We start from the raw sequence: 195,076 nt of genomic DNA, 5'->3' as shown, positions 1-195,076 counted from the left end.
GTCCCCCGAAACCCACAGGCCGGCCCCGGCCTTCTCCAGTCGCGGACCTCGCTCACCGATGTCCGGCAACACCCGGCTGACCATCAGCTGGGGCACCTCGTGGGCGATGGAGTCCAGGAAGGGGCCGATGCCACCGTGGTGGAGCACGGCCGAGCACGACGGAATGATGACGTGCAACGGCACGAACTCCACCATCCTCGTGTTGTCGGGAACGCGCTCCAGTTCCTTTTGCAGTTGCGCGGGCAGCGTGAGCACCAGCTCGACGTCGAGGTCGGCTACGGAGTCCAGCATCCCCTGCAACTGCTCGATGGACAGGGCCTGATGCCGCTCCGCCTTCTCCAGGCTCACCCCGAACGTGGCCAGAACGCGCGGCCTGGACGGGGCGCTGCGAGTCCAGTCCGGCACGACGGAGCGACCGTTGTACGGGACGTAGCCGATGGGCAGGTGAGGAACGTCCGATGTCAGCACCATCGACCCCACCATCTGGTCAATGGTGAACTGCCCGGTCGCCATCTCTTCGGAGAACGACTTTCCGTACTTCTGCGCCCACTCTCCCAGCCAGTCCCCCAGCGGGTCCTCGCGGTGCTCCGGCGCCTGCTGCTCGCGCACCCTCAGGTAGTTCGCGCGCATCTGGGCCTCGACGTTCAGGCCGATCGGCATGCGCGCGTGGGCCGCCCCCACCGCAGTGGCCGCGATCGAGCCCGCATAGCTCAGCCAGTCCCAGACGACCAGGTCGGGCTTCCACCAGCGGCAGTACTCCACCAGGTCCTCGACCATCGAGTCGTTCATGGCCGCATGGGTCCTCCGGTACATCCGGTACGCCCATCGCAGACGCTCCCAGGTGAGCTCCTCCTCGCGGTTCTCCGACATGTCGACCAGGAGGTCGCCACGCTCCGCGAGTTCCTCGACCTTCTTCAGGTCCTCCGCGTCCAGCAGCCCTTCCAGCTTCCCCATGATGGGCGCGTCCGAGCCGACCGGCACCGCGGTCAGACCCGAGCTGGTGATGGCCTCGGTCAGCTCGGGGCCACTGGCCACCCGCACCTCGTGCCCGGCGGTCTGCAGGGCCCAGCCCGTCGACACGACGAGATGGAGATGGCTTCGCCAGGGGATGGTGACGAACAGGACGCGCACAGCGGTCAACTCCTCAGTAGACACAGCACCATCGGGCCCCACTTGTCCGCCGATGCGCCGAGACCCCGGCGGACACCTGACGGTGACGGGCTCAGCGGGAACGCAGGCGCTCCACCATCGCCTCAAGTTCCCGGACCGCTTCGGCGGGTGTCGGCTGGGTGAACCGCTCCTCCCGCAGCCGCGCGGCGCCCTCGCGGAACGCCGGCTCGTCCAGGAGCCGCACCAGGCTCTCCCTGATCCGCGCCCCGCTCAGCTCGGCGGGCGGGATGCTCAGACCGGCCCCGGCCTGCTCCATGCGCTCACCGCGCTCTTCGACGTCCGGGACGACACGGCCGACGAACAGTTGGGGCACCTCATGGGCGATCGAGTCCAGGAAGGCGGGGACACCCCCGTGATGGATCACGGCCGAACACGACGGAATGATGGTGTGCAGCGGCACGAACTCCACCAGTCGCGTGTTGTCGGGAACGCGCTCCAGTTCCTTCTGGAGCTGCTCGGGCAGGGTCACCACGAGCTCGATGTCGAGATCGGCCAGCGAGTCCAGCATGTCCTGCAACTGCTCGATGGAGAAGGCCTGGTAGTCGCCGCCCTTCTCCTGGCTCACTCCGAACGTCGCCAGCACGCGGCGCTTGGCGGGGTCCTGACGGATCCAGTCCGGCACGACGGAGGTCCCGTTGTACGGCACGTATTGGACGGCGACGTGCGGCACGTTCGTCTCCAGGTGGAACGAACCGAGCATGTGGTCGATGGTGAACTGTCCGGACACCATGTCCTCGGAGAACGACTTTCCGTACTTCTCCACCCAGCCGCCGAGCCAGTCGGCCATCGCGTCCTCGCGGGCCTCCGGGGACTGCTCATCGCGCACCCTCACGAAGTTGCGCCGGAACCGGGCGTCCACATCGATCTCGGCATGGATGCGCGCGTGGGCCGCACCGACCGCGGTGGCCGCGATCGAGCCGGCGTAGCTCAGCCAGTCCCAGATCACCAGGTCGGGCTTCCACCAGCGGCTGTACTCCACCAGGTCCTCGACCATCGAGTCGTTCATGCCCTTCAGGATCTCGGCGAGGTAGCGCGTCAGCCACCGCATCCGGTCCCAGGTGAGCATCTCCTCGCGGTTGTCGGCGAATTCGAAGAGGAGGTCGTCCCGCGGGCCGAGCTTCTCCAGAGTGTCGACGATCTCCTGGTGCTCCGGGCTGAAGGTCTCGCTCAGCTTCTGCAGAACCGGCACGTCGGAGCCCACCGGCACCGCCGTGAGGCCGGACTTGGTGATGACGTCCGTCAGTTCCGGACCACTGGCGACACGCACCTCGTGCCCCGCCGTCTGCAGCGCCCAGGCCAGCGGCACGGTGGGCTGAAAGTGGGTCTGCCAAGGCCATGTCACGAACAGGACGCGCACAGTCAACTCCTCCATAGAATCCGGTAGGTCGAACCGTCGCCGACCCGGCTTAAGCGGACCTTGAACTGTTCTAGGCCCGCCGTGAACCGAACCGGGGACCGTCGCGATCCCCCTCCGCCCAACGCGAAAGACCGGGCCTAGATCCGCTTTAGCCGCGCGCGCCAGACTCGCCGCACCGGTTCGTGTGGAGCACTTACAGAGTGGGAGGGCCGGATGGCAGGGAGCTTTCAGACTCAGTTGACCAAGGTTCAATGCGTCCGGATCGACGCCATGGCCACCGCGCTCACTACGGGCACGGCCTACGACAAGGACAGTGCCCGCCCGTGAGCCGAGTACTGACCGGCCAATCGGTCCTCGTACTGGGCGCGACCGGCTACCTGGGCCAGCACATCTGCACCGCGTTCGCCGCGGCGGGCGCCCGGGTGATCCGGGTCAGCCGGGGTGCCCGCCGTGACGGTGTGAACGGACCGGGCGGCGAGCCTCGGGCCGGGGCCCGGGATGTCGTGCCCGACACCGTGCATCTCGACCTCGCCACCGCCGGCTCCGCCGAGCTCACGCGCCTGTGCGTCGACTCCGGGGCGCAGGTCGTGGTGAACGCCGTGGGCGCGGTCTGGGAGGGCACCGAGGACGAGATGACCGAGCTCAACGCGCACCTGGTCGAGCGGCTGACGCACGCCGTCGCCGCCCTGCCGCACCGGCCCCGTCTCATCCAGCTCGGCAGCACCCACGAGTACGGGCCCGCCGGTCCCGACGACTTCATCGACGAGGACTGGACGCCCGCGCCGGCGACCGCCTACGGCCGCACCAAACTGGCGGGCACCCGCACCGTCGTCCGCGCCGTCCAGGCCCGGGAGGTCAACGGGCTCGTGCTGCGCGTCTCCGTCACGTGCGGGCCGGGCGCCCCGCCGGGCAGCCTGCCCGGGACCGTGGCCGCCAACCTGGCGGCGGGGCACGACGTGCTGCGGCTCGCCCCGCTGCTCGCCCACCGCGACGTGGTGGATGTGCGGGACGTGGCCGAGGCCGTCGTCGCCGCGGCCCGGATCCCGGCGGCCGCGATCGCCGACGCGGGGGCCGTCGTCAACATCGGGCGGGGCGAAACCGTTCCGATCCGCAAGCTCGTCGACCTGATGATCACGTGCAGTGGCCGCTCCGTCCTCGTACAGGAGGAACAGGCCGCGCAGGCGAGCCGCTCGGACACCCTGTGGCAGCGCCTTGACATCTCACGGGCACGTCGACTGCTCGGCTGGGCACCGCGCCGCATCCTGACGGACTCCGTCCGCGATCTGCTCGCGGCCACGGGAGTGCCCGGCTCCGAGGCCCCACAAGGACCCAACTCCGCGACGGCCAACGGCCGAGGGAAGGACAGTAATGAGTGATCGGGCCGCGCACATCCTCGATGAGGTCCGCAAGTACCATCTGGACGTCCAGAACGACCGGGCCTTCGTTCCCGGCGTCACGGAGATCTGGCCCTCCGGCGCGGTGCTCGACGAGAACGACCGGGCAGCGCTCGTCGAGGCCGCCCTGGACATGCGCATCGCGGCGGGCAAGTCGTCCCGCAAGTTCGAGACGTCGTTCGCCCGCAGGATGAAGAGGCGCAAGGCGCACCTGACCAACTCAGGCTCCTCGGCGAACCTCCTGGCCATCACCGCCCTGACGTCTCCGCAGCTCGGGGACCGCAGGCTGAGGCCCGGCGACGAAGTGATCACGGTGGCTGCGGGCTTCCCCACCACTGTGAACCCGATCCTGCAGAACGGTCTCGTCCCCGTCTTCGTGGACATCGACCTGCACACGTACAACACCACGGCCGAGCGCATCGAGAAGGCGATCGGTCCCCGTACCCGGGCCATCATCGTCGCGCACGCCCTCGGCAACCCCTTCGAGGTCGCGGAGGTGGCACAGCTCGCCGAGGAGCACGGCCTCCTGCTGATCGAGGACTCCTGCGACGCGGTCGGCACCACCTACAAGGGGCAGCTCGTCGGCACGTTCGGCGACCTCACGACCGTCAGCTTCTATCCGGCCCACCACCTCACCATGGGAGAGGGCGGCTGCGTGCTCACCTCGAACCTGGCGCTGGCCCGGATCGTGGAGTCACTGCGGGACTGGGGCCGGGACTGCTGGTGCGAGCCGGGCGAGAGCGACACCTGCCGCAAGCGGTTCGGCTACCAGATGGGGACGCTGCCAGCCGGCTACGACCACAAGTACATCTTCTCCCACGTGGGTTACAACCTCAAGGCGACCGACCTCCAAGCCGCGCTCGGTCTGACCCAGCTGGAGAAGCTCGACGACTTCTGCGCGGCGCGGCGGCGCAACTGGCGCCGGCTGCGGGAGGGCCTCGCGGACGTGCCGTGGCTACTGCTGCCGGAGCCCACTGCGGGCAGCGACCCGAGCTGGTTCGGCTTCGTCATCACCGTCGACCCCGACGCACCCTTCCACCGGTCGGAGCTGGTGAACTTCCTGGAGAGCCGGAAGATCGGCACGCGCAGGCTGTTCGCTGGGAACCTGACGCGCCACCCGGCCTATGCCGACCGCGAGTTCAGGGTCTCCGGCACGCTCACCAACAGCGACATCGTGACCGACCACACCTTCTGGGTAGGCGTCTATCCCGGCCTCACCGACGAGATGCTCGACTACGTCATCTCCTCCGTGTCCGAGTTCGTGGGAAGCCACCGATGACCGCCCCGCAGGACACGTCGCCGCGACCGGCGCTCAGGGCCCGACAGGACGCCACGCTGCCCGGCCGCGTCGCGCGGTCCGCCGCCACGCTGACGGGCGAGTCCGCGGACGAGATCCGCGGCTGGCTCCGCCGGCGCCGCGAGGAAGTCCGCTTCACGGTGGACCGCATCCCCTTCGGCTCTCTCGACGGCTGGTCGTTCGCCCCGGAGACCGGGAATCTCGTGCACCGCAGCGGCCGCTTCTTCACCGTGGAAGGGCTGCGCGCCGGTGTCGGTGAGGAACCCGATCGCGTCCAGTGGCACCAGCCCATCATCGTCCAGCCCGAGGTCGGCATCCTGGGCATTCTGGCCCGGGAGTTCGACGGGGTCCTGCACTTCCTGATGCAGGCCAAAATGGAGCCCGGCAACCCCGAGTTGCTGCAACTGTCGCCCACAGTGCAGGCGACGTACAGCAACTACACCCAGGTCCACAAGGGCTCGGCCGTCCGTCATCTGGAGTACTTCACCGACCCGTCCCGGGGCCGCGTCCTGTCAGACGTGCTCCAGTCGGAGCACGGTTCCTGGTTCCACCGCAAGCGCAACCGCAACATGGTCGTCGAGGCGATCGGTCCGGTGCCGGAGCACGAGGACTTCCGCTGGCTCACCCTGGGCCAGATCCATGAACTCCTCGGCCACGACAACACGGTGAACATGGACGCCCGATCGGCCCTGGCCGGCCTGCCCGGCCCGAGCGCGTCCCATGCCCTGCACTCCGACACGGAGCTGCTCTCCTGGCTCTCCGCCGTACGCTCCGTGACCCCGATCCGCGGGGAACGCGTCCCGCTGTCCGGCCTGCCGGGCTGGACGACCGGCACCCACACGGTCGACCACGAGGACGACCGGTACTTCCGTGTCGTGGCCGTGTCCGTGGAAGCGGGCAACCGCGAGGTCAGCCGCTGGACCCAGCCCCTGTTCGAACCCCGTGGACAAGGCATCGTCGCCTTTCTGACCCGCTCCATCGAGGGCGTGCCGCACGTGCTCGTGCGCGCCTGCGCTGAGGGTGGCTTCCTGGACGCGGAGCTCGGCCCCACCGTCCAGTGCACGCCCGGCAACTACGCGCATCTGTCCGCCGGGGACAGGCCGCCCTTCCTGGACCTGGTGACGGCGCCCGACCCGTCCCGGGTCCGCTACTCGGCGCTGCACTCCGAAGAGGGCGGACGCTTCCTCGACGCGGTGAGCCGCTACCTCGTCGTGGAGGCCGACGAGAGCGAGGCGCCGCTCGACGCCCCGCCCGGGTTCCGCTGGGTCTCGCGCGACCAGCTGGCCGCCCTCGCCCAGTACAGCCACTACGTCAGCGTCCAGGCGCGGACGCTCCTGATCTGTCTGAACACGCTGAAGGCCTGAAGCCCGTCGCCGAGGCTACGGGACCTCGATCCGCATCGCCGTCCGCTCGGCATCCCGGACGAGCTGGGCCTGGCGCAGGCTCGCCGCCGTGCGGTCGGCCGTGCCGGCCTCCATCCGGACCGCCGCGGCGAAGTACCGGACGACGTTGGCGAACTGGTCGTCGGCGCGGAGCGTGATCTCCTCGTGGTGGTCCTGCCGGTCGATGCGCACGACCGGTTGGAACGTCGGCTGCGGCGTGAACGCACGGTCGAGCCACAGCCGCCCGCGGGTTCCCGCGAACTCGCAGCTCGACCGGTACGAGTGCTCCATTCCGAAGACCAAGTCGGCCGTCACCCCGCCGGGCGTGCACGCGAGGATCCGGCCGGACACCACTGCGCCGGTCCGGGCGCCCACCCGCAGCACGGCATGGACCACCTCGATGTCTGATCCGAGGTGGTGGAGGGCTGCGTGGATCGGGTAGATCCCCATGTCCAGCAGGGCGCCACCGCCGACGTCCGGCTGGTGGCGGATGTCGTCCTCGGGCAGTGGCGGAATCGTGAACACGCTCGTGAAGTCCCGTACGTCACCGATGACTCCGTCGGCGATCAGCTTCGCCACCCGGGCATGTTGTGCGTGGTGCGGGAAGGCGACGTTCTCCAGGAGCACGAGACCCAGCGAGTCGGCGAGTCGCAGCAGTTGTCCGGCACTCTCCGCGTCCCCGGTCAGCGGCTTCTCGGCCAGGACGTGCTTCCCGGCGCGCAGCGCCTTCTCGACCCACTCCGCGTGCAGCATCGCCGGAAGCGGTACGTAGACGGCGTCGATGCCGGAGGACGCGAGGAGCGCCTCGTACCCCGACACCGACGCACACCCGAACGCGGCGGCGAAGCGGTCCGCCTTGCCCGGGTCCCGGCTGGCGACGGCGGCCACCTCGATGTCGGGCGCCGCGGCCATCGCCGGGAGGGTACGGCGCCACGCGATGTCAGCGCAGCCCAGGACGCCGATGCGCAGCGGGCGTGGTGGTGCCACAGATCCTCCTGAGGAATACGGGTTCGGTGAAGTGGGCCCCGGCGGGGCCGAGGGGACTGCTCGGTCAGGATGTGGCGCCGCGGCCGAGCGGCTCCCACCAGGCGCGGTTGTCCCGGTACCAGGCGACCGTCTCGGCGAGACCGGCCTCGAAGTCCCGCTGAGGGCGGTAGCCGAGCTGGGTGCGGGCCTTGTCGTCGTCGACCGAGTAGCGCCGGTCGTGGCCCTTGCGGTCCGCCACGTGGCGCACCTGGTCCCAGCTGCTGCCGCATGCCTTGAGCAGCAGTTCGGTCAGCTCCACGTTGGTCAACTCGGTTCCGCCGCTGATGTTGTAGATCTCGCCGGCGGTTCCGCCGGTGCGCACCAGGTCCACGCCACGGCAGTGGTCCTCGACGTGCAGCCAGTCGCGAACGTTCTCGCCGTCGCCGTACAGCGGCACCTCGCCGCCGTCGAGCAGGCGCGTGACGAACAGCGGAATGACCTTCTCGGGGAACTGCCGCGGGCCGTAGTTGTTGCAGCAGCGGGTGACCCGGACATCCAGGCCGTGCGTGCGGTGGTAGGAGAGGGCGATGAGGTCGGAGGATGCCTTGGACGCCGCATACGGCGAGTTGGGGCCCAGGGTGTCCGTCTCGGTGAAGGAGCCGGTCGCGATGGATCCGTAGACCTCGTCGGTGGACACGTGCACGAAGCGGCCCACGGCGTGGCGCAGTGCGGCATCAAGGAGCGTCTGGGTGCCGCTCACGTTGGTGCGTACGAACGCGTCCGCCCCGGCGATGGAACGGTCGACATGCGATTCCGCGGCGAAGTGCACCACCTGGTCGGCCCGGGCCATGACCCGGTCGACGACCTCAGGGTCGCAGATGTCGCCCTGGACGAACGTCAGCCGAGGGTCGGTGAGGTCGAGGTTGTCGCGCCGGCCGGCGTAGGTGAGCTTGTCCAGCACGGTGACATGGGAGACGTCCGCCGCCGTCTCCTCGCGGTCGGGCGCGAGCAGCATGCGTGCGTACTGGGACCCGATGAAACCGGCGGCGCCGGTGACCAGGAGATGCATCAGTCCTCCAGGAAGTTGGCGAATGCCGGGTTCCGGCGGTACTCGCGGGCGGTTGCCATGACGTACTGGCCGTAGGGCGACGTGTCCATCGCGGCGCCGAGCTCGTAGCACTCCTCCGCGCTGATGAAGTCCATGAGCATCGCGATCTCTTCGACACAGCCGATGCTCGTTCCCTGGTGGTGCTGCATGTCCCGCACGAACCGCCCCGCGTCCAGCAGGGATTCGTGGGTCCCGGTGTCCAGCCAGGTGACGCCCCTGCCCAGCCAGACCAGGTCGGCGCGGCCCTCCGCCAGATACGCCGTCAGGACGTCCGTGATCTCCAGCTCGCCGCGTGCGGAGGGCCGCAGGTTCCGCGCGATGTCGGTCACGGTGTGGTCGAAGAAGTACAGCCCCGGAATCGCGAGGTTGGAGCGCGGGTGCTCCGGCTTCTCCTCGATGGAGACGAGCCGGCCCTTCTCGTCGATCTCGGCGACGCCGAAGTGCTGGGGCTCGGCGACCTGGTGGCCGAAGAGCAGACAGCCCCGCAGGTCCCTTGCCGCCCTCCGCAACATGGCGGGCAGCTTCGCGCCGTGGAAGAGGTTGTCGCCCAGGATGAGGGCGCACTCCTCGCCCTTGATGTGGTCGGCCCCGACCCGGAAGGCGTCGGCGATGCCCCGCGGCTGGTCCTGGGCCGCATAGTCGATGCACATGCCCAGCCTGCTGCCGTTTCCGAACAGCTTCCGGAACAGATCGATTTCTGTGGGGCGCGCGATGATGAGGACGTCGTCGATGCCCGCGAGCATGAGCATGGACAACGGGTAATAGATCATGGGCTTGTCGTAGACCGGGGCGAGCTGTTTGGAGCCCACGAGGGTGAGGGGCTGCAGTCGTGTCCCGTTCCCCCCCGCCAGAACTATGCCCTTCACCGGATCGGCACCGAACGATAGAGGCATGCGGCCGTTCGGCGCACCGCCCGGAACATCGGGTGGACCACGTCTCCTCCAATTGTCATGGACCACTGGGATCAGCCAATCCTGGGCCGCCCGTCCAAAGCTGGTCTTGAGTGAGTCAAAACCGGATCACTTCCAGCGGGAAACAGCGGTCGGCAGTGCGATTCCGCAATCCCGAGCGCCGACCGGGTGCGGTGAAACGCACACGGGAAGCGCCCCCTTGTGGACAAGGGGGCGCTCCACTTCTCGGGAGGATCGGCGCTCGGCTAAGGCGTCGTCACCCATTCGCTCCGGGCCCGCCCCTCGACGATGGAGTCGGCTATCTCACCGCTGCGCACCGCGATGTTCGAGAGCAGCGACGAGCTGAGTCCGTGGGTGTGCTCGGTGCCGCCCTGGAGATAGATGCCGCAGGGCAGTTCCGGCGTGGTGACGAGTCGGTAGTCGCGCTCCACGCGGTGCCGGCCGGCCGCATCGCGCAGGCAGTACCGGTCGAGGTCGCCCAGGAGCCCGCTCGGCTCCATGGCGTCGTAGCCGCTCGCGAAGACGAGCGCGTCCACGTCGAGCTCCTGCGAACCATTGTCCAGCAGCGACTCCATCAGGACGCGTGTCTCGTGGCCGACCCGCTTGACCTCGTTGACCCTGGTCAGGTTCAGGAAGTGGAGGCGCTTGACGCCGCTCACCTCCTCGTCGTACGACCGTCGGTGCAGGTCCCTGATGACCTCGTCGTCGACCACGGAGTAGTTCGTGTTCTTGTGGTAGTGCCAGAAGGCTTCGCGCGTGCGGGCCGTGCCGAAGTAGTAGTCGTCGACGGCACTGGCGTCGAACACCTGGTTGGCGAAGGGAGTGTCGTCGGCGACGGAGTATCCGTAGGACGGAATGATCGCGGAAACCTGTGCGTGCGGGAGGCTGTCGTACAGGAACCTAGTGATCTCGGCCGCGCTCTGGCCGGCGCCGACGACCGCCACCCTCTTCAGCTCGTCGGGAGCCATCCGCCGGAACTTCTCCAGGAACTCCGAGCTGTGCCACACGCGTTCATCGCATTGCACGCCTTCCGGCAGCCTCGGCACGAGCCCTGTCGAGATGGCCACGTTGCGCGCCTTGACCAGACGGGTGCCTGAACCGTCCCCGTTCCTCACTTCCACCTGTAGGTACGGGGACGCCCCGGAAAATCCCTCGGGCGGCAGTCCGATCCGCGTGACCGACGCGTTGTACGTGACGCGGTCCGCAAGGCTCGATTCCGCCCATTCGAGGTACTGATGGAATTGGTGCCGTGTCGGGAAGAACGTCTGGGTGTTGACGAAGTTCGCCAGCCGACCGGTGGCGTGCAGGTACGAGACGAAACTGAACCGGGAAACCGGATTGCGGAAAGTGGCCAGGTCCTTCAGGAAGGACACCTGCATCGTCGTCGACGGCAGCAGCATGTTGCGGTGCCAGCCGAACGCGGGCTGCCGCTCGAAGAACTCGGCAGTGACCGGGTGCGCCGGGGAGTTGGCCCGGTGCTCCTCCAGAGCGATGGCGAGTGACAGGTTGGACGGGCCGAAGCCGATGCCGACCACGTCGCATATCTGTTGTGCACTTGTACCCATAGGATCTTTTCTCCCGCTAGCCTCGCGCGACAGGGACTTCCACATCTTCGATGGGCCGATTGCGGTAACCCAGGAAACCCTGACCGGAATCTGTCGCTCGCGTCGAGATCACTTCTGATCAGTTCTCGAATGCCCGCGGAATATCGCGACCGGCGACCCGAGAGTCACCCATTCAGTGTTGCACTGGAGACCATCGCGAGGTCAACATAGATGCCCGGGGAAATCCATTGCAAGAGGGCTCGCCATAATGCCTTCCGCGCACCGGCTGTCCTGTCGACAGGACAGGAACGGGCTTTGACACCATGTCCGCCGCACGTAATCTGCCGGTAGTCCTCGGTGACTTGGATCCGTGTCATGACCACTAAACCAATGAGGGGTGTGATTTCCAAGTGTTCGTACCCAGCCACTATCGTGAGCAGGACAGCTCGTGGATGGCCGACCTGGTCCGCGACAATCCGCTGGCGCTTGCGATGACCAACGGCAGTGCCGATGACGGGCCATACGCCACACACCTCCCCGTCATCCCGGATCCACAGGCGGCCGGCGAATGGCCGGCCGACTTGACGGGGGCCACTCTGTTCGGGCACATGAACAGAGCCAATCCCCATTGGCGGGCCCTGGAGAGCAAAGACGTCATTCTGCTTGCTTTCACGGGACCGCACGCATATGTCTCGCCGGCGGTCTATGAGGTGACGCCGGCTGCGCCGACGTGGAACTTCACATCGGTACACGTGCGCGGCGTGGTGGAGAAGATCGATTCGGTCGAGGAAACGCTCGACGTCGTACGGGCCACCGCGCTGAGCTTCGAGGCTCAATTCGGGGAGGGCTGGGACCAGTCGGAGTCGGTCGACTATTTTCGCAAGATCCTCCCGGCCGTGGGCGCGTTCCGGGTGACGGTGACCGGAGCCGACGGCATGTTCAAGCTCAGCCAGGAGCAGCCCGCCGAGGTCCGCGACCGCGTACAGAAGTCGTTCAGCGGACGCGAGTGCACTCGGCACCGCCAGACCGCGGAGTTCATGAGTCGGCTACCGCTCACCGGCGTCTGAGCTTCCCGCCCATTCCAGGCCCGGCTATGACCCGAGGCGCTTCGAGCGCCGGCTCATCGACGGTATGCGAGTGAACGGGTGGCGGACGCGAGGAGCGAAACCCCGCCGGCGTCTGGTCGAGAGAACCGCGGGGCCCGGACGGGCCCCGCGGTTCTGCGCTACTCAGACCGATCAGGCACTGACGCTGGCCTGCTCCTGCAGTTCTTCCAGGACCTGTTCAGCCGCGTTGTCGAGCGTGGCGAGAACCCACTGATCAAGCTCGACTCCGGACTGCGTCGCCGCCTTGTGCCACCACTGGAGATGGTTGTCGGGCACGGCGAGCCGCCGGGTCAGCTCGGCCTGAAGCGTCTCCCGCTCCGCTTCGCCGCGCGCGACGCGCATCGCCCGGCGCAGCTGTTTGGTGCTCCACCCCTGCTGCTCGGCCTGATCGAGCCACCGCTCCTGCTCCTCAACGGGGCGGGAAGCCAGCTCGGCGTGGTGCTGGAAACTCAGCGCGGCTCGGCGCCGCTCCATGGGGAACCGACGGGACACCCAGGCGTAGTTCCGCAGCGTCTGGTACTGAAGGCCGGCCGCGCGAACGCCTCGCTCGTACCGGTCGCTGTAGTGGTCTTTCCCGTACACCAGCCAGTCACCGAGCCACCAGGACGTCGAGTTGACGATTCCGGAGAGCTGACGTCCCGCCAATTCCCAGTTTTCGAAGGTGAGTCCCGCGGGTAACTGCAGACCCACTTTCGTCGTAAGAACCTGAGCGGGCTGTCCGGCTTCATGCACGCCACCGCCCTGTCTAGGGACGGATTCCGGTCTCCTTCGAAACAGCACAGACTTCGTTGCGTCGGTTTTCGACATGACGAATTATCCCCCGTTCGCCTTCACCTCGACTCCGCGAGTACGCAGGCTGCCGATACGCCACTCCACGTTGACGAGCAACTTCACGTTGACGAGCGACATGCGTGCGACCGCCGGAGCGGACAGACCTGAGTAAAACTCAAGGTATTGGCAAGATCAAGCGCATAGCTCTGACCGCACATACTTGTTGAAGTTGACACTGACGTGGCCCCTACATCGAGAAATAACACCGAACCGTCACAGCACACGACAAGCTTGCCCATTCCGAGATTCCCCACTCAACCGTCAATTCGAACTAAACGGACATTCGACTTCCATGGCGCGGCGGGCTTGTTGCGCACCCCGATAGGCCACAGCACCCGGTCGAGGTGTAAATATCGCGTAAGAATTCACAAGAAGCTCATGGGAGTTACACCCATCGCGTCCGCGTGCTCGGTGAGCCGGGCCCGGACAGGTTTCGAGCGGTGGGCCGGGAGCCCCGGTGCGAGCGGATCCCGGCCCGGTTGCCGAACGCGATCTCGCCGTTCTCGGCCCTTCGCCCGGACTCGGGTCGGCGGTCGGCGGCCGGCTCCCCGAGTATGGCTTGAAGGTCATTCAGCCTGTCTGCACCAGCATCCACGGCTGATCGGAGAGCCCCCGGCCCGGAGGGGGCGTGATCGCGGACGCCCCGACCGCACCCCGACCGCACCCCTCCCGCACGTCCGAAGGCCAGGTCTGTCCGCCTCCCGCCAGATCGCAGTCACACACGGTCGATGGGCCTGCGCCCAAGCGTTCCGGGGCAATGGGGGGGTGCGGTTCCGCATCGGAGGTGGCAGGATTTCACTGGCTTCGAGGAAGGGCCGTCAGATCCGAGAGCCCTTGGCTGATTCCCGCCCCCACAGCCTCAGCGCCGAGGCAACCCGCTCGACGCGATGCATTTCAGCCAAATCTTGCTTGTCGGTTGCGTCGCATCGTGATTCGCTCGTCGACTCTGATGACCGCGCACCGATTGGCCGTAGGGGGAATTGCACCATGACCAGGCCCGGCGCAGCCGCGAGTGAGCAGCGAACCCTTGCCGACCTCGACTCAGAATTGGCCGCCTTTTCCGACGAAATCTTCAGCGGCATAAGACGGGCCGACCAACGACGTTGGGCACAGGCCTACCTGTCGGGGCTGCTCATCACGCCGGGGAAGAAGTCCGTACGGCGCCTGGCCCACTGCGTGTCCACCTCACCCACCGCCGCCCAGTCGCTTCGCCAGTTCGTTTCCACCAGTCCGTGGAACTGGGATGCGGTCATGCGCAACCTCACCCGCTGGGTCGAGGCGTGCAGACCCGCCTCCGCGTGGACTGTCCAACGCGTGGTCATACCCAAGTCGGGTGCGCAGTCGGTCGGCGTGCACCGCTACTTCGACCCGAACTCGGGCCGCACCCTCAACTGCCAGGTGGGAATCGGCGCGTTCCTCTCCATAGGCTCGGTGCAGGTACCCGTCGAGTGGCGGTTGCATCTGCCCGCGGTGTGGACGAAGGACGAGCACCTTCGGCGGCGCGCACGCGTCCCGGAAGCAGTGGAATACCGCCCGCTGGAAGCCCAGATGCTCAACCTCATCGACACCTTGGCCGACCGCGCTTCCTGCCCTTCCGTCCCTCTCGTGGCCGACATGAGCGGCGCTCCCGACGCAGACTCCTTCGTGCGCGGGCTCAGCCGTCGGGGTCGCGGTTTCATCGTCACGCTGCCCCCGCACACGAGGGCCCATCCCACTGGCGAGAGTGCTCCGCGCAGCCGAGGACTCCTCAGTGCCGCCGAGTGCCTGGCCGCCGCCTCCACCGCCCACGACGTGGTGTTCACCTCGGAGGGCGAGCAGCAGCGGCGCACGCAGGTCCGGTCCGCGCTGGTCCGCCTGCCCGGTGGCCGAACGGCCGGAGCCGACGTCCCCTTTCGCCTTCTGGCCGAGGTGACCCAGGACCGCCGCTCCGGCCCCGTCTGGATCACCAACCTCACCGACCGGCCCCTCGACGAGGTCATGTCCCTGTCCACGCTGCGAACGAGTGTCACCACCTCGATCGGCACCATGAAGCGCGACTTCGGCCTCGGTGACTTCGAGGGCCGCTCGTTTCCCGGCTGGCACCGCCACATGGCCCTCGTCTCCTCCGCTTACGCGTTCCGCCACCTCGATGCCTCTTTCAGCTCGGCGCCGAACAGCCCGCGGGATCCGTGCGCCGGGGTACCCCTGCCATGGGTGCTGCCCTGACCCGGCGGGGGAACGCGGGCCAGGGCAGCGGTATGGAGGCCGGCTCCCGTACCGGCGCCGGGTGCGACACGGACGTCGCACACACGGGCGGCCGGCTGAGCGCGGGCGGGTGTCCCAGCAGCTCTGCTACGAAGTGGAGTTCCGGTACTTGCGCACGGCGAGGGTGCGGCAGACGACGATGATGATGACCGAGTAGATCAGCGAGGCGAGCACCGAGTGTTCCATCGGCCAGGCGCCCGACGTCCGGACACCCGGGTTGCCGAAGAGTTCCCGGCCGGCCTGCACGGTGGCGCTGAAGGGGTTCCAGTCGGCCACGTGCCGCAGCCAGGGTGTCATCTGACCGGGGTCCACGAAAGCGTTGGAGATGAACGTGACCGGAAGGATCCAGAGCATCGGTGCGGAGGACGCCGCCTCGGGGCTACGGACCGACACACCGATCAGCGCGCCGACCCAGGTGAGCGCGTACCCGAGCAGAAGCACCAGGCCGAAGGCCCCCAGCGCCTTGAGGACGCCTTCGTGGAAGCGCCAGCCGACCAACGCCCCAACGATCGCCAGCACGATCACGGTGAACGTCATCAGCACCAGGTCGGCGAACGTCCGGCCGCTGAGCACCGCGCCGCGGGCCATCGGCAACGACCGGAAGCGGTCGATGAGTCCCTTGCTCATGTCGTGGGCGATGGCGCCGCTGGACGTCACGGTGGCGAAGACGACGGTCTGGGCGAAGATCCCGACCATCAGGAACTCGCGATAGACGCCGGGGTCGGCGGTCCCGCCGACGTTCATGGAGCCGCCGAACACGTACGAGAACATCACGACGAAGATGACCGGCTGGATCATCGAGAAGATGACGACCTCGGGGACCCTCGTCAGGCGGAGCAGGTTGGTCTTGCCGATGACGATCGAGTCACGGACGGACTGTCCGATACCGACCCTGGCATGCGGCGGTGCGGACGCCGAAGCGGTCTGGGTGGTCGAGACGGTGGGGGCGGTCACTTCGCCATCTCCTTCGTGGGCAGGTTCTCGGTCTGGACGTTCTCCTCCGACTCGGCGGGCTCGGCAGCCTCGGCGGTGTGGCCGGTGAGTGCGATGAACACGTCGTCCAGGGTCGGGCGGCGCAACCCGATGTCGTCGATCGTGATGTCCTGCTCGTCCAGGCTGCGGATGATGTCGGCAAGCAGTCGGGCACCGCCGGTGACCGGCACGGTGAGCTTGCGCGTGTGCTCCTCGACCGTGACCTCGCCATGGCCCTGGGCCGCGAGGACCGTACTGGCGGCCACGATGTCTTCCCGCCCGTGCACGACGACCTCAACCCGCTCGTGGCCGCTCCGCGCCTTCAGCTGGTCGGCAGTGCCGCGGGCGATCACGACCCCGTTGTTCACGACACAGATGTCATGCGCGAGGTGGTCGGCCTCCTCCAGGTACTGCGTGGTCAGCAGCAGCGTCGTACCGCCCTTGACCAGCTCCTGGATGACGTCCCACAGTGCCTGCCGATTGCGCGGGTCCAGCCCCGTGGTCGGCTCGTCCATGACCATCACGCTCGGCTGGACGATCAGCGCCGCGGCGAGGTCGAGCCGGCGCCGCATGCCGCCCGAGTACGTCTTGGCGGTGCGGTCGGCGGCGGCGCCGAGGTTGAACCGCTCCAGGAGCACTCCGGCCCGGGCCTTCGCGTCGCGCTTGCTCAACTGGTAGAGCTGGCCCACCATCTGCAGGTTCTCACGGCCGGTCAGGTAGTCGTCGACTGCGGCGAACTGTCCCGACAGACCCATGTTCCGCCGCACGTCGTTCGGATTCTTGACCACATCGAACCCCGCCACCGTCGCATGCCCGGCATCGGGCTTCAGCAGGGTGGTCAGCATCCGCACGACCGTGGTCTTGCCGGCGCCGTTGGGGCCCAGCAGACCGAGCACGGACCCACTGGGGACAGCGAGATCGACACCGTCCACAGCCCGCACGTCGCCAAAGTGCTTCACCAGGCCTTCGGCGTAGATGGCATCTGGCATGAAGGATCTCCCCAGGTACGAGTGGTTTCGGGCACGAGTGGCCGCAAGAATCGCCAACACCCTTACGCAGAAGGGCTGTTAGCGGCAACGCGAGATTGCGGTTGAGCAGCAATGCGAGATTAGGAAGACGCGATACATCGCGTCAAGTCGCGAGCGGCGGGTTCCGGCCAGTGCCCCGCGTTACGGCCGGAACCCACCGCCTGCCCTGCAACTCCTCGGCGTCCCGGGCACGGAACGCCGACGGCCCTCCCGCCGAGCCGACCGCTCGTCTCACGCGCCGCGCTGCCCGGCCGCGGAAAGCGGTTCCTCGCCGCGGTATGCGAGGGAGAAGGCCGCCAGGTCCCGCGAGATGGTCCGGGCCACCTCCGGCACCTGTGACTGCAGATAGAAGTGACCGCCGTCGAAGAACCTGGTCGTGCACTGCGCGGTGGTGTGCTCGCGCCACTTGAGGAACCCGTCGCGCGGCACGCTCGGATCCTGCTCCCCGCAGTAACTACTGATGGGGCAACCGACCTTGCTGCCCGAGAGCCCCTGGTACGTCTCCACTGCCCTGAAGTCGGCGCGCAGGGGCGGGATGACCGTCGCCAGGAGCTCCTTGTCGGCCAGCAGGGCCGGCGGCGTCCCGGCGAGTTCCACCATGTGCTCGGTAATGCCTTCGTCGTCCAGCCGGTGGAGGCCGCGGTCCTGGCGGACGGACGGCGCCCCACGGCCCGAGACAATCAGACCCAACAGGTCGCGGCCCGGCCGCCGTTCCATCCGTAGCGCAACCTCGTAAGCCAGGGCGGACCCCATGCTGTGCCCGAAGAGGGCCAACAGCCCGCCGCGCCAGGGTTCCAGAGCCTCGGTGGCACGGTCCGCCATCTCCAGCAAATCCTCCAAAGGGGATTCGGCGAGACGGTCCTGCCTGCCGGGATACTGCACGATCAGCACATCGGCCGTGGCGGCCAGGGCCGCCGACAGGGAGAAGTAGGCCGACGCGGATCCTCCGGCGTGCGGAAAGCAGACCACCGTCGGGCGACCGTCACCTCGCGGCTCGTGGAACTGGCGTATCCAGCTACTGCCCACGGCGTCATGGCGGCGCATGCTACTCATCGCTTCTTCCTCCTTCGTGTTCTGGGGCACGATCGCGGAGGGCTCTGCGCGTATTACTTGCCGCTGCGCTCGACAGGCTGCCGAAATCGCCAACCATATTGGCTTCGGAGGAGCCTTCCGAGTCGACTGAGCGACCCGGAAGACACTCCTGGAATAGAACGACCGGTCATCGGCCGATATATTCGACCGATTTCCCAGGGTCGACCATATCCCTGGCCGGCAAACACGTGCCGCACATGCTCCCGCATTTCCGGTTTCTGATTCCGGCTGCGCCCGAATATACCCTCGGACGGGTGGCAGGTGAACGGGAAAGCACTTTGTGCACGATCGGCCGGACCGGCCAGCGGGGCCGTCCCGTCAACGGGACAACCGGACGGCTCGGCCACGTTCGCCCGGCGCCCGGAACATGCCTAGCCCCGCAGTTCGAGCGTGCAGCACTTGACGCTGCCGCCCGCCTTCAGGAGCTCGGTCAGATCGGCTCCGATGGGGTGGTAGCCGCGCTCGCGCAGCTGCGCCGCGAGGCCCACGGCCTGCTGCGGCAGTATCACGTTCCGCCCGTCCGACAGAGCGTTCAGGCCGAAGGTCGCCGCGTCGGCCTGGTCGGCCAGGATCGCGTCGGGGAAGCGCTCGGCCAGCACCGACCGGCTCTCGGGCGAGAACGCCGCCGGGTTGTACATGATCTCCCCGTCCGCGAGCACCGACAGCGCCGTGTCGAGGTGGTAGAACCGCGGATCGACCAACGTCAGGGTCACCACGGGGCGGCTGAAGAACTCGCTCACCTCGTCGTGCGACCGCAGGTCGGAGCGGAACCCGCTGCCGGCGAGGATCTCCCCGCCCGCGTAGAGGAAGTCACCCTCGCCCTCGTTGACGTACTCGGCCTGCCGGACCTCAGACCAGCCGCCACGGCCGAACCAGTCGAGGTAGGCGGCCGACTCGTCGACGCGCTGGGAATGCCGGAAGCGGGCGACGAGCACCTTGTTGTCGATGACGATGGCACCGTTCGCGGCGAACACCATGTCGGGCAGACCTGGCACCGGTTCTATGAGCTGCACGTCGTGGCCGAGTTCGACGAACGTGTCGTGCAGTTCCTTCCACTGGGCCAGCCCGGTCTCTGCCGAGGTGGGCTTACTCGGGTCCATCCACGGGTTGATCGAATACGTGACATCGAAGTGGGTGGGGCGACACATCAGATAACGCCGCGGCGATGCCGCACGAGCACTTCCCGTCGACCGTTCCACATTCATGTGTGACACCTTGATCCCGTCTCGTCTGGGGAAAATTCTGGAACAGTGAAGCAGAATCGGTACGGAAGTGCGAGCACGACCAGGAATAGACACATCGATGCAGCGCGAATACCCCATGCCTATGGACGCGTTATGCACGGGTGCTATCGTGCAAAAAAATGGGCGACTCGGCCAGTTATCCGATCCGCCCGGATTCACCGGATTCCCTTTTTACCGGCCAAGGCTGTTGTCAGCCGTCGCGGTATCCGCCTGATCCAGGCGCGGACGGACATGAAAAAGCCCCAGGTCACGGCGAGTGAGTCCTGGGGCTGATCCGAGCCGCCTTCGGGATTCGAACCCGAGACCTACGCATTACGAGTGCGTTGCTCTGGCCAACTGAGCTAAGGCGGCACCGCTCTGCGCACCATGGTGCGAGCAGCAGCGTCGCCAAGTCTACACAGTTTCTGGAGTGGTCCCGACCAGGGTCGGGGTGGGCCGCTGCGGGGCTATGAGCAGCGCTTTCCCTTCGCCGGCGGGGTGCCGTCGAGGAGGTAGGTGTTGATCGCGGTGTCGATGCAGTCGCTGCCGCGGCCGTAGGCGGTGTGGCCGTCGCCCTCGTAGGTGAGGAGGGTGCCGGAGGAGAGCTGGGAGGCGAGGGACTCGGCCCACTTGTAGGGGGTGGCGGGGTCGCGGGTGGTGCCGACCACCAGGATCGGGGCGGCGCCCTTCGCCTCGATGCGGTGGGGGGCGCCGGTGGCCTTGACCGGCCAGTACGTGCAGTTCAGGCCGGACCAGGCGAAGCCGTCGCCGAACACCGGGGAGGCCTGTTCGAAGGAGGGCAGGGCCGCGCTCACCTCGGCGGGGCCGGTGAAGGACGGGGGCAGGTCGAGGCAGTTCACGGCGGCGTTGGCGAACATCAGGTTCGCGTACTTGCCGCTCGCGTCGCGCTCGTAGTACGAGTCGGCCAGGGCCAGCAGGCCCGCGCCGTCGCCGCTCATGGCGCGGGTCAGGGCGGTGCGCAGCTCGGGCCAGGCGGCCTGGTCGTACATCGCGGCGATCACGCCCGTGGTGGCGAGGGATTCGCTGAGTGCGCGGCTCTGGCCGGTGGGGATCGGCTTGGCGTCGGTGTCCTTGAAGAACCTCCGCAGCCGGTCGGAGGCGTCCGGGACGGACTGGGTGCCCAGCGGGCAGTCCTTCTGCTTGACGCAGTCCGCGGCGAAGGACTTGAAGGCGGTCTCGAAGCCCGCCGTCTGGTCGCGGTTCATGTCCAGGGAGGAGAGCGAGGGGTCCATCGCGCCGTCGAGGACGAGCCGGCCGGTGCGGGACGGGAACAGCTCGGCGTAGGTCGCGCCGAGGAACGTGCCGTACGAGGCGCCGACGTAGTGCAGCTTCTGATCGCCGAGCACCCCCCTCAGGACGTCCATGTCACGGGCCGCCTCGACCGTGGAGACATGCGGCAGGATCTTGCCGGACTTGGCCTCGCACCCATGCGCGAAGTCCTTGAACGCCTTGGCCAGGGCGGCCTGTTCGGCCGGGTCGTCGGGGGTCTGGTCGACCTCCGTGTACGCGTCCATCTGCTTGCCCGTGAGGCATTCGACGGGCTCGCTGCGGGCCACTCCGCGCGGGTCGACGGCCACCATGTCGTAACGGGCCCGCACCGGGGCGGGGTAGCCGATACCGGCGTACGACTGGAGGTAGCCGACCGCCGAGCCGCCCGGGCCTCCCGGGTTGACCAGGAGCGAACCGATCCGTTTGCCGGGGCCCGTCGCCTTCACCCGGGCGACCGCCAGGTTGATCGAGGGGCCGGCGGGCTTCGCGTAGTCGAGCGGCGCCTTCATCGTGGCGCACTCGAACTTGCCGACACCGCAGGCCCGCCAGCTCAGCTTCTGTGTGTAGTACGGGGCGAGGGCCTGCGCCGTGGCGGCGTCGCTCGGGCCCGCCTTGCCCGCGTCGTGCGGTGAGGCGCTCGCGGACGTCGACGAACTGCCCGACGAGCAGCCGGAGATGAGCAGCCCTGCCGTCACGGCGGCGATGGCTGAGGTACGGAGCAGGCGCCTAGGGTCCATCTGCGGAGCGTATCCGCCCGGTGACGTGATGTACGCGGCGCGCGGCGGTGCGGCTCGTACGGGTGATCCCGTCAACCTCGCCCGCCCGGGCGTCCTCCCACATCCGCATGACCCGCCCCCCTTCTCTTTCCTGGGCCCCGTGCCGGCTCAGCTCTTGCTCAGGCCCTGTGCCGGATCAGCCCGCTCGCAGGGCGAGCGTCATCGACTCCATCGCCAGGAGCGGGGCCACATTGCGGTCCAGCGCCTCGCGGCAGGCCAGGATCGACTCGATGCGGCGCAGCGTGCGCTCGGGGCCGGATGCGCGGGCGATCCGGTCCACCGCGTCCCGTACGTCCTCGTTGGCGATGGCCACCCGGGTGCCCATTTGCAGCGTGAGGACATCGCGGTAGAAGCCCGTCAGCTCGGTCAGCGCCAGGTCCAGGCTGTCGCGCTGGGTGCGGGTCTTGCGGCGCTTCTGCTTGTCCTCCAGCTCCTTCATCACCCCGGCGGTGCCGCGCGGCATCCGCCCCCCGGCCACGCCGCCCATCGCCGCCTTGAGGTCCTCGGTCTCCTTGACGTCGACCTCGTCGGCCTGCTGCTTGGCGTCCTCCGCCGCGGTGTCGACCAGCTCCTGCGCCGCCTTGAGGCAGCCGCCCACGTCGTCCACGCGCAGCGGCACCTTCAGGACCGCGGCCCGCCGGGCCCGGGCCGCCGCGTCGGTGGCCAGGCGGCGGGCCCGCCCGATGTGGCCCTGGGTGGCGCGGGCCGCCGCGTACGCCGCTTCGGGCTCGATGCCGTCGCGCCGGATCAGCACATCGGCGACCGCCTCGACGGGCGGAGTGCGCAGGGTGAGGTGACGGCAGCGGGACTTGATGGTGGGGAGCACGTCCTCCAAGGAGGGCGCGCACAGCAGCCACACCGTGCGGGGAGCGGGCTCCTCCACCGCCTTGAGGACGGCGTTGGCCGCCTGCTCGGTGAACCGGTCGGCATCCTCGATGATGATCACCTGCCAGCGGCCGCCGGACGGCGACATCTGGGCGCCGCGCACCAGCTCGCGGGTCTGCTTGACGCCGATGGTGAGGCCCTCGGTGGTGATGACCGTGACATCGGCGTGCGTACCGATCAGTGCCGTGTGGCAGCCGTCGCAGAAGCCGCAGCCCGGTTCGCCACCCAGCGCCCGGTCCGGGCTGACGCATTGCAGGGCCGCCGCGAACGCACGGGCGGCGGTGGGGCCGCCCGAACCGGGCGGCCCGGTGAACAGCCAGGCGTGCGTCATCTTCGACGCCTCGGGGCGCGGCTCGCCGGAACGCTCGGCGGTGACCTGCGCATCGGCATCCCGGGCGGCGGCACCCAGCTGCTCCTGCAATTGGTCCTGGCCCACCAGGTCGTCCCAAACGGCCATCTACTGCCCCTCCGTACCCTCCGGTCGCTGCTGCGCCCATTGTGCGCCACCCCACTGACATCGGACGCCAGTGGGCAAATCACCGCAGGTCAGGGGCGGGAGGCGAAGAATGTGCTCCCGCGTTCTCCCGGTGTGCTCACGGTGTACTTCCGCGTGCTCCCGGTGTGCTCACGGTGTACTTCCGCGTGCTCCCGGTGTGCTCACGGTGCACTCCTGTCGGAGCCCCAGTCTCTGACCCCGGTCGGCCCCAGTCCATGCGCCGATCGCGGTCGGCGGACCGCCCCCGAACCGCGCCGGTCCGCCAACCAAGATCGGCGCCCGCTCCTCGCCTGCCGTGCGGCATCGCGGGGGCTGCCCCGAGACACGGCGCCCCGAGAAAATTCCGGGCCCGCAAACGATCGTGCCGGCACGCAACTTGCTCTGCGTGCCGGCACGAATGCCGGGGCTGCGGGCAGCCCCGGGGTCCCGCCCGGGTCAGCGCTTGCGGCGGCCGCCACGCGGGTTGTCGTCCTCGTCGTCGCGCGGGCCGAGCAGTTCGTCGGCCAGCGTCGGCAGGTCGTCGAGCGGGGTCTCCTCCGCCCAGTCGGAGCGTGGGCGCCGGCGCTCCCGGCCCGTCTCGGGGTCGATCTGGGGCAGTTCGCGCGTGCGCTCGTTGCCTCCCTCGGCCGGGTTCCCGGCCGCGCGCTCGTCCCGGAACAGGCCCGGCGGCACACGGTCGGCGGGGGCGTCGCCGCGCACCGGCGGCAGCACCGCCGTCTCATCGGCGGCCCGGGCGTCGCGGCCCGCGTCCCGGCCGGTGTCCCGACCCGCGTGCGGCACCGCCGGCAGAACGGTCGTCTCCTCGGCGTCCGAGGCGGGCCCGGACCTGCCCGCACCCGTCGCGTCCGCCGAGCGGTCCGTATGACCGGCACGACCCGCACGAGCCGTGCGATCGGCACGATCAGCGTCCGGCTTGGGCACCGGAACAGGCTGGGTGATCTCGTTGGGCTCGGCCACCGGGACCTGCTGGGTCACCTCGTTGGGGCTGATCACCGGGGTTTCGACGGTGACCTCCGACTCCGAGGCCTCCGCCGAACCGCCGGCCCGGCCGGAGCGCTCCGAGCGACCGGAACCGGCACCTTCGGCAGCGCTCCCGGAGCCCACGGCCCCCGACGCGTTCGCGGCCGAGGCCGCGGCCTCGGCCGCCCTGCGCTGCTTCGCGGCAGCCTCCTCGGCTGCGGCGACGGCGGCGGCCTCCGCCAGGCGGCGGGCCTCCTCCGCGCGCAGCAGCGCCTCCTCGGCCTTGCGCTGCTTCTCCAGGCGGCGGGCCTCCGCCTCGGCGCGCAGCCGGGCCTCTTCCTCCGCCTGCTTGCGCAGGCGTTCCTGTTCGGCCGCGCGTGCCTTCTCCTCGGCCTCGCGCCGGACGCGCTCCTCCTCGGCGAGCCGCCTGGCCTCCTCGGCCCGCTGCCGGGCCTCCTCCGCCTGGCGCTCCTCCTCGCGGCGGCGCGCCTCTTCCAGCTCGCGCCTCTTGCGCTCCTCCTCCTCGGCGCGGAGCTTGGCGAGCTGCTCCTGGCGCTCGCGCTCCAAACGCTCTTCCTCGGCCTTGCGCGCGGCTTCCTCCTCGGCGCGCTTGCGGGCCTCTTCCTCGGCCTTGCGGCGCGCCTCCTCCTGGGCCCGGACCTCGGCCTCGGAGAGCGGCAGCATCCGGTCGAGCCGGTGGCGTACGACGGTGGTGACGGCCTCCGGTTCCTGGCCGGCGTCCACCACCAGATAGCGGGAGGGGTCGGCGGCGGCCAGGGTGAGGAACCCGGACCTGACCCGGCCGTGGAACTCCGGCGGCTCCGACTCAAGACGGTCCGGCGCCTCGGTGAAGCGCTCGCGGGCCGTTTCGGGCGCGACATCGAGCAGTACGGTCAGATGCGGTACGAGTCCGCCCGTTGCCCACCGGTTGATGCGGGCGATTTCGGTCGGGGACAGATCACGGCCGGCCCCCTGGTAGGCCACGGACGAGTCGATGTAGCGGTCCGAGATGACGATCGCGCCGCGCTCAAGGGCGGGCTTCACCAGCGAGTCGACGTGCTCGGCCCGGTCGGCCGCGTACAGCAGTGCCTCGGCGCGGTTGGACAGGCCCGCCGACGACACGTCGAGCAGGATCGACCGCAGCCGCTTGCCCACCGGCGTGGCACCGGGTTCGCGCGTGATCACGACCTCGTGGCCCTTGGCCCGGATCCACTCGGCGAGTGCCTCGGCCTGGGTGGACTTGCCGGCCCCGTCGCCGCCCTCCAGGGCGATGAAGAAGCCGGTCGCGGCCGGTGCCTGTGCCGGGTCGGCGCCACGGACCGCGTCGGCCAGATCGCGCCGCAGCGGCACGCCCTGGCGGTCGTCGGCCTTGGCGAGCACCACGGCGGCCAGCGGCAGCAGCAGCGCGCCGACCAGCATCAGGGTGAATCCGGCGCCGCCGTGCGCGAAGACGAACGAGCCGGACTCGACGCGGTGGCTGCCGATGGCCGCGGCGAGCAGCGGCGCCACGATGGCGCCGAGCCCGATCGAGACCCGGACGACCGCCTGGAGGTGTTCGGCGGTGCGGGACCTGCGGTACTCCTCGGTCTCCTGGTCGATCAGTACGTGCGCGGTGTTGGCCGCGACACCGGCGGTGACGCCCGCGACGAGCGCGATGAACAGCACCGTCGCGAAGTCCGGCACGAGGCCCATGGCGAGCAGGGCGATGCCGGTGACGGCGATCGCCAGGGCGAGCAGCCGGCGCCGGGAGAGCACCGGGAGGATCTTGGCGGCGGTCCGGATGCCGAGCACCGTGCCACCCGTGAGGGCGAGGACCAGGAGGGCGAACGCGGCCGGGCCGCCGCCCAGGTCCATGGCGTGCAGCACGGCGACCGAGGCGGCCGCGGCGATGGCGGCGGCGACCGAGGCGCCGGCGAGCACGAGCAGCGGGACGGCTCCGGTGCGGCCCTTGTCGGGGCCGTTTCCGGTGCTGGGCCTGCGCAGCCCCTCCAGCGGGGAGCGCGGGCGCGGCGTTGGGGTTGCGGGCAGTTCGAGCAGCGCGACCACGGAGATGGACGCGGCGAAGAGACCGGCCGCCAGGTACGAACCGAGCGCGGCCTGATGGAGCGTGAACCAGTCGATGCCCGCCCCGAGCAGATTGCTGACGAGGGCGGCGACCAGCAGGGCCGCGGCGCCCAGCGGGATCGCGACGAAGGTCGTCCGCAGCGAGAGCCTGCGCAGCGCGTCGAGGTGGTCGGGCAGCGGCCGGACGGCGGCGCCCTCCAGGGGCGGCGCGGGCAGCAGTGCGGGGGCGGCGCTCTCCTTGGCGACCGTCCAGAACCGCTCGGCCACGCCCGCCACGAATACGGTGACAAGAACAAGGAGCAGCGCGTGGCGCGGCGTCCAGTCGATCCACAGGGGCGCGACGATCAACAGGGCGGCCCGTACGCCGTCGGCGCCGACCATCGTCCAGCGCCGGTCGAGCGGCCCGCCCGGCGCGGTGAGCGCGGAGACGGGGCCGAGCAGCGCGGCGCCGAAGAGCACCGTCGCGAACACCCGGGCGCCGAGCACCGCGGCGACCGCGAAGGCGGCACCCCGGTATCCGCCGCCGAACGACTCCTGCTCCAGGGCCGCCTGCAACGCCAGGAGCAGCATGACGAGTACGGCGAGGGTGTCGCCGATCCCGCCGACGAGCTGGGCGCTCCACAATCGTCGCAGTGGGGGGATGCGCAGCAGGGCGCGTACGGCGCGCTCGCGTGAGTCTGCGGCTAGGCCGTCGGTGATGGGGCTCACGACCGTGGGTGTCGCCCCGGCTCCTTCAGAGCTTGGGGGTTGCTCGGCTCCTCGCGTCATCCGCCCAGCCTATCCGGAGCGTGCGGGTCCCGGCGGGGGTGCCCGAACATACGGGCGGACGAAGCGATTCGGGGTCCGGCGGGGCTCGACCTTCCCGGGGCCTCGACGCGGGCGGGGGGCCGGGGCGCGTGCCCCGGCCCCCCGCTCGCCGTCGGTCCTGCTCTGCTGCGCGGAGCTACTCCGAGGCCGCCGTCTTCTTGGCGGCCGTCTTCTTCGCCGGGGCCTTCTTGGCCGCCGTCGTCTTGGCCGCCGTGGTCTTGGCCGCCGCCGTCTTCTTGGCGGGTGCCTTCTTGGCGGTGGTGGCCTTCTTGGCCGTCGCCTTCTTCGCGGGGGCCTTCTTCGCCGTCTTCTTGGCCGGGCCCTTGGCGCGCTTCTCGGCGAGCAGCTCGTAGCCGCGCTCCGGCGTGATCTCCTCGACGCTGTCGGCGGTCCTGAGCGTCGCGTTGGTCTCGCCGTCGGTGACGTACGGGCCGAAGCGGCCGTCCTTCACCACGACCGGCTTCTCGCTGACCGGGTCGACGCCGAGCTCCTTGAGCGGCGGCTTGGCCGCGGCGCGGCCCCGCTGCTTGGGCTGGGCGTAGATCGCCAGGGCCTCGTCGAGCGTGATGGAGAAGAGCTGGTCCTCAGTCTCCAGGGAGCGCGAGTCGGTGCCCTTCTTCAGATACGGCCCGTAGCGGCCGTTCTGCGCGGTGATCTCCACGCCCTCGGCGTCGGCGCCGACCACGCGGGGCAGCGACATCAGCTTGAGGGCGTCGTCGAGGGTGACGGTGTCCAGGGACATCGACTTGAAGAGCGAGGCGGTCCGCGGCTTGACCGCGTTCTTCCCGGTCTTCGGCGTGCCCTCGGGCAGGATCTCGGTGACGTACGGGCCGTAACGCCCGTCCTTGGCGACGATCTGATGCCCGCTCACCGGGTCCGCGCCCAGCTCGAAGTCGCCGCTCGGCTTGGCGAGCAGTTCCTCCGCGTACTCGACGGTCAGCTCGTCGGGCGCCAGGTCCTCGGGGACGTCGGCGCGCTGGTGGCCCTCGGAATCCTTCTCGCCGCGCTCGACGTACGGGCCGTAGCGGCCGACGCGGAGCACGATGCCGTCACCGACGGGGAACGAGGAGATCTCGCGGGCGTCGATGGCGCCGAGGTCGGTCACGAGCTCCTTGAGCCCGCCGAGGTGGTCGCCGTCGCCGTTGCCGGCCGAGGAGGCGGCTCCGGCCGTCGCCGCGTCGCCCTCGCCGAAGTAGAAACGCTTCAGCCACGGCACCGCCTGGGCCTCGCCCCGCGCGATGCGGTCGAGGTCGTCCTCCATCTTGGCGGTGAAGTCGTAGTCGACGAGCCGGCCGAAGTGCTTCTCCAGGAGGTTGACCACGGCGAAGCTCAGGAACGACGGGACGAGCGCCGTGCCCTTCTTGAACACATAGCCGCGGTCCAGGATCGTGCCGATGATCGAGGCGTACGTCGAAGGACGCCCGATCTCGCGCTCTTCCAGCTCCTTGACCAGGGAGGCCTCGGTGTAGCGGGCCGGCGGCTTGGTCGCGTGGCCGTCCACCGAGATCTCCTCGGACGACAGGGCGTCGCCCTCGGCCACCTGCGGCAGCCGGCGCTCGCGGTCGTCGAGCTCGGCGTTCGGGTCGTCGGCGCCTTCGACGTACGCCTTCATGAAGCCGTGGAAGGTGATCGTCTTGCCGGACGCGGTGAACTCGGCCTGCCGGCCGTCGCTCGCCCGGCCGGCGATCTTCACGGTCACCGAGTTGCCGACCGCGTCCTTCATCTGGGAGGCCACGGTGCGCTTCCAGATCAGTTCGTAGAGCCGGAACTGGTCGCCGGTCAGGCCGGTCTCGGCCGGGGTGCGGAAACGATCACCCGAAGGACGGATCGCCTCGTGCGCCTCCTGCGCGTTCTTGACCTTTCCGGCGTACGTGCGCGGCTTGTCCGGCAGGTAGTCGGCGCCGTACAGCTGCGTCACCTGGGCCCGGGCGGCGGTGATCGCCGTGTCGGACAGCGTCGTGGAGTCCGTACGCATATAGGTGATGAAGCCGTTCTCGTACAGCTTCTGGGCGACCTGCATGGTCGCCTTCGCACCGAAGCCCAGCTTGCGCGAGGCCTCCTGCTGGAGCGTCGTCGTACGGAACGGGGCGTACGGCGAGCGGCGGTAGGGCTTGGACTCCACCGAGCGCACGGCGAAGGAGGATTCGGCGAGGGCGGCGGCCAGGGCCCGCGCGTTCGCCTCGTCCAGGTGCAGGACGTCGCTCTTCAGTTGTCCGTCGGGGCCGAAGTCGCGGCCCTGCGCGATGCGCCGGCCGTCGACCGTGTTGAGCCGTGCCACCAGCGTGGACGGGTCGGAGGCGTCGCCCGCCCGGCCGGTGGAGAACGTCCCGGTCAGGTCCCAGTACTCAGCAGAACGAAACGCGATGCGCTCGCGTTCCCGCTCCACGACGAGCCGGGTGGCCACCGACTGGACGCGCCCGGCGGACAGCCGCGGCATGACCTTCTTCCACAGGACCGGCGAGACCTCGTAGCCGTAGAGGCGGTCGAGGATGCGGCGGGTCTCCTGGGCGTCGACCATGCGCTGGTTGAGCTCGCGCGGGTTGGCGACGGCGTCCCGGATGGCGTCCTTGGTGATCTCGTGGAAGACCATCCGGTGGACGGGGACCTTGGGCTTCAGGACTTCCTGGAGGTGCCACGCGATGGCTTCGCCCTCGCGGTCCTCATCGGTGGCGAGGAAGAGTTCGTCGGATTCGGCGAGCAGCTCCTTGAGCTTCCTGACCTGGGCCTTCTTGTCGGCGTTGACGACGTAGATCGGCTGGAAGTCGTGTTCGACGTCCACGCCGAGCCGGCGCACCTCGCCGGTGTACTTCTCGGGCACCTCGGCGGCGCCGTTCGGCAGGTCGCGGATGTGCCCGACGCTCGCCTCGACGACATAACCGGGGCCGAGATAGCCCTTGATCGTCTTCGCCTTGGCAGGAGACTCGACGATGACGAGTCGGCGGCCGCCCTTTGCGGTCTCGCTGGTCGGGGACAACTTCGCTCTTCTCTCCGGTCGGCACTCGGGTGTCAGTACGTGACGCTGCGGAGTGTGACGGTACAACCCGCCCCCGTGTCAAACAGCAAAAGCCCGCAGCGGCCACTCGAACGGTAACCCGACTTACCGCGATCCTGCCGCCCGGACCGTCCCGAAGCCTTCCGAAAAGCGTTTCATCCCCTTTCGGGCTAGATGTGAGCGAAGCACCACACGCCGAGCAGCAGGAACACGGCGCCGAAGACGCTCGCGAGCACCGCGGCGGATACGGGAGGAGCGCCGTACGCGACCGGTGTCCGGCGGCGCACACAGGATGCCGTCCACAGCAGCAGGGCGCCTCCGAACAGCACGAACACCGCCCCCGCGAACACCGCCGGCCCCGCCTCGGTCCCACCCATCGCATTCATGGGCGTGATCCTGGCCAGGCCGGTGCACCCCCGGGCAGAGCCGGGGCCGCATCCCGGAGAACGGCGGGTGAACGGTCACCCGGTCATGCACATTTCAGCCAGATCCCCACGCCCCGAGGCGCCTCGGGGGCGTGCCCGAGGCGTCGTGCGTCACATCGGCGCCGCACACCACATCCCATCGGGCGTGGCCGCGTCGCCTTCGTCCCTCTCCGGCACCACCCTGCTCCGGCGCCCACCGCCCGCCGGGCCGGGTCCGCCGCGTGCGTCGGCCGGGATACGTCACCCGTCGTACGGGCCTCGTCCGCTCGGCTTCGCCGGGTGACCGGCCGGGGCGCCCGGTCGGTCACACCCGGGCGCGAACCTCCGCGCCCCGAGCGGCAGTTCGGCCGGTCCTCACTCCCCCACGGGCTCCAGGAAGCCCTGCTCCACCAGGAGGCGGATCGCTTCCGGCGTACGATCCCGCAGCAGCACCGGGTCCTCGTCGATCAGCTGGGCGATCGCGTCCAGGATCCGTCCCGCGGGCAGCTGCCCGTCGCAGACACCGGCGAAGCCGGCGCCCACCGTGTCCACCTTGGTGGCCCGGCGCATGCCGCGGTTCTGGCGCAGCACCACGTGCTCCGGGTCCTCGGCGCCGGGCAGGCCCACCTGCTCCTGCACCACCTCGTCGGCCAGCCGGAACCGGTCGGCGAGCAGGGCCGCGTCGTCATGGCGGCGCAGATAGTCCTGCCGCTCGAAGTGGCCGCGCACCGCGTCGCCCAGCGGCTGCTCGACCGGGTGCGGCCACTCCTCGGCAACGATGGACGGCCGGTCGCTGTCGGTGCGGCGCAGGGTGATCCAGCCGAAGCCGACCGCCTTCGTCTTGCGGGCCTCGAACTCGTCCAGCCACGCCTCGTAGCGCTCCGCGTAACGGGCCGGGTCGCTGTGGTGGTCCCCGGCGTCACGCAGCCACAACTCGGCGTACTGAGTGATGTCCTGGACCTCGCGCTGGACGATCCAGGCATCGCAGCCGCGCGGGACCCAGGAGCGCAGCCGGTCCTGCCACTCCTCGCCCTCGACGTGCTGCCAGTTGGCCAGGAACTGGGCGTATCCGCCGGGGTTGAGCCGCTCCCCCGCCTGCTGAACGAGCGTGCGGCACAGATCGTCCCCGCCCATGCCGCCGTCCCGGTAGGTGAGCCGGGCGCCGGGCGAGATCACGAAGGGCGGGTTGGACACGATGAGGTCGAACGTCTCGTCGCCGACCGGCTCGTACAGCGATCCCGTGCGCAACTCTGCCTCCGGCGCACCCGACAGGGCGAGCGTGAGCCGGGTGAAGTCGAGGGCGCGCGGGTTCAGATCGGTGGCGGTGACGCGGGTGGCGTGCTGTGCGGCGTGCAGCGCCTGGATGCCGGAGCCGGTGCCGAGGTCGAGGGCGGAGCCCGCGGGCCGGCGGACCGTGATGCCCGCCAGGGTGGTGGAGGCGCCCCCGACGCCGAGCACCATGGCCTCGTCGCGCCCGCTCGCCCCGCCGGCGCCGCCGACCGCGCAGCCGAGGTCGGACACGATGAACCAGTCCTGCCCGTCGGGGCCGCCGTAGGGGCGCACGTCCACCGTGGCCCGTACCTCGTCGCCGGCGCGCACCACCCAGCCGTCCTCGATGGCCTCCGCCAGGGGCAGGGCCGCGCGGGCGCTCTCGTACCCGGCGGGCTGCTGGAGCAGGAAGAGCCGCACCAGCGTGTCGAGCGGCTGCTGCCCCCGGGTGGCGCGCAGGGCGGGGACGGTCTCGCCGCGGGCCAGCGCGGCGTACGCGGGCGCGCCAAGCAGGTCGAGCAGGCCGTCGGCGGTGAAGGCGGCGGCGAGCAGGGCGTCGCGCAGGCGGGCTGCGTGACCGGGCGCGGGAAGACTGGTCGTACTCACCCCGCCATTGTGGCCGCTGCCTCCGACAATCACCCCATCACGCCCGTGGCCCGGTCCCACGAGGGGGCCGGGCCACGGGCGAGGGGCGCCTGCGGGCTACGACTTGGGGCTCTCCGAAGCGGAGGGCGACGCGGAACCCGAGGGTGAGGCGGAGCCGGAGGGCGAGGCCGACGGCGAGGCCGAGTTGTCGGCCTGAGCGCCCGCGCCCGAGGCGGCGGCGGACGGCGTCTGCTTCTGGCAGCCGGGCTGCTTCTGCATGGCCTTGCCGACGTCGCCGGCCTCCAGCTTCTTCAGCGAGGCGTCACCCGTCGAGCTGATCTTGCCGAGCTCGGTCGCGATGTCCTCCAGGCCCTTGGCGAACGCCGCCTGGTCGCCCGCGTTGAGCGCGTCGACCTTCTTCTTCAGGTTCGCGTACGCCACGGAGGAGGCGTTCAGCTCCTTGACGGCCTCCTGCTGGGTGGTGGCGCCGTCCTTGACCGGCGGTGCGCCGGCCTGGTCGACGGCCGAGCCCAGCGCCTTGTAGGCGTCCGAAATCTGCTGGAAGGCGTTCGAGTCGGTCTTCTGCACATCGGCCGGCTTGCTGTCGTCACGCGTCTGCGCCTGGATCGCGGCGTTGGCGTCGGTGATCTTCTTGAACTGGGGCTGGGCCGAGTTGCAGAAGGTCTTCGCCCAGTCGTCGACCTTCTTGCTGGAGTCGTCGCTACAGCCCGACAGCGTCAGGATCAGTACCGCACCGCCGGACAGTGCGGCTGCAAGCTTCTTGTTCACCGGTTTGGTCCCTTCCAAGGCTCTCGGCCCCGGAACATACACGCCAAGTGGGCGACAATCGCTTGCCGTCCGTGTGATCTGCCCCCTATTGCAGCCATTTGCACCAAGCAGAACGGGCGGACGGTGTGTCAAACCCCACCGCCCGCCCGCCCTTTGCCGCTCGTGGCTTAAGAAACCACCGCCGGGTCCGCAGGCTTCGCGACCCGCTCGTTGTTCCCGTCGTCACCCACGGCCACGCTGCGCCGCTTCGACACGTACACCGCGCCGATGATGACGAGGATGGCGAGCGCCGCCACGATGCCCCGGACCAGCGGGTTCGCGTCGTCGCCGTAGCTGAACTTGACGATGGCCGGCGCGATCAGGAGCGCCACCAGGTTCATCACCTTGAGCAGCGGGTTGATCGCGGGGCCCGCGGTGTCCTTGAAGGGGTCGCCGACGGTGTCGCCGATGACGGTGGCGGCGTGGGCCTCACTGCCCTTGCCGCCGAAGTGGCCGTCCTCGACCAGCTTCTTGGCGTTGTCCCAGGCGCCGCCCGAGTTGGCGAGGAAGACCGCCATCAGGGTGCCGGTGCCGATCGCGCCCGCCAGATAGGAGCCGAGCGCGCCGACGCCGAGGGTGAAGCCGACGGCGATGGGCGCGAGCACCGCGAGCAGGCCGGGGGTGGCCAGTTCGCGCAGCGCGTCCTTCGTGCAGATGTCGACGACCCGCCCGTACTCCGGCTGTTCGGTGTAGTCCATGATCCCGGGGTGCTCGCGGAACTGCCGCCGCACCTCGAAGACCACGGCACCGGCCGACCGGGACACGGCGTTGATCGCGAGCCCCGAGAAGAGGAAGACGACCGCCGCGCCCAGCATCAGCCCGACCAGGTTGTTGGGCTGCGAGATGTCCATGCTCAAGGTCAGCTCGTTCGCCTTGGCGTGGACGTCGCCCACGGCCGTGGCGATGGCGTCCTTGAACGAGCCGTAGAGCGCCGCGGCCGCGAGGACGGCCGTCGCGATGGCGATGCCCTTGGTGATGGCCTTGGTGGTGTTGCCCACGGCGTCCAGGTCGGTGAGCACCTGGGCGCCCGCCCCCTGGACGTCGCCGGACATCTCCGCGATGCCCTGGGCGTTGTCGGAGACCGGCCCGAAGGTGTCCATGGCGACGATCACGCCGACCGTGGTGAGCAGGCCGGTGCCGGCCAGCGCCACCGCGAACAGCGCGAGCATGACCGAGGTGCCGCCGAGCAGGAAGGCCCCGTACACGCCGAGGCCGATCAACAGGGCGGTGTAGACGGCCGATTCGAGGCCGATGGAGATGCCCGCGAGGACGACGGTGGCGGGTCCGGTGAGCGAGGACTTGCCGATGTCCCTGACGGGACGCCGGGTGGTCTCGGTGAAGTATCCCGTCAACTGCTGGATCAGGGCCGCCAGAACGATGCCGATGGCGACCGCGACCAGGGCGAGGATCCGCGGGTCGCCGTCGTGCGTCTTGATGACGTCGTCCGTGACGCCGTTCAACTTGGCGTATGAGGACGGCAGATAGACGAAGACCGCGACGGCCACCAGGGCGAGCGAGATCACCGCGGAGATGAAGAAGCCGCGGTTGATGGCCGACATCCCGCTGCGGTCGGCGCGCCGCGGGGCGACCGCGAAGATGCCGATCATCGCGGTGACCACGCCGATCGCCGGGACGATCAGCGGGAAGGCCAGGCCCGAGTCGCCGAACGCCGCCTTTCCGAGGATCAGCGCCGCGACCAGGGTCACGGCGTACGACTCGAAGAGGTCGGCCGCCATGCCGGCGCAGTCGCCGACGTTGTCGCCCACGTTGTCCGCGATGGTCGCGGCGTTGCGCGGGTCGTCCTCGGGGATGCCCTGCTCGACCTTGCCGACCAGGTCGGCGCCGACGTCGGCGGCCTTGGTGAAGATGCCGCCGCCGACTCGCATGAACATCGCGATCAGCGCGGCGCCGAGGCCGAAGCCCTCCAGGACCTTGGGCGCGTCGGCCGCGTACACGAGCACGACGACGGAGGCACCGAGCAGGCCGAGGCCCACCGTGAACATGCCGACGACGCCGCCCGTACGGAAAGCGATCTTCATGGCCTTGTGGGAGACCGCGGTGAGATCCCTTTCGGGTTCACCCTCGGCGGGAGTCGCCTCTCGGGCGGCCGCCGCCACGCGCACATTCGCGCGCACGGCGAGACGCATCCCGATGTATCCCGTCGTCGCCGAGAACACGGCGCCGATCAGGAAGAACACGGAACGCCCTACGCGCTGCGACCAGTTGTCGGACGGCAGCAGGAACAGCAGGAAGAACACCACGACGGCGAAGATGCCGAGGGTGCGCAACTGCCGGGTGAGATAGGCATTCGCGCCTTCCTGGACGGCCGCCGCGATCTTCTTCATCGAATCGGTGCCCTCGCCCGCGGCGAGAACCTGGCGGACCAGCAGTTGGGCGACGATCAGGGCCGCCAGCGCGACAGCCGCGATGACGATCACGATCGTCCGGTTGCCGTCGGTCAGTACCGCGGCGGCCAGGGATGTGGGGTGGTCGAGTTCCGTTGGGTTGAAGAGCCCCGCCATTCGTCCTCCTTGACGCTCAGAGCTCAAGATGTGGACGGATTGTAGGTAGCGGGACACGATCAAAACAGGGCGCCGCAAATGGAATTGACCTTCATCCGTTCACCAGAGAGAGATCCGGTCACGAAAATGCCCCCGAAAGCGGTAATGGGGCAAAAGCATTGACGCTTGATCAGCGATCTAGGAACGGCCGGGAACGATCCATGCCCAGCGGCTCGAATCTGGCGTGGGAAATGAAAAAGGCCCTGCTCAGCAGGGCCCCTCTCAATATCGAATAAAAGTGGATCAGGGAAGCACCGTGGCCGGTGTGGTCGGCCAGCTCATCCGGATGACGCCCCCGGACTCGCCGGAGGTGACCTCCACATCGTCCACAAGACCGCTGATGACGGCGAGGCCCATTTCGTCCTCCGCACCGTCGTCGCCGTCGTCGGCCCCGGAGGCGCGCACGCCCGGCACCGCCGACGCACCGCCGCCCGATCCCGGCACCTCGTCGCCGACCTCGATGGAGAAGAGCTTCTCCTCCTCGGTCAGGACGACGTGGACGGGGGCGTCGATGCCGTGCGAGCGGTGCAGCCCGACAGCACGGCTGCACGCCTCGCCGACGGCGAGCCTGACCTCGTCGAGCACTGCCTCATCGACCCCGGCCCGGCGCGCCACGGCGGCCGCCACCAGACGGGCCGTCCTGACGTGTTCGGGCTGGGCACTGAAACGGAGTTCAACGGTGGCCATGGGCGATCCCCCTCGAACGTACGGGCGTACATCTCAGGGGCCCCGGGCCACAGTGCCGCCCGGCGCCCCTGTCCTTCCTCCGGAGCCGTCGAAGGACGGCTCCGTCAGTCGGTCGCGTTGACGGCCTCGTCGACCGAGCCGTGGATCGGGAACACCTTGGTGAGCCCTGTGATCCGGAAGATCTTCAAAATGCGCTCCTGGTTGCAGACCAGGCGCAGCGAGCCCTCGTGCGCGCGCACGCGCTTGAGCCCACCGACGAGCACGCCCAGGCCGGTGGAGTCGAGGAAGTCCACGCCCTCCATGTCGACGACCAGGTGGTAACTGCCGTCGTTCACCAACTCGACCAACTGCTCGCGCAGCTTGGGCGCGGTATACACATCAATCTCGCCACCGACCTCGACGACCGTACGGTCGCCACCAGGCCCGGACATATTGCGAGTCGACAGGGACAGGTCCACGGATCCTCCAGCACCTTGCTATCGAGCGGCCGCCCCCTGAGACTCCCCGGCGGAGCCAGAGAACGGATCGCCAGCCGCGATGGCATTCAATCACTTACCAGCAGCCATGCACGACGCCTTGGGACCATTGTCCGCTACGCCAGTGACACACTCGGTGCCGATGGCCAGGAATCACCGCCCCAGAACACCCGCCGACAGCACGGGTGAACGACCCGACCCCGGCACGGTCCTCGACCGGCTCACCGCAGGGGCGGGCCGGGCTGCGCGCATCACTCATACGGAGCACTTGCCCCCGCGCGCGGGCCGTCATGCAGTCTGGCCGCACCTCATCCGCCCGGAAGTGATCAACGCCATTCAGGCGGCCGGCGTCGAGCATCCCTGGGCCCATCAGGCCACCGCCGCCGAGCACGCCCTGAACGGCGAGTCGGTGGTGATCGCCACCGGCACCGCCTCCGGCAAGTCGCTGGCCTATCTGGCGCCCGTCCTCAGCACCCTCCTGGACGGCTCCGAGGCCCCGAACGGCCGGGGCGCCACCGCCCTCTACCTCGCCCCCACCAAGGCCCTGGCGGCCGACCAGCGCCGCTCGGTGAAGGCGCTGGCGGCCCCACTGGGCAACGCGATCCGGCCCGCCGTGTACGACGGCGACACCCCGGTCGAGGAACGCGAATGGGTACGCCAGTACGCCAACTACGTCCTCACCAATCCGGACATGCTGCACCTGGGCATCCTGCCCTCGCACCCCAGGTGGTCCTCCTTCCTGCGCTCCCTGCGCTATGTCGTCATCGACGAGTGCCACACCTACCGCGGTGTCTTCGGCTCCCACGTCGCCCAGGTCATTCGCCGGCTGCGCCGCCTGTGCGCCCGCTACGGCGCCGACCCGGTCTTCCTGCTCGCCTCGGCCACCGCCGCCGAGCCCGCCCTCGCCGCGGGCCGCCTGACCGGCCTGCCCGTCGTCGAGGTCGCCGACGACGCCTCCCCGCGCGGCGAGCTGGTCTTCGCCCTGTGGGAGCCCCCGCTGACCGAGCTGCCGGGCGAGAAGGGCGCGCCGGTACGCCGCACCGCCATCGCCGAGACCGCCGACCTCCTCACCGACCTGGCCGTGCAGGGCGTCCGCACGGTGGCCTTCGTCCGCTCCCGGCGGGGCGCCGAGCTGATCTCCGTCATCGCCCAGGAGCGCCTGTACGAGGTCGACCGGACGCTGGCCCGGCGGGTCGCCGCCTACCGGGGCGGCTACCTCCCCGAGGAACGCCGCGCCCTGGAGCAGGCCCTGCACTCCGGCGAGCTCCTCGGCCTGGCCGCCACCACCGCCCTGGAACTCGGCATCGACGTGTCGGGCCTCGACGCCGTCCTCATCGCGGGCTACCCGGGCACCCGGGCCTCGCTGTGGCAGCAGGCCGGCCGGGCCGGGCGCTCGGGCCAGGGGGCCCTGGCCGTCCTGATCGCCCGCGACGACCCGCTGGACACCTACCTCGTCCACCACCCCGAGGCCCTGTTCCAGCAGCCCGTCGAGTCCACCGTGCTCGACCCGGACAACCCGTACGTCCTCGCCCCCCACCTGTGCGCGGCGGCCGCCGAGATGCCGCTCACCGAGGCCGACCTGGAGCTGTTCGGACCCGCGAGCCCCGACCTGATGCCGCAGCTGGAGCGTGCGGGGCTGCTGCGGCGCCGTAGCAGCGGATGGTTCTGGACCCGTCGCGAGCGGGCCGCCGACCTCACCGACATCCGGGGTGGCGGGGGCCGCCCGGTCCAGGTCGTCGAGGCGTCGACGGGACGGCTGCTCGGCACGGTCGACGCGTCCGCCGCCCACACCGCCGTCCACGACGGCGCCGTCCACCTCCACCAGGGCCGTACGTACCTGGTGAATCACCTGGACCTGGAGGACTCCGCCGCCCTCGTCGAAGAGGCCAGCCCGCCCTATTCGACCGTCGCCAGGGACACCACCTCCATCTCCGTCCTGACCACCGACACCGAGATCCCGTGGGGAGCCGGCCGCCTCTGCTACGGCTCCGTCGAGGTCACCAACCAGGTCGTCTCCTTCCTTCGCCGCCGACTGATCACCGGCGAGGTGCTGGGCGAGACCAATCTCGACCTGCCGCCCCGCACCCTGCGCACCCGGGCCGTGTGGTGGACGGTCACCGAGGACCAGCTCGATGCCGCCCGGATCAACCCGGAGATCCTCGGCGGCGCCCTGCACGCCGCCGAGCACGCCTCCATCGGGATGCTGCCGCTCTTCGCCACCTGCGACCGCTGGGACATCGGGGGCGTCTCCGTCCCGCTGCACCCGGACACCTTGCTGCCGACGGTCTTCGTGTACGACGGCAACCCCGGCGGCGCCGGATTCGCCGAGCGCGCCTTCCACACCGCCGCGAGCTGGCTGACCGCGACCCGCGAGGCGATCGCGTCCTGCGAGTGCGAAACGGGCTGCCCGTCCTGCATCCAGTCGCCCAAGTGCGGCAACGGCAACGATCCCCTCCACAAGCGCGGTGCCGTCCGCCTCCTCACGGAACTGCTGCGGGGAGCCCCGGGGCCGGCCCCGCAAGAGCCGGCGGCGGCCCTGCCCGGGCCCTGACACTCGGCCGGTACGGACCGAACCCGGCCCTCGCCCGTACGTCCGCGATCTCTCCCGTCACCGTGCAGCGGACCAGCTCCGCGCCCTGGGCCCGGGCCACCTCAAGGGCCTTGGCGCAGGCGTCCGGCGCACCCCACAGTGCTCGGTCGGCCGCCGCGAGCGCGGCCAGATCGGCGGCCCCGCCGGCCCGGTGCCGGGCGGCGATGGCCTGACCGAGGCACAGGACGGCGGCGAACACCGCGCACATGGTGGCTGCGGTCAGCGCCACCCATACGGTGGCGGAACCCCGGTCGCCCCGTCCTCCGGCCACCGCGAGCCGGCCCTCCTGCCTCCCGATCACTGCCGGTCGGCCCTCTCGCCTCCCGATCGCCGCCGACCGGCCGATCCGCCTCCCGATCAACGTCGGCCCGTCGGCGCGGGCCCGTACTCGTCGTCGCCCCGAAGCGCTCCACGTACTCCACGTACTCCACGTGCTCCACGCGCTCCACGCGCTCCACGGCCGCCCGTTCACAGCGCCTCCCCCACCGTGTCCTCGGCCAGGGCGGCCGCCTCCGCACTGAGCGTCAGGGCCAGGTGGCGCGGCCCCGGCGTTGCGGACTCCACCCGGACCCGCCACAGCTCCCCGGCCCTCCGCACAGTGACGGTGGCGCCCTTCGGCGCCGCCGATCGGGCCGCCGCCACCGCGACCGCCTCCGGTTCGGAACGGGCCGCCGCGCGGGCCCCGGCCCTGGCCGCGTCCACGCAGCGGATCTCCGCGGAGGCCGCCGTGAGCGCCCAGAGCAGCGCGAGCGCGAACCCCACCAGGGCCGGGGTCGCCACGGCCGTCTCGGCCGTCACGAACCCCCGGTCGCCCCGATCCCTCCGGCGCCGCCGCGCGTCACCCCGCTCAGAACTGCACATCGAGCGCCTTGGTGACCAGGCCGGTCAGCGCGGTCACGACCCCGTCGCTGGTGACGACCTTGTACAGGATCGCCGCGAAAGCGCAGGCCGCCAGCGTTCCCACGGCGTACTCGGACGTGGACATCCCCGCGTCGCCCCGCGCCCGGCGCCGCAGAGCGGTACCCCAGCGCCGCATCCGCCGCTCGACTGCGGCGGCCTGCCGGTTCATGATTGCGTTCATCTTCCTCAACTCGCTCTCTGTATATGGCTGTTGATCAGCCGTGTCTGCCTACTCGTTCGCCTGCGCGCCGACCACCGGCGCTCATCCGCGTGACCGCACCCGCCAGCGGCGCCGGTTCGCGTGACTGCGTCCAGCGCCGCCCCTCATTCGCAGGACCGCGCTCACCGCCGGAGCAGCCCGCCCGCCAGGCCGATCACCACCGGGGCCACCCCCGCCGCCAGGAACGCGGGCAGGAAGCACAGGCCCAGCGGGCCGGTGATCAGCACTCCCGCGCGTCTGGCCCGCGCCGCCGCCCGGCGGGTGCGTTCGGCTCGGCAGCGCTCGGCGACCCGTGCGACGGGCGCCGCCGCGGGGGCCCCGGAGGAGGCGGCCCGCTCCAGGCAGCGGGCCAGCTCGGACGCCCCTGGTATCGCCCCCAACCGCCCCCACGCGGCTGCCGGTTCACCACCCATACGAAGCTCGGCCGAGACCTGCCCCAGGCGGGTGCCGACGGGCCCGGCCAGTGAGGCGCCCACCGCCCCCGCCGCCTCGCCCGGTCCGGCCCCGGCCGCCAGGCAGGCGGCCAACAGATCTGCTGCGAGCGGGAGTTCGCGGGCAGCGGCCCTTCTCGCCTCGGCACCGTCCCCCTCGGCCCGGCGCCGGCGCCCCCACGCCCGGGCCCCGTACGCCGCCGCGAGGCCGGCCAGGACCCCCATCAACCCGCCCACCAGGACGTAAGCGGACGCCAACGCCCCCAATGGAAGCCCCCATTGCTGCGCGCGGGCCGACCACGCCGGGCTCCAGCGTCGGCGCGGGGGCGGGCGCAGCGCCTCAAGGGCCAGCAGTACGGCCATCCGTCGCCGCGTCCTGTGCTCCTCGCGGCGCCTGGCCAGGCCCACGGCCACCCACAGGGCGAGCCCGACCGCCCCCGCCACCGCCCCCAGCCTGTGGACAACATCCGGCCCGAGCAGGGGCATCCCCCCGTGGACAACGTCCATCCCGGACCGAGCCATTCGCCCAGGGACAGCATCCGGATCCGGCCCGAGCAGGGTCATCGCCCCTCCCCCGCCCGTACGATCCGCGCCGCCCACCACACTCCGGCCGCCTCCAGCACAGCGGCCACGGCGAGGCAGCCGAAGCCGGCGGCGCTGTGCAGCAGTACTTTCAGCGGGCTCGCGCCCATCGCCGTGCCGAGCACCAGGCCCAGGGCCGGCAGGCACGCGAGGAGCAGCACCGTGGTGCGCGGGCCCGCCAACTCGGAGCGCAGGGACTCCTGTTGTTCCCGCTCGGCCCGCAGCACGCCTTCCAGGCGCTCAAGACCGGAGGCGAGCCCCGCTCCGCCGTCCACGGCGACCTGCCAGCACGCGGCGACGCCGGCCAGCCCCTCGGCGCCCGGTTCCCCGGCCGCCTCCCGCAGCGCCCCCGGCACATCGCCGCCGTACGCGGCCGCCGCCACCACCGGCGCCGTCGCAGCGCCCAGGGCCACCGACCCCCGGGTGGCCGCGACCAGGGCCCGCCCGGGCTGACGGCCCGCGCGCAGCTCTCCGGCCACCGCGGCACACCAGGCGATCACCTCGTCGGCCCGCCGCGCCCTGGCCCGCTCACGCTCGCCGGCCCGTAGCCGCTTCCCGACCAGTGGCACCGCCACCGCCGCGGCCACCAACGGCAGCACCGACCCGCCCAGGAGGGCGATCATCAGCCCCACCGGCAGGCACAGCCACTCCATCCGCCGACGCGCCCTGCTCCGTTCCTTGTGCAACCACCGCCCGAGCCGCGAGGCCTTGAACTCGGCCCCCGCGCCCGGCACGCCCGCCCCTCCGCCGTCCTCCAAGCCCCCGCCTTCGGCTCCGGCGCCCGCGAAGATCAACCGTGCCCGGCGCATCCCCTGGTCCTGGCCCATCCACAGCCATGCCGCCGCCCCCGCGCACAGCGCCGCCCAAGTGGGCGGTTCCAGCGAGAGACCCGTCACCACGCACCGCCGATCAGCGCCCGCAGCCGCTCCCAGCCCGAGTCCCGTACGAATCCCGCCGCGCCCCACCGCAGCGCGGGCACCGTCCTCACCAGGCCCGCCCCGTCGCGCTCCAGGACGCGCACCTCGGCGATCCGGCGCTGCCCGGCCCGGTCGCGTACCAGATGGACCACCACCGAGAGGGCGGCCGCCAACTGGCTGTGCAGTGCGGCCCGGTCGAGCCCGGCCGCCGTGCCCAGTGCTTCGAGCCGAGCGGGGACGTCGGCGGCCGAGTTGGCATGAACCGTGCCGGAGCCCCCTTCGTGTCCCGTGTTCAGGGCGCCCAGCAGATCGGTCACCTCGGCGCCCCGCACCTCGCCGACGACCAGGCGGTCCGGCCGCATCCGCAGTGCCTGGCGCACCAGATCCCGCAGGGTCACCAGACCCGCGCCCTCCTGATTGGCGGGCCGCGATTCGAGGCGCACCACATGCGGGTGGTCGGGCCTCAACTCGGCGGAATCCTCGGCCAGTACGATCCGCTCGCCCCGGCCGACCAGGCCGAGCAGGGTGGAAAGCAGCGTGGTCTTGCCCGTGCCCGTGCCGCCGCTCACCAGGAACGACACCCGGGCCTCGATCAGGGCCCGCAGCAGCCGCTCGCCACCGGGCGGCACCGTCCCCGCCGCGGTCAGCTCGGCCAGCGAGAACGCCCGGGGTCGCACCACGCGCAGCGAGAGACAGGCCGAGCCGACGGCGATGGGGTCGAGGACGGCGTGCATCCGGGTGCCGTCGGGGAGACGGGCGTCCACCCAGGGCCGCGCGTCGTCGAGCCTGCGGCCCGCCACCGCGGCGAGGCGCTGGGCCAGTCGCCGCACGGCCACCGCGTCCGCGAAGCGGATCCCGGTCAGTTCGAGTCCAGCACCCCGGTCGACCCACACCCGGTCGGGCGCGGAGACCAGGACGTCCGTGACGTCCGGGTCGGCGAGCAGTGGTTCCAGCGGTCCTGTCCCCACCAGCTCGGACCGCAGCTCCTGTGCCCCGCCCAGCACTTCGGCGTCGCCGAGCAGCCGCCCCTGGGCGCGCAGGGCCGCGGCGACCCTGGCCGGTGTGGGTTCGGCTCCGCTCTCGGCGAGCCGTTGCCGTACGGCGTCCAGGAGCGGTGGCCCGGCGTCCCGCAGGGTGGCTCCCGCGGACCATGCTCCGCCACCGCCCGGCGTCGGGGCGCCCGTGGCGGGCCGGCCCGCGTTCATGACGCCGCTCCGCCGGTGAGGCCTCCGGTGAGCGCCTGGTCCCAGAACGCCGTGCAGAATCTGGCCAATGGCCCCCGGGCCGCGCCGCCCGGCGGAGACCCGCCCTCCTGCGCCTCCAACAGCCCCGATTCCACCGGGAGTTCACCTGCCAGAGGCAGCCTCAGGGCGTCGGCCACCCACTGTTCGTCGAGCCCGGAGGCGTACGGGCCGCGCACGACCGCGCGCAGATCCCTCAGCACCATGCCGACCGAGGCCGCGACGCGACCCGCCGCCGCGACCGCGCGCAGCTCGGCCGGGACGACGAGCAGACCCAGGTCCAGTTGGGCGAGCGCCTCGACCACCGCGTCGTCGACCCGGCGGGGCAGGTCCACGACGACGACTCCGCCGCGCCGCCGGGCCGCCGCGAGCACGGCACGCATCGCCTCACCCGGGATCACCACGCAGTCCCCGCGGTCCCAGCTGAGCACCCTCAAGTGGTGCAGGTGCGGCAGGGATTCCTCCAGGGCGCCGCCCGCGACCCGCCCGCGCGAAGCGGCGAAATCCGGCCAGCGGCGGCCCTCGGTCTGCTCCCCGCCGAGCAGCACATCGAGGCCACCGCCGAGCGGGTCGCCGTCGATCAGCATCGTGCGCCGGCCCGAGCGGGCGGCCGTCACCGCGAGGGCGCAGGCCAGAGTGGAGGCGCCGGCGCCGCCGCGTCCGCCGATCACTCCGACGGTCAGGGCGGGGCGGCCCACCCCCTCGGCCGCGTCCGCGATCCGGTCGACGAGCCACGGTTCGGCGTCGGGCAGCCGCAGCACATGGTCCGCGCCGAGTTCGACCGCCGCCTGCCACACCCCGGGGCTGTCCTGATCCCGGCCCACCAGGAGCACCCCGCGTCTGCGGGCCGCGCCGAGCAGCCGGGGCGCCGCGTCGTCGCCGACCAGGACCAGGGGTGCGCTCTCCCAACCGCCCCTGCGGTCGGGCACCCCGTGGCAGACCTCGGGTTCGGTGCCGGCGGCCGCGCACAGCCGCAGCAGATCATCCAGCAGTTCCTCGTCCTCGGTCACGATCAGCGGTCCGCCGCGCCGGCCTTCCGCGCCCGACGGTCGTTCGGAAGCCATGACTCCGTCCACGATTTCCGGCCCCTCTCCTTGCGATTCCCGTGTCCGCGTTCTTCGCGCACTGGAATCACGGTGGAGGGAGGCCCGAAATGATGTGGATCTTGATCCAAATCTGTGGACAACATCGACGTTGTGAATATCCCGTTCACCCATACCGGCGACTTCCGGAGCGCAGCACAACGGCTACGCTGAGTTACGAGTCTCGGGCAGGGGCGGGCGGCGCACGCGAGCGCGTGGAAACGGGAGGGAGGGGGACGACGATCGGACTCAAGGACCGAAAACGCATCCGGACATGCGACGACCCCCGCCGGGGGGGAGAGCGGGGGTCGTCCCCACGGTCTGACTCGGGGGGGGAGGAGCCGGACCGGGTTAGCACGGTCGCGAACGATCCGTGACTTCCATGGTGTACCCGAGAGCCTTCTCAGGCAAACCCACGCGCCTCAGCTTACGCCGAATGGTGGGCGCCTATGCTCGGGCTCGTGGAAAACCACTCGTTGCCGCGCACCGCCGCCTTCTTCGACTTGGACAAGACAGTCATTGCCAAGTCGTCGACGCTGACGTTCAGCAAGTCCTTCTATCAAGGAGGGCTGATCAACCGCCGCGCCGTACTGCGCACTGCGTACGCCCAGTTCGTATTCCTCGCGGGCGGCGCCGACCACGACCAGATGGAGCGGATGCGCGAGTATCTGTCCGCTCTCTGCAAGGGCTGGAACGTCCAGCAGGTCAAGGAGATCGTCGCCGAGACCCTGCACGATCTGATCGACCCGATCATCTACGACGAGGCCGCCTCCCTCATCGAGGAGCACCACGCCGCGGGCCGGGACGTGGTGATCGTGTCGACCTCGGGGGCCGAGGTCGTCGAACCGATCGGTGAACTGCTGGGCGCCGACCGGGTGGTGGCCACCAGAATGGTGGTCGGCTCGGACGGCTGCTTCACGGGGGACGTCGAGTACTACGCCTATGGGCCGACGAAGGCCGAGGCCGTCAAGGAGCTGGCCGCGTCCGAGGGGTACGACCTCGCGCGCTGCTACGCCTACAGCGATTCGGCGACCGACGTCCCCATGCTGGAGTCCGTCGGCCACCCCTTCGCCGTCAACCCCGACCGGGCGCTGCGCCGCGAAGCGACCGCCCGACAATGGCCGGTTCTCGTCTTCAGCAAGCCGGTCAGCCTCAAGCAACGGCTGCCCGCCATCAAGATGCCGCCGCGCTCGGCGCTCCTCGTGGCGGCGGCCGGCGCGGCCGCCGCCACCGCCGGCGTGGTCTGGTACGCCAGCCGACGACGTGGCGGTACCTCCGCGTGAGCCCGCGCACGCCCGGGGAGCACCTCGAAGTCTCTGCGAAACACCGGGAAACAGACGCCCGTTTCGCCCGTATTTGAACCTAAAAGTAAAGAACTGTGGTCAGGGGTTTCGCTTCTCGGCGTACGGGAGTAGAAAGGACTCAACGGCCCGCGAGACCTGGGACATCCGAGAGGATCACCTTCTACGCAATAAAGGCCCCACGGACCGAGCATGAACATCGAGCACCCACGCGACGTCGACCCGTCGATTACGGGCCAGCCGCACCAGGTGAACGGGCAGAGAATCCCGGCCTGATGGGCAACATTCGAGGACGCTTGGTAACACGGTGGACATGCCAGCGGCGGTATCGGACATCGATACCGCCGCAACCCTTTTCCCGCCCCCGCGGGCGGACTTCGCCGCCCAGGGCCTAGGCCGCGCCGCGCTGGAGCGCCTCGCACACCGCCGTCGACTCGCGCACACCCAGCTCCACGGCCTTGCCGCAGTGGGTGATCCAGGCCGCCATGCCCTGCGGGGTGCCCGAGACGTATCCGTCGAGCGCCGCCGCGTAGGCCGCCCGGCCCAATTCAGCATGGCCGACCTCGGACGGGCAGACCGCCTTGGGGTCGAGGCCGCTGCCGATCAGCACGATGCGCTCGGCGGTGCGCGCGACAAGGCCGTTGTGCGAGGCGAAGGGCCGCAGCGCGAGCAGTTCGCCGTGCACGATGGCGGCGGTCACCAGTGCCGGGGCCGCACCGCCCGCGATGATCAGCCGCGAGAGCCCCTCCAGACGGTCGGCCACCTCGTCAGCGTCAGGCAGCGGGAGTTCGATCAGGGGCTCGTCCACCGTTTCGCCGGCCTGCCTCGGCCGACCCACCGCGTCACCGGCGTCCGCGGCCGCGACCAGATGCAGCCGGGCCAGCACCCGCAGGGGCGACTGCCGCCAGATGGACAGGAGTTGCCCCGCCTCGGCCGTCAACCGCAGGGCCGCGCCGACCGTTCGCGCCTCGGGCTCGCTACCGAAGTCGGTGCGACGCCGCACCTCTTCCAGGGCCCAGTCCGCGCCGGACAGGGCCGCACTGCCACGGGCCCCGCGCAGCGCCGCCTCCGAGGTGATCTCGTTGCTGCGGCGCCGCATCACGCGATGCCCGTAGACCCGGTCCACGGCCTTGCGCACGGAGTCCACGGCGTCCGGGACGCCCGGCAGCCCGCCAAGGGCGACAAGAGGGTCAGCGGCGTTCGTACTCATAGGTAAGGAGGCTACGCGTCCGCAAGCCGCGCCCCACCTTCGAGTGGTCTTCTTCACTCGCCTTGCATACTTACCGCCACCATGCGATTACCGTTGGTGAACATGAAGATCGCTTTCGTGGGGAAGGGCGGCAGCGGCAAGACGACGCTGTCCTCGCTCTTCATCCGCCACCTCACCGCCAACGAGGCCGCCGTCGTCGCGGTCGACGCCGACATCAACCAGCACCTCGGGGCCGCGCTCGGGCTCGACGACGAGGAGGCCGCCGCGCTGCCCGCGATGGGCGCGCACCTGCCGCTCATCAAGGAGTACCTGCGGGGCACCAACCCCCGGATCGCCTCCACCGAGACAATGATCAAGACGACCCCGCCCGGTCACGGCTCCCGGCTGCTGCGGGTGCGCGAGGCGAACCCGGTGTACGAGGCGTGCGCCCGCCGGGTCGCCCTGGACGACGGGGACATCCGCCTGATGGCGACCGGGCCCTTCACCGAGTCCGACCTGGGGGTGGCCTGCTACCACTCGAAGGTCGGCGCGGTCGAGCTGTGCCTGAACCACCTGGTGGACGGAGTGGACGAGTACGTGGTCGTCGACATGACGGCGGGCTCCGACTCGTTCGCCTCCGGCATGTTCACGCGCTTCGACATGACGTTCCTGGTGGCCGAGCCGACCCGCAAGGGCGTCTCGGTCTATCGCCAGTACAAGGAGTACGCCCGGGACTACGGGGTCGCGCTCAAGGTCGTCGGCAACAAGGTGCAGAGCCAGGACGACGTGGACTTCCTGCGCGCCGAGGTCGGCGACGACCTGCTGGTCACGGTGGGCCACTCCGACTGGGTGCGCGCCATGGAGAAGGGCCGCCCGTCCCGCTTCGAGCTCCTGGAGGCCGACAACCGGCTGGCTCTTCAGACGTTGCAGAACGCGGCCGACGATTCGTACGCCCACCGCGATTGGGACCGCTACACGCGGCAGATGGTGCACTTCCATCTGAAGAACGCGGAGAGCTGGGGCAATGCGAAGACCGGGGCCGACCTGGCCGCGCAGGTCGACCCGGGCTTCGTACTGAGCGAGCGGCTGCTCGACGAGGTCAGTGAGCCGCAGCCTGCCTGACGGCGGGCTCCGCCGGCTTCAGCGGGGCCACCGGCTTGGCCGGAGCCGCGGGCTGGGCGCCCTCCAGGGCCGCCCAGCCGCCCTTCGGCGCCTCGCCCACCTTCAGCGAGTTGAACTTGGCGAGCACGGCCGGGTCCTGGGCGTCCAGCCAGTCGGCGAGCTGGCGGAACGAGACGCAGTGCACGTCGCGCTTCACACAGACCGTCCTGATGGTCTCCTCGACGGCCTTCATGTAGGCGCCGCCGTTCCAGGACTCGAAGTGGTTGCCGACGATCAACGGGGCGCGGTTGCCCGCGTAGGAGCGGTCGAAGGCCTGGAGGAGGCCGTCGCGCATCTGGTTGCCCCAGTACTCGTGCTGATCGGCGTCACCGGTCATCGCGTTGGACTGGTTCATGTAGAAGTTGTAGTCCATGGACAGGGTCTCGAAGCCCCGTCCCGGGACAGGCACCAGCTGCATCGACAGGTCCCAGACGCCGTTGTCGTTCTTCTTCGGCCAGACCTGGTCGTTGACGGCACTGGTGTCATAGCGGAAGCCCAGCTGGCCGGCCGCCGCGACGAAGTTCTTGCGGCCCTCCAGACACGGGGTGCGGCCGCCGATGAGTTCCTTGTCGTAGTCGAACGGAAGCGGCTCCTCCGCCTTCAGGCCGGAGTTCGTCTTCCAGTTCTTCACGAACGACTTGGCCTGCGCGATCTCGCTCTTCCACTCGTCCACCGACCAGGTGCCGACGCCGCCGTCGGGCCCGCAGTAGTGGCCGTTGAAGTGGGTGCCGATCTCGTTGCCCTCCTGCCACGCGTCGCGCAGCTGGGTGACGGTGTCCTGGATTCCCTTGAGGTCGTTGAAACCGATGTCCGAGGTGCCCGCGGAGTGCTTGGGCGCGGTGTACAGCTTCGCCTTCGCGTCCGGGAGCATGTACACGCCGCTCAGGAAGTACGTCATGGTCGCGTTGGACTCCTTGGCGACCTGGCGGAAGTGCGAGAAGAGCTTCTGGCTGTCCTCGCCGGCGCCGTCCCAGGAGAACACCACGAACTGCGGCGGCTGCTGCCCCGGTTTCAGCTTCTGGGCCTTGAGCAGGTGCGGCTGCAACCCGGTATAGGCGGTCGAGCCGTCCCCGATGAGGTGCGGGGTCAGATTGGGGGCGGCGGCGCCCTGGCGGCCCGGAGCACCCGGCTTGGCCGGAGTGGTTCCGGAGGAGCAGCCGGCGGCTCCGACGGCCAGTGCCGCGGCGATGACACCGGCGGCGATCCTCTTGGTGGCGTGCGTGGCGGCGATCATCCGCCCACCTCTTCCTTGCGGTTATGTGCGTTGAATGCCGTCACGGCGCCGCAAAAGTCGCACGGAGGGTGAACGCCGAAGGTACGACAAGCCGCACGAAAAGCGTTCTATTCACCCTCTGGAGTGAATCGTTGCCCCGAATGCCCTAAATGCGAAGTAAGGCGCTTTACTCTGCATTACGATTCGTTTACCGAGAGTTGAGAATCCCGCCGCTGCACTGCCGTGACCCACGGCCGCGACCCCACGTTCCGCGACCGCGCTGCCCCGGAGGAGACGGGAACATGCCTGCTTGCGTACCCACTCGCGCCCAGCCCCCAGCTCGCCCGCACCGCATCCGACGACCGCGCAAAGCGATGCCCGACGGAGACGGTTCCGGGAACCGCTTTCGCATCAAGGGCGCCGATCTGTCGGCGTCCATCACCGTCTTCCTGCTCGCCGTCCCGATGTCGCTCGGCCTCGCCGTCGCCATCAACGCCCCCCTGGAAGCCAGCCTCGTCGCCGCCGGCATCGGCGGAATCGTCGCCGGTCTGCTCGGCGGCTCACGCCTGCTGGTGAGCGGTCCCTCGGCCGGACTGACCGTGGTGTCCGCCGAGATGATCCAGGCCTACGGCTGGCGCACCACCTGCGCCATCACCGTGTGCGCGGGCCTGCTCCAAGTCGCCCTGGGCTCCCTGAAAGCGGCGCGCTCAGCGCTCGCGGTCAGCCCCGCCATCGTGCACGGCACCCTCGCCGGCATCGGCGCCGCCATCGCGCTCGCCCAGCTGCACATCGTCCTAGGCGGCTCCCCGCAGAGCTCCGCCGTGGCCAACGCCCTCGCTCTGCCAGGACAGTTGGCCCAGGTCCGCCCCGCCGCGCCGCTCATCGGCGCGCTGACCCTCGCCGTCCTCCTGCTGTGGCCGCGCCTGCCCGGGCGGATCGGGAGGGGGCTGCGCCGGATCCCGGCCGCGCTCGCCTGTGTCGTGGTGGCCACCGGCGTGGCCGCCTTCGCCGCGCCCGGGATCGCCCGGGTCGAACTGCCCTCCTGGGGCTCGCACGTACTGCCCGAGCTGCCGCACGGCCCGGTGCTCGGAATCCTCACCGCGGTGCTCACCGTGACGCTCGTCGCGAGCCTGGAGTCGCTGCTCTCCGCGGTCGCCGTGGACCGGCTGGCCGCCGAGCGGCCGGACTGCACCGTCCCGCGTGCCGACCTCGACCGCGAACTGCGCGGCCAGGGCATCGCCAACGCCGTGTCCGGGCTGCTCGGCGGCATGCCCGTGTCGGGCGGAGCGGTGCGCAGCAGCGCCAACGTCCGGGCCGGCGCGACCGGTCGGGCCTCCACCGTGCTGCACGGCGTGTGGGTGCTGCTCGCGGCCGGGCTGCTGGTGACCGTCCTGGAGTGGATCCCGCTGGCCGCGCTCGCCGCGCTCGTCATGATGGTCGGCATCCAGATGGTCAACTTCGCGCACATCCGCAATGTCCACAAACACCGTGAATTCCTGGTCTACGTGGCGTCCATCGGCGGAGTGCTCGTGCTCGGGGTGCTGCAAGGAGTGCTTCTGGGCATCGCGGTGGCCGTGGCCGTCGCACTGCACCGGCTCTCGCGCACCCGGATCATCACCGAGAAGGAGGCCGACGGCACCTATCTGGTGCGTGCCCGCGGCCAGTTGACGTTTCTCGCCGTGCCCCGACTGACCCGGGCGCTCGGCCATGTTCCCCAAGGAGCGGACACCATCGTGGAGTTGGACGGGTCATTCATGGATCACGCCGCCTTCGAGGCGCTTCAGAGCTGGCAGGGCACGCACCACGCACGCGGCGGCAAGGTACGGATCACCGGGCGCGCAGGGGCCAAGGTCGCCGAGCCGGCCTCCGCCACGCAGAGCTGCTGCCGCCCGTGGACGCCGTGGCGCAACCACCACTGCCACGAGCAGCCGGCGCAGCGCACCCACGGCCACCAACTGGCCAGCGGGCTCAGCTCGTTCCAGCGCAACACCGCTCCCCTGGTACGTGACGAGCTGGCCCGGCTCGCCCGTGAGGGCCAGCGCCCGCAGCAGCTCTTCATCACCTGCGCGGACTCCCGCCTGGTCACCAGCATGATCACCGCTAGCGGCCCGGGCGACCTCTTCACCGTGCGCAACATCGGCAACCTGGTGCCGCCACCGGGTGCCGAGGGCGCGCCGGGCGCGGACGACTCGGTGGCCGCGGCCATCGAGTACGCCGTGGACATCCTCCAGGTCCAGTCGATCACCGTCTGCGGGCACTCCGGCTGCGGCGCGATGCAGGCGCTGCTCAACGGCCGTCCCGACGCACCGATGACGCCGCTGCGCCGCTGGCTGCGGCACGGCCGCCCGAGCCTGGAGCGGATGGCGAGCAGGCGGTACGCCTGGGCCAGGATCGCCGGGCGGCTGCCCGCCGACGCCGTGGAGCAGCTCTGTCTGACCAACGTCGTCCAGCAGTTGGACCATCTGCGGCAGCACGAATCGGTGGCCCGGGCACTCGCGGCCGGCACGCTCGCGCTGAACGGGATGTACTTCCACGTCGGCGAGGCGCAGGCCTATCTGCTGTCCGCGGACGACCACGAAGAGGTCTTCGAGGGCGTCGGCGTCAACCTCCTGGAGGACACGCACGCCTGAACCTGACGCGCCCGCCCGACCGCGTACGGCCTCTCCCGCCCCCGGGAGAGGCCGTACCCGCGTCATGGCGGTGACCAGGAACCTCTATAGGTCTAAACCAATTTCCTGGAGGCCCTTGTCACCCGGCCGCTGGCCTGATGAGCTATGGCCCGGGACACATACGCACAGAGGACGCCCTGGGAAAGGGAGATGTCGTGAGCAACGAAAGCCTGGCCAACCTGCTCAAGGAGGAGCGGCGGTTCGCGCCGCCTTCCGAGCTGGCCGCGAATGCCAACGTGACCGCGGAGGCGTACGAGCGGGCCGAGGCGGACAGGCTGGGCTTCTGGGCCGAGCAGGCCCGGCGCCTGACCTGGGCCACCGAGCCGACCGAGACCCTTGACTGGTCGAACCCGCCGTTCGCGAAGTGGTTCGCCGACGGCAAGCTGAACGTCGCGTACAACTGCGTCGACCGTCATGTCGAGGCCGGGAACGGCGACCGGGTCGCCATCCACTTCGAGGGCGAGCCCGGTGACAGCCGCTCGCTGACTTATGCCGAGCTCAAGGACGAGGTGTCAAGGGCCGCCAACGCCCTGACCGAGCTGGGAGTTCAGGCCGGCGACCGGGTCGCGGTGTATCTGCCGATGATTCCCGAGGCGGCCGTCGCGATGCTCGCCTGCGCCCGGATCGGCGCCGCGCACTCCGTCGTGTTCGGCGGGTTCTCCGCCGACGCCGTCGCCTCGCGCATCCAGGACGCCGACGCCAAGCTCGTCATCACCGCCGACGGCGGCTACCGACGCGGCAAGCCGTCCGCCCTGAAGCCCGCCATCGACGACGCCGTCGCCCGCTGCCCGCAGGTGGAGCACGTCCTGGTCGTACGCCGCACCGGGCAGGATGTGGCGTGGGACGACACCCGCGATGTGTGGTGGGACAACATTGTGGCCCGCCAGTCGGTGGAGCACACGCCCATCGCATTCGACGCCGAGCACCCGCTGTTCATCCTGTACACCTCGGGTACTACGGGTAAGCCCAAGGGCATCCTGCACACCTCCGGCGGCTACCTCACCCAGGCCGCGTACACCCACCACGCGGTGTTCGACCTGAAGCCCGAGAGCGACGTCTACTGGTGCACCGCCGACATCGGCTGGGTCACCGGGCACTCCTACATCGTCTACGGGCCGCTCGCCAACGGCGCGACCCAGGTCATGTACGAGGGCACCCCGGACAGCCCGCACCAGGGGCGGTTCTGGGAGATCGTGCAGAAGTACGGCGTGACGATCCTCTACACCGCGCCCACCGCGATCCGTACGTTCATGAAGTGGGGCGACGACATCCCCGCCAAGTTCGACCTGAGCAGTCTGCGGGTCCTGGGGTCGGTCGGCGAGCCGATCAACCCCGAGGCCTGGATGTGGTACCGCAAGCACATCGGCGCCGACAAGTGCCCGATCGTGGACACCTGGTGGCAGACCGAGACCGGCGCGATGATGATCTCGCCGCTGCCCGGCGTCACCGAGACCAAGCCCGGCTCAGCCCAGCGCGCGCTGCCCGGCATCTCCGCGACCGTGGTCGACGACGAGGCCCACGAGGTCCCCAACGGCGGGGGCGGCTACCTCGTCCTGACCGAGCCGTGGCCGTCCATGCTGCGCACCATCTGGGGCGACGACCAGCGCTTCATCGACACGTACTGGTCGCGCTTCGAGGGCAAGTACTTCGCGGGCGACGGCGCCAAGAAGGACGACGACGGCGACATCTGGCTGCTCGGCCGGGTCGACGACGTCATGCTCGTCTCCGGCCACAACATCTCGACGACCGAGGTCGAGTCCGCGCTGGTCTCGCACCCCTCGGTCGCCGAGGCCGCCGTGGTCGGCGCCGCCGACGAGACCACCGGACAGGCCATCGTCGCCTTCGTGATCCTGCGCGGAACGGCCAACGCCGAGGACGAGGGCCTGGTCGAGGAACTGCGCGCCCATGTCGGCTCCGCGCTCGGCCCGATCGCCAAGCCCAAGCGCGTCCTGCCGGTCGCCGAGCTGCCCAAGACCCGCTCCGGCAAGATCATGCGCCGTCTACTCCGCGACGTCGCCGAGAACCGCGAACTGGGTGACGTCACGACCCTGACCGACTCCTCGGTCATGGACCTCATCCAGACCAAGCTCCCCAGCGCCTCCAGCGAGGACTGACCGGCAGCGTCGTTCCAGGGGCCCGGCCGCGCACGCGGCCGGGCCCCTGTGCGTGCCGGCCCGGCCCCGGTCGGACTCTTCTCGCGCGCCGTACGGATGCCGTGCCCCTACGGTGATGATCACCGGATTCACCCGGGCGACGCACCGCTCGGTAAAGTTAGGTAAAGTAAGGAAAGCGTCAATGACGCGACAAGAAGGTCAGGTGCGCCGGGAAGTCTGGTCGGCAACGAGTTCAGTCATGCCCGCCGAACCGACCGGAGGTCGCCCTCGTGGCCACACCCACCCCCAGCAAGCCGAAGTTCCTGCGCCGCCTCTCCCTCCCCGAGCGCAACTTCGTGGCGGAGGCGCTGCGTGCGGAGACCGTCGGCGGCGTCCTGCTGCTCGTGGCCGCGATCGCCGCGCTGATCTGGGCGAACACGCTGGGGTCCAGCTACGAGTCGGTCCGCGGCTTCCATCTGGGCATCAGCTCGCTCGGGCTCGACCTCTCCATACAGCACTGGGCGGCCGACGGGCTGCTCGCCATCTTCTTCTTCGTGGCCGGCATCGAGCTCAAGCGTGAACTCGTCGCCGGAGAGCTGCGCGACCCCAAGGCCGCCGCACTGCCCGTGATCGCGGCCCTGTGCGGCATGGCCGTCCCGGCGCTCGTCTACGCACTGGTCAACACTTTCGGCAACGGATCCCTTGACGGCTGGGCCGTACCGACCGCTACGGACATCGCGTTCGCGCTCGCCGTACTCGCGGTCATCGGGACCTCGCTGCCCTCCGCGCTGCGCGCCTTCCTGCTCACGCTGGCCGTGGTCGACGACCTGTTCGCGATCCTGATCATCGCGGTGTTCTTCACCAGCGACATCAACTTCGCCGCCCTCGGCGGAGCCGTCGTCGGGCTGGCCGCCTTCTGGCTGCTGCTCAGGAAGGGCGTACGGGGCTGGTACATCTACATCCCCCTCGCGCTCGTCATCTGGGGCCTGATGTACAACAGCGGCGTCCACGCCACCATCGCCGGTGTCGCGATGGGTCTGATGCTGCGCTGCCACCGCAAGGAGGGCGAGGAGCACTCCCCCGGCGAGCACATCGAACACCTCGTGCGGCCGGTGTCGGCGGGGCTCGCGGTGCCGCTCTTCGCCCTGTTCTCGGCCGGCGTCGGCATCAGCGGCGGCACCCTGGCCGATGTGTTCACCCGGCCCGAGACGCTCGGCGTCGTCCTCGGCCTGATCGTCGGCAAGGCCGTCGGCATCTTCGGCGGCACCTGGCTCGCCGCCCGCTTCACCAAGGCCGAACTCAACGACGACCTGGCCTGGCCCGACGTCTTTGCCGTCGCCGCGCTCGCCGGCATCGGCTTCACGGTCTCGCTGCTCATCGGCGAACTCGCCTTCGCCGGCCAGGACCAGCTGACCGACGAGGTCAAGGCTGCCGTGCTCGTCGGCTCCCTGACCGCCGCGGTCCTCGCCTCGGTGCTGCTCAAACTGCGGGTGCGCAAGTACAAGGCGCTCGTCGAGGACGAGGAGCGCGACGAGGACCAGGACGGCATCCCCGACATGTACGAACTGGGCAAGCCGGAGTACCACCTGCGGATGGCCACGATCCACGAGAACAAGGCCGCCGAGCACCGCAGGCTGGCGCAACTGGCGGGGGCGGGGCGCGACGACGGCGACAGTCCGGCATGATCTGACCACGGACCTGTAGGAGTGGCCTGTAGGACTGGTAGGACCTGTTGGACCCGTCGGTAACCGAGTAGAGATGAGGGAGTCAGCGATGAGCGACCCCAGCCACAACGCCGGCAGCGCCGAGCGCAGCCTCGGCCAGCTGGTCGCCTCCGCGACCGCGGAGATGTCCGCCCTGGTGCACGACGAGATCGCGCTGGCCAAGGCGGAGCTGCGGCAGGACGTCAAGCGCGGGGCGGTCGGCGGCATCGCCATCAGTACGGCCGGTGTGCTCGCGCTGTTCTCGCTGCCGGTGCTGAGCTTCGCGGCGGCGTACGGCATCCACAACCTGGGGCTCGGGCTCGCCTGGTCGTTCCTCATCGTCGGCGGAGCGTTCCTGCTGCTCGCCGCGCTGCTCGGGGTGCTCGCGGTGACCAAGTTCAAGAAGGTCAAGCCGCCGGAGAAGTCGATCGCCTCGGCCAAGGCGACGGCCGCGACCCTCCAGGGCGTCAAGCCGCATCCGCGTCCGGCCACCGTCGAGATCGCGGTCACGGACTCCGGCGCCACTGTGGCACGCTCGTCTGCATGACCGCCCCCGATACCGGTACCGGAAGCCCCGGCGGCACCGGCAGCCCTGTCCGCATCGATGGTCCCTGGACCCATAGGGACGTGGCGGCCAATGGTGCGCGCTTCCACATCGCCGAACTCGGCGACGGACCACTGGTATTGCTGCTCCACGGCTTTCCACAGTTCTGGTGGACGTGGCGCCATCAGCTGACCGCGCTGGCCGACGCGGGATACCGCGCCGTCGCGATGGACCTGCGCGGCGTGGGGGGCAGCGACCGCACCCCCCGCGGCTACGACCCGGCCAACCTCGCGCTCGACATCACCGGCGTCGTACGGTCCCTCGGCGAGCCGGACGCGGCCCTGGTCGGCCACGACCTGGGCGGCTATCTGGCGTGGACGGCGGCCGTGATGCGCCCCAAGGTGGTGCGCCGCCTCGTGGTGTCGTCGATGCCGCACCCACGCCGCTGGCGCTCGGCGATGCTCGCCGACTACAAGCAGACCTCGGCCGGGTCCTACGTCTGGGGCTTCCAGCGGCCGTGGCTGCCGGAGCGTCAACTGGTCGCGGAAGACGGTGCGTTGGTCGGCCGGCTCGTACGGGACTGGTCGGGTCCGCGTCAGCCCGAGGACGAGGCCGTGGAGACCTACCGGCGCGCCATGTGCATCCCGTCCACGGCGCACTGCTCGATCGAGCCGTACCGCTGGATGGTGCGCTCGATGGCCCGGCCCGACGGCATCCAGTTCAACCGGCGGATGAAGCGGCCGGTCCGGGTGCCGACGCTCCATCTGCACGGCTCGCTCGACCCGGTGATGCGCACGCGCAGCGCGGCGGGCTCGGGCGAATACGTCGAAGCCCCGTACCGCTGGCGGCTGTTCGACGGTCTGGGGCACTTCCCGCACGAGGAGGATCCGGCCGCGTTCTCCACCGAACTCGTCAACTGGCTGCGGGATCCGGAACCGGACCGCTGAGTTCCGGCACCCCCGGGGGAACAGCTGTCCTACGAACGGCCAAATGCCCGGCGCATAGGCCAATTGGCCCCCTCCGGCGCGGTTACCGACCATGGGCCCCGGGCACACGTCGGGGTATGGGCTGGACGCACGACTACGGTGATGCAGCACGCAACCGCCGAACGGCCGCAGGGCCGGTCTCGTACGAGAGGGGCGGCCCGCAGGGGCAGGGGCTACAACACCCCGCCCCGGATTCCCAGGAGGTGGGCATTCCGCGCATCCTGCGACGCCGGGCTCGCTGGGTCTCGGCCCGGCTGCGGCACGTGCGGACCTAGTCGCCCGCAGACCTAATCGACCCTGAGGTAGCCGAGACCGGGGTGGGCGCTTCGGTAGCCGTCCAGGAGCCTGCGGGCGACCTGGACGGAGTCGATCAGCGGATGCAGGGCGAACGCCTTCACCGCCGCTCGCGCCGATCCGGTCCCGGCCGCCTCCAGGACACACCGCTCGACCGCCTTCACCGCACTGACCAGGCCTGCCTCATGGCCTGTCAGCTGCGAGACGGGCAGCGGGCTGGGGCCCGACGCGTCCACGCGGCAGGGGATCTCGATGACGGCGCGCTCGTCGAGCGCGCGCAGGGAGTTCCCGTTGCGCACATTCAGGATGAGCGTCGCCGCCTCGTTCCTGGCGATCGCCCGCATCAGGGCGAGCGCCACGTTCTCGTACCCGCCCGACTCCATGTCGTCGTCGTCGCGTGAACCGGCGCCCGACAGGTTCCGGTTCGCCGCCATGTACGTGGCGTCGCGCTCGGCCCGGGTGCGGTCCCAGGCGGCCCACACCGAGGCGTCGGGGACGGTCTCCGCGGTGGCGTAGAAACGTGCCTGCTGGTCCTTGAGGAAGGCGCCGCGCGTCTGTTCGGCCCGCTGGTAGGCGTTCACCGCCTCGCGGTTGAAGTAGTAGTAGTGCAGATACTCGTTCGGCACCGACCCCAGCGAGCGCAGCCACTCGGCACCGAACAGCTTGCCCTCCTCGAAGGAGGTGAGCAGCTCGTCGCCCTGCTCGAACAGGCCCGGCAGAACGTTTTTCTCGCCCTCGTACAGGCCGTGCAGCCAGCCCAGGTGGTTGAGCCCGACATAGTCCAGACGTGCCGTTGCGGGGTCGACGCCGAGCGTGCGGGCGACCCGGCGGGCCAGACCCACCGGCGAGTCGCAGATGCCCACCACACGGTCGCCGAGGTGCTCGGCCATCGCCTCGGTGACCAGACCGGCCGGATTGGTGAAGTTGATGACCCAGGCCTCGGGGGCGAGCGCCTTGACCCGGCGCGCGATCTCGACGGCGACCGGAACGGTGCGCAGCCCGTAGGCGATGCCTCCGGCGCCGACCGTCTCCTGCCCCAGGACGCCTTCGGCCAGCGCGATCCGCTCGTCGGCCGCGCGGCCCTCCAGACCGCCCACGCGGATCGCGGAGAACACGAAGTCCGTGCCGCGCAGCGCCTCGTCGAGGTCGGTGGTGGTACGCACCGAGGGCGCGTCCTCGATCCCGTACGCCCGGTCGGCGAGGACCCGGCCGATGGCGTGCAGCCGTGCCGCGTCCAGGTCGTACAGGACCACCTCGGTGACCCGCCCGGGCGCGCGGTCGCGCAGCAGGGCTCCGTAAACGAGCGGGACGCGGAAGCCGCCGCCGCCGAGGATCGTCAGTCGCATCGGAGCCTTCTCGTCAGAAAGTCATGGGCCGTCAGAGGGTCACAGGGCGCACTGCTGGCTGTCGACCTGCTGATTCGCCGTGCGGCCCTGCTGGATGTCGGGCTGGATCTCGTCGGCGGTCAGCGCGTAACCCGTGTCCGGGTCGTCCAGCGACTTGGCGAAGACCACCCCGTACACCTTGCCCTGAGGAGTCAGCAGCGGGCCGCCCGAATTGCCGGGGCGGACCGTGGTGAACAGCGAGTAGACATCGCGGCGGACGGTGCCCCGGTGGTAGATGTCCGGGCCCTTGGCGCTGATCCGGCCGCGGACACGGGCGGAGCGGACGTCGTAGGGGTGGTCCTCGGGGAAGCCCGCGACGATCGCGCTGTCGCCCGTGCGGGCGTCGGTCGAGGTGAACTCCAGCGCGGGCGCCTTCAGGTCCGGCACGTCCAGGACCGCGATGTCGCGGCGCCAGTCGTAGAGCACGACCTTCGCGTCGTACGTCCGCCCCTGACCGCCGATCTGGACGGTCGGCTCGTCCACCCCGCCCACCACGTGCGCGTTGGTCATGACGCGGCGGTCGCCGAAGACGAAGCCGGTGCCTTCGAGGCGCTTGCCGCAGCTCGGGGCCATGCCGACGACCTTGACGATGGACTTCTTGGCCGCGTCCACGACCGGGCGGCCGACGAGCTTGGGATCGGGCGCCTGGACATCGGGGATCGACTCGTTCGAGAACGGCGTGAAGACCTGCGGGAAGCCGTTCTGCGCGAGGACCGAGGAGAAGTCGCTGAACCAGCTGGAGGCCTGTTGGGGCATCACATTGGACACGCCGAGCAGCACCTTGGAGTTGCGGACCTCCTTGCCCAGCGTCGGCAGGGCCGTCCCGGCGAGCGCGGAGCCGATCAGCCAGGCCACCAGCAGCATGGCCAGCACATTGACGAGCGCGCCGCCCGTCGCGTCCAAGGCTCTGGCCGGCGACCACGTGATGTACCGGCGCAGCTTGTTGCCCAGATGGGTGGTGAGGGCCTGGCCCACCGAGGCGCAGACGATCACGACGACGACCGCGACGACGGCCGCCGTCGTCGAGACCTGGGACTCGTTGGTCAGCTGGTCCCAGATGAGCGGGAGCAGGTACACGGCGACGAGGCCACCGCCGAGGAACCCGATCACCGACAGGATGCCGACGACGAAGCCCTGGCGATAGCCGACGATCGCGAACCACACGGCGGCGACCAGCAACAGGATGTCCAGCACGTTCACGAGCCCCAGCCTGTCACGCGTGCCAGTCGAGCGGCACCCGCTTGGCCCGGTCCCACGGGCGCTCCCAGCCCGCGTAGTGCACGATCCGGTCGATCACCCCCGCCGTGAACCCCCACACCAGCGCCGATTCGACCAGGAATGCCGGGCCTGCGTGGCCCTTCGGGTGGACCGCGGTCGCGCGATTGGCCGGGTCCGTGAGATCCGCCACGGGGACCGTGAAGACACGGGCCGTCTCGCCGCTGTCGACCGCGCGCACCGGTGTCGGCTCGCGCCACCAGCCCAGCACGGGCGTCACGACGAAACCGCTCACCGGGATGTAGAGCCGGGGCAGCACGCCGAAGAGCTGGACGCCCGCCGGGTCGAGCCCGGTCTCCTCCTCGGCCTCGCGCAGCGCGGCCCGCAGCGGGCCGGTGGTGGCCGGGTCGCCGTCTTCGGGGTCGAGGGAGCCGCCCGGGAAGGACGGCTGGCCGCCGTGCGACCGGAGCTGGCTCGCCCGCTCCATGAGGAGCAGCTCGGGGCCGCGCGGGCCGTCGCCGAACAGGATCAGCACGGCGGACTGGCGCCCGTCGCCGCTCTCCGGCGGCAGGAACCGGCTCATCTGCTCGGGCGCGACGGACTCGGCCGCACGCGCGACCGGCGCCAGCCACTCGGGCAGGCCTTCGCTGCTGACCGTGAGGCCATGCCCGCCCACCCTGGCGGGCTCGGGGGCGGTGGGGCCGGTAGTGGTGTTCCGGGCCGGCTCGGGGGCGAACGGGCCGGCGGAGTCACGAGCCGGCCCGGGGGCGAGGGGTCCGGTGGCGTCCCGGGCCGGTTCGCGTATGCCGCGCTGAGCGCCGCCGACGTCGGCCGGATCGCGCTGGGCCTCGGCGCCGGCCGGGCTTTCGGTGCGGCCCGCGGCGGAGGCCTGGCCGGGGCCACCGACGCGGCCGCTCAGGGCGTCGCCTCGGCCGCGCTCCGCATCCGGGCGACCGGCCTGGCCCGCGGCGCGGCCGGGCCGGCCGACACCGCTCAGATCCCCGTCGTACGTCTCGCTCGTGTGCGTCATCTGCACCCCCGTTCATCGTCCACAACGCCTGTGCCGGTGGCATTCGTTCCGGAGCGGCCCCAGCGTCCGCCTTCCGGGTGACCTCAGCCGGCTCCCAGCGGCGGCGCGGGCAGCCCCGGATAGTCCGGCGGCGGGCTCAGCCGCTGGCCGGGCAGGCCGCCCTTCTCGTACTTCAGGAGCTTGCGTGCCTTCTCGGGGTCGGTCTCGCCCTCGCCGTAGGACGGGCAGAGCGGGGCGATCGGGCAGGCGCCGCAGGCGGGCTTGCGGGCGTGACAGATGCGGCGGCCGTGGAAGACGACCCGGTGCGAGAGCATCGTCCACTCGCTCTTGGGGAAGATCGCGCAGATCTCCGCCTCGACCTTCACCGGATCGTCCTGCTCGGTCCATCCGAACCGGCGCACCAGTCGCCCGAAGTGGGTGTCGACCGTGATCCCCGGCACGCCGAAGGCGTTGCCCAACACGACGTTCGCCGTCTTGCGCCCGACACCCGGCAGCTTGACCAGATCCGCCAGGCGGCCCGGCACCTCACCGCCGAACTCGTCCCTGAGCGCGGTGGCAAGCCCCATGATCGATTTGGTCTTGGCCCGGAAGAAGCCGGTGGGCCGGATGAGCTCCTCGACCTCCTCGGGGTTCGCCGCGGCGAGGTCCTCGGGCGTCGGATAGGCGGCGAACAGCCTCGGCGTCGTCTGATTGACCCGGAGGTCGGTGGTCTGCGCGGAGAGGACCGTCGCGACGAGCAGCTCGAACGGGTTGCGGAAGTCCAGCTCGGGGTGGGCGTACGGGTAGACCTCGGCGAGCTCCCGGTTGATCCGCCGGGCCCGACGCACCATGGCCGCGTGCGACTCGGGCTTCCCTCCCGGCCCCTTCCCCTTGCCGCCCCCGGCCCCGGCCGTGCCCCGGACTCCGCCGTCGGCCTTGGCCCCGCTTTTCGCCTTGGCGGCGGCCTTTCCCTTGGCGGCGGCGTTCGCCTCGGTGGCCTTCCCCTTGACGGCGGTGGACTTCACCGCGGCCGCCTTCTTGGCGGTGGTCTTGGCCGGGGTCGCCTTCTTGGCGGTGGCCTTGGCCGGGGTCGCTTTCTTGGAGGCGGTCTTGGCCGGGGTCGCCTTCTTGGCGGTGGCCTTGGCCGGAGCCGCCTTCTTGGCGCCGGCTTCGGCTTCGGCTTGAGTCGCCTTCTTGCTCGCGGGCTGCTTGGCGGCGGGCTTCACTCGGGCGGCCACTCCGTTCGGGTCGGCCGGGTCGTCGACCGGCTGGGCGGACGCCTTGGGCGCCCGCGCCGACGAGGCGGCTCCGGCGCCCCGTGGAGCCCGCTTCACGGGGTCTTTCGGCTTGGACGCGGGCTGTTCGCCCACAGCGGAATCATTCTCTGCGGACACTCTTCCAGCCCCCCTGGCCTGCGCTCTCACCGGCGAATTGGACACTCGGCCAGCCTAAAGCCCGGCACCGACATCCGCCCCGGCCACCGCGAATCACGGCCCCAATCGGCCCCCTGACTCACGGTCCGGCACTCCAGTACGTCATCCTGTGATTGATCGCACTGTTTATACCGTCCGGCAAAATGGGGAGCTGGATCCCCTGATACCGGTCACAAGGAGAGATTCGTGGACGACGTTCTGCGGCGCGCCCCGCTCTTCGCGGCGCTCGATGACGAGCAGGCCGCGGAGCTGCGCGCCTCGATGAGTGAAGTGACGCTCGCCCGCGGCGACGCGCTCTTCCACGAGGGCGACCCGGGTGACCGCCTGTACGTGGTCACCGAGGGCAAGGTGAAGCTGCACCGGACCTCACCCGACGGCCGCGAGAACATGCTGGCGGTTCTCGGCCCCGGTGAGCTCATCGGCGAGCTGTCGCTCTTCGACCCGGGCCCGCGCACCGCCACCGCGACGGCGCTGACCGAGGTCAAGCTGCTCGGCCTGGGCCACGGCGACCTTCAGCCCTGGCTGAACGCACGCCCCGAGGTGGCCACCGCCCTGCTGCGCGCCGTCGCCCGCCGACTGCGCAAGACCAACGACCAGATGTCCGACCTGGTCTTCTCCGACGTGCCGGGCCGTGTCGCCCGCGCGCTCCTCGACCTGTCGCGCCGCTTCGGCGTGCAGTCCGAGGAGGGCATCCACGTCGTGCACGACCTCACGCAGGAAGAGCTGGCCCAGCTGGTCGGCGCCTCCCGCGAGACGGTCAACAAGGCCCTGGCCGACTTCGCCCAGCGCGGCTGGCTGCGCCTGGAGGCCCGCGCGGTCATCCTGCTGGACGTGGAACGCCTGGCGAAGCGCTCGCGCTGATCCACTCGTACGCGAAAGGGGCCGGCCTCGGACGAGGCCGGCCCCTTTCGCATGGACGGGGTAGAGCAGGGGCGCCCTCGGAAGTGGGAGCGGGAGCGGGAGCGGGGCCGAAACGGGAGGCAGGGCCACATGGACGGCACGGGCGGCGCGGACCCCATGGGCACCGGGGGCGGCACGGACAGCGCGGGCGGCACGGGCGGCGCAGGCAGGACGGGCAGCGCGGGCCACACAGGAGGCGCGAGCGGCGAAGGCAGCACGGGCAGCGCGAGCCACACAGGTAGGACGGGCGGCGCAAGCAGTACGGGCGGGACGACGGGCGGGACGGGCGGATACATCGAGCGTGAAGGGTCCCTGACCCTCGTGCAGACCGAGTTCCAGCCGCTCGTCGCCGCCCTGCGCGACCGTGTCGCGGATCGCTTCGACGGACGGCTGCACAGCGCCTACCTGTACGGATCCGTTCCGCGCGGCACCGCTCAGGTCGGCCGATCCGATCTGGACGTGCTCCTCGCGCTGCACACGGAACCGACAGCGGCCGACCGGGCCGAGGCGCGGGCCGTCGAGGCCGAGCTGGACGCCGAGTTCGACGTGATTGACGGGGCCGGGATCCTGCTGTTCGGCCGGGACATGCTGCTGAGCGAGTTGGAGCGGCATGACCTCGGCTGGTTCGTGGCCTGCCTCTGCACCCCGCTGCTCGGAGCCGACCTGGCCGAGCAGCTGCCGCGCTACCGGCCCACCTCGCTGCTCGCCCGCGAGACCAATGGGGACCTCGGCGACGCACTGGCCCGCTGGCGTCGTGGCGCCGCGGAGGCCACCGGCGAAGCGCGGCTCAGGTCGCTGGTGCGGGGCGCCTCGCGCAAGCTCGTCCGGACCGCGTTCACCCTGGTCATGCCCCGGTACGGCGGCTGGACCAGCGATCTGACCGAACAGGCGGAGGCCTTCGCGCGCTACTACCCGGAGCGGGCGGAGCAGTTGAGGAAAACTGCCGTGCTGGCCGGGAACCCGGTCGGGGACCGGGACGTTCTCACGATGTACACCGAAGATCTCGGACCGTGGCTCGCCGCGGAATACCTCACGGTCCATGGCGCCAAGTCGCCGCGCCCGTACGAGAGTTGAGACCTGCCTCGCTCAACTCTCCTCTATGGAGCGCCCTTCACGCGGCAGCGAGAGCCCTGACGCCGCGCCGTGGCCTGCCCTGGATCCGGGCCGGCCGGGATTCAGGGCAGCCGAGATCCAGACCGGCCCGATGTCGGCACACCTTCAAGTGCGCCTGCATCGAACCGTTTCACATGGGCCCGCCTCAAATAAGCCCGTGCTCGCGCAGGTACTCCAGCTGCGCGCGCACCGACAGCTCGGCGGCCGGCCAGAGCGAGCGGTCGACGTCCGAGTAGACCCGGGCCACCACGTCCGCCGCCGTGCGATGGCCGTTCTCCACCGCGGTCTCCACCTGGGCGAGCCGGTGGGCGCGGTGGGCCAGATAGAACTCGACGGCGCCCTGGGCGTCGTCGAGGACCGGGCCGTGGCCCGGAAGGACGGTGTGCACACCGTCGTCAACCGTCAGCGAACGCAGCCTACGAAGGGAGTCGAGGTAGTCGCCGAGTCGGCCGTCGGGATGGGCCACGACGGTCGTGCCACGGCCGAGGACGGTATCGCCCGTCAATACCGCCCGGTCGGCGGGCAGATGGAAGCAGAGCGAGTCCGCCGTGTGGCCCGGGGTGGGCACCACCCTCAGCTCCAGGCCACCGGTGGTGATGACATCGCCGGCCGCGAGGCCCTCGTCCCCCAGGCGCAGGGCCGGGTCCAGGGCGCGCACAGGGGTACGGGTCAGCTCAGCGAAGCGGGCCGCGCCCTCGGCGTGGTCGGGGTGCCCATGGGTCAGCAGGGTCAGGGCGACCCGCTTGCCCGCCTTCTCGGCCATGGCGATGACATGGCCGAGGTGCCCGTCGTCGAGCGGGCCGGGGTCGATGACGACGGCCAGGTCGGAATCGGGCTCGGCGACGATCCAGGTGTTGGTGCCGTCCAGGGTCATCGCGGAGGCGTTGGGCGCCAGCACGTTGATCGCGCGGTCGGTCGCGGGGCCCGTGAGGACTCCGCCGCGCGGCTGCCCGGGAAGAGCGGCGGCGTCACTCATACGGCACCTCCAGGAGTGGTGAGGGTGGCGATCACCCGGGTCGAGTACGGAAGGGCGGTCTCCCGGACCGAGGCGAGGGAGGCGGTCCCCCGGGCCCGGGCCGAGGCGAGGGTCACGTTCACCCGAACCGGCGCGAGGGGTGCGGGCACCCGGGCCGGAGCAAGGGCCGCAGGCACCCGGACCGGCGCGAAGGCCGCGGGCACCCGGGCCCCGGCCGAGGCGAGGGCCACGTTCGCCCGGACCGGCGCGAAGGCCGCGGGCACCTTCGCCCCGGCCGGCGCGAGGGGCGCGGGTCCCCGGGCCGGGGCGAGGGCAGCCATGGCTCGGGCAGAGGCGAAGGCGGCCGTCGGGTGGGCGACGCCCTTGCCGGGGATCGGGTTGAGCCTGGGCCGGGCCACGGCGTGCCCGGGCGTGACCCGATTCATGACGGGCCCGGTGGTGCCCCGAGTGGTCACGGGGGGCATCAGGATCCGCCCCCGGCCGGAATGTGCTTGGTGAACTCGTCGTGGCCCGGCCAGCTGAGGACGAGTTCCCCGGTATCGGTCAGGCGAGCCCGGGCGAGGACCGGGGTCAGATCGCGTTCGGCCGCGGCCACCAGGGCCTCGGCGGCGGTGGCGTACGGAAGGAGGTCACGCAGGGTGGAGATGGTCGGCGGCATCATCAGGAGCTCGCCCTTGTCGTAGCCGGCGGCGGCTTCGGCGGGGCGGATCCAGACGGTCCGGTCGGCCTCGGTCGAGGCGTTCCGGGTGACCTGGCCTTCGGGGAGGGCGGCGACGAAGAACCAGGTGTCGTACCGGCGGGGCTCGAACTCGGGGGTGATCCAGCGTGCCCAGGCGCCGAGCAGGTCCGAGCGGAGCACCAGGCCGCGCCGGTCCAGGAACTCGGCGAAGCTGAGTTCGCGGGTCACCAGGGCCTGGCGGTCGGCCTCCCAGTCGTCGCCGGTGGTGTCGCCGACGACGGTGGTGGCGTCGGGTCCGGCGAGGAGGACGCCCGCTTCCTCGTAGGTCTCGCGCACCGCGGCGCAGACGATGGCCTGGGCGGAGGCAGGGTCGGTGCCGAGCCGGGTGGCCCAGGTCTCGCGGGTCGGGCCCGCCCAGCCGAGCCCGGGGTCCTCGGCGTCGCGGGGGTCCACGCCGCCGCCCGGGTAGGCGTACGCGCCCCCGGCGAAGGCCATGGTGGTGCGTCGGCGCAGCATGTGCACGGAGGGGCGGGCGTCCGGGCCGGCCGCGTCGTCGCGCAGCAGCATCACGGTCGCGGCCCGCCGCGGCTCCACCGCGGTGAGCTCGCCTGCGGCGAGGGCGCGGATGCGGTCCGGCCACTCCGGCGGGTACCACTGACCATTGGGCATGGGCGGATGCTACGGGGTGCCGTGCGGATGTTCGAGGGGGTGCGTGTAGGTGACATCCCTTTGACACATCCGACGTGTCCGACACATCAGGCACGTCGGACCTGTCGAGCGCACCCGGGGTTCCCTTGGGCGCCCAGCCCGTCCAGCACACCCCTGTACGGCCCTGGCCCGAGCCTCGGCCAAAGGCCGGTGCCCGAGCGTCGGCCGAGATCCCGCTGCCTCTCCCGCTCCCGTTCCCGCCCAACAGCCAAGCACCCAACGGCCAACGGCCAACGGCCAAGGCGCTGGGGCCTGGGGCCTGGGGCCTGGGGCCTGGGGCCTGGGGCCCCGAGTGTCGGCGAAGGGCCGGCCCCTGGGGGTCGGCCCTCGGCGGAAGGAGGAGGTCCGTCCTCGGTCCTCCGCGGACGGAAGTGAGGACGGAACTGCGGACGGAGGATCAGTCCTGGACGAGCTCCACCTGGATCTCGACCTCGACCGGCGCGTCCAGGGGCAGCACCGCGACGCCGACGGCGCTGCGGGCGTGCACGCCCTTGTCGCCGAGGACGGCACCGAGGAGTTCGCTGGCGCCGTTGATGACACCGGGCTGCCCGGTGAAGTCGGGGGCGGAGGCCACGAAGCCGACGACCTTCACGACGCGCGCGATACGGTCCAGGTCGCCCACGACGGACTTGACCGCGGCGAGCGCGTTGAGGGCGCAGGTGGCGGCCAGTTCCTTGGCCTCATCCGCGGTCACCTCGGCGCCGACCTTGCCGGTGACGGGCAGCTTGCCCTCCACCATGGGGAGCTGGCCGGCGGTGTACACGTACGCCCCGGACCGCACGGCGGGCTGGTAAGCGGCGAGCGGCGGGACGACCGACGGGAGGGTCAGGCCCAGTTCCGCCAGCTTGGCCTCGACGGCGCTCATGCCTGCTTCTCCCGCTTCAGGTAGGCCACCAGCTGCTCGGGGTTGTTCGGCCCGGGGACGACCTGGACAAGCTCCCAGCCGTCCTCGCCCCAGGTGTCCAGAATCTGCTTGGTCGCGTGCACGAGAAGGGGCACGGTCGCGTATTCCCACTTGGTCATGGGCCCGACTGTAGCCGCTGGCCGCCACCCCCTCGCGCGGCCTCCTTACGCGAGCCACATACGCAGGTCCTGGGTGGACCACATGCGTAGGTCGCCGGTGGACTGGTTAGGCTCGAAGGTGTGAGCAGGCTCCAGGTCGTCAGCGGCAAGGGCGGTACCGGCAAGACCACGGTCGCCGCAGCACTCGCGCTCGCCCTCGCGACGGAGGGCAGGCGCACGCTCCTCGTCGAGGTCGAGGGCAGACAGGGCATCGCGCAGCTCTTCGAGACGGAAGCCTTTCCGTACGAGGAGCGCAAGATCGCGGTGGCGCCCGGTGGCGGGGAGGTGTACGCACTGGCCATCGACGCGGAACGGGCGCTCCTCGACTACCTCCAGATGTTCTACAAGCTGGGCGGTGCGGGCCGGGCGCTGAAGAAGCTCGGCGCGATCGACTTCGCGACCACCATCGCGCCGGGGGTGCGGGACGTGCTCCTGACCGGCAAGGCGTGCGAGGCGGTGCGCCGCAAGAACAAGCAGGGCGCGTACGCGTACGACTACGTCGTGATGGACGCGCCGCCCACCGGGCGCATCACCCGTTTCCTGAACGTGAACGACGAGGTGGCGGGCCTGGCGAAGATCGGCCCGATACACAATCAGGCACAGGCCGTCATGCGCGTCCTCAAGTCCCCCGAAACGGCAGTGCACTTGGTGACGCTCCTTGAGGAGATGCCGGTCCAGGAGACGGTGGACGGGATCGCCGAGCTGCGCGGGGCCGAGCTGCCGGTCGGCAAGGTCATCGTGAACATGGTCCGCCCGCACGTCCTGGACGAGGCGGCGGTACGCGCGGTCACCGGCGACCGGCGCAAGGAGGTCGCCAAGACGCTGACCCGGGCCGGGGTGACCGGTTCGGCGAAGCTGGTGACGCCGCTCCTGGAACAGGCGGCGGAACATGCCGAGCGGGTCGAGCTGGAGCGTGAACAGCGCGCGGTTCTGGGCACGTTGGGACTTACCACGTACGAACTGCCGTTGATCGGTGAGGGAATGGACCTGGCCGGGCTCTACCGCCTGGCTTCGGAACTGCGCGAGCTCGGGGTGGGTGAGTGACGGTGGACGCGGCCGGGGCACTGGCGATCGATCCGCTGCTCGACGATGCGGGCACCCGCATCATCGTGTGCTGCGGCTCGGGCGGGGTCGGCAAGACAACTACCGCTGCCGCACTGGGAGTTCGGGCCGCGGAGCGGGGCCGGAAGGTCGTGGTGCTCACCATCGACCCGGCCCGCAGGCTCGCCCAGTCCATGGGCATCGACTCGCTCGACAACACCCCGCGCCGGGTCAAGGACGTCGAGGGCGAGGGCGAACTGCACGCCATGATGCTCGACATGAAGCGGACGTTCGACGAGATCGTCGAGGCGCACGCGGATCCCGAGCGGGCCAAAGCGATCTTGACCAACCCGTTCTACCAGTCCCTGTCGGCCGGCTTCGCGGGCACGCAGGAGTACATGGCGATGGAGAAGCTGGGGCAGCTGCGGGCCAGGGACGAGTGGGACCTGATCGTGGTGGACACCCCGCCGTCGCGCTCCGCGCTCGACTTCCTGGACGCGCCCAAGCGGCTCGGTTCGTTCCTCGACGGCAAGTTCATCAAGCTGCTCATGGCGCCCGCGAAGATGGGCGGCCGGGCCGGGATGAAGTTCCTCAACGTCGGCATGTCGATGATGACCGGCACGCTCGGCAAGCTACTGGGCGGACCGTTCCTGCACGACGTGCAGACCTTCGTGGCGGCCATGGACACGATGTTCGGCGGCTTCCGGACCAGGGCCGATGCCACCTATCGGCTGCTCCAGGCACCCGGCACCGCGTTCCTCGTCGTCGCCGCGCCCGAGCGGGACGCGCTGCGCGAGGCGGCGTACTTCGTGGAGCGGCTGGCCGCCGACGACATGCCGCTGGCCGGGCTCGTACTGAACCGTGTGCACGGCAGCGCCGCCGCGCGCCTCTCGGCCGAGCGTGCTTTGGCCGCCGCGGAGAGCCTGGAGGAGGCCCCGGAGGAGGGTCGCGTGGAGTCCACGGAAGACCCTGAAGAAAAGCGTGCCGAAAATCTTGACGAACGCGGCATTGTGGATCAGGAGGGCGGGAAGGCTGGAGGTCGTGGCTCCAGTGTTTCCTCTCCCGAAGCCGCCCAGACCGTCAAGAACAGCAAGACCGTCAAGAACAGCAAGAACAGCAAGGACGTCGAGCCCGACAAGACCGCCGGGCCCGTAGAGACGCCCGGGCTGTCCGAGTCCGTGCATCATGCCCCGTCGGCGGACGATTCCGTCGAGCGGCTGACCGCAGGACTGCTGCGGCTGCATGCCGAGCGCATGCAGGTGCTCGCGCGTGAGCAGCGGACGCGCGAGCGTTTCGCCGCGCTCCACCCCGAGGTCAGGGTCGCCGAAGTGGCCGCCCTGCCGGGCGATGTGCACGACCTCGCGGGGCTGCGGACCATCGGGGACCGGCTCGCGGCCGGTGGATCTCCGGTCGGCTCTGCCTGAATCAACGAGCCCGACCGGAGCTGCCCGAATCGGCGGGACTGAATCAACGGGCCTGAATCAACGGGCCAGCATCGCCGGGGCCCGAATCCCCGGCGCCGTCGGCCCGCAGCAGCAGCCCAGAGCGGCAGCCGGCACTCGTCGCTCGTCGCTCGTCAGCCGACGGCCACAGTCGGCCACGTACACAACGCGCGCGCACCTCAGCCCGTAGCCAGGTACGCCCCGGGGCCGTGCACATCAGCCACGTCAACCACGTGCACCCCAGGCGCGTCAGCCGGCGGGCACAGCCACGTACATCTCATGCATCTCATGCATCTCGTGCATCTCATGCACCTTTTGCACGACGTCAGCCCGCAGCCGCGAACGCCTCGTCTCCGAAGGAATGCCGGTAGTCGTACTCCGACTCCTCCTCCGCGCACACGGGCAGGATTCCCGTGCTGCGCTCGTACTCCGTGCGCGCGGTCTCCAAGAGGCGGTGCCACGACGTGACGGTGGGGCGCCTGCGCAAAAGGGCGCGCCGCTCCCGTTCCGTCATTCCGCCCCACACGCCGAACTCGACGCGATTGTCGAGCGCGTCGGCCAGGCACTCGGTCCGCACCGGGCAACCGGTGCACACCGCCTTGGCCCTGTTCTGCGCTGCACCCTGTACAAACAGTTCGTCCGGATCGGTAGTGCGGCAGGCTGCCTGCGCACTCCAGTCGGTTACCCAGCCCATGCCGGCGCCGTCCTCTCCCGAATCGAGGCTCCCCCACGGCGGCAGAGGCATATTCACCGCTGCCAGTTGAGGACGTTACGGAAGGTGGGCACAGCGCAACACCCCCGTCGGGCCCAATCTTGAATGGCCCGAACGGACTATGCGTACGCGGCAGATCACCCAACGGAGTGAGCCGAGGACATGCGTGACTAATCCGAAATAATGGGACGTATCAGCTGAGGCGCAACGGACACGGGATGACGCATGAGGCGCAATCGGACATCAACTGGGCTGGTTCTCGCCGGATTCGGGGACGGCGGAACACTTCCTGACACGACCGGGGTCTTGATGCGCGGCCGAACTGCTGTGACAGTTGAGAGCAGCTTAGGCCAGAGCCTTCACCTGTGTCCGGCGATTGAGAACGTAGGCTGCCCTCCATGGCAATGAAGCGATCGGGCGGAGGCCTGACCGGGACCCAGCAGGCGGCCAAGTTCCTCGGTGTGAGTGTGTTGGCGGGGGCGGTGCTCGCCGGAATCGCCCTTCCGGCGGCCGGCGCCCTGGGGCTCGCGGCCAAGGGCACGGTCGAGGGGTTCGACGAGATCCCGGCCAATCTGAAGACCCCGCCGCTGAGCCAGCGCACCACGATCCTGGACAACAAGGGCGGCACGATCGCCCAGGTGTACTCGCGCGACCGCACCGTGGTGCCGCTCGCCGACATCTCCCCGTACATGCAGAAGGCGATCGTCGCGATCGAGGACTCGCGCTTCTACGAGCACGGCGCGATCGACGCCAAGGGCGTCCTGCGCGCGCTGAACAAGAACGCGACCAGCGGCGGCGTCGCCCAGGGCGCGTCCACGCTCACCCAGCAGTACGTGAAGAACGTCTTCGTGGAGGAGGCCGGCGACGACCCCGACAAGGTCGCCGAGGCCACCCAGCAGACGATCGGCCGCAAGGTCAAGGAGCTGAAGTACGCGATCCAGGTCGAGGAGGAGCTGGGCAAGAAGAAGATCCTGGAGAACTACCTCAACATCACGTTCTTCGGGCAGCAGGCGTACGGTATCGAGGCCGCGGCCAAGCGCTACTTCTCCAAGTCGGCGAAGGACCTCACCCTGGACGAGTCGGCGATGCTGGCCGGCATCGTGCAGTCGCCCAGCCGGTACGACCCCGTCAACGACGCGCAGGAGGCCAAGAAGCGCCGCAACACGGTGCTCCAGCGGATGGCCGACATGAAGGACATCTCGCAGGGCGAGGCCGACAAGGCCAAGGAAGAGCCGATCAAGCTGAACGTGAGCCGCCCCAAGAACGGCTGCATCACCGCCGTCGAGGGTGCGGGCTTCTTCTGCGACTACGTGCGCGAGGTCTTCCTGTCCGACCCGGTCTTCGGCAAGACGAAGGAAGCGCGGGCCAAGCTCTGGAACCAGGGCGGGCTCACCGTCCAGACCACGCTCGACCCGCAGGCGCAGAAGTCGACGCAGGAGTCGATCAAGGCGCACGTCTACCAGAAGGACTCGGTCGCGACGGCCGTCACGCTGGTCCAGCCCGGCAGCGGCAAGATCCTCGCGATGGGCCAGTCGAGGCCGTACGGCTTCGGGGACACCGAGACGCAGATCAACTTCTCGGTCAACCGCCAGATGGGCGGGTCCAATTACGGCTTCCCGGTCGGATCGACCTTCAAGCCGTTCCTGGCCGCGGCCGCGATCGAGGGCGGCAAGCCGCCGACCCAGCAGTATTCCGCGCCGTACGAGATGGACTACCCGAACGTCCAGACGTGCAACAGCAGCAAGCCGTGGGTCAACGACGGCAAGCCGCAGCCGTACCACCTGGAGAACGAGAACGAGTCCGAGGTCGGTCCGTTCTCGCTCAAGGACGCGATGGCCAAGTCGGTCAACACGTACTTCGTGCAGATGCTCGGTGACATCGGCATGTGCCCCGTCTCCCAGATGGCGGACAAGCTGAAGGTCATCCAGGGCAACGGCGAGAGGCTCCCCATGGTGCCCTCGGCGCTGACGCTGGGATCCACCGGTATGTCGCCGCTGACGATGGCCTCCGCGTACGCGGCCTTCGCCAACCGGGGCACGTACTGCACGCCGATCGCCATCGAGTCCATCAAGAAGGTGGACGGCTCGCCGCTGCCGGTGCCGAAGTCCGCCTGCTCGCAGGCGATGTCGCAGAACACCGCGGACAGCATCAACACGCTGCTGCGCGGCGTGGTCGACTCCGGTACCGGTGCCGAGGCCGGTCTCAAGGACCGCGACAACGCGGGCAAGACGGGTACCACCGACGGCCGCAAGAACGCCTGGTTCGTCGGCTACACCTCGAACCTGTCGGCCGCGGTCTGGGTCGGCAGCCCCTCCCAGCGGGTCGAGATGAACAACATCACCATCGGCGGCCAGTTCCAGGAGCAGGTCTACGGTGGCCAGGTCCCCGGCCCCATCTGGCGGGACGCGGTGACCGGCGCACTCCAGGGCCAGAACTCGGCGCCCTTCGTCAACGTCAACATCCCCGACAACGGCGGCGGCCAGAAGCCGGCCGGAGACCCGACGACGACGGCCGGGGGCCAGGGCAACAACGGCGACAAGAGCAAGAACAAGGGCAAGCACAAGCCGAAGCCGGGCGGCGACAACAAGCCCCCGGGCCGCGGCGGCCAGGACCCCTTCCCCGGCATCTCCCTCCCGCCGGGCGTGGTGGGCGGCGACTCGGGCGGCTGGCCGCAGTAGCAGTAGCAGTAGCAGCGGCCGCGCGCAGGTTCTGGATACGGGCACGCGCGCAGGTTCTGGATACGGGAAAGGGGCGCCCCGGGAGATGAATCCCGGGGCGCCCCTTTCCGCGTACTCCGGCTCAGCCTGCGAGGCGCTGCTTCACGGCGGCGGCGACGCGGCCGCCGTCGGCGAGACCGGCCACCTTCGGGTTCACGATCTTCATGACGGCACCCATCGCGCGGGGCCCCTCGGCGCCGGCGGCCTTCGCCTCGTCGACGGCGGCGGCGACGATGGCCGCGAGCTCGTCGTCGGAGAGCTGCTTGGGCAGGTACGCGTCGAGGATCTCGCCCTCGGCCAGCTCACGGGCGGCGGACTCGGCGCGACCGCCCTTGTCGAAGGCCTCGGCGGCCTCGCGGCGCTTCTTCGCCTCCTTGGCGATCACCTTGAGGACCTCGTCGTCGGAGAGCTCACGCGCGGCCGTGCCGGCGACCTCTTCCTTGGCGACGGCGGTGAGGGTCAGCCGGAGCGTGGACGAGCGGAGTTCGTCGCGCGCCTTCATGGCGGTGGTGAGGTCGTCCTTGAGTCGGGCCTTGAGCGTGGTCATGTCCCCAGTGTGTCAGGTGCGGTGGGCTGCCCGCCCGCCGATTAATGCCGCCGCCGCCAGGTCTGCGACGATGGACGTATGCGCGCGCGATACGGAATTCCCTTGGGTATCACGGCGGTCGGGGCCGCCGGTCTCGCCTATGCGGCCGGCTTCGAGGTGAGATCGTTCCGGCTGCGCCGGGTGACGGTGCCCGTGCTGCCGCCGGGGGCACGCCCGTTGCGCGTGCTCCAGGTCTCGGACATCCACATGGTGTCCGGCCAGCGCAAGAAGCGGGCGTGGCTGCAGTCGCTCGCGGGCCTGCGCCCGGACTTCGTGGTGAACACCGGGGACAACCTGTCCGACCCGGAGGGCGTCCCCGAGGCGCTCGACGCGCTCGGCCCCCTGATGGAGTTCCCCGGCGTCTACGTCTTCGGTTCCAACGACTACTACGGCCCGAAGCTGCGCAACCCCGCCCGGTACCTCTTCGAGAAGGCGCAGGGCAAGCACGGGCTCAACGGCAACGCGCCGGCCGTCGGCGTCGTGCACAACCCGTGGGAGGACCTGCGGGACGCCTTCGACTCGGCGGGCTGGGTGAACCTGAGCAACGCCCGGGGCCGCCTCAAGCTCGACGGGATGGAGCTGGCCTTCACCGGCCTGGACGACCCGCACATCAAGCGTGACCGGTACGAGCGGGTGGCCGGGGGCCCCGAGACGGGCGCGGACCTGTCGATCGCGGTGGTCCACGCGCCCTATCTGCGCTCCCTGGAGTCCTTCACGGCGGACGGTTATCCGCTGATCCTGGCCGGCCACACCCACGGCGGCCAGCTGTGCATCCCCTTCTACGGGGCACTGGTCACCAACTGCGACCTGGACACCGACCGCGTGAAGGGCCTGTCCACGCACGAGGCCGAGGGCAACCGCGCCTACCTCCACGTCTCGGCGGGCTGCGGCACGAACCGCTACACCCCGGTCCGCTTCGCCTGCCCCCCGGAGGCGACGCTCCTGACACTGGTGGGGCGGCGGTAGGACGCGGCGGCCGGTGGTGTTCCGGTGTCGGTGCCGGTGCCGGTGCCGGTGCCGGTGCCGGTGGGACGACGGTGGGACGGCGATGGGACGGCGATGGGACGGCGATGGGGCCCTGCTGGTAGTGCCCGGCCCCCGGGCAGGCGGCCCCCCCTTCACCGGTTACCGGCGAGCCCTGGTCGAGCGCGCCCCTGCCCCGCCTCCCCCCGCCCGGCAGGCTGACCCCCTGTATCGGCGGGCCCGGGGGCGACCCCCTACCGTGAACGCATGCGGTACGACCGGATTCCCTCTCATTCGCCCCGTACATCCCTGGCGCCCGGCTCCTTGCGGGACGGGCCCGCCCAGGCCGGTACCGGCACGGCGGACGCCCCCGCCTCCGCCGTACTGCCCCGCACCCGGCGCCCCTGCGCGGCGGCGTTCCGCGCGCTGATCTGCGCGGCGGCGGTGACCGGCATCGTGATCGACCTGCTGATGGGCAGCCCCCTGCGCGTCCTGAGCTACTTCACGATCCAGTCGAACGTGCTGGTGGCCCTCGCCTTCGGCTGGTCGGCGGTACGCGCCTGGCGGGGCCGGCCCCCGCTCCAGGCCCGGGTCACCGGAGGCGTGCTCCTCTATATCTCGATCACCGGCCTGGTCTACCACCTGGTTCTGGCGAACAGCTCCAGCGGCTTCTCGATGACGGGCGACCAGGCGGTGGCCGTGACCGGCTGGCGCACGGTCTCCAACCAGCTCCTGCACACGGTCACGCCCCTCGGCGTGCTCCTGGACTGGCTGCTCCTGACCCGCCCCGGCGGCCTGCGCCCGCGCCACGCCGCGCAGTGGCTCCTGTACCCACTGGCGTACTTCGCGTTCGCCCTGATCCGCGGCGCCCTGCTCTCCCCCGGCACCACGGCCCGCTACCCGTACCCCTTCCTGGACGTCGCCCAGCACGGCTACCCGGCCGTCCTGACCAACGCCCTGGTCTTCGGCGCGGCCTTCTACGCCCTGGCCCTGGCGATCACCGGCCTGGACCACATCCGCCCCTACCTCCGGGGCCCCGAAACCGGATTTCGTCTCCGGCCGCCAGTGGGCTAAAGTAAACGACGTCGCCGCGACAAGCGGAGACAATCGGGGTGTAGCGCAGCTTGGCAGCGCGCTTCGTTCGGGACGAAGAGGTCGTGGGTTCAAATCCCGCCACCCCGACAGCCGCAAGACCACATCAGGCCCGGTTCTCCTTCACGGAGAACCGGGCCTGATGTGCGTTGCGGGCACCCTGCGGATTGCAGCCTGCGCGTCGCGGCCCGCGGAGTGCCGGGTTCGTCCGGATACGGAACGCAAAGGCGCTCGCGGGCTGAAATGCCCGCCGATCAGACGGCCTTCCGGCGTCGGGCAGCCTTGCGCGTCCTCACCCCGCCGGCGATGAGCGCCAGCCCCACGGCGACGACGCCGAGGTAGGCGGCGGGCGGAAGGTCGACGACCTTGTGCATCCAGCCCCACTGCGTGCCGAAGAGGGGCTTCGAAACGAGGCTGACGAGCCCCTGGGCTCCTACGACGTAGCCGATGCTTTCGACGGTGTATCCGATGGTTGTTCGCACGCCTCAACGCTCTCGCGGCAGCGCCGTAACAGCGTCCCCTTCAGGGCCGAAAGCACAGTAGACCGAAAGATGCAGTCGGTCGCCACGGGGCGGGCAGGTGTCGCCACCGGAAGCGTGCGCACGTCAGTGTGCGGGCCGCGCCCCCGTAAGCCCCGGCGGACGGCCCGTCGCGCAGGCCGATCGGACCGTCGCCCGGGCGATCGGAACCTCGCCCGGCGCATCGGGCAGCAGGCACGCCGACCGCCTGGTTCGGCACCGGTCCCTCCCCTGTTGGGACCGGTACTGAACCAGACGGCCGGCGTCGCCCCGCGGCTGTTCGGTGCCGAGCACGGACGACCGGGCCCGGGATGGCCACAGGAAGATGCGGCATCATGAACTGTCTGTCCGAGCGCTGTTCTCGCTGCCCCGAAGGGCAACGCCCGGTTGGTGTGCGACTACGTGGAGATCCTGTCACCTATGGCTCTCGCCGATGAGTATCCGGCCACCGGATCATGACATCACCGCAGGTCAGGCCTATAGGGTGAGTTTTCCGGTCCGGACGCCCACGCACGGGGGAAGTGAGGAGAGGAGACCTTGAGTCCCGACTCAGGGGCACGCACGGCCTTCGCGGAACGCCTCGCGCTGCTGTACAAGGAAGCAGGCGACCCTCCGCTCAAGCGCGTCGCCGAGTCCGTCGTCCGCCTTCAGCGGGTGGACGAGCGAGGGCGACCCGTGCGGGTGTCCGCTCAGCGGATCAGCGACTGGCGGCGGGCCAGGAACGTGCCGGCCCAGTTCGCCGCGCTCGCCGTGGTGCTGCACATCCTGATACCCGAAGCCCGGCGTTCCAGGCCCACGCCCGTGTCCGAGGGCCTGTACGACGTGGCCCAGTGGCAGCAGCTGTGGGAGCACGCGATCGCCGACCCCGTCGCCGACCGTCCCGCGCCACTCGCGCAGGAGAAGGAAGGCGCCCGGGCCGAGGCGGCGACCGTCCCGGGTGGCGTGTGCCCCTACCTGGGGCTGTCCTCGTACCGATCGCAGGACGCCCGGTGGTTCTTCGGCCGGGAGCGGAGCACGGAATCCCTCGTCGCGCAGCTCCGGGCCGTGGAGAGGACGGGCGGGCTCGTCATGCTCGTGGGTGCCTCGGGAGCGGGAAAGTCCTCCCTCCTGAACGCCGGTCTGGTGCCCACGCTGCGAGAGGGCGCGCTGGGCGGCGGGGACGGCGGCGGGAGGCGGGTCCTCCAACTCGTGCCGGGGGCCGATCCGCTCGGGGAGCTGATCCGCCGGATCCCTGAGCTCGGGCCCGTCGTTTCCGCCGCGAAGAACGCGAAGAACGCGAAGAGTTCGAAGAGCGCGACGGGTGCGACGGGTGCGACGGGGGAGACGGGTGCGACGGAGTCGGCCGCGGCGGAGCCCGGGACCCCGCGATTCGGTCGCGCCGTACGGGCAGCCGTCTCGGCGTGGGCACAGAGCGGAACACCCTCCTCCGCCCCGCCGGTCGTCATCGTGGACCAGTTCGAGGAGACGTTCACCCTCAGCTCCGACGAGGCGGACAAGCGCACCTTCATCCAGATCCTGCACGCCGCGTGCACGCCCGCCGGGTCCGATGCCCCGACCCCGACCCCGACCCCGACCCCAGCCCCGGCCCGCGCACCCGCACCCCTGGCCGCACCCGCACCCGCACCCGCCGCCCCCGCGCTCGTGGTCCTGGGCGTACGGGCCGACTTCTTCGAGCAGTGCCTCGGGTATCCGGAGCTGGCCGACGCACTGCAACACCGCCACATGGTGCTCGGGCCGCTGACCACCGCGGAGCTGCGCGACGCGGTGACGGGCCCGGCCAAGGCCGTGGGCATGGAACTCGAACCCGGGCTCACGGAGCTGATCGTCCGGGAGGTGAGCGCCGACGGCCCCCGCGGGGCGAACAACGCGGGGGCGCTGCCGCTCCTCTCGCACGCCCTGCTCGCCACCTGGCAGCGCCGGAAGGCGGGCCGGCTGACGCTGGCCGGCTACCGCGCGGCGGGCGGGATCCAGGGCGCGGTGGCGGCGACCGCCGAGCGGGCCTGGACGGGCCTCGACCCGGCGGCCCGCACCGCGGCGAGGCTGCTCCTCCTCAGGCTCGTCCGGCTCGGCGAGGACACCCAGGCCACTCGGCGGCGCGGGGCGCGGCGCCAGTTGGCGGAGGAGTCGACGAACTCCGACAAGACGGAGGAGTCGCTCGAAGCCCTGGTCCGGGCGCGGTTGGTGACGCTCGACGCGGAGACCGTGGAGATCACCCACGAGGCGCTGCTGCACGCCTGGCCGCGCCTGCGCGACTGGATCGACGAGGACCGGACCGGCAACCTGCTGCGCCAGCGCCTTGAGGAGGACGGCAGGGCCTGGGAGGCGTCGAGCCGCGATACGTCACTGCTGTACCGGGGGTCCCGGCTGGAACAGGCCCGTACGTGGGCGAAGTCCGCGGGTGACCCCTTCCTGACCCGGGCCGCGGTGGAGTTCCTGGCCGCCTCGGTCAAGCTGCGCAAGCGCACGGTCTGGCTCATGCGCGGCGCGGTGGCGGCTCTGGTCGTCCTCGCGATGCTGGCCGTCGGTTCGGCGATGGTCGCGCGCCAGCAACGGGACGACGCCGTGTTCGAGCAGGTGCTTGCCGAGGCCGACCGGGCGCAGCACACGGATCCGTCCCTGTCCGCCCAACTCGCCCTGGTGGCACACCACTTGCGGCCCGGTGACGAGGGCACGAACAATCGGCTGATCTCGACCGTGAACGCTCCGCTGGCAACGCCGCTCCTCGGTCACACCGGGGCCGTCTACCTCACCTCGTTCAGTCCGAACGGACGGACCCTGGCCACCGCCAGCTACGACCGGACCGTCCGGCTGTGGGACGTGTCGGACCCGGCGCGCCCCAAGCCGCTGGGCAAGCCGCTCACCTCGCACACGAGTTGGGTGAGCAGCGCGGTCTTCAGCCCGGACGGCAGCACGCTCGCCAGCGCTTCGGACGACGGCACGGTCCGACTGTGGGACGTGCGGGATCCCAGCGGTCCGCAGCCGCTGGGCGCACCGCTGACCGGCCCCGGCGGCACGGTCTACCTGGTCGCCTTCAGCCCGGACGGCCACACGTTGGCGTCCGCCAACGAAAACGGCAGCGTGCGCCTGTGGGACGTGACCGCCCCGGGCCGGCCGGCGGCGCTCGATGACCTGACCGGGCACACGGCCGCCGTACGGTCCGTGGCCTTCAGCCCGGACGGGCGGACACTGGCGGCGGGTGGCGACGACGGCTCCGTCCGGCTGTGGGACATGGCCGATCCCCGCCATCCGGCGTCGGTCGGGACCGCGTTGACCGGACACACGGGCACCGTGCACTCGGTGGCCTTCAGCCCCGACGGCCGCACTCTGGCCAGCGGTGGCGCCGACGACACCATCCGGCTCTGGAACATGCGCGACCCCCGTCACGCGAGCCCCCTCGGCTCACCGCTCACCGGCCACACCGGCCCCATCTGGTCGGTGGCCTTCAGCCCCGACGGGAGCAAGCTCGCCGCCGCCAGTGCGGACAGCACGGCGAGCCTGTGGAACGTCAGCGATCCGGCGTACCCGTCGCAGGTCGGGGAGCCTCTCGCGGGAAGCAGCGGCGAGATGTACGCGTTGGGCTTCAGCCCCGACGGGCGGACCCTCGCCACCGGGAGCGGGGACGGCAAGGTCCGGCTGTGGTCGATACCCGCGTCGGACATGATCGGCCGCATCGGATCGTTCCGCCCGGACGGGCAGGTGCTCGCCACGGCCGCCCGGGACAACAGGGTCCGGCTGTGGAACGTCACCACCGCGGACAAGCCCGTACCGCTGGGTGACCCGTTCACGTCCGGGGACGGTGATGTGCGCTCACTGGTGTTCTCCCCCGACGGCCGCACCCTCGCCGTGCTGATGGGCAACCGCACCGTACAGCTCTGGAACGTGCTCGACCCCGCACGGCCGACCCCCTACGGGCCGCCCATCGCTCTGGAGACCCGGTTCTCCGGCCCCAGCGCGTTGGCGTTCAGCCCGGACGGGCGCACGCTCGCCACCGCCTACGACGACCGCACCATCCAGCTGTGGAACATCGAGAACCCCTCTCGGCACCTTCCGCTCGGCACACCCCTCTCCGGCCACAAGGGGTACGTCAATTCCCTCGTGTTCAGCCCCGACGGCCGAACGCTCGCCAGCGGCAGCGCGGACGGCACCATACGCCTGTGGAACGTGACCGACCCGCGTCACGGTTCCCGGCTCGGCGCGCCTCTCACCGGGCATCTGGGGCCCGTCAACGCGCTCTCCTACAGCCCGAACGGCCATACGCTGGCCAGCGGAAGCGATGACGACACGGTCCGGCTCTGGAACGTCACCGGCCCCCATGCGCCCGCGCAGTTGGGGTCCCCGCTCACGGGCCATACCGAGGCCGTCGTGTCACTGACGTTCAGTCAGGACGGCCGCACCCTGGCGAGCGGCGGCAACGACAACGCGGTCCGGCTCTGGAACGTCAGCCGGCCGTCCGAGGCCGCGGCCATCGGTCAGTCGATGAGCCCCAATGCGAAGACGGGGAATTTCCTGTCGTTCAGCCCCACCAGCCACATGCTCGGGGTGTCGAGCGGCAGCGATACCGTCCGCTTGTGGAACTTGGACGCCGGCGAGGCCATCAGCCGTATCTGCTCGTCGACCCGGGGCGTCCTGACGCCGGAGAAATGGCGGGAAAATCTGCCCCGCCTGTCGTACGCGCCGCCTTGCGATCAGTGATCGCGACACGTGATCTCGATCACAACCCGCTGTTGCTGTCCCGTAGGCGATTCCCGCCGCACGCACGGCGTTGTTAATGTTGCCAACAGCCCGATCGCTGGTGCATCCCCCGTCGCCAGCGATCGGGCACTTCTATGTCGTCGCTGGTGGGAGGCGGGTCCGGATCCGCTGAGCGACACCGTGAAGGCAGGGTGCGCCGCCGTCGGCCATTGGCCTCCAAGAATGCCGCCCGAGGCGGCAGTTGACGTGCACTTCGAGCGCGCGCCGAGTGCGGCCGGCCGCTACGGCACCGCGATTCCTCAAGACCTGCCGGCCTCCCGAGGAGTCATATGCTGAACGTATCGACTCACGTGGAAAGGTGGAGAGCCGTGGACCGGCGCATCATCATCGTCACCGCCGTCCACGCACCGTCGGCGCACTTCCTGCCGGACGCGTACAAGTCGCTGTGCGAGCAGGAACTTCCGGAAGGCTGGACCTGGCACTGGCTGATCCAGGAGGACGGCAGGACGGACCAGGTCGCGCCGCACGTCCCCCACGACGAGCGGATCACGTTCCGGCAGGGCCGCCCCGGCGGTCCCGGTGTCGCGCGCATGATGGCGCTCGCCCACGCGGACGGCGAGTACGTGAAGGTCCTGGACGCCGACGACCAGCTCTCCCCCGGCACGCTGGCCCGCGACCTGGCGGCGCTGGAAGCCGACCCGGGCCTCGGTTGGGCCACGTCCCGCGTGCTCGACTTCCTGCCCGACGGTTCGACGGCCGGCTTCCCGGGCGATCCCGAGCCCGGCCCGATCGAGCGGCAGGCGGTGGTCGACTACTGGGCGGCCAACGACTACCGGGCACAGGTCCATCCGGCGACGCTCTTCGTCCGCCGCGACCTGCTTCTGGCGCTCGGCGGCTGGATGGCGCTTCCCGCCTCGGAGGACACCGGTCTGCTCCTCGCGCTGAACGCCGTCGCCCGCGGCTGGTTCTCGTCCGAGGTCGGGCTCCTGTACCGGAAGTGGGAGGGCCAGGCGACCGGCCAGGCCGCACACGTCGACACCGTCGAGCGCGAAGCCCGGATGGCCGTCGTCGAGGCCCGGGCGCGAGCCCTGGACCGTTTCCAGTGGCGCTACCCCGGCAGCGCCTGAGGCGGACGCGGCTCAGACCAGGGCCTCGGCATCGACCCGCGAGAAGACCAGCTCCGTCTCCCCCGTGATCGGCCGGCGCCAGCGGACCGGAGCCGCGGGGCGCCGTATCGCCCGCGGGTAGCTGGCCGGCGAGTACTCGGTCGGCAACCGGTAGGTGTGGAAGCCGTGTTCGCGCATGACGGCCAGCAACTCGCCTGCGGAATCGCCGAGTTGGGCCATCCGGTCCGGTGTCACCTCCACGGCGATCTCCACATCGTGGCGAAGGTGGTCCAGCAGGGGAACGAGCCCCCGGACGACACTGCCCTCCGCGCCCTCGACATCGATCTTGATCACGCGCGCCCTGGCCACCTCGGCCGGTTCCAGCAGCTCGGACAGGGGCACGGCCCCCATCTCGAAGCTCGACTCCACCGGTCCGTCGTACGGAACGATCGAGTTGGCACCCATGTTGCGCGAGCCGGCCAGCACGAACGTCAGCGTCCTGTGTCCGTCCGAGACGGCCGTGTTGACCGCGCGCACGTTGTCGCAGTGGTTGAGGGCCACGTTCCGCAGCAGCCCGCGGTGGAAGGCGGGCGAGGCCTCGATCGCCACGACCTTGCCCGCGCTGCCCACCAGGCGGGAGCCGAGCACGGAGAAGACACCGAGGTTGGCGCCGACGTCGACGAACGCGTCCCCGGGCCGCAGCCGCTGCCGCAGCCAGTGCGTCATGTGCGGCTCCCACACTCCGAACAGGTACAGATAGCGCTGGATGAGGTCCTGCGTGTCGACGGCGAAGCGGGCACCGTACCGGTCCTGGGTGACCCGTCGACGCGGTTGGTCGCCGAGCCGGGGGTTGAGGTACCTCGCGGCGAGCGCGGCCTTCCCCAAGGCGCCCGGCGCATCGCGTACGTACCGGCGGCCCAGGGTGATCAGGGCCTCCGACATGGGGTTGCTCATCCGATTGCCTCTCCGTCGGGGGACGGGCGAACGATAACGCCGGGGAGGACGGACGGCCTCCCCGGCGTCACGAACGAACGGCAGCCGTGATCAGCGCCCGGCGGCGCGCCCCAGGTCCTGGTCGAAGGGCAGGTCCAGCATCCGAATGGCGTTCCCGCGCAGGAGTTTGTACGCGACGTCCGGCGACAGTCCGCCCACGTGCTCGGTGGCCACCTGCTTCGTGTGCGGCCAGGTCGAGTCGACGTGCGGATAGTCGGTCTCGAAGGTCGCGTTGTTCACGCCCACGGTCTCGATGGCCTCGATGCCGTGCTTGTCGCGGAAGAAGCAGCAGAAGATCTGCCGGTAGTAGTACGTGGACGGCGGCTCCGGGATCAGGTCCTTCACCCCGCCCCAGGCGCGGTGCTCCTCCCACACGTCGTCGGCGCGTTCCAGGGCGTACGGGATCCACCCCATCTGGCCCTCGCTGTAAGCGAGTTTGAGCCGGGGGAACTTGACCAGGACGCCGGAGAACAGGAAGTCCATCATCGACGCCATCGCGTTGTTGAAGCTCAGCGAGGCCTGAACCGCGGGCGGGGCGTCCGGGGACGCCGCCGGCATCTGCGACGACGAGCCGATGTGCATGTTCACCACGGTTCCGGTCTCCTCGCAGGCCGCGAAGAAGGGGTCCCAGTAGCCGGAGTGGATGGACGGAAGTCCCAAGTAGGTGGGAATCTCCGAGAACGTAACCGCCCGCACTCCGCGGGCCGCGTTCCTTCTGATCTCCGCCACGGCCAGGTCGATGTCCCACAACGGGATCAGGCACAGCGGGATCAGCCTGCCGCCGCTGTCCCCGCACCACTCCTCGACCATCCAGTCGTTGTACGCCCGGACGCAGGCCAGCGCGACCTCCTTGTCCTCGGCCTCGGCGAAGGTCTGCCCGCAGAACCGGGGGAAGGTGGGAAAGCAGAGGGATGCCTCGACGTGGTTGAGGTCCATGTCCGCCAAGCGGGCCTTGGGATCCCAGCACCCCCGCCGCATCTGCTCCCGCGTGATCCCGTCCAGCGTCATCTCGTCGCGGGAGAAGCCGACGGCCGCGATGATGCGCTTGTACGGGAAGATCTGGCCCTCGTAGTCCCACCAGTCGGTGATCTGGCCTTCCGGGTCGGTCGTGAACTTGTACTTGCCGCCGATGTAGGCCAGTTCGCCGATCCCGGCGGTGAAAGGCTTCGGGCCCCGGTCGCGGTACTTGCTCGGAAGCCACGTCTCGAAGAGGTGCGCGGGCTCGATCACGTGGTCGTCCACGCTGATGACCCGGGGGATCTCCTTGCTGCCGCTCTCGCTGCTGGCCACGCCTACCCCCTACTGCCTGCCGGACCCTCCGGCTACCGAACCATCGAATCTGACGATCCATCAGATTTGAGCGTATGGGCTCCCGTTGGCGACGGCAAGCGTTCCTCCACATCCACCCTCTTGCGCGACCGGCGGGCTCTGCGCTCAACTGACGTACCGTCAGTTCTGCTCGGTCGAAGGGGCGCTGCATGCAGACGTTGTGGCTCAGCGGAGCCGAGTGGTTCGCCGTGCTCCGGATCGGGCTCGGGCTCTGGTGGCTGGAGAGCTGGCGCCACAAGGACAAGAAGGACTGGTTCGCCGGCGGCGGCATCCGATGGGCCGCCGGCATCGCCGAGAAGCACCGCTGGACCGTCGTGCGCTCGGGCTTCGACCTCGTGGTGCGCCCGAGGCCGGTCGCCATGGCGTACGTCGTCGCCTACGCCGAGCTGGCGCTGGGCCTCGGCCTGATCGCGGGTTTCCTGACGCCGATCGCCTTGATCTGCGGACTCGTCCTCAGCCTCGTCTACCTCGTGCTGATGATCCACGACGTGGCCGAGCAGGGGCAGAACCTGATGATGGCCCTGATCTCCCTGGTGGCGCTGCTCGGTATGGGGTGGCAAGTATGGTCGTTGGACAGCGTGTTGGGGCTCTTCCCGTAGCCGGCCGGTAGTCGACCGGTAGTCGGCGGGCTGGTCTGTTACGCCGTTACATGCCACCCTGCCCCGCACATCTGTCCTCCACGGCTCGGGACAGCGCCGTGGAGGACGGCCCGCGCAGGGCGCGAACCGTCGTGCCGGCAGACAGGGAGAAGCCGATGAGCGAACGCGACCAGGAAGAGCAGCCGCCCGGGGCGGCGGCCCTCAGGCGGAGCCACGCCGCGCGGGCCGAGAGCGCCGCGGCACGTGCGGCCGCCCTCAGCCACTACGTCGAACACCGTCGCGGCCCAGCAGCGGAAACCGCAGGGTCCGCGGACCGCGCGGAAGCCGTCTGGAAGTCCCAACACGCCGCCCGCGTCGCGGCCCAGGCGCTGGCCGTGATCTCCGAGAGCGCTCCCGATCCGGCCGCGGACTCCCGCTGCGCCAGGAACGCGGCCGCTTCCGCCGCACAGGCCTCCCGGATGGGCCGGCTCATCGACGACGACGCCGAACCGTCCGTCGCGGCCTGCGAGGCCGCGCTCAAGGCCTCGCTTGCCGCGTCCGCAGCGGCGGGAGCCGGGCGCCTGGGCGCGGACGGCGAGCTGAACTCCGAGGCGGACGAGGCGGAGAAGGCCGCCGTCGCGGCCGCCGAGCGCGCCGGGTGGATCCGGCCCGGCCAGCAGATCCCCTCGGTGTCGACCGGGGTGCGCAGTGGCGAGGTGATGTCGATGATGCACCTCTGAGGCCGGCAGACCGAGACAAATCGACGCTCTGACCTAGACTGGAACGGACGAACGCAGGTCAGCGGCTGATCGTCCTCGGTTCGGGACGAAGGGGGTCGTGGGCTCACCTCCCGCCACCTCGGCAGCCGCGACGCGGGTGGATCACTTACCGGTCACCGGTGAGTGGTCCGCCTGTTGTGTCTGTCCGGGGGAGAGAACCAGGAGGAGGGGCCGCGATGGCGGAGCGGGCATGGGCCACAGCAGGCCGGGGGCGGGATTCCGACCCGAAGGCGCTGGGACGGATTCGGCTCACGGGCGTGGGGCTGGTCGTCCTGGCCGGGGTGTGGGCGGTGCTGAGCTGTCTGATGTTCACGGTGTGGGCGCCGGGCGAACAGACGCAGTACGAGGACTACCGCGCGGCCGAGCCGTGCGCCGCGGGGGCGACGGCGGCGGAGGTGGCCGCGAAGGACTGCCTCGTCACCTGGCACTTCACCGTCACGAAGACCGAGGCCGTACCCAGCGGGAGGACCAAGTCCTACAAGGTGTCCCTCAAGGACCGGGACGGCGGGTCCTGGCAGGGGTCCGCGCGGTTCGGCGACTCCGGGCCGCTCTTCGACGAACTGCACCGGGGCGACGAGGTCACCGCCACCGGCTGGCGCCGTGCCATCGTCGTCCTCAGCAAGGACGGCGTCCGCCAGAACACCTCCGCCGCGCCCCGCGACGAGCTCCAGGCGAACATCGCCGCGGGCGTCGTCGCCGCACTGCTCGCGGCCCAGTCGTTGGTGTTCGGCGCGATCCGCCTGGTCCGGCCGGCCGCCTGCGCGCCCTTCGTGTGGGAGCCGTACGGCAGGTGGCTGGTCTGCGCCAACGCCGGTGTCGGAGTGGTCGTCGGGCTCGCGTCGGTCTGGCTCGGCGCCCCCTGGTGGTCCGTGCTCGTGACCCTGCCGGCCGGGGTGTGCGCGGTGATGGCCTACCTCGTGCGCCGGCAGCGACGGGCGCAGGCGCCTCCGGCGAAGCCGGCGAGGTCGGCGAGGTCCGCGCAGTCGGCGAAGTCTGCGAAGTCCTAGCCCTGCCCCGACTCCTCCACCAGCAAGCCGAGTTCACCGCCCGGTATCCCCGGCATCAAGGAATTGACCATGGACAAGACACCGGACCAGAAGCACGCCGACAACATCTGGGGCGCCGTCATCATGCCGGTGCTGGCCGCCTGGATCGCGTTCCACCTGGTGCGCCACAGCACCGCCCCGGGCTGGATCCTGTACGCCGTCGGCGTGGCGGCGGTCCTGATCGCGCACGGCTGGTTCGCCCTGCGCAAGAAGGCCCCCGGGGTGGGCGGCACGGCTGTGCCCGTGCTGTACGCCCTGCTCGGCGGCCTGTTCTGGCTCACCCGGACCTGAGCGGCGCACGGCCCGATCGGCCGTCCCGCCTCCTCTGTATCCACCCCGTATCGCCCCCGCATCCGGCACCGCTCGCTTCCCCGTCGGATTCCCATCGGATCGCCCCGACCGGGCCGCAGGGCGGTCGCGGGGTGCACGGGCTGTCGTATCGTTCCTTTCGATCCGCCGAGTCGCCCGCTGCGTACAGATATGACCGAGTTGCACGGGTGGGGCTCGTTCTCGAACAGGAGCCGCCGTGTCCTCGCCAAGCCCCGTCCCGGTCGACGCACGGCCCGTTCGTGTGCTGCTGGTCGAGGACGACGAGCTGATGCGGCGGGCCTTCGCCGTGGCGCTGGGGCGGTACGGGTACGAGGTCGAGGCCGCCGCCGACGGGCTCTCGGGGCTTGAGGCGTTCCGGGCCGGGGTCTTCGATCTGCTGATCCTCGATGTGATGCTGCCGGGGCTCGACGGGATCGGGCTGTGCCGGCGGGTGCGGGAGAGCAGCCACGTACCGGTCCTGATGATGTCCGCGCGGGGCGACGGGCTCGATGTCGTGGCCGGGCTTGAGGCGGGGGCCGACGATTATGTCGTCAAGCCCGTCGACACCTTCGTACTGGTCGCCCGCATCCGGTCCCTGCTGCGACGGGCCAGGTACGCGCCGCCGACGCCGGACGGTCCCCAACAGGACCCGGACGAAGGGGAGTTGCTCGTCTTCGGGGAGCTGTCCATCGACACCGCGGGCCTTGAGGTGTTCATCTCCGGGGCGCCCGTCGCGCTCACCCCCACCGAGCTGAAGCTGCTCCTGGAGTTCGCGGCGCACCCCGGTGTCGTGCTCGAACGGCACACCCTGCTGCGGGAGGTCTGGGAGTACGGGTGGGACGGGGACAGCCGGGTCGTCGACCTGTGTGTGCAGCGGCTGCGCAAGAAGCTGGGGCGGGACCGGATCGAGACGGTCCGCGGCTTCGGCTACAAGTTCCGGCGCTGACGTCCGTGCGCAGCGCCCCCACCCCTGCCTCCCCGCGCCCAAGCGCCAGCGCCCTCACCTCCCTGCGCTGGAAGATCGCGGCGCTCGCCGCGGCGACCGCCTGCCTCGTCGCGCTGGCCGTCGGCGTGCTCGTCCACCTGTGGACCGCGCACGACATCCGCGACCGCGCCGAGGCCCGCGCCTTCAACGCCGTGTACTCGGCCATGGACACCTACCACCGCACCGGCACCCTCGCCGACGGCGCCCGGCTCGACCCGCCGGACCTCCCCGCCCCGCTGCGCCACCCCGCCGACGGCAACCGGCACACCGCCTACGACGGGCACGTCGACGGCAACGCCGGGCCCACCTACTGGGCCGCCCAGCGGGTCGACGGGCCGGGCAGTGCCGTCCTCGCCGTCGAGGTCAACATGAGCCCCGAGCTCTACGACCTGCGCCGGCTCGATGTCACCATGGCCGTCGCCTCGCTCGCCTCCGTCGCGGCCGCCGTGCCCCTCGCGGTGTACGGGGCCGGGCTCGTCGGGCGTCGGCTGCGGCGGGTCTCCGAGACCGCCGTGCGCATCTCCGCCGGAGACCTCGACGCACGGACCGGGCCCACCCCGGGCCGCGACGAGGTGGCCGACATCGCCGTCGCCGTCGACCTCATGGCCGACAGCCTCGGCCGACGGCTGCGCGGCGAGCGCCGGTTCACCGCCGATGTCGCCCATGAACTCCGCACCCCCGTCGGGGGGTTGCTCGCCGCCGTCGATCTGCTGCCGGACGGCGAGACGGAGGATCTGATCCGGGGCCGGGTGCGCGATCTGCGCGGACTCGTCGAGGACCTCCTGGAGATCTCCCGGCTCGACGCCGGGGCCGAGCGCCCCGCGCCGGTTCCGGTGCCGCTCGGCGACGTCGTCCGCGAGGCCGTCGCCCGGACCGGACTGGACACGGCGGTGGTGGTCGTGGGGACCCGGCGGACCGTCGAGACCGACCCCCGGCGCCTGGAGCGCGTCGTCGGCAACCTCGTCGTCAACGCCCACCGGCACGGTGACGCTCCCGTCGAGGTCACCGTCGACGGCCGTACGGTCGTCGTACGCGACCACGGACCCGGCTTCCCCGACGACCTGCTCCGCGACGGGCCACGCCGATTCCACACCGGGGCGCGGGAACGCGGCGCGGGGCACGGGCTCGGCCTCACCATCGCGTTCGGCCAGGCCGGCGTCCTCGGCGCCGAGCTGCGCCTGTGCAATGCCCCGGGGCCGGAGGGCGGGGCCGTCGCCACGCTCCGGCTCCCGCCACCTCCGGCCTAGCCGGCTGTCGCACCATCGCCGCACAGTGGCGCGTACGCCGATACATACGTGCCCCGGTCCCGATACGTAGGCCGGACACCCTTCGAAGTGACCGTTCGCACTGTTCCGCAGCCGGACCCCGCACTCGAAGTGGAGCCACCCCGTGCCCGTCAACCCCCTTACCGCGCAAGCCGTTTACCCCGACCCCGGCCTCGCGGCGGCCACCACCGACCTCAGCAAGGTGTACGGCAGCGGGGACACCCGGGTCGTCGCGCTCGACCGGGTCAGCATCGGGTTCCGGGAAGGCGAGTTCACCGCGATCATGGGGCCCTCGGGGTGCGGCAAGTCCACGCTGATGCACTGCGCGGCCGGGCTCGACTCGGCCAGTTCCGGGTCGGTGCGCATCGGCACCACCGAGCTGAGCACGCTCGACGACCGGCGGCTCACCGAGCTGCGCCGGGACCGCGTCGGTTTCATCTTCCAGGCCTTCAATCTGCTGCCGACGCTGACCGCCCTGGAGAACATCACGCTGCCCATGGACATCGCGGGCCGCAAGCCCGACCAGGAGTGGCTCGACCGGGTCATCTCCATGGTGGGGCTGGCCGACCGGCTCGGCCATCGGCCCGCGCAGCTGTCCGGCGGGCAGCAGCAGCGCGTGGCCGTGGCGCGGGCGCTCGCGTCCCGGCCCGCGATCGTCTTCGGTGACGAGCCGACGGGCAACCTCGACTCTCGGGCGGGGGCGGAGGTGCTGGGGTTTCTGCGGGACTCCGTGCGGGAGTTGGGGCAGACGGTGGTGATGGTGACGCATGACCCGGGTGCGGCGTCGTATGCGGACCGGGTCGTTTTTCTCGCCGACGGGCGGATCGTGGACGAGGTGCTGCGGCCCAGTGCGGAGGGGGTGCTCGATCGGATGCGGGGCTTCGAGGCCCGGGCCCGGCATCAAGGCTTTTAGGGGCGCGGGAACTGCGCGACCAGCCACCCACGGCCCGCACCCGCACTCGGCACCCCGGACCCCGCACCTCGGCCCCCGGACCCCGGCCCCCTGACCCCGCACTCCGACCGCACGCCCTCCCTCCCCCTCCCCCCCAGAACTGAGAACGCCATGTTCAAGACCACCCTGCGCAACGTACGCGCGCACAAGGCCCGCCTGTTGATGACCGTGCTCGCCGTCACCCTCGGCGTCGCCTTCGTCTGCGGCACGCTCGTGTTCGCCGAGTCGTCCTCCGCCGCGCACCGCGCCGCCGCGTCCAAGAACTTCGCCGGGATCGCGCTCACCGTCAGTCCGAAGGAACCCCCGCCCGGGGAGGCCGGCCGCGGCGGGGACGGCGCGCTCGACGCCGCTCTGGTGCGGAAGTTGGCCGCGTTGCCCGGAGTCGCCGAGGTGCGGCCCTCCGTCGACGGGTCCGCGACGCTCAACGCCGCCGACGGGAGCCCGCTGCGGGGCGGCAAGGCGTGGGCGAACCTCGCGGGGGCGTATGTGCCGGGCGGGGACGGCACCGACCAGCGGTATCCGCTGGTCACCGGGCGCGCCCCGGCCCGCGCGGACGAGCTGGTCGTGGACCGGGGCACCGCCGCGGCCGGGCACTTGGCCGTGGGGGACCTCGTCACGCTCGCCACCGACGGGCCGGTGCTCAAGAAGCGGCTCGTCGGCCTCGTCGACACGCGGGACTCGCGGGTGACCGCGGGCGGCACCCTCGCCCTGTTCGACACCGCGACCGCGCAGCGCCTGTTCGCCTCCCCCGGCCACTTCACCTCGATCGACCTGACCGCCGCCCACGGCACCGACCCGGTCACGCTGTCGACCGAGGTCGCCACCGTGCTCCCGGCCGACCGGGCCGAGATGACCAGTGGGGCCGCGCAGGCCGCCCAGCAGGCCACCAACGTCGACCTGATGACCCGCGGCTACCAGAAGATGCCGAAGATCTTCGCCGGGGTCGCGCTGTTCATCGGCTCGTTCCTCATCGTCAACACCTTCACGATGCTGGTCTCGCGCCGCACCCGTGAGATCGCCCTGCTGCGGGCGATCGGCGCGACCCGCCGCCAGGTGGTGCGCTCGGTGCTGTGGGAGGCGGCCCTGGTCGGGCTCGCGGCCTCGGTGGCGGGGTTCGCGGCCGGGCTCGGGATCGCCGAGGTGCTGCCCTCGATCCTGACTACTCGTCAGGATTCGCTGCCTGCCGGGCCGTTGGTGATCGGGATGCGTCCCGTTCTCGCCGCGCTCGGGGTCGGCGTGGGGATCACCGTGCTCGCCGCGTGGTTGCCGTCGCGACGGGCCGCGAAGGTCGCGCCGATCGAGGCGCTGCGCTCCGCCGAACAGCCGCCCGCGCCCGCCGCCTCCCGGGCGCGCGGCATCACGGGCCTGGTGCTGCTCGTCGCCGGGGCCGGTCTTCTGGTGTCGCTGACGGGGGCGAAGGACGCGTCGGACGCCAACATGCAGAACGCGATGTTCGGCTGTGCCCTGCTCCTGGCCGCCCTGATCGCCCTCGCGCCGCTGCTCGCGGGCCCGGTGATCCGCCTCGGCTCACGGCTGACCGGACTCTTCGGGAACCGCGGGCGCTCCGGGGTCAGCGGACGGCTCGCCCGGGCGAACGCCCTGCGCGATCCGCGGCGCACCGCGGCCACCGCCTCGGTCCTGATGGTCAGCACCGCGCTCGTCGCGGGCCTCGCGGTGATCGGCAGCTCCACCGGGCAGGCCCTGGACCGGCAGGCCGCCGACGGGCTGAGTGCGGACTATGTGATCGAGGCCCGTACGTCCACGCTCGCCCTGGACCCGGCCGCCCCGAAGCGCGTCGCGGACACCCCCGGGGTGCGGACGGCGGCCGCCGTCGCCGATTCCACGCTGTTCACCGGCGGAAACGTCCGCAGCATCTCCGGCGTGGACCCCGCCGCCCTGCCCGAGGTCATGAAGCTCGACTTCATCAGCGGCTCCGCCGGCGCGATCGGCACCGGCCGGATCGCCGTCTCCGAGAGCGTGGCCCGGGAACAGGGCCTGCGTACGGGCTCCACGGTCAAGGCGCACATCGGCCCCGGCCAGGATTTCGCGGACTACACCGTCGTCGGCGTCTACCGGGACAACCCCCTCGCGCAGGACGCCCTCGGCGCCCGTGGCGAGGTGCAGCGCCACAGCTTCAAGCCCGGCACCGTCCAGCGCATCCTGGTGCGTACCGACGGCGCGGTGTCGGACGCCACCGCGGCCCGGCTGCGCAGCGCCACCGGCAACAGCCCGCTCGTCCAGGTCAAGGACCGCGAGGCGCTCGTCGCCGAGGCCGGCGGGACCGTGGGCGAACTGCTCACCCTGATGTACGGGCTGCTCGCCATCGGCGCGCTGATCTCGCTGCTCGGCATCGTGAACACCCTGGCCATGTCGGTCGCGGAGCGCACCCGGGAGATCGGGGTGCTGCGCGCCATCGGCATGGACCGGGCCGGGGTCCGGCGGATGATCCGGGTCGAGGCGGTGACCGTGGCCGCCTTCGGCACGCTGCTCGGCCTGGTCGGCGGGGTGTTCGGGGCCTGGGCCGTCGGCTCGCTGACCAGCGGTGCGATGACCCGGTACGTCTTCTCGCCGCCCTGGGGGACGCTGGCGCTCCTGACGCTCCTGGCGCTGGTGACCGGCGCGCTCGCGGCCGCCGTACCGGCCCGCCGGGCCGCCGCCCTGAGCCCGTTGGAAGCGGTCGGAAAGACGTGAGCGGGGCACGGCCCCACGCCGTGGCAGACTCGGCGGGGGAACCTGGCGAAGGGGGAAGCCGTGGGGTCGTCGGAGTTGCTCATCGTCCTCGACCGGGACGGCGGCACGCCGTTGCAGCAACAGCTCTGTGATCAGATCACGGCCCTGGTCCGGGCCGGCCAGCTGCGCCCGGGTGACAACGTGCCGGCCTCGCGCGAGCTCGCCCAGCAGCTCGATGTGTCGCGGACCGTCGTCACCCGGGCCTACGAACTGCTGCGGGCCAACAGCATCATCATCGCCAAGCGCGGCTCCGGCACGAAGGTCGCCCCGCTGGCCGGGGGCGGCCCGCCCTCCCAGCGCGCTCCCCAACACCCTTCGCCCCAGGCCAAGTTCGCGCCCCAGCCACCCCGGGCCACCGACGGGAGCAGCCCGCTGTGGCAGCCGTGGGAGCCGCCGCCCACCCACCACGCGAGCAGCGCACTCGACTTCCGGCACGGCACTCCGGCGCTCGCCGAGTTCCCCGTCGCCCGCTGGCGTCAGTCGCTGCACGACGCCTACGGCCGCGCCGATGTCGCCTCGCTCGGCTACGGCCCGGCCGAGGGCTCGCCGACGCTGCGCACCGAGATCGCGACGCTGGTGCGCCAGAGCCGGGCCCTGGACGCCTCGCCGGACCACATCATGGTGACCAGCGGCGCCACCCAGGCCCTGGACATCTTGGTCCGGATGCTGGTGGGGCCCGGTGACGTGGTGGTGATCGAGGACCCGAGCCACACCGTCCTGCGCCAGGTCTTCGGCTGCTCGCAGGCGCACGTGGTGCCGGTGCCGGTGGACGAACAGGGCCTGCGGGTCGACGACATCGACGCCTGTGTCAGGGCGCACGGCCACGACCCGGCGCGCGTGAAGCTGGTGTACGTGACGCCCTCGCACCAGTTCCCCACCGGGTTCATCCTGTCCGAGGGGCGCCGGCGCGGCCTCGTACGCTGGGCCTACGACCACGGGGCGACCGTCCTGGAGGACGACTACCACAACGAGTTCACGTTCACCGGCGAGCGGCTGCCCGCGCTCGCCGCCGAACGGCACCGGGACACCGTGGTGTACGTCGGAAGCTTCAGCAAGACGCTCTTCCCGGCGCTGCGGATCGGCTACGCGGTGCTGCCGCCGCACCTGGTGCAGCCCTTCCTCGGGATCAAGTGGATCACCGACCGGCTCACGCCCACGGTCGCCCAGGACGCGCTCGCCGACTTCATCGCCACCGGCGCCTACGCGCGCCACATCAGCCGGATGACCCGGCTGTACCGCCAGCGCCGCAGCCGTCTCCTGGAGGCGCTGTACGAGCACTTCGGGGCGGAGGTGCGGATCTCCGGCGAGGCGGCCGGCCTGCACGTCCTGGTCACCCTGACCGGCGCGCGCGGCACCCCGGAGGGGCGGATCGCCGAGGTCGCGGCCGGGCTCGGAGTGCGGATATACCCGGCGTCGGGCTACTTCGTCCAGGACCCGCCGGCCGAGCCGACGTTCCTGGTGGGGTACGCGGCCCTGCCCGCCTCGCGCATCACCCGGGGCGTCGCCCTGCTCGCGGACGCGGTACGGGAGGCGACGGGACGGACAGGACCGGCGGGACCGGCGAAACCGACGGGACCGGCGAAACCCACGGGACCGGCGGATCCCACGGGCGCGGCGGATCCCACGGGCGCGGCCGGGATCGGCTGACCGCCGACTCCCCTACTTCTGGGGCTCGGTGAAGCGCGGCCGGTGGAAGCGGGCGCGCAGGGCGTACGGGACCGTGCAGTCGAAGTGCGCCTTCGCGGTGCGGCCGTCCGCCGACAGGCTCGGCGAGTACGCGGTGGACTGCGAGGGGTCGAGCGGGAAGCCCAGCCGGTCGGGCAGCACCGCCACATCGCGGTCGGCCTGGAGCCGGGTGGTCATCGCCCACCACAGGTCCGCGTCCGACTCGATGTCGACGTCCTCGTCCACCGACACCGCGAGCTTCGCCATCCGGAACTCCTCCAGGACCGACTCGGTTGCCTTGCGCACCACTTCGTCGTCGGCTGCCGACCGCTTGGCCCGCCACTGGAGGACGACCATGAGCTGGCCGCCGCCCGCGGTGTGGCAGTGCACGCCCTTCACCGGCGCGTCCAGCTCCCGCAGCCGGGCCAGGACCGCCGCCTCCATGCCGAAGCCGAGCAGCACCGACTGTTCGTGGCCCGGCCCCGAGACGGTTTGCAGGATCGCGCCCTCGCGTGCCGTGATGCCGGTCACCCGCACGGTCGGAAGGCCCGGGTGCGCGCGGCCGCGATAGCCGAGGAACTCCGGTGTCGCATAGGGGCCTTGGGGGTTTTCGGGGGCCGTCTCCGCGAGCAGCTCGCCCTCGATGACGTACTCGGCGTGCGCTATGCACTCCGCCGCGACCGTCCGGCAGTCCGTCAGCTCGACCGGCGCCCCGCCGAGCGCGCCCGCCACGGCCAGCTCGTCGACTCCCGCCGGAACCAGGGATGTCGGGCAGCACGACGAGAGCAGTACGGCCGGGCCGAGCCCCAGATGGATCGCGACGGGCAGGTTCTCGCCCCGCCGCCGGGCCGCCTGGTGCGCGGCTTCCAGGTCGCGGCCCGGCACCATCCACAGGGAGAGCCGGTCCGGGCCCTGGACGCACATCCGGTGGATGGACAGGTTGCGCACCCCGGTGTCCGGGTCGGTCGCCAGGACCGAGCCGAGCGTCAGATACGGGCCCGCGTCCTCGTCGGTGAGGACCGGCACCGGCAGCGCCGTCAGGTCCGGGGCGAGCAGCGTGCGCACCGGTTCCCGGCCGCCCCGGCTGCGCGCCGGCGCCACCGGCGACGCCACCGCGTCCAGGATCCGCTGGGGCAGCAGGGCCGGGGTGGTGCCCAGCAGGGCGGCCGCCCGGCGCCTGGTGCCGTACAGGCCGATGAGCACGGCCCGGGCGGGCGCCCCGCTCTCCGGAGCGACCCGCTCGAAGAGGACGGCGGGGCCGGGTCCGGTGGGCGGCGGGGCGGGCGCGCCGGCCCACTTCGCGTAGTGGGCGGAGACCCCGAACCGGGCCGGGACCTCCGCCCGCTCCCGCACCAGCTCGCCGGGCATCGGATCGAGCCCGGCGAGCGCGGTGCGGAGGTCGGCGAGCCGGCGCCCAGTCATGCCGTACCCTCGCGGGCCCCGGCCGGAGCGGCCCGGCCTGCCGATGCCCTGCGCTCGGCGAGCAGCTCCATCTGAAGGTCCGTCAGTTCGGTGATGAGCGTGCGGTAGACGCTCTCCGCGATGCCCGGGGGCATGCCCTCCTCGACGGCCAGACTCCGCACCTTCTCGATGACCTGCGCGACCCGGCCGGGTGAGCGCACGGTCTCCTCGTCGGTCTTGAAGGCCGTCAACTCGCGCACGACGAGCGTACGTTGGGCGAGCAGGCCGACGATCTGCCGGTCGAGCGCGTCGACCGACAGGCGCAGCTCGTCGATGCGCTGGGCCCCGGCAGTAGTTCCGGCCGTGGTTGCGGCCGTGGTTCTGGTGGAGGCTCCGGCAGCGGATCCGGTGGTGGCTCCTGTGGTGCCTGCGGTCATGGGGCGGGGACCTCGTCGATCACGTAGACGACGGTCGGCTCGTTGTCGGAGCCCTGGGAGCGGTGCCGCTCGTCGCCGGGGATGATGAAGCCCATGCCGGGGCGGCACGGGATCGAGCGGTTGTCGAAGTGGATGGTGAACTCACCCTGGAGCACCCAGCCCTGGTGGCCGCGCTCGCACCACTCCAACTCATTGAATCCGGCGGGCAGTTCCATCAGCCGGACCCGCTTGCCGCCGGTGTAGGCGATCTTCACCCGGCCGTCGGCGCCGGGCTTGTTCCACTTCTCCCACGGGATGGCGTCGAAGTCGATGCCGACCAGGGCGGGGGTGGGGGTGCTCACAGGACTCTCCTCGGGTGGTGGGATCGGGTCGGGTGTGGTTCAGGACAGTGAACGGCTGCGCTCCACGCGCTCGTTGCGGTCGTCCAGGGGAAGCACCGGCTCCCCCGTGTCCGAGCGGTGCTTGCGCAGCAGCAGGGTCATGTCGATCATGCGGTGGGTCATCCGCTCCAGGGCATCGATGCCCTCGGGGTCGTGCAGACCCGGCTTTCCGGTGGTGTTGCGCAGCAGCGCCGGGAAGCCGCTGCCCACCAGGATCATCCGGTTGAGCAGCAGGTTGTCGACGAGCTGGTTGTGCACGGAGGAGTCGCTGTAGCGGCGGCCCGTGACGATGATGCCGCCGACCTTGTTCGCCAGCGGGCGGTCGAAGCGCAGGAATCCGACGCCCGCCCGCTCTATGAAGATCTGCATCAGATGCGCGAGGCCGAAGCCGTGTACGGGCACCGCGTAGATGATCCCGTCCGCGCGCTTCATCTCCTCGACGATGCCGGGCATGTCGTCCGGCAGCGCGCACGGCAGGGTCCTGCTGTTGCAGTCGCCGCACGGGCTGCACGGCGAGATGCGGTGGTCGCGCAGGTAGAGCGTGCGGAACGCGGCTCCCCGGCCCCGCACGAGTTCTCCCGCGTAGTCGAGGGCGAGGTCGGTGTTGCCGCCCGCCCGCTCGGAGCCCGATATCCCGAGGATGACGGGTTGGTCGGAACGTACTCCTTGCATGTCTTTCCCCCAGTGACAGCTGTTCCCACGGGGCGGGCCGTCCGGGCCCGCCCCTTCCCCCTGACGACCGGCTCCCCCCGGCCGTCAGTCGTGCCCTCACTCGCCGAAAGCCGCCGGACGGTCAGTCCTTGAGCTTTCCGGCGAAGTAGTCGATGTAGGCCTGCATGTCGAAGTGGCCGTGGCCGGAGAGCGAGAACAGGATGCTCTTCGATTCGCCGGACTCCTTGCAGGCCAGCGCCTCGTCGATGGCCGCGCGCACGGCGTGGGTCGACTCGGGGGCCGGCACGATGCCCTCGTTGCGGGCGAAGGTGACCCCGGCCTCGAAGCAGGCGGTCTGCGGCACCGCGCGCGCCTCCAGGTAGTCGAGCTCCTTCAGCTGGCTGATGATCGGCGACATGCCGTGGTAGCGCAGCCCGCCCGCGTGGATGCTCGGCGGCACGAAGGTGTGGCCGAGGGTGTGCATCTTGGTGAGCGGGGTCAGCCCGGCCGTGTCGCCGAAGTCGTACTCGTACGTGCCCTCGGTCAGCGTCGGGCAGGACGACGGCTCCACCGCGATGGCCCGCACCGAGCGGCCGCCGCGCAGCTGCTCGCCCAGGAACGGCAGGGCCAGGCCGCCGAAGTTGGAGCCGCCGCCGGCCGCGCCGATCACGATGTCCGGGTAGTCCTCGGCCAGCTCCATCTGGAGCAGGGCCTCCTTGCCGATGATCGACTGGTGCATCAGCACGAGGTTGAGGACCGAGCCGAGCGCGTACTTGGCGGTGCCGCCGCTCGTGGCGGCCGCCTCGGCCGCCTCGGAGATGGCGAGGCCGAGGCTGCCGGGCGAGTTCGGGTCGGCGGCGAGGGCGGCCCGGCCGGCCTCGGTCAGCTCGCTGGGGCTCGCGGTGACGCTGGCCCCGAACGTCTCCATCAGGCCCCGGCGGTACGGCTTCTGCTGGTAGCTGACCTTCACCATGTAGACCTCGCAGATGAGGCCGAAGTACTGGCAGGCGAGCGAGAGCGAGCTGCCCCACTGGCCGGCGCCGGTCTCCGTGGTGAGGCGCTCCACGCCGGCCTGCTTGTTGTAGTACGCCTGCGGGATGGCGGTGTTGGGCTTGTGGCTGCCGGCCGGGCTGACGCCCTCGTTCTTGAAGTAGATGCGGGCCGGGGTGTCGAGGGCCTTCTCCAGCCGCCGGGCCCGCACCAGGGGGCTCGGCCGCCACTGCCGGTAGACGTCGATGACGGCGCCCGGGATGTCGATCTCGCGGTCGGTGGAGAACTCCTGCGCTATCAGCTCCGCGGGGAACAGGGGCTCCAGGTCGGCCGGGGTGATCGGCTCGCGGGTGCCCGGGTGCAGCATCGGGTCCAGCGGCTTGGGGAGGTCGGCGACCGCGTTGTACCAGGTGGTGGGGATCTGGTCTTCGGAAAGGAGGAACTTCGTCTGGGCCATGGAAACTTTCCTGTGAGTGAAGTGGAGCCGGTACGGAGTGAGGAGGAGCGGGCGGGTGGGTCAGGTGTTCGCCGGGGCCGCCTTGGGCTCCGGCTCGGCGGTGGGCTTGAGGGCCGCGGGTGGCCTGATCCGCAGCACGGAGAACGCGGCCATGCCCACGAGCGGGGCGATGAGCAGCGTCACGAACACGGGCCGGTAGCCGTCGGCCGTCCACAGCACCCCCAGGCCGACCGGCACGACCAGCCGGGCGAGGCCGAGGACGAAGCCGTTGAGCGCCATGAAGCTGCCCACACGGCTCTCGTCGACGTGGTCGGCGACATAGGTGGGCACGACGACCGACACGATGATCTCGCCGAGCGTCCACACCACCGTGGAGAGCAGCAGCGCGGGCAGCGAGAACCCGAAGACGATCACGGCGAGCCCCAGCGTCCACAGCAGCCCGGCCACCAGGAGCAGCGCCTTGGTGCCCCGGCCGCGGATGTGCTTCTCCATGAGCAGACCCAGGCTCACCACGACGACGCTGTTGATCGTGTAGACCGCGCCGACCAGTCCCGCCGAATCGTGCAGGACCGTGGTGACCGCCAGCGGCAGCGCGTATTCCAGGCCGATGAGCGGCACGACGTAGAAGAACGAGACGAGGACGAGCAGCAGCACGTGCCGGTGCCCCAGCGGGCCCGAACGAGTCTTGTCCGTACGGGATGTGGCGTCCGTCTTCCGTCGGTCGCGCGGTACCCACAGCGTGATCATCGCCGCGCACAGCAGGCCCGCGAAGATATTCCCGGCGAACATGACGTGGTACGAGTACGCGGCGGCGACACCGCCGAGCAGCGGGCCCACGCCCATGCCCAGGTTGTTGCCGACATAGCTGATCGTGTAGGCGAACGGGCGCTGCTCGGGGGTGGTCAGATCGGCGACCAGGGTGTTGGAGGCCGGGCTGAACATGCCCATGCCGACCAGCGCGACGAACAGCAGTGCCGCGTATGTCCAGGGCGCGCCGTCGAGCAGGGCGAGGCCGAGGTAGCCGGCCGCGTTCAGGATCAGCGCGCTCAGGAGCGCTGTGCGCCTGCCCTTCAGATCGCACAGCGGGCCGCTCAGCAGGCTGCCGACCAGGAGGCCGGTGCTGCCGATGGAGATGAGCAGGCCCGCCTCACCGGGGCTGAGGTCCTTGCCGCGCACCAGATAGACGGCGAGCAGCGGGAAGACGAACATGCCGGCCCGGTTGACGAAGGAGGCCAGGAACAACACCCGTAAGGCGAGCGGGAGTTCCTTGAAGCGCGCGACCCACAGCACGGCTAGGCCCCGGTCTCTACGCGGAAGCTGTCCCGCACCGCCTTGAAGCGGGCCTTGACGTCCTCGAAGTCGGTGCCTTCGCACACGTACCAGCCGAGCACGTCGTTGGAGGCGGTCGGCGGGGCGAGCACGTCACCGACGCTCTTCCACACGTCGGCGTCCAACACCCCTTCCAGGGCGGTCAGTTCGGCCGCCGAGGTGATGGCGGTGATCGTGCCGTACTCGCCGGACGACAGGTATTCGGTGCCGACCTCCGGGCCGAGCCGGGCGGCCGGACGGTGCTCGGGGTTCAGCTCCAGGCGGCACCACTCGCCGGCCAGGTTGATGCCGCGCCCCGCCTCGACGGCGGGCACGATGGAGCCGCCGCCGGCCCGAGCGCCCGCCTCGCCGAAGACGATCTCACCGTCGTCCAGGAGGAAGAACTCGGCGTGCACCACCCCCGTGCTCAGGCCGAAGCCGCGAAGGACCACCGCGTTCAGCTCCAGGATGCGCTGCTCCCTGGGCGTGAGGTCGTGCTTGCGCGAGATGGTGCCGCCGGGCTCGTCGCGGTACTCCAGGACGGAGTAGGTGTACTGGGAGAGCTGCTCGAAGACGACCTCGCCGCGCTGGAAGAGCGAGTCGACGTGGAACTCGGTGCCGCGGATGAACTCCTCGACCCGGTACTCGTGCCGGTCGTCGCCCATCTCGCCCCAGACGCGGTCGAGTTCGGCCCGGTCGTTCACGCGGTAGGTGTTGCCGCAGGCCCAGCCCGCGTACGGCTTGATGACGACGGGGTAGCCGACCTGCCCGGCGAACTCGGCGACCGCGGTGACGGTGTCGGGGCGGCAGGAGCGGGCGACCCGCACCCCGAGCTCCTCGGCCCTGCGGTGCATGACGTTCTTGTCGCGGAAGTTGAGGGCCTGGTCGGGGGTGAGGCCGGGGATGCCGTGGTCGCGGCGGGCCCGGCTCGCGGGCAGCACATCGCCCTCGAACAGCGGGAAGATCCGCTCGATGCGGTGCTCGGCGACGATGGTGTCGACGGCGGCGCGCACGGCCGCGGTGTCGTCCAGGTCGGCGTGGTACCGGGGCAGCCCTTCGGCCTCGGGGGCCTCCCAGCCGGTGGGCAGCAGCACCACGGTGGCCACGCCGAGTTCGGCGGCGGCCGCGACGACGGCACGGAACTGGGCGGTGTAGCGCCCCGCTGCGGGCCGGTAGACCACCAGGATCGAGGGGTTCATACGGTGCTCCTCAGACGGGCCCGGGGATACGGATCCGGGCCGGCGGGTCGGGACGGCGGCATCAGCGGGCGGTCGCGGCCGAGGGGGCGAACAGGTCCGCGCCGGGCGTGGCCGCGTCGAGCACCACGGCGGGACCGGGCTCGGCGCCCAGTCCGGTCAGCGCCTCGGCCAGGCGGGTGAGCGCCTCCTCGACGACGGCCCGGCCGCCGTCGTGCGCGGACTCCACGGTGAGCAGCAGCCTGCGGCGGCCGACGTCGGTCTTGACCACATCGCCCTGCCGCCAGTTCCAGCGCCGCGAGTGGGCCCGGCCCCGGCCGTCGGCGTAGACGACCTCGCCGGCGTCGGGGTGCTCGGTCGCGTCGGGCGCGCCCAGCGGTGCGAAGACCTCGTCGCCGTGCGCGAGCCGGACCGTCAACTCGCCCTGGATGTCGCCCACATCGCAGGATGCGACGGGGAGCCGGGTGTCCAGGGAGACCGCGTTGCAGAGGTCGACGAGCGCATTGATCCGGGGCAGCCGGTCGCCCTTGGCCACCCGGCGCAGGACCGACTCGGCGGCGCACGGGAAGCGGTTCGGGTTGACGTCGACCGTGCGGTAGGCGTCCCGCCAGGCGGCGATCGGGGGCAGTGCGGACACGTCCGCCTTGCTGAGACCGGCCGCGTGCAGCGCGTCCTCGGCGGCGGTGAGCCACCCGTCGATCTCCCCGGACTCCCTGACGACGTCGATGTCCGGTACCGCGATCAGGCCGAGCACATAGCCGGGCACCCGCTCGGACAGGCGGCGGTCGATCGTGACGGTGAGGGGGCGGACGCCGCCGGGTGCGTGGGTGGAGCTCTCCATGGACGTGGATTCCTTCGACTGTGACGAGGGTGGGGATTCCGTGGCCGGTAGCGGCCGGACCGCTGATGACGTTCAGACCCTAGGGAGCGGGCGGGGGCCCGGCTGTGGCCAATTTCCGGCAATTCCAGAAGTCCACTTGCGGGCCGCCCGCCCGGTCAGGCGGTCTTCTCCGCGGGCCGGGGCGCCGCCGGGGCGTCGGCGGTGGCCGGGGCCGCCGTCCTCACCCGTACGCCGATCAGGGCGGTCCCCAGGGCGAGCACCGCGAGGACGGCACCGAGCTGGCCGAGGCGGTCCAGGGCGTGGCTGCCGGCCTGGGCGATGACCCGGCCGCCGATGAACCCGCCGAGCGAGATGCCGGCGAAGGTGGCCGAGGAGTTCAGCGAGAGCAGCAGCGGACCCGAGGTGGGTGCGATCGCGAACAGGCGGTGCTGCTGCGGGGGTTGGGTCGCCATCGCGGTGACGCCCCAGGCACCCATGGCGAGCGCGGCGGTCGCCAGGCCGTCCCGGGTCAGCGGAAGCGTGGCGAGGACCACGGCGAGCCCGGCCACGGAGGCGAGCAGGACGGGCGTGGGGCCCCAGCGGTCGGTGGCCCGGCCGCCGAGGACCGTGCCGCCGACCGCGAGCACCCCGAACACCAGGAGCAGCAGGGCGAGGGTGGTGCCGTTGCCGTCGGTGGCCGGGGCGAGCACCGCGCCGATGTAGGTCAGGACGAGGTAGCCGCCGGTCATGAACAGCAGGGTGGTGAGCACGGTGAACAGCACCCGCGCGTCCCGCACCGGGGCGAGCCGGGCCGCGAGTCCGGGCGATGCGGGCAGCCGCACCTGCGGAAGGCCGCCCGCGACGGCGGCGGCGCACACCACGCCGAGCCCGGCGAGCAGCCAGAACGTGGACCGCCAGCCGAGGTCGGCGGCCAGCCAGGTGCCGAACGGCACGCCCGCGACGGTCGCCGCGGACAGCCCGCCGAGCACCACGGCCATGGCCCGGCCGCGCCGCTCGGGCGCGGACAGGGCGGCTGCCGAGGCGGAGGCCGCCGGGATGTAGAGCGCGGCTCCCGCCGCGGTCGCCACCCGGGCCGCGAGCAGCCAGCCGAGCCCCGGGGCGAGCGCGGAGGCCGCGTTCCCGAGCGCGAAGACGACAAGCGATATGACGAGTACGGTACGCCGCTCCACCCGGCCGGTGAGGGCGCCGAGTACCGGCGCGAGCACGGCATAGGTGAGCGCGAAGACGGTACTGACCCAGCCCACGTCGGCGAGGTTCGACTTCAGCCCGTCCACCACTTCGGGCAGCACTCCGGCCACCACGAAGGTGTCGGTGCCGATGGCGAAGGCGCCCACCGCGAGGACCGGAAGGACGGGAAGTACGGCTCGGGTCCTGCTCATCACGCGGCTCCAGCCGGGACTCGGGTACGGAAGGGGGTGGCGTCACCGGCGACGGGGGCACCGCCGAGGAGGACCAGTTCGATCGCTCCGGGCCGGCTCAGGACGGTGATGTCCTCGGCCGGGTCGCCGTCGGTGACGACCAGGTCGGCGAGGCGGCCGGCCGCGACCACGCCCGCCAGGTCCCCGCGTCCGGCGAGCCGGGCGCCGTTGGCGGTGGCCCAGGTCAGCACGGTGGGGGCCGGGATGCCGGCCATCGTCACGTACAGCTCAAGCTCCTTGGCGTAGCTGCCGTGCGGGGTCCAGGCGAACCCGAAGTCGTCCCCGGCGACCACCGGGATGCCGAGTTCGACCATGAGCGGCAGGATCCGCAGCGTGTTGGCGACCTCGGCCTCGAATTCGAGGGTCTCCAGATACTCGGTGGTCTTGCCGTGCTCGGTGCCCGTGGTCAGCAGCATGTGCGGCTGGTAGAGGCTCGGCACGACGAAGATCCCGCGTTCGGCGATGGCGTCGAGCGCGGCGTCGTCGGCGTAGGTGGCGTGGTCGATGACGTCGACGCCGGCGGCGATGGCGTTACGGATCCCGGCGAGGCCGCGCGAGTGCGCCCGCACCTTGGCGCCGAGGCCGTGCGCGGTCTCGGCGGCGATCTTCAACTCCTCTGCGGTGAAGAGGAGTTCGTGCGAGCGGCCGTTGGGGAAGGTGTCGTCGCCGGACGAGAACACCTTGACGATCTCTGCCCCCTGGGCGATCTCCCCGGCGACGTACTCGGCCATCTCCTCCGGGGTGTCGGCCAGGCGCATCAGATCGGACGGGATGCGCTTCTTGACCTCGGGGTTACGCCGCTCGGGCGGCCCCGACACCATGAGGTCCCGGCTGCACGGGGTGATCCTCGGACCGGCCAGGCGCCCCGAGTCGACGGCCCGGCGCAGGGCCATGTCGATTCCGGAGACGGATCCGGCGCCGACGAAGGCGGTGTAGCCGAGGGCCAGGAGGTTCCTGGTGTTCTCGGCCGCGCCGAGGGTGACCTCGGGGATCGAGTACTTGAACAGCATCTCGCGGCCGTCGAGGACGTTCAGGTAGGCGATGTGGGTGTGGCCGAGCGTCATCCCCGGCATGACGGTCCGGCCGTCGAGGTCGAGCACGTCGATGCCGGGGGTGTGCAGGGGGGCGAGGTCCTCGGGGAGGACGGCCTCGATGTGGTCCCCGTCGATCAGCACGCTTCGGCGGGGTACGGAGGCTCGGCCCAGGCCCTCCTGGACGGTGGCTCGGTGGAGCAGGGTCTTGCGGCGTGCCATGGCTTCTCCTAGCGGTATCGAATGGGCTGCAACGGGCAGCCCCCATCCCTGGGGCTGTGCCCCGGACCCCCTTGAGGGGCTGCGCCCCTCGGACCCCCGCAGGGGGCTCCGCCCCCTGCACCCCCGTCGCGCCTGAACGGCGCTCGTCCTCAATCTCCCCCAAGGCCTTAAGGGCCAGGGGGGACCCCCATGACGGGCTGAGGATGTCGATGCGGGCCAGCACCGAGCCTTCAGGGGCGCGGGGAACTGCGCGAGAAGCGACCACGGTCCGCGGACGAAGACGGAATTTGGGGGCGCGGGGAACTGCGCGAGGCGAGCAACCACGCACGGTGCGAGGCCGACAGAGGGTTAGGGGCGCGGGGAACTGCGCTAACGGCCACCCGGCGTCCCCGGCGCAAGCGCGGCCCGGGTGCGCGATCGCTCAGGCCGGCGAGGGCCTCAACTCGGCTGTTGCTGAGCCCAGTTCAGACCCCTCCGCCCGCCCGAACAGCGTCCAGATGATCTCCGCGCCGGGGCGCCTGGCCACCCAGCTGAGCCCGTGCGCCCGCACACCCGGCGCATTGGTGACCGCCAGCTCCGCCCCGCCCCCCGCGAGGATCTCCGCCGCGTGCTGCGTGGACGCCGCGTCGACCCAGACCACCTCGCGCCCGGCCAGGCCCGGCGGAGCCACCTCCGCGTAGATCCGCCGCACCTCCCACATCGCCGCGACCGCCACGGGCCCCTCCCCCGGAGGAACCGCCGCGGCCGTCCCCGAACCGGCCGCCGCACTCGCGATCCCGTACTCCGGCGTGGCCTGCGGGAAGAACGCCCGCAGGCGCAGGTCCCGGTGCCAGTGGAATCCGGTGAGCCCGCCGTAGGCGCTGGGGACCAGCGCCAACTCGACTACCCCGTCCAATAGTTGACGCAGCACGTCGTCGAACGTGGCGAACAGCTCGACCCGCAGCCCGTGCTCGGCCGCCAGGAACCGCGCGGCCAGGTCGCTGGACGTGCCGGCCGGGCCGAGCGTGCCCAGGGTGGTGCCGGGCCGGGCCGCCCAGCGTCCGGCCAGCTCGCTCCAGCGCGCCGTGTACTCCTCGGCCAGCGCCCCCGGCAGGGCGCCCGCCTCAGCTTTCGTAGCCACGGTTCGCCGCCATCTTGCGGGCCACCTGGGTCTCGTGGTCGGGCGCGATGCGCCGGTCCACGATGCGGGCGGCCTTCCAGCTCACGAAGGCGCCCGTGCTGACGATCGGGTCGAGTCCGTCGCTCAGCTCCACCGTGACGGGCACCCCGAGCGCCTCGGACGCCCGGTCGCGCACCGCGCCGCTGAGCCCGGGGCCGTCCTCGACGAGCCCCTTGAGCAGTTCGAGGCGGACCGTCAGCCGGTCCTGCCCGGTGGACTCGTCCCGCTCGATGACCACCTGGTATCCGGCGGACCCGGTGACCCCGGTCATGACCGCCGTCTCGATCTGCCCGGCGGTGAAGCGCCGCCCACCGAGTTCGAGCCGGTCCAGGGTACGGCCGACGATACGCACGAGGTCGCCCGGCATTTCGCAGCCGCAGTCGGACTCCTCCACCACGACCGCGTCGCCGGTGCGATAGCGAACGAGCGGCTTGACCCCGTCGATCAGCATGGTGACCGTCAACTCACCGCTGCCGCGCGGCCCTTGGGACTCTCCCGTCTCGGGGTCGACGACCTCGATGACGTAGTTCGTCTGCGACAGATGCATCCGCTTGTTGCGGCAGGCGGTCGCGATGACGAACGCCTCCTGCGATCCGTACAGGATGTTGTAGACGTCCGCGCCCCAGACCGTCTCCAGGTTGTGCGCGAGGGCGGGCGTACACATCTCGCCGGTGACGAAGAGCAGCTTGACCGAGAAGTCCTCGCGCAGGTCGTAGCCGTAGTGCTCGGCGGCCTTGGCCAGGGTGAGGGCGACTCCGGGGGTGCAGCAGATGACCTCCAGTTCGAGGTCCTTCATCAGCTGGAGCGCCTTCTCGAAGCCGATGACGGGCGAGTACGGCCAGATCTTGGCGTTCATGGAGCCGGTGTTGCGGGCGATGTCACCGAGGGTGTCGCCGAACGAGTGCACCTCGGTGGGGCCCATCAGGCCGATACGGGGGCGGTGTTCGCCGAAGTGGTGGCGGAAGATCGAGCCCCAGGACTCGGTGATGTGCGCGTTGCTGGCGACGATCTCACGGCCGTCGCGGGGGCAGGGCGTGGCCCGGCCGGTGGTGCCGGTCGTCTCGTAGAAGAAGAGCGCGTCGGCGAGCGGGCGGCTGAGGACGTCGAGCATCTCCTCGCGCAGATGGGTCTTGGTGGTGAAGGGCAGCGCGGTGAGGTCGTCCGGCGTGGCGGAGTCGAGGTCCGCGTCCTTCAAGTGGCGGCTGTAGAAGGCCGATTGGGTGCTGACCTGCTCCAGTACGGTGCCCAGCTGGCCCGTGCGCCACTGTGCGAGGGCGGTGTCGGTGAGGGTGCGGGCGTAGAAGGCGCGGTGCAGTTCGAGGTAGCGGGCGGTGAATTCTGCGGCGGGACCGTCTGTGGGGAGCCACATGGCGGGGTTCCTCTCCGGGTGGGCTCAAGCGGCCGAACGGGCTGCTGCCGAACGGGCTGCTAAAGGGAAGCCGCGGCCGACGAAGGGGCCGTGCTGGCAAGGAAGTTGGCGAAGAGGCGCATGCCGTCCGCCGTCATCACGCTCTCGGGGTGGAACTGCACGCCCTCCACCGCGAGGCTCGCGTGGCGCACGCCCATGACGTAGCCGTCGTCCTCGGAGGTCGCCGTCACCGTCAGCTCCGGCGGCGGGTCGGTGACGATCAGGGAGTGGTAGCGGGTGACGGTCAGCGGCTGCGCCGCGCCCGCGAAGACGCCGAGGCCGTCGTGGCGGACGGGGCTGGTCTTGCCGTGCATCAGCCGCTGGGCGACGGCGATCCTCGCGCCGTACGCGAGGCCGATCGCCTGGTGACCGAGGCACACCCCGAGCAGCGGGACCCGCCCGGCGAAGGCGTGCACGAGCTCGACGTGGCCGGAGTCGGCCGGGTGGCCGGGGCCGGGGCCGAGGACCACCGCGTCGGGGGCCGATTCGATCAGCTCGGCCACGGAGCGGGTGCGCGAGCGCACCACGTCCGTCTCGGCGCCGAGGCTGAGCAGGTACTGGTCGATGATGTGGCTGAAGCTGTCGTACGCGTCGACGAGGAGGACCTTCACTTCAGCAGCTCCTCGCCGGTCAGGGCCCAGTAGGTGGCGCTCATCTTGGCGAGCGTCTCGCGCCATTCGGCGGCGGGCTCGGAGTCGGCGACCATGCCGGCCGAGGCCTGGGTGCTGTAGCGGACGCCGTCGTGGACGGCGGTGCGGATGCACAGGGCGAGCACCGCGAAGCCGCGCACGTCGACGAGGCCGAGGGCGCCCGCGTAGATGCCGCGCGGGTGCTCCTCCAGGTCGTCGATGATCTCCATGGCGCGCAGCTTGGGCGCGCCGGTCATCGTGCCGGCCGGGAACGTCGCACAGATGGCCGCCCACACGTCCGTCCCGCGTCTGATCCGGCCCGAGACGGTGGACACCAAGTGGTGGACGTAGGCGAAGGGTTCGACCTCCATCATGGTGTCGACGGAGAGCGTGCCGGGCTCGCAGACCCGGCCGATGTCGTTGCGGCACAGGTCGACCAGCATGATGTGCTCGGCCTGTTCCTTGGCGCTGTCCCGCAGCTCGGCCACCCTGCGGGCGTCCTCGTCCGGGTCGGCGGCGCGGCGCGCGGTGCCGGCGATGGGCCGCATCGAGATGGCGTCGTCCTCGACCCGGATGAACAGCTCGGGGCTGGCCCCGATCACGGTCCGCCCGGCCCAGGGCACGAGGTACATGTAGGGCGACGGGTTGCGGTGGCGCAGCCTCCGGTAGACCTGGAGCGGGGTCAACTCCGTTTCCACGTCGATGCGATGGCCTATCTGTATCTGGTAGCTGTCCCCGATGCCTATGTGGTGCAGGCAGCGCTCGGCCCGCTCGATGAAGGTGGCCTCGTCCACGGTGTCCCGGACGGACCTCGCCACCGGCGCCTGCGGGACGCCCTCGTCGCCCGCACGCCCTTGCCCGCCGCCGCCCCCGTTTCCCGCAGCTCGTACGGCCTCGACGACCGTACGCAGCGACGGCTGACCCGGCGTGATGGTCAACTGGGGCCCGGAGGCGGCGAGATGACGTACGCCGCCGCGCTTCAGGTCGTACCAGACCGTGTCCTTGAAGAGGGTGAGCGTGCAGCGCGGCAGGCCCGCGTCGGCCTGGCTCGTGGGCAGTTCCTCCATCGCCCACGCCGCCTCGTAGGAGAGGGTGGTGAGGAAGCCGAAGGCGAAGGTGCCGGTGGGCACGGCCGTGTCGACGTCGAACAGGGCCTGGACGGTGCGCAGCGCCCGCCAGACGGTGCCGGAGTCGCGCACGGGCCACTGCCGGGTGCCGTCCGTAGCACCTGCGACCGCCCGGCCGCCCTCCCCCACGGTCGCCGTCAGCGCGGTGGCGAGCCGGTCGCCGAGCGCGCCGGGAGCGGCGAGTTCCAGCCGGTCGGCGTGAATGCGCAGCTCGGCGAGGCGGCCGTATCCCACGGCGGCGTAGTGGCGGTCCTGGTCGGGACCGTCGAGGCTTTCGAAGAGATAGACGTCGCCCTCTTCCCGGGTGCGGGAGAGCGCCTCGTACAGGCCCAGCGCTTCCACCTGCGGGAGTTCCTCGGAAACCACTCGGACCGGAATGTTCACGACCGCTTCGTCGGGACACAATTCCGCATCGTACGCTGGCACTTCTGACAGTTCCGCTAGATCTGACAACAAGGACATGCCGAAAGCCTTCCTGATCCGACTGGACCGCAGGGGCTTCGAGGAATGACCATGCACATCGACGGGGCGCCGCTGGCCCGGCTCCGCACGTCACGCATGTCCGGGCCGTTCGCGCCGGACTCCCCCGTCCCACCCCCACCCGCCGTTTTCCCCTGGCGACGAATGTGTGTGCTCAACGACTCCATCAAATGTGGGACCGGCCCAGCCATACCACTTCGGCCTCCGGAGAGAAGACCACTTTGCCGCTACAGCTAGCCCTCACCCTGGACCGCGAATCGCGCCTTCCGCTCGCCGTTCAAATACGCAATTCGCTGCGCAAACTAATTGAGGATCAAACTTTGTGGCCGGGAACCCGGATTCCGTCCAGCCGCCAACTGGCACTGGATATAGGGGTGTCCCGCAGCGTCGTGGTGGAGGCGTACGAGCAGCTGTCGGCCGAGGGCTATTTGCAGACCAGACACGGCTCGGGCACGACGGTCGCGGAGCGGGCCGGCGCTGCCGACTCGGCCTCGCGCCTGGTGCCGCCCGACCCGGAGACCGCGCCCGAGGCGATGTGGGACCTGCGCACCGGAACGTCCAACGTCGTCGACTTCCCGCGCCAGGAGTGGATCCGCTGCATGACGGCCGTGGTCTCCGACGCCGGCCACCAGGAACTCGGCTACTCCCCGCCGGCCGGCGTCCCGCAGGCCAGGCGGGTCCTCGCCGGCTATCTCGGCCGGGTGCGCGGGGTGCGCAGCCGGCCCGAGGACCTCATGGTCACCGCGGGCTTCGCCCAGGGCCTCGCCCTGATCTGCCGGGTGCTCCTGGACCGGGGCCACACCACGCTCGCGGTGGAGGACCCGGGGCACCCGGGCGAGCGCGAGTTCGTCACCAGCTCGGGGCTGCGGGTGATCGGCATCCCGGTCGACGAGGACGGGCTGCGGGTCGACGTCCTGGAGCAGAGCGGCGCGCGGGCGGTGCTGCTGACGCCGGGCAACCAGTTCCCGACCGGGGTGCGGCTCTGCGTGCCCCGGCGGGAGCGGCTGATCGCCTGGGCCCGCGAGGTCGGCGGCTACATCATCGAGGACGACTTCGACAGCGCCTTCCTGCACCGCTCGGACCGGCTCCCGGCGCTCCAGAGCCTCGCGCCCGACCGGGTGGTGTACGCGGGCAGCGCGAGCAAGACGCTGGCCCCGGCGCTGCGGCTCGGCTGGCTGGCGGCGCCCTCCGAGCTGATGGCGTCGGTCGAGTACGTGCGGGCCGGCTGGGACATCGGCTGCTCGGGCCTCGAACAGCTCACCTTCGCCCGCTTCATCGACACCGGCGCGCTCGACCGCTACCAGCGCCAGCTGCGCACGGAACTGCACCGGCGGCGCCAGACCATCCGCCGCCAGACGGAGGCCTGCCTGCCCGGCGCCCGCCTCACCGGAGGCGACAGCGGACTCCAGGCATACGTCCAACTCCCGCCGCACATCGAGGAGAAGGCCCTGCTGCGTGCGGCCCGCCGCCGCTCGGTCCTGACCCGCGGCGGCAGCTTCTACACCCTGTCGGACACCGCCCGGCCGCCCGCCCTGGTCCTCAGCTACGCCACGGTGGCGTGCTCGGGGCTCGGCCAGAGCATGCTGGCGCTGGGGGAGGCGTACCGGGAGGCGGGCGGCTGACCGTCACGGATCCCGGCCGCGCCCCCGGCCCGCGGCGCCCTCACCCCGCCGGTCGGCGGATCCAGGCGTCCAGGGCGGGGCCCTGCGGGGGCGGTGTGGTGAGCGGGGACCGGGTCCAGCCCCAGGAGGCGTAGGCCGCGGCCGCCGCGGTGTCCGTGGCGGGGATCAGGGTGGTGATCAGATCGGCCTCCTGGCGTTGCAGGAGACGCTCCTGGAGGCGGGTCGCGATGCCGGTGCGGCGGCGACTGGGCAGCACCATCAGCTCGGCGAGCGCGAACACCCGGTCGGCGGTGGCGAGTTCCTCGGTGCCATCGGTCGCCGCACCGCGGAAGCCGTGCCACCACTCGCCCTCGCGTCCGGGCGGGTAGCCGTAGACGCAGCCGACCAGAAACGGATCGCCCGCGATGATCATGTCGAAGCCGGGACGCTGGACGTCTTCGGCGAAGCGGCGCAGGAACCCGCTCCGCTCCAGGGGCTCGACGCCCGGCACATCGTCGTACGCCGCCGTGTACAAGTCCGCGACGGATTCCCTCTGCTGCTCGGCCTGCCATCGGGACAGCCGCCGCAAGAACACCTCTGTCATCGCAACAGCGTGGCAGGTCACGGCGGTTGGAGGAAGGTGCGGGCGCGGGCGGGAGACGGTGGGGGACGGTGCGCGGCCCGGCCGTGCGTCCGGGCGGGCAGCGGTCGGCGGAACAGGGTCTCGCGCACCCCTGATGCAAAACGGCAGATGCGAGCCATAATCTCGTACATGACTCATAAACGCGTGGCCGAGCGGCACATTGCGGTAGTGGGTGCGGTGGGCCGACCCATCGAGCTGAGCGTGGCCGAGCTGCGGGAGCGGTGGCCGCAGCGGACCGCGGCCGTCACCTTCGACTGCGCGACCAGCGGGCCGCGGGCGCACACCTTCACGGGTCCCCTGCTGCGCGAGGTGATCACCGAGGCGGGACCGGGCTTCGACCCGGCCCGCCGCAAGGACCGATCGCGCTTCCTGCTGGAGATCACCGGCGAGGACGGACACGCGACGGTGCTGTCCTGGGCCGAGATCGACGAGGACTTCGGCGACTCGCCGGTGCTGCTCGCCACCACCCTGGACGGCAACCAACTGGACGGCGTAGGGGCTCAGTTGGTGGTGCCGTCCGACCGGTGCGGGGCGCGGTACATCAGCGGGATCACCCAGGTGCGGCTGCGTGCGTGCGGCGAGAGCGCGGGCGAGGCTCAGCTCGCGTACGGGGACGGCGGGACCATCGGCAGACCCGTGTAGTTCTCGGCCAGCTCGGCCGCGGCGTGCCGGGAGTGGGCGATGCGGTCGAGCTGCGCGAGTTGCAGCCGGGTCTGGAACGCGGACTGCGCCGGATCCGCGTGCAGCAGCTCGGTCATGGTGTACGAGAAGTGCTCGGCCCGCCACACCCGGCGCAGACATGTCGCGGAGTACGCGTCGAGGCGTTCCGTCGAGCCGGTGACGTGCCGCTGGACGAGCGCGCGGGACAGCTCGACGACGTCGGCGACGGCCAGGTTCAGCCCCTTGGCGCCGGTGGGCGGCACGATGTGAGCGGCGTCCCCGGCCAGCAGGAGCCGCCCGTACCGCATGGTTTCGGTCACCCAACTCCGCATTGGCAGAACGGATTTGACGACGACCGAGCCGCGCTCCAGTTTCCACCCGGGGTCGGCGTCGGTGGCGAGGCGGGCGTCCAGCTCGTCCCAGACGCGGGTGTCGGGCCAGTCGGCGGGGTCGGTCCCGTTGGGCACCTGGAGGTAGAGCCGGCTCACGCTCGCCGACCGCATACTGGCGAGGGCGAAGCCGCGGTCGGAGTGCGCGTAGATCAACTCGCCGTACACGGGCGGAGCTTGGGCCAGAATGCCGAGCCAGGAGTAGGGGTACGCCCGCTCGTACGTGGTGCGCAGTGCGGCGGGGACGGCGGCGCGGGAGACCCCGTGGGAGCCGTCGCAGCCGATGACGTAGTCGCAGGTGAGGGTGGCGTCGGGGCGGTCGGGGCGGTCGGGGCGGAGGCTTTCGCGGCCGGGCTCGCGGTGGCGGCCGGGCGACCGGTAGTGGACGACGGCGGCGCGGCCGTCGCCCGCCTCCAGGTCGACCCCCACCACCTCCGCCCCGAACAGCAACGGCGGTCCGTCCACCACCTGCCGGGCCACCAGATCCTTCACCACCTCGGTCTGGGCGTAGACCATCACACGGCGACCGCCAGTGAGGGACGGGAAGTCGATGCGGTGGGAGCGGCGGTCGTAGCGCAGCTCGATGCCGTCGTGCGGCAGGCCCTCGCGGTCCATGCGGTCCCCCACGCCGGCGGCGCGCAGCACGTCGACGGTGCCCTGTTCGAGGATGCCGGCACGCTGGCGCTGCTCGATGTACGTGCGGTCGCGGCTCTCCAGGACCACGCAGTCGATCCCCGCGTTGTGGAGCAGCCGGGCCAGCAGGAGCCCGGCGGGGCCGGCGCCGATGATGGCGACGGTGGTGCGGGCGGGGAGGGTTCGCTCTTCGCGGCCGGGCATGTCAGTCGTCCTCCCCATCGGTACGGGTCTGTTCGGGGGCGCCTCGGTGCGCCGCCTGCACGTAGTCCGCTCCGTGCGACGCTTCCTGCGCTTCCTGGGCTTCCTGGGCTTCCTGGGCTTCATGCGCTGCGTACTCGCTGATCGCCCGTTCGGCGACGGCGAAGGCGGAGTTGGCGGCGGGCACCGAGCAGTACACGGCGCACTGGAGCAGTACGTCGGCGATCTCGTCGGGGCTCAGGCCGCCGCGGAGCGCGCCCTTCACGTGCAGGGCCAGCTCGTCCTTGTGTCCGCCCGCGACGAGCGCGGTGAGCGTGATGACACTGCGGGTCCGGCGGTCCAGGGTGGCCCGGCCCCCGGCCCGGCCCGGGCCCGGGACCTCGCCCCCGGCGGCGACCTCGACGTCGCTCCCGCCCCAGATCTCGCCCCAGGCGTAGCGGGTGATGAAGTCCTGGAAACGGGCGGTGAAGGGGGTCGTACGGGCCTGGGCCCGGTCCACGTGGGCGTCACCCAGCACCGAGCGGCGGGCGCTCTCGCCGGCCTGGCGGAGGGGATCGGGGTGGGTGCTCGTGAAGTGCTGGAGCAGGGCTTCGGTCACGGCTCGGGGCCGCTCCACGTTGGCGAGGTGCCCGGCGCGGGGCAGCTCGACGAGCTGGGCGTCGCGGATGCCGTCCGCGAGTTCGCGGGCGTGCGGGGGCGGAGTGGCCGTGTCGTCGCGGCCGGCGAGGACGAGGGTGGGGGCGGTGATGCGGGCCAGGTCGGGGCGCAGGTCGAGCCCGGCGAGGATCTCGCAGCAGACGGCGTACGCCTCCGGGTCCACGCGGTGGTGCTCGGCGAGGAGGTTGCCCGGGGCCGGGAAGCCCGGGGTGAACCAGCGGTCCGGGGCGCTGTCGGCGACCGCCCCGAGCCCGCCCGCCCGCACGGCTGCGGCCCGCTCGGCCCAGGGTTCGGGCGGCCCGAAGTGGGCGGAGGTGCAGAGCAGGGCGAGGGATTCGACGCGCTCGGGGTGGTGCGCGGCCAGCCACGCGCCGACGGCTGCGCCGAGGGAGACTCCGGCGAAGGCGAACCGGCCGACGCCGAGCGCGTCGAGCCGCGCCAGAACCAGCTCCCCCAGCGCCTCGATACGGGCGGGCCCCGACTTGGGCCCCGGACCCGGTTCTGGTTCCGGTCCTTGCCCTTGCCCTTGTCCTGGTCCTGGTCCTGGTCCCGGTCCTGGGTTCAGGGCCGATGCCGGGGCGTCTCCGTGGCCCGGGAGGTTCCAGGGGATCACCTCGAAGCGGGCCGAGAGTGCGGGTAGTTGAGGCGCCCAGAGCGTGTGGGCCGTGCCGAGGGAGGGGGCGAGTACGAGGTGGGGTCGTGGCATGAGGATCCTTGGGGCGGGCGGGGGCGGGGGTTCTTTCCCACCCTCCCCCAAGCTCTTAATGAGCAGGGGGGACCCCCATCCCGTTCGGCGGGGTTGGGTGGGCTGAGGCACTGGTGGTCGGTTGAGCGCCGTTGGCGGATGCGGGCCGCGGGTCCGGGGTTCCCTTCCCACCCGCCCGCCCGTTCAGCAGAGTTGAGGGGGTTGAGCACTGGTGGTGGGTTGAGCGCCGTTGGCGGATGCGGGCCGCGGGTCCGGGGAGGGCTGCGCGCAGTTCCTGGGGCGGAGCGGCACAGCCTCCCCGGGGGCGGAGAGGCACAGCCTCCCCGGGGGCCGAGGGGGCAAGCCTCCCCGGGAGCCGAGGGGGGCAACCTCCCCGGGAGCCGGGAGGCGCAGCCGAAATGGCGGGTTCGAGGGGCGCAGCCCCTCAAGGGGGTCTGGGGCGCAGCCCCAGGGCCTAGTCCATTCAACTCCCTCTACGGGCGGGTGGGTGGGCAACCCTCCGGGGTCTGGGGCAGCGCCCCGGGGCCGAACCCTTCACCCCCGCCGCACGGGCGGGTGGGTGGGTGGGACGCCGGGACCAGGACGGTCAGCGGTCGAAGGACAGGAACACCGTCTCCCCCTCCCCCTGCAACCGCACGTCGAAGCGGAACACCCCCGCCCCCTCCCGCCGCGCGAGCAACGTTTCGGCCCGGTCGCCCGCGAGCCCCTTCAACTCCCGCTCCCCGCCGAGCCCTTCGACGTACGCCCGGGTGAAGAGGTGGCCGGACAGGCCGCGGGCGAACAGGCAGATCGACAGGTAGGGCGCGGTCGGGGGCGGCGGCAGGGTGCGCAGCGTCCAGTGACCGTCCGCGCCCGTCGGGACCCGCCCGAAGCCCGTGAAGTCGAGGCCGTCGCGAGCCAGGAAGGCCCCCGAGGCGGGGTCCCGGCGCCAGGAGCCGGGGCGGGGTACGAGCGAGCCGTCCGGTGCGGCCTGCCAGAACTCCAGGAGCGCGTCCGGCACCGGCTCGCCGGCCCCGTCGTACACGTACCCGTGCACAGTGATCGCGGTCGCGTCGCCGCTCGGCGCGACCTCCCCGCCGCCGGGGAAGGGCAGGGCGTATCCGTAGAAGGGCCCGACGGTCTGCGAGGGGGTGGGCCCGGGTGTGGAGGCGACGCCGGGCACCGAGGCCGGGCCGGGCACCGAGGCAGAGCCAGGCACCGAGGCCGGGCCGGGCACGGAAGCAGAGCCAGGCACCGAGGCCGGGCCGGGCGCGGAGGCCGGGCCGGGCACCGGGGCCGGGCCGGGCACCGGGGCCGGGCCGGGTATGGGGGCGGTCACCGGGTCGCCTCCGGGTCGGGCAGTGTCGCGGACGGGCCGTCGAGGACGATGTCCCAGCGGTACCCCAACGACCAGTCGCACACGGACAGTTCGGGGTCGTAGGCGGCCACCAGCCGAGCCCGTGCCGCCGCGTCGCTCACCGTGTGCAGGATCGGGTCGTACGCGAGGAGCGGGTCGCCCGGGAAGTACATCTGGGTGACCAGGCGCTGGGTGAACGCGCGGCCGAAGAGCGAGAAGTGGATGTGTGCGGGGCGCCACGCGTTCTCGTGGTTGCCCCACGGATAGGCGCCCGGCCGGATCGTGGTGAAGGCGTAGCCGCCGTCCGCGTCCGTCAGGCACCGGCCCGTACCGGTGAAGTTCGGGTCCAGGGGCGCCGGGTGCTGGTCGCGTTGGTGGGCGTAGCGCCCGGACGCGTTGGCCTGCCAGATCTCGACGAGCTGGCCCCGGACCGGTCGGCCCGCGCGGTCGAGGACCCGTCCCGACACGGTGATGCGTTCACCGTGCGGCTCCGCCAGGTGCCGGCGGGTCAAGTCCGCGTCCAGGGAGGTCACTTCGGTGGTGCCGAAGACCGGGCCGTACAGCTCGACCGCCTCCGGGTCACCGCCGACGGCCACCGGCGCCCGCGTCGGCTCGCGCAACGCCCCGCTGCGGTACGGGTCCACGACCCGCCCCGCGCTCCTGCCGTCCGGCACCGCATCGATCGTCATCGCCCTGCCACCTCTCCCACGTCCCCTCCGGTTTCCCCTCCGGATCCGATTCCGTCCGTACGCACCCGCGGCGGCACCCCCGTCCGTACCGGCACTCCCATCCGCACCCGCACCCGCGCCGCCGTCCGCGCGCGCACCTCCTCCGCATCGACCCCCGGCGCCGTCTCGACCAGGACGAACCCGCCCCCGGGGTCGATGTCGAGCACGGCCAGGTCGGTGATGACCCGGTGCACACACGCCCGGCCGGTGAGCGGCAGGGTGCAGCGCTCGACGAGTTTGGGGGTGCCGTCCTTCGCCGTGTGCTCGGTCAGGACGAGCACCCGGCGCACCCCGTGCACGAGGTCCATCGCACCGCCCATCCCCCTCACCAGGCGCCCCGGCACGGCCCAGTTGGCGAGGTCGCCGCCCGCGGACACCTGCATCGCGCCGAGGACCGCGGTGTCGACGTGGCCGCCGCGGATCATCCCGAACGACAGCGCGGAGTCGAAGAACGCGGCGCCCGGCAGCACGGTCACCGTCTCCTTGCCCGCGTTGACGAGGTCCGGGTCCACGTCCTCCTCCAAGGGGTACGGTCCGACGCCGAGGATGCCGTTCTCCGAGTGGAGCACCACATCCACGCCCGGCGGTAGATGGCCCAGCACCAGGGTGGGCAGCCCGATGCCGAGGTTCACACAGCTCCCGTCGGCCAGTTCGGCCGCCGCTCGGGCCGCCATCCCGTCCCGCGTCCAGCCCTTCACCGGACCCCCTCCCCGTCGTCGCTCCGCCGTACCGTCCGCTTCTCGATCCCCTTGTCCTCGGCCTGAGTTGGCGTCAGAGGCACGACCCGCTGCACGAAGACTCCGGGAACGTGCACCGCGTCCGGGTCCAACTCGCCCGGTTCCAGGAGGTGTTCGACCTCGGCGACGGTGATCCGGCCCGCCATCGCCGCCAGCGGGTTGAAGTTGCGGGCCGCGCGTCGGAGGACCAGGTTTCCGTGCCTATCGCCCTTCCAGGCCCGCACCAGGGCGAAGTCCGTGGTGATGCCGTGCTCCAGGACGTGGTCGCGCCCGCCGAACTCCCTCACCTCCTTGGGCGGCGAGGCCACGGCCACCTCGCCGTCCGGCCCGTACCGCAGCGGCAGCCCGCCCTCGGCGACCTGGGTGCCGACGCCCGCCGGGGTGTAGAACGCGGGGATGCCGCAGCCCCCGGCGCGCAGCCGCTCGGCCAGCGTGCCCTGCGGGACCAGCTCCACCTCCAGCTCGCCGGTGAGGTACTGGCGGGCGAACTCCTTGTTGGTGCCGATGTACGAGCCGGTCACACGGGCTATGCGGCCGGCCGCGAGCAGGACGCCGAGGCCGCCGCCGTCCACCCCGCAGTTGTTGGAGACCACGCTCAGCGCGGTGGCACCCTGCGCGTACAGGGCGGCGATCAGCACGTTCGGGACGCCGCTGAGGCCGAAGCCGCCGACCGCGAGGGAGGCCCCGTCGGGGATGTCGGCCACCGCGTCCGCCGGGGCCCGTACGACTTTGTCCATGAAAAGCTCCCGCCCGATCCCGATCCCGATCCCGATCCCGATCCCGACCACAGCTCTCGCCAATTGTTCGCCAGATGAACTAGAGTTCAGAAACGCGTCGGCCCGAGTGTGCGTTCTGCGGGCCCGCGCGTCAACACCCCGCCCCCTGCCCATGCCTCAACAGGCCGTCCCCGGAGGCAAGATGAGCACCGTCCCCGCCGAAGCCGTCGGTCCGCTGATGCGCGGGGTGGCCGTGCTGCGCGCGCTCAGCGACGCGGACGGGCGGCTCAGCCTCGGCGAGCTGGTCCGGACGACGGGCCTGGCCCGCTCCACCGTCGACCGGGTCGCGGCGACCCTGGCCCGCATGGGATACGTACGCCTCGACGGGCCGGCCGTGACCCTGGCCCCCCGTCTGATGGAGCTGGCCAATGCCTATCTGGGCGCGTTGCGGCTGCCCGCGCTGCTGGGTCCCGGCGCGGTCCGGCTCGCCGAGGAGCTGGACGAGTCGGTGTCGCTCGCGGTCCCCGACGGCGACGGCATCCGCTTCGTCCACCAGAGCACCCGGCGCCGCGCGATGTCGCTGACCTTCCGGATCGGCGACCTGCTGCCCGCCGAACGCACCGCGCCGGGGCCGCTGTTCGCCGCGTACTGGACGCCGGGGCAGTGGGCCGCATGGCACGAGCGGCGTGCCACCGACCCCGAGGGCCTCGGCTTTCCCGGTGTGCCCCCGGGCGCGGGCGACCAGGGCGAGCGTTTCGCGCAGCGGGCCGAACGGGCCCGCACCGAGGGCTCGGCCGTCGACGACCAGCTGATCGAGCCGGGCCTCATCGCGGTGGCCGTGCCGCTCCGCGACCCGGCGGGCATCCCGCTCTGCGCGCTCAGCGTCGTCAGCCACACCAGCCGGCACAGCGCCGCGTCCCTGCGCGAGTCCGTCCTGCCCCGGCTCCGGGCGACCGCCGCCACCATGGAGGCCGAGCTCGCCCGCCCCACCGGACCGACGGGACCGGCCGGAGCCGCCCGAGCCGAAGGGCCCCCCGCTCCCCAAGCGGGACCCACCGCGCCCGCCCGCACCGCAGGGCCCCCCGCTCTCCAGGCAGGACCCACCGCGCCCGCCCTCGCCGCCTGGACCTCCGCCTCCAAGCAGGAACTCGGCGCCGACTTCGTCGAGTCGCTGGCCCGCGGGCTCACCGTCCTCACCGCGTTCGGGCCCGGCCGGGCCGAGCTGACCCTCAGCGCCGTCGCCGAGGCCACCGGGCTGCCGCGGGCGACCGCTCGGCGCGCCCTGATCACCCTGGACCATCTGGGCCTGGTCGCCACCGAGGGCCGCGCCTTCCGGCTCACCCCGCGCGTCCTGGCGCTCGGCTGCCCGCCCCTGTCCCGTACGACGCTCTCCGACATCGCGGCACCCCATCTGGCCACCCTCGTGCGCCGCGTGCACGACTCGGCCTCGCTCGCGGTGCTCGATGGAGACGCCATCCAGTACACGGCCCGGGTCGCCACCACCCGGATCATGAGCGTCAACATCACCCTGGGCACCCGCTTCCCCGCGTACGCCGCCGCCATGGGCCGCGTACTGCTCGCGGATCTGCCCGCCCCGCAGCGCGCGGAACGGCTCGGCCGTACGGCGCTGCCGGCGCTCACGCCGCGCACGGTCACCTCACCGGCCGTACTGGCCGGCCTGCTCGACGAGGTCGCCGCGCAGGGGTACGCGCTGGTCGACGAGGAGCTGGAGGAAGGGCTGCGCTCCCTCGCCGTGCCGGTGCGGGACGCGGCGGGACGGGCGGTCGCGGCGGTGAACGTGGCCATGCACACCACGCGGCGCACCCTGGCCGAGTGCCGTGCCGAGCTGCTGCCCGAGCTGCGCGCCACGGCCGCGGCCATCGAGGCCGACCTGCACGTGGTGAACCGGTTCCGCCGGTCCTCGGCCGTCTGACCGGCACCCGCGCCCACCAGCACCGGAGCGCCGGGTTCGGAACCGGCGCGCGTTTGTCACCTCGACTCCCCGCGCTCTCCCTCTAATCGGTTAATTCAGGGGAAGGCGGACATGTTCATGACCCCGCTCGGGGATACAGGGCAAGTCCGCTGCCCAGCTGGGCCGGCTGTCCCCCGACACACACCGGAGTACGCCACGTGGAGACCACAGACACCGTGTGGAGCTGCCCCTTCGACTACGCCGATGCGCTGGAGTTCGACCCACAGCTCCAGCGGATGCTGGCCGAGGAACCGGTCGCCCGGATCCGGATGGCGTACGGCGAGGGCGAGGCCTGGCTGGTGACCCGGTACGAGGACGTGCGGACGGTGACCACCGACCGCCGGTTCAGCCGGAGCGCCGTCATCGGCCGCGACTTCCCGCGGATGACCCCCGAGCCCATCGTGCAGGCCGAGTCCATCAACCTGATGGACCCGCCCGCCAGCAGCCGGCTGCGCAGCCTCGTCGCCAAGAGCTTCGCGCCCAAGCACGTGGCGCGGATGCGCGAGCGCACCCAGAAGAAGGTCGACGAGCTGCTCGCCACCATGGCCGAGCACGGCTCGCCCGCCGACTTCGTCGAGCACGTCGCCGCCCCGCTGCCCCTCGTCACGATCTGCGAGGTCCTCGCCATCCCCGACGGCGAGCGGGACTGGCTGCGCGCGCACGCCCTGACCATGATGAACATCGGCGCCGCGGGGCGCGAGGCGGCCGTCGCCGCCAAGGCCGAGCTGCGCGCCTACTTCACCGACCTCACCGCGGCCCGCCGCCGGTCCCCCGGCGACGACCTGATCTCCACCCTCGCCACCGCCCGTGACGGCGACGAACTCCTCGACGACCAGGAGCTCGCCGTGATGGCGATGGTCCTGCTCATCACCGGACAGGACACCACCACCTACGAGCTCGGGAACATCGCGTACACGCTCCTGACCAGGCCGGACATCCTCGATGACCTGCGTACGCACCCGGACCGCTTCCCGGCCGTCCTCGACGAGCTGCTCCGTTTCATCCCGTTCCGCAAGGGCGTCGGCATCCCTCGCGTCGCCACCGAGGACGTCGAGCTGAGCGGGGTGCTGATCCGCGCCGGTGACATCGTCCATGTCTCCTACCTGACCGCCAACCGGGACACCCTCAAGTTCGACCGGCCCCACGAGGTCGACCTCGACCGGGGATCGGTCCCGCACATGACGTTCGGCTGGGGCGCCCACCACTGCCTCGGTGCCCCGCTCGCCCAGATGGAACTGGAGGTGGCGTTCACCTCCCTGCTGACCCGCTTCCCGGGCCTGCGGCTCGCCGGTGACCCCGGCGACGTGCCGTGGAACACCCACTCCATCTGGCGCCACCCGCTCAGCCTTCCGGTCGCCTGGTGACCAACCACCCATCATCGAAGGGAAGTTAAATGGCCACCCTGTGCCGACCGGCGGTCGCGGTACCCGACCACGTCATCACCCAGGAGCAGACCCTGGCGCTCGCCCGCGAGACCCACGCCGGGCACCCGCAGCGCGATCTGGTCCTCAGACTCATCGAGAACACCGGCGTCAAGACCCGCCACCTCGTCCAGCCCCTCGAAGAGACCCTGGCCCACCCGGGGTTCGAGAAGCGCAACCAGGTGTACGAGGCCGAGGCGAAGAAGCGGGTGCCCGAGGTGGTGCGCCGCGCGCTGGCGTACGGCGAGGTCGAGGCCGCCGACATCGACATGATCGTCTACGTGTCGTGCACCGGCTTCATGATGCCCTCGCTGACCGCCTGGCTGATCAACACCATGGGCTTCCGTTCCGACACCCGGCAGCTGCCCATCGCCCAGCTCGGCTGCGCGGCCGGCGGCGCCGCGATCAACCGCGCGCACGACTTCATCACGGCCTACCCGGGCTCCAACGTGCTGATCGTGTCGTGCGAGTTCTGCTCGCTGCTCTACCAGCCCACGGACATCGGCGTCGGCTCGCTGCTGTCCAACGGCCTGTTCGGGGACGCCCTTTCGGCCGCGGTGGTCCGCGGTGAGGGCGGTGTCGGCATGCGGATCGAGCGCAACGGCTCGCACCTGGTCCCGGACACCGAGAACTGGATCTCGTACGCCGTCCGCGAGACCGGCTTCCACTTCCAGCTCGACAAGCGGGTCCCCGGCACCATGGAGATGCTCGCTCCGGCACTCAAAACCCTTGTGTCCCAGCACAGTTGGGAGGTCGGCGCACTCGACTTCTACATCGTGCACGCGGGCGGGCCCCGCATTCTCGACGACCTGTGCCACTTCCTGGACCTGGGCCCGGACATGTTCCGCTTCAGCCGCAACACCCTCACCGAGCGCGGCAACATCGCGAGTTCGGTCGTCTTCGACGCACTCGCCCGCCTCTTCGACGAGGGCGGCATGGCCGACGGCGCCCGCGGCCTGATCGCCGGCTTCGGCCCCGGCATCACCGCCGAGATCGGCGTGGGCAGCTGGAACGCGGGCCCGCACTTGGACGAGGAGCTCACGGCGATGGCGGCGCGAGCCTGAACTCCGCTAACCGCAAAACCAGTTGAGGCCCTGGACGGCTACTCGTTGACCAGCACGGGAATGGAGAGCACCGCGCTGGTCGGCGTGCCGGTCAGGGCCTTCGGCTCGATCTCGAAGTCGATCCCGGCCCCCTCGGCGGCCGGGGTGTGGCCGCCCTTGTGCTCGTCGTGGCCCTCCTCGGCGTACTGGAACGAGCCGGTGCCGAGCAGCCTGCCGTCCGCGTCGTAGTAGGCGGCGCGCAGCTCCAGGGCGATCAGCTCGCTGACGTCGGAGGTGACGGCGAGGTGCCCGGTGACGGCCGCCCCGGCCCCCAGGGAGCCGCCGGTCACCTTCACCCGGTCCGTGAACGGACCTTGTTCCAGGCGCACTTCACCCCGGGTGAGCTTCTGGTACGCGGCGGGGGCGGCGGCCCGCTCGGGCGCCGCGAAGCTCACCGAGGGGACGGGGGCCGGGGTGTCGTCGGCCCGGTCGCCGGAGGCGCCCCCGGAGCCGCCGCCGCAGGCGGTCAGCAGGGCGAGGACGAGGGCGGCCAGGACGGCCGGGGCGGCGGTGCGCTTCATTGCCTGGGACTCCTGGGGAGTAGCACGAGAGGGGCCGGGGGTAACGAGGGGGCCGGGGGTAACGAGAGGGGCCGGGGGCGGGTGCCCCCGGCCCCTGGCCGATGCTCAGCCGGTCGGCCGGGGGGTCAGCCGCGCGGGGCGCGGCCGAACAGCGAGCCGTACATCTTCCCGTACAGATCGGTGTTGAGCTGGCTGGCCGCGAACCGGCCGGCGCCCGGACCGTAGGCGAAGATCGGCACGTCCGCGCCGGTGTGGTTGCCCGACAGGTACGTCAGCCACAGGCTCGCCTCGGGGCTGCCGTCCTTGACGCCCTTGGGGTCGTCGGGGGTGCGGAAGGTCGCCGGGGCGAAGTTCTTCGCGTCGCCCGCGCCGGTGCCGTTGGCGATGCCGGTCGAGCGGGCCGGGTCCTTGGCGCCCGAAGTGGCGCGCGAGGGAAGGGAGTTGTTGGCCGGATTGCCGGCGTCCGTGTTCGCGGGGGGCGCCACCGACTCGGCGTTGGTGTAGGTGCCCTTCTCGATGATGTTGAAGCCCGCGCACTCGTGGTCCGCGGTGACGACGACCAGGGTGTGGCCGTCCCGCTTAGCGAAGTCGGTGGCCGCCTTGACCGCGTCGTCGAACGCCTTGACCTCGGCGAGCGTCTGGGCCGCGTCGTTGGCGTGCGAGCGCTTGTCGATCTGGGCGCCCTCGACCTGGAGGAAGAAACCCTTCTTCGAGCGGCCGTCGAGCAGGTCGATGGACTTCCTGGCCATCTCCGCGAGCGTCGGCTCCTGCTTCTGCGGGGCGTCCGCCGGCAGGGCGGCCTTGGCCTGCTCGACCGTCAGGTTGCCCCGGTTGAAGAGCCCGACGACCTTCTTGCCGCGCGCCTTGTCCAGGTCGGACTTGGTGGCGACCTTCTGCGAAGCGGCGGTCTGCGCGGGCAGCTTCGGGTCGCCGAAGGAGCCGAGCACCTGGTAGCCCTGCTTCTGGAGCGCCTGCTGGTCGTCCGGCTCGAAGCGGGCGAGGCCGCCGCCGAGGACCACATCGGCGGTGCCGTTGCGGGCGATCTGCTCGGCGATCGGGGTGATCAGCGTCTTGTCGGCGGGCGCCTTCTCGTAGCTGCCGTCGGCGTTCTTCGGCAGGCAGGCCGCGTCCGAGTAGGTCGGGCCCTGGCAGCCGCGCAGCAGCGCGTGGCTGAACTGGGCGGCGGGCGTGGCGTCGGTGATCTCGGCGGTCGAGACGTTGCCGGTGGCGAAGCCGGCCGCCTTGGCCTGCTCCATCAGCGTCACGCGCCGCTTCTCGTAACTGTCCACGCCGATCGCGGCGTTGTACGTCTTGACGCCCGAGGCCCAGGCAGTGGCGGCGCTCGCCGAGTCCGTCACCAGGGCCGGCTGGTCGCTGCCCTTCTCGACGGCGTACGTGGCGACCGCGCCGGTGTAGGGCAGGCGCTCCATGTTGAGCTTGCCCTGGGCGCCGTAGAAGCGCTCGCGGCCCGCGGTGACGTGGGTGCGGCCCATGCCGTCGCCGAGCAGGTAGATGACGTTGCGTATCTCACGGCTGCCGTGATCGCCGTGACTGCCGTGCTGGGGCTGGGAGTTGGCGGTGACGGCCGAGCCGGCGGCGACCGCGGAGGCCGCCGCGACGACCGCGAGCACCTTCATTGCCTTCTGTCTCATGGCGGCGAAGCTATGAGTCGGATGTGAACGGACCGGGAGGTTCAGGCGGCCGCGAAGCGAACGCCTTTACCTCCCGCATAACATTTCCGTCCCGGCGCTTTGCCTGGTGCGGACGGTCCCCTTACCCGGGGCTCCGGTCCCGCTGACCGCAGGAGGGGCCCCTCGGCGGCGGGGGCCTATCCGTAGGACAGGTTGGAGCAGATGTTGTCGTCGGCCGAGCGGGCCTTGTCGGCGACGGCCGACGGGACCGCGGCGGGAGCGCTGGACGCGGCGTCCGCGCCGTCCGCGCCGTCCGCCTTGTACTGCGTGCCGACGATGACGTTCAGGCCCGGCGCCTTCGCCTGGCGCAGCAGGGCGCCGGGGAAGTGGGTGGCGACCGTCTTGGCCTTGGCCTCGTCGTTCGCGCCGTACTCGATGACCGTGTGCGTGTAGTCCTGGGTGGCGGCCGTGGTGGCACCGGTGACGGTGAAGCCCGCGGACCTCAGGGAGTCGGCGACCTGGGCCGCCAGGCCCTTGGTGACGGTGCCGTTGTAGACGGCCACGCTGATGCCCTTGCCGGAGGCGGGCTCGGGGGCCGCCGCCGACGGGCTCGGGGAGGCCGACGCGCTCTTGCCCGAGGCGTTCTGTCCGTCGACCGTGCGGTCCGCGCGCAGCGCCGCGAAGAGCGCGTCGGCCTCGGGCTTGACCACGGCGACACGGGCGCCCTCGTAACGCCAGGGCAGGGTGACGAACTTGGTGTTGTGCAGGTCGATGTCCTTCATCGACATCGCGAACGAGATCAGCTTGCTGGGCGAGCCGAGGCCCGAGTCGACGGTCATCGACTTGGTGGCCGCGTTGGCGAGCGGCAGCAGCGTGGTCGGGTCGAGGCCGTTGCCCTTGACCTTCTTGATCAGGCTGCCGATGAACGCCTGCTGGCGCTGGATGCGGCCGATGTCGGAGCCGTCGCCGATGCCGTGCCGGATGCGCACGTAGTCGAGCGCCTTCTGGCCGGAGACGCTCTGCGGGCCCTTGGCGAAGACCAGGCTGCCCTTGTGGCCGAGGTTCGGGTTGAGGTCGCCCTGGTAGACGTTGTTGGGCACGCACACGTCGACGCCGCCGACCGCCTCGGTCATCCTCGCGAAGCCCGCGAAGTCCATGACCATGGTGTGGTCCACGCGCAGCCCGGTCAGCTTCTCGACGGTGTTCTGGGTGCAGGCGGGGTTCCCCTGAACCGTTTCTCCCACCTCGAACGCCGAGTTGAACATCACCTTGTGCTTCTCCTTGGTCCAGCTGCCGCTCGGCAGCTTGCACGGCGGTATGTCGACCAGGGAGTCACGCGGTATGGAGACGGCCACGGCGTGCTTCTGGTCCGAGTACACGTGCAACAGGAGCGCGGTGTCCGAGCGGCCGATGTCGCCCTTGCCGTGGCCGTACTGGGCGTTGTCGCCCGAGCGGGTGTCGGAGCCGATGATCAGGACGTTGGAGCCCTTGGTGGAGGCGGCGGGGCGGTCGGCGGAGATGCCGCCGTCGTCGAAGGTCTTGATGTTGCCGTTCAGCTGGAAGTAGATCCAGCCGCCGCCGGCCACCGCGAGGACGACCACCGACAGGCCGGTGACCCCTGCGATGCGGGCGCGGCTGCGCTTGTTGCGGCGCTGCGGAGCGGCGGACCCGCCACTCTCACGCCTGCTTGCCGCTCCCGCTTTGTGGCTGCCGGCCATCGGACCCCTCATCCCTCATTCTCGCCTCTTCTGTAGAGGAGACGGTGAGTCGCACCCTCTGGTTGTACAGTTGCGCAATGTAGCAAGTCTCACTGAGAGCCAGCAGCCCCGGCCGTACACAGAATCCGGCCGGACGAAACGGCTGTAGGACGCGAACGAGGAAGGACGGCGGGATGTTCCTGCGCAATGGTCTTGAACCGTGGCACCTGCTGATCGTGGCAGTAGTACTGATCCTGCTGTTCGGCTCCAAGAAGCTGCCCGACACGGCACGCGCGCTGGGCAAGTCCCTGCGCATCCTCAAGAGCGAGACCAAGGCGATGCGCGAGGACGGCACCGAGCCGGCCCCCGCGGCAGCGGCCCCGGCCCCGCAGGTCACCCCGGCCCCGGCGACGGTGCACACCACCGCCGACCGCACCCAGGCGGACGCCCCCGCGCGCCCCGCCCAGTAACCCCGCACGCCGTACGCTCGGCAGGCATGGAGCAGCTGCCGACGTACGACGACGTGGTCCGCGCGCACGAGCGGATCGCCCCACAGGCCCACCGCACCCCGGTCCTGACCTCCCGGCTCACCGACGCCGAGCTCGGTCTGAGCCTCTTCCTCAAGTGCGAGAACCTCCAGCGGATGGGGGCGTTCAAGTTCCGCGGCGCCTTCAACGCGCTGTCCCTGTTCGACGCGGCCCAGCGCCGCGCGGGCGTGGTCGCCTACTCCTCCGGCAACCACGCCCAGGCCGTCGCGCTCGCCGCCTCGCTGCTCGGCATTCCGGCGACCATCGTCATGCCGCACGACGCACCCGCGGCGAAGCTGGCCGCGACCCGGGGGTACGGGGCCGAGGTCGTCCCCTACGACCGCTGGACCGAGGACCGCGAGGAGATCGGCGCCGCCCTCGCGAAGGAGCGCGGCCTGACCCTGATCCCGCCCTACGACCATCCCGATGTGATGGCGGGCCAGGGCACCGCGGCCAAGGAACTCTTCGAGGAGACCGGCCACCTGGACGCCCTGTTCGTGCCGCTCGGCGGCGGCGGGCTCCTGTCGGGCAGCCTGCTCTCGGCGGGCGCGCTCGCGCCGTCGTGCGCGGTGTACGGGGTCGAGCCGGAGGCGGGCGACGACGGGCGCCGCTCGCTGCGCGCGGGCGAGATCGTGCACATCGACACCCCGGCGACCATCGCGGACGGCGCCCAGACCCAGCACCTCGGCGTCCGCCCCTACCCGCTGATCCGGGACCACGTGACCGACATCGTCACGGCCTCCGACGCCCAACTGGTCGACTGCATGCGCCTGTTGGCCTCCCGCATGAAGATCGTCGCCGAGCCGACGGGCTGCCTGGGCCTGGCCGCGGCCCGCGAACTCGCGGAGCGGTACCGGGGGCGGCGGGTCGGCGTGATCATCAGCGGCGGCAATGTGGACATGGCGCGGTTCGCGCAGCTGCTGTCCGGGTGACCGGGGTGCGGGCGGAGGTTGTCCACAGCGGAGGTTGTCCACAGGCCGAGGGGGAGGCGAACGGAATGTCGGGGCTTCGGCGCATGATGGGGGCATGAGCGACATGAACGAGATGCCGGAGTGGGAGAAGCGGTTCAGGGCGCCCCGGGTGGGGCTCCCCGACTGGGCGGAGGACGCCCCGGACCGCTCGCTGTTCGTGTCGAACGCGACGGGGACGTACGAGCTGTACGCGTGGGACCGGGCGAGCGGAGACCAGCGCCGGGCGACCGACCGGCCCAACGGCACGACGGACGGCGTGCTGACGCCCGACGGCGAGTGGATCTGGTGGTTCGACGACACCGACGGCGACGAGTTCGGCGTCTGGCGCCGCCAGCCGTTCGGGGGCGGCCCCGACGAGACGGCGGTGCCCGGCCTCGACCCGTCGTACCCGGGCGGCCTCGCGCTCGGCCGGGACGGCACGGCGGTGGTCGGCCGCTCCACCGACGAGGAGGGCTCGACGATCCACGTGGTGCGCCCCGGCTCGGACCCGGTGGAGATCTACCGGCACCGCGAGTCGGCGGGCGTCGGCGACCTCTCGCACGACGGGACGCTGATCGCCGTCGAGCACACCGAGCACGGCGACGCGATGCACTCCGCGCTGCGCGTGGTGCGCCCCGACGGCGCGGCGGTGGCCGAGCTGGACGACACCAAGGGCGGCACGGAGGAACTGGGCCTGGAGGTGCTCGGGTTCGCGCCGCTGGCGGGCGACACCCGGCTGCTCGTGGCCCACCAGCGCCGCGGGCGCTGGGAGCCGATGATCTGGGACGTGGCCACCGGCGAGGAGAGCGACCTCGCGCTCGACCTGCCGGGCGACGTCTCCGCGGAGTGGTATCCGGACGGCTCGGCGCTGCTCGTCGTCCACAGCTTCGAGGCGCGCAGCGGCCTGTTCCGCTTCGACCTCGCCACGCGCTCGCTCATCGAGATCGAGACCCCGGCCGGCTCGGTCTCGGGCGCCACGGCCCGGCCCGACGGCACGGTGGAATACCTGTGGTCGTCCGCGGCGAGCCCCTCCGAGGTGCGCTCCACGACGGGCGAGGTCGTGCTCGACCCGCCCGGATTCAAGGCGCCGGGTTCGGTGCCGGTGGAGGACGCCTGGGTGGAGGGACCCGGCGGCCGCGTCCACGCCCTGGTGCAGCGGCCCGCCGGGGAAGGCCCCTTCCCCACCCTGTTCGAGATCCACGGCGGCCCGACCTGGCACGACAGCGACGCGTTCGCCTCCGGCCCGGCGGCCTGGATCGACCACGGCTTCGCGGTGGTACGGGTCAACTACCGCGGCTCCACCGGGTACGGGCGGGCCTGGACGGACGCGCTCAAGCACCGGGTCGGGCTGATCGAGCTGGAGGACATCGCGGCGGTCCGCGACTGGGCGGTCTCCTCGGGGCTCGCCGACCCCGCGCGGCTCGTCCTGGCGGGCGGGTCCTGGGGCGGGTACCTCACCCTGCTCGGCCTCGGTACGCAGCCGGACGCGTGGGCGCTCGGGCTGGCGGCGGTGCCGGTCGCGGACTACGTCACGGCGTACCACGACGAGATGGAGGCGCTGAAGGCGATGGACCGGACGTTGCTCGGCGGCACGCCGGAGGAGGTGCCGGAGCGCTTCCGCGCGTCCTCGCCGTTGACGTACGTCGACGCGGTGACGGCGCCGGTCTACATCTCGGCGGGGGTCAATGATCCGCGCTGCCCGATCCGGCAGGTCGAGAACTATGTGGACCGGCTGGTCGAGCGGGGGGCCACGCATGAGGTGTACCGGTACGACGCGGGGCACGGGTCGCTCGTGGTCGAGGAGCGCATCAAGCAGGTTCGCCTTGAACTCGACTTCGCCGCGCGCCACTTGCCGAGCTGACCCCCGGGGGGGGTCGCCCACCCTCCCCCAAGCTCTTAATGAGCAGGGGGACCCCCATCCCGTGCAGCGCGCTGAAGGACCCAGCCCCTGGGGCTCCGCCCCAGACCCCGGGGGTTCGCCCACCCGTGCAGCGCGCTGAAGGGTTCGGCTCCCTGGGGCTGCGCCCCAGACCCCCTGAGGGGCTGCGCCCCTCGAACCCCCGCAAGGGGCTTCGCCCCCTGCACCCCCGTCGCGCCTGAACGGCGCTCGTCCTCAAACGCCGGACAGGCTGAAGGTGCCCCAGCATCAGTACGGCCAGGGGCGCGGGGAACTGCGCGAGAAGCGACCACGGTCCGCAGACCGAAACGGGGTTAGGGGCGCGGGGAACTGCGCGAGAAGCGACCGCGGTCCGCGCACGGAAACGAGGTTAAGGGCGCGGGGAACTGCGCGAGAAGCGACCACGGTCCGCAGACCGAAACGGGGTTAGGGGCGCGGGGAACTGCGCGACCAGGCACCCGGGGCCCGCGGGCGAAGGGTGACGGGACGTAGCCCCTCCGGCGTCTGAGGAGCGGACCGGGGGGCACAGCCCGCGAGGGGGGGCGGGGCTGGGTCGCGGGGAGATGCGGGCACCCCGGAGCCCAGCCCCCCGGCGGGATTCCGTACCGTGGGGGTGTGTACCGGTTCCTGCTCACACCCCGCTGGTGGGGAATCCACGTCTTCGTCCTGCTCGCCATCCCCGTGTGCATCTTCATGGGCTCCTGGCAGCTGGGCCGCTTCGAGGACCGCGTGCAGTCCCACGACGCCGCCGAGAAGGCACCCGACCCCGCCACGCAGAAGGCCGAGCCCCTCGCCTCGCTGCTCCCCGTGGACCAGCGCACCTCCGGCCGCCCGGCCGCCGCGCACGGTCGGTACGCCGAGCAGTTCCTGGTGCCGGGCCGCGAGGTCGACGGCAAGTCGGGCAGCTACGTCCTGAGCCTGCTGCGCACCGACGGCGGCAAGGCCCTGCCCGTCGTGCGGGGCTGGATCCCGCAGGGCGCCACGGCCCCGGCCGCGCCCGCCGGCGAGGTCGGCGTCACCGGCATACTCCAGGCCTCCGAGAACGCCGGCTCCGACGGGGTGCACGCACAGGGCGGGCTCCCCCGGGGCCAGGTCGGGATGATCAGCGCGGCGGCCCTCGTCAACCTCGTGCCGTACCAGGTGTACGACGCCTGGGTGACGCTTCCGCGCGCCGACGCCGGGATGACTCCGGTGCCGGCCAGCGCCCCTCAGAACAGCGGCCTCGATCTGAAGGCGTTCCAGAACCTGGGCTACACCGGGGAGTGGTTCGTCTTCGCCGGGTTCGTCGTGTTCATGTGGTTCCGGCTCGTCCGGCGCGAGGCCGAGGCCCTGGAGGACGCCGAGCTCGGGCTCTCCCCGGAGGACGGGGCCGAGGCCGGGGCACCGGGCACCTTGGAAGGTACGTCCCTGCCCGGTTAGGGCAGCGGCACCCGGCCGGCGCTACGGCGTCGCCGAGGCCGGCGCGCCCGCGTCCAGGACGCCCGTCTTGTAGATCGTCCCGGCGCACGCGTTCGGGATCTTCGCCTCCGCCGACGGCGCGCCCGGCTCGGCGACATGCGTCACCGCCACCGTGCCGTCCGCCGTACCGGCCGGGGCGCCGCCGTCCGCGGCCAGCCGGCTGGTCTGGCCGGTGCCGCCCGCCGTGGGCGCGACGACCCCGCTGTTGCTGCCGGAGCTGACGTTGGACGGCGTCGGGTCGGGCGACGGGGTCGCCTTGGGACAGGTGTCGGACGGCACCCAGGCGAACCGCACCTCGTACGCCGCGGCCGGTGCGAGGACCAGGCTCGTGGCGTCCTGCGAGGGATCGGGGAGCCCGGCGGCCGGATCGCCCGCCGCGTGTTCGACGACCGTGATCTTCGCCGGGTCGGCCGCGCCCTGCGCCTGGACGTCGAACTTGCCGACGCCGCCGATCGCGCACTTCTTGTCGGAGGCGTTCACGATGCGGAAGGCACCGTAGACCTTGCCGGACGCGTCGGGCTTGCCGACCTTCGCCGACTTCACGCTCAGCTCGGTGGCGTCGCACGTCGGCGAGTCCACCTTCACGGGCCCGCCGCCCGGCCCGGTCGCGCCGCCGGCGGTGCTGCCGGCCGCGCCCCTGCTGAGCGTCGGGGTGGGACCCTTCCCGCCGGGCGTGCCGGGCGCGCTGCCGACGGTCGAGGGGCGGCCGCTGCCGTCCGTGCTGTCCACCGTGCCGGACGCCGTGCCGGGGGCGGCGTGCGTGCGCTCGCCGTGTCCGGCGACGGCGGGCTGGTCGTCCGTGCTGCTCGCGCTGTTGGCGACGTGCAGGAAGGCGGGCACCGCGGTGGCCACCAGGAGGGCCGCCGCGACCGAGCCGACGACGGCCTGTCGCTTGCGGGCACGCCGTACGGGCACCGCGGCCCGCAGATGTTCGAGCGCCCCCTCCGAGGGCTTCAGCTCGTCGACCGCACCGTGCAGAAGCCTGCGCAGGGCCTGTTCGTCGGCTGCCTCCGGGCTCTCCGGGGCGGGTGGAGAGGCGAAGGGAGGGGTGCCGGTGCTGTTCTTTTCCGGCGTTGTGTCCACGAATCCGTATCCAGTCAGGTCGTTCAGGTCGTTCCTGGGCCGCTGGTCCGGCCCGCTCCTGCCATATGCCCCGTGATCCCCGCGTTCCCCGCCCGCTCGGCGGGATCCGCGTTCCCCGCGCACTCGGCGCGCCCCGTGGTCCCCCGGCCGCCCGTCGCCGTTCCGCCCGTCGCCGTTCCGGTCGGGGCCGCTCCTTTCGGGGCCCTTCATGCCGGGGCCTCCATGGCGATGCGCAGGGCGGCTATGCCCCGCGAGCCGTACGCCTTCACCGAACCCAGGGATATGCCGAGCGTCTCGGCGACCTGGGCCTCGGTCATGTCCGCGAAGTACCGCAGCACGAGCACCTCGCGCTGGCGGCGCTGGAGCCCGCGCATCGCCTTGATCAGGGCGTCGCGCTCCAGCTGGTCGTACGCGCCCTCCTCCGCGCTCGCCATGTCGGGCATCGGCTTGGAGAGCAGCTTGAGCCCGAGGATGCGGCGGCGCAGCGCCGAGCGCGACAGGTTCACCACCGTCTGGCGGAGGTAGGCGAGCGTCTTCTCCGGCTCGCGCACCCGGCTGCGCGCCGAGTGCACCCGGATGAACGCCTCCTGCACGACGTCCTCGCAGGAGGCGGTGTCGTCCAGGAGCAGCGCGGCGAGGCCGAGCAGCGAGCGGTAGTGCGCGCGGTAGGTCTCGGTGAGGTGGTCGACGGTGGTGCCGGTCGCCATGACCTCGTCAGCGCTCTCGCGCGAGGAGGCCGTCGTGGACGGGACGGGGGCGGGACGGGTGGCGGGCATGGGCGCGATCACCGGCATGCCGCCGGGCGCGCCGATGCGCCGGCGCGGGCGGACTGCCATCCCACCGCGCGCCGGTACCGCTCTGAAGTCGAGTACCTCTGCCACGCCTGTTGGACACGTTCCTCCCCGTCAGGGTTGTACGCGTACGACACTGTTTTTGGCGGTGCGACAAATACCCTCATCCGTACCCGCTCTTCCCCAATGCCCCAATTTTTACGGCACCTTGAGGGGCGACCGCATAGACGCTCCATGCCGGGCTGCGGTTGCAGGGACACGGAAATGAATCGTGTAACAAGGCATTGGCGCAGTTCAAGTGGTACAGACCAGCGACTTGCTCACAGAGCGTTCACAGATCCTACAAATGGGAAGACTTCAGCGCTCGTTGAATTCGCGGGCCGCCAACTCGGCGATGTGCGCGACGTTCAGGGCGGTGCCCTTGCGCAGGTTGTCGCCGCAGACGAAAAGTTCCAGTACGTGCGGATCGTCCGGCGAGCTGCGCACCCGGCCGACCCACGTCGGGTCGGTCCCGACCACATCGGCCGGGGTGGGGAACTCACCGGCCGCGGGGTCGTCGAAGAGCACCACACCGGGCGCGGTCGCCAGGATCTCGTGGGCCCGCGCCACATCCACCTCGGTCTCGAAGCGGGCGTGCACGGACGCGGAGTGCGTGGTGACGACCGGCACCCGCACACAGGTGGCGGCCACCGGCAGCCGCGGCAGGTCGAGCAGCTTGCGCAACTCGTCGCGCAGCCCCAGCTCCTGCGAGGACCAGCCGTCGTCGGCGAGGTCGCCGGCCCAGGGCACCACGTTCAGCGCGACCGGCGCCGCGAACGGGCCGAGGTCGTCGCCCACGGCCCGGCGCACATCGCCCGGACTCGTACCGAGCCCGGTCCCGGCGACCAGCGAGATCTGCCGGCGCAGCGCGTCGACCCCGGGCCGGCCCTCGCCGCTGACGGCCTGGTACGTGGAGACGACCAGCTCGCTCAGGCCGAACTCGGCGTGCAGCGCGCCGACCGCCACGATCATGGCGAGGGTGCTGGCGTGCGGGCTCGCGATGATCCCGCGCGGCCGCATCCGTACCGCGTGGGGATTGAGCTCGGGCACCACCAGGGGCACATCCGCGTCCATCCGGAAGGCGGCCGAACTGTCCACGACCACCGCGCCCTTGGCGGCCGCGACCGGCGCCCAGCGGGCGGCGATGTCGGCGGGCACGAGGAAGACGACCACGTCGGAGCCGTCCAGGGCCTCCTCGCTCAGCGCGAGGACCTCGCACTCCTCGCCCCGCACCAGCAGCTTGCGGCCGGCCGAGCGCGCGGACGCGACAAGGCGGACCTCGCCCCAGACGTCGGCGTGCTGGGACAGGATCTGGAGCATCACCGCACCGGCGCCCCCGGTCGCTCCGACGACCGTGAGCGCCGGCCCGTGGGTCATCGCCCGGTGCCTCCGTAGACGACGGCCTCGTCGCTGTCGGAGTCGAGACCGAAGGCCGAGTGCACGGCGCGCACCGCGTTGTTGACGTCGTCGGCGCGGGTGACGACCGAGATGCGGATCTCGGAGGTCGAGATGAGCTCGATGTTGACGCCCGCGTCCGAGAGGGCCTCGAAGAAGCCCGCCGTGACACCCGGGTTGGTCTTCATGCCGGCGCCGACGAGGGAGATCTTGGCGATCTGGTCGTCGTAGCGCAGCGACTCGAAGCCGATGGTCGGCTTGGCCCGCTCCAGGGCGTCGATGGCCTTGCGGCCCTCGGCCTTGGGCAGCGTGAACGAGATGTCGGTCAGACCCGTCGATGCGGCGGAGACGTTCTGCACCACCATGTCGATGTTGACCTCGGCGTCCGCGATGGTGCGGAAGATCGCCGCAGCCTCACCCGGCTTGTCGGGCACCCCGACGACCGTGATCTTGGCCTCGGAGACGTCGTGGGCGACTCCGGAGATGATGGCGTGCTCCACCTGCTGGTCCCCTCGCGGTTCGTTGCTGACCCAGGTGCCCTGAAGTCCGCTGAAGGACGAGCGCACATGGATCGGGATGTTGTAACGGCGGGCGTACTCGACGCACCGGTGCAGGAGCACCTTGGAGCCGGACGCGGCCAGCTCCAGCATGTCCTCGAAGGAGATCCAGTCGATCTTCTTCGCCTTCTTCACGACCCGGGGGTCCGCGGTGAACACGCCGTCGACGTCCGTGTAGATCTCACAGACCTCGGCGTCGAGGGCCGCGGCGAGCGCGACGGCCGTCGTGTCCGAACCACCGCGCCCGAGCGTGGTGATGTTCTTGCCCTCCTGGCTGACGCCCTGGAACCCGGCGACGATGGCGATGTTGCCCTCGTCGATCGAGGTCCGGATGCGGCCCGGGGTGACATCGATGATCCGCGCCTTGTTGTGGACGGAGTCGGTGATGACACCGGCCTGGCTGCCCGTGAAGGACTGGGCCTGGTGGCCCAGGCTTTTGATCGCCATGGCAAGCAGGGCCATGGAGATCCGCTCTCCGGCGGTCAGCAGCATGTCGAATTCCCGCCCGGCAGGCATGGGTGACACCTGCTCCGCGAGCTCGATCAACTCATCCGTCGTGTCGCCCATCGCGGAAACCACGACGACCACCTGGTGGCCGTTCTTCTTGGCTTCCACGATCCGCTTGGCGACGCGCTTGATGCCCTCGGCATCGGCAACGGAGGAGCCTCCGTACTTCTGCACGACAAGGCCCACGTGCGCTCCTCGCTCAATTCAGTACTGCGGTCGGCTCAGTTTAACGAGCGGGCCGGATTCGCCCCTGTCGTATCACGTCGTGAGATGTCCCGCTCACTTGGTGATCACCGGGCCGGTCCGGACCGCTCGCACGGTCCGCCTGCCCATGGGGGTGGTGAAGTACTCGGCTTGTGGGCGGCGTCACAGGCCGCGCGGCAGCCGTCCGCGGGGCCCGGCCCGCTCACGGACGGGCCGCGCCCCTGTGCGTACCGCCCTACTTGGCGTCGCGCAGGCCGAGCCCGAGCGGGCCCGCGAGTTCCTCGGCCATGACCCGGCCCGCCTCCTCCGCCAGGGCGTCCTCCGCCAGGTCCTCGTCGATGTCGAGGCCGTCCAGCGCTTCCAGTGGCTGGTTGAGGCGGACGTGGGCGACGAGCGACTGCAACGCGCGCAGCGCGGCGGAGGCCGTCGAGCCCCAGTTGGAGAAGTAGGAGAACTGCCACCACCACAGCGCCTCGCTGGTGCGGCCCGCCCGGTAGTGGGCCAGGCCGTGGCGCAGATCGGTGACGACGTCGGCGAGGTCGTCGGAGATCCGGTGCGCCACCGGCGCCTTGCGCGGCTCGTAGGGGTCGAAGACCTCGGAGTACACGTCGATGGGTTCGAGCAGCCGGGCGAACCGCTCGCGCAGCTCGTCCAGGTCGGCCTCCGGGCCGAGGTCGGGCTCGTAGCGCTCGTCGGGGACGATGTCCTCGTGCGCGCCGAGCCGGCCGCCGGCGAGCAGCAGCTGGGAGACCTCCAGGAGGAGGAACGGCACTGCGCTGTCGGGCTCGTCGCCCTTGGCCACTTCCGTGACCGCGACGATGAAGGACTCGACCTGGTCGGCGATCTGGACCGCGAAGGAGTCCGGGTCCTGGGTGGTCGCGTGCAGCGTTGCGTCAGACATCGAGTCGACCTTCCTCGTACCCCTGCCGGGCGTTCTCCTGCTGGGCGTCATACATCGAGCAGCCGCCTTCCTTCGAAGGCCCGGCCCAGGGTGACCTCGTCGGCGTATTCGAGGTCGCCGCCGACCGGCAGGCCGCTGGCGAGCCGGGTGACCCTGAGGCCCATGGGCTTGATCATGCGGGCGAGGTACGTGGCCGTGGCCTCGCCCTCCAGGTTCGGGTCGGTGGCCAGGATCAGCTCGGTGACCGTGCCGTCCGCGAGGCGGGCGAGCAGCTCACGGATGCGCAGATCGTCCGGGCCGACGCCCTCGATCGGGCTGATGGCCCCGCCGAGCACGTGGTAGCGGCCGCGGAACTCGCGGGTCCGCTCGATGGCCACCACGTCCTTGGGCTCCTCCACGACGCAGATGACCGTCTGGTCGCGGCGCGGGTCGCGGCAGATGTTGCACCGCTCCTCCTGGGCCACGTTGCCGCACACCGCGCAGAAGCGGACCTTGTCCTTGACTTCCAGGAGGGCGTGCGCGAGGCGCCGCACGTCGGTCGGCTCGGCCTGGAGGATGTGGAAGGCGATCCGCTGCGCGCTCTTGGGACCGACGCCGGGCAGCCTGCCCAGCTCGTCGATGAGGTCCTGAACCACGCCTTCGTACAACGGAACGCCTCTCGTGGGTTGTTCTGACGCCTACGGTAGTTGGTGCGCGTCCGCCTCAGTAGGGCAGGCGCCCGGGCAGTCCGCGCGGGGCGGCGCACGCCCCCGGGGCCGGAGCCCCGGGCCCGTCCTAGAAGGGCAGGCCGGGCATGCCGCCGAGGCCCTGCGCCAGCGGGCCGAGCTTCTCCTGCTGGAGCTGCTGCGCGTTCTCGTTGGCGGCCTGCACGGCCGCGACGATCAGGTCCGCGAGGGTCTCGGTGTCCTCCGGGTCGACCGCCTTGGGGTCGATGGCGAGGGAACGCAGCTCGCCCGAGCCGGTCACGGTCGCCTTGACGAGTCCGCCGCCGGCCTGGCCCTCGACCTCGGTCGCGGCGAGCTCCTCCTGGGCAAGGGCGAGATCCTGCTGCATCTTCTGGGCCTGCTGGAGAAGCTGCTGCATGTTGGGCTGGCCACCACCAGGGATCACGTTTCACTCCGGGTTTCGGTAGGACGGGTTCGACGGGGCGGCGGGGCCGCGCCGTCGTTTTCGGCACTCCGAGCCTACGTGGTCGACAGGCCGCCTGCTCCGCAACTCTTTCGAGTGATGCGGCGCGTGTCGCTATACCTGATCAAGGGCCACTTCCGGGCGGAAATACCTGGATATCGACCCCCGGGCCCTCCATTCGGCGGTAGGAATGGCGCTCGGACGCCTCAGTAGGCGTCAATACGCCCACGCGCACCGCAGGTGCCGGCGGGCGTGACGTCCTTCGCCACGGCATTTACTACGTCGAGCACGTCAAGGACGCGTCCGCTACGTCCAGTACACGTCTATGTCCAGTACACGTCCAGGTGCCCGTACGTCACGCGATGTCACAGAGGGTCACAGCAGCAGTGCGGAGGGAGCGGCCGGGTGAGCCAGCCGGCGGACATGCAGCCCGAGGGGGCCCCGGGCCAGGCCCGGCGGGACGAGGGCGCGCAGACGGGCGATCTGACCGGGCGGCCGTTCCCGCTCGGCGACTGGGGCGAGCCCGCCGAGCGCCTCGACGAGCTGTACCGCTGGGTCGAGGACGGCGCCCTGCGCACCGCCGAGTGGTACCTGGCCGACCGGCTGTGGAAGCGCCGCGGCGCCCGCACCCTGCGCTGCGGCACGGCGAGCGGGGCGATCGCGGGCGCGGTGCTCCCGCTGCTCGATCTGACCCGGGCCCTCCCGGGCGCCGCGGGCTACGGCTACGTCTGTCTGCTCCTCGCCGGGGCGTGCATGGCCTGCGACCGCTACTTCGGGCTGACCTCGGGCTGGATGCGGGACGTGGCCACCGCGCAGGCCGTGCAGCGCAGGCTCCAGGGGCTCCAGTTCGACTGGGCCACGGAGAGCGTGCGCGAGGTGCTCGGGCCCACCGAGGGCACCGCCGGCGAGGCCGCCGAGCGCTGTCTCTCGGTGCTGCGCCGGTTCACCGAGGACGTGACCGAGCTGGTCCGCTCGGAGACGGCGGACTGGATGGTGGAGTTCCGCTCGGGTCCCGCGCCGCTGGTCATGCAGACCTTGAGCGCGGCGGCCCCGCGTTCGGACGGCGCCCCGGGCCCCGGGCGCTTCCCGCTGCCCCCGGCGACCCGGCCGAACATGCCGCGCCAGCGGCCGCCCGAGGGCCCGCGCTGAGCCCGCTCAGCTGAAGATGATCATCGAGCCCTGGGCGAGGCTGCGCGTCGCCGCCGCGTGCAGCCCCAGCCACACGTGCCGCTCGCGCGCGAACGGGCTCTCGTCGTACGGGATGGGTCCGGCCGGCTCCTCCAGGGAGGTGGGCCGGGTCGGCGGGGCGGGGGCGGTCGGCGGGTTGGCCGGATCTATTCCGATGGCCGGACCCACGAACTGGAGCTCCCGCAGCAGGCCCTGTGCCGAGCCGAGCGGTCCGCCGCCGGCGAGGAGTTCCTCGTTGGACAGCGGCGCCGCGAAGTCGACCGGTACATAGGCGCCCGCGTGGTCGTAGTGCCACACCAGGTGCGACTGCTGCGCGGTCGGCTCGAACATCTCCAGGAGCTGCTCGTAGTCGCCGCCGAGTTCGTCGACGGGCGTCACCGCGAGGCCGCAGAGCTGGAGCAGATAGGCCCGGCGCAGGAAGTGCAGCGCGTCGTAGTCGAATCCGGCCACCGGAGCCACGTCCCCGGACAGGCCCGGCATGTACGCGAAGACCGGCACGGGCGGCAGCCCGGCGTCGCCGAGCGCCTTGTCGTACGAGGCGATCTCCTCCGCGAACGGATTGTCGGGGCTGTGGCACAGCACGTCGACGAGGGGGACCAGCCACAGGTCACAGGCCAAGACGGGCTCGCTCTCAACTCGTTTCGTGCGATGGTCGGGACAGCGTAGTGCGCCGGGCACGCCGCGCGAAGAGTGCCCGTCAACTCCCGGTGCGGGGTGACCGGATCCCCCCGCGCCCGGTCGGGTGGGTTTACCCACGGGGCCGACCGTTACTCGGACTCGGTACTCGGACTCGGACTCGGTACTCGGACTCGGCCGCACGGCGCGGGAGTTCACCGCACCTGCGACACGTCCCAGATCCAGACCCCGCCGACCTTGGTGCCCGGCTTCCCCCCGAGCAGCCGGCTCACCGTCTCGTACAGCTGGGGCGCCTGCGGCTGCGGGGCGAGGACGAGGACGCCCGCGTGCCAGTACGCGAGGTCCGCGCGGGCCTGGTTCTGCCAGTCCGTGCCGATGTCGGGGATGGGCTTGCCGGAGCGGATGTCGCCGAACAGGTTGGACGTCCAGCGCGGCGATGCCCCGTAGATGCCGATGCGGTCCGGTCCCCAGGGCCCGTTGAAGTAGCCGCCCGGCACCGAGAAGCCGAGGCCGGTGGACGACTGCCAGTGCAGGGCCTCGGCCGAGCCGGGGTCGGGCAGCGGCACCGGGACCAGGGACTCGCCGGGCTGCACGTACTTCTTCCACAGGCCCGCCGAGATGAACTCGGGCACCTCGGGGCGGGCGTTCGTCGGGAACGACGTCGGGACGATCGGGAGCAGGGCGAGCGCGATCGCGGCGAAGCCCACCGCCCGGGTCACGCGCGGGCCGCTCAGCGCGAGGCGGCCCGCGCCCAGCGCGATCAGGGCGCCGAGCGCCGGTGCGCAGATCATCGCGACTCGGCCCTCGATCACCGACTCGAAGAGCGGCTTGTGCGCGAGCAGCTTCCAGGGCCCGGTGAACACCACATCCGTGTAAGGGATGCGGATCTTCTGCCCGAGCGAGAGCACCGCCGCCGCGACCCCGGTGAACGCGAGCGCCTTCACCAGCGGGCGCCGCCAGAGGCGTACGACGAGGGCGAGCGCGAGGGCCACGAGCGGCCAGCCGTAGAAGGCGTTCTGCTCGGTGCGGTTGAGGGCCAGTTTGTCGGCGGTGGCGTCGTCGCCCCACAGCGAGCGGCCCGCGAACTCGACCAGCGCGAGCGGCGAATTGCCCGCGCTGTCCCCGTGCAGCACGCTGTGATAGCTCTGCGCCCCCGCGAACTGCCGGTACAGCGGATACGCGACGAGGACCAGGCACACCCCCACCGCGTACGCCATGCCCTGCGCGAGCGGCCGGATCGCGGCGCGGGCGACATCGCGCCGGGCCAGCGCGTACGACAGCGCGAACAGGGTCGTGCCGACCACGGCGAGCAGCAGCACCTCCTCGCCGAGGAAGATCTGGTACGTCGTGAACAGGCCCAGGACCAGGCCGTTCCGGCGGATGTCGCGGCCCTCGCAGAGCCGCAGCGCGCGGTCGATGATCAGCGGGATCATGAACAGGACGCAGAAGTTCGGGTGGGCGTTGGCGTGCGAGATCATCGGCGGCGCGAACGCGGCGAGCGCCCCGCCGAGCCCGGCCGCCCACCGGTTCCCGGTCACCCGGCGGGCGAACAGCCAGTACCAGGCGTACGCGGTCGCCGATATCCCCAGGGTGAGGATCAGCGCCCAGGTGAGCGTCGGCCCGAAGGCGAGGGTGATCGGCGCGAAGGGCACCGACAGGCCCAGCATCGGGGTGTTGCCCATCAGGTTCACGCCGTCCGGGAAGTTCTGGACGGTGGTGAACAGGGGGTCGCGCAGATGGGCCACGTTGTCCGCGGTGACCGCGAAGAACCACTCCCACTGGTTCTGGTCCTGCATCGAGTCGCTGAGATAGCTCCGCCCGAGATCGCCCCACAGGTTCTTGTAGAGCAGCAGGGACGACAGCAGGTAGAGGGCGCCGAGCACCAGATCGACCCGGCGCACCGCGCGCGCCTTGAGGCGGCCCAGCTCCCACAGGACCTTGCCGTAGTCGGCCGCGCCCACCTTGGAGCCCTCCTGGTGCGACCAGCGCACCGGCACCTCGGCGACCGGCCAGCCGCTGCGGCGGAAGAACTGGAGGATCTCGACGTCGATGCCCCAGCCGTCCAGGCGGGCGTCGGCGAACGCGGCGCGCGCCTTGTCGCCGTCGAACAGCTTGAAGCCGCACTGGGTGTCGTGGATGCCGGGCACCGCCACGGCCCGGATCAGCCGGTTGCCCATCCGGCCGAGCGTCTCGCGCAGCCGGCTCTGATGGACCTCGATCCGGGCCCCGGGGCGGGCCCGCGAGCCGATCGCGGCGGCCGTCTCGCCCTCGGTCATCGCCTTGGCGAGATGGTCCAACTCCTCGATGGGGGTGGCCAGATCGGCGTCCGTGACCAGCACCCGGCGCCCGTAGGAGGCGAGCACCCCGAGCCGCAGGGCATGCCCCTTGCCGCGGTTGCTCCCGCTGACGACGACGTTGATGCGCGGATCAGCGGCGGCTGCCTCGCGCGCGACCCGTACGGTCTCGTCGCTCGACCCGTCGTCGACGACGATCAGCTCCCAGGCACAGCTGTCGCCGAGGTGGGCGCGGATCGCGTCGAGGGTGGGTGCGAGGCGCTGCTCCTCGTTGTAGGCCGGGACGACAACGCTCAGTTCGACCTGTCCGGCCGGATCGGTGATCACCGCGGCAGTCGCTCCGCCCATACGAGGGATTCGTCGTTGTAGGCGGCGATCAGCACCCGTGCCGCCTCGAAGTCATGGAGGGCGAGCGCCGATACGACCTCGCCGTGGCCGGTCCACAGCCAGTCGCTGAGTTCGCTGTGGCCGCGCAGATAGGGGACCGCGAACACCCAGCTCTGCATGCGCAGGCGGTGCAGGAACTCGGAGATGTAGGTGTTGCCGGCGAGCGCGCACAGCTCCCGCCAGAACCGCAGGTCGTAGCCGACCAGGATGTTCAGATCGCCGCCGCGGGCGGCCCGCGCGGCCTCTTCGCCGCGCCGCCGCACCGATACGAGGGCGGGGCCGTGCGGTTCGACGGCGCCGGGGACCGCGGCCCGCCGGAATATCCCGTCGACCACGAGGGCGCGGGCCTCGACCATGCCCTTGTAGTCCTCGACCGTGAACACCCGGACCCGGAAGCCCCGGTGCTGGTCGGAGTCGAGCAGGCCCTGTGCGCAGAGATCGACGAGGGCCTCGCGCACGGGCGTCGCGGAGACGCCGTACTGCTCGGCTATCTGCTTGACGGTGAATTCCTCACCGGGCTGCATACGCCCCGCGAGCACCTCGTCACGCAGCGCGTCCGCTATCTGTTGTCGAAGGGTGTTGCGGGTGACCGCTCCGCTCGCGGGCATGGCTCGCTCCCCTCCTCCGGTTCCGGGCCACCCTATGGGGTGCCCGGAAACCGGACAAAGGAGAGCGCGGTCCCGCCGCCCGAGCGATGCCGGCAACTCCGCCCTGACCAGGACAAACGCACCACCGTCGGCGAGTCCGCGCGATCAGGGCCGACGCGTCACACGGTGTACTGATCGGCCACCGTCAGCGCCTCGTCCAGCACCGCGAGGCCTTCCTTGGCCTCGCCCTCGGTGATGTTGCAGGCTGGCACGACGTGGGTGCGGTTCATGTTGATGAAGGGCCACAGCCCGTTCTTCTTGCAGGCGGCGCCGAAGGCGGCCATCGGGGCGTTGTCCGCGCCGGTCGCGTTGTACGGGACCAGCGGCTCCCGCGTCTCCTTGCTGCGCACCAGCTCAAGCGCCCAGAACACACCGAGCCCGCGCACCTCGCCCACCGAGGGGTGCCGTTCGGCGATCTCCCGCAGCCCCGGCTCCAGCACGCTCGCCCCGATGTGCGCGGCCTGCTCGACCACGCCCTCCTCCTCCATCACGTTGATGGTGGCGACGGCCGCGGCGCAGGCCAGCGGGTGCCCGGAGTAGGTGAGTCCGCCGGGGAAGGGCCGGTGCTCGAAGGTCTCGGCGATCGCCCGGCTGATGGCGACGCCGCCGAGCGGCACGTACCCGGAGTTGACGCCCTTGGCGAAGGTGAGCAGGTCGGGCACCACGTCGTGGTGCTCGGACGCGAACCACTTGCCGGTACGGCCGAACCCGGCCATGACCTCGTCCAGGATGAGGACGATCCCGTACTTGTCGCAGAGCGCGCGCACGCCCGGCAGGTAGCCGGCCGGCGGCACCATGATCCCGGCGGTGCCCGGCACGGACTCCAGGATGATCGAGGCGATGGTGCCGGGGCCCTCGAAGACGATGGTGTCCTCAAGGTGCTTGAGCGCGCGCGAGCACTCCTCGGCCTCGGTGGTGGCGTGGAACGGCGACCGGTAGAGGAACGGCGCCCAGAACCGCGCGACACCGGCCGAGCCGCTGTCCGAGGCCCAGCGGCGCGGGTCGCCGGTCAGGTTGATCGCCGTGTTCGTACCGCCGTGGTACGAGCGGTACGCGCTCAGCACCTTGTGGCGCCCGGTGTGCAGCCGGGCCATCCGGATCGCGTTCTCGACGGCCTCCGCACCCCCGTTGGTGAAGAAGATCTTGTCGAGGTCGCCCGGAGTGCGCTCGGCGATCAGCCGGGCCGCCTCCGAGCGCGCCTCCACCGCGAACGCGGGCGCGAAGGTCGTCATCGTCGCGGCCTGCTCCTGGATCGCGGCGACGACCTTCGGGTGCTGGTAGCCGATGTTGGTGAAGACGAGACCGCTCGTGAAGTCGAGGTACCGGTTGCCCTCGTAGTCCCAGAAGTAGGACCCCTCCGCGCCGGCCACGGCGAGCGGGTCGATCAGGCCCTGGGCGGACCAGGAGTGGAACACGTGCGCACGGTCGGCGGCCTTCACAGCCGCGCCGGCCTGGGGATCGGGGGTGCCTTGAGGGGTCATGCCCCCAGGGTAAGTAAGCCCAGCTGAGAACGGACATGGCCATCCTGTCCACCCTGGCCTGCCCCGCTCGGCAAAGTGTCGCCCGGGCCCTCACACCCCGCACCCGAAACGGGTTTCCCCAGGCGCGCGAGGACCCACGCGACCAGCCCCACACGCCCCGCACCCGAAAGCGGGTTTCCCCAGGGGCGCGAGGAACTGCGCGACCAGCCCCACACGCCCCGCACCCGAAACGGGTTTCCCCCAGGGGCGCGGGGAACTGCGCGAAAAGCGACCACGGCCCGCAGCCGAAAGCGGGTTGGGGGCGCGGGGAACTGCGCGAAAAGCGACCACGGCCCGCAGCCGAAAGCGGGTTGGGGGCGCGGGGAACTGCGCGAAAAGCCCCACACGGCCCGCAGCCGAAAACGGGTTTCCCCAGGGGCGCGGGGAACTGCGCGAAAAGCGACCACGGCCCGCAGCCGAAAGCGGGTTGGGGGCGCGGGGAACTGCGCGACCAGCCCCACACGGCCCGCAGCCGACAGCCCAGCCGACAGCCCAGCCGACAGCCCAGCCGAAAACGCGGCCGAAAGCAGGGCCAGGGGCGGCCCGCCCCGGCCCATACCGCCCACCCCCGCAGGGGGACCCCGCATATCCTCACCCAGTCGACCCCCACCCCGAAGGGCACCCGGCATGGACCGCACGCAGCGCCTGAAGCCGGCCGACCCGGATCGAATAGGCGGCTACCGGATACTGGCCCGCCTGGGCGCAGGCGGCATGGGCCAGGTCTACCTCGCACGATCGGACCGCGGCCGCACCGTCGCGGTGAAACTCGTCCGCCCCGACCTCGCCGACCAGGCCGACTTCCGGGCCCGCTTCCGCCAGGAGGTACTCGCCGCCCGCAGAGTCGGCGGGCTGTGGACCGCGCCGGTCCTGGACGCCGACACCGACGCCCCCGTCCCCTGGGTCGCGACCGGTTACGTCGCCGGCCCCGACCTCCAGTCCGTCGTCGAAGACCACGGCCCCCTCCCCGAGCACTCCGTACGCGTACTCGCGCACGGCCTCGCCCTGGCCCTCCGGGACATCCACGGCGTCGGCCTCGTCCACCGCGACCTGAAGCCCTCCAACATCCTGGTCACCGCCGACGGCCCCCGCGTCATCGACTTCGGCGTCGCCCGCGCCCTGGAGGCCGGCCCGGACGGCGGTCTGACCCGTACCGGCGCCCTCATCGGCTCGCCCGGCTTCATGGCCCCGGAACAGCTGCGCGGCGACCGCGTGACCCCCGCCTGCGACGTGTTCTGCCTCGGCTCGGTCCTGGCGTACGCGGCGAGTGGCCGGCCCCCCTTCGGGGAGGGTACGAGCGGGGTGCACGCGCTGATGTTCCGCATCGCGCAGGAACCGCCGGACCTCGACGGCGTACCCGAGTCCCTCCAGGAGCTGATCGGCGACTGCCTGCACAAGGATCCGGCGGCCCGCCCCACCCTCGGCCGCATACTGGAACGCGTCCCCGCCACCCTGCCCCACCCGTGGCTTCCGTCCACCGTGCTGACCCAACTGGCAAGCGAAGCAGCCAAGTTGCTCGACCTGGAAAACCCCGGCACCTCCGAGCCCCCGGCACCGGTCCCGGAACCGGCCCCGACACCGACACCGGCGCCACCCCCGCCGTACGACCCGTACTACGACGTCGCCGCCTACGCGGGCTACTCCCCCGAACCCGACCCGGAACCCCCGCTGCAACGCAGCGCCAAGTCCACGGCGGCGCTGATCGCGGTGGCCCTCGTGGTGGCGGTCGGCGCGGGCGGCTCGGTGTACGCGTTCATGAGCGGCACCCCCGAGAAGGCGGCCGCCCCCGCCCCGACGGCCTCGGCCTCCCCCAAGTTCGGAGCGATCCCCCCGCAGTACTTGGGCAGTTGGTCCGCCGTCGTCCCCGGTGACTCGGGTGACGAGCCACGCAACCTGGTGCTGAGCCCGGGCCGGGTCGGTGACCCGGTGCTCACGCTCACGGCCGACGGCCGCGGCTACCACTGCGTCTTCCAGGCCCACCTGACCGAGGCCCCCGCATCACCCGGCGCCGACCTCAGGATCGGCCCGTCCGAGGTGGCCCCCGGCTCGACCGGCACCTGCAACCCCGGCAGACCCAGCACCATCAGCCTCCTCCCGGACGGCCGCCTGCACCGCCAGACCGACGGAACAACCGAATACCTCGACTACACGAAGGGCGATGTCAGCGAAGGGAGTTGACTGGCCGTCAGCGTCGCACGGCTGTGCCGTCAGCGGATGGGGAAGCCGAAGGTGTGGCCCTGGGACTTGAGCCAGGGGAGGAGTTGGCGCAGGGCTTCCAGGGTTTGGGAGCGGTTGCCGCCGGCGTCGTGGAAGAGGACGGTCGGCCCGTTGTGCAGTTCCTTCTTGACCGTGGCGACGATCGCAGCCGTGCCCGGCCGCTCGAAGTCCTTGCTGTCCACGTTCCAGCCCAGCGGACGCATGCCGCGGGAGGCGGCGAGTTCGCGGCTGTACGGGGTGAACGCCCCGCCCGGCGCGCGGTAGTACATGGGCTTCACACCACCGGACGCCTTGGTGATCATCGCCTCGGCGTCGAGGATCTGCTGCGACTGGTAGGCCTCGGACGCCTTGTCCATGCTGGTGTTGTGGGACACGGTGTGGTCGCAGAGCCGGTGCCCGGCGGCGACGACCTTCTTCACGAGGTCCGGGTGGGCCTGGGCCTGCGTACCCACCATGCAGAAGGTGGCCTTCACCCCGTACTGCTGGAGCAGGTCCAGGACTTGCGGGGTCCACGTGGGGTCGGGGCCGTCGTCGATGGTGATGTTCACACCGCGCGGGCCGGCGTCCGAGGAGTGCGCGATGGTCGTGTCGACGCGCTTGCCGTCGTTGCCGGGCGTGGCCGACGCGCTCGCCTTCGGTGACGGCCCGTCCGCCGTGCCGGCCTGCGCGGTCCACACCGACGCCCCGGTCGCCAGCAACGTCACTCCGAGCGCGGCGCCAGCCAACTTGCCGTACCAGCCTCGCCCGCTGTGCCGTGCCATGTCCGCCTCTTTCCGTCGCAGTCCCTCGTCCGCCCCCGGTCACCTGGCATGACGAGCCGAGGCGCCCGGAGGATCCCGCTGTTACCGACTGCGCACAATTCCGGGAAGGTTCCCGGACGACCCGATCGGGGCCCGTACGAGGGCAATCGAGGAAGGCGGCGCGGTCGGGTGCGGAATGCAGGACGCGATTCCGGCCGGAATCGGAGCGGAAGGGCGGGGAGTTGAGGCCGGCATTTCGCGATGCGGGCGCACCGCGAACACCCGGGCTCCCCCTTAACGGACCGGCCCCCTCCACAACCACCGCCCAGCACACCGGATTCATTCCCCACCCGACGGGAACTCGCAGCCGCACAGAGCTGGAAGCTGCCTCGACCATGGCCGGTGAAGAGTCATGCGGGAAGACATGAACGGTACGGCCGTGGCGGTCTTGGGCGGCGCTCTCTTCGGCGTCACGTTCACCAGTCTGGGGCCGGATGTGAACGCCATGACCCCGGGCGTTCTCGCCCTGCTCCTCGTATGGGCCGTCGTCTGTTCCGTCGTCTCGGTGTCGGTGGTCTGGGTCTGCACCGTGCTCAGGAGGAGGCGAAGGGGACTGACGGATCGGCCGGGGCGGCCGTCGAAGAACCCCGAGAGCTGATACCCGGCACGGGGCCCGGCCGCATCTCAGCCGCAGTAGCGCGGCTGGCTCACCACCGCGCACAGCAGGGGGGTATGGACGAAGCGGTCCGGCCCCGACGGCGGACACCGCCACGACAAAGGCCACGTGTGTCCGCTGAGCGCCGGGACAGGTACGTAACTCACTCTGTTCGGACCCGAGTTGAACGGGATGGCCACGGCGGGCCAGGAACGGTGGGACGTGCTGCGCGGCGGCACCAGGAAGTACACCGCCCGGCACCCCAGCGCATCCGCGACGATCGGCCCCGGATCACCCCCGGTCAACTCCTCCATCACGTCCGCCACGCACCGCCCCGCGTCCCCGTCGATCCGTACCGCGTCGAATTGCACGCCGGCCTTTCCGAGCCGGATGCCGGAGAGCGGAATCCAGTCCAGGTTCACGTTGTCGATTTCCGTATTCACGCGGACAGTTTGGGCCCGTCCCGCTACCGTTTTCCATGGCCCTGGAGGGGCCGTCGGGGAGCGTTGAACAGCCCCAACTCCCCTGGCGGTGAGTGGAATTCGACGGGGTTGAGTCATGACCGGTTGAGACCGGTTGAGACGGAGCGTGATCAGAAATGGCAAGAGCGGAAAACAAGACGACGGCTGGGCCGACGGCCCAGATGGTGGCGAGCATCGCCCGTAAATTCCGGGCGCGGAAAGGGTGGACGCAGGGTCAATTGGGTAAGAAGATCGGCTTCTCCAGCGCTGCGGTCAGTGCGATGGAGACGCTGGCACAGCCCGCATCGGACGACATGCTGGTCGCACTTGAGCGTGTGCTCGGAGACGGGTTGAACATCTTCGAGGACGCCCGGGAGCCGATGCGGCTGGAGAAGTACCCCGCCCAGTTCCAGGACTACGCGGCCTTGGAGCGGAAGGCCTTGGTGCTGCGGCCGTACGTAACGTTCATCATCCATGGCCTCTTCCAGACAGAGGACTACGCCCGAGCTCTGATCGGTGGTGGCTACCCGCCATGGCCCGAGCAACGCGTCGAGGAGCTGGTAGAGGCACGCATGGCACGCAAGGCGCTCTTCGACCGATCGCCTGCCGCACTGATCGAGCTGGTACTGGAGGAATCGGTGCTGAGGAGGGTCATCGGCGGCCCCGAGGTCATGCGTGAGCAAATGGTTCACCTCGCAGAGTGCGCGCGGCGGCGTAACGTGACCCTTCAAGTGCTGCCCATGGACTGTGGGTTGAGCGGCGAACACGCGGGCGACCGAGGAACGATGAACGTGGTGGAGACCCTGGAGCACGATCGTCTCGGCTACCTGGAGGTGCAAGGCGAAGGCCTGCTGATCACGGATCCTTCAAAGGTGAGTGCGCTCGCCCGGAGCTACGCAAAGATCCAGTCCCAGGCCCTGGACCCTCGCACCTCACTGGGTCTCATCGAGCAGCTGGCGGGAGAGTAGAAGTGAGCGACACCTTTCAGTGGTTCAAGTCCAGCTACAGCGACAGCGGAGGCGGTGACTGCCTTGAGGCAGCTATCGCCTGGCGCAAGTCCTCGTACAACAGCGACAGCGGCGGTCAGTGCGTAGAGGTAGCCCTCCCCTGGGCAAAGTCCTCGTACAGCAGCGACAACGGCGGTAACTGCGTAGAGGTCGCCGCCTGCTGCGAGGCGGTCCACGTGAGGGACTCGAAGGTGGCGGACGGCCCCTCGTTCGCGGTCGCGCCGGGCGCGTGGGCCGCGTTCCTGGAGTGGGAGGGCGCGGCGATCCGACCGGCCGGCGCCTGAAGGGCGAGGGCGGGGCGGGGTGAGTTCCCCGCACCCTCGCAGGCGGCCCGGCAGCGTCGGGCGAGTTCCCGACGCAGCACCTACCGGCACCTACCAGCACCTATGGGAGACGTCCGATGATGATTCCCGCTCGGCCCGCGTACGAGCCCGGCGACGACTCGGCGGAGCTGCTCAAGGGGCTCGACGCACGGACCCTGCGGGAGATCGAGCGTGCCGCGCAGTCCCCGCGCATGTTCGGGCTCACCTTCGGCAAGACGCTCCGCACCGCCTTCACGCACTGTCTGCACGATCCGGCGGCGAGGGCGAGCGGGACGTGGCAGGCGTGGGCCGCCGCCATGCAGACCGGCTCGGCCCTCTTCGCCTCCGCCATGACGGCGGAGGGCACCACGGTCGAGTGTCTGATCGCGCACGAGAAGCGGGCCGTCCCCGGGCTCGGCGGACCCACGCCCTTCGCGGACGCGGGCACCTGGCTCCAGGCCTTCTGGCTCGCCATCATCTGCCGCGACCAGGTCCGGCTGACTCAACTGGCCCATGTGCCAATGGAGTTGCTGCGCGGCTCGGGCGCCGATTTCGAGGAGTACGTCTACGACTGGGTCGACGCGCTCCAGACGTACTGGCTCGAAGGCGAGGGGCTCGGCGACAAGCTCGTCGCCGCGTTCGACGGGACGAACCCCCAGAACCTCAAGTTCGTCGACCGTGAGCTGATGCTCATGATCCTCTATCCCCCGCTGAACGTCTTCTACCGCTTCCTCACCCAGGACGACGAGGAGTTCGACAAGACGCTCCTCCAGGCGGTCCAGCTGCACCACGAGTACTGGACCGCCGACGAGGAGCGCGCCGGCGACCTCGACGGAGCCGTCGCCCTCGCCCCGCTCGCCCTCGCCTGCCTCGCCCACGACGCCGGACGTCCCATCCCCTTCGAGACCGAGTACCTCCCCGAAGGCCTCCTCGACCGCAGCTGGCTCGGCCGGTTCCCGACGTAGGCCGGGTTCAGGGACGGGGGCCCCAGTGGGGACCGGACCCGGAGCGCGGTTCCGGTCGCCCCCGTGCCCCGTGCCCCGGGCATCCGCACCCCGTAGCCCGTACCCCGTACCCCGCACCCCTCGTATCTTCGCCGCTGCGGGAACATACCTTCGGGAAGGTATGGTGAACCGCAGTCGACCGACCGAAGGGACTGGGCATGAGCACAAGGGCCCGTCAGAAACCCGCCGCCTCCGAGCTGAAGCAGGAGCGCGCCATCCGGACCCGCGCCCTGATCCTGGACGCGGCGGCGCGCGCCTTCGCGGACAAGGGGTATCCGGCGACCACCATCCTCGACGTGGCCGAGCTGATGGGCGCGACGAAGGGCGCGGTGTACTTCCACTTCGCCAACAAGAACGCGCTCGCCGCGGCCGTGACCGAGGAGTTCTACGCACGCCTGCGGGCCGATGCGCAGCAGGTCCAGGAACAGGGCCTGGCGCCCGCCACCGCGGTCCGTGAACTCCTCACGCGTACGGGCGCGATGTTCCGCGACGACCAGGTCATCCGGGCCGGGGCGCGGCTCCAGATCGAGCGGTCCCTGATCGACGCGGACCTGCCGGTCCCGTTCGTCGGCTACACCGAGACCGTCACGGGGCTGCTGCGTGCGGCCGGGGCCGAGGGCGCGTTGCCGGCCGGGAGCGACCCCGAGGTGCTGGGCCGGGTGCTGGTCTCCGCCTTCTTCGGGGCGCAGCACATGTCCTGGGTGATGAATGACCGGGCCGACATGGCCGAGCGGGTCGAGGAGATCCTGGCGACGGTCCTGCCGGGCGGGGCGGCGGCCTGACCGCTCCCCGGAGGGGGCTGCCTGCCGGGGCGGCGGCCCGACCGCTCCCCGGCTACGGCTCCAGAATGAGCTTGCCCGTGACGTGCCCTGCTTCGATCAACTCATGGGCGGCAGCCGCCTCTTCGAGCGGCAGCGTGCGGTCCACGTGCGGGCGGAGCTGCCCCTTCTCCACGAGGTCGGCCAGCGCCTCCAGGCCCCCGTGGTCCGGCTCCACCGAGACGCCGGCGAAGCGGAATCCCGCCGCGCGGGTGCGGGCGGCAAGCTCGGCGTCCGCGCGGGCCACCGCGGTGACCAGGAGGCCGCCGGGGCGCAGGGTCCGCAGGGAGCGGTCCGCATAGTCGCCGCCGATCAGCTCCAGGACCGTATCGACGTCCCCGACGGCTTCCGCGAAGTCGGCCGTCCGGTAGTCGATCACCTCGGCCGCGCCGAGCCCGCGCAGGAACGCGTGCTTGGCCGCGCTCGCCGTGGTGATGACGTGCGCACCGCGGGCCTTGGCGATCTGGATCGCCAGATGGCCCACTCCTCCACCGCCCGCGTGGATCAACACCCGCTGCCCGGGCCCGACTTGACCGACCTCGACGAGACTCTGCCAAGCGGTGAGCCCGGCCAGCGGGACCGCCGCCGCCTGGGCGTGGCTCAGCGAGGCCGGCTTGTGGGCGAAGTGGCGCGAGGGGGCCGCGACGAACTCGGCGTAGGCACCGGCGGCCCGCGGGAACAGCGGCATGCCGAACACCTCGTCGCCCTCCTGGAAGCGGGAGGTGCCCGGCACGACGTGCTCGACCACGCCCGAGACGTCCCAGCCCAGGACGAAGGGCGGCTCGCCGAGCATCGGGAAGGCACCGCCGCGGATGATCGCCTCGACCGGGTTCACCCCGATCGCCTTGACCCGTACCAGGATCTCGGTGGGCAGCGGGGTCGGCCGCTCCACCTCCGCGAGGGTGAGCACCTCGGGCCCGCCGAAGGCCTGCTGGACGATCGCACGCATAGGAATTCCCCTGTCTGGTGCGGGACTTGTGCCCCGGTGGACTGCCCTCACAATAAAATACCTTCGCGAAGGAATCAATCGATGACGGGGACGGGCCCGAACCCCTCTCGCGGGTGCCGGAAACGACCGAGCGGGGCCCGGGGCGGCCGCTTGGCACACCCCGGGCCCCGCTCGGTCGATCACGTGCCCAGGGGATCGCCGCCGGGCCCGCTCGCCTACAGGAAGGAGTTGATCTCGATCGTCTCGGTACGGCCGGGGCCGACGCCGATCGCGGAGATCGGCGCTCCGGACATCTCCTCCAGGGCCTTCACATAGGCCTTCGCGTTCTTCGGCAGCTCGTCGAAGGTCTTGGCCTTGGTGATGTCCTCGGACCATCCCGGCAGCTTCTCGTAGATCGGCTTCGCGTGGTGGAAGTCGGTCTGGGAGTACGGGAGTTCCTCGACGCGCTTGCCGTCGATCTCGTACGCGACACACACCGGGATCTCCTCCCAGCCGGTCAGCACGTCCAGCTTGGTGAGGAAGAAGTCGGTGAGGCCGTTCACACGGGTCGCGTACCGGGCGATCGGTGCGTCGAACCAGCCGCAGCGACGGTCGCGGCCGGTGGTGACACCGCGCTCGCCGCCGATGCGGCGCAGCGCCTCGCCGTCCTCGTCGAACAGCTCGGTCGGGAACGGGCCGGCGCCGACACGGGTCGTGTAGGCCTTGAGGATGCCGATCACGCGGCTGATCTTCGTCGGACCCACGCCCGCACCCGTGCAGGCGCCGCCCGCGGTCGGGTTCGAGGAGGTGACGAAGGGGTACGTGCCGTGGTCGACGTCGAGCAGGGTGCCCTGGCCGCCCTCGAAGAGCACGACCTTGTCGTCGTCGAGCGCCTTGTTCAGGATCAGCGTGGTGTCGGCGACGAACGGCTTGAGCTGCTCCGCGTACTGGAGCATCTCCTCGACGATCTTGCCGACCTCGATCGCGCGGCGGTTGTAGACCTTGGCGAGCAGCTGGTTCTTGCCCTCCAGGGCCGCCTCGACCTTCTGCTCCAGGATCGACTCGTCGTAGAGGTCCTGGACGCGGATGCCGACGCGGTTGATCTTGTCCGCGTAGGTCGGGCCGATGCCGCGGCCGGTGGTTCCGATCTTGCGCTTGCCGAGGAAGCGCTCGGAGACCTTGTCGAGCGTGACGTTGTACGGCGTGATCAGGTGAGCGTTACCGCTGATCAGGAGCTTGGACGTGTCGACGCCTCGCTCGTTCAGCCCGCTCAGCTCGGAGAGCAGGACCGCCGGGTCGACGACGACTCCGTTACCGATCACCGGGGTGCACCCCGGCGAGAGGATCCCGGAAGGGAGAAGATGCAGCGCGTACTTCTGGTCGCCTACGACGACCGTGTGGCCGGCGTTGTTGCCGCCCTGGTAGCGCACCACATAATCAACGGATCCACCGAGGAGGTCGGTGGCCTTTCCCTTGCCCTCGTCACCCCACTGAGCACCGAGCAGCACAAGTGCGGGCACAGGCGTACACCCCTTCCGGGCGGGGCATGTCCAAGGTCAGGGGCATACGCGTTCCATATGTGGATGCGTACACCATGGGCCTGAACCGAAGAACGCTTGCCCCGGAATAGACGAAGCCCCTGGCGCAATAGCGCAAGGGGCTCTTGCACAAAGATGCTACCCGAGGAAGGACCGAGGTGTCGGCTGCGCACCAGCTCGTCGTGCTCATCGACCCGGTCGCCCGCCGTATTGACGGCGAGTCCGTACGGATCGCGAAAGATGTGCTGTGTGCGGGAGCACAGGCGAAAATCTGCTGGCCGGAGGGGCCGGCGGAGTTCGTGAGGGCACTGGCCCGCAGGGGCGACCGGCGCACCGTGGTGGTCGGCGACGACCAGGCGCTGCTACGCACGGTGACGACGCTGTACCGGGAACGTGAGCTGGACCGGGGTGCTCTCGCGTTCGTACCGGTGGGTTCGGCGGACTCGCTGGAGCTGGCCCGGGGGCTCGGCGTACCGATGGGGGCGGTGGCCGCCGCGCGGGCCGCCCTGGAGGGCGCCGGGCGCCGGCTCGACCTGCTGGTCGACGACAGCGACCAGGTGGTGCTCGGCGCGCTGCGCGTCCCGGCTCCGCATCCGGTACGGAGCCGGCCCGCGCCGCCGACGGTGTGGGGCGCGGCCCGCTCGGTGCTCCGCTCCCTGGTGCGGGCGCCCGCCCCGGTGTCGGCCGCCGTCGCGCACCGGCTGCGGGTGGAGGCCGACGGGGTGCTCCTGAGCGACCTGGACCGGCCGGTTGCGGGGGTGTCGGTGGCCTCGGCGGACGGGCTCGCGCAGGTGGTGGTGCATGGCCGTACGGGCGAGCGGGTGCGGGCTGCCGCGCGGGCCGTCACGATCTCCGGGCCGGTGGGCGGGTTCCGCTACCGGGCGGATCAGGTCGTGGCGGGGCCGGTTCGTACGCGGACGTGGACGGTGCGGGCGGCTGCCTGGCAGCTGGTCCTGCCCACCTGACCCGGGCAGCTCCGGGTCCCCCGCCTGAACGGCACTCGTCCTCAATCTCCCCCAAGGCCTCAAGGGCCAGGGGGACCCCATGACGGGCTGAAATGCCCGATGCTGGCCGGCACCAAGGCGTTTAGGGGCGCGGGGAACGGCGCGAGAAGCGAGCACGGTCCGCAGACGAAAACGGCGTCAGGGGCGCGGGGAACGGCGCGAGAAGCGAGCACGGTCCGCAGACGAAAACGGCGTCAGGGGCGCGGGGAACGGCGCGAGAAGCGAGCACGGTCCGCAGACGAAAACGGCGTCAGGGGCGCGGGGAACGGCGCGAGAAGCGAGCACGGTCCGCAGACGAAAACGGCGTCAGGGGCGCGGGGAACGGCGCGAGAAGCGAGCACGGTCCGCAGACGAAAACGGCGTCAGGGGCGCGGGGAACGGCGCGAAAGGGGGCCGCGGGGAAGGGGGTCCCGCGTTGCGCGGGGAGGGGCCGCGGTCAGCGGGGCGGGATCGGGGGGAGGTCCAGGGTCGTGCGGTGTTCGCGCCAGCGATCCATCAGCTGGGACAGCTCGCCGTGCAGGAACGTGAAGAACGCCGCCGTCTCCGCCATCCGCGCCCCCGCCGCCGTGCCGGGCCCGCCCGCGCTCGCGACACCCTCCCGCATGACCTGCTCCCAGCGGGTCAGGATCCGGTCGCGGTTGGTGAACGTCTCGTACCAGAGTTCGTTGTGCAGGACGTACCGGTCCCGCCGGGAGCCGGGCTCTCGCTCACGGCCGACCATGTTGACCTGGGACAGGTAGCGGACCGCGCCCGAGACCGCCGCCGGGCTGATCCGCAGCGCCGAGGCCAGTTCGGCCGAGGTCATCGAGCCGGTCTCGGAGACGAGCAGCGCCGCGAAGACGCGCGCCGCCATGCGCTGCATGCCGGCCTCGGCGAGCTCGGAGGCGAACCGCTCGACGAACCGGCCCACCGCGTCCTCGTCCCGCCCCCGCGGCACGCCGACCGCGCCCGGCCCGTCCGATCCCGGTCCGATCGGCTCGGCCGCCGCATCCGGCCCGGCTTGCCCGTCCGCCACCTTCGGCTCCTCCCGCCCGGCGTCTGCCACGCCGTCCACACCGCTCATGGTCCCGACCCTATCCGCTCTTTCATACGCTTCCTTATCTTCACAACTTCGTGAAAATACAGTACGTTCAAAAACATGACGAAGGCAATCACGGTCGCCGGACTGCACAAGTCGTTCGGGCGCACCCGCGCCCTCGACGGGCTCGACCTCGCCGTCGACACCGGCGAGGTCCACGGCTTCCTCGGCCCCAACGGCTCGGGGAAGTCCACGACCATCCGCGTGCTGCTCGGCCTGCTGCGTGCCGACTCCGGCGCGGCCCAGCTGCTGGGCCGGGACCCGTGGGCCGACGCCGTGGAACTGCACCGCCGGGTGGCGTACGTGCCGGGCGACGTGACCCTGTGGCGCAACCTCTCCGGCGGTGAAGTCATCGACCTGTACGGCAGGTTGAGGGGCGGCCGGCTCGACCCGGCCCGCCGCCGGGACCTCGTCGCGCGCTTCGAGCTCGACCCGACGAAGAAGGGCCGCACGTACTCCAAGGGCAACCGGCAGAAGGTGGCGCTGGTCGCCGCGTTCGCCTCGGACGTCGACGTGCTGATCCTGGACGAGCCGACCTCCGGGCTCGACCCGCTCATGGAGGAGGTCTTCCAGGGCTGCGTCAAGGAGGAGCGCGACCGCGGCCGGACCGTACTGCTCTCCTCGCACCTCCTCAGTGAAGTGGAGAGCCTCTGCGACCGGGTGAGCATCATCCGCCGGGGCCGGACCGTGGAGACCGGCTCCCTCGCGGAACTCCGCCACCTCACCCGGACTTCCGTCGCGGCCGAACTGGCCGGTGAGCCGGGCGAGTTGGCCGATCTGCCCGGCGTGCACGACCTCGATGTGCAGGGCAGGCGGGTCAAGCTCCAGGTCGACACGGACAAGCTGGACGCGGTACTGCGCTCCCTCACCGCATCCGGCGTACGGTCCCTGACGTCCACGCCGCCCACCCTGGAGGAGCTGTTCCTGCGCCACTACACCGGGGCAGAGGAGGTGGCGGCGCCATGACCACGTCCTCCCCGACGGTCCCGGGCAGGCGGCTCGGCGCTGAACTGGCAGGCACGGGAGCCCTGTTGAGGCTGGCGCTGCGCCGGGACCGGCTGGTGATCCCGGTATGGGCGATCGCGCTGGGCGGGCTCGTCGCGAGCGGCGCGAGCACGCTGGAGAAGGTGTACACGACGGCCGCCCAACGCGCGGACGTGGCACGCTCGATGAGCGGAAACGGCTCGCTGCGCGCCCTGTACGGCCCGGTCTTCGGTGACTCGCCGGGCGCCCTGACCGCCTGGCGGTTCGGCGGGTTCGGCTGCGTGCTGGCGGCGGTGATGAGCCTCCTGATCGTGGTGCGGCACACCCGTGAGGAGGAGGAGACGGGCCGTCAGGAGCTATTGTCCTCGGCGATGGTGGGCCGCCGGGCCTCTCTGACGTCCGCGCTGCTGGCGGCGCTGGTCGCGAACGCTGCTGTGGCCGCGATCATCGCGGCGGGGCTGGGCGAGTCGACCGGGGACAGGGCGAGTTCGGCGGCGCTCGGACTGATCGTCGGCGCGATCGGCATGCTGTTCGCGGCGCTCGCGGCGATCATGGCGCAGCTGACGGAGAGCGCCCGCCTCGCCAAGGGCCTGACGGGGGCGGCGCTCGGCGCGGCGTTCCTGCTGAGGGCGGCGGGCGACACCGCGACCCGCGACGCCTCCTCGGTGCTCGACCACCTCTCCCCGCTGGGCTGGGCCGAGAACGTACGGCCTTACGCGGGCGAGCGGTGGTGGCTGCTGCCGCTCATCGGGGCGGCGGCCCTCGCGCAGGGGGCCGTGGCGTACGCCCTGGCCGGCCGGCGGGACATCGGGATGAGCTTCGTGCCGCCACGGCCCGGGCCGGCCGAGGGCCGCATCAGCACGGTGTACGGGCTCGCCTGGCGGCTCCAGCGCGGCGGTGTACTCGGCTGGGCCCTCGGGTTCGCGCTGGCCGGGCTGCTGTTCGGGCGGATGGCCGACGGGGCGGCGGCCCTGGTCGGCGACAACGCGCGGACCAGGGAGATCATCCAGCGGATGGGCGGCCAGAGCGGACTGACCGACGCGTTCCTGGCCACGATGGTCTCCCTGCTGGGGATGCTCGCGGCGCTGTACGCGACCTCGTCGGTGCTGCGGCTGCACGGCGAGGAGACGGGCGGGCGCGCCGAGCCGGTCCTGGCCGCCTCGGTGGGCCGGGTGCGGTGGGCGGCCGGACACCTGGTGATCGCGTTCGGCGGGGCCGCCCTGATCATGGCGGTCGGCGGCCTCGCCCTGGCGGCCGGCCACGGCCGCGACGCCGGCCCGCTCCTGGGTGCGGCCCTGGTCCAACTGCCCGCGATCTGGACCCTGTCGGGGCTCGCGGTGCTGCTGTTCGGCGCACTCCCCAGGCTCGCTCCGGGGGCCCTGGGCGTGGTGGCCCTGTGCCTGGCCCTCGGCTGGATCGGCCCCGCCCTGAACCTGCCGACCGCCGTCCTGGACGTCTCCCCCTTCGGCCATCTGCCCCGGCTGCCGGGGGCGGGCATGACGTGGACCCCGGTACTGGTCCTGACCGCCCTCGCGGCGGCGCTGGTGGGGGCCGGGGCAGCGGCCTTGCGGCGCCGGGACGTGGTGGGCTGAGGTCTGTCCGGGCGGCTCAGCACTCCACCCGGAGCTCCTTGAGCCCCCGGATGACGAATCCGGGGCCCCATTCCGGCTCGGCCACCAGCCGCATACCCGGCGCCTTCCTCAGCAACTGCCCGAAGGACGCGTGCAGTTCGAGCCGGGCGAGCGGAGCTCCGAGGCAGTAGTGGATGCCGGCGCCGAAGGAGATGTGCGGGTTGTCGGCGCGGCTGAGGTCGAGGGCGTCCGGGTGGGCGAACCGGGCGGGGTCCCGGTTCGCGGACCCGAAGAGCAGGGCGACCTCGCTGCCGCGCGGCAGCGTCCGCCCGGCGAACTCGATGTCTTCGAGCACCCAGCGCTCGAAGAGCTGGAGCGGGGTGTCGTACCGCATCAACTCCTCTACTGCGGTGGGCAGTAGGGCGTCGGGCTCGGCCCGGAGCGCGGCGAGCTGGGCGGGGTTGCGGAACAGGGCGTACCAGCCGTTGGCGGTGGTGTTGACGGTGGCCTCGTGGCCGGCGTTCAGGAGCAGCACGCAGGTGGAGACCAGCTCCTGCTCGGTGAGCCGGCGAGGACCGGCGCAAGCGCCACCGCCTCCCCCTTCGCCCTCCTCGTCGCGGGCGGCGATGAGGGCGGAGATCAGGTCGCCCCGGCCCGGACTCCTGCGCCGCTCGGCAATCAACTCCCGCAGATAGGCGGTGAATTCGACCGATGCGCGAACGGCGCGGGCGGCGGTCTCCTCGCCCGGGTCGAGTTCGTACATGCCGCAGATCGCCGCGGACCAGGGGCGCAGCAGGGGCCGGTCGGCGTCGGGGATGCCGAGGATTTCGGCGATGACGGCGACGGGGAGGGGCTCGGCGACCTCGGCGACCAGGTCGCCGCCCCCGGCCGCGCGGAAGTCGTCCACGAGGCGGGCCGCGAGCCGGTGCACGGTGGGAGCGAGGCGCTCCACGGTGCGGGGGTTGAAGGCCTGCGAGACGAGGCGGCGGATCCTGGTGTGGTCCGGGGGCTCCAGGTCCAGCATGCCGCCGTCGTTGAGGGTGTGGAACGGTTCGTGTGCCGGGGGCGGGGGCGTGCGGCCGAACTCGGCGTGGCTGAAGCGGTGTTGGTAGCTGCGGCCCAGTCTCCGGTCCCGGAGGAGGTCACGGACGTCGGCGTGGTGCGGGATCAGCCACTGCCCGGTGGGCGGGTAGTGGTGGACGCGGCCCGTGGCCCGGAGTTCCGCGTACGCGGGGTAGGGGTCGGCGACGAAGTCGCGCTCGGCGGGGCGGAAGGGGGTGGGGTGCATGGGCTCGACGATCCGGGTTCACCCCCGGGGAGATCAAGGGGGGCGGGGCGGTTCGAGCCCGTCGGCTGCGGACCCTGCGTGTGCGCCGTGCCCTGAACGAGCCCGGGAGCAGCCGTCCGGCCGGCGCCCTCGACGCGTCGGCCGACGGCACACCGGGGCCGGCGTCGGGCCGGCCGGACGGCACTGCCTAGCAGGACAGATTGCCGCCGGCGCTGACGCCGAGGTCGCGGGTGAACTTCTCGAAGAGGTTGATCCGGTCCTGGCGCTCGGCGGGGTTCTTCCCGTTGCATTCGAGGTCGCCGTTGATGCTCCGGATCGTCTCGCCGAACCCCTTGTTGTGGACGATCGCGTCATGCGGGGTCGTCCTGCCCGCGCCCTTCTGGCTGTTCCAGAACCACAGCCCGGTCTTCCAGGCCACCGCGGAATCACGCTCGACCTTGTAGGGGTCATGCAGCAGGTCGATGTGCAGGGCGTCACCAGCTGCCTTGTAGTTGAAGTTCCAGCTCAGTTGCAGCGGTCCGCGGCCGTAGTAGGCCTTGTCGCCGGCCGGGCACCCGTACGGCTGGCTGCGGTCGCAGTAATGCCCGTAGTTCGCCCTGTTCTGCTCGACCACGTACTTCAGCCCGGCGGTCTCATGACTCACGTTCGCCAGGAACGCCGCCGCCTCACGCTTGCGCGTCGTCCCGTCACCGGTGTTCGCGAACCCGGGGTACGCACCGAGCGCCTGGGTCAGTCCTTGGTAGGTGTAGAAGGAGTTCCGGCCCGGGAACATGTGGTCGAACTGCGCCTGGCTGACCACGAACGATCCGGCGGCAGAGGCGGGCACCGCCGGCACCGCGGCCACCAGACCGGCCAGGACCGCGGTGGCGCCGAGCCCGGCGACAGCGCCGGAGCGGAAGCGGGTCCCGGAGCAGGACAGGGAACGAGACAGGGACATCTGCACTCCTTCACCGGCGCGGACCGCGCCGCTTGGGTGGCTGAAGCCCCCAGTGGCGGGGGCCATGCCAGAGTCTGATGCAGATTCGTCACGTTTCACCGGAAGTTGGTGATCTGTCACCCGCAGGTTGCCTACGCCTTCGGCACGTTGACTTGCAGGTTCGCACCGCTCCCCGAGCGGGCGAACCATCGGGCGACGAAGTCGCGCTCCTGCCTCCGATTCCGTCCGCACACCGTGCGTGGTTGCTCGCGCAGTTCCCCGCGCCCCTGTAGGTGGCCCGGCATCTCCCCAGTCGCGCCCACCGCGGCGGAGCCGCGCACATGTCACAGCCCCGCACCCCTGTAGGTGACCCGGCGTCACCCCGGTCGCGCCCACCGCGGCGGAGCCGCGCACATGTCACAGCCCCGCGCCCCTGTAGGCGGCCCCGAATGCCTCGGTACGGGCCAGCGCAGGCACCCTCAGCCCGTCCGGCGATTGAGGACGAGCGCCCTTCAGGCGCGAACGGGGTCTGGGGCGGAGCCCCAGGGGGACCCGGAACCTGCCAACCCCGGGCAACGGGCGGGAGGGTGGGCAAACCGCCCGGCTAGGACGGAGTCACCAGGCGGGTCTCGTACGCGTACACCGCCGCCTGCGTACGGTCCCGCAACCCCAGCTTCACCAGCACCCGGCTGACATGCGTCTTGATCGTCGACTCCGCCACCACCAGCCGATCCGCGATCTCCAGGTTAGAAAGGCCCTGGGCGATCAGGACAAGCACCTCCGTCTCGCGATCGGTCAGCTCCTCCACCTGCCCCACCCCCGCGGAGCCACCCCGCTGGGACGGCATCACCCGCGCGAACTCGTTGATCAGGCGCCGGGTCACCGAGGGGGCGAGCAGCGCCTCCCCGGAGGCCACCACCCGTACGCCGTCCGCGAGTTGGCGGGCCGAGGCATCCTTCAGGAGGAAGCCCGAAGCCCCCGCCCGCAGCGCCTGGTACACGTACTCGTCGAGGTCGAACGTGGTCAGTACGAGCACCTTCGAGGAGTCACCCGCCGCCACGATCTCGCGCGTCGCCTCGATGCCGTTCATGCCGGGCATCCGGATGTCCATCAGGACCACGTCGGGCCGCAGCGCCCGCACCTGGGCGACCGCCTCGTGCCCGTCGACCGCCTCGCCGACGACCTCGATGTCCGGCTGTGCGCCGAGCAGCACGGAGAAGCCCTCGCGCACCATCATCTGGTCGTCGACGATCAGTACCCGGATCGTCATGTCCGCTCTTCCGTTCTCTTGGCCAGGTCCACACCCGGCTCCGGCTCCGGCTCCCGGTCCCGCTCCGGCTCGGCGGCCGTCACCGGGATGAAGACGGTCACCTCGTATCCGCCCTCCGCCGTCCGCTCCGCGGTCATCTGCCCGCCGAGCATCGCGACCCGCTCCGCCATGCCCGTGAGACCGTGTCCCGAACCCTGCGACGGGCCCGCCTCGCCGGTCGCGGGGCCGTTGAGGATCCGCAGGCCGAGCCCGCCCAGAACGTACCCGATCTCCACCCGGGCCCCCGCCCCTGGCGCGTGCCGCAGGGTGTTGCTGAGGGCCTCCTGGATGATCCGGTACGCCGACAGCTCGACGCCCTGCGGGAGTTCGCGTACCGCGCCGGTGATGACCTTCTCGACCGGGAGCCCGGCCTCGCGGACGTTGGCCAGCAGGCCGTCCAGGTCGGCGAGGGTGGGTTGAGGGGCGTCCGGGGCCTCGTAGTCCTCGGCCCGTACGACACCGAGCACCCGGCGCAGTTCGGTGAGCGCCGCCACCGCGTTCTCGCGGATCGTGGCGAAGGCCTGCGCCAGCTCGGGCGGCGGGTTCTCCACCCGGTAGGGCGCGGCCTCGGCCTGGATCGCGACCACCGACATGTGGTGCGCGACCACGTCGTGCAGCTCGCGCGCGATGTTGGTGCGCTCCTCCAGGACGGTCCGCCGGTCGCGCTCCACCGCGGTCACCGACTTCTCCGCGCTGACCTGCCGCTCGGCGTCCTTGCGGATGTGCCCGACCGAGATGACCAGCAGGACCATTCCGTAGAAGATCGCCACCTGCACGCCGCCGAGGGTGTCGGAGCGGCCGCGGACCACGCTCAGCACGACGCTGAGGCCCAGGGTCACCAGCCACATGTTGAGCGAGACGCGGGGGCGGGTGCGCAGCGCCACCACGGCCAGGACCGTGAGGTGCATGAGGCCGGACCCGGGGGTCCAGGGGCTCATGCTGCCGTGGTCCGCCATCATCCCGGTCAGGACGACCGCCGCGCAGGAGAGCCAGAACGCGCCGATGGGGCGCACCAGCGTCATCACCACCGGCACCGCGAGCAGCAGCCCGTTCAACAGGAAGGGGAAGCCGCCGCTGAGTCCGCTCAGGCTGCGTTCGTAGCCGTACGCCATGGCGAGGAACGCGAAGAAGCAGACCACGGCGTGCGGCAGATAGGCCGCTATGTCGCCCGTCCGGCCCGGGAGCCGGTGCGCGACGGCACCGTCCGTCCGCCGGGGCGGGAGCGGCCGGTAGGCGAACGCGTCGTGGAACAGGTCCCTGCGCAGTCCCGCGTATGCGTCCATCGCCCACCGGAACTCCGGAGTGCGCTCGGCGCTGCCCGCCGTCGCTGTGTTGCCGCTCCCCTGCCGGGGCCTGGTCGTCTCGTTCACATCCACCACGGTAGGCGGCGGCCCCGGCCACGGCGTCCGGCTGGATGCGGATCCTGCGGGGTCCGCCTCAGGGACTACGCGGGGACCCGACCGCCTGGGCCCGGCGGACCGGGACGGGCGGTCACGCCGCCGCGCCCGCCTCGGCGACGACGGCGGTCACGCCGCCGCGGTCACGCCGCCGCGGTCACCTTGGCGACGAACGCCGCCACGTTCGCCACCGTCCGCCCGATCTTCTCCTCCACCGTGAGCGTCTCGTGCAGCCGCGCCCCCATGCCCGCGTCCTTCTTGCCGCGTACGTAGAGCGAGCAGTCGAGGTCGGCACAGATGTAGGCACCCACCGAGTTGCCCTCCTTGCCGGGCTTGCCCGCCTTCGGCGCGACCATCAGCGCGACGCCGCCGGAGTGGGTGGTCAGGCACATCGAGCACATACTGCGCCGCTGCTGGCCCGGGACCGCGGTGGAGCAGCGCAACGCCAGCCCGTGCGCGCGGCCGTCGAGCTCGACGACGAGGTAGCCGCGGTCGGGGGCCTGCGGGTCGCGCCAGCCGAGGTAGTCCAGGTCGTCCCAGGGCCGGTCGGCCAGATCGCGCGGCACGGACAGGCGCTTGGCCTCGCCCTTGGTGCAGTTCACGAAGGCGGCACGGATGTCTTGTTCGGTCAGCGGCTTCATGAACCTCACGGTAATTTGCCTAAAGCTTGTAGGCAAATGAATAATGACTTCAGGCAAGAGGGCACACGAGAGCACGGCACCCAGCGACAACCAGGAAGAGTGGGGCAGGGCATGGCACGCGTAGGGCTGACCACCGACCGCCTGGTCCGGGCGGGCGCCGAGCTCGCCGACGAGGTCGGCTTCGAGCAGGTGACCGTCTCGGCGCTGGCCCGCCGGTTCGACGTCAAGGTCGCGAGCCTGTACTCGCACGTCAAGAACTCCCAGGACCTCAAGACCAGGCTCGCCCTGCTCGCCCTGGAGGAACTCGCGGTCCAGGCCGCCGACGCCGTGGCCGGCCGCTCCGGCAAGGACGCCCTGGCCGCGCTCGGCAACGTCTACCGCGACTACGCCCATGAGCACCCCGGCCGCTACGCCGCGGCTCAGCTGCGGCTCGACCCCGAAGCGGCGGCCGCGAGCGCCGGGCGCAGGCACTCGGGCATGACACGCGCGATCCTGCGCGGCTACGACCTGCCGGAGCCGGACCAGACGCACGCGGTGCGGCTGCTCGGCAGCGTCTTCCACGGCTACATCAGCCTGGAGATGGGCGGCGGGTTCAGCCACAGCGCGCCCGACACCCAGGAGACCTGGGACCGCACCCTGGACGCGCTCGACGCCCTCCTGCGCAACTGGCCGACGCCGTGAACACGCCCGCCGAACGGAGCGACCCGTCCGGCCCGTCCCGTCACACGACCCCGAACGGTGACCCAGTGAACGCCACCACGACCACCCCCATCACCGCCGAACTCCTGCGCGGGGCCATCGAGTTGGAGCACACCGCGCACGGCGTGCTGCCGCACCGGCTGCCCGCCGCAGCCCTCGCCCGCGGCGCCGACGCCCAGCTCGCCATGGCCGAGTCCCAGCCCTCCGGCGTACGCCTCGCCTTCCGCACCCGGGCCACCGCCATCGAGCTGGACGCGCTGCCCACCAAGCGCGCCTACGCCGGCGCCCCGGCCCAGCCGGACGGCGTGTACGACCTGCTCGTCGACGGGCACCTCGCCGACCGGGGCAGTGTCCGCGGCGGTCACACCCTGACCATCGACATGGCCGCCGGCACCGCCGAACACCGGCCCGGCGAGCCCGGCACCCTGCGCTTCGCGGGTCTGTCCGGCGAGGACAAGGACATCGAGATCTGGCTCCCCCACAACGAGACCACCGAACTCGTCGCGCTGCGCACCGACGCGCCCGTCGAGCCGATGCCCGACCGGGGCCGCAAGGTGTGGCTGCACCACGGCAGCTCCATCAGCCACGGCTCGAACGCCGCGAGCCCCAGCACCATCTGGCCCGCCGTCGCCGCGCGCCTCGGCGGGGCCGAGCTGGTCAACCTCGGCTTCGGCGGCAGCGCCCTGCTCGACCCGTTCACCGCGCGGACGATGCGGGACACCCCGGCGGACCTGATCAGCGTCAAGACCGGCATCAATCTCGTCAACCTGGACGGGATGCGGCTGCGGGTGTTCACCCCGGCGGTGCACGGCTTCCTCGACACGATCCGCGAGGGCCATCCGACCACCCCGCTCCTGGTGGTCTCGCCCATTCTGGCCCCCATCCACGAGGACACCCCGGGGCCCTGCGCCATGGACCTCACGGAGTTCGCGGCCGGCAAGCTGACGTTCCGGGCGGAGGGCGACCCGGCGGAGCGGGCGGCCGGGAAGCTCACCCTGAACATCATCCGGGACGAGCTGTCCGCGATCGTCGCGGCCCGGGCCACGGGGGACCCCAACCTCCATTATCTGGACGGCCGTTCCCTGTACGGCGAGCCGGACTCGGCCGCACTCCCGCTGCCCGACGCCCTGCACCCGGACGCCGCGACCCACCGCCTGATGGGCGAGCGCTTCGCCGAACTGGCCTTCCGTCAGGGTCCGTTCCGGTCGCGGGAAGGCTAGTAGGCCAACTGCGCGATCTCCTCGGCCACGACCGCGCACGCGTCGGCCGCCGGGTCGATGAGCGGGAAGTGGCCGACGCCCTCAAGGAGGGTGAGGCCCACCATCTCGCCCGCCTTCGCCGCCGCGTCCACGTACGCCTCCGCCACGGCCTGGGGCACGACGATGTCCTCGCGACCCTGCACGACGGCCGTGGCGATCCCCGTCGGCAACAGGGCGGCGGTGTCGACCTGCTCGGCACGCTCCCCCAACTCGCCTCCCTCACCCAGGAGTTGGAGTACGGCTCCGGAGCACACCGCCAGCTCGACGGCGGTCGCGAAGTGGGCGATGGGGGCGAGCGCCACGACGCCGCGCAGAGCGGCGGGATAGGGGCTGTGCCACGGGGAGTCGGGCGGCAGTACGTGCCGGGCCGCGGCCCACAGGGCGAGATGGCCGCCGGCCGAGTGCCCGGTCAGTACCGTGCGGCGCGGGTCGGCCTGCGGGACGGCCTCGCGCGCCAGGGCGGGCAGCGCGTCCAGGGCGGCCGCCACGTCGTCGAAGGTGTCCGGCCAGCGCCCGGCGACCGGGCCTTCCCCGCCCTGCTGCGGCAGCAGACTCCCGCGCCGGTACTCGACGTTGGCGACGGCGAACCCGCGCCGGGCCAGGAAGTCGGCGAACGGAGTGGCGTGCGCACGGTCGTAGGGGGCCCGCCAGGCGCCGCCGTGCAGCAGCACCACCAGAGGGGCGCCGGTGCCGGGGCCGCGCGGAGCGTAGAAGTCGATCACCTGGTCGGGGTGGTCGCCATAGGCGGCGGTGGCGTCGGGGGCGACGGCGGGATGCGAGAACGCGGACGCCTCTTCGGCCGCGTCACGCTCCGCGGGATCCGTGTCACGCTCTGCGGGATCCGTCATTCCCCAACCTTTCGCCAGGCCAAGCCGGTTGATCACCCGGGTGGCACGGACGCTACCAGGGCGTCCGTGCCACACCCGACGGGCCGCCTCGGCTCAGCTCCGCTCGGCCCGCCCGGCTCGGCCCGCTCAGCTCCGCTCCACTCGGTTCGGCCGCGCTCAGCTCAGCCCAGCTCAGCTCAGCTCAGCTCAGCAGCGTCGCGAGTTCCGCCGCCGCCCGCTCCGCGTCCGCGAAGCCCACGTACAGCGGGGTGAAGCCGAAACGCAGCACGTCGGGGCGGCGGAAGTCGCCGACCACGCCCCGCTCGATGAGCGCGCGCATCACGTCGCCCGCCCCCTCGCAGCTCAGCGACACCTGGCTGCCGCGCTCCGCATGGGCGGCGGGGGTCACCGACGACACCTTGCCGGCCGGGACGTAGGCCTCGACGCACTCCAGGAAGAAGTCCGTCAGGGCCAGGGACTTCGCGCGGACCGCTTCGACCGGGACGCCGTCCCACACATCGAGCGCGGACTCCAGGGCCAGCATCGACAGGATGTCCGGGGTGCCGACCCGGCCCCGCGTCGCGCCTTCGCCCGGCACGTACGCCGGCCGCATGCCGAAGGGATCCTCGTGCGAGTTCCAGCCGGGCAGCGGGGTGTCGAAGCGCGCCTGGTGGTCGCCGCGCACATAGAGGTAGGCCGGTGAACCCGGGCCGCCGTTCAGGTACTTGTAGGTGCAGCCCACCGCGAAGTCGACGCCGTGCGCGGCGAGACCGACGGGCAGCGCGCCCGCGCTGTGGCACAGGTCCCAGACCGCGAGGGCCCCGGCCGCGTGGATCGCCGCCGTCATGCCGGGCAGGTCGTTGAGGCGGCCCGAGCGGTAGTCCACGTGGTTGACGAGCACCGCGGCCGTACGCCGGCCGAGGGCGCCGACGATCGCCGCCGGAGCCAGCGCCCGGATCTGACATCCCGTCATGCGTGCGGCGGATTGGGCCACATACCCGTCCGTGGGGAACGTCGAGGCGTCCACCAGGATCTCGTCCCGGCCCTCGCCGGCCATGCGTACCGCCGCCACCAGCGCCTTGAAGACATTGACGCTCGTCGAGTCACCGACCACCACCGTGCCGGGACCGGCGCCGACGAGCGGGGCGATCCGGTCGCCGATGCGCTCCGGCGCGGTCCACCAGCCGCTCTCCTCCCAGGATCGGATGCGCAGTTGGCCCCACTCGCGCGCGATGACGTCCTGCATACGCGCCGGGACGTGCCGGGGCAGCGCCCCCAGGGAGTTCCCGTCGAGGTAGACCACGCCCTCGTCGAGCGTGAACAGGTCGCGGTGCGGGGCGAGTTCGTCTGCGGCGTCGAGCGCCGCGGCCTTCTTGGCCAGCACCTCAGACATGGCTGCGCGCCGTCCACAGCTCGGGGAAGACGCTCTTGGTGGCCCGCTTCTCCAGCCAGGCCACCCCGGCCGAGCCGCCGGTGCCGGTCTTGGCGCCCATCGCCCGCCGGGTCGCCACCAGATGGTCGTTGCGCCAGCGCCACACGAGTTCGCCGACATCGGTCAACGCCTCGCCCAGGCGCACCAGTTCACCGTTCTGGTCGCCCGTGTACAGCTCGGTCCAGACCGCTTCGACGCGGGCGTCCGGCTCGTACTTGAGGGTCAGGTCGCGCTGGAGGACCTCCGCCGGGATCGCGTACCCGCGGCGGGCGAGCAGCGCGAGCACCTCGTCGTACAGGCTCGGCTCGCCCAGCGCCTTCTCCAGTTCGGCGTGCACGCGGGGCGCGCCCCGGTGCGGCACCAGCATCGAGGCGGACTTGTCGCCGAGCAGGAACTCCATCCGCCGGTACATCGCCGACTGGAACCCGGAGCCCTCGCCGAGCGCGGACCGGTAGGAGTTGAACTGGGCCGGGGTCAGCTGCGCCAGCGGCGTCCAGGAGGCGTTCAGCGCCTCCAGCTCGCGCACCGACCGCTTCAGGGCGTCGACGGCGACCGGGATGCGGTCCGCGCGCAGGGCCCGCGACGCGGTCTCCCACTCGTGCACGATGACCGTGAACCACAGCTCCATGACCTGGGTGGTGACCAGGAAGACCATCTCGCCCGGGTCGTCGGAGCGCAGGTGCTGCAAATGGGTGAGGACGTCCGCCTGGACGTAGTCCTCGTACGGAGTCGTACCCTCGAAGTCCAGGTTCGGGGTCTCCGGCTCGTCACCCTCGTCGGGCGGCACGACCGGTTCGGACATCTTTGATGACATCGCTGTCTCCTCGATGTGTCCGGGTAGCGGTCCGCCCCTTCCTCGGTCGGCATCGGAGCCCCGGTCCCCACCCGCATCATAAACACGGTTCCGTCCGTGTCGTCAGGGCGCCGATGCCTCCGGGCCACCGCGTCAGGGTGCGGCCCGGCCCGGCCGCCCGGCCGCGTCAGGGCACCGACGGGCCCGTGACGAACGTCCCGTCCGAGGTGTAGGGCCAGGCATTGGACTTGCAGCCGTTCAGGCCCTTGATCTGCTGCATCATCACCGGGGCGAGCTTCCCGGCGCCCGGGCAGGCCATGTGCTGGTGGTAGCCGATCATGTGGCCTATCTCGTGGTTGATGATCAGGTGGCGGTACTCGGCGGGCGGCCCGTCGTACTGCGGCGAGCCGGTCACCCAGCGCTTGAGATTCACGATGACACCGCCCGTGACCTCGCAGTTCAGTTCGCCGCCGGTGTCGCCGTTGACCGCGCACAGCCGGTCCGTGGTCTTGGGCGTGGCGATCTTGATCACGACATCGGCGCCGCTGGACACCAGCTGGAAGCGGCCCTTGCCGTGCGCGGCCCAGCTGCGCGGGTCGGACAGGATCGTCTGGATGTCGAGCGCGGCCTGCTTGGCGGAGAGGTCCACCCCGTCCTCGACCTGCACCTGGTAGCGGCGCAGCGGCCCGCCGGTGCCGACGGCCTTCCCGGACGCGAGGGCGCTGGTGAAGGTGCCGGGCCCCGACTGCGGCACGGCGTCGGCCTTCGGACTGCCGGAGGCACCCGGGGGCTGCGAGGGCTTGAGGGGCGACGCGTCGAGGGGCTGCGGGGGCCGCTCTTCCATGGGGCTCGCGCCGATGTTGCCCGGCTCCGTGGCGGGCGCGTGCCCTCCACCGCCGGGCCACCGGGCGAGCGCGACCCCGCCGATCAGGGTGGCGCCGAGCAGCGCGCCCACGACGAGCAGGACGCGCGAGCGCCCCGGCCCGCGTGCGTTCCGCCGTCCCTGTGGATGCTGCCGCTCACGCGCTTCCGTACGGCTGCCGACCGCGCCGGTACCGCTGGTGTTGCTGCGGGCGCCTCGCTTGCCCAAGACGGAGTTCTCCCCTTGTCCCCGGCTGGAGTTGGGGGGAGAGGAGTGGGGCCTCTGCGCCAGCCTGTCGATGCGGCCGGGCGCGCGTGATCGTGCCGTACGCGGCTGCCCGGGCCGTCCGTGTCAGACATACAGATGCCGCGGACGGCCCGGACGTTCCCTTTCGGCCAGGGTTCGGCCAGGCCCGGCCGGCGCTCGGCCGCGCTCGGTTCGGGCTCGGCTCGGGCTCGGCTCGGGCTCGGCTCGGGCTCCGGCCGGGAGTGGATCAGCCCAGGGTGTCGGCGGCGAGCGTCGAGGAGTCCCGCAGGAAGGTCGTGCAGCGCTCGTACTCGGCGTCCTCACCGATCGCCTGCGCGGCGCGGGCGAGGGCGTGCAGGGCGCGCAGGAAGCCGCGGTTGGGCTCGTGCTCCCACGGCACCGGGCCGTGGCCCTTCCACCCGGCGCGGCGCAGCGAGTCCAGGCCGCGGTGGTATCCGGTACGGGCGTAGGCGTACGACTCGACGGTGCGGCCGCCGTCGAACGCGTCGTCGGCGAGCTGCGCCCAGGCGAGCGAGGAGGTGGGGTACTTCGCGGCGACGTCGGCCGGGGCGGTGCCGGTGGCGAGCAGTTCGCGGGGCTCCGGGTCGTCGGGCAGCAGGGTGGGGGCGGGGCCCCCGAGGAGGTTCTCGTGAATGGACATGCGGCCCAGTCTGCCACCGCGAAACCGTGCGGGGCCTGGAGGCGCTGGGGCTCCGCCCCAGGCCCCGGGGGTCCGCCCCGGGCCCCCTGATCGACCACGGACCGCGCGCGGCTGGGTGCGCAGTTCCCCGCGCCCCCAACCCCCTTTCGGCCTCACACCGTGCGTGGTTGCCGCCCCCAACCCCGTTCCCGTCCGCGGACCGTGCCCGCTTCTCGCGCAGTTCCCCGCGCCCCCAACCCGTCTTCACCTGCGGACCGCGGTCGCTTCTCGCGCAGTTCCCCGCGCCCCTGAAAGCCTCGGTGCTGGCCCGCGCCGAGCATCCTCAGCCTGTCATGGGGGTCCCCCTGGCCCTTGAGGCCTTGGGGGAGATTGAGGACGAGCGCCCTTAAGGCGCGACCGGGGTCTGGGGCGGAGCCCCGGGGCCGTGGGGTCAGGGCGTGTCGCCCCGGCCGGGCTCAAGCGCGGGCCCGGAGACCCCGGCCTGCATCCGGCACTCCGGCACAACCCCCGCCCCCACCCTCCGCACGGTGGAGAACGCCACCAACGAGGCCAGCACCAACACCCCCGCACACATCGGCATCGCCCGCCGGAACGTGGACCCGAACTCCGCCGCCGAGCGGTACGCCTCCGGCCCCATCCCCGCGGCCAGCGGCAACGCGGCGACCGCGAGAAGACCCGCCGCGCGCGCGGCCGCGTTGTTGATGCCGCTGGCGAGCCCGGCCCGGCCCTCGTCGACCGAGGCGAGCACCGTCGCGGTGAGCGGCGCCACCAGCGTGACCATGCCGAGGCCGAGCACCAGGAGCGCGGGCAGCACGTCCCGTACGTACGAGGCGTGCTCGCCCACGCGCAGCATCAGCAGCATCCCCGTCGCGCAGAGCAGCGGGCCGACGGTGAGCGGGATGCGCGGCCCGATCCGCTGGCCGAGCTCCCCGGAGCGGGCCGAGAGCAACAGCATGAGGACGGTCGTCGGCAGCAGGGCCGCGCCCGCCCCGAGCGCGGAGTACCCGGCGACGACCTGGAGCTGGAGGGCGGCCAGGAAGAAGAACCCGCCGAAGGCGGCGTACACGCACACCGTGACCACGTTGACCGAGGTGAAGGTGCGGGAGCGGAAGATGTCCGGCGGCAGCATGGGGTCGGCCAGATGCCGCTCGCGGTGTACGAACGCGCCGCCGAGCCCGAGGCCGGCCACCGCCGCCCCGACGACCAGCCGCGACGCGCCCTGCCCCGGGGCCTCGATCAGCGCGTAGGTGACCAGGGCGAGGGTCAGCGCGCCGAGGGCCGCGCCGGTCACGTCGAAGCGTCCGGTGTGGACGCGCGGGTCGCGCGACTCCGGTACGTGGCGCAGGGCGACGGCGACGCAGAGTACGGCCAGCGGCACGTTGATCAGGAACACCCAGCGCCAGCCGGGGCCGTCCACCAGCCAGCCGCCGAGGAACGGGCCGACGGCCGCCCCCACCCCGCCGAGCCCGGACCACACGCCGACCGCGCGGGCCCGGTCGTCCGGGTGGAAGCCCGACTGGATGATGGCGAGGGAGCCGGGGGTGAGCAGGGCGCCGCCGATGCCCTGGAGGGCGCGGGCGGCGATGAGGACGCCGGCGTTCGGGGCGAGGCCGCACAGCAGCGAACCGGCGGCGAACCACACCACCCCGATCACGAACACCTTCCGCCGTCCGTACCGGTCGCCCAGGGCACCGCCGAGCAGGATGAGGCCGGCCAGCGTCAGCATGTAGGCGTTGACGGTCCACTGGAGTACGGCCATGTCGGTGTCGAGATCGGCGCCGATGTGGGGCAGCGCGACATTGACGACGGTCGAGTCCAGGAGGGCCATGCCCGAGCCGAGGACGGTGGTGAGCAGCACCCAGCGGCCGGGGCTGGTGCCCATGCGTACGTTGTCCGCCACAGCACGACTGTCCCCCGTCCCGCCCCTCCCCCAAACCCGGGGCGCGAGCAGCCACTCACGGTCCGCAGCCGATGAACGCTTCCCCGGAGGGTCCGGAGGGTCCGGAGGGTCCGGAGGGTCCGGGGGATCCGGGGGAAGGGGCGGGGTGGAGGAAGACCTCAGCTCAGACGGGTCAGGGCGCGGCGCAGGGCCGAGACGCCCGCCTCCGCCTTCGCCCGCCCGCACCCCACGTTCAGCCGGACGAACCCCGGCGCCCCGTAGACCCCGCCCGGCATGATCGCCACCTTCTCCCCCTCCACCAGCTCCCGCTGTAGCGCGTCCTCGTCCACCCCGAGCCCCCGCAGATCGATCCAGGCCAGATAGCCGGCCTGCGGCGGGGTCCAACCCAGGCTCGGAAAGGCCGAGTTGAGGCGCTCCGCCACCAGCTCCAGGTTGCCCGCCACATACGCCCGTACCGCGTCCAGCCACTCCGCCCCGTGCCGGTACGCCGCGATGTGCGCCGTGAGGGAGAGGACGGCCGGCGAGGCGAGGCCCTCGCCCGTCTCCATCCGCCGGACGAACTCCGCGTGGTCCGCCGCATCCCCGACGATTCCGTACGACCCCGTCAGGGCGGGGAAGTTGAACGACTTCGTGCCGGAGGTGACCAGCGCCCAGCGGCCCTGTCCGAACCGGGTCCAGGGCAGATGCCGGTGGCCGTCGTGGACGAAGTCCGCGTGGATCTCGTCGCTGATCACCGCGACTCCGTAGCGCGCCGCGAGCGCGGCGAAGGACGTCAGCTCGGCCTCCGTCCACACCCGCCCGGTCGGATTGTGCGGCGAACAGAGCAGGAGCACCCGGGCACGCGGGCCGGCGAGCGCCGCCTCAAGGGCTTCCGGGTCGCCGATCGGGACCCCGCGCAGCTCGCGTCCGAGCCCGTCGACCGCCTTGCGGAAGCCGTCGTACACAGGGGTGTGGACGACGACCGCGTCACCCGGCTCGGTCCACATCCGCAGCAGCTGGGAGAGCTGGTTGAGGACGGACGGCGCGTACACGAGCCGCGCGGTGTCCACCTCCGTGTCGTGCCGGGTGCGGTACCAGTCGCGTATGGCCGAACGGAACTCCTCGTTCTGCCAGTCGGTGTAGCCGAAGACCCCGTGCGCGACCCGTTCCTGGAGCGCCGCGAGGACTTCCGGCGGGGAGGGGAAGTCCATGTCGGAAATCGTGAACGGGAGCAGCCCGTCCGTCCCGAACCGGGCGGCCACTCCGTCCCACTGGACGCTCCAGGTACCGCGCCGGTCAACGGGGACATCGAAGTCGTACGTGGTCATGGCGGCCTCCCTGTGCCTGGAAAACGTCCGGGCCCGGCGCCCCCGTGAGGGGACACCGGGCCCGGACGAACGTAGTACGGAACGCCTACTTCAGCTTCGTACCGGTCGAGCGCAGGTTCGCGCAGGCCTCGGTGACCCGCTTGGCCATGCCCGCCTCGGCCAGCTTGCCCCAGGTGCGCGGGTCGTACGTCGACTTCTTGCCGACCTCGCCGTCCACCTTCAGCACACCGTCGTAGTTGCGGAACATGTGGTCCGCGACCGGGCGGGTGAACGCGTACTGCGTGTCCGTGTCGAGGTTCATCTTGACGACGCCGTTCTCCAGCGCGGTCGCGATCTCCTCGGCCGTGGAGCCCGAGCCGCCGTGGAAGACGAAGTCGAACGGCGAGGCCTTGCCGTACTTCTCGCCCACGCCCGCCTGGAGGTCCTTGAGCAGCTCCGGGCGCAGCACGACGTTGCCGGGCTTGTAGACGCCGTGGACGTTGCCGAAGGACGCGGCCAGCAGGTAGCGGCCCTTCTCGCCCAGGCCGAGCGCCTCGGCGGTGCGCAGCGCGTCGTCGACGGTCGTGTACAGCTCGTCGTTGATCTCGTGGCTGACGCCGTCCTCCTCGCCACCGGTCGGGGTGATCTCGACCTCAAGGATGATCTTCGCGGCGGCGGCCTTCGCGAGCAGCTCCTGGCCGATGGCCAGGTTGTCCGCGAGGGTCTCGGCGGAGCCGTCCCACATGTGGGACTGGAACAGCGGGTTCAGACCCCGGGCCACGCGCTCGGCGGAGACCTCGATCAGCGGGCGGACGTAGGCGTCCAGCTTGTCCTTGGGGCAGTGGTCGGTGTGCAGCGCGACCGTGATGTCGTACTTGGCGGCGACGACGTGCGCGAACTCGGCCAGGGCCACAGCGCCGGTGACCATGTCCTTGTTGTACTGGCCACCCAGGAACTCCGCACCACCGGTGGAGATCTGGATGATGCCGTCGCTCTCGGCCTCCGCGAAGCCGCGCAGCGCAGCGTGCAGGGTCTGGGTCGAGGTCACGTTGATGGCCGGGTAGGCGAACTTGCCTGCCTTCGCCCGGTCGAGCATCTCGTTGTAGACCTCGGGGGTTGCGATGGGCATCTGTCCGCTCCTTGTGATGTGCGGGGTGTGCGATATGTGCTGGCCCTGACCTGGGGGCGACGTCATCGTCGCGGCCCATCTTTCCAGACTCTGGCCCCGGCTCCACCCGGCGGACGCGCCAAGGGCGGGCCGTTTCACGTGAAACGGCCCGCCCTTTCGAGAATCCGCAGGTCAGCGCATCGGCTTCGCGCAACCCGGGACCTAGGTCACGAGTTTCGCGCGACCTCGGGCGCTGTTTACGCCAGCCCCAGCTCCGTCGAGTCGAAGGCGAAGACGTACGGCACGCCCGCACCCTCGGTGATCTTCTCGGCGGCGCCCGTCGCCCGGTCCACGATCGTGGCGACGGCCACGACCTCGGCGCCGGCCGCGCGGACCGCCTCGACGGCGGTCAGCGGCGAGCCGCCGGTGGTCGAGGTGTCCTCGACGACCAGGACCCGGCGGCCCTTGATGTCCGGGCCCTCGACCTGGCGCTGCATCCCGTGCGCCTTGGCGGACTTGCGGACGACGAAGGCGTCCAGGGTGCGGCCGCGGGCGGCGGCGGCGTGCAGCATCGCGCCGGCCACCGGGTCGGCGCCCATGGTCAGGCCGCCGACCGCGTCGAAGTCGAACTCGGCCGTGACGTCAAGCATCACCTGGCCGACCAGCGGCGCGGCGACGCCGTCAAGGGTGACCCGGCGCAGGTCGACGTAGTAGTCGGCCTCGATCCCGGAGGAGAGGGTCACCTTGCCGTGCACCACGGCCTTGTCCTTGATCTGCTGGAGCAGGTCAGCTCGTGCGTCAGTCATGGCAGCCAGCTTAAAGGGGGCACCTCACAGGCTGCGCCAGCTCCACGTCGTCGCCAGCTCCAGCGGCTCGATGGGGGTGACCAGGCGAGGCAGCGTGTTGAGCCCGTTGGGCGGCCCCGACTGCGGCTCCACGCACACGGCCTCGGCCTGCTCGTCGTAGACGACGACCCACTCGGTGGGGCTGGTCACCTTCAGTTCGAGGCGGCCGGGCCAGGTGAGGGTGACATCGACGCCGTCCGGCATCCCGAAGCAGTCGTCCCAGGGGCCGGGCAGTGGATCGATGCGCCGTCCGGTGGGCAGATGGTCCTCGCCGCGCTCCTCCTGCCACGCGGCGTCGAAGGCCAGCCCGACCCGGCTGCCGTCGATCTCGCGCACGAACCAGGGGTGCCAGCCGACCTGCGCCGGGAAGGAGTTGTCGTACGTCTCGACGCCCATCCGCACGGTCAGCGCGTCCGGCGTCAGCTCGAAGATCTGGGTCACCCTGCCGCTGAAGGGCCAGGGCTCGGCCAGTTCGTAGGTGAACACGGCCTCGGTGTCCGAGACCCGCGCGGTCGTCCACGCATGGTCGCGGGCGGTGCCGTGGATGGCGTGCGGCGGCGAGTTGAGGGGCAGCTGGTACTTCACTCCGCCGTCGCGGAACTGGCCGTTCTCGACGCGGCCGCACCACGGCACCATCGGGAAGCAGCCGTACTTGTCGCCCTGGCGCAGCACTTCGGTGCCGTCGATCCGCAGGCTGCTGATCCGGCAGCCGTTGCCCGCGTCGACGGTCAATTCAGCGGCGCCGACGCCCAATTTGATCTGGTCACTGCTCACGGCCCCGACCCTAGCCGCTGATCCCCGGCTGTGGGATCACCGCACGCGCCACGGATCGGGACGGGTGCGGCCCGGCCGTCCGGCGCGGTGTCGCGGCGGGCCGCCGGGCCGCTCGGCGGTGTCCGGCGGGCCACCCGGCCGCTCAGTGCCGGCGCCGCAGCACGCGGCCGACGACGACCGCGGAGGCGAGGGCGAGCGCGGCGGCCGGGGCGACCCAGCGCAGCGTGGCGCTCGCGGTGCTGCCCGAGGGCGCGGGCACCGGGGCGTACCGGCCGCGCGGCGGTGCGTGGTCGACCTCTTCGGCGCTGCGGCCGATCATGGTGCGGCGGGCGTGCGCGGCCTCGACGGGCACGGGCTCGCCGACCTCGATGGAGAACTCCTCGTCGGCGAGCGGGTCCAGGGACGGCGGCGGCACCTCGGCGTCGAAGACGGAGGCGAGGTCGTCGGCGTCCAGCTCGCCGTCCAGATCGGCGTCCAGGCCCGATACGCGGTCCGGGTCCCGGGCCGGCACATGGTCCGAGCCCTCCAGGTCCGTGTTGAGGTCGGTGTCGGCGGCCTGCGCCTTCGGGACGCGCGGATCGTCGGACGCCGCCGCCGGGTCCGGCTGTTCCGGGCGGGCGGGGCGGGCGAGCTGTGCGGCGAACCGGTCGAGCAGCCGCAGCGCCGACGCGACAGCCGCGTCGCGCGGCACGTCGTTGGCCCGGCCCTCGGCGAGGGCCGTGCCCGTGAAGGCGAGGGTGGTGCCGCCGGGGGCCTCCGCGATCCGTACGGTCAGGGTGAGCTTGGCGGCGCCCGCGCCGCGGACCTCGACGCCCTCGCCCTCGAAGGCGAACGTGTCCTCGTCCTGCTCGCTGATGCGCAGGGCGCCGCGGTAGGTGATGGTGCTCCCGCCGAGCCGGACCTTCAGCCGACCCGCGATGGGCGGCTCGCCCGCATCCTGCTGTAGCCCCGGCACACAGCGGGCGACCAGGCCGGGGTCGCGCAGCGTCTGCCGGAGTGACGGGGTCTCGACCGGAACGAACACCTCATGCTCCATAGCCATCGAGCCTACCCAGCACCGGCCACCGCGTCTGCGCAAACGCGGCGCCGATCCCGGACACCCCTCGGGCGCCACACGCCCCAGCCCCGCCGCGCACCCCTCCCGTCAGCCCCCCCCCCCCCCCCCCCCCCCCCCCCCCCCGCCGAGCACCACCGCCATCAGCCGTCCCGGCCTCGCGCCCCGCACCGGCACCGGGCCCGGCGCCTCAGTCGGCGTACCGGGGGTGCACCAGCGTCGAGGGTGGGACCGCGTCCGCGCCCCGGGGCGGGGCCAGCGGCTCGCTGCCGAGCGGCAGCCGCACACCCGAGCGGGCCCCGGCCGCGCCGGTGGTGAACGGGCGCGGGGCGGGCCGGGCGGCCAGGACGAAGCCCCAGTCGCGGGGCGACTTCGGCGAGGCGGAGGCGCGGTCGGGGCCCGCGGTGAACCCCGCGCCGCTGCCCGTCGCGCGGTATTCGACCGTGGTGAGGCCGGCCGCGCGGACCGTGGCGGCGACCGTCCAGAACGTACGGGGGCGGGCGGCCGCCGGCCCCGCGTGCACCACGAGCCGGCCGCCGGGCGCGAGCAGCCGGGCGGCGAGACCGTAGAACTCCTGCGAGTAGAGCTTGGTGCTCGCGGTGATGCCCGGGTCGGGCAGGTCGGACACGATGGCGTCGTACGAGCCCGCGGCATAGCCGTCGCCGCGCAGCCAGCCGAAGGCGTCCGCGATCACCGTACGCAGCCGCGGGTCGCGGTAGGCGTGTCCGTTCAGGGCCGCCAACTGCGGGTCCTCACGCGCCAGTTGGACCAGCCCCGGGTCGATCTCGACGAGGGTGACCGAGCGGACGCCGGGGTGGCTCAGCGCCTCGCGGGCGGCCAGGCCGTCGCCGCCGCCCAGGATCAGGACGCGGCCGTGCGGGCCCGCGTCGAGGGCGGGCGCCACCAGGGCCGCGCGGTAGCGGGCCGCGTCGCGGCCGTCGATCCGCAGCCTGCCGTCGAGGAACAGGTCGAGCGGGCTGCCGCCCTTGCCGGTCAGGACGACTTCCTGGACGCGGGTCTGCACGGCGACCCGCACCTGCCCGCCGTACACGGCGCGGCGCGCGGCCTGTTCGAAGTCGCCGACCAGGGCGGTGGTGAGCGCGAGCACCGCGAGCACGGCCGCGTTCGCGCCGATCAGGGTCCAGCGGGCGCGCGGGGACAGGTCGCGGCCGAAGAGCAGCAGCACCAGCGAGCCGCCCGCCACCGCGTTGACCGCGCCGGTGAGCAACGCGGCCGTCAGCTGGCCGAGTTGGGGCAGCAGCAGGAAGGGGAAGGCCAGTCCGCCGACGAGCGCGCCCACATAATCCGCGGCGAACAGATCGGCGACCGTGCCGATCACGTCGCCCGCGGCCCGGCGTGAGACGCGCTGGATGAGGGTCATCAGGAGCGGGATCTCGGCGCCGATGAGTATGCCGATCGCGAGGGAGAACGCGACGAGGGCGTAGCGCGAGCCGCCGAACCAGGCGAACGTGGCGTACAGGGCGATCGCCGAGCAGCCGCCCACCAGGGCCAGCGCGGCCTCGATGAGGCCGAAGCCGACGGCGGCACGGCAGCGCAGCCGCTTGGCGAGCAGCGAGCCGACGCCCATCGCGAAGACCATCACCGAGAGGACCACGGAGGCCTGGGTGACCGAGTCGCCGATCAAGTACGAGGCGAGGGCGACCAGTTCGAGCTCGTAGACGAGACCGCAGGCGGCGCAGATGAACACGACGGCCAGGACGAGGAACCGGCCCGACCGCGGACTACTCACGGGAGCGGGGAGCGGTTCGATCACCTGCCGAACGCTACGTGACGCTCCGTTCGCATCTTGTCACCCACACGGGTTCAACTGGAGCCAAACGCAGCGGAATCGAAGGGTTCAGAGCCCGGCGGGCGCGGCCACCCGCACGCCGACCCGGGTCCGCGTCACCACGAGCTGGCCCTCCTGCGGATAGGCGTGCCACGTGCGCCACCACACCTGCCCCTCGCCGCGCTGGGCGAGCATCGCGGTGAAGGCGTGCGGGGATCCGGGAAACGTTCCCGCCAGGCCGTTGGGGTGATCGGCGACGAGCGCGAGGAGCTCCTGCGCGCGCCCCGCGAACGAGCCCTGCGAGAGCGTCTCGACCCGCGCGGCGAACTCGTAGTCCCACTCACCGAGCCGTTTCGCCACGCCGAGCGGCAGCGGGGTGCTGCTGCCGGGCATGCAGGCGACGGTCTCCGAGCAGGTGCCGCGCTCCTCGTCGAGGAGCACCTGGTGGGAGGCGCCCAGAAGTCTCAACTGGAGTTTCGCACCGGACAGTTCGAGGTCGAGCACGGCAAGGGCGGGCAGCGGCTCGCGGCCCAGCGCCCAGGCGAGGTCGGCGGCACGCGTGTCGGTATAGGCGGTCTTGAGGGTCGTGAGCATGGAGGGGCTCCGCAAAACACACATGTGGCGGGTGGGTGGCCGAGGTCGCCTCGGACCGCAACGAAGGACGGGGACCGCTGTCTGATCGCCCGGAGTCCGAAGGCTGCGTCGTTTCTCATCTGCGAGGGAATCATGAAGTGCGCGGCGCTCACAGCTTTTTTACCCAACTTGATGGGGTTTCCATCCCCTCGGGGGCCACTCGGTTCAAACGTTCAACTACCGGCGCGAAAGAAGGCGCCCGGCCGGCCGTGACCGACCGGGCGCACAACGGGCGGAACCGGCGGCGGAATCGGCTGCCCCGTGTCAGCCGCGACCGCCCCGACCGGCCGCCCGTCACCCCTGCGGGCCGCCGGCGGGATGCACCCGCACGGCCGTCACCCGAACGGGCCGCTCAGCTCGAACCGCAGCCGCCGCCCCCGCAGGAGGAGCCGCCGCCGCACGAGGAGTGGCCGCCGCCTCCGCAAGAGTGACCGCCGCCGCACGAGTGGCCGCCGTGGTGCCCGCCCCCGTGGTGCCCGCCGCCGCCCCCGTCGGACGAGCCCCCGTCGGAGGCGTTCCCGCTGTCCGAGCCCCCACCGGCCCACCAGCTGCCGCCCGCGGCTGCGCCGGCGGCAGCCGAACGACGACGCGTGGTCCTGCGCGCCTGCCGTGCGACCCGGACCGCCACGACCAGCAGCGCCACCAGCACGAGCACCACCACCGCTATGCCCATGTCCCCCACCACCTTCTTCCTGGGCGGTCCCCGTCGTCCCGCGTGGAAGGGGGATGCCCTCCGGCGCCGAGCGCCAAAGCACACTTGAGCAACTCCAGAGGTTGCCCGCAGGATGGCCGTCATGACCTCCAGCGCGCGTCCCCTCCTCAACCGCCGCCTCGCCGAGTTCGGCACGACGATCTTCGCCGAGATGTCCGCACTCGCCCAGCAGACCGGGGCCATCAACCTCGGCCAGGGCTTCCCCGACACCGACGGCCCCGAGGCGGTCCGGGAGGCGGCGGTCCGCGCGCTGCGCGAGGGCCACGGCAACCAGTACCCGCCCGGTCCCGGCATCCCCGAGCTGCGCACCGCGATCGCCGGGCACCAGCAGCGCCGCTACGGCCTGGCGTACGACCCGGACCGCGAGGTGCTCGTCACCGTGGGCGCCACGGAGGCGATCGCCGCGTCCCTGCTGGCCCTCGTGGAGCCCGGCGACGAGGTCGTCGCCCTGGAGCCGTACTACGACTCGTACGCCGCCTGCATCGCGATGGCGGGCGGCACCCGCGTGCCCGTCACCCTGCGCCCGCACGCCGGCGGCTTCGCCCTCGACCTGGACGAGCTGCGCGCGGCCGTCACCCCGCGCACCCGCCTCCTGCTGCTCAACACCCCGCACAACCCGACCGGGACGGTCCTGAGCCGCGCGGAGCTGGCCGCGGTCGCCGAGCTGGCCTGCGAGCGCGATCTGCTGGTGATCACCGACGAGGTGTACGAGCACCTCGTCTTCGACGGCGCCGAGCACATCCCGCTCGCGTCGCTGCCGGGCATGCGCGAGCGCACGGTCACCATCGGCTCGGCGGGCAAGACGTTCTCGTTCACCGGCTGGAAGGTCGGCTGGATCACCGCGTCCCCCGAGCTGGTGACCGCCGTCCGCTCGGCCAAGCAGTTCCTGACGTACGTGGGCTCGGGGCCCTTCCAGTACGCGGTGGCCGAGGCGCTGCGGCTTCCGGAGTCCTACTTCGACGACTTCCGCGCCGACCACCAGGCCAAGCGGGACCTGCTGAGCGCCGGGCTCGCGGCGGCCGGGTTCGAGGTGTTCCGGCCGGCCGGCACCTATTTCGTGACCACCGACATCCGCCCGCTGGGCGAGAGCGACGGCTTCGCGTTCTGCCGCGCCCTGCCGAAACGTTGCGGCGTCGTGGCGATCCCGAACGCGGTCTTCTACGATCACCGCGAGGAAGGTGCACCATTTGTCCGGTTTGCCTTCTGCAAGCAGACGGCGGTACTCGAAGAGGCGGTCACCCGCCTCAAGGCACTGGCCGGCTAGGACGGGGCGCCCGCACGGCCCCCGTGACCGCGTACGCACCGCCGGGCGGGCGGAGTTCCAACCCGGTCGGGGGCGTTGCGGTCGCGGGACGCGGGATCCGCGCCGATGGTCGGTCTGAACCGATCACGCGCGCCCGGAGGTGCCCCCTGTCCGCCGAGATCACCGCTCACACCCGCTTCCGCGGGGCCGGCGGCATCACGAGCGCCTTGCGCGGGGCGGCCGCCCTGCGCCGGGCGGCCCCCGCGCTCGGCCTGTTCGCCGCGGCACGGCTGACCGGACTCCTGGTGTTCGCGGCCGCCGCCTGGCACCGGGACATGTCGCCCCGGGCCCGGCTCGCCACCGCCTGGGACGCCGACTGGTACACCCGGATCGCCGCCCACGGCTACGGTCGCACCCTGTTCTGGCCGGACGGCGCGGTCCAGAGCGACCTGGCGTTCTTCCCGTTCTACCCGGGCCTGATCCGCGCCGTGACCACCGTCCTGCCCGTCACCGGCGGCACCGCCGGGCTGCTCCTGTCGTGGACGGCGGCAGGGGCTGCGGCCTGTGCGATCTACCTGATCGGCGAGCGCCTGTACGGCCGGCCCGTCGGCACCCTCCTGGTGCTGCTCTGGGCGCTGCTCCCGCACGCCGTCGTCCTGACGATGGCGTACACCGAGCCGGTGATGACGGCGTTCGCGGCCTGGTCGCTGTGGGCGGTCCTGGAGCGCCGCTGGCTGTGGGCGGGCTCGCTCGCGCTGCTCGCCGGGCTTTCGCGGCCCAACGCGGTCGCGGTGGCCGCCGCCGTCCTGGTGGCCGCCGCCGTGGAGATCCGGCGCGGCGAGCGCTCCTGGCGGCCCTGGGCCGGGGCGCTGCTCGCGCCGCTCGGCTGGTGCGGCTACGTCCTGTGGGTGGGGCTGCGCGAGGGCGACCCGGTCGGCGGGTACTTCGCGGTGCAGTCCGGGTGGACGTCCCGGTTCGACTTCGGCGTGGGCACGCTGCGGTTCGCCAAACGGCTCGCGACCTTCCCGTTCGAGCTGGGCTTCCCGATGGCGGCGCTGCTCACCGCGGTGCTGGTGCTGCTCTTCGTGCTGTTCGCACTCGACCGGCCGTCGCTGCCGCTGCTCGTCTACACCGGCGTGCTCGTCCTGATCACGGTCGGCGGGGCCGGCTACTTCGAGTCGAAGCCGCGCTTCCTGCTGCCCGCCTTCCCGCTGCTGATCCCGCCGGCGCTCGCACTGACGAAAGCCCGGCCCCGGGCGGCGGTCGCGGTGACCGTCGCCCTGGCCGGGCTCTCGTTCTGCTACGGGGCCTATCTGCTGACGCGGGCCTCGATGGCGCTGTGAGGCGAACGGCGCAAGGACCGCGTCACTCGGAGTCCGGGGCGCCGGACTCCTCGCCCTCGTCGCCGTCGACGTCCTTCTCCAGGCCGAGCTGCTCAAGGAGCCACTTGTCGAACTCGATGGAGGCGCGCACCCAGCTGACCGTGGAGGACACGAAGTGCTCCAGGGCCACGCCGGTGCCGATCAGCATCTGCGCCTCGCCGATGAGGCGGACCGTGCCGTCGTCGTGGGTGTGCGTGTAGACCTTGGGCCACAGGGTGCGGCGGTTCCAGTCGTCGATCGACTCCAGGATCTGGACCTTGTCGTCGATGCTGTGCGGCCGGTCGTAGAACGTCCGCACCGAGAAGACCTGCTGGTCGTCGTCGCCGCGGAACATGAAGTACGTACGGAAATCCTCCCAGGGCGCGGCGAGGTCGCCCTCGTCGTCCACGACGTACTTGAGCTCCATCTGGTCCAGGAGCTGCTTCACCAGATCCTGGTCGGGCACGACGGGCCCGGTCGGCGCGCCGCCGGGCTGCGGGCCCTGCTGAGCCCCGAAATTCGGAATCGAGGACGGGTCGATGCTCATCGTGAATCTTCCTTCGTACGGTTCCGGTCATCCTCCCCCATGCCGGGGCAGGGCTGGCAACCCCCGACCCCGGGTATCCGCCAGGAGCTGAGCGAATCGGGGCCGGGGGGTGCGATCGGCACTACTTCGCGGCCCCCACGATGAGCCCCTCCCCGAATCGGTCGACCCGAACCGTGTCGCCGTCGCGGACTTCGCCCGCCAGGATCTCCTTGGCGAGCCGGTCCCCGATCGCGGTCTGGATCAGGCGGCGCAGCGGGCGAGCGCCGTAGGCGGGATCGTTGCCCTCGTCGGCGAGCCAGGCCAGGGCCTCGGGGGTGACCTCCAGGGTGAGCCTGCGGTCGGCCAGACGCTTGGCGAGGCGGTCGATCTGGAGCCCCGCGATGTGGGACAGCTCGTCCTTGCTGAGCGCCGAGAAGACCACCAGGTCGTCGAGGCGGTTGAGGAACTCCGGCTTGAAGGAGGCCCGCACCACGTCCAGGACCTGCTGCTTCTTCACCTCCTCGCTGGTCGAGGGCTCGACCAGGTACTGGCTGCCCAGGTTGGAGGTGAGGATCAGGATGGTGTTGCGGAAGTCGACCGTGCGGCCCTGCCCGTCGGTCAGGCGCCCGTCGTCGAGGACCTGGAGCAGGATGTCGAAGACCTCGGGGTGGGCCTTCTCGACCTCGTCCAGGAGCACCACGGAGTACGGGCGGCGGCGGACGGCCTCGGTGAGCTGGCCGCCCTCCTCGTAGCCGACGTAGCCGGGAGGGGCGCCGACCAGACGGGCCACCGAGTGCTTCTCGCTGTACTCCGACATGTCGATGCGGACCATGGCCCGCTCGTCGTCGAAGAGGAAGTCGGCGAGGGCCTTGGCCAGCTCGGTCTTGCCCACGCCCGTCGGGCCGAGGAAGAGGAACGAGCCGGTCGGCCGGTCCGGGTCGGCGATGCCGGCCCGGGTGCGGCGCACCGCGTCCGAGACCGCGCGCACGGCCTCCGTCTGGCCGATCAGGCGCTTGCCCAGCTCGTCCTCCATGCGAAGCAGCTTCTGCGTCTCGCCCTCCAGGAGGCGTCCGGCGGGGATGCCGGTCCAGGCGCCGACCACGTCCGCGATGTCATCGGGGCCCACCTCCTCCTTGACCATGGTGTCCTTGGCGTCCTTGGACTTCTCCTGCTCGGCCTCCTCCTCGGCGGCCTCCTCCAACTCCCGCTCCAGGCCCGGGATTTCGCCGTAGAGGAGCTTGGAGGCGGTGTCGAAGTCGCCGTCGCGCTGGGCGCGTTCGGCCTGGCCGCGCAGTTCGTCGAGCTTCTCCTTCAGCTCACCGACCCGGTTGAGGCCCTGCTTCTCCTTCTCCCAGCGGGCGTTGAGGCCGCGCAGCTCCTCCTCCTTGTCGGCGAGGTCCTTGCGGAGCTTGTCCAGGCGCTGGAGCGAACCGGCGTCGGTCTCGTTCTTGAGCGCCAGCTCCTCCATGCGCAACCGGTCGACGGAGCGCTGGAGTTCGTCGATCTCGACCGGCGAGGAGTCGATCTCCATGCGCAGCCGGGACGCCGCCTCGTCGACCAGGTCGATGGCCTTGTCCGGCAGGAAGCGCGAGGTGATGTACCGGTCGGAGAGGGTCGCGGCCGCGACCAGCGCGCTGTCCGCGATCTGCACCTTGTGGTGCGCCTCGTAACGGCCCTTGAGCCCGCGCAGGATCGCGATGGTGTCCTCGACGGACGGCTCGGCGACCAGGACCTGCTGGAAGCGGCGCTCCAGGGCCGGGTCCTTCTCGATGCGCTCGCGGTACTCGTCGAGCGTGGTCGCGCCGACCATGCGCAGCTCGCCGCGCGCCAGCATCGGCTTGAGCATGTTGCCCGCGTCCATCGCCGAGTCGCCGCCGGCGCCCGCGCCGACGACGGTGTGCAGCTCGTCGATGAACGTGATGATCTGGCCGTCGCTCTCCTTGATCTCCGAGAGGACGGTCTTGAGGCGCTCCTCGAACTCGCCGCGGTACTTCGCGCCCGCGACCATCGCGCCGAGGTCCAGCGAGACCAGCTTCTTGTTCTTCAGCGACTCCGGTACGTCGCCCTTCACGATGCGCTGGGCGAGGCCCTCGACGACGGCGGTCTTGCCGACGCCGGGCTCGCCGATGAGCACCGGGTTGTTCTTGGTGCGCCGGGACAGCACCTGGACGACCCGGCGGATCTCCTGGTCCCGGCCGATGACCGGGTCGAGCTTGCCCTCGCGTGCGGCCGCCGTGAAGTCCGTACCGAACTTCTCCAGCGCCTTGTACTGACCCTCCGGGTCGGGTGTGGTCACCCGGCGCCCTCCCCTGCTCGTCTCGAACGCGGCAAGGAGCTTCTTCGCGCTCGCCCCCTGCTCGGAGAGGATCTCACCGGCCGCTCCGCCCTTGGCGGCGAGGGCGATGAGGAGGTGCTCGGTGGACAGGTATTCGTCCCCCAGCTCCTTGGCCCGCTGGGCCGCGTCCGCGATGACGGCCAGGAGTTCCCGGTTGGGCTGCGGCGGGGCGACGGTCGAACCGGTCACGCTGGGCAGCGCGGCCAGCAGCCGCTCGGCGCCGGCGCGCACGGCGGCCTGGTCCGCGTCCACCGCGGCGAGCAGGTCGACGACGTTCTCGTTGTCCTCGCCCTCCAGGAGCGCGAGCAGCAGATGCGCGGGGGTCAGATCCGGGTGGCCCCCGGCGACGGCCCGGCTGCTTGCGGCGTTGATCGCGTCCCGGCTCTTGTTGGTCAGCTCGGCATCCACGTGCGTTCGCTCCTCCTCGTCGTACGTCGGTCGGGGCGGGCAGCTCCCATGACTCTTCCAACGTACACAAAGTTGAGTCCATTCCGCTCAAGGTGAGGGAAAGGAATGGAGGCGGACCGGCTGCGCTAGGTTTCTGGTCCATGGCTCATGACGTACGCAGGCCCGACGACGCCTATCTCAGCTTCTGGCGCGAGCGCCACATCTGCACCTTGACGACGCAGCGGCCGGACGGCTCGCCGCACGTGGTGCCGGTGGGGGCGACCTACGACCCCCAGGCGGGGCTGGCCCGGATCATCACGAGCGGGGACAGCCGAAAAGCGGCCAACATCCTGGCGGCGACCGAGGCGGACCCGGCGGGCGCACGGGTGGCGCTGTGCCAGCTGGAGGGCAGGCGCTGGGCGACCCTCGAAGGGCGTGCGTTCGTGCGCACGGAACCCGAGCTGATCGCGGACGCGGAGGCGCGCTACACCGAGCGCTACCAGCGGGTGCCGCGGGACAATCCGCGGCGGGTGCTGATCGAGATCAGGCTGACCCGGGCGATGGGCAACGTCTGACGCGGCCTTCCGTACCCGGGCAGCACAGCGGCGCCACCGTGTTCAGGTCCACGATGGCGCCGCTGTGTGGGGGAAGCACCTGCGCGATGTACAACGACGGGGGATCGCGTCAGGCACTGCGGGGGGTGGCGGTGGATGAATCGGGCTGTGTCTCCGACTCGAAAAGCTGGTGGTCACGTTGGTCGAGATTCACGAAGACCATGCCGTACCGGACCACACAGCGAATGGGCTGCGGTGCCCCGCGCGGCCGGCGCAGGCAACGGTAGGCACGGACGTCTTCGTCGTCCTCACGGGCGATCAGGATCGGCTCACCGAGCAGGGTGACCATCAACGAATCGCCACGGAACGGAACTGCTGTGGCGAGGTCGATGAAGTGCCACCCCGAGCGGTAGGCCGTGGCCATTTCGCGCCGGAAGGTGCGGTCGTCGGGCGGAAAGCTCATGCGACAGCACCCGCGGGCGCGGACTCCCAGGAGATGTCCGCGGTCGCGCCCTTCGGTGCGATCTCCCAGCTGATGTCCTGGGCGGTCGTGACTCCGGACTTCGCGGGGTGGGTCTCCCAAGAGAGGTCCCCAGGCGCCGAGAGAGCGCAGAGAGCAGCCGCCACAACGGCTGTCGTGCTTAGTGCTCGAACCATCCTGCTCATGGCCGATCTCCACCTCTTTTGATCATTACCTCCCCCCGCGGATACGACGATGGCCCACTCCGACCACTTGCACCAGCGCAGCCAGGCATCATGTTCCTGTAATTCAAAAGGATGAGGGGGGTGCAACTAGGTTGAAACAGGGGCATATAGGACACGATCACGGCCCAGTTGATCTGTGCGAGACAGGAACGGCTCTGTACGCCCTTGCCCTGCGTACGGGCGGGATTACCCGCTCAGAGGCCGATTCCGCCCCGTGTCTGGTCGACCTGACCCTGTTGCGCCCCGACCCGGACGACGCCCAGCTCCTGCGGCCGGTTCCCCCCACCGTGGTGCTCAACCTGCTGACCCAGCCGCTGGAACGCGAGATCCAGGAGCGCCGGAAGCTCTCGGTCGCCCTCGCCAACACCTTCGAGCCGTTCATGTCGATCGCGACGCCCTCGCTCAGCGGCACCCACGCGATCACCGTCCTCGAAGGCCTGGAACTGATCAACGCGACGCTCGACCGCGTGATCGACGAGTGCAGCGAGGAACTCCTCGTCATCCAGCCCGGCAGCGGCCGCCGCCCCGAGACCTTCGAGGCGGCCCTGCGGCGCATCGAACCGCTGGTCGCCCGCGGTGTCCAGATGCGCACGCTCTACCAGCACACCGCCCGCCACCACAGCGCCACCATCGGCTACGTGGAACGGATCGCTCCGTACGGGCTTGAGGTGCGCACCCTGGAAGAGATCATCGACCGGCTCATCATCATGGACCGCAAGGTCGCCTTCATCCCCGCGCGCAGCGACCGCCAAGTCGCCCTGGAACTGCGCCACGAGGGACTCGTGCAGTACCTGGTCGGGGTCTTCGACCAGTTCTGGCAGTACGCCGTCCCGTGGGACGACGAGGTGCCCTACCACCTGGAGACGGCCGGCATCACCGGCGTCCAGCGCTCCATCGCCAAGCTCCTGGTGGAGGGCCACGTCGACGAGGCCATAGCGCGCCGGCTCGGCATGAACGTCCGCACCTGCCGTGCGCACATCGCCAAACTCGCCGCCGCCCTCGGCAGCGGCAGCCGGGCCCAACTCGGCTACCTCATCGCTCAGTCGGGCATCCTGGACCAGGACGCCTGAGCCGCTCACGCCGGGCCGCCGAGACCGGCCCGGGCGATGCGCACGCCGAGCTGGGCACGGCTGGAGGTGCCGAGCGCCGCCGCGAGACGGCCGATGTGGTGGCGGCAGGTGCGCACGCTGATGCCGAGCCGCTGGGCGACGACCGCGTCCTGATGGCCCTCGGCGAGCAGCGCCGCGATGACCCGCTCGCGATGCGTGATGCCCGCGATGCCGGTCGCCGCCGGAACCGGCTCGGACAGCGGGACCGCCCGGTTCCACAGGCATTCGAAGTAGGTCACCAGATGCCCGACGAGCGCGGGCTGGCGCAGTTCGAGCGCGCTGGTGCGCTCCGCGTTGGCGGGCAGGAACGCCACCGCACGGTCGAAGACCATCATCCGCTCGATGACCTCGTCCAGGGTGCGCACCTCGGCGCCGTCGCCGAGCCGCTCCAGATAGGCGCCGAGCGCCGGTCCGTACCGGGCGACATGGGTGTACAGGGTGCGCATCCGGGCGCCGCGGGCCACCAGCGCAGGGTCCCGGGTCGAGGCGTGCGCCAGGATGCTGGGCGAGCGGATCCCGTCGGGCTGCACGGTCAGCATCTCGGTGACGCAGGCGGCGGAGGCCGCGGCGATGGCCCCGTCGATCGCCTCGAAGCCGTCGAGCACCCGGACGGCCTGGCCGGGCCGCGGGGCGCCCGGGGTGAGCGAGGCATAGCGCTCGAAGGCCTCGGCCACCGCGCCCGCGCGGCGGCGCGTCTCGGCGAGGCCGTCGTGGATGCCGCGCACGAGCAGGGCCACGGCCGCGGCGTCCACCACGCCGCCGTCCGGCCCCGCATCCCCGTGAGTCGAGCTGTTCATACTGCCCACCACGATGCATCGCGAGCCGCTCGGCCACCACCATCATGTTGCTGCACTGCATCAACTGGAGGCGGAACAAAGGCCGACATGTCCGCATGACGGCTGTACCAGCGGATCAGCGCGGGTGCGCGTCGAGCCCCGACTGGGCGATGCGGACGCCGAGTTGGGTGCGGCTGCTGCTGCCGAGCGCCGCCGCGAGACGGCTGATGTGGTGGCGGCAGGTGCGCACGCTGATGCCGAGCCGCTGGGCCACCACCGCGTCCTGATGGCCCTCGGCGAGCAGCGCCGCGATGACCCGCTCGCGATGCGTGATGCCCTGGAGGTCGGTGGCCGCGGGCACCGCGTCGCTCAGCGGCACCCCGAGCCGCCACAGCCGCTCGAAGACGGTGGCGAGGTATTCGACGAGCGCCGGGTGGCGCAGCTCCAGGGCACTGCTGTCGTCCGCGGCGGCCGGGATGATTGCCACCGTGCGGTCGAAGAGCAGCAGGCGGTCGGTGACCTCGTCCAGGGTGCGCACCTCGACCGCCCGGCCCTCCAACTGGCGCAGGTAGTCGGCGAGTCCGGGGCCGTGGCGGGCCACGTGCGTGTAGAGGGTGCGGATGCGCACCCCCCGGTCCAGCATGTCCAGGGCGCGCGGCAGGGCCTGCGACAGGATGTGCTCGGGCCGGATGCCGCGGGGCTGGATGGTGAGCGACTCGGTGGTGCAGCCGGCTATCGCGTCGTCGATGGCCGCGTTGATGCGCGGGATGCCGTCCAGGACGCGGATGGCCTCGCTGTCGGCCGCCGCCGGTGCGCCGAGGGCCGCGAAGCGCTCGAACGCCGCTGCCACCACGCCGGTGCGGGCCTGGCTCGCCGCGATGTCCTCGTGGATGCCGCGCAGCAGCCGGGCCATCACGGCCTGCGGGGAGGTCGGGAGCAGCCAGTCGAGGGCGACCGGGTCGGGGTGCAGCAGACCGAGGTCGATCAGGCAGGTGGCCTCGCGCGCGTCCTGGCGGCCGATCCGTCCGGCCCGCAGCGCGTCCGCGTACACCCGTTCCGCGGGCGGGCACAGCCGGTCCGCGCCGTGCGGATGCGCCACCTGCTCTGCCATGCCCCTGCCCGCCTCCCTGCCACCGAGACCGATGACCCTATCCCGATCGGGGCGCCGGTTCGCGACCGCTCGGCACGCACGAGGCCCGCCGCCCCGGAACGGGACGACGGGCCTGTGACGCGCTGTCAGGAGCGGGACCCGGCAGGGCTACTCCGAGGACCTCTTGGGCCGCCAGACGACCAGCGCGCTGGCCTGCTGGACGTCCTGGTACGGGACCAGGTCCCGCCGGTAGGAGGCGTGCACCTGGGCCTCGCGCTGCTGCATGGCGACGGCCGCGCCCTCGACCGCGGAGGACAGCTCCGCGACCCGGGCCTGGAGGGCCGCCACCTGGTTCTCCAGCTCGATGATGCGCTTGATGCCCGCCAGGTTGATGCCCTCGGTCTGCGACAACTCCTGGACGGTACGCAGCAGTTCGATGTCACGGGCCGAGTAGCGTCGGCCGCGCCCGGCCGTGCGGTCGGGCGAGACCAGGCCGAGGCGGTCGTACTGCCGCAGGGTCTGCGGGTGCAGACCGGAGAGCTGGGCCGCCACCGAGATGACGTACACCGGCGTCTCGTCGGTCAACTCGTACGCGCGGCCGCCGAACGGGGGCTGCCGGCGCTGGCGGGGATCCATGTCATGCTCCCTTCGCGGCCTGGAACAGTTCTGCCCGCGGGTCCTCGCCCGCGGTCGCCTCGCGGTAGGTCTCCAAGGCCTCGCGGGCCTTGTCGTCCAGGTCCTTCGGCACGGTCACCTCGACCGTGACGAGCAGGTCGCCCCGGGTGCCGTCCTTGCGGACAGCACCCTTGCCGCGGGCCCGCATCGTACGGCCGTTGGGAGTGCCCGCGGGCAGTTTCAGGGTGACCGGCGGACCGCTGAGCGTGGGCACCTTGACCTCGGCACCGAGGGCCGCCTCCGTGAAGGTGACCGGCACCGTGACCGTCAGGTTGTCGTCCTTGCGGCCGAACACCGGGTGCGCGTCGACGTGCACCACGACGTACAGGTCGCCGGCGGGGCCGCCCCGTTCGCCCGGCGCGCCCTTGCCGCGAAGGCGGATGCGCTGGTTGTTGCTGACGCCGGCCGGGATGCGGACCTGCATGGTGCGCGAGGAGCGCGCCCGGCCGCTGCCCTTGCAGACGTCGCAGGGGTTCTCGGCGATCAGGCCGCGGCCCTTGCAGTCCACGCACGGGTCGGTCAGCGAGAAGCCGCCGCCCGAACCGCGCGAGACCTGGCCGGTGCCGACGCAGGTCGGGCACACCCGGGGCGTGCCGTTCTTGTCGCCGGTGCCCGAACAGGCCTTGCAGGGGGCCTGGCTGGAGAGCCGGATCGGGACCGTGGCCCCGTCGACCGCCTCGGTGAAGCTGAGCGTGACCTCGGACTCCAGGTCCTGGCCGCGGCGCGGCTGGGTGCGCTGGCCGGTGCCCGCGCCGCCCCGGTTGAACAGGCCGCCGAACACGTCGCCGAGCCCGCCGCCGAAGCCGCCGGCGCCCTGGCCGCCGGGCTGCTGCCCGCCGAACAGGTCGCCCAGGTCGAAGTTGAAGCTGCCCCCGCCGGCACCCGGACCGGCCCGGCCCCCCTGATTGAAGAGGGCCCCGTTGCCGAACAGGGCGCGCGCCTCGTCGTACTCCTTGCGCTTCTTGGGGTCACCGAGGATGTCGTTGGCCTCGGAGATCTCCTTGAAGCGCTCCTCCGCCTTGGTGTCGCCCTTGTTGGCGTCGGGGTGGTTCTCGCGCGCCAGCTTGCGGTACGCCTTCTTGATCTCGGCGTCCGTGGCGTCCTTGGGGACGCCGAGAACCTTGTAGTAGTCCTTCTCGACGAAGTCCTTCGTGTTCATCGACGTCCCTCCTTCCGGACGATC

167 protein-coding genes and 2 tRNA genes are annotated in these 195,076 nt (G+C 71.4%); 58 read left to right on the top strand and 111 right to left on the bottom strand.

The window, feature by feature from the left end; translation table 11 throughout:
• A partial coding sequence (locus CG740_RS05950; RefSeq protein WP_234376127.1) for a nucleotide disphospho-sugar-binding domain-containing protein occupies nucleotides 1–1,131 on the bottom strand: 1,131 nt, incomplete at its 3' end.
• Nucleotides 1,132–1,222: 91 nt separating this feature from the next.
• Complete coding sequence (locus tag CG740_RS05945; protein WP_159030236.1) at nucleotides 1,223–2,527, bottom strand: activator-dependent family glycosyltransferase; 1,305 nt, start codon at nucleotides 2,525–2,527, stop codon at nucleotides 1,223–1,225.
• 323 nt (nucleotides 2,528–2,850) lie between these two features.
• Here CG740_RS05945 and CG740_RS05940 point away from each other — a divergent pair, with 323 nt between their 5' ends.
• Genes CG740_RS05940 through CG740_RS05930 form a run of 3 tightly spaced genes read left to right on the top strand, consistent with a single transcriptional unit; the run spans nucleotide 2,851 to nucleotide 6,582 of the window.
• Complete coding sequence (locus CG740_RS05940) at nucleotides 2,851–3,903, top strand: NAD-dependent epimerase/dehydratase family protein (protein ID WP_159030235.1); 1,053 nt, start codon at nucleotides 2,851–2,853, stop codon at nucleotides 3,901–3,903.
• The gene (gene rfbH / locus CG740_RS05935) at nucleotides 3,896–5,200 is read left to right on the top strand and encodes a lipopolysaccharide biosynthesis protein RfbH (protein WP_100573880.1); all 1,305 of its coding nucleotides are present in this window, start codon (nucleotides 3,896–3,898) and stop codon (nucleotides 5,198–5,200) included. The genes CG740_RS05940 and rfbH overlap by 8 nt, the downstream gene beginning before the upstream one ends.
• Nucleotides 5,197–6,582, top strand: a complete 1,386-nt coding sequence (locus tag CG740_RS05930) for an NDP-hexose 2,3-dehydratase family protein (protein WP_100573879.1) — start codon at nucleotides 5,197–5,199, stop codon at nucleotides 6,580–6,582. Before rfbH ends, CG740_RS05930 begins: the two co-directional genes overlap by 4 nt.
• 15 nt (nucleotides 6,583–6,597) lie before the next feature.
• On the opposite strand, the gene CG740_RS05925 is transcribed toward CG740_RS05930, so the two are convergent.
• The 4 genes from CG740_RS05925 to CG740_RS05910 form a co-directional block, all read right to left on the bottom strand.
• Nucleotides 6,598–7,587, bottom strand: a complete 990-nt coding sequence (locus CG740_RS05925) for a Gfo/Idh/MocA family protein (protein WP_234376091.1) — start codon at nucleotides 7,585–7,587, stop codon at nucleotides 6,598–6,600.
• Between the two features lie 64 nt (nucleotides 7,588–7,651).
• Nucleotides 7,652–8,635 carry a dTDP-glucose 4,6-dehydratase gene (gene rfbB, locus CG740_RS05920; RefSeq protein ID WP_100573878.1) on the bottom strand — a complete coding sequence of 328 codons (984 nt, stop codon included), beginning with the start codon at nucleotides 8,633–8,635 and terminating at the stop codon, nucleotides 7,652–7,654.
• The gene (gene rfbA / locus CG740_RS05915) at nucleotides 8,635–9,540 is read right to left on the bottom strand and encodes a glucose-1-phosphate thymidylyltransferase RfbA (RefSeq protein ID WP_100574259.1); all 906 of its coding nucleotides are present in this window, start codon (nucleotides 9,538–9,540) and stop codon (nucleotides 8,635–8,637) included. Before rfbA ends, rfbB begins: the two co-directional genes overlap by 1 nt.
• A 290-nt stretch (nucleotides 9,541–9,830) precedes the next feature.
• Nucleotides 9,831–11,150, bottom strand: a complete 1,320-nt coding sequence (locus CG740_RS05910; protein WP_100573877.1) for a lysine N(6)-hydroxylase/L-ornithine N(5)-oxygenase family protein — start codon at nucleotides 11,148–11,150, stop codon at nucleotides 9,831–9,833.
• Between the two features lie 389 nt (nucleotides 11,151–11,539).
• Between CG740_RS05910 and CG740_RS05905 the strand changes: the two genes are divergently transcribed.
• The gene (locus tag CG740_RS05905; protein WP_100573876.1) at nucleotides 11,540–12,196 is read left to right on the top strand and encodes an FMN-binding negative transcriptional regulator; all 657 of its coding nucleotides are present in this window, start codon (nucleotides 11,540–11,542) and stop codon (nucleotides 12,194–12,196) included.
• Nucleotides 12,197–12,367: 171 nt separating this feature from the next.
• On the opposite strand, the gene CG740_RS05900 is transcribed toward CG740_RS05905, so the two are convergent.
• Entirely contained in the window at nucleotides 12,368–13,042 is a 675-nt protein-coding gene (locus CG740_RS05900; protein ID WP_199846356.1) for an LmbU family transcriptional regulator, read from the bottom strand.
• Between the two features lie 1,011 nt (nucleotides 13,043–14,053).
• On the opposite strand from CG740_RS05900, the gene CG740_RS05895 reads away from it, so the two are divergent.
• Complete coding sequence (locus CG740_RS05895) at nucleotides 14,054–15,271, top strand: IS701 family transposase (protein WP_234376090.1); 1,218 nt, start codon at nucleotides 14,054–14,056, stop codon at nucleotides 15,269–15,271.
• A 126-nt stretch (nucleotides 15,272–15,397) separates the two neighbouring features.
• Here CG740_RS05895 and CG740_RS05890 read toward each other — a convergent pair whose 3' ends face one another.
• The 15 genes from CG740_RS05890 to CG740_RS05820 all read right to left on the bottom strand — a co-directional run bounded on the left by CG740_RS05890 (nucleotide 15,398) and on the right by CG740_RS05820 (nucleotide 36,687).
• Nucleotides 15,398–16,264 (bottom strand): ABC transporter permease, encoded by an 867-nt coding sequence (locus CG740_RS05890; RefSeq protein WP_100573874.1) that lies wholly within the window; start codon nucleotides 16,262–16,264, stop codon nucleotides 15,398–15,400.
• Nucleotides 16,261–17,271, bottom strand: coding sequence for an ATP-binding cassette domain-containing protein (locus CG740_RS05885; RefSeq protein ID WP_100573873.1), 1,011 nt, complete (start codon nucleotides 17,269–17,271; stop codon nucleotides 16,261–16,263). Before CG740_RS05885 ends, CG740_RS05890 begins: the two co-directional genes overlap by 4 nt.
• Nucleotides 17,272–17,541: 270 nt before the next feature.
• Nucleotides 17,542–18,363 (bottom strand): thioesterase II family protein, encoded by an 822-nt coding sequence (locus CG740_RS05880; protein ID WP_100573872.1) that lies wholly within the window; start codon nucleotides 18,361–18,363, stop codon nucleotides 17,542–17,544.
• A gap of 410 nt (nucleotides 18,364–18,773) precedes the next feature.
• Nucleotides 18,774–19,607 (bottom strand): dimethylargininase, encoded by an 834-nt coding sequence (ddaH, locus tag CG740_RS05875; protein WP_100573871.1) that lies wholly within the window; start codon nucleotides 19,605–19,607, stop codon nucleotides 18,774–18,776.
• 316 nt (nucleotides 19,608–19,923) lie between these two features.
• A tRNA-Thr gene (locus CG740_RS05870) sits at nucleotides 19,924–19,997 on the bottom strand.
• Nucleotides 19,998–20,092: 95 nt separating this feature from the next.
• Entirely contained in the window at nucleotides 20,093–21,652 is a 1,560-nt protein-coding gene (locus tag CG740_RS05865) for an alpha/beta hydrolase (protein ID WP_100573870.1), read from the bottom strand.
• Between the two features lie 175 nt (nucleotides 21,653–21,827).
• Nucleotides 21,828–23,033 (bottom strand): DNA polymerase III subunit delta', encoded by a 1,206-nt coding sequence (locus CG740_RS05860; protein WP_100573869.1) that lies wholly within the window; start codon nucleotides 23,031–23,033, stop codon nucleotides 21,828–21,830.
• A gap of 474 nt (nucleotides 23,034–23,507) precedes the next feature.
• Nucleotides 23,508–26,864: a dTMP kinase gene (gene tmk / locus CG740_RS05855; protein WP_100573868.1), complete on the bottom strand. Its 3,357-nt coding sequence runs from the start codon at nucleotides 26,862–26,864 to the stop codon at nucleotides 23,508–23,510.
• Nucleotides 26,865–27,039: 175 nt separating this feature from the next.
• Nucleotides 27,040–29,877: a type I DNA topoisomerase gene (gene topA, locus CG740_RS05850; protein ID WP_100573867.1), complete on the bottom strand. Its 2,838-nt coding sequence runs from the start codon at nucleotides 29,875–29,877 to the stop codon at nucleotides 27,040–27,042.
• Between the two features lie 188 nt (nucleotides 29,878–30,065).
• Nucleotides 30,066–30,281: a hypothetical protein gene (locus CG740_RS05845; RefSeq protein WP_376209583.1), complete on the bottom strand. Its 216-nt coding sequence runs from the start codon at nucleotides 30,279–30,281 to the stop codon at nucleotides 30,066–30,068.
• A gap of 393 nt (nucleotides 30,282–30,674) precedes the next feature.
• Nucleotides 30,675–32,174, bottom strand: a complete 1,500-nt coding sequence (locus CG740_RS05840) for a DUF7059 domain-containing protein (protein WP_100573865.1) — start codon at nucleotides 32,172–32,174, stop codon at nucleotides 30,675–30,677.
• Nucleotides 32,175–32,270: 96 nt separating this feature from the next.
• The gene (locus CG740_RS05835; RefSeq protein ID WP_100573864.1) at nucleotides 32,271–32,942 is read right to left on the bottom strand and encodes a small secreted protein; all 672 of its coding nucleotides are present in this window, start codon (nucleotides 32,940–32,942) and stop codon (nucleotides 32,271–32,273) included.
• A gap of 167 nt (nucleotides 32,943–33,109) precedes the next feature.
• Nucleotides 33,110–35,503, bottom strand: coding sequence for a sodium-translocating pyrophosphatase (locus CG740_RS05830; RefSeq protein ID WP_100573863.1), 2,394 nt, complete (start codon nucleotides 35,501–35,503; stop codon nucleotides 33,110–33,112).
• A 282-nt stretch (nucleotides 35,504–35,785) separates the two neighbouring features.
• Entirely contained in the window at nucleotides 35,786–36,229 is a 444-nt protein-coding gene (locus CG740_RS05825) for an ATP-binding protein (protein WP_100573862.1), read from the bottom strand.
• Between the two features lie 104 nt (nucleotides 36,230–36,333).
• Nucleotides 36,334–36,687, bottom strand: a complete 354-nt coding sequence (locus CG740_RS05820) for an STAS domain-containing protein (protein WP_100573861.1) — start codon at nucleotides 36,685–36,687, stop codon at nucleotides 36,334–36,336.
• 79 nt (nucleotides 36,688–36,766) lie between these two features.
• Here CG740_RS05820 and CG740_RS05815 point away from each other — a divergent pair, with 79 nt between their 5' ends.
• On the top strand, nucleotides 36,767–39,256 hold the full coding sequence (locus tag CG740_RS05815) for a DEAD/DEAH box helicase (protein ID WP_100573860.1): 2,490 nt from the start codon (nucleotides 36,767–36,769) through the stop codon (nucleotides 39,254–39,256).
• Here the strand turns inward: CG740_RS05815 and CG740_RS05810 are convergent.
• From CG740_RS05810 to ssd, 7 genes are all read right to left on the bottom strand, one after another.
• Nucleotides 39,186–39,566, bottom strand: a complete 381-nt coding sequence (locus CG740_RS05810) for an Rv3654c family TadE-like protein (protein ID WP_234376089.1) — start codon at nucleotides 39,564–39,566, stop codon at nucleotides 39,186–39,188. The two genes, CG740_RS05815 and CG740_RS05810, sit on opposite strands and share 71 nt — an antisense overlap.
• 197 nt (nucleotides 39,567–39,763) lie before the next feature.
• Entirely contained in the window at nucleotides 39,764–40,093 is a 330-nt protein-coding gene (locus tag CG740_RS05805) for a TadE family type IV pilus minor pilin (RefSeq protein ID WP_199846355.1), read from the bottom strand.
• A 49-nt stretch (nucleotides 40,094–40,142) separates the two neighbouring features.
• Entirely contained in the window at nucleotides 40,143–40,376 is a 234-nt protein-coding gene (locus tag CG740_RS05800) for a DUF4244 domain-containing protein (protein WP_100573857.1), read from the bottom strand.
• A 161-nt stretch (nucleotides 40,377–40,537) separates the two neighbouring features.
• The gene (locus CG740_RS05795) at nucleotides 40,538–41,332 is read right to left on the bottom strand and encodes a type II secretion system F family protein (protein ID WP_100574258.1); all 795 of its coding nucleotides are present in this window, start codon (nucleotides 41,330–41,332) and stop codon (nucleotides 40,538–40,540) included.
• A gap of 74 nt (nucleotides 41,333–41,406) precedes the next feature.
• Nucleotides 41,407–42,324: a type II secretion system F family protein gene (locus CG740_RS05790; RefSeq protein ID WP_442802803.1), complete on the bottom strand. Its 918-nt coding sequence runs from the start codon at nucleotides 42,322–42,324 to the stop codon at nucleotides 41,407–41,409.
• Nucleotides 42,321–43,550, bottom strand: a complete 1,230-nt coding sequence (locus tag CG740_RS05785) for a TadA family conjugal transfer-associated ATPase (RefSeq protein WP_100573856.1) — start codon at nucleotides 43,548–43,550, stop codon at nucleotides 42,321–42,323. Before CG740_RS05785 ends, CG740_RS05790 begins: the two co-directional genes overlap by 4 nt.
• The gene (gene ssd, locus CG740_RS05780) at nucleotides 43,547–44,650 is read right to left on the bottom strand and encodes a septum site-determining protein Ssd (protein ID WP_100573855.1); all 1,104 of its coding nucleotides are present in this window, start codon (nucleotides 44,648–44,650) and stop codon (nucleotides 43,547–43,549) included. The genes CG740_RS05785 and ssd overlap by 4 nt, the downstream gene beginning before the upstream one ends.
• 467 nt (nucleotides 44,651–45,117) lie before the next feature.
• On the opposite strand from ssd, the gene CG740_RS05775 reads away from it, so the two are divergent.
• Nucleotides 45,118–45,951: an HAD family hydrolase gene (locus tag CG740_RS05775; RefSeq protein ID WP_100573854.1), complete on the top strand. Its 834-nt coding sequence runs from the start codon at nucleotides 45,118–45,120 to the stop codon at nucleotides 45,949–45,951.
• Nucleotides 45,952–46,360: 409 nt separating this feature from the next.
• Here CG740_RS05775 and CG740_RS05770 read toward each other — a convergent pair whose 3' ends face one another.
• Nucleotides 46,361–47,179 (bottom strand): Fic family protein, encoded by an 819-nt coding sequence (locus CG740_RS05770; protein WP_100573853.1) that lies wholly within the window; start codon nucleotides 47,177–47,179, stop codon nucleotides 46,361–46,363.
• Nucleotides 47,180–47,281: 102 nt separating this feature from the next.
• Here CG740_RS05770 and CG740_RS05765 point away from each other — a divergent pair, with 102 nt between their 5' ends.
• On the top strand, nucleotides 47,282–48,280 hold the full coding sequence (locus CG740_RS05765) for an ATP-binding protein (protein WP_100573852.1): 999 nt from the start codon (nucleotides 47,282–47,284) through the stop codon (nucleotides 48,278–48,280).
• Here CG740_RS05765 and CG740_RS05760 read toward each other — a convergent pair.
• The gene (locus tag CG740_RS05760; RefSeq protein ID WP_100573851.1) at nucleotides 48,258–49,553 is read right to left on the bottom strand and encodes a hypothetical protein; all 1,296 of its coding nucleotides are present in this window, start codon (nucleotides 49,551–49,553) and stop codon (nucleotides 48,258–48,260) included. The genes CG740_RS05765 and CG740_RS05760 overlap by 23 nt on opposite strands.
• A 281-nt stretch (nucleotides 49,554–49,834) precedes the next feature.
• Between CG740_RS05760 and CG740_RS05755 the strand changes: the two genes are divergently transcribed.
• The 6 genes from CG740_RS05755 to CG740_RS40770 all read left to right on the top strand — a co-directional run bounded on the left by CG740_RS05755 (nucleotide 49,835) and on the right by CG740_RS40770 (nucleotide 57,802).
• The gene (locus CG740_RS05755; protein ID WP_100573850.1) at nucleotides 49,835–52,162 is read left to right on the top strand and encodes a SulP family inorganic anion transporter; all 2,328 of its coding nucleotides are present in this window, start codon (nucleotides 49,835–49,837) and stop codon (nucleotides 52,160–52,162) included.
• A 137-nt stretch (nucleotides 52,163–52,299) separates the two neighbouring features.
• On the top strand, nucleotides 52,300–54,315 hold the full coding sequence (acs, locus tag CG740_RS05750) for an acetate--CoA ligase (protein WP_199846354.1): 2,016 nt from the start codon (nucleotides 52,300–52,302) through the stop codon (nucleotides 54,313–54,315).
• Nucleotides 54,316–54,584: 269 nt separating this feature from the next.
• The gene (gene nhaA, locus CG740_RS05745) at nucleotides 54,585–55,979 is read left to right on the top strand and encodes a Na+/H+ antiporter NhaA (protein WP_100573848.1); all 1,395 of its coding nucleotides are present in this window, start codon (nucleotides 54,585–54,587) and stop codon (nucleotides 55,977–55,979) included.
• Between the two features lie 88 nt (nucleotides 55,980–56,067).
• Complete coding sequence (locus CG740_RS05740) at nucleotides 56,068–56,544, top strand: phage holin family protein (RefSeq protein ID WP_100573847.1); 477 nt, start codon at nucleotides 56,068–56,070, stop codon at nucleotides 56,542–56,544.
• Nucleotides 56,541–57,488 (top strand): alpha/beta fold hydrolase, encoded by a 948-nt coding sequence (locus CG740_RS05735; protein WP_100573846.1) that lies wholly within the window; start codon nucleotides 56,541–56,543, stop codon nucleotides 57,486–57,488. The genes CG740_RS05740 and CG740_RS05735 overlap by 4 nt, the downstream gene beginning before the upstream one ends.
• Before the next feature lie 116 nt (nucleotides 57,489–57,604).
• Complete coding sequence (locus CG740_RS40770) at nucleotides 57,605–57,802, top strand: hypothetical protein (protein WP_100573845.1); 198 nt, start codon at nucleotides 57,605–57,607, stop codon at nucleotides 57,800–57,802.
• Nucleotides 57,803–57,814: 12 nt separating this feature from the next.
• Here the strand turns inward: CG740_RS40770 and CG740_RS05725 are convergent, their stop codons facing one another.
• The 4 genes from CG740_RS05725 to nth form a co-directional block, all read right to left on the bottom strand.
• Nucleotides 57,815–59,167, bottom strand: a complete 1,353-nt coding sequence (locus CG740_RS05725; protein ID WP_100573844.1) for a 6-phospho-beta-glucosidase — start codon at nucleotides 59,165–59,167, stop codon at nucleotides 57,815–57,817.
• Nucleotides 59,168–59,206: 39 nt separating this feature from the next.
• Nucleotides 59,207–60,406 (bottom strand): MarP family serine protease, encoded by a 1,200-nt coding sequence (locus CG740_RS05720; RefSeq protein ID WP_100573843.1) that lies wholly within the window; start codon nucleotides 60,404–60,406, stop codon nucleotides 59,207–59,209.
• A gap of 13 nt (nucleotides 60,407–60,419) precedes the next feature.
• Nucleotides 60,420–61,097, bottom strand: coding sequence for an NUDIX hydrolase (locus CG740_RS05715; protein ID WP_100574256.1), 678 nt, complete (start codon nucleotides 61,095–61,097; stop codon nucleotides 60,420–60,422).
• Nucleotides 61,098–61,534: 437 nt separating this feature from the next.
• Nucleotides 61,535–62,455 (bottom strand): endonuclease III, encoded by a 921-nt coding sequence (gene nth / locus CG740_RS05710; protein ID WP_234376122.1) that lies wholly within the window; start codon nucleotides 62,453–62,455, stop codon nucleotides 61,535–61,537.
• Between the two features lie 594 nt (nucleotides 62,456–63,049).
• Between nth and CG740_RS05705 the strand changes: the two genes are divergently transcribed.
• Complete coding sequence (locus CG740_RS05705) at nucleotides 63,050–63,724, top strand: Crp/Fnr family transcriptional regulator (RefSeq protein WP_017947815.1); 675 nt, start codon at nucleotides 63,050–63,052, stop codon at nucleotides 63,722–63,724.
• A 129-nt stretch (nucleotides 63,725–63,853) separates the two neighbouring features.
• Complete coding sequence (locus CG740_RS05700; RefSeq protein WP_234376087.1) at nucleotides 63,854–64,837, top strand: nucleotidyltransferase domain-containing protein; 984 nt, start codon at nucleotides 63,854–63,856, stop codon at nucleotides 64,835–64,837.
• Nucleotides 64,838–65,021: 184 nt separating this feature from the next.
• Here CG740_RS05700 and CG740_RS05695 read toward each other — a convergent pair whose 3' ends face one another.
• The 5 genes from CG740_RS05695 to CG740_RS05675 form a co-directional block, all read right to left on the bottom strand.
• The gene (locus CG740_RS05695; protein ID WP_100573842.1) at nucleotides 65,022–65,852 is read right to left on the bottom strand and encodes an MBL fold metallo-hydrolase; all 831 of its coding nucleotides are present in this window, start codon (nucleotides 65,850–65,852) and stop codon (nucleotides 65,022–65,024) included.
• Nucleotides 65,849–66,277, bottom strand: coding sequence for a hypothetical protein (locus tag CG740_RS05690; protein WP_199846353.1), 429 nt, complete (start codon nucleotides 66,275–66,277; stop codon nucleotides 65,849–65,851). The genes CG740_RS05695 and CG740_RS05690 overlap by 4 nt, the downstream gene beginning before the upstream one ends.
• A gap of 38 nt (nucleotides 66,278–66,315) precedes the next feature.
• On the bottom strand, nucleotides 66,316–67,200 hold the full coding sequence (locus tag CG740_RS05685; protein WP_100573840.1) for an NUDIX hydrolase: 885 nt from the start codon (nucleotides 67,198–67,200) through the stop codon (nucleotides 66,316–66,318).
• A 436-nt stretch (nucleotides 67,201–67,636) separates the two neighbouring features.
• Nucleotides 67,637–68,104, bottom strand: coding sequence for a RidA family protein (locus tag CG740_RS05680; RefSeq protein WP_100573839.1), 468 nt, complete (start codon nucleotides 68,102–68,104; stop codon nucleotides 67,637–67,639).
• The gene (locus tag CG740_RS05675) at nucleotides 68,101–68,262 is read right to left on the bottom strand and encodes a DUF4177 domain-containing protein (protein WP_003975360.1); all 162 of its coding nucleotides are present in this window, start codon (nucleotides 68,260–68,262) and stop codon (nucleotides 68,101–68,103) included. The genes CG740_RS05680 and CG740_RS05675 overlap by 4 nt, the downstream gene beginning before the upstream one ends.
• A gap of 120 nt (nucleotides 68,263–68,382) precedes the next feature.
• On the opposite strand from CG740_RS05675, the gene CG740_RS05670 reads away from it, so the two are divergent.
• On the top strand, nucleotides 68,383–69,345 hold the full coding sequence (locus tag CG740_RS05670; RefSeq protein WP_199846352.1) for an ArsA family ATPase: 963 nt from the start codon (nucleotides 68,383–68,385) through the stop codon (nucleotides 69,343–69,345).
• Nucleotides 69,342–70,766 (top strand): ArsA family ATPase, encoded by a 1,425-nt coding sequence (locus CG740_RS05665; protein WP_100573837.1) that lies wholly within the window; start codon nucleotides 69,342–69,344, stop codon nucleotides 70,764–70,766. Before CG740_RS05670 ends, CG740_RS05665 begins: the two co-directional genes overlap by 4 nt.
• A gap of 343 nt (nucleotides 70,767–71,109) precedes the next feature.
• Here CG740_RS05665 and CG740_RS05660 read toward each other — a convergent pair whose 3' ends face one another.
• Nucleotides 71,110–71,478 carry a WhiB family transcriptional regulator gene (locus CG740_RS05660; RefSeq protein ID WP_199846351.1) on the bottom strand — a complete coding sequence of 123 codons (369 nt, stop codon included), beginning with the start codon at nucleotides 71,476–71,478 and terminating at the stop codon, nucleotides 71,110–71,112.
• Between the two features lie 416 nt (nucleotides 71,479–71,894).
• On the opposite strand from CG740_RS05660, the gene CG740_RS05650 reads away from it, so the two are divergent.
• The gene (locus CG740_RS05650; protein WP_100573835.1) at nucleotides 71,895–74,174 is read left to right on the top strand and encodes a transglycosylase domain-containing protein; all 2,280 of its coding nucleotides are present in this window, start codon (nucleotides 71,895–71,897) and stop codon (nucleotides 74,172–74,174) included.
• 121 nt (nucleotides 74,175–74,295) lie between these two features.
• Here CG740_RS05650 and CG740_RS05645 read toward each other — a convergent pair whose 3' ends face one another.
• Nucleotides 74,296–74,760 carry a GatB/YqeY domain-containing protein gene (locus CG740_RS05645; RefSeq protein ID WP_100573834.1) on the bottom strand — a complete coding sequence of 155 codons (465 nt, stop codon included), beginning with the start codon at nucleotides 74,758–74,760 and terminating at the stop codon, nucleotides 74,296–74,298.
• A gap of 78 nt (nucleotides 74,761–74,838) precedes the next feature.
• Here CG740_RS05645 and CG740_RS05640 point away from each other — a divergent pair, with 78 nt between their 5' ends.
• The 3 genes from CG740_RS05640 to CG740_RS05630 all read left to right on the top strand — a co-directional run bounded on the left by CG740_RS05640 (nucleotide 74,839) and on the right by CG740_RS05630 (nucleotide 76,944).
• On the top strand, nucleotides 74,839–75,765 hold the full coding sequence (locus CG740_RS05640) for a metallophosphoesterase (RefSeq protein WP_100573833.1): 927 nt from the start codon (nucleotides 74,839–74,841) through the stop codon (nucleotides 75,763–75,765).
• Between the two features lie 264 nt (nucleotides 75,766–76,029).
• Nucleotides 76,030–76,836: a Pr6Pr family membrane protein gene (locus tag CG740_RS05635; protein WP_100573832.1), complete on the top strand. Its 807-nt coding sequence runs from the start codon at nucleotides 76,030–76,032 to the stop codon at nucleotides 76,834–76,836.
• 34 nt (nucleotides 76,837–76,870) lie between these two features.
• Nucleotides 76,871–76,944, top strand: a tRNA-Pro gene (locus CG740_RS05630).
• 164 nt (nucleotides 76,945–77,108) lie between these two features.
• Here the strand turns inward: CG740_RS05630 and CG740_RS05625 are convergent.
• Entirely contained in the window at nucleotides 77,109–77,336 is a 228-nt protein-coding gene (locus tag CG740_RS05625; protein WP_100573831.1) for a hypothetical protein, read from the bottom strand.
• Nucleotides 77,337–77,909: 573 nt separating this feature from the next.
• Here CG740_RS05625 and CG740_RS05620 point away from each other — a divergent pair.
• Nucleotides 77,910–82,064: an nSTAND1 domain-containing NTPase gene (locus CG740_RS05620; protein WP_100573830.1), complete on the top strand. Its 4,155-nt coding sequence runs from the start codon at nucleotides 77,910–77,912 to the stop codon at nucleotides 82,062–82,064.
• Nucleotides 82,065–82,432: 368 nt separating this feature from the next.
• On the top strand, nucleotides 82,433–83,191 hold the full coding sequence (locus CG740_RS05615) for a glycosyltransferase family 2 protein (protein ID WP_100573829.1): 759 nt from the start codon (nucleotides 82,433–82,435) through the stop codon (nucleotides 83,189–83,191).
• A 12-nt stretch (nucleotides 83,192–83,203) separates the two neighbouring features.
• On the opposite strand, the gene CG740_RS05610 is transcribed toward CG740_RS05615, so the two are convergent.
• Nucleotides 83,204–84,124 (bottom strand): FkbM family methyltransferase, encoded by a 921-nt coding sequence (locus CG740_RS05610; RefSeq protein ID WP_100573828.1) that lies wholly within the window; start codon nucleotides 84,122–84,124, stop codon nucleotides 83,204–83,206.
• 90 nt (nucleotides 84,125–84,214) lie between these two features.
• Nucleotides 84,215–85,453, bottom strand: coding sequence for an amidohydrolase family protein (locus CG740_RS05605; RefSeq protein WP_100573827.1), 1,239 nt, complete (start codon nucleotides 85,451–85,453; stop codon nucleotides 84,215–84,217).
• Nucleotides 85,454–85,641: 188 nt separating this feature from the next.
• On the opposite strand from CG740_RS05605, the gene CG740_RS05600 reads away from it, so the two are divergent.
• The 9 genes from CG740_RS05600 to pdxR (CG740_RS05560) all read left to right on the top strand — a co-directional run bounded on the left by CG740_RS05600 (nucleotide 85,642) and on the right by pdxR (CG740_RS05560) (nucleotide 95,783).
• Complete coding sequence (locus CG740_RS05600; RefSeq protein ID WP_100573826.1) at nucleotides 85,642–86,091, top strand: DoxX family membrane protein; 450 nt, start codon at nucleotides 85,642–85,644, stop codon at nucleotides 86,089–86,091.
• Nucleotides 86,092–86,246: 155 nt separating this feature from the next.
• Nucleotides 86,247–86,810 carry a hypothetical protein gene (locus tag CG740_RS05595; protein WP_100573825.1) on the top strand — a complete coding sequence of 188 codons (564 nt, stop codon included), beginning with the start codon at nucleotides 86,247–86,249 and terminating at the stop codon, nucleotides 86,808–86,810.
• Between the two features lie 215 nt (nucleotides 86,811–87,025).
• Nucleotides 87,026–87,856, top strand: a complete 831-nt coding sequence (locus tag CG740_RS05590) for a hypothetical protein (protein ID WP_100573824.1) — start codon at nucleotides 87,026–87,028, stop codon at nucleotides 87,854–87,856.
• A 69-nt stretch (nucleotides 87,857–87,925) separates the two neighbouring features.
• Nucleotides 87,926–88,186, top strand: a complete 261-nt coding sequence (locus CG740_RS05585) for a hypothetical protein (RefSeq protein WP_100573823.1) — start codon at nucleotides 87,926–87,928, stop codon at nucleotides 88,184–88,186.
• Between the two features lie 235 nt (nucleotides 88,187–88,421).
• Nucleotides 88,422–89,150, top strand: a complete 729-nt coding sequence (cseB, locus tag CG740_RS05580; RefSeq protein WP_267895392.1) for a two-component system response regulator CseB — start codon at nucleotides 88,422–88,424, stop codon at nucleotides 89,148–89,150.
• Between the two features lie 5 nt (nucleotides 89,151–89,155).
• Nucleotides 89,156–90,436 carry a HAMP domain-containing sensor histidine kinase gene (locus CG740_RS05575; RefSeq protein WP_100573822.1) on the top strand — a complete coding sequence of 427 codons (1,281 nt, stop codon included), beginning with the start codon at nucleotides 89,156–89,158 and terminating at the stop codon, nucleotides 90,434–90,436.
• Between the two features lie 142 nt (nucleotides 90,437–90,578).
• Nucleotides 90,579–91,367: an ABC transporter ATP-binding protein gene (locus CG740_RS05570; protein ID WP_100573821.1), complete on the top strand. Its 789-nt coding sequence runs from the start codon at nucleotides 90,579–90,581 to the stop codon at nucleotides 91,365–91,367.
• Nucleotides 91,368–91,517: 150 nt separating this feature from the next.
• Complete coding sequence (locus CG740_RS05565; RefSeq protein ID WP_100573820.1) at nucleotides 91,518–94,097, top strand: ABC transporter permease; 2,580 nt, start codon at nucleotides 91,518–91,520, stop codon at nucleotides 94,095–94,097.
• A 60-nt stretch (nucleotides 94,098–94,157) separates the two neighbouring features.
• Entirely contained in the window at nucleotides 94,158–95,783 is a 1,626-nt protein-coding gene (gene pdxR / locus CG740_RS05560; RefSeq protein ID WP_100573819.1) for a MocR-like pyridoxine biosynthesis transcription factor PdxR, read from the top strand.
• Between the two features lie 12 nt (nucleotides 95,784–95,795).
• Here the strand turns inward: pdxR (CG740_RS05560) and CG740_RS05555 are convergent, their stop codons facing one another.
• The 14 genes from CG740_RS05555 to CG740_RS05490 all read right to left on the bottom strand — a co-directional run bounded on the left by CG740_RS05555 (nucleotide 95,796) and on the right by CG740_RS05490 (nucleotide 110,840).
• The gene (locus tag CG740_RS05555) at nucleotides 95,796–97,223 is read right to left on the bottom strand and encodes a UbiD family decarboxylase (protein WP_100573818.1); all 1,428 of its coding nucleotides are present in this window, start codon (nucleotides 97,221–97,223) and stop codon (nucleotides 95,796–95,798) included.
• Nucleotides 97,220–97,639: a chorismate mutase gene (locus CG740_RS05550; RefSeq protein WP_100573817.1), complete on the bottom strand. Its 420-nt coding sequence runs from the start codon at nucleotides 97,637–97,639 to the stop codon at nucleotides 97,220–97,222. The genes CG740_RS05555 and CG740_RS05550 overlap by 4 nt, the downstream gene beginning before the upstream one ends.
• Nucleotides 97,636–97,980: a cupin domain-containing protein gene (locus CG740_RS05545; RefSeq protein ID WP_100573816.1), complete on the bottom strand. Its 345-nt coding sequence runs from the start codon at nucleotides 97,978–97,980 to the stop codon at nucleotides 97,636–97,638. Before CG740_RS05545 ends, CG740_RS05550 begins: the two co-directional genes overlap by 4 nt.
• Nucleotides 97,981–98,019: 39 nt before the next feature.
• The gene (locus CG740_RS05540; RefSeq protein WP_100573815.1) at nucleotides 98,020–98,691 is read right to left on the bottom strand and encodes a flavodoxin family protein; all 672 of its coding nucleotides are present in this window, start codon (nucleotides 98,689–98,691) and stop codon (nucleotides 98,020–98,022) included.
• A gap of 121 nt (nucleotides 98,692–98,812) precedes the next feature.
• Nucleotides 98,813–100,117 (bottom strand): TrpB-like pyridoxal phosphate-dependent enzyme, encoded by a 1,305-nt coding sequence (locus CG740_RS05535; RefSeq protein ID WP_100573814.1) that lies wholly within the window; start codon nucleotides 100,115–100,117, stop codon nucleotides 98,813–98,815.
• 60 nt (nucleotides 100,118–100,177) lie between these two features.
• The gene (locus tag CG740_RS05530) at nucleotides 100,178–101,407 is read right to left on the bottom strand and encodes an MFS transporter (RefSeq protein ID WP_199846349.1); all 1,230 of its coding nucleotides are present in this window, start codon (nucleotides 101,405–101,407) and stop codon (nucleotides 100,178–100,180) included.
• 2 nt (nucleotides 101,408–101,409) lie between these two features.
• Nucleotides 101,410–102,624 carry an ATP-grasp domain-containing protein gene (locus CG740_RS05525; protein WP_100573813.1) on the bottom strand — a complete coding sequence of 405 codons (1,215 nt, stop codon included), beginning with the start codon at nucleotides 102,622–102,624 and terminating at the stop codon, nucleotides 101,410–101,412.
• Between the two features lie 61 nt (nucleotides 102,625–102,685).
• Nucleotides 102,686–103,462, bottom strand: a complete 777-nt coding sequence (locus CG740_RS05520; protein WP_100573812.1) for a B3/B4 domain-containing protein — start codon at nucleotides 103,460–103,462, stop codon at nucleotides 102,686–102,688.
• 155 nt (nucleotides 103,463–103,617) lie between these two features.
• Nucleotides 103,618–104,841 (bottom strand): MFS transporter, encoded by a 1,224-nt coding sequence (locus CG740_RS05515; RefSeq protein WP_100573811.1) that lies wholly within the window; start codon nucleotides 104,839–104,841, stop codon nucleotides 103,618–103,620.
• A complete protein-coding gene (locus CG740_RS05510; RefSeq protein ID WP_100573810.1) occupies nucleotides 104,841–106,133 on the bottom strand; it encodes an amidohydrolase family protein in 1,293 nt (430 codons plus the stop codon). Before CG740_RS05510 ends, CG740_RS05515 begins: the two co-directional genes overlap by 1 nt.
• Before the next feature lie 421 nt (nucleotides 106,134–106,554).
• Entirely contained in the window at nucleotides 106,555–107,253 is a 699-nt protein-coding gene (locus CG740_RS05505) for a prephenate dehydratase (protein WP_100573809.1), read from the bottom strand.
• Nucleotides 107,237–108,661 (bottom strand): phenylacetate--CoA ligase family protein, encoded by a 1,425-nt coding sequence (locus CG740_RS05500; protein ID WP_100573808.1) that lies wholly within the window; start codon nucleotides 108,659–108,661, stop codon nucleotides 107,237–107,239. Before CG740_RS05500 ends, CG740_RS05505 begins: the two co-directional genes overlap by 17 nt.
• A 59-nt stretch (nucleotides 108,662–108,720) precedes the next feature.
• The gene (locus CG740_RS05495) at nucleotides 108,721–109,311 is read right to left on the bottom strand and encodes an anthranilate synthase component II (protein ID WP_100573807.1); all 591 of its coding nucleotides are present in this window, start codon (nucleotides 109,309–109,311) and stop codon (nucleotides 108,721–108,723) included.
• Nucleotides 109,308–110,840: an anthranilate synthase component I family protein gene (locus tag CG740_RS05490; protein ID WP_234376086.1), complete on the bottom strand. Its 1,533-nt coding sequence runs from the start codon at nucleotides 110,838–110,840 to the stop codon at nucleotides 109,308–109,310. Before CG740_RS05490 ends, CG740_RS05495 begins: the two co-directional genes overlap by 4 nt.
• A 266-nt stretch (nucleotides 110,841–111,106) precedes the next feature.
• Here CG740_RS05490 and pdxR (CG740_RS05485) point away from each other — a divergent pair, with 266 nt between their 5' ends.
• On the top strand, nucleotides 111,107–112,558 hold the full coding sequence (gene pdxR, locus CG740_RS05485; protein WP_199846348.1) for a MocR-like pyridoxine biosynthesis transcription factor PdxR: 1,452 nt from the start codon (nucleotides 111,107–111,109) through the stop codon (nucleotides 112,556–112,558).
• 40 nt (nucleotides 112,559–112,598) lie between these two features.
• Here pdxR (CG740_RS05485) and CG740_RS05480 read toward each other — a convergent pair whose 3' ends face one another.
• Entirely contained in the window at nucleotides 112,599–113,141 is a 543-nt protein-coding gene (locus tag CG740_RS05480) for a hypothetical protein (RefSeq protein ID WP_159030233.1), read from the bottom strand.
• 168 nt (nucleotides 113,142–113,309) lie between these two features.
• On the opposite strand from CG740_RS05480, the gene CG740_RS05475 reads away from it, so the two are divergent.
• Nucleotides 113,310–113,822, top strand: a complete 513-nt coding sequence (locus tag CG740_RS05475; protein WP_100573803.1) for a molybdopterin-dependent oxidoreductase — start codon at nucleotides 113,310–113,312, stop codon at nucleotides 113,820–113,822.
• Here CG740_RS05475 and CG740_RS05470 read toward each other — a convergent pair.
• The 6 genes from CG740_RS05470 to CG740_RS05440 all read right to left on the bottom strand — a co-directional run bounded on the left by CG740_RS05470 (nucleotide 113,777) and on the right by CG740_RS05440 (nucleotide 119,964).
• Nucleotides 113,777–115,066, bottom strand: coding sequence for a 4-hydroxybenzoate 3-monooxygenase (locus tag CG740_RS05470; protein ID WP_100573802.1), 1,290 nt, complete (start codon nucleotides 115,064–115,066; stop codon nucleotides 113,777–113,779). The genes CG740_RS05475 and CG740_RS05470 overlap by 46 nt on opposite strands.
• Before the next feature lies 1 nt (nucleotide 115,067).
• The gene (locus tag CG740_RS05465) at nucleotides 115,068–116,426 is read right to left on the bottom strand and encodes an alpha/beta fold hydrolase (protein ID WP_100573801.1); all 1,359 of its coding nucleotides are present in this window, start codon (nucleotides 116,424–116,426) and stop codon (nucleotides 115,068–115,070) included.
• Between the two features lie 586 nt (nucleotides 116,427–117,012).
• Nucleotides 117,013–117,606 carry a protocatechuate 3,4-dioxygenase subunit alpha gene (locus CG740_RS05460; RefSeq protein WP_442802812.1) on the bottom strand — a complete coding sequence of 198 codons (594 nt, stop codon included), beginning with the start codon at nucleotides 117,604–117,606 and terminating at the stop codon, nucleotides 117,013–117,015.
• A gap of 134 nt (nucleotides 117,607–117,740) precedes the next feature.
• A complete protein-coding gene (pcaH, locus tag CG740_RS05450) occupies nucleotides 117,741–118,451 on the bottom strand; it encodes a protocatechuate 3,4-dioxygenase subunit beta (RefSeq protein ID WP_100573800.1) in 711 nt (236 codons plus the stop codon).
• Nucleotides 118,448–119,164 (bottom strand): 3-oxoacid CoA-transferase subunit B, encoded by a 717-nt coding sequence (locus tag CG740_RS05445; RefSeq protein ID WP_100574250.1) that lies wholly within the window; start codon nucleotides 119,162–119,164, stop codon nucleotides 118,448–118,450. Before CG740_RS05445 ends, pcaH begins: the two co-directional genes overlap by 4 nt.
• Nucleotides 119,165–119,184: 20 nt before the next feature.
• A complete protein-coding gene (locus CG740_RS05440) occupies nucleotides 119,185–119,964 on the bottom strand; it encodes a CoA transferase subunit A (RefSeq protein ID WP_100574249.1) in 780 nt (259 codons plus the stop codon).
• A gap of 181 nt (nucleotides 119,965–120,145) precedes the next feature.
• Here CG740_RS05440 and CG740_RS05435 point away from each other — a divergent pair, with 181 nt between their 5' ends.
• The 3 genes from CG740_RS05435 (at nucleotide 120,146) to CG740_RS05425 (ending at nucleotide 124,400) form a co-directional block, all read left to right on the top strand.
• Complete coding sequence (locus CG740_RS05435) at nucleotides 120,146–121,876, top strand: IclR family transcriptional regulator domain-containing protein (protein ID WP_234376085.1); 1,731 nt, start codon at nucleotides 120,146–120,148, stop codon at nucleotides 121,874–121,876.
• A gap of 197 nt (nucleotides 121,877–122,073) precedes the next feature.
• Nucleotides 122,074–123,279, top strand: coding sequence for a cytochrome P450 (locus CG740_RS05430; protein WP_234376084.1), 1,206 nt, complete (start codon nucleotides 122,074–122,076; stop codon nucleotides 123,277–123,279).
• 29 nt (nucleotides 123,280–123,308) lie between these two features.
• Nucleotides 123,309–124,400, top strand: a complete 1,092-nt coding sequence (locus CG740_RS05425) for a type III polyketide synthase (RefSeq protein WP_100573798.1) — start codon at nucleotides 123,309–123,311, stop codon at nucleotides 124,398–124,400.
• Nucleotides 124,401–124,438: 38 nt separating this feature from the next.
• Here CG740_RS05425 and CG740_RS05420 read toward each other — a convergent pair whose 3' ends face one another.
• The 3 genes from CG740_RS05420 to CG740_RS05410 form a co-directional block, all read right to left on the bottom strand.
• Nucleotides 124,439–124,960 (bottom strand): hypothetical protein, encoded by a 522-nt coding sequence (locus CG740_RS05420; RefSeq protein WP_100573797.1) that lies wholly within the window; start codon nucleotides 124,958–124,960, stop codon nucleotides 124,439–124,441.
• 125 nt (nucleotides 124,961–125,085) lie between these two features.
• On the bottom strand, nucleotides 125,086–126,612 hold the full coding sequence (locus CG740_RS05415; protein ID WP_100573796.1) for an alkaline phosphatase: 1,527 nt from the start codon (nucleotides 126,610–126,612) through the stop codon (nucleotides 125,086–125,088).
• A 176-nt stretch (nucleotides 126,613–126,788) separates the two neighbouring features.
• On the bottom strand, nucleotides 126,789–128,309 hold the full coding sequence (locus CG740_RS05410; RefSeq protein WP_100573795.1) for an LCP family protein: 1,521 nt from the start codon (nucleotides 128,307–128,309) through the stop codon (nucleotides 126,789–126,791).
• Between the two features lie 173 nt (nucleotides 128,310–128,482).
• On the opposite strand from CG740_RS05410, the gene tatA reads away from it, so the two are divergent.
• The 4 genes from tatA (at nucleotide 128,483) to CG740_RS05390 (ending at nucleotide 133,081) form a co-directional block, all read left to right on the top strand.
• Nucleotides 128,483–128,758 (top strand): Sec-independent protein translocase subunit TatA, encoded by a 276-nt coding sequence (gene tatA / locus CG740_RS05405; RefSeq protein ID WP_100573794.1) that lies wholly within the window; start codon nucleotides 128,483–128,485, stop codon nucleotides 128,756–128,758.
• 26 nt (nucleotides 128,759–128,784) lie between these two features.
• Complete coding sequence (locus CG740_RS05400) at nucleotides 128,785–129,747, top strand: threo-3-hydroxy-L-aspartate ammonia-lyase (protein WP_100573793.1); 963 nt, start codon at nucleotides 128,785–128,787, stop codon at nucleotides 129,745–129,747.
• A gap of 94 nt (nucleotides 129,748–129,841) precedes the next feature.
• Nucleotides 129,842–131,626, top strand: coding sequence for a S9 family peptidase (locus CG740_RS05395; RefSeq protein WP_100573792.1), 1,785 nt, complete (start codon nucleotides 129,842–129,844; stop codon nucleotides 131,624–131,626).
• 651 nt (nucleotides 131,627–132,277) lie between these two features.
• On the top strand, nucleotides 132,278–133,081 hold the full coding sequence (locus CG740_RS05390) for an SURF1 family protein (protein ID WP_100573791.1): 804 nt from the start codon (nucleotides 132,278–132,280) through the stop codon (nucleotides 133,079–133,081).
• A 21-nt stretch (nucleotides 133,082–133,102) separates the two neighbouring features.
• Here the strand turns inward: CG740_RS05390 and CG740_RS39545 are convergent, their stop codons facing one another.
• The 7 genes from CG740_RS39545 to CG740_RS05355 all read right to left on the bottom strand — a co-directional run bounded on the left by CG740_RS39545 (nucleotide 133,103) and on the right by CG740_RS05355 (nucleotide 139,707).
• Nucleotides 133,103–134,203 carry a hypothetical protein gene (locus tag CG740_RS39545; protein WP_159030232.1) on the bottom strand — a complete coding sequence of 367 codons (1,101 nt, stop codon included), beginning with the start codon at nucleotides 134,201–134,203 and terminating at the stop codon, nucleotides 133,103–133,105.
• Nucleotides 134,204–134,409: 206 nt separating this feature from the next.
• A complete protein-coding gene (locus tag CG740_RS05380; RefSeq protein ID WP_442802802.1) occupies nucleotides 134,410–135,084 on the bottom strand; it encodes a SigE family RNA polymerase sigma factor in 675 nt (224 codons plus the stop codon).
• A 267-nt stretch (nucleotides 135,085–135,351) separates the two neighbouring features.
• The gene (locus CG740_RS05375; protein WP_100573790.1) at nucleotides 135,352–136,410 is read right to left on the bottom strand and encodes an aspartate-semialdehyde dehydrogenase; all 1,059 of its coding nucleotides are present in this window, start codon (nucleotides 136,408–136,410) and stop codon (nucleotides 135,352–135,354) included.
• Entirely contained in the window at nucleotides 136,407–137,678 is a 1,272-nt protein-coding gene (locus CG740_RS05370; protein ID WP_100573789.1) for an aspartate kinase, read from the bottom strand. Before CG740_RS05370 ends, CG740_RS05375 begins: the two co-directional genes overlap by 4 nt.
• Before the next feature lie 253 nt (nucleotides 137,679–137,931).
• A complete protein-coding gene (locus tag CG740_RS05365; protein WP_100573788.1) occupies nucleotides 137,932–138,597 on the bottom strand; it encodes a DUF5063 domain-containing protein in 666 nt (221 codons plus the stop codon).
• 47 nt (nucleotides 138,598–138,644) lie between these two features.
• Nucleotides 138,645–139,244, bottom strand: a complete 600-nt coding sequence (gene recR, locus CG740_RS05360) for a recombination mediator RecR (protein WP_100573787.1) — start codon at nucleotides 139,242–139,244, stop codon at nucleotides 138,645–138,647.
• A 127-nt stretch (nucleotides 139,245–139,371) separates the two neighbouring features.
• A complete protein-coding gene (locus tag CG740_RS05355) occupies nucleotides 139,372–139,707 on the bottom strand; it encodes a YbaB/EbfC family nucleoid-associated protein (protein WP_100573786.1) in 336 nt (111 codons plus the stop codon).
• A gap of 423 nt (nucleotides 139,708–140,130) precedes the next feature.
• On the opposite strand from CG740_RS05355, the gene CG740_RS05350 reads away from it, so the two are divergent.
• Complete coding sequence (locus CG740_RS05350; RefSeq protein WP_100573785.1) at nucleotides 140,131–140,874, top strand: SLATT domain-containing protein; 744 nt, start codon at nucleotides 140,131–140,133, stop codon at nucleotides 140,872–140,874.
• Between the two features lie 6 nt (nucleotides 140,875–140,880).
• On the opposite strand, the gene CG740_RS05345 is transcribed toward CG740_RS05350, so the two are convergent.
• The 4 genes from CG740_RS05345 to CG740_RS05330 form a co-directional block, all read right to left on the bottom strand.
• Nucleotides 140,881–141,531: a hypothetical protein gene (locus CG740_RS05345; RefSeq protein WP_100573784.1), complete on the bottom strand. Its 651-nt coding sequence runs from the start codon at nucleotides 141,529–141,531 to the stop codon at nucleotides 140,881–140,883.
• Between the two features lie 212 nt (nucleotides 141,532–141,743).
• Nucleotides 141,744–144,191 (bottom strand): dolichyl-phosphate beta-glucosyltransferase, encoded by a 2,448-nt coding sequence (locus CG740_RS05340; RefSeq protein WP_100573783.1) that lies wholly within the window; start codon nucleotides 144,189–144,191, stop codon nucleotides 141,744–141,746.
• Nucleotides 144,167–144,838 carry a GntR family transcriptional regulator gene (locus CG740_RS05335; RefSeq protein WP_100573782.1) on the bottom strand — a complete coding sequence of 224 codons (672 nt, stop codon included), beginning with the start codon at nucleotides 144,836–144,838 and terminating at the stop codon, nucleotides 144,167–144,169. The genes CG740_RS05340 and CG740_RS05335 overlap by 25 nt, the downstream gene beginning before the upstream one ends.
• A 158-nt stretch (nucleotides 144,839–144,996) precedes the next feature.
• On the bottom strand, nucleotides 144,997–146,358 hold the full coding sequence (locus CG740_RS05330; protein WP_100573781.1) for an aspartate aminotransferase family protein: 1,362 nt from the start codon (nucleotides 146,356–146,358) through the stop codon (nucleotides 144,997–144,999).
• Between the two features lie 666 nt (nucleotides 146,359–147,024).
• Here CG740_RS05330 and CG740_RS05325 point away from each other — a divergent pair.
• The gene (locus CG740_RS05325) at nucleotides 147,025–148,572 is read left to right on the top strand and encodes a serine/threonine-protein kinase (protein ID WP_100573780.1); all 1,548 of its coding nucleotides are present in this window, start codon (nucleotides 147,025–147,027) and stop codon (nucleotides 148,570–148,572) included.
• A gap of 29 nt (nucleotides 148,573–148,601) precedes the next feature.
• On the opposite strand, the gene CG740_RS05320 is transcribed toward CG740_RS05325, so the two are convergent.
• Nucleotides 148,602–149,372, bottom strand: coding sequence for a polysaccharide deacetylase family protein (locus CG740_RS05320; protein ID WP_100573779.1), 771 nt, complete (start codon nucleotides 149,370–149,372; stop codon nucleotides 148,602–148,604).
• Nucleotides 149,373–149,775: 403 nt separating this feature from the next.
• Here CG740_RS05320 and CG740_RS05315 point away from each other — a divergent pair, with 403 nt between their 5' ends.
• Nucleotides 149,776–150,009 (top strand): hypothetical protein, encoded by a 234-nt coding sequence (locus CG740_RS05315; RefSeq protein ID WP_159030231.1) that lies wholly within the window; start codon nucleotides 149,776–149,778, stop codon nucleotides 150,007–150,009.
• 26 nt (nucleotides 150,010–150,035) lie between these two features.
• Here the strand turns inward: CG740_RS05315 and CG740_RS05310 are convergent, their stop codons facing one another.
• Nucleotides 150,036–150,449, bottom strand: coding sequence for a hypothetical protein (locus CG740_RS05310; RefSeq protein ID WP_234376083.1), 414 nt, complete (start codon nucleotides 150,447–150,449; stop codon nucleotides 150,036–150,038).
• A gap of 155 nt (nucleotides 150,450–150,604) precedes the next feature.
• Between CG740_RS05310 and CG740_RS05305 the strand changes: the two genes are divergently transcribed.
• The 4 genes from CG740_RS05305 to CG740_RS05290 all read left to right on the top strand — a co-directional run bounded on the left by CG740_RS05305 (nucleotide 150,605) and on the right by CG740_RS05290 (nucleotide 153,562).
• Complete coding sequence (locus CG740_RS05305) at nucleotides 150,605–151,435, top strand: helix-turn-helix domain-containing protein (protein ID WP_100573777.1); 831 nt, start codon at nucleotides 150,605–150,607, stop codon at nucleotides 151,433–151,435.
• A gap of 2 nt (nucleotides 151,436–151,437) precedes the next feature.
• Nucleotides 151,438–151,758 (top strand): DUF397 domain-containing protein, encoded by a 321-nt coding sequence (locus CG740_RS05300; RefSeq protein WP_100573776.1) that lies wholly within the window; start codon nucleotides 151,438–151,440, stop codon nucleotides 151,756–151,758.
• A 116-nt stretch (nucleotides 151,759–151,874) separates the two neighbouring features.
• Nucleotides 151,875–152,741: an immunity 49 family protein gene (locus tag CG740_RS05295; protein WP_234376082.1), complete on the top strand. Its 867-nt coding sequence runs from the start codon at nucleotides 151,875–151,877 to the stop codon at nucleotides 152,739–152,741.
• Between the two features lie 197 nt (nucleotides 152,742–152,938).
• Nucleotides 152,939–153,562 (top strand): ScbR family autoregulator-binding transcription factor, encoded by a 624-nt coding sequence (locus CG740_RS05290; RefSeq protein WP_100573775.1) that lies wholly within the window; start codon nucleotides 152,939–152,941, stop codon nucleotides 153,560–153,562.
• Between the two features lie 52 nt (nucleotides 153,563–153,614).
• Here CG740_RS05290 and CG740_RS05285 read toward each other — a convergent pair whose 3' ends face one another.
• Together CG740_RS05285 and CG740_RS05280 are read right to left on the bottom strand one after the other, a co-directional pair.
• Nucleotides 153,615–154,547: an NADP-dependent oxidoreductase gene (locus CG740_RS05285; RefSeq protein WP_100573774.1), complete on the bottom strand. Its 933-nt coding sequence runs from the start codon at nucleotides 154,545–154,547 to the stop codon at nucleotides 153,615–153,617.
• A 215-nt stretch (nucleotides 154,548–154,762) separates the two neighbouring features.
• A complete protein-coding gene (locus CG740_RS05280; RefSeq protein WP_100573773.1) occupies nucleotides 154,763–156,046 on the bottom strand; it encodes an adenylosuccinate synthase in 1,284 nt (427 codons plus the stop codon).
• Between the two features lie 176 nt (nucleotides 156,047–156,222).
• Here CG740_RS05280 and CG740_RS05275 point away from each other — a divergent pair, with 176 nt between their 5' ends.
• The gene (locus CG740_RS05275; RefSeq protein WP_100573772.1) at nucleotides 156,223–157,029 is read left to right on the top strand and encodes a diacylglycerol kinase; all 807 of its coding nucleotides are present in this window, start codon (nucleotides 156,223–156,225) and stop codon (nucleotides 157,027–157,029) included.
• A gap of 475 nt (nucleotides 157,030–157,504) precedes the next feature.
• Here CG740_RS05275 and CG740_RS05270 read toward each other — a convergent pair whose 3' ends face one another.
• Nucleotides 157,505–158,131: a GbsR/MarR family transcriptional regulator gene (locus tag CG740_RS05270; protein WP_107488357.1), complete on the bottom strand. Its 627-nt coding sequence runs from the start codon at nucleotides 158,129–158,131 to the stop codon at nucleotides 157,505–157,507.
• Between the two features lie 75 nt (nucleotides 158,132–158,206).
• On the opposite strand from CG740_RS05270, the gene CG740_RS05265 reads away from it, so the two are divergent.
• Together CG740_RS05265 and CG740_RS05260 are read left to right on the top strand one after the other, a co-directional pair.
• The gene (locus CG740_RS05265; protein WP_100573771.1) at nucleotides 158,207–159,112 is read left to right on the top strand and encodes an ABC transporter ATP-binding protein; all 906 of its coding nucleotides are present in this window, start codon (nucleotides 158,207–158,209) and stop codon (nucleotides 159,110–159,112) included.
• Nucleotides 159,109–160,722, top strand: coding sequence for an ABC transporter permease (locus CG740_RS05260; RefSeq protein ID WP_100573770.1), 1,614 nt, complete (start codon nucleotides 159,109–159,111; stop codon nucleotides 160,720–160,722). Before CG740_RS05265 ends, CG740_RS05260 begins: the two co-directional genes overlap by 4 nt.
• Before the next feature lie 16 nt (nucleotides 160,723–160,738).
• Here CG740_RS05260 and CG740_RS05255 read toward each other — a convergent pair whose 3' ends face one another.
• The 5 genes from CG740_RS05255 to CG740_RS05235 all read right to left on the bottom strand — a co-directional run bounded on the left by CG740_RS05255 (nucleotide 160,739) and on the right by CG740_RS05235 (nucleotide 166,252).
• Nucleotides 160,739–161,989 (bottom strand): cytochrome P450, encoded by a 1,251-nt coding sequence (locus CG740_RS05255; RefSeq protein ID WP_100573769.1) that lies wholly within the window; start codon nucleotides 161,987–161,989, stop codon nucleotides 160,739–160,741.
• A 187-nt stretch (nucleotides 161,990–162,176) separates the two neighbouring features.
• Nucleotides 162,177–162,926, bottom strand: coding sequence for a chitinase (locus tag CG740_RS05250; protein WP_100573768.1), 750 nt, complete (start codon nucleotides 162,924–162,926; stop codon nucleotides 162,177–162,179).
• Between the two features lie 583 nt (nucleotides 162,927–163,509).
• Complete coding sequence (locus CG740_RS05245; protein ID WP_100573767.1) at nucleotides 163,510–164,175, bottom strand: response regulator; 666 nt, start codon at nucleotides 164,173–164,175, stop codon at nucleotides 163,510–163,512.
• Complete coding sequence (locus CG740_RS05240; protein WP_442802801.1) at nucleotides 164,172–165,593, bottom strand: sensor histidine kinase; 1,422 nt, start codon at nucleotides 165,591–165,593, stop codon at nucleotides 164,172–164,174. The genes CG740_RS05245 and CG740_RS05240 overlap by 4 nt, the downstream gene beginning before the upstream one ends.
• 161 nt (nucleotides 165,594–165,754) lie before the next feature.
• Entirely contained in the window at nucleotides 165,755–166,252 is a 498-nt protein-coding gene (locus CG740_RS05235) for an FBP domain-containing protein (protein WP_100573765.1), read from the bottom strand.
• 111 nt (nucleotides 166,253–166,363) lie between these two features.
• Between CG740_RS05235 and CG740_RS05230 the strand changes: the two genes are divergently transcribed.
• Both CG740_RS05230 and CG740_RS05225 read left to right on the top strand, forming a co-directional pair.
• Nucleotides 166,364–166,933 (top strand): TetR/AcrR family transcriptional regulator, encoded by a 570-nt coding sequence (locus tag CG740_RS05230; protein WP_100573764.1) that lies wholly within the window; start codon nucleotides 166,364–166,366, stop codon nucleotides 166,931–166,933.
• 65 nt (nucleotides 166,934–166,998) lie between these two features.
• Nucleotides 166,999–168,171, top strand: a complete 1,173-nt coding sequence (locus CG740_RS05225) for an SGNH/GDSL hydrolase family protein (RefSeq protein WP_100573763.1) — start codon at nucleotides 166,999–167,001, stop codon at nucleotides 168,169–168,171.
• Here CG740_RS05225 and CG740_RS05220 read toward each other — a convergent pair.
• The 14 genes from CG740_RS05220 to CG740_RS05155 all read right to left on the bottom strand — a co-directional run bounded on the left by CG740_RS05220 (nucleotide 168,168) and on the right by CG740_RS05155 (nucleotide 183,093).
• The gene (locus tag CG740_RS05220) at nucleotides 168,168–169,058 is read right to left on the bottom strand and encodes an alpha/beta hydrolase (protein ID WP_100573762.1); all 891 of its coding nucleotides are present in this window, start codon (nucleotides 169,056–169,058) and stop codon (nucleotides 168,168–168,170) included. The two genes, CG740_RS05225 and CG740_RS05220, sit on opposite strands and share 4 nt — an antisense overlap.
• Nucleotides 169,059–169,239: 181 nt before the next feature.
• Complete coding sequence (gene kynU, locus CG740_RS05215; RefSeq protein ID WP_100573761.1) at nucleotides 169,240–170,430, bottom strand: kynureninase; 1,191 nt, start codon at nucleotides 170,428–170,430, stop codon at nucleotides 169,240–169,242.
• Nucleotides 170,423–171,283, bottom strand: coding sequence for a tryptophan 2,3-dioxygenase family protein (locus CG740_RS05210; RefSeq protein ID WP_376213795.1), 861 nt, complete (start codon nucleotides 171,281–171,283; stop codon nucleotides 170,423–170,425). The genes kynU and CG740_RS05210 overlap by 8 nt, the downstream gene beginning before the upstream one ends.
• A 166-nt stretch (nucleotides 171,284–171,449) precedes the next feature.
• The gene (locus tag CG740_RS05205; protein WP_234376081.1) at nucleotides 171,450–172,352 is read right to left on the bottom strand and encodes a DUF3152 domain-containing protein; all 903 of its coding nucleotides are present in this window, start codon (nucleotides 172,350–172,352) and stop codon (nucleotides 171,450–171,452) included.
• A 265-nt stretch (nucleotides 172,353–172,617) separates the two neighbouring features.
• The gene (locus CG740_RS05200; protein ID WP_100573759.1) at nucleotides 172,618–173,031 is read right to left on the bottom strand and encodes a DUF3151 domain-containing protein; all 414 of its coding nucleotides are present in this window, start codon (nucleotides 173,029–173,031) and stop codon (nucleotides 172,618–172,620) included.
• Nucleotides 173,032–173,461: 430 nt separating this feature from the next.
• Nucleotides 173,462–174,913, bottom strand: coding sequence for an MFS transporter (locus CG740_RS05195; protein WP_100573758.1), 1,452 nt, complete (start codon nucleotides 174,911–174,913; stop codon nucleotides 173,462–173,464).
• Between the two features lie 176 nt (nucleotides 174,914–175,089).
• Nucleotides 175,090–176,238, bottom strand: a complete 1,149-nt coding sequence (locus CG740_RS05190) for a MalY/PatB family protein (RefSeq protein WP_100573757.1) — start codon at nucleotides 176,236–176,238, stop codon at nucleotides 175,090–175,092.
• 85 nt (nucleotides 176,239–176,323) lie between these two features.
• The gene (gene fbaA, locus CG740_RS05185) at nucleotides 176,324–177,346 is read right to left on the bottom strand and encodes a class II fructose-bisphosphate aldolase (protein ID WP_100573756.1); all 1,023 of its coding nucleotides are present in this window, start codon (nucleotides 177,344–177,346) and stop codon (nucleotides 176,324–176,326) included.
• Nucleotides 177,347–177,582: 236 nt separating this feature from the next.
• Nucleotides 177,583–178,131, bottom strand: coding sequence for an orotate phosphoribosyltransferase (pyrE, locus tag CG740_RS05180; protein ID WP_100573755.1), 549 nt, complete (start codon nucleotides 178,129–178,131; stop codon nucleotides 177,583–177,585).
• 24 nt (nucleotides 178,132–178,155) lie between these two features.
• Nucleotides 178,156–178,944, bottom strand: a complete 789-nt coding sequence (locus tag CG740_RS05175) for an aldose epimerase family protein (RefSeq protein WP_100573754.1) — start codon at nucleotides 178,942–178,944, stop codon at nucleotides 178,156–178,158.
• Between the two features lie 142 nt (nucleotides 178,945–179,086).
• Entirely contained in the window at nucleotides 179,087–179,980 is an 894-nt protein-coding gene (locus tag CG740_RS05170) for a carbon monoxide dehydrogenase (RefSeq protein WP_107488356.1), read from the bottom strand.
• Nucleotides 179,981–180,188: 208 nt separating this feature from the next.
• A complete protein-coding gene (locus tag CG740_RS05165) occupies nucleotides 180,189–181,772 on the bottom strand; it encodes a polyamine aminopropyltransferase (protein WP_199846345.1) in 1,584 nt (527 codons plus the stop codon).
• Nucleotides 181,773–181,856: 84 nt separating this feature from the next.
• The gene (locus CG740_RS05160) at nucleotides 181,857–182,381 is read right to left on the bottom strand and encodes a DUF2617 family protein (RefSeq protein ID WP_100573752.1); all 525 of its coding nucleotides are present in this window, start codon (nucleotides 182,379–182,381) and stop codon (nucleotides 181,857–181,859) included.
• 391 nt (nucleotides 182,382–182,772) lie between these two features.
• Nucleotides 182,773–183,093, bottom strand: coding sequence for a hypothetical protein (locus CG740_RS05155; protein WP_100574241.1), 321 nt, complete (start codon nucleotides 183,091–183,093; stop codon nucleotides 182,773–182,775).
• Nucleotides 183,094–183,205: 112 nt separating this feature from the next.
• On the opposite strand from CG740_RS05155, the gene CG740_RS05150 reads away from it, so the two are divergent.
• Both CG740_RS05150 and CG740_RS05145 read left to right on the top strand, forming a co-directional pair.
• A complete protein-coding gene (locus CG740_RS05150) occupies nucleotides 183,206–184,396 on the top strand; it encodes a pyridoxal phosphate-dependent aminotransferase (RefSeq protein ID WP_100573751.1) in 1,191 nt (396 codons plus the stop codon).
• A 206-nt stretch (nucleotides 184,397–184,602) separates the two neighbouring features.
• The gene (locus tag CG740_RS05145; RefSeq protein ID WP_100574240.1) at nucleotides 184,603–185,718 is read left to right on the top strand and encodes a glycosyltransferase family 39 protein; all 1,116 of its coding nucleotides are present in this window, start codon (nucleotides 184,603–184,605) and stop codon (nucleotides 185,716–185,718) included.
• Between the two features lie 22 nt (nucleotides 185,719–185,740).
• Here CG740_RS05145 and CG740_RS05140 read toward each other — a convergent pair whose 3' ends face one another.
• Together CG740_RS05140 and clpB are read right to left on the bottom strand one after the other, a co-directional pair.
• Nucleotides 185,741–186,283 carry a YbjN domain-containing protein gene (locus CG740_RS05140; RefSeq protein WP_100573750.1) on the bottom strand — a complete coding sequence of 181 codons (543 nt, stop codon included), beginning with the start codon at nucleotides 186,281–186,283 and terminating at the stop codon, nucleotides 185,741–185,743.
• 121 nt (nucleotides 186,284–186,404) lie between these two features.
• The gene (gene clpB / locus CG740_RS05135) at nucleotides 186,405–189,005 is read right to left on the bottom strand and encodes an ATP-dependent chaperone ClpB (protein ID WP_100573749.1); all 2,601 of its coding nucleotides are present in this window, start codon (nucleotides 189,003–189,005) and stop codon (nucleotides 186,405–186,407) included.
• Between the two features lie 140 nt (nucleotides 189,006–189,145).
• Between clpB and CG740_RS05130 the strand changes: the two genes are divergently transcribed.
• Complete coding sequence (locus CG740_RS05130) at nucleotides 189,146–189,559, top strand: pyridoxamine 5'-phosphate oxidase family protein (protein WP_100573748.1); 414 nt, start codon at nucleotides 189,146–189,148, stop codon at nucleotides 189,557–189,559.
• 109 nt (nucleotides 189,560–189,668) lie between these two features.
• Here the strand turns inward: CG740_RS05130 and CG740_RS05125 are convergent, their stop codons facing one another.
• Entirely contained in the window at nucleotides 189,669–190,001 is a 333-nt protein-coding gene (locus CG740_RS05125; RefSeq protein ID WP_100573747.1) for a (2Fe-2S)-binding protein, read from the bottom strand.
• A 412-nt stretch (nucleotides 190,002–190,413) separates the two neighbouring features.
• Here CG740_RS05125 and CG740_RS05115 point away from each other — a divergent pair, with 412 nt between their 5' ends.
• On the top strand, nucleotides 190,414–191,313 hold the full coding sequence (locus CG740_RS05115; RefSeq protein ID WP_234376120.1) for a helix-turn-helix transcriptional regulator: 900 nt from the start codon (nucleotides 190,414–190,416) through the stop codon (nucleotides 191,311–191,313).
• A gap of 5 nt (nucleotides 191,314–191,318) precedes the next feature.
• On the opposite strand, the gene CG740_RS05110 is transcribed toward CG740_RS05115, so the two are convergent.
• The 4 genes from CG740_RS05110 to dnaJ all read right to left on the bottom strand — a co-directional run bounded on the left by CG740_RS05110 (nucleotide 191,319) and on the right by dnaJ (nucleotide 195,052).
• Nucleotides 191,319–192,149, bottom strand: coding sequence for a helix-turn-helix transcriptional regulator (locus CG740_RS05110; RefSeq protein ID WP_100574238.1), 831 nt, complete (start codon nucleotides 192,147–192,149; stop codon nucleotides 191,319–191,321).
• Between the two features lie 115 nt (nucleotides 192,150–192,264).
• Nucleotides 192,265–193,239, bottom strand: coding sequence for a helix-turn-helix transcriptional regulator (locus CG740_RS05105; protein ID WP_100573745.1), 975 nt, complete (start codon nucleotides 193,237–193,239; stop codon nucleotides 192,265–192,267).
• 147 nt (nucleotides 193,240–193,386) lie between these two features.
• Nucleotides 193,387–193,854 (bottom strand): heat shock protein transcriptional repressor HspR, encoded by a 468-nt coding sequence (locus CG740_RS05100; protein WP_100573744.1) that lies wholly within the window; start codon nucleotides 193,852–193,854, stop codon nucleotides 193,387–193,389.
• Nucleotide 193,855: 1 nt separating this feature from the next.
• Nucleotides 193,856–195,052, bottom strand: coding sequence for a molecular chaperone DnaJ (gene dnaJ, locus CG740_RS05095; RefSeq protein ID WP_100573743.1), 1,197 nt, complete (start codon nucleotides 195,050–195,052; stop codon nucleotides 193,856–193,858).
• Between the last annotated feature and the right edge of the window lie 24 nt (nucleotides 195,053–195,076).

The organism is Streptomyces sp. CB01201, assembly GCF_002803085.1.
Taxonomy (GTDB): domain Bacteria; phylum Actinomycetota; class Actinomycetes; order Streptomycetales; family Streptomycetaceae; genus Streptomyces; species Streptomyces hundungensis.
This window is presented reverse-complemented; position numbering and strand designations above follow the sequence as displayed.

Excerpts from the sequence above, each read along its gene's own strand:
- CG740_RS05250 (WP_100573768.1), bottom strand. The coding sequence starts at position 162,926 with ATGTCCCTGTCTCGTTCCCTGTCCTGCTCCGGGACCCGCTTCCGCTCC.
- CG740_RS05585 (WP_100573823.1), top strand. The coding sequence starts at position 87,926 with ATGGACAAGACACCGGACCAGAAGCACGCCGACAACATCTGGGGCGCC.
- CG740_RS05500 (WP_100573808.1), bottom strand. The coding sequence starts at position 108,661 with ATGTGGCTCCCCACAGACGGTCCCGCCGCAGAATTCACCGCCCGCTAC.
- CG740_RS05195 (WP_100573758.1), bottom strand. The coding sequence starts at position 174,913 with ATGGGCACCAGCCCCGGCCGCTGGGTGCTGCTCACCACCGTCCTCGGC.
- CG740_RS05270 (WP_107488357.1), bottom strand. The coding sequence starts at position 158,131 with ATGAGCGGTGTGGACGGCGTGGCAGACGCCGGGCGGGAGGAGCCGAAG.
- CG740_RS05330 (WP_100573781.1), bottom strand. The coding sequence starts at position 146,358 with ATGACCCCTCAAGGCACCCCCGATCCCCAGGCCGGCGCGGCTGTGAAG.
- CG740_RS05125 (WP_100573747.1), bottom strand. The coding sequence starts at position 190,001 with ATGAGCTTTCCGCCCGACGACCGCACCTTCCGGCGCGAAATGGCCACG.
- CG740_RS05695 (WP_100573842.1), bottom strand. The coding sequence starts at position 65,852 with ATGAGTGACGCCGCCGCTCTTCCCGGGCAGCCGCGCGGCGGAGTCCTC.
- CG740_RS05525 (WP_100573813.1), bottom strand. The coding sequence starts at position 102,624 with ATGAACCCCTCGATCCTGGTGGTCTACCGGCCCGCAGCGGGGCGCTAC.
- CG740_RS05565 (WP_100573820.1), top strand. The coding sequence starts at position 91,518 with ATGTTCAAGACCACCCTGCGCAACGTACGCGCGCACAAGGCCCGCCTG.
- rfbB (WP_100573878.1), bottom strand. The coding sequence starts at position 8,635 with ATGCATCTCCTGGTCACCGGCGCCGCCGGTTTCATCGGGTCCCAGTAC.
- CG740_RS05895 (WP_234376090.1), top strand. The coding sequence starts at position 14,054 with ATGACCAGGCCCGGCGCAGCCGCGAGTGAGCAGCGAACCCTTGCCGAC.
- CG740_RS05740 (WP_100573847.1), top strand. The coding sequence starts at position 56,068 with ATGAGCGACCCCAGCCACAACGCCGGCAGCGCCGAGCGCAGCCTCGGC.
- CG740_RS05520 (WP_100573812.1), bottom strand. The coding sequence starts at position 103,462 with ATGGAGAGCTCCACCCACGCACCCGGCGGCGTCCGCCCCCTCACCGTC.
- CG740_RS05590 (WP_100573824.1), top strand. The coding sequence starts at position 87,026 with ATGGCGGAGCGGGCATGGGCCACAGCAGGCCGGGGGCGGGATTCCGAC.
- CG740_RS05600 (WP_100573826.1), top strand. The coding sequence starts at position 85,642 with ATGCAGACGTTGTGGCTCAGCGGAGCCGAGTGGTTCGCCGTGCTCCGG.
- CG740_RS05400 (WP_100573793.1), top strand. The coding sequence starts at position 128,785 with ATGGAGCAGCTGCCGACGTACGACGACGTGGTCCGCGCGCACGAGCGG.
- tmk (WP_100573868.1), bottom strand. The coding sequence starts at position 26,864 with ATGACGCGAGGAGCCGAGCAACCCCCAAGCTCTGAAGGAGCCGGGGCG.
- CG740_RS05765 (WP_100573852.1), top strand. The coding sequence starts at position 47,282 with ATGAAGATCGCTTTCGTGGGGAAGGGCGGCAGCGGCAAGACGACGCTG.
- CG740_RS05675 (WP_003975360.1), bottom strand. The coding sequence starts at position 68,262 with ATGACCAAGTGGGAATACGCGACCGTGCCCCTTCTCGTGCACGCGACC.
- dnaJ (WP_100573743.1), bottom strand. The coding sequence starts at position 195,052 with ATGAACACGAAGGACTTCGTCGAGAAGGACTACTACAAGGTTCTCGGC.
- CG740_RS05290 (WP_100573775.1), top strand. The coding sequence starts at position 152,939 with ATGAGCACAAGGGCCCGTCAGAAACCCGCCGCCTCCGAGCTGAAGCAG.
- CG740_RS05210 (WP_376213795.1), bottom strand. The coding sequence starts at position 171,283 with ATGTCATCAAAGATGTCCGAACCGGTCGTGCCGCCCGACGAGGGTGAC.
- CG740_RS05100 (WP_100573744.1), bottom strand. The coding sequence starts at position 193,854 with ATGGATCCCCGCCAGCGCCGGCAGCCCCCGTTCGGCGGCCGCGCGTAC.
- CG740_RS05555 (WP_100573818.1), bottom strand. The coding sequence starts at position 97,223 with ATGACTGGGCGCCGGCTCGCCGACCTCCGCACCGCGCTCGCCGGGCTC.
- CG740_RS05105 (WP_100573745.1), bottom strand. The coding sequence starts at position 193,239 with ATGGCAGAGCAGGTGGCGCATCCGCACGGCGCGGACCGGCTGTGCCCG.
- CG740_RS05880 (WP_100573872.1), bottom strand. The coding sequence starts at position 18,363 with ATGAGTAGCATGCGCCGCCATGACGCCGTGGGCAGTAGCTGGATACGC.
- CG740_RS05680 (WP_100573839.1), bottom strand. The coding sequence starts at position 68,104 with ATGAGCGCCGTCGAGGCCAAGCTGGCGGAACTGGGCCTGACCCTCCCG.
- CG740_RS05700 (WP_234376087.1), top strand. The coding sequence starts at position 63,854 with ATGGACGGCACGGGCGGCGCGGACCCCATGGGCACCGGGGGCGGCACG.
- CG740_RS05475 (WP_100573803.1), top strand. The coding sequence starts at position 113,310 with ATGACTCATAAACGCGTGGCCGAGCGGCACATTGCGGTAGTGGGTGCG.
- CG740_RS05660 (WP_199846351.1), bottom strand. The coding sequence starts at position 71,478 with ATGGGCTGGGTAACCGACTGGAGTGCGCAGGCAGCCTGCCGCACTACC.
- CG740_RS05435 (WP_234376085.1), top strand. The coding sequence starts at position 120,146 with ATGAGCACCGTCCCCGCCGAAGCCGTCGGTCCGCTGATGCGCGGGGTG.
- CG740_RS05755 (WP_100573850.1), top strand. The coding sequence starts at position 49,835 with ATGCCTGCTTGCGTACCCACTCGCGCCCAGCCCCCAGCTCGCCCGCAC.
- CG740_RS05885 (WP_100573873.1), bottom strand. The coding sequence starts at position 17,271 with ATGCCAGATGCCATCTACGCCGAAGGCCTGGTGAAGCACTTTGGCGAC.
- CG740_RS05335 (WP_100573782.1), bottom strand. The coding sequence starts at position 144,838 with ATGCCCGCGAGCGGAGCGGTCACCCGCAACACCCTTCGACAACAGATA.
- CG740_RS05415 (WP_100573796.1), bottom strand. The coding sequence starts at position 126,612 with ATGAGACAGAAGGCAATGAAGGTGCTCGCGGTCGTCGCGGCGGCCTCC.
- CG740_RS05245 (WP_100573767.1), bottom strand. The coding sequence starts at position 164,175 with ATGACGATCCGGGTACTGATCGTCGACGACCAGATGATGGTGCGCGAG.
- CG740_RS05365 (WP_100573788.1), bottom strand. The coding sequence starts at position 138,597 with ATGTCTGACGCAACGCTGCACGCGACCACCCAGGACCCGGACTCCTTC.
- CG740_RS05910 (WP_100573877.1), bottom strand. The coding sequence starts at position 11,150 with ATGGGTACAAGTGCACAACAGATATGCGACGTGGTCGGCATCGGCTTC.
- CG740_RS05190 (WP_100573757.1), bottom strand. The coding sequence starts at position 176,238 with ATGACCACGTACGACTTCGATGTCCCCGTTGACCGGCGCGGTACCTGG.
- CG740_RS05235 (WP_100573765.1), bottom strand. The coding sequence starts at position 166,252 with ATGAAGCCGCTGACCGAACAAGACATCCGTGCCGCCTTCGTGAACTGC.
- CG740_RS05130 (WP_100573748.1), top strand. The coding sequence starts at position 189,146 with ATGGCTCATGACGTACGCAGGCCCGACGACGCCTATCTCAGCTTCTGG.
- CG740_RS05420 (WP_100573797.1), bottom strand. The coding sequence starts at position 124,960 with ATGAAGCGCACCGCCGCCCCGGCCGTCCTGGCCGCCCTCGTCCTCGCC.
- CG740_RS05540 (WP_100573815.1), bottom strand. The coding sequence starts at position 98,691 with ATGCAAGGAGTACGTTCCGACCAACCCGTCATCCTCGGGATATCGGGC.
- CG740_RS05160 (WP_100573752.1), bottom strand. The coding sequence starts at position 182,381 with ATGCTCACGACCCTCAAGACCGCCTATACCGACACGCGTGCCGCCGAC.
- pyrE (WP_100573755.1), bottom strand. The coding sequence starts at position 178,131 with ATGACTGACGCACGAGCTGACCTGCTCCAGCAGATCAAGGACAAGGCC.
- CG740_RS05785 (WP_100573856.1), bottom strand. The coding sequence starts at position 43,550 with ATGAACGCGGGCCGGCCCGCCACGGGCGCCCCGACGCCGGGCGGTGGC.
- CG740_RS05255 (WP_100573769.1), bottom strand. The coding sequence starts at position 161,989 with ATGCACCCCACCCCCTTCCGCCCCGCCGAGCGCGACTTCGTCGCCGAC.
- CG740_RS05550 (WP_100573817.1), bottom strand. The coding sequence starts at position 97,639 with ATGACCGCAGGCACCACAGGAGCCACCACCGGATCCGCTGCCGGAGCC.
- CG740_RS05440 (WP_100574249.1), bottom strand. The coding sequence starts at position 119,964 with ATGGACAAAGTCGTACGGGCCCCGGCGGACGCGGTGGCCGACATCCCC.
- CG740_RS05265 (WP_100573771.1), top strand. The coding sequence starts at position 158,207 with ATGACGAAGGCAATCACGGTCGCCGGACTGCACAAGTCGTTCGGGCGC.
- CG740_RS05395 (WP_100573792.1), top strand. The coding sequence starts at position 129,842 with ATGAGCGACATGAACGAGATGCCGGAGTGGGAGAAGCGGTTCAGGGCG.
- CG740_RS05930 (WP_100573879.1), top strand. The coding sequence starts at position 5,197 with ATGACCGCCCCGCAGGACACGTCGCCGCGACCGGCGCTCAGGGCCCGA.
- CG740_RS05650 (WP_100573835.1), top strand. The coding sequence starts at position 71,895 with ATGGCAATGAAGCGATCGGGCGGAGGCCTGACCGGGACCCAGCAGGCG.
- CG740_RS05325 (WP_100573780.1), top strand. The coding sequence starts at position 147,025 with ATGGACCGCACGCAGCGCCTGAAGCCGGCCGACCCGGATCGAATAGGC.
- CG740_RS05725 (WP_100573844.1), bottom strand. The coding sequence starts at position 59,167 with ATGCGACTGACGATCCTCGGCGGCGGCGGCTTCCGCGTCCCGCTCGTT.
- kynU (WP_100573761.1), bottom strand. The coding sequence starts at position 170,430 with ATGTCTGAGGTGCTGGCCAAGAAGGCCGCGGCGCTCGACGCCGCAGAC.
- CG740_RS05845 (WP_376209583.1), bottom strand. The coding sequence starts at position 30,281 with ATGAATGCGATGGGTGGGACCGAGGCGGGGCCGGCGGTGTTCGCGGGG.
- CG740_RS05315 (WP_159030231.1), top strand. The coding sequence starts at position 149,776 with ATGAACGGTACGGCCGTGGCGGTCTTGGGCGGCGCTCTCTTCGGCGTC.
- CG740_RS05515 (WP_100573811.1), bottom strand. The coding sequence starts at position 104,841 with ATGAGCAGGACCCGAGCCGTACTTCCCGTCCTTCCGGTCCTCGCGGTG.
- tatA (WP_100573794.1), top strand. The coding sequence starts at position 128,483 with ATGTTCCTGCGCAATGGTCTTGAACCGTGGCACCTGCTGATCGTGGCA.
- CG740_RS05230 (WP_100573764.1), top strand. The coding sequence starts at position 166,364 with ATGGCACGCGTAGGGCTGACCACCGACCGCCTGGTCCGGGCGGGCGCC.
- CG740_RS05860 (WP_100573869.1), bottom strand. The coding sequence starts at position 23,033 with ATGGCCGTTTGGGACGACCTGGTGGGCCAGGACCAATTGCAGGAGCAG.
- CG740_RS05295 (WP_234376082.1), top strand. The coding sequence starts at position 151,875 with ATGATGATTCCCGCTCGGCCCGCGTACGAGCCCGGCGACGACTCGGCG.
- CG740_RS05305 (WP_100573777.1), top strand. The coding sequence starts at position 150,605 with ATGGCAAGAGCGGAAAACAAGACGACGGCTGGGCCGACGGCCCAGATG.
- CG740_RS05445 (WP_100574250.1), bottom strand. The coding sequence starts at position 119,164 with ATGGCGGCCCGAGCGGCGGCCGAACTGGCCGACGGGAGCTGTGTGAAC.
- CG740_RS05320 (WP_100573779.1), bottom strand. The coding sequence starts at position 149,372 with ATGGCACGGCACAGCGGGCGAGGCTGGTACGGCAAGTTGGCTGGCGCC.
- CG740_RS05410 (WP_100573795.1), bottom strand. The coding sequence starts at position 128,309 with ATGGCCGGCAGCCACAAAGCGGGAGCGGCAAGCAGGCGTGAGAGTGGC.
- CG740_RS05690 (WP_199846353.1), bottom strand. The coding sequence starts at position 66,277 with ATGAATCGGGTCACGCCCGGGCACGCCGTGGCCCGGCCCAGGCTCAAC.
- CG740_RS05645 (WP_100573834.1), bottom strand. The coding sequence starts at position 74,760 with ATGACCACGCTCAAGGCCCGACTCAAGGACGACCTCACCACCGCCATG.
- CG740_RS05470 (WP_100573802.1), bottom strand. The coding sequence starts at position 115,066 with ATGCCCGGCCGCGAAGAGCGAACCCTCCCCGCCCGCACCACCGTCGCC.
- CG740_RS05830 (WP_100573863.1), bottom strand. The coding sequence starts at position 35,503 with ATGGCGGGGCTCTTCAACCCAACGGAACTCGACCACCCCACATCCCTG.
- CG740_RS05200 (WP_100573759.1), bottom strand. The coding sequence starts at position 173,031 with ATGTCCATTCACGAGAACCTCCTCGGGGGCCCCGCCCCCACCCTGCTG.
- ddaH (WP_100573871.1), bottom strand. The coding sequence starts at position 19,607 with ATGAATGTGGAACGGTCGACGGGAAGTGCTCGTGCGGCATCGCCGCGG.
- CG740_RS05595 (WP_100573825.1), top strand. The coding sequence starts at position 86,247 with ATGAGCGAACGCGACCAGGAAGAGCAGCCGCCCGGGGCGGCGGCCCTC.
- CG740_RS05110 (WP_100574238.1), bottom strand. The coding sequence starts at position 192,149 with ATGAACAGCTCGACTCACGGGGATGCGGGGCCGGACGGCGGCGTGGTG.
- CG740_RS05140 (WP_100573750.1), bottom strand. The coding sequence starts at position 186,283 with ATGAGCATCGACCCGTCCTCGATTCCGAATTTCGGGGCTCAGCAGGGC.
- CG740_RS05285 (WP_100573774.1), bottom strand. The coding sequence starts at position 154,547 with ATGCGTGCGATCGTCCAGCAGGCCTTCGGCGGGCCCGAGGTGCTCACC.
- CG740_RS40770 (WP_100573845.1), top strand. The coding sequence starts at position 57,605 with ATGGGCTGGACGCACGACTACGGTGATGCAGCACGCAACCGCCGAACG.
- CG740_RS05900 (WP_199846356.1), bottom strand. The coding sequence starts at position 13,042 with ATGTCGAAAACCGACGCAACGAAGTCTGTGCTGTTTCGAAGGAGACCG.
- CG740_RS05465 (WP_100573801.1), bottom strand. The coding sequence starts at position 116,426 with ATGCCACGACCCCACCTCGTACTCGCCCCCTCCCTCGGCACGGCCCAC.
- CG740_RS05635 (WP_100573832.1), top strand. The coding sequence starts at position 76,030 with ATGCGGTACGACCGGATTCCCTCTCATTCGCCCCGTACATCCCTGGCG.
- CG740_RS05220 (WP_100573762.1), bottom strand. The coding sequence starts at position 169,058 with ATGACGGATCCCGCAGAGCGTGACACGGATCCCGCGGAGCGTGACGCG.
- CG740_RS05480 (WP_159030233.1), bottom strand. The coding sequence starts at position 113,141 with ATGACAGAGGTGTTCTTGCGGCGGCTGTCCCGATGGCAGGCCGAGCAG.
- CG740_RS05685 (WP_100573840.1), bottom strand. The coding sequence starts at position 67,200 with ATGCCCAATGGTCAGTGGTACCCGCCGGAGTGGCCGGACCGCATCCGC.
- acs (WP_199846354.1), top strand. The coding sequence starts at position 52,300 with ATGAGCTATGGCCCGGGACACATACGCACAGAGGACGCCCTGGGAAAG.
- CG740_RS05760 (WP_100573851.1), bottom strand. The coding sequence starts at position 49,553 with ATGATCGCCGCCACGCACGCCACCAAGAGGATCGCCGCCGGTGTCATC.
- CG740_RS05815 (WP_100573860.1), top strand. The coding sequence starts at position 36,767 with ATGGCATTCAATCACTTACCAGCAGCCATGCACGACGCCTTGGGACCA.
- rfbH (WP_100573880.1), top strand. The coding sequence starts at position 3,896 with ATGAGTGATCGGGCCGCGCACATCCTCGATGAGGTCCGCAAGTACCAT.
- ssd (WP_100573855.1), bottom strand. The coding sequence starts at position 44,650 with ATGGCTTCCGAACGACCGTCGGGCGCGGAAGGCCGGCGCGGCGGACCG.
- CG740_RS05770 (WP_100573853.1), bottom strand. The coding sequence starts at position 47,179 with ATGAGTACGAACGCCGCTGACCCTCTTGTCGCCCTTGGCGGGCTGCCG.
- CG740_RS05825 (WP_100573862.1), bottom strand. The coding sequence starts at position 36,229 with ATGGCCACCGTTGAACTCCGTTTCAGTGCCCAGCCCGAACACGTCAGG.
- CG740_RS05775 (WP_100573854.1), top strand. The coding sequence starts at position 45,118 with ATGCTCGGGCTCGTGGAAAACCACTCGTTGCCGCGCACCGCCGCCTTC.
- CG740_RS05340 (WP_100573783.1), bottom strand. The coding sequence starts at position 144,191 with ATGGGCGGAGCGACTGCCGCGGTGATCACCGATCCGGCCGGACAGGTC.
- CG740_RS05795 (WP_100574258.1), bottom strand. The coding sequence starts at position 41,332 with ATGCCCCTGCTCGGGCCGGATGTTGTCCACAGGCTGGGGGCGGTGGCG.
- CG740_RS05535 (WP_100573814.1), bottom strand. The coding sequence starts at position 100,117 with ATGGCCCAGACGAAGTTCCTCCTTTCCGAAGACCAGATCCCCACCACC.
- CG740_RS05865 (WP_100573870.1), bottom strand. The coding sequence starts at position 21,652 with ATGGACCCTAGGCGCCTGCTCCGTACCTCAGCCATCGCCGCCGTGACG.
- CG740_RS05425 (WP_100573798.1), top strand. The coding sequence starts at position 123,309 with ATGGCCACCCTGTGCCGACCGGCGGTCGCGGTACCCGACCACGTCATC.
- CG740_RS05800 (WP_100573857.1), bottom strand. The coding sequence starts at position 40,376 with ATGAACGCAATCATGAACCGGCAGGCCGCCGCAGTCGAGCGGCGGATG.
- CG740_RS05640 (WP_100573833.1), top strand. The coding sequence starts at position 74,839 with ATGCGCGCGCGATACGGAATTCCCTTGGGTATCACGGCGGTCGGGGCC.
- pcaH (WP_100573800.1), bottom strand. The coding sequence starts at position 118,451 with ATGACGATCGATGCGGTGCCGGACGGCAGGAGCGCGGGGCGGGTCGTG.
- CG740_RS05170 (WP_107488356.1), bottom strand. The coding sequence starts at position 179,980 with ATGGAGCATGAGGTGTTCGTTCCGGTCGAGACCCCGTCACTCCGGCAG.
- CG740_RS05610 (WP_100573828.1), bottom strand. The coding sequence starts at position 84,124 with ATGAGCAACCCCATGTCGGAGGCCCTGATCACCCTGGGCCGCCGGTAC.
- CG740_RS05510 (WP_100573810.1), bottom strand. The coding sequence starts at position 106,133 with ATGGCACGCCGCAAGACCCTGCTCCACCGAGCCACCGTCCAGGAGGGC.
- CG740_RS05155 (WP_100574241.1), bottom strand. The coding sequence starts at position 183,093 with ATGGGCATAGCGGTGGTGGTGCTCGTGCTGGTGGCGCTGCTGGTCGTG.
- CG740_RS05150 (WP_100573751.1), top strand. The coding sequence starts at position 183,206 with ATGGCCGTCATGACCTCCAGCGCGCGTCCCCTCCTCAACCGCCGCCTC.
- pdxR (WP_199846348.1), top strand. The coding sequence starts at position 111,107 with ATGTGGGACCGGCCCAGCCATACCACTTCGGCCTCCGGAGAGAAGACC.
- CG740_RS05375 (WP_100573790.1), bottom strand. The coding sequence starts at position 136,410 with ATGACCCACGGGCCGGCGCTCACGGTCGTCGGAGCGACCGGGGGCGCC.
- fbaA (WP_100573756.1), bottom strand. The coding sequence starts at position 177,346 with ATGCCCATCGCAACCCCCGAGGTCTACAACGAGATGCTCGACCGGGCG.
- CG740_RS05260 (WP_100573770.1), top strand. The coding sequence starts at position 159,109 with ATGACCACGTCCTCCCCGACGGTCCCGGGCAGGCGGCTCGGCGCTGAA.
- CG740_RS05735 (WP_100573846.1), top strand. The coding sequence starts at position 56,541 with ATGACCGCCCCCGATACCGGTACCGGAAGCCCCGGCGGCACCGGCAGC.